The 230,686-nt window shown below is 35.7% G+C and carries 234 protein-coding genes, 6 pseudogenes, 3 riboswitches and 1 other annotated feature (1 of these 244 cut by a window edge); of the genes and pseudogenes, 175 read left to right on the forward strand and 65 right to left on the reverse strand.

Going from position 1 to position 230,686, the window contains the following annotated elements; translation table 11 throughout:
• Positions 1 to 649: 649 nt before the first annotated feature.
• On the forward strand, positions 650 to 1,438 hold the full coding sequence (locus BMZ04_RS08755; protein WP_093268138.1) for an enoyl-CoA hydratase-related protein: 789 nt from the start codon (positions 650 to 652) through the stop codon (positions 1,436 to 1,438).
• 268 nt (positions 1,439 to 1,706) lie between these two features.
• On the opposite strand, the gene BMZ04_RS08760 is transcribed toward BMZ04_RS08755, so the two are convergent.
• Both BMZ04_RS08760 and BMZ04_RS22760 read right to left on the reverse strand, forming a co-directional pair.
• Positions 1,707 to 1,907: a helix-turn-helix domain-containing protein gene (locus BMZ04_RS08760; protein ID WP_093268143.1), complete on the reverse strand. Its 201-nt coding sequence runs from the start codon at positions 1,905 to 1,907 to the stop codon at positions 1,707 to 1,709.
• Between the two features lie 324 nt (positions 1,908 to 2,231).
• Complete coding sequence (locus BMZ04_RS22760; protein WP_255367861.1) at positions 2,232 to 2,486, reverse strand: VOC family protein; 255 nt, start codon at positions 2,484 to 2,486, stop codon at positions 2,232 to 2,234.
• 293 nt (positions 2,487 to 2,779) lie between these two features.
• Here BMZ04_RS22760 and BMZ04_RS08770 point away from each other — a divergent pair, with 293 nt between their 5' ends.
• From BMZ04_RS08770 to BMZ04_RS08780, 4 genes are all read left to right on the forward strand, one after another.
• Positions 2,780 to 3,136 (forward strand): hypothetical protein, encoded by a 357-nt coding sequence (locus BMZ04_RS08770; protein WP_255367862.1) that lies wholly within the window; start codon positions 2,780 to 2,782, stop codon positions 3,134 to 3,136.
• Positions 3,137 to 3,381: 245 nt separating this feature from the next.
• Entirely contained in the window at positions 3,382 to 3,723 is a 342-nt protein-coding gene (locus BMZ04_RS23130; RefSeq protein ID WP_369802646.1) for a hypothetical protein, read from the forward strand.
• Positions 3,724 to 3,798: 75 nt separating this feature from the next.
• Complete coding sequence (locus BMZ04_RS23135) at positions 3,799 to 4,080, forward strand: CPBP family intramembrane glutamic endopeptidase (RefSeq protein WP_369802655.1); 282 nt, start codon at positions 3,799 to 3,801, stop codon at positions 4,078 to 4,080.
• 141 nt (positions 4,081 to 4,221) lie between these two features.
• Complete coding sequence (locus tag BMZ04_RS08780; RefSeq protein WP_093268148.1) at positions 4,222 to 5,016, forward strand: serine hydrolase; 795 nt, start codon at positions 4,222 to 4,224, stop codon at positions 5,014 to 5,016.
• A gap of 329 nt (positions 5,017 to 5,345) precedes the next feature.
• On the opposite strand, the gene BMZ04_RS22310 is transcribed toward BMZ04_RS08780, so the two are convergent.
• Positions 5,346 to 5,636, reverse strand: a complete 291-nt coding sequence (locus BMZ04_RS22310; RefSeq protein ID WP_177184389.1) for a transposase — start codon at positions 5,634 to 5,636, stop codon at positions 5,346 to 5,348.
• 390 nt (positions 5,637 to 6,026) lie between these two features.
• Between BMZ04_RS22310 and BMZ04_RS22315 the strand changes: the two genes are divergently transcribed.
• The 3 genes from BMZ04_RS22315 to BMZ04_RS08800 all read left to right on the forward strand — a co-directional run bounded on the left by BMZ04_RS22315 (position 6,027) and on the right by BMZ04_RS08800 (position 7,318).
• The gene (locus BMZ04_RS22315; RefSeq protein WP_093268153.1) at positions 6,027 to 6,176 is read left to right on the forward strand and encodes a hypothetical protein; all 150 of its coding nucleotides are present in this window, start codon (positions 6,027 to 6,029) and stop codon (positions 6,174 to 6,176) included.
• 347 nt (positions 6,177 to 6,523) lie between these two features.
• Positions 6,524 to 6,781 carry a GNAT family N-acetyltransferase gene (locus tag BMZ04_RS08795; protein WP_255367863.1) on the forward strand — a complete coding sequence of 86 codons (258 nt, stop codon included), beginning with the start codon at positions 6,524 to 6,526 and terminating at the stop codon, positions 6,779 to 6,781.
• A 417-nt stretch (positions 6,782 to 7,198) separates the two neighbouring features.
• Positions 7,199 to 7,318, forward strand: coding sequence for a YjcZ family sporulation protein (locus BMZ04_RS08800; RefSeq protein WP_093268161.1), 120 nt, complete (start codon positions 7,199 to 7,201; stop codon positions 7,316 to 7,318).
• Between the two features lie 1,401 nt (positions 7,319 to 8,719).
• On the opposite strand, the gene BMZ04_RS08805 is transcribed toward BMZ04_RS08800, so the two are convergent.
• Positions 8,720 to 9,292, reverse strand: a complete 573-nt coding sequence (locus BMZ04_RS08805; RefSeq protein ID WP_093268166.1) for an acetylglutamate kinase — start codon at positions 9,290 to 9,292, stop codon at positions 8,720 to 8,722.
• 606 nt (positions 9,293 to 9,898) lie between these two features.
• On the opposite strand from BMZ04_RS08805, the gene BMZ04_RS08810 reads away from it, so the two are divergent.
• Positions 9,899 to 10,210: a YjcQ family protein gene (locus BMZ04_RS08810; RefSeq protein WP_093268170.1), complete on the forward strand. Its 312-nt coding sequence runs from the start codon at positions 9,899 to 9,901 to the stop codon at positions 10,208 to 10,210.
• A gap of 187 nt (positions 10,211 to 10,397) precedes the next feature.
• Here BMZ04_RS08810 and BMZ04_RS08815 read toward each other — a convergent pair whose 3' ends face one another.
• A complete protein-coding gene (locus BMZ04_RS08815; RefSeq protein ID WP_093268173.1) occupies positions 10,398 to 10,841 on the reverse strand; it encodes a carboxymuconolactone decarboxylase family protein in 444 nt (147 codons plus the stop codon).
• 303 nt (positions 10,842 to 11,144) lie between these two features.
• On the opposite strand from BMZ04_RS08815, the gene BMZ04_RS08820 reads away from it, so the two are divergent.
• The gene (locus BMZ04_RS08820) at positions 11,145 to 11,585 is read left to right on the forward strand and encodes a terpene synthase (protein ID WP_093268176.1); all 441 of its coding nucleotides are present in this window, start codon (positions 11,145 to 11,147) and stop codon (positions 11,583 to 11,585) included.
• Positions 11,586 to 11,721: 136 nt separating this feature from the next.
• Here BMZ04_RS08820 and BMZ04_RS08825 read toward each other — a convergent pair whose 3' ends face one another.
• Positions 11,722 to 11,925, reverse strand: a complete 204-nt coding sequence (locus tag BMZ04_RS08825) for a DUF5348 domain-containing protein (RefSeq protein ID WP_093268180.1) — start codon at positions 11,923 to 11,925, stop codon at positions 11,722 to 11,724.
• Between the two features lie 172 nt (positions 11,926 to 12,097).
• Here BMZ04_RS08825 and BMZ04_RS08830 point away from each other — a divergent pair, with 172 nt between their 5' ends.
• The 5 genes from BMZ04_RS08830 to BMZ04_RS08855 all read left to right on the forward strand — a co-directional run bounded on the left by BMZ04_RS08830 (position 12,098) and on the right by BMZ04_RS08855 (position 14,702).
• Positions 12,098 to 12,367 carry a hypothetical protein gene (locus BMZ04_RS08830; RefSeq protein WP_093268183.1) on the forward strand — a complete coding sequence of 90 codons (270 nt, stop codon included), beginning with the start codon at positions 12,098 to 12,100 and terminating at the stop codon, positions 12,365 to 12,367.
• A gap of 79 nt (positions 12,368 to 12,446) precedes the next feature.
• Positions 12,447 to 12,854 carry a DUF4181 domain-containing protein gene (locus BMZ04_RS08835; protein ID WP_093268188.1) on the forward strand — a complete coding sequence of 136 codons (408 nt, stop codon included), beginning with the start codon at positions 12,447 to 12,449 and terminating at the stop codon, positions 12,852 to 12,854.
• A 217-nt stretch (positions 12,855 to 13,071) separates the two neighbouring features.
• Entirely contained in the window at positions 13,072 to 13,248 is a 177-nt protein-coding gene (locus BMZ04_RS22325; RefSeq protein WP_177184392.1) for a hypothetical protein, read from the forward strand.
• A 79-nt stretch (positions 13,249 to 13,327) separates the two neighbouring features.
• Positions 13,328 to 13,765 (forward strand): SMI1/KNR4 family protein, encoded by a 438-nt coding sequence (locus BMZ04_RS08845; RefSeq protein WP_093268197.1) that lies wholly within the window; start codon positions 13,328 to 13,330, stop codon positions 13,763 to 13,765.
• A gap of 526 nt (positions 13,766 to 14,291) precedes the next feature.
• Positions 14,292 to 14,702 carry an NUDIX hydrolase gene (locus BMZ04_RS08855; RefSeq protein WP_093268206.1) on the forward strand — a complete coding sequence of 137 codons (411 nt, stop codon included), beginning with the start codon at positions 14,292 to 14,294 and terminating at the stop codon, positions 14,700 to 14,702.
• Positions 14,703 to 14,886: 184 nt separating this feature from the next.
• On the opposite strand, the pseudogene BMZ04_RS22765 reads toward BMZ04_RS08855, so the two are convergent.
• Positions 14,887 to 15,385 (reverse strand): annotated as a pseudogene (locus BMZ04_RS22765) (tyrosine-type recombinase/integrase); the annotation flags it as partial.
• Positions 15,386 to 15,597: 212 nt separating this feature from the next.
• Between BMZ04_RS22765 and BMZ04_RS08870 the strand changes: the two are divergent.
• From BMZ04_RS08870 to BMZ04_RS08890, 5 genes are read left to right on the forward strand one after another with little or no spacing between them, the layout of a single operon-like run.
• Positions 15,598 to 16,725 (forward strand): ABC transporter permease, encoded by a 1,128-nt coding sequence (locus tag BMZ04_RS08870; RefSeq protein WP_093268216.1) that lies wholly within the window; start codon positions 15,598 to 15,600, stop codon positions 16,723 to 16,725.
• The gene (locus BMZ04_RS08875; RefSeq protein ID WP_093268221.1) at positions 16,725 to 17,396 is read left to right on the forward strand and encodes an ABC transporter ATP-binding protein; all 672 of its coding nucleotides are present in this window, start codon (positions 16,725 to 16,727) and stop codon (positions 17,394 to 17,396) included. The genes BMZ04_RS08870 and BMZ04_RS08875 overlap by 1 nt, the downstream gene beginning before the upstream one ends.
• Positions 17,397 to 17,449: 53 nt before the next feature.
• Positions 17,450 to 18,121, forward strand: coding sequence for a response regulator transcription factor (locus tag BMZ04_RS08880; RefSeq protein WP_093268225.1), 672 nt, complete (start codon positions 17,450 to 17,452; stop codon positions 18,119 to 18,121).
• Complete coding sequence (locus tag BMZ04_RS08885) at positions 18,118 to 19,503, forward strand: sensor histidine kinase (RefSeq protein ID WP_093268229.1); 1,386 nt, start codon at positions 18,118 to 18,120, stop codon at positions 19,501 to 19,503. The genes BMZ04_RS08880 and BMZ04_RS08885 overlap by 4 nt, the downstream gene beginning before the upstream one ends.
• A 4-nt stretch (positions 19,504 to 19,507) precedes the next feature.
• Entirely contained in the window at positions 19,508 to 19,900 is a 393-nt protein-coding gene (locus tag BMZ04_RS08890; RefSeq protein ID WP_093269558.1) for a hypothetical protein, read from the forward strand.
• Between the two features lie 680 nt (positions 19,901 to 20,580).
• On the opposite strand, the gene BMZ04_RS22330 is transcribed toward BMZ04_RS08890, so the two are convergent.
• Both BMZ04_RS22330 and BMZ04_RS22335 read right to left on the reverse strand, forming a co-directional pair.
• Positions 20,581 to 20,730 carry a hypothetical protein gene (locus BMZ04_RS22330; protein ID WP_177184393.1) on the reverse strand — a complete coding sequence of 50 codons (150 nt, stop codon included), beginning with the start codon at positions 20,728 to 20,730 and terminating at the stop codon, positions 20,581 to 20,583.
• On the reverse strand, positions 20,723 to 20,815 hold the full coding sequence (locus BMZ04_RS22335) for a hypothetical protein (protein WP_255367864.1): 93 nt from the start codon (positions 20,813 to 20,815) through the stop codon (positions 20,723 to 20,725). Before BMZ04_RS22335 ends, BMZ04_RS22330 begins: the two co-directional genes overlap by 8 nt.
• Positions 20,816 to 21,141: 326 nt before the next feature.
• Between BMZ04_RS22335 and BMZ04_RS08900 the strand changes: the two genes are divergently transcribed.
• The 4 genes from BMZ04_RS08900 to BMZ04_RS08915 all read left to right on the forward strand — a co-directional run bounded on the left by BMZ04_RS08900 (position 21,142) and on the right by BMZ04_RS08915 (position 23,317).
• Entirely contained in the window at positions 21,142 to 21,336 is a 195-nt protein-coding gene (locus tag BMZ04_RS08900; protein WP_093268233.1) for a hypothetical protein, read from the forward strand.
• Between the two features lie 157 nt (positions 21,337 to 21,493).
• A complete protein-coding gene (locus BMZ04_RS08905) occupies positions 21,494 to 21,778 on the forward strand; it encodes a 3-isopropylmalate dehydrogenase (RefSeq protein ID WP_093268237.1) in 285 nt (94 codons plus the stop codon).
• Between the two features lie 231 nt (positions 21,779 to 22,009).
• Positions 22,010 to 22,684, forward strand: coding sequence for a hypothetical protein (locus BMZ04_RS08910; RefSeq protein WP_093268241.1), 675 nt, complete (start codon positions 22,010 to 22,012; stop codon positions 22,682 to 22,684).
• A gap of 123 nt (positions 22,685 to 22,807) precedes the next feature.
• Positions 22,808 to 23,317: a DUF3916 domain-containing protein gene (locus tag BMZ04_RS08915; RefSeq protein WP_093268245.1), complete on the forward strand. Its 510-nt coding sequence runs from the start codon at positions 22,808 to 22,810 to the stop codon at positions 23,315 to 23,317.
• A gap of 107 nt (positions 23,318 to 23,424) precedes the next feature.
• On the opposite strand, the gene BMZ04_RS08920 is transcribed toward BMZ04_RS08915, so the two are convergent.
• Positions 23,425 to 23,628 (reverse strand): DUF5348 domain-containing protein, encoded by a 204-nt coding sequence (locus tag BMZ04_RS08920; RefSeq protein ID WP_093268249.1) that lies wholly within the window; start codon positions 23,626 to 23,628, stop codon positions 23,425 to 23,427.
• 370 nt (positions 23,629 to 23,998) lie between these two features.
• Here BMZ04_RS08920 and BMZ04_RS08925 point away from each other — a divergent pair, with 370 nt between their 5' ends.
• Together BMZ04_RS08925 and BMZ04_RS22340 are read left to right on the forward strand one after the other, a co-directional pair.
• Complete coding sequence (locus tag BMZ04_RS08925; RefSeq protein ID WP_093268254.1) at positions 23,999 to 24,268, forward strand: hypothetical protein; 270 nt, start codon at positions 23,999 to 24,001, stop codon at positions 24,266 to 24,268.
• A gap of 223 nt (positions 24,269 to 24,491) precedes the next feature.
• Positions 24,492 to 24,665 (forward strand): hypothetical protein, encoded by a 174-nt coding sequence (locus BMZ04_RS22340; protein WP_177184394.1) that lies wholly within the window; start codon positions 24,492 to 24,494, stop codon positions 24,663 to 24,665.
• A 205-nt stretch (positions 24,666 to 24,870) separates the two neighbouring features.
• Here the strand turns inward: BMZ04_RS22340 and BMZ04_RS08935 are convergent, their stop codons facing one another.
• Positions 24,871 to 25,233, reverse strand: a complete 363-nt coding sequence (locus BMZ04_RS08935; protein WP_093268262.1) for a winged helix-turn-helix transcriptional regulator — start codon at positions 25,231 to 25,233, stop codon at positions 24,871 to 24,873.
• A 238-nt stretch (positions 25,234 to 25,471) separates the two neighbouring features.
• On the opposite strand from BMZ04_RS08935, the gene BMZ04_RS08940 reads away from it, so the two are divergent.
• The 7 genes from BMZ04_RS08940 to BMZ04_RS08975 all read left to right on the forward strand — a co-directional run bounded on the left by BMZ04_RS08940 (position 25,472) and on the right by BMZ04_RS08975 (position 32,724).
• Positions 25,472 to 26,311, forward strand: coding sequence for a pirin family protein (locus BMZ04_RS08940; RefSeq protein ID WP_093268267.1), 840 nt, complete (start codon positions 25,472 to 25,474; stop codon positions 26,309 to 26,311).
• A gap of 44 nt (positions 26,312 to 26,355) precedes the next feature.
• Positions 26,356 to 27,528 carry an MFS transporter gene (locus BMZ04_RS08945; RefSeq protein ID WP_093268272.1) on the forward strand — a complete coding sequence of 391 codons (1,173 nt, stop codon included), beginning with the start codon at positions 26,356 to 26,358 and terminating at the stop codon, positions 27,526 to 27,528.
• Positions 27,529 to 27,999: 471 nt separating this feature from the next.
• Positions 28,000 to 29,052 carry an LLM class flavin-dependent oxidoreductase gene (locus BMZ04_RS08950; protein WP_093268277.1) on the forward strand — a complete coding sequence of 351 codons (1,053 nt, stop codon included), beginning with the start codon at positions 28,000 to 28,002 and terminating at the stop codon, positions 29,050 to 29,052.
• A gap of 871 nt (positions 29,053 to 29,923) precedes the next feature.
• On the forward strand, positions 29,924 to 30,976 hold the full coding sequence (locus BMZ04_RS08960) for an LCP family protein (RefSeq protein WP_093268280.1): 1,053 nt from the start codon (positions 29,924 to 29,926) through the stop codon (positions 30,974 to 30,976).
• Between the two features lie 251 nt (positions 30,977 to 31,227).
• Positions 31,228 to 31,695, forward strand: a complete 468-nt coding sequence (locus BMZ04_RS08965) for a VOC family protein (protein WP_093268284.1) — start codon at positions 31,228 to 31,230, stop codon at positions 31,693 to 31,695.
• Between the two features lie 366 nt (positions 31,696 to 32,061).
• A complete protein-coding gene (locus BMZ04_RS08970) occupies positions 32,062 to 32,256 on the forward strand; it encodes a hypothetical protein (RefSeq protein WP_093268288.1) in 195 nt (64 codons plus the stop codon).
• Between the two features lie 168 nt (positions 32,257 to 32,424).
• Positions 32,425 to 32,724: a hypothetical protein gene (locus BMZ04_RS08975; protein ID WP_093268293.1), complete on the forward strand. Its 300-nt coding sequence runs from the start codon at positions 32,425 to 32,427 to the stop codon at positions 32,722 to 32,724.
• Positions 32,725 to 32,953: 229 nt separating this feature from the next.
• Here BMZ04_RS08975 and BMZ04_RS08980 read toward each other — a convergent pair whose 3' ends face one another.
• Complete coding sequence (locus BMZ04_RS08980) at positions 32,954 to 33,145, reverse strand: hypothetical protein (RefSeq protein WP_177184395.1); 192 nt, start codon at positions 33,143 to 33,145, stop codon at positions 32,954 to 32,956.
• A 148-nt stretch (positions 33,146 to 33,293) separates the two neighbouring features.
• Here BMZ04_RS08980 and BMZ04_RS08985 point away from each other — a divergent pair, with 148 nt between their 5' ends.
• The 4 genes from BMZ04_RS08985 (at position 33,294) to BMZ04_RS09000 (ending at position 36,142) form a co-directional block, all read left to right on the forward strand.
• Positions 33,294 to 33,668: a hypothetical protein gene (locus BMZ04_RS08985; protein ID WP_093268297.1), complete on the forward strand. Its 375-nt coding sequence runs from the start codon at positions 33,294 to 33,296 to the stop codon at positions 33,666 to 33,668.
• Positions 33,669 to 33,855: 187 nt separating this feature from the next.
• On the forward strand, positions 33,856 to 34,605 hold the full coding sequence (locus BMZ04_RS08990) for a VOC family protein (protein ID WP_093268302.1): 750 nt from the start codon (positions 33,856 to 33,858) through the stop codon (positions 34,603 to 34,605).
• Between the two features lie 173 nt (positions 34,606 to 34,778).
• Positions 34,779 to 35,306 (forward strand): GNAT family N-acetyltransferase, encoded by a 528-nt coding sequence (locus tag BMZ04_RS08995; protein ID WP_093268307.1) that lies wholly within the window; start codon positions 34,779 to 34,781, stop codon positions 35,304 to 35,306.
• Between the two features lie 110 nt (positions 35,307 to 35,416).
• A complete protein-coding gene (locus tag BMZ04_RS09000; protein ID WP_093268313.1) occupies positions 35,417 to 36,142 on the forward strand; it encodes an alpha/beta fold hydrolase in 726 nt (241 codons plus the stop codon).
• A 388-nt stretch (positions 36,143 to 36,530) separates the two neighbouring features.
• Here BMZ04_RS09000 and hpaB read toward each other — a convergent pair whose 3' ends face one another.
• A complete protein-coding gene (hpaB, locus tag BMZ04_RS09005) occupies positions 36,531 to 37,982 on the reverse strand; it encodes a 4-hydroxyphenylacetate 3-monooxygenase, oxygenase component (RefSeq protein WP_093268318.1) in 1,452 nt (483 codons plus the stop codon).
• A gap of 847 nt (positions 37,983 to 38,829) precedes the next feature.
• Here hpaB and BMZ04_RS09010 point away from each other — a divergent pair.
• Positions 38,830 to 39,177 carry a hypothetical protein gene (locus BMZ04_RS09010; RefSeq protein WP_093268322.1) on the forward strand — a complete coding sequence of 116 codons (348 nt, stop codon included), beginning with the start codon at positions 38,830 to 38,832 and terminating at the stop codon, positions 39,175 to 39,177.
• 312 nt (positions 39,178 to 39,489) lie between these two features.
• Here the strand turns inward: BMZ04_RS09010 and BMZ04_RS09015 are convergent, their stop codons facing one another.
• Genes BMZ04_RS09015 through speD (BMZ04_RS09025) form a run of 3 tightly spaced genes read right to left on the reverse strand, consistent with a single transcriptional unit; the run spans position 39,490 to position 40,870 of the window.
• Entirely contained in the window at positions 39,490 to 39,777 is a 288-nt protein-coding gene (locus BMZ04_RS09015; RefSeq protein ID WP_093268327.1) for a spore coat protein, read from the reverse strand.
• Between the two features lie 24 nt (positions 39,778 to 39,801).
• Positions 39,802 to 40,002, reverse strand: coding sequence for a hypothetical protein (locus tag BMZ04_RS09020; RefSeq protein WP_093269563.1), 201 nt, complete (start codon positions 40,000 to 40,002; stop codon positions 39,802 to 39,804).
• A gap of 52 nt (positions 40,003 to 40,054) precedes the next feature.
• Positions 40,055 to 40,870 (reverse strand): adenosylmethionine decarboxylase, encoded by an 816-nt coding sequence (gene speD, locus BMZ04_RS09025; RefSeq protein WP_093268331.1) that lies wholly within the window; start codon positions 40,868 to 40,870, stop codon positions 40,055 to 40,057.
• A 247-nt stretch (positions 40,871 to 41,117) separates the two neighbouring features.
• Between speD (BMZ04_RS09025) and BMZ04_RS09030 the strand changes: the two genes are divergently transcribed.
• Both BMZ04_RS09030 and BMZ04_RS09035 read left to right on the forward strand, forming a co-directional pair.
• Positions 41,118 to 44,714: a dynamin family protein gene (locus BMZ04_RS09030; protein ID WP_093268335.1), complete on the forward strand. Its 3,597-nt coding sequence runs from the start codon at positions 41,118 to 41,120 to the stop codon at positions 44,712 to 44,714.
• A gap of 13 nt (positions 44,715 to 44,727) precedes the next feature.
• Positions 44,728 to 45,540, forward strand: a complete 813-nt coding sequence (locus BMZ04_RS09035) for a sulfurtransferase (protein WP_093269568.1) — start codon at positions 44,728 to 44,730, stop codon at positions 45,538 to 45,540.
• Positions 45,541 to 45,594: 54 nt separating this feature from the next.
• Here the strand turns inward: BMZ04_RS09035 and BMZ04_RS09040 are convergent, their stop codons facing one another.
• Positions 45,595 to 45,963: a hypothetical protein gene (locus BMZ04_RS09040; protein ID WP_093268340.1), complete on the reverse strand. Its 369-nt coding sequence runs from the start codon at positions 45,961 to 45,963 to the stop codon at positions 45,595 to 45,597.
• A gap of 243 nt (positions 45,964 to 46,206) precedes the next feature.
• On the opposite strand from BMZ04_RS09040, the gene rlmN reads away from it, so the two are divergent.
• The gene (gene rlmN / locus BMZ04_RS09045) at positions 46,207 to 47,274 is read left to right on the forward strand and encodes a dual-specificity RNA methyltransferase RlmN (RefSeq protein ID WP_093268344.1); all 1,068 of its coding nucleotides are present in this window, start codon (positions 46,207 to 46,209) and stop codon (positions 47,272 to 47,274) included.
• Between the two features lie 38 nt (positions 47,275 to 47,312).
• Here rlmN and ytzI read toward each other — a convergent pair whose 3' ends face one another.
• Positions 47,313 to 47,465, reverse strand: coding sequence for a YtzI protein (ytzI, locus tag BMZ04_RS09050; protein ID WP_093268348.1), 153 nt, complete (start codon positions 47,463 to 47,465; stop codon positions 47,313 to 47,315).
• A gap of 51 nt (positions 47,466 to 47,516) precedes the next feature.
• Positions 47,517 to 49,286, reverse strand: coding sequence for a GGDEF domain-containing protein (locus BMZ04_RS09055; RefSeq protein ID WP_093268352.1), 1,770 nt, complete (start codon positions 49,284 to 49,286; stop codon positions 47,517 to 47,519).
• A gap of 1,208 nt (positions 49,287 to 50,494) precedes the next feature.
• Between BMZ04_RS09055 and BMZ04_RS09070 the strand changes: the two genes are divergently transcribed.
• The 4 genes from BMZ04_RS09070 (at position 50,495) to BMZ04_RS09085 (ending at position 54,270) form a co-directional block, all read left to right on the forward strand.
• Entirely contained in the window at positions 50,495 to 51,475 is a 981-nt protein-coding gene (locus BMZ04_RS09070; protein ID WP_093268364.1) for an ABC transporter substrate-binding protein, read from the forward strand.
• 18 nt (positions 51,476 to 51,493) lie between these two features.
• On the forward strand, positions 51,494 to 52,528 hold the full coding sequence (locus tag BMZ04_RS09075) for an ABC transporter permease (RefSeq protein WP_093268368.1): 1,035 nt from the start codon (positions 51,494 to 51,496) through the stop codon (positions 52,526 to 52,528).
• Positions 52,521 to 53,318: an ABC transporter ATP-binding protein gene (locus tag BMZ04_RS09080; RefSeq protein ID WP_093268373.1), complete on the forward strand. Its 798-nt coding sequence runs from the start codon at positions 52,521 to 52,523 to the stop codon at positions 53,316 to 53,318. The genes BMZ04_RS09075 and BMZ04_RS09080 overlap by 8 nt, the downstream gene beginning before the upstream one ends.
• Before the next feature lie 505 nt (positions 53,319 to 53,823).
• On the forward strand, positions 53,824 to 54,270 hold the full coding sequence (locus BMZ04_RS09085) for a GyrI-like domain-containing protein (protein ID WP_093268377.1): 447 nt from the start codon (positions 53,824 to 53,826) through the stop codon (positions 54,268 to 54,270).
• Between the two features lie 170 nt (positions 54,271 to 54,440).
• Here BMZ04_RS09085 and BMZ04_RS09090 read toward each other — a convergent pair whose 3' ends face one another.
• Positions 54,441 to 55,928, reverse strand: coding sequence for a catalase (locus BMZ04_RS09090; protein ID WP_093268382.1), 1,488 nt, complete (start codon positions 55,926 to 55,928; stop codon positions 54,441 to 54,443).
• A gap of 173 nt (positions 55,929 to 56,101) precedes the next feature.
• The gene (gene ilvA, locus BMZ04_RS09095; protein ID WP_093268386.1) at positions 56,102 to 57,364 is read right to left on the reverse strand and encodes a threonine ammonia-lyase IlvA; all 1,263 of its coding nucleotides are present in this window, start codon (positions 57,362 to 57,364) and stop codon (positions 56,102 to 56,104) included.
• 187 nt (positions 57,365 to 57,551) lie between these two features.
• Between ilvA and BMZ04_RS09100 the strand changes: the two genes are divergently transcribed.
• A complete protein-coding gene (locus tag BMZ04_RS09100; RefSeq protein WP_093268391.1) occupies positions 57,552 to 58,472 on the forward strand; it encodes a DMT family transporter in 921 nt (306 codons plus the stop codon).
• On the forward strand, positions 58,469 to 59,218 hold the full coding sequence (locus BMZ04_RS09105; RefSeq protein ID WP_093268401.1) for an IclR family transcriptional regulator: 750 nt from the start codon (positions 58,469 to 58,471) through the stop codon (positions 59,216 to 59,218). Before BMZ04_RS09100 ends, BMZ04_RS09105 begins: the two co-directional genes overlap by 4 nt.
• 410 nt (positions 59,219 to 59,628) lie before the next feature.
• Here the strand turns inward: BMZ04_RS09105 and BMZ04_RS09110 are convergent, their stop codons facing one another.
• Both BMZ04_RS09110 and pxpB read right to left on the reverse strand, forming a co-directional pair.
• A complete protein-coding gene (locus tag BMZ04_RS09110) occupies positions 59,629 to 60,615 on the reverse strand; it encodes a 5-oxoprolinase subunit C family protein (RefSeq protein ID WP_093268405.1) in 987 nt (328 codons plus the stop codon).
• The gene (gene pxpB / locus BMZ04_RS09115; RefSeq protein WP_093268409.1) at positions 60,612 to 61,340 is read right to left on the reverse strand and encodes a 5-oxoprolinase subunit PxpB; all 729 of its coding nucleotides are present in this window, start codon (positions 61,338 to 61,340) and stop codon (positions 60,612 to 60,614) included. The genes BMZ04_RS09110 and pxpB overlap by 4 nt, the downstream gene beginning before the upstream one ends.
• A gap of 263 nt (positions 61,341 to 61,603) precedes the next feature.
• Here pxpB and BMZ04_RS09120 point away from each other — a divergent pair, with 263 nt between their 5' ends.
• Genes BMZ04_RS09120 through BMZ04_RS09130 form a run of 3 tightly spaced genes read left to right on the forward strand, consistent with a single transcriptional unit; the run spans position 61,604 to position 64,408 of the window.
• The gene (locus tag BMZ04_RS09120; RefSeq protein WP_093268414.1) at positions 61,604 to 62,365 is read left to right on the forward strand and encodes a LamB/YcsF family protein; all 762 of its coding nucleotides are present in this window, start codon (positions 61,604 to 61,606) and stop codon (positions 62,363 to 62,365) included.
• A 13-nt stretch (positions 62,366 to 62,378) separates the two neighbouring features.
• A complete protein-coding gene (locus BMZ04_RS09125; RefSeq protein ID WP_093268418.1) occupies positions 62,379 to 63,599 on the forward strand; it encodes an NRAMP family divalent metal transporter in 1,221 nt (406 codons plus the stop codon).
• Between the two features lie 17 nt (positions 63,600 to 63,616).
• Entirely contained in the window at positions 63,617 to 64,408 is a 792-nt protein-coding gene (locus tag BMZ04_RS09130) for a putative hydro-lyase (protein ID WP_093268423.1), read from the forward strand.
• A gap of 954 nt (positions 64,409 to 65,362) precedes the next feature.
• Here the strand turns inward: BMZ04_RS09130 and BMZ04_RS09135 are convergent.
• Entirely contained in the window at positions 65,363 to 66,265 is a 903-nt protein-coding gene (locus BMZ04_RS09135; RefSeq protein ID WP_093268434.1) for a LysR family transcriptional regulator, read from the reverse strand.
• 119 nt (positions 66,266 to 66,384) lie between these two features.
• Here BMZ04_RS09135 and gltB point away from each other — a divergent pair, with 119 nt between their 5' ends.
• From gltB to hisF, 4 genes are all read left to right on the forward strand, one after another.
• Positions 66,385 to 70,920, forward strand: a complete 4,536-nt coding sequence (gene gltB, locus BMZ04_RS09140) for a glutamate synthase large subunit (RefSeq protein WP_093268442.1) — start codon at positions 66,385 to 66,387, stop codon at positions 70,918 to 70,920.
• 16 nt (positions 70,921 to 70,936) lie between these two features.
• Positions 70,937 to 72,418, forward strand: coding sequence for a glutamate synthase small subunit (gltD, locus tag BMZ04_RS09145; RefSeq protein WP_093268447.1), 1,482 nt, complete (start codon positions 70,937 to 70,939; stop codon positions 72,416 to 72,418).
• A gap of 468 nt (positions 72,419 to 72,886) precedes the next feature.
• Complete coding sequence (hisH, locus tag BMZ04_RS09150) at positions 72,887 to 73,486, forward strand: imidazole glycerol phosphate synthase subunit HisH (RefSeq protein ID WP_093268451.1); 600 nt, start codon at positions 72,887 to 72,889, stop codon at positions 73,484 to 73,486.
• Between the two features lie 13 nt (positions 73,487 to 73,499).
• A complete protein-coding gene (gene hisF, locus BMZ04_RS09155; RefSeq protein WP_093268456.1) occupies positions 73,500 to 74,273 on the forward strand; it encodes an imidazole glycerol phosphate synthase subunit HisF in 774 nt (257 codons plus the stop codon).
• 185 nt (positions 74,274 to 74,458) lie between these two features.
• On the opposite strand, the gene BMZ04_RS09160 is transcribed toward hisF, so the two are convergent.
• From BMZ04_RS09160 to BMZ04_RS09180, 5 genes are all read right to left on the reverse strand, one after another.
• Entirely contained in the window at positions 74,459 to 74,599 is a 141-nt protein-coding gene (locus tag BMZ04_RS09160; RefSeq protein ID WP_093268461.1) for a YjcZ family sporulation protein, read from the reverse strand.
• A 179-nt stretch (positions 74,600 to 74,778) separates the two neighbouring features.
• Positions 74,779 to 75,438: an HAD family hydrolase gene (locus BMZ04_RS09165; protein WP_093268465.1), complete on the reverse strand. Its 660-nt coding sequence runs from the start codon at positions 75,436 to 75,438 to the stop codon at positions 74,779 to 74,781.
• 108 nt (positions 75,439 to 75,546) lie between these two features.
• Positions 75,547 to 76,182: a spore coat protein gene (locus tag BMZ04_RS09170; RefSeq protein ID WP_093268470.1), complete on the reverse strand. Its 636-nt coding sequence runs from the start codon at positions 76,180 to 76,182 to the stop codon at positions 75,547 to 75,549.
• A gap of 172 nt (positions 76,183 to 76,354) precedes the next feature.
• Positions 76,355 to 76,801 carry a hypothetical protein gene (locus tag BMZ04_RS09175; protein WP_093268474.1) on the reverse strand — a complete coding sequence of 149 codons (447 nt, stop codon included), beginning with the start codon at positions 76,799 to 76,801 and terminating at the stop codon, positions 76,355 to 76,357.
• The gene (locus tag BMZ04_RS09180) at positions 76,798 to 77,364 is read right to left on the reverse strand and encodes an SLOG family protein (RefSeq protein WP_093268479.1); all 567 of its coding nucleotides are present in this window, start codon (positions 77,362 to 77,364) and stop codon (positions 76,798 to 76,800) included. Before BMZ04_RS09180 ends, BMZ04_RS09175 begins: the two co-directional genes overlap by 4 nt.
• 111 nt (positions 77,365 to 77,475) lie before the next feature.
• Here BMZ04_RS09180 and BMZ04_RS09185 point away from each other — a divergent pair, with 111 nt between their 5' ends.
• Together BMZ04_RS09185 and BMZ04_RS09190 are read left to right on the forward strand one after the other, a co-directional pair.
• The gene (locus tag BMZ04_RS09185) at positions 77,476 to 77,706 is read left to right on the forward strand and encodes a YuzF family protein (protein ID WP_093268483.1); all 231 of its coding nucleotides are present in this window, start codon (positions 77,476 to 77,478) and stop codon (positions 77,704 to 77,706) included.
• An 18-nt stretch (positions 77,707 to 77,724) separates the two neighbouring features.
• Entirely contained in the window at positions 77,725 to 78,618 is an 894-nt protein-coding gene (locus tag BMZ04_RS09190) for a manganese catalase family protein (protein WP_093268487.1), read from the forward strand.
• 26 nt (positions 78,619 to 78,644) lie between these two features.
• Here the strand turns inward: BMZ04_RS09190 and BMZ04_RS09195 are convergent, their stop codons facing one another.
• The 6 genes from BMZ04_RS09195 to BMZ04_RS09225 all read right to left on the reverse strand — a co-directional run bounded on the left by BMZ04_RS09195 (position 78,645) and on the right by BMZ04_RS09225 (position 84,685).
• Complete coding sequence (locus BMZ04_RS09195) at positions 78,645 to 79,838, reverse strand: CaiB/BaiF CoA transferase family protein (RefSeq protein WP_093268492.1); 1,194 nt, start codon at positions 79,836 to 79,838, stop codon at positions 78,645 to 78,647.
• A 26-nt stretch (positions 79,839 to 79,864) separates the two neighbouring features.
• On the reverse strand, positions 79,865 to 80,998 hold the full coding sequence (locus BMZ04_RS09200) for an alpha-hydroxy acid oxidase (RefSeq protein WP_093268496.1): 1,134 nt from the start codon (positions 80,996 to 80,998) through the stop codon (positions 79,865 to 79,867).
• Positions 80,999 to 81,010: 12 nt separating this feature from the next.
• A complete protein-coding gene (locus BMZ04_RS09205) occupies positions 81,011 to 81,787 on the reverse strand; it encodes an enoyl-CoA hydratase/isomerase family protein (RefSeq protein WP_093268499.1) in 777 nt (258 codons plus the stop codon).
• Between the two features lie 14 nt (positions 81,788 to 81,801).
• Positions 81,802 to 82,473: a methionine ABC transporter permease gene (locus BMZ04_RS09210; RefSeq protein WP_093268504.1), complete on the reverse strand. Its 672-nt coding sequence runs from the start codon at positions 82,471 to 82,473 to the stop codon at positions 81,802 to 81,804.
• A complete protein-coding gene (locus BMZ04_RS09215) occupies positions 82,470 to 83,489 on the reverse strand; it encodes a methionine ABC transporter ATP-binding protein (RefSeq protein WP_093268509.1) in 1,020 nt (339 codons plus the stop codon). Before BMZ04_RS09215 ends, BMZ04_RS09210 begins: the two co-directional genes overlap by 4 nt.
• A 374-nt stretch (positions 83,490 to 83,863) precedes the next feature.
• Positions 83,864 to 84,685, reverse strand: coding sequence for a MetQ/NlpA family ABC transporter substrate-binding protein (locus tag BMZ04_RS09225; RefSeq protein ID WP_093268519.1), 822 nt, complete (start codon positions 84,683 to 84,685; stop codon positions 83,864 to 83,866).
• Between the two features lie 93 nt (positions 84,686 to 84,778).
• Positions 84,779 to 84,892, reverse strand: a riboswitch (SAM riboswitch).
• A 149-nt stretch (positions 84,893 to 85,041) separates the two neighbouring features.
• Between BMZ04_RS09225 and BMZ04_RS09230 the strand changes: the two genes are divergently transcribed.
• Complete coding sequence (locus tag BMZ04_RS09230) at positions 85,042 to 85,548, forward strand: PPC domain-containing DNA-binding protein (protein ID WP_093268524.1); 507 nt, start codon at positions 85,042 to 85,044, stop codon at positions 85,546 to 85,548.
• 695 nt (positions 85,549 to 86,243) lie between these two features.
• On the opposite strand, the gene BMZ04_RS09235 is transcribed toward BMZ04_RS09230, so the two are convergent.
• Positions 86,244 to 87,407 (reverse strand): pyridoxal phosphate-dependent aminotransferase, encoded by a 1,164-nt coding sequence (locus tag BMZ04_RS09235; protein ID WP_093268528.1) that lies wholly within the window; start codon positions 87,405 to 87,407, stop codon positions 86,244 to 86,246.
• 85 nt (positions 87,408 to 87,492) lie between these two features.
• Between BMZ04_RS09235 and BMZ04_RS09240 the strand changes: the two genes are divergently transcribed.
• From BMZ04_RS09240 to BMZ04_RS09255, 4 genes are all read left to right on the forward strand, one after another.
• A complete protein-coding gene (locus tag BMZ04_RS09240; RefSeq protein WP_093268533.1) occupies positions 87,493 to 88,272 on the forward strand; it encodes a carbon-nitrogen family hydrolase in 780 nt (259 codons plus the stop codon).
• A gap of 270 nt (positions 88,273 to 88,542) precedes the next feature.
• On the forward strand, positions 88,543 to 89,724 hold the full coding sequence (locus BMZ04_RS09245; protein WP_093268537.1) for an amidohydrolase: 1,182 nt from the start codon (positions 88,543 to 88,545) through the stop codon (positions 89,722 to 89,724).
• Positions 89,725 to 89,844: 120 nt separating this feature from the next.
• Entirely contained in the window at positions 89,845 to 90,327 is a 483-nt protein-coding gene (locus BMZ04_RS09250; RefSeq protein ID WP_093268541.1) for a PaaI family thioesterase, read from the forward strand.
• Between the two features lie 101 nt (positions 90,328 to 90,428).
• Positions 90,429 to 91,010: a YitT family protein gene (locus BMZ04_RS09255; RefSeq protein ID WP_093268546.1), complete on the forward strand. Its 582-nt coding sequence runs from the start codon at positions 90,429 to 90,431 to the stop codon at positions 91,008 to 91,010.
• Positions 91,011 to 91,057: 47 nt separating this feature from the next.
• Here the strand turns inward: BMZ04_RS09255 and BMZ04_RS09260 are convergent, their stop codons facing one another.
• A complete protein-coding gene (locus BMZ04_RS09260; RefSeq protein ID WP_093268551.1) occupies positions 91,058 to 92,335 on the reverse strand; it encodes an MFS transporter in 1,278 nt (425 codons plus the stop codon).
• 474 nt (positions 92,336 to 92,809) lie between these two features.
• On the opposite strand from BMZ04_RS09260, the gene BMZ04_RS09265 reads away from it, so the two are divergent.
• Both BMZ04_RS09265 and BMZ04_RS09270 read left to right on the forward strand, forming a co-directional pair.
• A complete protein-coding gene (locus BMZ04_RS09265) occupies positions 92,810 to 94,366 on the forward strand; it encodes a Ppx/GppA family phosphatase (RefSeq protein ID WP_093268559.1) in 1,557 nt (518 codons plus the stop codon).
• A 341-nt stretch (positions 94,367 to 94,707) separates the two neighbouring features.
• Complete coding sequence (locus tag BMZ04_RS09270; RefSeq protein WP_093268564.1) at positions 94,708 to 96,816, forward strand: RNA degradosome polyphosphate kinase; 2,109 nt, start codon at positions 94,708 to 94,710, stop codon at positions 96,814 to 96,816.
• A 229-nt stretch (positions 96,817 to 97,045) separates the two neighbouring features.
• On the opposite strand, the gene BMZ04_RS09275 is transcribed toward BMZ04_RS09270, so the two are convergent.
• Together BMZ04_RS09275 and BMZ04_RS09280 are read right to left on the reverse strand one after the other, a co-directional pair.
• Complete coding sequence (locus tag BMZ04_RS09275; protein ID WP_369802647.1) at positions 97,046 to 97,324, reverse strand: hypothetical protein; 279 nt, start codon at positions 97,322 to 97,324, stop codon at positions 97,046 to 97,048.
• Positions 97,321 to 98,205 carry a TetR/AcrR family transcriptional regulator gene (locus BMZ04_RS09280; protein ID WP_093268574.1) on the reverse strand — a complete coding sequence of 295 codons (885 nt, stop codon included), beginning with the start codon at positions 98,203 to 98,205 and terminating at the stop codon, positions 97,321 to 97,323. Before BMZ04_RS09280 ends, BMZ04_RS09275 begins: the two co-directional genes overlap by 4 nt.
• Positions 98,206 to 98,389: 184 nt before the next feature.
• Here BMZ04_RS09280 and BMZ04_RS09285 point away from each other — a divergent pair, with 184 nt between their 5' ends.
• Complete coding sequence (locus BMZ04_RS09285; protein WP_093268578.1) at positions 98,390 to 99,859, forward strand: DHA2 family efflux MFS transporter permease subunit; 1,470 nt, start codon at positions 98,390 to 98,392, stop codon at positions 99,857 to 99,859.
• Between the two features lie 75 nt (positions 99,860 to 99,934).
• Here BMZ04_RS09285 and pepF read toward each other — a convergent pair whose 3' ends face one another.
• Positions 99,935 to 101,746: an oligoendopeptidase F gene (pepF, locus tag BMZ04_RS09290; protein ID WP_093268581.1), complete on the reverse strand. Its 1,812-nt coding sequence runs from the start codon at positions 101,744 to 101,746 to the stop codon at positions 99,935 to 99,937.
• A gap of 444 nt (positions 101,747 to 102,190) precedes the next feature.
• Between pepF and BMZ04_RS09295 the strand changes: the two genes are divergently transcribed.
• From BMZ04_RS09295 to BMZ04_RS09345, 11 genes are all read left to right on the forward strand, one after another.
• Entirely contained in the window at positions 102,191 to 103,393 is a 1,203-nt protein-coding gene (locus BMZ04_RS09295) for an ABC transporter substrate-binding protein (RefSeq protein WP_093268585.1), read from the forward strand.
• A gap of 89 nt (positions 103,394 to 103,482) precedes the next feature.
• Positions 103,483 to 104,358 (forward strand): branched-chain amino acid ABC transporter permease, encoded by an 876-nt coding sequence (locus BMZ04_RS09300; RefSeq protein ID WP_093268589.1) that lies wholly within the window; start codon positions 103,483 to 103,485, stop codon positions 104,356 to 104,358.
• Between the two features lie 13 nt (positions 104,359 to 104,371).
• Positions 104,372 to 105,322 (forward strand): branched-chain amino acid ABC transporter permease, encoded by a 951-nt coding sequence (locus tag BMZ04_RS09305; RefSeq protein ID WP_093268593.1) that lies wholly within the window; start codon positions 104,372 to 104,374, stop codon positions 105,320 to 105,322.
• Positions 105,312 to 106,100 carry an ABC transporter ATP-binding protein gene (locus BMZ04_RS09310; protein WP_093268596.1) on the forward strand — a complete coding sequence of 263 codons (789 nt, stop codon included), beginning with the start codon at positions 105,312 to 105,314 and terminating at the stop codon, positions 106,098 to 106,100. Before BMZ04_RS09305 ends, BMZ04_RS09310 begins: the two co-directional genes overlap by 11 nt.
• Complete coding sequence (locus BMZ04_RS09315; protein WP_093269573.1) at positions 106,093 to 106,800, forward strand: ABC transporter ATP-binding protein; 708 nt, start codon at positions 106,093 to 106,095, stop codon at positions 106,798 to 106,800. The genes BMZ04_RS09310 and BMZ04_RS09315 overlap by 8 nt, the downstream gene beginning before the upstream one ends.
• A 1,137-nt stretch (positions 106,801 to 107,937) precedes the next feature.
• Positions 107,938 to 109,116 carry an ABC transporter substrate-binding protein gene (locus tag BMZ04_RS09320; RefSeq protein WP_093268601.1) on the forward strand — a complete coding sequence of 393 codons (1,179 nt, stop codon included), beginning with the start codon at positions 107,938 to 107,940 and terminating at the stop codon, positions 109,114 to 109,116.
• 218 nt (positions 109,117 to 109,334) lie between these two features.
• Positions 109,335 to 110,210 carry a branched-chain amino acid ABC transporter permease gene (locus BMZ04_RS09325; protein WP_093268606.1) on the forward strand — a complete coding sequence of 292 codons (876 nt, stop codon included), beginning with the start codon at positions 109,335 to 109,337 and terminating at the stop codon, positions 110,208 to 110,210.
• Between the two features lie 13 nt (positions 110,211 to 110,223).
• Positions 110,224 to 111,174 carry a branched-chain amino acid ABC transporter permease gene (locus tag BMZ04_RS09330; RefSeq protein WP_093268610.1) on the forward strand — a complete coding sequence of 317 codons (951 nt, stop codon included), beginning with the start codon at positions 110,224 to 110,226 and terminating at the stop codon, positions 111,172 to 111,174.
• The gene (locus tag BMZ04_RS09335) at positions 111,164 to 111,952 is read left to right on the forward strand and encodes an ABC transporter ATP-binding protein (protein ID WP_093268614.1); all 789 of its coding nucleotides are present in this window, start codon (positions 111,164 to 111,166) and stop codon (positions 111,950 to 111,952) included. The genes BMZ04_RS09330 and BMZ04_RS09335 overlap by 11 nt, the downstream gene beginning before the upstream one ends.
• Complete coding sequence (locus BMZ04_RS09340) at positions 111,945 to 112,652, forward strand: ABC transporter ATP-binding protein (protein WP_093269577.1); 708 nt, start codon at positions 111,945 to 111,947, stop codon at positions 112,650 to 112,652. Before BMZ04_RS09335 ends, BMZ04_RS09340 begins: the two co-directional genes overlap by 8 nt.
• Positions 112,653 to 113,338: 686 nt before the next feature.
• Positions 113,339 to 114,883: a sensor domain-containing diguanylate cyclase gene (locus tag BMZ04_RS09345; protein WP_093268620.1), complete on the forward strand. Its 1,545-nt coding sequence runs from the start codon at positions 113,339 to 113,341 to the stop codon at positions 114,881 to 114,883.
• Between the two features lie 44 nt (positions 114,884 to 114,927).
• Here BMZ04_RS09345 and BMZ04_RS09350 read toward each other — a convergent pair whose 3' ends face one another.
• Positions 114,928 to 115,296, reverse strand: a complete 369-nt coding sequence (locus BMZ04_RS09350) for a hypothetical protein (RefSeq protein ID WP_093268624.1) — start codon at positions 115,294 to 115,296, stop codon at positions 114,928 to 114,930.
• A gap of 88 nt (positions 115,297 to 115,384) precedes the next feature.
• Here BMZ04_RS09350 and BMZ04_RS09355 point away from each other — a divergent pair, with 88 nt between their 5' ends.
• A complete protein-coding gene (locus BMZ04_RS09355; RefSeq protein WP_093268629.1) occupies positions 115,385 to 115,831 on the forward strand; it encodes an OsmC family protein in 447 nt (148 codons plus the stop codon).
• Between the two features lie 744 nt (positions 115,832 to 116,575).
• Here BMZ04_RS09355 and BMZ04_RS09360 read toward each other — a convergent pair.
• Positions 116,576 to 117,223 carry a PAQR family membrane homeostasis protein TrhA gene (locus BMZ04_RS09360; protein WP_093268634.1) on the reverse strand — a complete coding sequence of 216 codons (648 nt, stop codon included), beginning with the start codon at positions 117,221 to 117,223 and terminating at the stop codon, positions 116,576 to 116,578.
• A gap of 134 nt (positions 117,224 to 117,357) precedes the next feature.
• Between BMZ04_RS09360 and BMZ04_RS09365 the strand changes: the two genes are divergently transcribed.
• The 6 genes from BMZ04_RS09365 (at position 117,358) to BMZ04_RS09390 (ending at position 122,139) form a co-directional block, all read left to right on the forward strand.
• On the forward strand, positions 117,358 to 117,927 hold the full coding sequence (locus BMZ04_RS09365; RefSeq protein WP_093268637.1) for a DUF1836 domain-containing protein: 570 nt from the start codon (positions 117,358 to 117,360) through the stop codon (positions 117,925 to 117,927).
• Positions 117,924 to 119,441 carry an amidohydrolase gene (locus BMZ04_RS09370; RefSeq protein WP_093268641.1) on the forward strand — a complete coding sequence of 506 codons (1,518 nt, stop codon included), beginning with the start codon at positions 117,924 to 117,926 and terminating at the stop codon, positions 119,439 to 119,441. Before BMZ04_RS09365 ends, BMZ04_RS09370 begins: the two co-directional genes overlap by 4 nt.
• Positions 119,442 to 119,498: 57 nt before the next feature.
• Positions 119,499 to 119,807 (forward strand): DUF4870 domain-containing protein, encoded by a 309-nt coding sequence (locus BMZ04_RS09375; RefSeq protein WP_093268644.1) that lies wholly within the window; start codon positions 119,499 to 119,501, stop codon positions 119,805 to 119,807.
• Between the two features lie 27 nt (positions 119,808 to 119,834).
• Positions 119,835 to 120,656 carry a type II pantothenate kinase gene (gene coaW, locus BMZ04_RS09380; protein WP_093268647.1) on the forward strand — a complete coding sequence of 274 codons (822 nt, stop codon included), beginning with the start codon at positions 119,835 to 119,837 and terminating at the stop codon, positions 120,654 to 120,656.
• Positions 120,657 to 120,820: 164 nt separating this feature from the next.
• Positions 120,821 to 121,021: a cold-shock protein gene (locus BMZ04_RS09385; protein WP_053589685.1), complete on the forward strand. Its 201-nt coding sequence runs from the start codon at positions 120,821 to 120,823 to the stop codon at positions 121,019 to 121,021.
• A 653-nt stretch (positions 121,022 to 121,674) separates the two neighbouring features.
• Positions 121,675 to 122,139, forward strand: a complete 465-nt coding sequence (locus BMZ04_RS09390; RefSeq protein ID WP_093268652.1) for an SRPBCC family protein — start codon at positions 121,675 to 121,677, stop codon at positions 122,137 to 122,139.
• Here BMZ04_RS09390 and BMZ04_RS09395 read toward each other — a convergent pair.
• Positions 122,136 to 122,534 carry a reverse transcriptase-like protein gene (locus BMZ04_RS09395; protein ID WP_093268657.1) on the reverse strand — a complete coding sequence of 133 codons (399 nt, stop codon included), beginning with the start codon at positions 122,532 to 122,534 and terminating at the stop codon, positions 122,136 to 122,138. The two genes, BMZ04_RS09390 and BMZ04_RS09395, sit on opposite strands and share 4 nt — an antisense overlap.
• Before the next feature lie 124 nt (positions 122,535 to 122,658).
• Here BMZ04_RS09395 and BMZ04_RS09400 point away from each other — a divergent pair, with 124 nt between their 5' ends.
• Positions 122,659 to 122,835 (forward strand): zinc-finger domain-containing protein, encoded by a 177-nt coding sequence (locus BMZ04_RS09400; RefSeq protein WP_093268662.1) that lies wholly within the window; start codon positions 122,659 to 122,661, stop codon positions 122,833 to 122,835.
• 37 nt (positions 122,836 to 122,872) lie between these two features.
• Here the strand turns inward: BMZ04_RS09400 and BMZ04_RS09405 are convergent, their stop codons facing one another.
• Positions 122,873 to 123,076 (reverse strand): cold-shock protein, encoded by a 204-nt coding sequence (locus BMZ04_RS09405; RefSeq protein WP_093268667.1) that lies wholly within the window; start codon positions 123,074 to 123,076, stop codon positions 122,873 to 122,875.
• A gap of 240 nt (positions 123,077 to 123,316) precedes the next feature.
• Between BMZ04_RS09405 and BMZ04_RS09410 the strand changes: the two genes are divergently transcribed.
• The 4 genes from BMZ04_RS09410 (at position 123,317) to BMZ04_RS09425 (ending at position 128,734) form a co-directional block, all read left to right on the forward strand.
• Positions 123,317 to 124,996: a formate--tetrahydrofolate ligase gene (locus BMZ04_RS09410; protein WP_093268671.1), complete on the forward strand. Its 1,680-nt coding sequence runs from the start codon at positions 123,317 to 123,319 to the stop codon at positions 124,994 to 124,996.
• 85 nt (positions 124,997 to 125,081) lie between these two features.
• Positions 125,082 to 125,717: an HD domain-containing protein gene (locus tag BMZ04_RS09415; protein ID WP_093268676.1), complete on the forward strand. Its 636-nt coding sequence runs from the start codon at positions 125,082 to 125,084 to the stop codon at positions 125,715 to 125,717.
• Complete coding sequence (locus BMZ04_RS09420; RefSeq protein ID WP_093268680.1) at positions 125,714 to 127,597, forward strand: ABC-F family ATP-binding cassette domain-containing protein; 1,884 nt, start codon at positions 125,714 to 125,716, stop codon at positions 127,595 to 127,597. Before BMZ04_RS09415 ends, BMZ04_RS09420 begins: the two co-directional genes overlap by 4 nt.
• A 24-nt stretch (positions 127,598 to 127,621) precedes the next feature.
• Entirely contained in the window at positions 127,622 to 128,734 is a 1,113-nt protein-coding gene (locus BMZ04_RS09425; protein ID WP_093268685.1) for a virulence factor, read from the forward strand.
• A 245-nt stretch (positions 128,735 to 128,979) separates the two neighbouring features.
• On the opposite strand, the gene BMZ04_RS09430 is transcribed toward BMZ04_RS09425, so the two are convergent.
• On the reverse strand, positions 128,980 to 129,867 hold the full coding sequence (locus BMZ04_RS09430; protein WP_093268690.1) for a LysR family transcriptional regulator: 888 nt from the start codon (positions 129,865 to 129,867) through the stop codon (positions 128,980 to 128,982).
• Between the two features lie 138 nt (positions 129,868 to 130,005).
• On the opposite strand from BMZ04_RS09430, the gene BMZ04_RS09435 reads away from it, so the two are divergent.
• From BMZ04_RS09435 to BMZ04_RS09450, 5 genes are all read left to right on the forward strand, one after another.
• Complete coding sequence (locus tag BMZ04_RS09435; RefSeq protein ID WP_093268694.1) at positions 130,006 to 130,770, forward strand: alpha/beta hydrolase; 765 nt, start codon at positions 130,006 to 130,008, stop codon at positions 130,768 to 130,770.
• 185 nt (positions 130,771 to 130,955) lie between these two features.
• A complete protein-coding gene (locus tag BMZ04_RS09440) occupies positions 130,956 to 131,198 on the forward strand; it encodes a hypothetical protein (RefSeq protein ID WP_093268699.1) in 243 nt (80 codons plus the stop codon).
• Positions 131,199 to 131,265: 67 nt separating this feature from the next.
• Positions 131,266 to 131,964 (forward strand): DUF421 domain-containing protein, encoded by a 699-nt coding sequence (locus tag BMZ04_RS09445; RefSeq protein WP_093268703.1) that lies wholly within the window; start codon positions 131,266 to 131,268, stop codon positions 131,962 to 131,964.
• Positions 131,965 to 132,084: 120 nt separating this feature from the next.
• Positions 132,085 to 132,237 carry a hypothetical protein gene (locus BMZ04_RS22345; protein WP_177184396.1) on the forward strand — a complete coding sequence of 51 codons (153 nt, stop codon included), beginning with the start codon at positions 132,085 to 132,087 and terminating at the stop codon, positions 132,235 to 132,237.
• A gap of 136 nt (positions 132,238 to 132,373) precedes the next feature.
• The gene (locus BMZ04_RS09450) at positions 132,374 to 132,799 is read left to right on the forward strand and encodes a hypothetical protein (protein WP_093268707.1); all 426 of its coding nucleotides are present in this window, start codon (positions 132,374 to 132,376) and stop codon (positions 132,797 to 132,799) included.
• A 26-nt stretch (positions 132,800 to 132,825) separates the two neighbouring features.
• Here BMZ04_RS09450 and BMZ04_RS09455 read toward each other — a convergent pair.
• The 3 genes and pseudogenes from BMZ04_RS09455 to BMZ04_RS09465 form a co-directional block, all read right to left on the reverse strand.
• Positions 132,826 to 132,996, reverse strand: a pseudogene (locus tag BMZ04_RS09455) (IS3 family transposase); the annotation flags it as partial.
• 382 nt (positions 132,997 to 133,378) lie between these two features.
• A complete protein-coding gene (locus BMZ04_RS09460; RefSeq protein WP_093268716.1) occupies positions 133,379 to 133,510 on the reverse strand; it encodes a YjcZ family sporulation protein in 132 nt (43 codons plus the stop codon).
• 318 nt (positions 133,511 to 133,828) lie between these two features.
• A complete protein-coding gene (locus BMZ04_RS09465) occupies positions 133,829 to 134,341 on the reverse strand; it encodes a DUF3231 family protein (RefSeq protein ID WP_093268721.1) in 513 nt (170 codons plus the stop codon).
• Positions 134,342 to 134,554: 213 nt separating this feature from the next.
• Between BMZ04_RS09465 and BMZ04_RS09470 the strand changes: the two genes are divergently transcribed.
• From BMZ04_RS09470 to msrB, 11 genes are all read left to right on the forward strand, one after another.
• Complete coding sequence (locus tag BMZ04_RS09470) at positions 134,555 to 134,992, forward strand: BrxA/BrxB family bacilliredoxin (protein ID WP_093268725.1); 438 nt, start codon at positions 134,555 to 134,557, stop codon at positions 134,990 to 134,992.
• Positions 134,989 to 135,768 carry a class I SAM-dependent methyltransferase gene (locus BMZ04_RS09475; RefSeq protein ID WP_093268730.1) on the forward strand — a complete coding sequence of 260 codons (780 nt, stop codon included), beginning with the start codon at positions 134,989 to 134,991 and terminating at the stop codon, positions 135,766 to 135,768. Before BMZ04_RS09470 ends, BMZ04_RS09475 begins: the two co-directional genes overlap by 4 nt.
• 477 nt (positions 135,769 to 136,245) lie before the next feature.
• A complete protein-coding gene (locus tag BMZ04_RS09480; protein WP_093268735.1) occupies positions 136,246 to 136,833 on the forward strand; it encodes a YpjP family protein in 588 nt (195 codons plus the stop codon).
• 387 nt (positions 136,834 to 137,220) lie between these two features.
• Positions 137,221 to 137,730 (forward strand): DUF3189 family protein, encoded by a 510-nt coding sequence (locus BMZ04_RS09485; RefSeq protein WP_093268740.1) that lies wholly within the window; start codon positions 137,221 to 137,223, stop codon positions 137,728 to 137,730.
• A 188-nt stretch (positions 137,731 to 137,918) separates the two neighbouring features.
• A complete protein-coding gene (locus BMZ04_RS09490; RefSeq protein WP_093268745.1) occupies positions 137,919 to 138,863 on the forward strand; it encodes a thymidylate synthase in 945 nt (314 codons plus the stop codon).
• A 39-nt stretch (positions 138,864 to 138,902) separates the two neighbouring features.
• Positions 138,903 to 139,391 carry a dihydrofolate reductase gene (locus tag BMZ04_RS09495; protein WP_093268751.1) on the forward strand — a complete coding sequence of 163 codons (489 nt, stop codon included), beginning with the start codon at positions 138,903 to 138,905 and terminating at the stop codon, positions 139,389 to 139,391.
• Positions 139,392 to 139,988: 597 nt separating this feature from the next.
• Entirely contained in the window at positions 139,989 to 140,828 is an 840-nt protein-coding gene (locus tag BMZ04_RS09500; protein ID WP_093268755.1) for a DegV family protein, read from the forward strand.
• A gap of 202 nt (positions 140,829 to 141,030) precedes the next feature.
• The gene (locus BMZ04_RS09505) at positions 141,031 to 141,837 is read left to right on the forward strand and encodes a GDSL-type esterase/lipase family protein (RefSeq protein ID WP_093268760.1); all 807 of its coding nucleotides are present in this window, start codon (positions 141,031 to 141,033) and stop codon (positions 141,835 to 141,837) included.
• A 12-nt stretch (positions 141,838 to 141,849) separates the two neighbouring features.
• The gene (locus BMZ04_RS09510; protein WP_093268763.1) at positions 141,850 to 142,416 is read left to right on the forward strand and encodes a YpmS family protein; all 567 of its coding nucleotides are present in this window, start codon (positions 141,850 to 141,852) and stop codon (positions 142,414 to 142,416) included.
• A 15-nt stretch (positions 142,417 to 142,431) separates the two neighbouring features.
• The gene (msrA, locus tag BMZ04_RS09515; protein ID WP_093268766.1) at positions 142,432 to 142,956 is read left to right on the forward strand and encodes a peptide-methionine (S)-S-oxide reductase MsrA; all 525 of its coding nucleotides are present in this window, start codon (positions 142,432 to 142,434) and stop codon (positions 142,954 to 142,956) included.
• Complete coding sequence (gene msrB / locus BMZ04_RS09520) at positions 142,953 to 143,363, forward strand: peptide-methionine (R)-S-oxide reductase MsrB (protein ID WP_093268769.1); 411 nt, start codon at positions 142,953 to 142,955, stop codon at positions 143,361 to 143,363. The genes msrA (BMZ04_RS09515) and msrB overlap by 4 nt, the downstream gene beginning before the upstream one ends.
• Before the next feature lie 50 nt (positions 143,364 to 143,413).
• Here msrB and BMZ04_RS09525 read toward each other — a convergent pair whose 3' ends face one another.
• Complete coding sequence (locus BMZ04_RS09525) at positions 143,414 to 145,129, reverse strand: methyl-accepting chemotaxis protein (RefSeq protein WP_093269580.1); 1,716 nt, start codon at positions 145,127 to 145,129, stop codon at positions 143,414 to 143,416.
• A gap of 265 nt (positions 145,130 to 145,394) precedes the next feature.
• On the opposite strand from BMZ04_RS09525, the gene BMZ04_RS09530 reads away from it, so the two are divergent.
• From BMZ04_RS09530 to BMZ04_RS22770, 8 genes and pseudogenes are all read left to right on the forward strand, one after another.
• On the forward strand, positions 145,395 to 145,616 hold the full coding sequence (locus tag BMZ04_RS09530; protein ID WP_093268772.1) for a YozE family protein: 222 nt from the start codon (positions 145,395 to 145,397) through the stop codon (positions 145,614 to 145,616).
• Between the two features lie 72 nt (positions 145,617 to 145,688).
• Positions 145,689 to 146,393 (forward strand): purine-nucleoside phosphorylase, encoded by a 705-nt coding sequence (gene deoD, locus BMZ04_RS09535; RefSeq protein WP_093268775.1) that lies wholly within the window; start codon positions 145,689 to 145,691, stop codon positions 146,391 to 146,393.
• Positions 146,394 to 146,647: 254 nt separating this feature from the next.
• A complete protein-coding gene (locus tag BMZ04_RS09540; protein ID WP_093268778.1) occupies positions 146,648 to 148,147 on the forward strand; it encodes a lmo1851 family serine protease in 1,500 nt (499 codons plus the stop codon).
• A gap of 54 nt (positions 148,148 to 148,201) precedes the next feature.
• The gene (locus tag BMZ04_RS09545; RefSeq protein ID WP_093268782.1) at positions 148,202 to 149,107 is read left to right on the forward strand and encodes a CobW family GTP-binding protein; all 906 of its coding nucleotides are present in this window, start codon (positions 148,202 to 148,204) and stop codon (positions 149,105 to 149,107) included.
• A complete protein-coding gene (locus tag BMZ04_RS09550; RefSeq protein WP_143128290.1) occupies positions 149,091 to 149,360 on the forward strand; it encodes a hypothetical protein in 270 nt (89 codons plus the stop codon). Before BMZ04_RS09545 ends, BMZ04_RS09550 begins: the two co-directional genes overlap by 17 nt.
• A gap of 159 nt (positions 149,361 to 149,519) precedes the next feature.
• A complete protein-coding gene (locus BMZ04_RS09555) occupies positions 149,520 to 150,413 on the forward strand; it encodes a CAP domain-containing protein (RefSeq protein ID WP_255367866.1) in 894 nt (297 codons plus the stop codon).
• A gap of 632 nt (positions 150,414 to 151,045) precedes the next feature.
• Complete coding sequence (locus BMZ04_RS09560; protein WP_093268789.1) at positions 151,046 to 151,810, forward strand: CAP domain-containing protein; 765 nt, start codon at positions 151,046 to 151,048, stop codon at positions 151,808 to 151,810.
• Between the two features lie 563 nt (positions 151,811 to 152,373).
• Positions 152,374 to 152,730, forward strand: a pseudogene (locus BMZ04_RS22770) (CAP domain-containing protein); the annotation flags it as partial.
• 19 nt (positions 152,731 to 152,749) lie between these two features.
• Here BMZ04_RS22770 and BMZ04_RS09570 read toward each other — a convergent pair.
• Entirely contained in the window at positions 152,750 to 154,105 is a 1,356-nt protein-coding gene (locus tag BMZ04_RS09570) for an MATE family efflux transporter (RefSeq protein WP_093268797.1), read from the reverse strand.
• Between the two features lie 44 nt (positions 154,106 to 154,149).
• Here BMZ04_RS09570 and BMZ04_RS09575 point away from each other — a divergent pair, with 44 nt between their 5' ends.
• Both BMZ04_RS09575 and BMZ04_RS09580 read left to right on the forward strand, forming a co-directional pair.
• Positions 154,150 to 155,226 (forward strand): undecaprenyldiphospho-muramoylpentapeptide beta-N-acetylglucosaminyltransferase, encoded by a 1,077-nt coding sequence (locus BMZ04_RS09575; RefSeq protein WP_093268801.1) that lies wholly within the window; start codon positions 154,150 to 154,152, stop codon positions 155,224 to 155,226.
• Positions 155,227 to 155,607: 381 nt separating this feature from the next.
• Complete coding sequence (locus BMZ04_RS09580; RefSeq protein ID WP_093268805.1) at positions 155,608 to 155,751, forward strand: YfhE family protein; 144 nt, start codon at positions 155,608 to 155,610, stop codon at positions 155,749 to 155,751.
• Between the two features lie 310 nt (positions 155,752 to 156,061).
• Here the strand turns inward: BMZ04_RS09580 and BMZ04_RS09585 are convergent, their stop codons facing one another.
• Positions 156,062 to 156,607 carry a GNAT family N-acetyltransferase gene (locus tag BMZ04_RS09585; protein ID WP_093268809.1) on the reverse strand — a complete coding sequence of 182 codons (546 nt, stop codon included), beginning with the start codon at positions 156,605 to 156,607 and terminating at the stop codon, positions 156,062 to 156,064.
• Positions 156,608 to 156,954: 347 nt separating this feature from the next.
• Between BMZ04_RS09585 and BMZ04_RS09590 the strand changes: the two genes are divergently transcribed.
• The 14 genes from BMZ04_RS09590 to BMZ04_RS09655 all read left to right on the forward strand — a co-directional run bounded on the left by BMZ04_RS09590 (position 156,955) and on the right by BMZ04_RS09655 (position 175,279).
• Positions 156,955 to 158,622 carry a sensor domain-containing protein gene (locus tag BMZ04_RS09590; RefSeq protein ID WP_093268814.1) on the forward strand — a complete coding sequence of 556 codons (1,668 nt, stop codon included), beginning with the start codon at positions 156,955 to 156,957 and terminating at the stop codon, positions 158,620 to 158,622.
• Positions 158,623 to 158,652: 30 nt separating this feature from the next.
• Positions 158,653 to 159,324, forward strand: coding sequence for a response regulator transcription factor (locus tag BMZ04_RS09595; RefSeq protein ID WP_093268819.1), 672 nt, complete (start codon positions 158,653 to 158,655; stop codon positions 159,322 to 159,324).
• Entirely contained in the window at positions 159,321 to 160,697 is a 1,377-nt protein-coding gene (locus BMZ04_RS09600; RefSeq protein ID WP_093268824.1) for a HAMP domain-containing sensor histidine kinase, read from the forward strand. Before BMZ04_RS09595 ends, BMZ04_RS09600 begins: the two co-directional genes overlap by 4 nt.
• A gap of 264 nt (positions 160,698 to 160,961) precedes the next feature.
• Positions 160,962 to 163,763, forward strand: a complete 2,802-nt coding sequence (locus tag BMZ04_RS09605) for a 2-oxoglutarate dehydrogenase E1 component (RefSeq protein ID WP_093268830.1) — start codon at positions 160,962 to 160,964, stop codon at positions 163,761 to 163,763.
• Positions 163,764 to 163,797: 34 nt separating this feature from the next.
• Complete coding sequence (gene odhB / locus BMZ04_RS09610; RefSeq protein WP_093268834.1) at positions 163,798 to 165,012, forward strand: 2-oxoglutarate dehydrogenase complex dihydrolipoyllysine-residue succinyltransferase; 1,215 nt, start codon at positions 163,798 to 163,800, stop codon at positions 165,010 to 165,012.
• A 536-nt stretch (positions 165,013 to 165,548) separates the two neighbouring features.
• Positions 165,549 to 165,652, forward strand: a riboswitch (SAM riboswitch).
• A gap of 127 nt (positions 165,653 to 165,779) precedes the next feature.
• Complete coding sequence (locus BMZ04_RS09615) at positions 165,780 to 166,616, forward strand: MetQ/NlpA family ABC transporter substrate-binding protein (RefSeq protein ID WP_093268838.1); 837 nt, start codon at positions 165,780 to 165,782, stop codon at positions 166,614 to 166,616.
• Positions 166,617 to 167,026: 410 nt separating this feature from the next.
• Positions 167,027 to 168,106, forward strand: a complete 1,080-nt coding sequence (locus BMZ04_RS09620; protein WP_093268842.1) for a methionine ABC transporter ATP-binding protein — start codon at positions 167,027 to 167,029, stop codon at positions 168,104 to 168,106.
• Positions 168,048 to 168,701, forward strand: coding sequence for a methionine ABC transporter permease (locus BMZ04_RS09625; protein WP_093268846.1), 654 nt, complete (start codon positions 168,048 to 168,050; stop codon positions 168,699 to 168,701). Before BMZ04_RS09620 ends, BMZ04_RS09625 begins: the two co-directional genes overlap by 59 nt.
• A gap of 134 nt (positions 168,702 to 168,835) precedes the next feature.
• Positions 168,836 to 169,579: a MetQ/NlpA family ABC transporter substrate-binding protein gene (locus BMZ04_RS09630; RefSeq protein ID WP_369802656.1), complete on the forward strand. Its 744-nt coding sequence runs from the start codon at positions 168,836 to 168,838 to the stop codon at positions 169,577 to 169,579.
• 21 nt (positions 169,580 to 169,600) lie between these two features.
• Positions 169,601 to 170,944, forward strand: coding sequence for an LLM class flavin-dependent oxidoreductase (locus tag BMZ04_RS09635; RefSeq protein ID WP_093268854.1), 1,344 nt, complete (start codon positions 169,601 to 169,603; stop codon positions 170,942 to 170,944).
• Positions 170,941 to 172,140 carry an acyl-CoA dehydrogenase family protein gene (locus BMZ04_RS09640; RefSeq protein ID WP_093268858.1) on the forward strand — a complete coding sequence of 400 codons (1,200 nt, stop codon included), beginning with the start codon at positions 170,941 to 170,943 and terminating at the stop codon, positions 172,138 to 172,140. Before BMZ04_RS09635 ends, BMZ04_RS09640 begins: the two co-directional genes overlap by 4 nt.
• Positions 172,141 to 172,277: 137 nt before the next feature.
• Positions 172,278 to 172,475 carry a DUF6501 family protein gene (locus tag BMZ04_RS09645; RefSeq protein WP_093268862.1) on the forward strand — a complete coding sequence of 66 codons (198 nt, stop codon included), beginning with the start codon at positions 172,278 to 172,280 and terminating at the stop codon, positions 172,473 to 172,475.
• A 47-nt stretch (positions 172,476 to 172,522) separates the two neighbouring features.
• Positions 172,523 to 173,386 carry an ATP-binding protein gene (locus BMZ04_RS09650; protein WP_093268865.1) on the forward strand — a complete coding sequence of 288 codons (864 nt, stop codon included), beginning with the start codon at positions 172,523 to 172,525 and terminating at the stop codon, positions 173,384 to 173,386.
• Positions 173,387 to 173,395: 9 nt separating this feature from the next.
• A complete protein-coding gene (locus BMZ04_RS09655) occupies positions 173,396 to 175,279 on the forward strand; it encodes a vWA domain-containing protein (RefSeq protein WP_093268869.1) in 1,884 nt (627 codons plus the stop codon).
• Between the two features lie 156 nt (positions 175,280 to 175,435).
• Here the strand turns inward: BMZ04_RS09655 and BMZ04_RS09660 are convergent, their stop codons facing one another.
• The 3 genes from BMZ04_RS09660 to BMZ04_RS09670 all read right to left on the reverse strand — a co-directional run bounded on the left by BMZ04_RS09660 (position 175,436) and on the right by BMZ04_RS09670 (position 177,626).
• Positions 175,436 to 176,623 (reverse strand): toxic anion resistance protein, encoded by a 1,188-nt coding sequence (locus tag BMZ04_RS09660; protein ID WP_093268873.1) that lies wholly within the window; start codon positions 176,621 to 176,623, stop codon positions 175,436 to 175,438.
• Positions 176,598 to 177,272 carry a 5-bromo-4-chloroindolyl phosphate hydrolysis family protein gene (locus BMZ04_RS09665; RefSeq protein WP_093268877.1) on the reverse strand — a complete coding sequence of 225 codons (675 nt, stop codon included), beginning with the start codon at positions 177,270 to 177,272 and terminating at the stop codon, positions 176,598 to 176,600. Before BMZ04_RS09665 ends, BMZ04_RS09660 begins: the two co-directional genes overlap by 26 nt.
• 72 nt (positions 177,273 to 177,344) lie before the next feature.
• Complete coding sequence (locus tag BMZ04_RS09670) at positions 177,345 to 177,626, reverse strand: acylphosphatase (RefSeq protein ID WP_093268880.1); 282 nt, start codon at positions 177,624 to 177,626, stop codon at positions 177,345 to 177,347.
• 159 nt (positions 177,627 to 177,785) lie between these two features.
• Here BMZ04_RS09670 and BMZ04_RS09675 point away from each other — a divergent pair, with 159 nt between their 5' ends.
• Positions 177,786 to 178,064 (forward strand): DUF1033 family protein, encoded by a 279-nt coding sequence (locus BMZ04_RS09675; protein WP_093268885.1) that lies wholly within the window; start codon positions 177,786 to 177,788, stop codon positions 178,062 to 178,064.
• Between the two features lie 191 nt (positions 178,065 to 178,255).
• Positions 178,256 to 178,456 (forward strand): cold-shock protein, encoded by a 201-nt coding sequence (locus BMZ04_RS09680; RefSeq protein ID WP_090561394.1) that lies wholly within the window; start codon positions 178,256 to 178,258, stop codon positions 178,454 to 178,456.
• A gap of 117 nt (positions 178,457 to 178,573) precedes the next feature.
• On the opposite strand, the gene BMZ04_RS09685 is transcribed toward BMZ04_RS09680, so the two are convergent.
• A complete protein-coding gene (locus tag BMZ04_RS09685) occupies positions 178,574 to 179,212 on the reverse strand; it encodes a hypothetical protein (RefSeq protein ID WP_093268890.1) in 639 nt (212 codons plus the stop codon).
• 104 nt (positions 179,213 to 179,316) lie between these two features.
• On the opposite strand from BMZ04_RS09685, the gene BMZ04_RS09690 reads away from it, so the two are divergent.
• Positions 179,317 to 179,805 carry a YkvA family protein gene (locus tag BMZ04_RS09690; RefSeq protein WP_255367867.1) on the forward strand — a complete coding sequence of 163 codons (489 nt, stop codon included), beginning with the start codon at positions 179,317 to 179,319 and terminating at the stop codon, positions 179,803 to 179,805.
• A 266-nt stretch (positions 179,806 to 180,071) separates the two neighbouring features.
• Here the strand turns inward: BMZ04_RS09690 and speD (BMZ04_RS09695) are convergent.
• Positions 180,072 to 180,470: pseudogene (speD, locus tag BMZ04_RS09695) on the reverse strand (adenosylmethionine decarboxylase); the annotation flags it as partial.
• A 254-nt stretch (positions 180,471 to 180,724) separates the two neighbouring features.
• Here speD (BMZ04_RS09695) and BMZ04_RS09700 point away from each other — a divergent pair.
• Positions 180,725 to 181,579 (forward strand): hypothetical protein, encoded by an 855-nt coding sequence (locus BMZ04_RS09700; RefSeq protein WP_093268897.1) that lies wholly within the window; start codon positions 180,725 to 180,727, stop codon positions 181,577 to 181,579.
• 317 nt (positions 181,580 to 181,896) lie between these two features.
• On the opposite strand, the gene BMZ04_RS09705 is transcribed toward BMZ04_RS09700, so the two are convergent.
• Together BMZ04_RS09705 and msrA (BMZ04_RS09710) are read right to left on the reverse strand one after the other, a co-directional pair.
• Positions 181,897 to 183,501: an ABC-F family ATP-binding cassette domain-containing protein gene (locus BMZ04_RS09705; RefSeq protein WP_093268903.1), complete on the reverse strand. Its 1,605-nt coding sequence runs from the start codon at positions 183,499 to 183,501 to the stop codon at positions 181,897 to 181,899.
• 85 nt (positions 183,502 to 183,586) lie between these two features.
• Complete coding sequence (msrA, locus tag BMZ04_RS09710) at positions 183,587 to 184,102, reverse strand: peptide-methionine (S)-S-oxide reductase MsrA (RefSeq protein WP_093268907.1); 516 nt, start codon at positions 184,100 to 184,102, stop codon at positions 183,587 to 183,589.
• A 121-nt stretch (positions 184,103 to 184,223) separates the two neighbouring features.
• Between msrA (BMZ04_RS09710) and BMZ04_RS09715 the strand changes: the two genes are divergently transcribed.
• From BMZ04_RS09715 to metA, 9 genes are all read left to right on the forward strand, one after another.
• Positions 184,224 to 185,165 (forward strand): LCP family protein, encoded by a 942-nt coding sequence (locus BMZ04_RS09715; RefSeq protein WP_093268910.1) that lies wholly within the window; start codon positions 184,224 to 184,226, stop codon positions 185,163 to 185,165.
• A gap of 347 nt (positions 185,166 to 185,512) precedes the next feature.
• On the forward strand, positions 185,513 to 186,709 hold the full coding sequence (locus tag BMZ04_RS09720) for an AI-2E family transporter (protein ID WP_093268913.1): 1,197 nt from the start codon (positions 185,513 to 185,515) through the stop codon (positions 186,707 to 186,709).
• Between the two features lie 5 nt (positions 186,710 to 186,714).
• The gene (locus BMZ04_RS09725; protein WP_093268916.1) at positions 186,715 to 187,110 is read left to right on the forward strand and encodes a sporulation protein; all 396 of its coding nucleotides are present in this window, start codon (positions 186,715 to 186,717) and stop codon (positions 187,108 to 187,110) included.
• Between the two features lie 645 nt (positions 187,111 to 187,755).
• Positions 187,756 to 187,983, forward strand: a complete 228-nt coding sequence (locus BMZ04_RS09730; protein WP_093268919.1) for a hypothetical protein — start codon at positions 187,756 to 187,758, stop codon at positions 187,981 to 187,983.
• Positions 187,984 to 188,050: 67 nt separating this feature from the next.
• The gene (locus tag BMZ04_RS23060) at positions 188,051 to 188,182 is read left to right on the forward strand and encodes an RAxF-45 family protein (RefSeq protein ID WP_304442096.1); all 132 of its coding nucleotides are present in this window, start codon (positions 188,051 to 188,053) and stop codon (positions 188,180 to 188,182) included.
• 117 nt (positions 188,183 to 188,299) lie between these two features.
• On the forward strand, positions 188,300 to 190,168 hold the full coding sequence (abc-f, locus tag BMZ04_RS09735) for a ribosomal protection-like ABC-F family protein (protein ID WP_093268922.1): 1,869 nt from the start codon (positions 188,300 to 188,302) through the stop codon (positions 190,166 to 190,168).
• Between the two features lie 17 nt (positions 190,169 to 190,185).
• Complete coding sequence (locus BMZ04_RS09740) at positions 190,186 to 190,686, forward strand: 5' nucleotidase, NT5C type (protein ID WP_255367868.1); 501 nt, start codon at positions 190,186 to 190,188, stop codon at positions 190,684 to 190,686.
• A gap of 241 nt (positions 190,687 to 190,927) precedes the next feature.
• A complete protein-coding gene (locus BMZ04_RS09745) occupies positions 190,928 to 191,872 on the forward strand; it encodes a VOC family protein (protein WP_093268930.1) in 945 nt (314 codons plus the stop codon).
• Positions 191,873 to 191,996: 124 nt separating this feature from the next.
• Positions 191,997 to 192,105, forward strand: a riboswitch (SAM riboswitch).
• A gap of 81 nt (positions 192,106 to 192,186) precedes the next feature.
• Positions 192,187 to 193,095, forward strand: coding sequence for a homoserine O-acetyltransferase MetA (gene metA / locus BMZ04_RS09750; protein ID WP_093268933.1), 909 nt, complete (start codon positions 192,187 to 192,189; stop codon positions 193,093 to 193,095).
• A gap of 88 nt (positions 193,096 to 193,183) precedes the next feature.
• Here the strand turns inward: metA and BMZ04_RS09755 are convergent, their stop codons facing one another.
• Entirely contained in the window at positions 193,184 to 194,116 is a 933-nt protein-coding gene (locus tag BMZ04_RS09755; RefSeq protein WP_093268938.1) for an aldo/keto reductase, read from the reverse strand.
• A gap of 165 nt (positions 194,117 to 194,281) precedes the next feature.
• Here BMZ04_RS09755 and BMZ04_RS09760 point away from each other — a divergent pair, with 165 nt between their 5' ends.
• From BMZ04_RS09760 to BMZ04_RS09775, 4 genes are all read left to right on the forward strand, one after another.
• Positions 194,282 to 194,923 carry an alpha/beta hydrolase gene (locus tag BMZ04_RS09760; protein WP_093268941.1) on the forward strand — a complete coding sequence of 214 codons (642 nt, stop codon included), beginning with the start codon at positions 194,282 to 194,284 and terminating at the stop codon, positions 194,921 to 194,923.
• An 88-nt stretch (positions 194,924 to 195,011) separates the two neighbouring features.
• Complete coding sequence (locus tag BMZ04_RS09765) at positions 195,012 to 195,812, forward strand: MBL fold metallo-hydrolase (protein ID WP_093268943.1); 801 nt, start codon at positions 195,012 to 195,014, stop codon at positions 195,810 to 195,812.
• Positions 195,813 to 195,987: 175 nt separating this feature from the next.
• Positions 195,988 to 196,611, forward strand: a complete 624-nt coding sequence (locus BMZ04_RS09770) for a DUF4652 domain-containing protein (protein ID WP_177184398.1) — start codon at positions 195,988 to 195,990, stop codon at positions 196,609 to 196,611.
• 241 nt (positions 196,612 to 196,852) lie between these two features.
• Entirely contained in the window at positions 196,853 to 197,515 is a 663-nt protein-coding gene (locus BMZ04_RS09775; RefSeq protein ID WP_093268951.1) for a hypothetical protein, read from the forward strand.
• A gap of 44 nt (positions 197,516 to 197,559) precedes the next feature.
• Here BMZ04_RS09775 and BMZ04_RS09780 read toward each other — a convergent pair whose 3' ends face one another.
• The 4 genes from BMZ04_RS09780 to BMZ04_RS09795 all read right to left on the reverse strand — a co-directional run bounded on the left by BMZ04_RS09780 (position 197,560) and on the right by BMZ04_RS09795 (position 198,949).
• Positions 197,560 to 197,793: a PepSY domain-containing protein gene (locus BMZ04_RS09780; protein ID WP_255367869.1), complete on the reverse strand. Its 234-nt coding sequence runs from the start codon at positions 197,791 to 197,793 to the stop codon at positions 197,560 to 197,562.
• Between the two features lie 248 nt (positions 197,794 to 198,041).
• Positions 198,042 to 198,266 (reverse strand): hypothetical protein, encoded by a 225-nt coding sequence (locus BMZ04_RS09785; RefSeq protein WP_093268955.1) that lies wholly within the window; start codon positions 198,264 to 198,266, stop codon positions 198,042 to 198,044.
• Between the two features lie 4 nt (positions 198,267 to 198,270).
• A complete protein-coding gene (locus tag BMZ04_RS09790) occupies positions 198,271 to 198,441 on the reverse strand; it encodes a YvrJ family protein (protein ID WP_093268959.1) in 171 nt (56 codons plus the stop codon).
• Complete coding sequence (locus BMZ04_RS09795; RefSeq protein ID WP_093268964.1) at positions 198,434 to 198,949, reverse strand: sigma-70 family RNA polymerase sigma factor; 516 nt, start codon at positions 198,947 to 198,949, stop codon at positions 198,434 to 198,436. Before BMZ04_RS09795 ends, BMZ04_RS09790 begins: the two co-directional genes overlap by 8 nt.
• A gap of 509 nt (positions 198,950 to 199,458) precedes the next feature.
• On the opposite strand from BMZ04_RS09795, the gene BMZ04_RS09800 reads away from it, so the two are divergent.
• The 19 genes and pseudogenes from BMZ04_RS09800 (at position 199,459) to BMZ04_RS09870 (ending at position 217,486) form a co-directional block, all read left to right on the forward strand.
• Entirely contained in the window at positions 199,459 to 200,766 is a 1,308-nt protein-coding gene (locus BMZ04_RS09800; protein ID WP_093268968.1) for a tetratricopeptide repeat protein, read from the forward strand.
• A gap of 1 nt (position 200,767) precedes the next feature.
• Entirely contained in the window at positions 200,768 to 200,905 is a 138-nt protein-coding gene (locus tag BMZ04_RS22350; protein WP_177184399.1) for a hypothetical protein, read from the forward strand.
• 336 nt (positions 200,906 to 201,241) lie between these two features.
• Entirely contained in the window at positions 201,242 to 201,784 is a 543-nt protein-coding gene (locus BMZ04_RS09805; protein ID WP_093268972.1) for an NADPH-dependent FMN reductase, read from the forward strand.
• Positions 201,785 to 201,858: 74 nt separating this feature from the next.
• Complete coding sequence (locus tag BMZ04_RS09810; protein ID WP_255367870.1) at positions 201,859 to 202,311, forward strand: hypothetical protein; 453 nt, start codon at positions 201,859 to 201,861, stop codon at positions 202,309 to 202,311.
• A 766-nt stretch (positions 202,312 to 203,077) separates the two neighbouring features.
• Positions 203,078 to 203,191, forward strand: a pseudogene (locus BMZ04_RS22780) (ArsR family transcriptional regulator); the annotation flags it as partial.
• 138 nt (positions 203,192 to 203,329) lie between these two features.
• Positions 203,330 to 203,746, forward strand: a complete 417-nt coding sequence (locus BMZ04_RS22785) for an SRPBCC family protein (protein WP_255367889.1) — start codon at positions 203,330 to 203,332, stop codon at positions 203,744 to 203,746.
• A 274-nt stretch (positions 203,747 to 204,020) separates the two neighbouring features.
• Positions 204,021 to 207,191 carry an ATP-binding cassette domain-containing protein gene (locus BMZ04_RS09820; protein ID WP_093268979.1) on the forward strand — a complete coding sequence of 1,057 codons (3,171 nt, stop codon included), beginning with the start codon at positions 204,021 to 204,023 and terminating at the stop codon, positions 207,189 to 207,191.
• Between the two features lie 300 nt (positions 207,192 to 207,491).
• Positions 207,492 to 207,689: a GNAT family N-acetyltransferase gene (locus BMZ04_RS09825; protein ID WP_255367890.1), complete on the forward strand. Its 198-nt coding sequence runs from the start codon at positions 207,492 to 207,494 to the stop codon at positions 207,687 to 207,689.
• A gap of 315 nt (positions 207,690 to 208,004) precedes the next feature.
• Entirely contained in the window at positions 208,005 to 208,352 is a 348-nt protein-coding gene (locus tag BMZ04_RS09830) for a hypothetical protein (protein WP_093268987.1), read from the forward strand.
• Between the two features lies 1 nt (position 208,353).
• Positions 208,354 to 208,497 carry a hypothetical protein gene (locus BMZ04_RS22355; RefSeq protein WP_177184400.1) on the forward strand — a complete coding sequence of 48 codons (144 nt, stop codon included), beginning with the start codon at positions 208,354 to 208,356 and terminating at the stop codon, positions 208,495 to 208,497.
• Positions 208,498 to 208,854: 357 nt separating this feature from the next.
• A pseudogene (locus BMZ04_RS23140) lies at positions 208,855 to 209,436 on the forward strand (ribonuclease YeeF family protein); the annotation flags it as partial.
• A 597-nt stretch (positions 209,437 to 210,033) separates the two neighbouring features.
• Positions 210,034 to 210,705, forward strand: coding sequence for an HNH endonuclease (locus BMZ04_RS23145; protein WP_369802657.1), 672 nt, complete (start codon positions 210,034 to 210,036; stop codon positions 210,703 to 210,705).
• Positions 210,702 to 211,169, forward strand: coding sequence for a DUF6985 domain-containing protein (locus tag BMZ04_RS09840; protein WP_093268994.1), 468 nt, complete (start codon positions 210,702 to 210,704; stop codon positions 211,167 to 211,169). The genes BMZ04_RS23145 and BMZ04_RS09840 overlap by 4 nt, the downstream gene beginning before the upstream one ends.
• A 576-nt stretch (positions 211,170 to 211,745) precedes the next feature.
• Positions 211,746 to 211,963: a binding site (T-box leader), on the forward strand.
• A gap of 85 nt (positions 211,964 to 212,048) precedes the next feature.
• On the forward strand, positions 212,049 to 213,077 hold the full coding sequence (gene trpD, locus BMZ04_RS09845; protein ID WP_177184401.1) for an anthranilate phosphoribosyltransferase: 1,029 nt from the start codon (positions 212,049 to 212,051) through the stop codon (positions 213,075 to 213,077).
• Positions 213,077 to 213,868: an indole-3-glycerol phosphate synthase TrpC gene (gene trpC, locus BMZ04_RS09850; RefSeq protein WP_093269000.1), complete on the forward strand. Its 792-nt coding sequence runs from the start codon at positions 213,077 to 213,079 to the stop codon at positions 213,866 to 213,868. Before trpD ends, trpC begins: the two co-directional genes overlap by 1 nt.
• Positions 213,865 to 214,467, forward strand: coding sequence for a phosphoribosylanthranilate isomerase (locus tag BMZ04_RS09855; protein WP_093269003.1), 603 nt, complete (start codon positions 213,865 to 213,867; stop codon positions 214,465 to 214,467). The genes trpC and BMZ04_RS09855 overlap by 4 nt, the downstream gene beginning before the upstream one ends.
• A gap of 4 nt (positions 214,468 to 214,471) precedes the next feature.
• Positions 214,472 to 215,665, forward strand: coding sequence for a tryptophan synthase subunit beta (gene trpB, locus BMZ04_RS09860; protein WP_093269005.1), 1,194 nt, complete (start codon positions 214,472 to 214,474; stop codon positions 215,663 to 215,665).
• Entirely contained in the window at positions 215,658 to 216,437 is a 780-nt protein-coding gene (trpA, locus tag BMZ04_RS09865) for a tryptophan synthase subunit alpha (protein ID WP_093269008.1), read from the forward strand. The genes trpB and trpA overlap by 8 nt, the downstream gene beginning before the upstream one ends.
• Before the next feature lie 167 nt (positions 216,438 to 216,604).
• Positions 216,605 to 217,486, forward strand: a complete 882-nt coding sequence (locus BMZ04_RS09870; protein WP_093269011.1) for a GNAT family N-acetyltransferase — start codon at positions 216,605 to 216,607, stop codon at positions 217,484 to 217,486.
• A 5-nt stretch (positions 217,487 to 217,491) separates the two neighbouring features.
• Here BMZ04_RS09870 and BMZ04_RS09875 read toward each other — a convergent pair whose 3' ends face one another.
• A complete protein-coding gene (locus BMZ04_RS09875) occupies positions 217,492 to 217,707 on the reverse strand; it encodes a hypothetical protein (protein ID WP_255367871.1) in 216 nt (71 codons plus the stop codon).
• A gap of 191 nt (positions 217,708 to 217,898) precedes the next feature.
• Between BMZ04_RS09875 and BMZ04_RS09880 the strand changes: the two genes are divergently transcribed.
• The 5 genes from BMZ04_RS09880 (at position 217,899) to BMZ04_RS09900 (ending at position 222,113) form a co-directional block, all read left to right on the forward strand.
• Positions 217,899 to 218,273, forward strand: coding sequence for a cytochrome-c oxidase (locus BMZ04_RS09880; protein WP_093269014.1), 375 nt, complete (start codon positions 217,899 to 217,901; stop codon positions 218,271 to 218,273).
• Between the two features lie 158 nt (positions 218,274 to 218,431).
• Positions 218,432 to 219,316 carry an aminoglycoside phosphotransferase family protein gene (locus BMZ04_RS09885; RefSeq protein WP_093269017.1) on the forward strand — a complete coding sequence of 295 codons (885 nt, stop codon included), beginning with the start codon at positions 218,432 to 218,434 and terminating at the stop codon, positions 219,314 to 219,316.
• Between the two features lie 224 nt (positions 219,317 to 219,540).
• The gene (locus BMZ04_RS09890) at positions 219,541 to 220,128 is read left to right on the forward strand and encodes a lysophospholipid acyltransferase family protein (RefSeq protein ID WP_093269021.1); all 588 of its coding nucleotides are present in this window, start codon (positions 219,541 to 219,543) and stop codon (positions 220,126 to 220,128) included.
• Positions 220,129 to 220,333: 205 nt separating this feature from the next.
• Positions 220,334 to 221,128: a DUF4097 family beta strand repeat-containing protein gene (locus BMZ04_RS09895; RefSeq protein ID WP_177184402.1), complete on the forward strand. Its 795-nt coding sequence runs from the start codon at positions 220,334 to 220,336 to the stop codon at positions 221,126 to 221,128.
• Positions 221,129 to 221,300: 172 nt separating this feature from the next.
• Positions 221,301 to 222,113 carry a YitT family protein gene (locus BMZ04_RS09900; protein ID WP_093269031.1) on the forward strand — a complete coding sequence of 271 codons (813 nt, stop codon included), beginning with the start codon at positions 221,301 to 221,303 and terminating at the stop codon, positions 222,111 to 222,113.
• A gap of 37 nt (positions 222,114 to 222,150) precedes the next feature.
• On the opposite strand, the gene BMZ04_RS09905 is transcribed toward BMZ04_RS09900, so the two are convergent.
• Positions 222,151 to 223,614: a SulP family inorganic anion transporter gene (locus BMZ04_RS09905; RefSeq protein ID WP_093269036.1), complete on the reverse strand. Its 1,464-nt coding sequence runs from the start codon at positions 223,612 to 223,614 to the stop codon at positions 222,151 to 222,153.
• Positions 223,615 to 223,802: 188 nt separating this feature from the next.
• Between BMZ04_RS09905 and BMZ04_RS09910 the strand changes: the two genes are divergently transcribed.
• From BMZ04_RS09910 to BMZ04_RS09940, 7 genes are all read left to right on the forward strand, one after another.
• A complete protein-coding gene (locus BMZ04_RS09910) occupies positions 223,803 to 225,377 on the forward strand; it encodes a spore germination protein (RefSeq protein WP_093269039.1) in 1,575 nt (524 codons plus the stop codon).
• A 12-nt stretch (positions 225,378 to 225,389) separates the two neighbouring features.
• Complete coding sequence (locus tag BMZ04_RS09915; RefSeq protein ID WP_255367873.1) at positions 225,390 to 226,580, forward strand: Ger(x)C family spore germination protein; 1,191 nt, start codon at positions 225,390 to 225,392, stop codon at positions 226,578 to 226,580.
• 5 nt (positions 226,581 to 226,585) lie between these two features.
• The gene (locus tag BMZ04_RS09920) at positions 226,586 to 226,807 is read left to right on the forward strand and encodes a hypothetical protein (protein WP_093269042.1); all 222 of its coding nucleotides are present in this window, start codon (positions 226,586 to 226,588) and stop codon (positions 226,805 to 226,807) included.
• 36 nt (positions 226,808 to 226,843) lie between these two features.
• Complete coding sequence (locus tag BMZ04_RS09925) at positions 226,844 to 227,953, forward strand: GerAB/ArcD/ProY family transporter (protein WP_255367874.1); 1,110 nt, start codon at positions 226,844 to 226,846, stop codon at positions 227,951 to 227,953.
• A 287-nt stretch (positions 227,954 to 228,240) separates the two neighbouring features.
• Positions 228,241 to 229,185: a tyrosine recombinase XerC gene (locus tag BMZ04_RS09930; protein WP_093269604.1), complete on the forward strand. Its 945-nt coding sequence runs from the start codon at positions 228,241 to 228,243 to the stop codon at positions 229,183 to 229,185.
• Positions 229,186 to 229,455: 270 nt separating this feature from the next.
• On the forward strand, positions 229,456 to 230,103 hold the full coding sequence (locus BMZ04_RS09935; RefSeq protein ID WP_093269049.1) for an SDR family oxidoreductase: 648 nt from the start codon (positions 229,456 to 229,458) through the stop codon (positions 230,101 to 230,103).
• Between the two features lie 277 nt (positions 230,104 to 230,380).
• A protein-coding gene (locus tag BMZ04_RS09940; RefSeq protein ID WP_093269052.1) for a GNAT family N-acetyltransferase crosses the window boundary here: on the forward strand, positions 230,381 to 230,686 show its 5' portion. Its footprint extends 243 nt past the window's final position; 306 of the gene's 549 nt are visible here — the first part of the coding sequence; the start codon lies at positions 230,381 to 230,383; its stop codon lies beyond the right edge, outside the window.

Consider the following 230,686-nt stretch of genomic DNA (forward strand, 5'->3'; position numbering starts at 1 on the left):
AATACCTCCTTTTGGTTTGTAAAGCTTATCCTTACATTTATAAACTATGATTTTAAAGCGAAAGGTGATTGTACAATTTGGTAATTGTAGATAAACTCGATTAATTTAGTAGTATTAAGTCTACATTCTCTCGTTAAAAATTAAATTGTTCTTAAAGAAAAGTAGTTTAGAAAAAAAGGTTGTTTTTAAGAAATTCTCAATATGGATTAGAAATTTGAAAAGAAATTTATTTCAAATAGATAACAATTTAAAATCCGAATTATGGCTTGCTGAAAAAAAGCATGGAAGATTTGATGTTCAGAAAGAGTGTGTAAGATGTGAAGTTTATAAAGAAGGTTGTTTTTGTACTTAGAAGACGATTAACAATACTCAGTGGAAATATTATTTTTTTATCTAAAACATCAAGTGGACCTCAGAAATCCATTGTGAAATGTTACACTTAAACTAACGCGCAGGTTAGTTCAAGAAGGAATTTCCAAATATATAGCGAATATATTCGCTTAAAGGGAAGGTTTTTGAAAGAAGGGTTTAACGATTATATAAACTTAAAAAACCGGCTCATTGACAGAAAATTCATATTTATTTATGATATACATATGTTGTGTGTGAATTTTGCAATAATAAGCTATGTGAAAAAAGGAGAGTTTATATGGAATTTTTATCATTTAGACAGTCAGAAGATATAGCATACATTACATTAGAAAACCCGAAAGAGTTTAACACGTTATCATTGCAATTGATGCAAGAGTTTGACCAATTACTCCAAGAATTAGCTATGAAGCGTGAAGTGAAAGTGATCATTATCGAAGGATCCGAAAAGTCTTTTAGTGCAGGTCATAGTTTAAGAGAAATAGAAACGAGAACGGAAAATGAAGTATTAGCATTGTTTCAAGTATGCCAGCAACTCATGAAACGAATAAGAGAAATTCCACAAATTGTTATTTCGAAAGTAGAAGGTGTTGCGGTTGCAGCAGGTTGTCAACTCGTTGCAGCAAGTGATTTAGCGATTGCCAGTGATCGAGCACGTTTTGCAGTTCCAGGAATTAATAGTGGATTATTTTGTAGTACACCAGCAGTATTTTTAAGTCGAAATATTGGAAGAAAGAAAGCAGCAGAATTATTATTTACAGGTAATCTTATGTCAGCAGAAGAAGCGGAAGCAGAGGGGTTAGTAAATAAAGTAGTTCCAGTTGAAAAGTTGGATGACGAAACAGATAAATTAGCGAAAGACATTACGAAACAAAGCTTGAACATTATAGAATTAGGTAAAAGACAATTTTACCAACAACTCAATATGGAAGATTTTCAAGCATTAAATTATTCAACTGAAGTTATTGCTTTAAATAGTAAACATCCTGATGCAGTAGAAGGAATTAATGCTTTTTTTGAAAAGAGAACACCAGAATGGAACGATAAACCGAAACAAGAAATAGAATAATGGTTTTGCTAATTTTATTCATTTGATTTAAAGCCGCAACGATACAACGTGCAGTTGAGTAGGATCATTCCCAATTTGCTGATTATTGTAATTGTTGAATTGATTTTTAAGTTTACCCAAAAATTATAATTGACATTTATAAATAAAAAGGCATCGGAAAGTTTTAGTGAAAAGGAACTTTTCGGTGCCTACGTTCATTCCAATTATCTATAAATTGCCAAATACCTTAACGGTTTTCGAAACACCAGAGGTGAAGGAGAACTCCCCATCAATACAACCCAAACTCCTTCATCTTCTTATACAACCAAGGCCTACTTATCCCAAGCAACCTACTCGCCCGTGTTTTATTCCCTTCCGCTTTCCACAACGCCTCCACGATTGTATCTTTTTCGGTGATATTAAGAGAATTTGATATAGAGACAAGAAGTAACTTGAAATTTGATTTAGAATTATTATTGCAAGAAATCAATAATCCTTCTTAAGTTAACGGGTGCTTTTCTTCAAGAAGGAGTAAAGCCTTTTTTCTTATTGAACTAAAGGGGCAGGTTAGTTGAAGAAGAAAATGGGAGTTTTTATGTCGCATTAGACTCATTATGTGTAATAGAAAGAAAGGCGCAAAAAAATTACGCCTGTAACTTAAAAAGTAAAAAAATTTACTGTTCTGGGTGAAGGATATTGCAGGCACTTAACCAATTTCCAGAAGGATCTTTAAATCCAAAACCACCAAATTCGCCTTGTAAATTTAAAGGACCAACTTCAACTTGTTTTCCTTCAAGCCACTCATATAATTCTTTTAAGGTAGGAGTATAAAGTCAATTATGCTATGAACGATATTAGTATTTGTATTTCTGAATGATAATCCATTAATTTCTTCAGTTTCAACCAAGAAAATCGTTGGAACTCCTTTTGATTTCATAGTAAGCATAGCATTTTTTTTACCTTGAAAGTGGACTTCGGCACCTAGGATATCGATATAAAACTCTATAGATTCTTCTAAATTAGTAACTGGTATTTCCAGTGTAGCAATATGTGATATTAAATTAGTCATAGTAGCCTCCTGTGTTTTGTTTGCACATATATTTTTCTACACTCAATTAAGAAATCCCTCTTAAGTTTCATTAAGAATGGAAAATAATTTATCGCTAATTCCATTTGATACATGAAGTTTGAAGTATGACAAATGGGTGGAAAAAATACGATTAATATCTAATACGCATTTCGACTATAATGTGTAGTAAAAGAGAAGGTGCTTATTCAACTAACGGGTGCTTTAGCAGAACATGGCTGTCAGCAGACAGACTTTATTCTTGTTAGAAATAACAACTAAAGGAGGTGGAATTAGTGGAAAATAGTCGTGATGGTGAGAAATCTATTCGTACTGTGTTGATGACTCCTGTTGTTATATTCCTAGAGTTAATACGAATTTTGTTCATAATGGCTATTGTTGTTGGCATTTTGGGTTATATTGTTGGAAATGTATATTTAGAAATTGGCACTGATATTGACAAATATGGTTGGATGACTTATATAGCTATTCTTACTTTGATTTTTGTACTATATAGAAATAAATTGCAATTTAGCGGATGGTATAAAGGAAAAGGTAGAGAAAAACTACCGAAATTAGTTTCTCAAATACTTATTTTCACTTCAATTAGTCTGTTATTCTTACCGCCAGTTCTGAGTTTCTTATTCAACTAACGGGTGCTTTACTTCTAGAAGGAGTAAAGCCTTTTTCTTATTGAACTAAAGGGGCAGTTTAGTTCAATAAGAAAAAATGGACTTTTGATAATTATATATGGTAAATTTCTAAAATTCGGAACTTTCATTCGTTTCAAGCGTATTAAAGTAAAGGGGCAGATTAGTTGAACAGTGTTGTTAACTTGAATTCAACAATCGGGTCATATTGTTTAATAAAAAAATAATTATCGAAGAGAATTTAGGTTATGAATGTTCCGGCATGGAAACAGAAGGACACATGGACTGGGAAGGAATTTACGCTACTGCTATTACTCGAATTTATATTTGTGATTGTGGTTGTTAAATATGGCGTCCAATCACTTTATCTATCTTTGTTTAGCAATACACTATACTCAGGAACATTAACTGGATTAACAATTGCGATTGTACTCATGTCAGGGTTATATTTTATCGCACTACGTCCTAAAAATCTCTCATGGAAAGAGGTAGGGGTAAGAAGTTTTTCTACAAAGTACTGGTTAAAAATCCCAATATGGTTATTGATAACTGTTATTTTAAGCGTAGCAGTAGTATTACTAACAAGTTGATTAGGTAATAGTGTAGATAACAGCAAGACGGAGAGCTTACAGCAAAATATTAATCTGTTTACTATACTCATTGGTATTATTTCCGCTGGCGTAGTATCTCCAGTTTATGAAGAGATTTTTTATCGAGGGTTTATCTACCGTTGGTTAAGAGTTAGACTTGGAATGAATTGGGGAATCGTGATTAGCTCGCTAATATTTACGATAGCGTACTTTCCAACTATAAACGCAATGCCCGTGAATTTCATCAACGGTGTTGTGTTCGCTTGGGTGTATGAAAAGACAGGTTCTGTCATTCCAGGAATGATAGTCCATGGAGTATTCAATACAATAGCAGTTTTATTAACGGTAACAGGATAAGACGGTATTTATAAACATATTCCGTTAACGGGCGCAATTGTTTAATAAGCGTCTCTGTTCTTATTAAATTAACGGTGCAGTTTAGTTGAATAAGACAAGTTTACAGAGAAAATAGAAAATATTGTAAAGTGGGGTTCGGAAATGGAGAATGTTCTTGAAAAAATAAAGGAATTAGAGTCAGGTGAAGTGGGAATTATTATTTATTCTCAAGTAAAACAAGATATACTTTTATCATTAAATAAAGGTTTATTAGTACCTCTTGCTTCTGCAGCAAAAGTTGCAATTGCCTTTTGTATCGCAAGATTGGTTGAAGAAAGACACTATAAATGGACCGATATTGTTGAAGATGTAACTTTAAATCCAGAAGAGGATAGTAACGAAGTGTATCCTCACTTTCAAAATAGAGAAAACTTGGCACTCCGAGATGCGGTGGAAGTGATGGTAGCCTGTCACGATAGCTTTGTTGCGGACAGAATTGTTCAATTTTGTGGTGGATGGGAAATGATTAATCAAAAAATAAAATCCTATTTTAAAAACATAAATATTACTCAAAATCCCAGAGACTTAGATAACAAGGGTGAATTGAGTGAGATGTTGGAACTTTTACGATTAATACATCAAGGGTACAAAATTAATCCTGATCTATGGGTTCCAGTTATTAATGGATTAGTTAGGCAACGAGGTGATATAGAAGGTATACCAAGCCATTTCTTAAATCATATGACTGGTGGATTAGATAATGTTGTAGTTGATATTGGGATAATGGGTGAGTTTTCCAAAAATCCATTATTATTTGTTTTGGGGGCAAAGGAGTTACCAAATCGAAATAAAGAGAAATCAGCAGATGAAATAATTATTGATGCAATGAAACTAATTTATAATGAATATTGCAATCAAGAAGTTGATCAGGAAAATAAAAGTATATCTAATTCATAGTGCTTATTCAACTCCCATGAAAATTAAAATCTTCGATTTAGAGAAAAAGGCAATACGAAATCAGACGCAGCTCATTTATTTTTTAAAAAAGTGCAGCGCCTAAATGAGAATCAAATTGTGGGTTGGATTAGGAGGCATTCGGTTCAGTGATAGTGACGTTGTAACCTAAGTTTTCAAGTCTTCGAATAGGAGATTCTTAAAATGGCATGAGCGACAGTTACTCCTGCACGCTTTTTACCTTTTCGGGATGCGGTACGTCTATACAATACACCTAGATATGTTTTGGAACCTTTGACAGAATGAGCGGCTTCTATTAAGGCAGATTTCAATTATTTATTTCCTTTTTTCATGTTGGTTGATTTTCGCTTACCGGCACTCTCATTATGTCCAGGTGTTAATCCTGCCCAAGAACATAAGTGAGCCGCACTGGGAAATTGTTTCTCCACATCAGTTCCGACTTCAGCTATAATCTGTTCCGCCATACGAGTGGCAATGCCAGCGATAGAATCCAACCGTTCAATATCTTCTTGATGGGAGGATAATCTAGTAGCTACCTCTTGGTTTAGCAGCTCAACCTGCTCAGATAAAAAATCAATATGAGTTAAAATGGTTTTTATCATTAACCGTTGATGTTGATTGTTATAAACGCAGTCATATCAATGTCTAACGTAGTTTGTTAAGAACTAAATCAATGATTAACGTACAACTATTTATATTTCAAAAATTAAACTCTCTTTTAGTTATTTATAACAAATAACTGGAAGAGGTTTTTTGTTTTAGTTAATATTAGCGACTTGATTGATGACTTTAAAATCAATCAGCAAATTTAAGGTCGTAAAGATAAGTATAATGAATACCATTTGGCTCTGAATTATTTTACTAAGTTTTTACTGATATATGCAAGGTTAGGCAGTACACTAATAAAGTAAAAAGGTTTACTTCAGTAAAATAAGGTATATTATATTTGTTGAATAGATTCTCTTTAATGACAAGAAAAGTAGGTGAACAAAGTGGGGAAATATCAATTGGATACCAAAGGTCAGATGGCTGTGGCAAAGTATCATGAAAAACACAAGCCTGCCAAATTTGATAAAAAGCAGCAACTTGAAAAAATACGTGCGGAGTATTTGAAAAAAAAGCAAAAACAAACAGATAAATAATATGAATGAAAACATAGGAAGACTAAAATCTCCCTATGTTTTTCTTATTCGAAGTTCTTTTTTCAATTGATGATGGAGTTTATTATTCTCCTAAATTTCAGATTCGGTGACAAAAAACTCGTCATCAGATATCCATTCCTCACTAATTGATTTTGACATTGAAACGACATAGCCATTATTCAAAATAATAACGTTGTAAACGGGGGGTTCACCAGCTACAATTGAGGACAAGAATTACATGATTTGAACGGATTTTTCTGTTTTGATGAAAAGCGTAAAACCCTTATATATCAGTGGTTGGCGAGCGTACCGTATGATATTACTTCTAAGCAACCAGCGACGATTGAGTGGGAATTATCATCCATAAGGAAGATAATATGATTATGGGTGATATGGATTTTAAAGGCGGACCAAACAAAGAAGGTATTATCGATATTGGGTATAGTATTGTACCAAGTTATCAAAGTAAAGGTTATGCAACTGAAATGGATAAAGCGATGGTAGGTTGGGGATTATCTCGACTAAATGTTAAAAAGGTTATAGCTACTTGCGATACAGATAATTTTGCTTTTAAAAGAGTTTTGAAAAAAATGGATTTCATATAAACGGGTGCTTTAGTTAAATATTCGATTTCCGAAATAATCAATCTTTATTACAAAAAGCTCTATACAGATATGAAAAATAGCCCCTTTGTGATCAATCTTTGTTCAAAATAGGGGCTATGATTTTCTATTAGAAACAGCATTTGTAACTGTGTTTTAATCAATCTTTATTCCAAACCAACATGAACGATTTAAATGTAAATTATAATTATTCCTTGCTCACTTAATTGTGGGTGGGGCATTATTATTTTACTTGAAAGCCTAACTTAAAATAGCCTTCTAAATTATGCGTTTAGTTCAAATTTGCACAAAAAACCTCACTCAACTAATTAAATTCTTCGATACATGATAAATTACCTTATCTATAACATAATTCTTTCATAATCTATAAGTATCATTAGGAAAAGGAGGGGGTATATTATGTATGGATGTGGTGAAAGCTCATATGGTGGGTACAGTAACAACGGGTCGACCTTCGTATTGATTGTAGTATTGTTTATCTTACTAATCATTGTAGGAGCAACTTTTATGAGATACTAATCCAAAAATGATGTAGATTATTTGGATTAATCAAGAGAGCTTCAACAGTGAAAACATCACTTTTTGGTCGTAGGGCAATTTAATTGTCTATTTGATAAACGATTTTAGAGAGATGATGAATTAAGTAGGCAAAAATAATATCGTTACAATCCGATTTTGAACCTCCTCTTCTAAAAATCGATCTTCTCCTAAATGAGTTGGTCGTTTTTTATTGTAAAGAAACTGTGAGATAATAGCATTTATCGCGCAATTTCTATTTGTTATGGGTTTGCTCTTCATTCCCATCAATTGTTTCACCTTCACTGCTATACGCGTTCATTTTAGGCTCTATTCTTATGTCATTTACGGTGAAACTTGTATGGTTCTCAGTTACTTCCTGCAATTCTTTTCTTCTTTTTATTAGATGCAATTTTCACTGCTAATGAAGATTGTACTCGAAAAGATGCATTAAATCATTGAACGATCAACTTACTAATACATTAAAAGAATTAGATGACATAACTAAATAAATTTTCAATCTAAAAAAGTCGAATCCCAATATCTATTAGGGAATCGACTTTTTATGTTTGTGTTTTTAAACAACTATAAAGTTTTCTTTAGTTTGAGAAAACTTATCATAAGGTAAATCTGGATATATAGTTTTACTGAATACAAATTGATGAATGATCATTTAATACAAAGTGATAATGGAAAACAATTAAATTCGATACAAGTTATTGCGAAATTATTCATGGACTTTTTAAATGAAAGACAAAGCTTAATGAATAGAGGATGGAATCATTTACATTGCCTGTTTTTCTCAATTTTACTGTTAAGGTCGTTCATCTAGTTTTGTGAGGATTCAGACCGTACTAATAAACATAAGGTACTACAATGACGAGCACCAAGTTTTATTTCACCTACAACCATGTCCAATAAAAGAACAACATAAGTTGTAGGTAAAAGTATTTGATTACTAATTACTAATAAAGAACGACATGAGGAGTTATACAATTGTGTGAAATAGAAGCACTAATCGCATTCTAACTTAATTTTAGGTTAAAAATAGAGTTGCGAGTAAGAAGAAAGGAAAAAATTCTCTTCTACATGGGCAGGGACAGGTCTGCCATCCCATGAAGTGATAAAAGTTGGTGGGAATGCTGAGGATCCGAATCGTCTGAATGATACATGAATCCAGAAACAGGGATTTCCAAATGTACTACTCCTTATTGCTATTTTCAATAATTTATATAATTGAGATAAATATGGTTACAAATTGTATTATAAATGAGGGTAGTACAATGTCCTCTTAGGACATAATCACAAGTTCGGTGGCGTTGATTCAAGAGGTATTTACGCCCTTTTTTGTTGAAATTATTGTGCTAATGTAACTGTTTAGTTCGATATCACAATCAGCAACCCTTATATTTGAAATTTTTCGGGGAATTGTTTTACGATTGCAACCGTTAATGTGTCGGCCATGTGTAAAGCCTCCAGCTCAATTTTATCAAACGTAGCAATACTTTCTCTAAAATTTTTTTGGAGCATAAATACTGCTTCCATTTTAGTAAGTTCAAGATGCTCGAAAAACATTTTCTGGTAGCCCCTTTTTGATATATAAGGATTGATTGTACTTACGAATTCAGAATTTTTTGCTCCATTTTCGTACCATCTCCTCTCTGCATCTGTAGCAGCTTTTTGATCGTTTGCTTTTGCAGCTTTGACAAGTTCCGCAGCAATTACAAGGTGATCCCTTATTAAGTTGCTGAACATTACGGCTTTTTTATTTCCATAGAAAGGCTTTAGTAAATTTCCCATATCTGTAGCGTTCTGTAGAAGACGTGCGGTAGTAAAATTTACATCAGGTAAATTAAAAGCTATGCTGATGATCGTCAATCTTGTCCAGTATACGTGTTGTTCCCAAACTAAACGCATGGAACTTTTTAAACTATCTTCCTGTTTACTAATACAAGAAGAGTTGAACCGAGGATACATAGTTTCACCCCCTTACTTCCTAATATAGTATTCAGTATATGCTGATTTTAAAAGATGCATTGTACTTTAGCTATTGGCTAATCTTGATTTCAAATAAATCAAAAATGGATCGGTTGATTTTAAGATCTAGTTTATACTTGTTCAACTCCCATGAAAATTAAAAAACACTCAAAATCTATAAAATTGCATATCAAAAGAGACTCAGAAATAGTTTTTTTAAAATATGGCTGAGCCTTCAGAATGATTACATTGAGATGATAGGTAAATTAGGAACCGACTCCATTCTATTTAGAATAAAGGCAAGGCTGGTGCAATAACCAGAGTAGGATTAATCCCCCATGAGTGCTACTCGTATTAAGTGTGAGAGTCTGTGATGCACCGTGGTCGTTGGAGTCAAACTAACGGTTGGGTTCTATGGCACCATAGTTCATCGACCTTCTTCGCCAGCCATACTAATCTATACCCGTTCTGAAACAATTTTCATCCTCTTTGGTGCAGCGTTTTTGACTGCATGGATGGCTAACGGGTGCTTTAGTTAAACAAGACTATCATTTTGAAATGGTACACTTAAACTAACAATGCAGGTTTTTTTAGGGGGGGGATAACTTGAATAAGAAAAAATTGATGTACAGTATACTGTTTGAAATAAATAATGGTAGCATGCCCAATCATATAGATTATCATTTAGAATTGTTCATGTGGGCTGAAATTATAGAAGTTATCGATGATTTAGGATATGTAAAAGGAATTACCATTTATTACTATGGTGATGATGAGTGGTTTGATGAAGCAGTTCACTCGGTTGCACTTAACTCGCCACAGCTTACTAATGCAGGAATAGAATTCTTAGAAGAAAACATCGTCTGGAATAAATCATATAGCGGCATTGCTAATTTGAACGAATGGCTTGAAATATAAATGCCTCCTCTTCAACTAACTGGTGCTTTAGATAAACAATTGCCCGCCTGTAAGGGTAGCTTTTTCTTATTGAACTAACGCAGCAGGTTAGTTGAAGAAGAGAAATGAAAAATCCCTTCTTTAATGTCGCATTTGACACATATTGTTTAGGAAAAAAAGAGCACCATAAGATGCTCTTTGATTGTAATTATTTTTCAGTTGCTATATTTCCCATTGCAATAGAAATTCTATTCCAATTGTTGATTTGATTGATGATTAGAACAAGGTCAACATATTGTTTCTCGTCATAATGTTCGCGTACTCGTTGATAAAGCTCATCCGGAACACGTTTTGTCGGGATTAATGTCACGTACTCTGTCAACTCTAAAGCTACTTTTTCTGCTTCTGTGTAGAATTCACACTCTTTCCATGCACTAACACAGTAAAGTCGCTGTTCGGTTTCACCCATTTTTCGAGCATCTGATGTATGCATATTCAAACAAAATGCACATCCGTTAATTTGAGAAGCGCGAATTTTAATAAGCTCACGAAGTTTTCGTTCGATTGCTGTCGTTTTCGTGTACTTCTCCATATCCATCATAATTTTCATACCATCAGGTGCAATTTCATAATAGGGGACTCTTTGACCCATAAAGCAAAACTCCTTTTATTTATAATAAGGCTATTATACCTTTAAAAGAACATCTGTACTAATTTATTGCTCCTTTGCCATTAATTCAAGAAGAAATCCAATTGTAAAGGGTAATTAGGATTGCTTCCCAGTACGAGCACAATGTGCAATAGAAGAGAAGTTGCTTGTTCAACTAACGAGGCAGGTTAGTTCAAGAAGAAAATGTTTGTTTTTTATAGTTTCAGAAGGGTAATTTGTTTAGACTGAAGAATATGTACAGATATTACTGCAGGTCATAAATTCATATTTGGATAGGTGAAAAAAATGATTTCAATCGATAGAAAACTAAGATTACGAGATTTAGAAGTTTTTCGTTTCTTTAAAGATAATAAAATGCTGGCTTATGTCATTATTGAAGATACTAGAGGACCCTTTACAGAAGAAGATAAAAAGTTAGAGCCACTTTGTTTTTTTGATGACGAAGATATAAATGTAATTGTTAATGTATTTAGGATTTATCTCCTATCAGATGAACCTTTAGAAAAAGAGGATTCGATTATGTTAAGACAGTTTTTTGGAGAATTAGTTGACATTAGTTCTGTTACAAACTATATTACTCAAGAATTTATACAAAAAGACTTATATGAACATGTGGATGATTCTTGGGATGTTAAAACTTATCAAAGAATGTTAGATATAGTTGGTTCAAAGTATAAAATCCAATCCATTGATGAAAAAAATTGGTTAAATTTATCTCAAGAATAATGTCAATTTAGTTGAAGCATGGGTTGCTTAGGCAACTCTTTTTTCATATTGAACTAACATCGAGTTTAGTTGAACAAGAGAATGAATGCTTTATGTCGCTTTTGAACATTATGTCTAATTAAAAAAACGAGAAAAGTTATACAACTTTTCTCGCAGTCAATCCTTCGATTTTAAGATTAGGAAAATCTTTTAAATAGTAATCTTCATCCTTATATTTAATTATAGTTTGTACCCAATGATTAATATCTAGTTTGATTTCAATAGCATCACCAGCTGTAAAGTAAAAACCATTATAGAATGCATACCTTCCTTGCGAGTTTTTTGTTAGTAATCCAATCATAAAAATACCTCCGTAATGTTTTATTTATAGGATTGACAAGTTCAACAAAAAGTAAACATAAGTCGCAGTTCGACCAATATATGCATTAGATTATGCTTGTTCAACTAACGGGGCAGTTTAGTTTAAGTAACAAATTGGGATTATTATGGTCAATTATGGGGGAGGAGTATAAATGAAATTAGTGATTCAAGCATTTATAGCTTCGGTAATTATTCATTTAATTTATATTGTTTGCACGATAGGAATTGGTTATATAAAAACAAAATTCTATAAGCCAGATATATCAGGTTCATGGGAGAAAGTAGACTATCTTCAAAATGAAGTAGCATTTGGTATGGTTATTTCCCCCTTTTTCTTTGTCTTTTCTTTGGTAGGAATAGCAATTATATGTGGAATTATTATATTTCTATATAAAAACTTCATTAGAAAACGGGTGTTTTAGTTGAACAAGTGGCTGCAAGTAAGGGTAGCTTTTTCTTACTGAACTAACGAGGCAGTATAGTTAAATAAGGGGGTATTGTATGATTTGGGTAAAATTAGCACTTTTTGTATTGGTTGTGTTTGTTTTAAGTACAATAGTTAAGTTGCTTTTGAGGAAATTAATAAAAATCGAGAAAGAAAAAAAATCCTTTTTTTCTTACAACCACATAAACGACTTGCATAGAAAAATTGATTGGGCTATCAGAATTATTTCTACGATTGCATTTATCGTTACTAATATCTTGATCATAACTCGAGAATATTCGATAAATCTAATACTAATTACATCGTTTTTCTACATTTTATTAGATTACGCAGTAAGGGCATTTTTTGAGTGTAAATATTCGCAGAACCCCAAACAATATATTCTAACTATTAGCGAAGGGGTTTTATTTTTACTTGCCATAGTTATAGTCATTAAGTTTGATTTACTTATTAACTTATCTTAATTGAAAAAGTCATTCTCGTTGCACTAACGGGTGCTTTCTTCAAAAAGGAGTGAAGCCTATTTCTTATTGAACTAACGCAGCAGGTTATTAATTTTATGGAGGTTTTTTATGAATATTAAAGAAGTATATAGCAAAGTGATAATAGATGACTTTGAATTTTATGGTCAAATTGAACAAGAAAAATATTGTTCTAAATGCAAGTTTAATTTAGTTTATTATGATGATTTTGATACGTATTTTTGTCCTAAATGTAATAGTTGGATTGAATCTAAATGTAGTGACCCTAATTGCAAATATTGCTCTAACCGACCAGAAAAACCTTTATCTCACAAGTAGTGTTATTCAACTAAAGGGTGCTTTACTACAAGAAGGGGTAAAGCCTTTTTCTTATTGAACTAACGCGGCAGGTTAGTTCAATAAGGAAATACTTTATAACATTTAATATTTCATAAAACTAACAGGGAGGTTATTTAATGAAAGATGTAATAGAACTAATACAGACAAGGAAAATAGGCGTTGGTGAATCAGACATAAAGGCAACAGAAGACAAGTTAGGTGCAGTCTTCCCAGAACAATATAAGGAACTTTTCAAGTTAATCAATAATGCAGAAGTAGGTGAATGGACACTATATCCTATTAAAGACCATAGAAATCCCCAAAAAACTTGGGATGATGTTGTTAGACAAAACACCGAAGTTAGAGAAGAAGATATGTCGAAAGACCTTATTGCAATCGGTGATGATGGTTCGGGAGATAAACTATGTTTTAAAGTAAATAACGGAAGAATGGAGAATGAAATTTATATTTGGTATCACGAAGATGTAGAACATGAAGAATATGCCCCTAATTTGAAAGAATTTATTATTTTAATTTCAGAAGAAGAGAACGGGGATGACTTTGAGGACGAATAAATCTTATTCAACTAACGGGTGCTTAACTTCAAGAAGGAGTAAAGCCTTTTTTCTTATTAAACTAAAGATGCAGTTTAGTTTAAGATGGTTATATAAGAATGAGAAATGTAAGGGGTGTTTTTATTGAAAAGCTATAACAAGATTGGAAAAATCTTATTTTATTTAGGAATATTGCTAATGTCAGTTGGATTTTCTTTTAATCAGACAATTGGGATTGCGGATACTCCTGAACCATATTCAACATTTTCTATACCCTTAATTGTAATCGGAATTATATTAGGGGTGGTATCAAACTTTTATAAGAAAAGTAAAGAGAGTAATTAGTGATTTCGAAGGCTTTTCTTATTGTGCTAACGGGGGCTTTAGTTAAACAAGTGGCTGCCTGTAAAGGTAGCTTTTTCTTATTGAACTAACGGTGCAGTATAGCTGAAGAAAAAGGTTTTTTTGCGATTGTGTAGAATAAGTTAGTATTTGTAAATTATTGAACAAAAAGGGGGCAATGACTTTGTGACAAAACACATCACATATTTACACACCTTCTAAACACTTTGTTTCGGCTGCAACTATTGTACTCAACGACCAAAAGGAAATTTTGCTAATTAAAGGTCCTATGAGAGGTTGGGAAATGCCAGGTGGAATAGTTGAGGAAGGTGAGTCTCTGAAAGACGCTGCAATAAGGGAAACTAAAGAGGAGTCAGGTATTGATATTGAAGTTCTTAAATTCTGCGGGGTATTTCAAAATGTGAATAAGTCAATTTGTAATACTCTCTTTTTAGCTAAGCCAACTGGTGGCAAATTAACAACTTCCCCAGAAAGTTTAGAGGTGGGTTTTTTCCCTATCGAGCAGGCTTTGAAAATGATAACTATTGAAAATTTTAGACAAAGAATAGAGTACTGTCTTGATAGCAGCAAACAACCATTTTATGTGGAATTTTAAGTCCTGTGGAAATTAGTAATAACGGTATTGCTATTCAATCAACCTACGTGTGTTAGCTGAATAAGACGAGTACTATGATATCCGCAATCGAGTGTGATTGTTTATAAGCGTCTCTGTTCTTCTTCAGCTAACGGGTGCTTTAGTCAAAAGGAGCAACGTCTTTTAAGACGTTGCTCCTTTTGCATTAAAAGTACTTCTGATAATACTCCTTTCTTAACCTTCCGCTTAACCGTGCGTAGATCCTTGTGGTCTCCCTTTTTTCATGTCCCAAAAGACTTTGTATCACTTCAATAGGAGCTCCATTATTCAACAAATGAGTTGCGTAGCTGTGTCTAAGTTGGTGAGGATGAATATCTTTATTAATTTCCGCACGATTAGAAATAAGCTTGATGATGTATCGCATTTAGGGGACACTCATTTTGTGTGGCCGTCTAGCTGTTACAAAGATGGCTGAATTAGCATCTTTACGGCTTTCAATATAGCGTTTGAGCCACGTATTAAAATAAACTTTCCTTGTCGCCTTTTCCTCTAACTCTCGCAGATTGAATGGACCTATTAATATGGTTCTTTTCTAACGCAACTATTTCTCCAATTCGACAACCGGTAGAAAACATGAATTCAAAAATCGCTTTTTCCATAGGGGAATGACAGGATTCACGAAGGTGTTCAATTTCCAATTTGGTGGTCAGTACCTTTTATCATAACTCCCTTTCTATATCAAATTTCTTAATTACTCATGAATTTGTTTCATAACAACTTTTATTAATTTCTAAAATAAGGTCTTAATTTGGATGTGTTAATACCTCTATTTCAGCTCAAATGCTGAAAGTTTATATAAAGTTTATATTACTTGTTTATGATGAGGAATGAAAATGAAAAGAAGGAGGTTTATTGTATGTTTTTAGCATTAAAAGAATTAAAACATGGTAAGTTACGTTTTACAATGATTGGGCTTATCATTGTATTAATCGCATGGCTTGTATTTATTCTTTCAGGTTTAGGAAATGGATTATCTACACTAAGCGCCGCGACGATTAAAAACTGGGAAGCAGAGCATGTTGTTTATGAAAATGGGGCGGGTGCGAAATTCTCAAAATCATTATTATCTCAATCGTTGCAAAGTAAAATTGAAGCTCAGCCAGGTGTAGAAGAAGTTGCACCATTTTCTCAAGCAGTCATTGCAATTTTACCAATTGATGGTGTTGCTGAAGGGGAGGACAAAGTAGATGCCGCTCTATTAGGTATTGAAGCAAGCTCATTTTTACATCCAGAAGTAATAGAAGGTAAAGCAATTGAACCGACCATTAAAAATGGTGTGGTTGCGAATATCACATTAAAAGATCAAAAAGGCTATGCAATTGGAGATGTAATAGCAATTGATGGTTCAGAACTGAATGCAAAAATTATTGGTTTTGTGGAAAATGAGACATTCAACCACTTGCCTTCCCTATTTGCAAACATGGATTTTGTACGGGAATATAAATATTCCGCACCCGGATCAAATAATGGGGTAGAAGATGCTATCAATGCATTCGCCATATTAGGTAAAGTCGTCGATGCAATTCAAATGGAAAAAGAAGTTGATGGCGTTGAAGTAGTAACAAAATCCTCAGCTATTAATGGTATGCCAGGTTATACAGCAGAAAATGGTACAATTATGATGATGCTTGTGTTCTTAATTGTCATTTCTGCTTTCGTTATTGCAGTATTCTTCTATGTATTAACGATTCAAAAAACACAGCAATTTGGTGTGATGAAAGCAATTGGTGCTTCAAATGGATTTATAGCTAGAGCAATCGTGTCCCAAGTATTTGTCTTGTCATTTTTTAGTATTTTAATAGGAATTGGTCTTACGTATTTAACTGCGATGGTATTCCCAGAAGAAATGCCATTTAATTTAGATCCTGTATTAGTTATTATATATGGAATAGTACTATTAGTGATTTCTGTTGGTAGCTCATTGTTTTCAGTTCGTCGAATTTCAAAAATAGATCCATTAACAGCGTTAGGGAGGGTTGAGTAATGACGTTAAGCATGAAAAATGTTTCAAAGGTATATAAAGAAGGTGAATCTCAAATAATTGCTTTAGATCAAGTATCAATGGAGGTTGCGTCTGGAGAGTTTGTGGCAATTATAGGTCCATCAGGTTCTGGAAAATCAACGTTTCTATCGATTGCTGGTGCGTTATTAAAACCCTCGCAAGGTGAAGTGAAAATTGATAATAAGAATATCGCAACATTAAAAGACAAAGAGCTTTCCCATTTGCGATTACATGAAATAGGATTTATTTTACAAACGTCTAACCTAATGCCATATTTAAACGTTTTAGACAATTTGCTTCTATTAAAAAAGATGTCGGGTAAAGTAACAAAACAAGATGGAGCCTTTGCAAAAGAATTATTAATAGAGCTTGGTTTGACTGATAAGTTTGAAAAATTTCCAAACGAGCTTTCTGGAGGAGAACGACAACGTGTAGCAATCGCACGTTCATTTATGAATGATTCATCACTTATTTTAGCCGATGAACCTACTGCATCATTGGATACAAACCGTGCAAATGAGGTCGTATCCCTTATTTCAAAAGAGGTTAAAGCACGTGGTAGAGCGGCTATTATGGTAACACATGATGAACGAATGTTGGCATATTGCGACCGTGTTTACCGCATGGAAGATGGTAAATTAACGTTACAATAAAATGATTAATAGCTTACATGAAACTAAATTCACTAGAAAGCGGAGGCGTTACTATGCAGATTTTATTAGTAGATGATGATTTAGATACATTACAACTAGTATCTATACATTTGGAACGTGAAGGGTATAAAGTGCATAATGCTGACAATGCGGAAGCAGCGCTAACGTTATTAGAAACTTACAAAGTGGATTTGGCGATTGTAGACGTTATGATGCCAGGTATGAATGGTTTTGAATTAACAGAAATTCTGACGAAAGATTATGATATTCCCGTGATTTTATTGACCGCTAAAGGCCAATTAGTCGATAAAGAACAAGGATTTACTGCTGGATCGGAAGATTACATAGTAAAGCCATTTGAACCTAGCGAATTATTATTTAGGGTTGCAGTTGTTTTACGACGTTATGAACGATCTTTAGAAAACTTCATAGAAATCGGAAATATGAAAATTGATCGAAAAAACTACGAAGTAATTATAAAAAAAGAAACCGTTTTGTTGCCTTTGAAGGAATTTGAGCTACTCACTTTGCTAGCATCACGAAGTGGAAAAATCGTACAACGAATTTTTATGATTGAGCATACATGGGGAATTGATATTGAGGGTAATGACTATACGCTGAATACACATATTAATCGATTAAGAGAGCGACTAATACGTTACGAGGCAGATGTTGAAATTCTAACCGTTCGTGGAATTGGTTATAAATTAGAGATGTTGAAATGAAAACACTTTATCGACAATTTATTAGCGCCACGTTATTAATTTTGTTTTGTAGTATTATCTTCGGATTTGCCCTTGCAAATATTATTTACTTTTCAGTCTCAAAAGACAAAATTGATTCACAAAATGCAAAGTTTGCTCAGGAGGTTGCGAATGGAATTGAAAATATGCACGATTCGAAGGATTCTATGCATGCATATTTATCATTAATCGGTAATTCAGGATATCAAATATATTTAATATCTAGTTCTGGAGAAAAATACCCTTTTGGTGAAGAATTTCAAAACTTAAAGATATCTCATGAAACAGTTCAAACTATTATTGATGGAGAAATATATCATGGGATGAAATACGCACCGAGTTCGTTTTTAATGATAGGACATTTTTCCAATAGCTTGGAAAATTCAGTTGGAGTACCTGTTATTACAAAGCAAAACCAATATGCATTATTTTTAAGACCCGATAACAAGTCAATTTTCTCGGATATACATGTTGTTTTAATGAGCTTTGTAGTTGCAATCGCAATAATTAGCTTACTGGGTGTGGTTGTAATGACACGAAAATTAATTCGTCCCATTTCATCATTAACAGAAGCTACAAAGGCGGTAAAAAATGAAAATTTCAATTACCGATTAAATATTTCTCGAAATGATGAGATAGGTCAATTGGCGGAAAATTTTAATTTAATGCAGCAACAGCTTGCTCATAATGATGAATTACGCAAGGCATTTATCAATGACGTTTCTCATGATTTTCAGTCGCCATTAATGAATATTCAAGGTTACGCTGATCTACTGCAAACTGATGGACTAAGGAAAGAAGACAGATTACAGTATGCAGCGATTATTCAGCGAGAATCTAAGAGATTATCAAACTTAACAAAACAATTACTCATCTTAACCTCATTAGATCAGGCTTCTTATTCCTTACAAAGGAATAGTGTTCGATTAGATGAACAGTTAAAAGAGATTATAAGGAAGTCGCAATGGCGAATCAATGAACGCGAATTAGAATTATCCTATAAATTAGAACCTGTATCTATTCAAGGTGATGCAGAATTACTCATGAGTGTGTGGGATAATTTATTAAGTAATGCTATTAAGTATTCTGAATTTGGAAGTATTATTTCGATTACTTGTCGAGAAGTACATGACGAAATTCAAATTATTTTCAAAGATACAGGAATTGGGATTAATAATGAACAACTAACGCAAATATTTGTCCGCTTTTATCGAGTAGATACAGCAAGAAAGAAAGACGGAACTGGGCTAGGACTTTCAATTGTCAAGAAAGTTGTGGAGTTACATGGTGGGCAAGTAAATGTAACAAGTAAAATCGGAAATGGAAGTACATTTGAAATTAAATTACCAATTAGAAGGAGCTAACATTATGGAAAAGAAATGGTCAATCCGATTAATTCGTTTTGCAGCTATTTTTGGAATAATCGGTACGTTTTTAGGGTCGAAAATGAGTGGAAATATGGATTATTCATTGCGTCCGATACATGCACATATATTATTAGTTGGATGGTTATCCGTATTTGCATGGGGAATATTTTATAAAGTCTATACTGTAAAATATAAAAATCTTGTGTCTATACACGCTATTACAGCAATGCTTGGTGCATTTGGTCTAACGTTTGGTATGTGGATGTATAATTTAAACCCATTTAACTTAAATGAAACATTTGTGATGATTTTCTTCATTGTAGGAGGAACTTTATTATTATTGGCATTTGCATTATTTGTAGTGATTACTTTCTTAACGGAGGATACGAACTAATTTTGTTGACGGGTGTTTGTAAAAAAATTATCCAATATTCATCTTATTATTTTTCATTTAATTGATTCTCCAAAGAAGAAGTTTAAATCCCTTTAGAGAATTTTGATTGGTGGTCTATATTACTAATATAATAATAGACTTACAATCAAACTTCCACGATTGGAAAGACCACCAATCTCAAATCATGATCATACAAAACTATTGGGAAGCCCGTTTGCAATTAAATCCTACCAACTAAGCATGATAGTAAACTTAATGAAACTAACAAAGATTAGCAACAATTTAACAATAACACGAACTTTAGGAACAAAAAAACAAAAAACGAGATTGATATAAAGCATTACACGCCTAATTTGCATAAAGTATCATTTTGTAAAAAGCTAAGTTTGTGAAGAACTGTACTTTAAGTATCGAGGTGCTTTAGTTAAACAAGAACATCAAAAATGATGGTCTATATTTATGTACAATGTGAAATTTTACACTTAAACTCCCATGAAAACTAAAATCTACGATTTAGAGAAAAAGACACTACGAAATCAGACGTAGCTCATTTGTTTTTTAAAAAATTGCAGCGCCTAAATGAGGACAAATTATGAGTTGGATTAGGAGGCATTTGGTTCAGTAATTGTAACTTTGTATCCTAAGTTTTCCAGTCTCCGAACAGAATATCGTACGATTGATTATTCTTTTTGCTTGTCAAAGTAATCTTCTCCTAAATCTACGTACATATCTTTGCGGGTTAAGAGATAATAGGAGATTCTTAAAATGGCATGAGCGACAGTTACTCCTGCACGCTTTTTACCTTTTCGGGATGCAGTACGTCTAGACAATGCACCTAGATATGGTTTGGGAACCTTTGACAGAATGAGCGGCTTCTATTAAAGCAGATTTCAAATATTTATTTCCTTTTTTCATGTTGGTTGATTTTCTTTTACCGGCACTCTCATAATTAAAAGACTATACAGTTGTTGTAAAGAGAATGATTTATCTTTCATTTACGAAGAAGTTGAAAATATAAACAAAGAACTTTACACTTAACATCGACTTTAATGCTAACGGGTGCTTTAGTTAGATGTAGAGCTGATAGTACAGCTCTCTTTTCTTGTTCAACTAAAGAAGCAGTTTAGTTGAACAAGTAACATAAGGGGTTCTTCTAAAATAAGGGCTAATAGCGATTGTTAAATAATCAAAAAACATGAAAGAGCTGAATTATTAGTTTGAATTAATCAGGAGGTGCGTATTTGAATTTATCCATTTTTAAAGATAGTAAATTTTCTATCGGAATTATATCTTCTTTTATTTTAAGTCTTATAGCAGTAATAACCGCAACTACAATAGAAAATGAATATTGGGTTGTATTTATTATTCTTTCGAACGTATTATTATTTTTTAGTATTCGAAGAGCAGATAGATTATATAGGGAAAAAGGAAAATAAAAAAATGGTTCTAAGTACTAATTATCTCTTCTTAAACTTTAGGATCCCCCTTTACTTTAACGGAGTAGACCCTTTTATCTTATTGAACTAAAGGGGCAGAATAGTTCAATGAGGTTTTGGTTTTAATGGTAAAATATGTTTATGCAGGGGGAGTTAAATGACTAATTTTTTCTTAATACTTATGGGCTTTTTTATTGTAATTGCAAATATTATTGGATTTATATCTTACAAAAAAAAGAAAAATTTATATTTTGCTGCTTTTATAATATTGTTATTAGCAGTTTCATTTGGGGGAATCGGTGGTGCATTAGCAGTATTTATTATTCGTGATGCTTTTGCAATATTTTATGGTTTGCAAGTAGGACAATATCTAATAGTAAATAGTGTCATCGTTTTTTTTATTGCAATTTTAGTAACTGTAATAAAGAAATTTAGGAACTAAAAAATGTAATTCGCGATTATATTCAACTAACGGGTGCTTGTTATTCAACTAACGTGGTGCTTTAGCTCACAAGTGGCTGCCTGTAAGGGTAGCTTTTTCTTATTGAACTAACGCCGCAGGTTAGTTCAACAAATTGATAACACTAATAAAATAAGCCAGCGAAAACAACAGTTTCATGTGGCAATATAATAAAAATATACCCATCCGAATCTTTTAAGAGAGGCGATTAAAATGAAAGTAGAAATAAGCTACTACCCTCCCGAAAAAATAATTACTGTACCGGGTCCAGAAGCCAATTATCCTTTTGAGATTAACGGTGAGTTCCAATATATCGTAGATTTTTCTTGTTATATTGATGGTGATTATACAAATGAACATGAAGAATTCTTTTGCAATTGGATGGAGAGCCCAAATTATTACCCTATTTATTCACTTGCGGAAATCTATGATTTTCAACAAGCAGAGTACGAAGATATGTTTAAGATGCAAAATATAGAGTTCAATTATATGAAGGGGAGTCGTAAAGACACCTTTTTTGTAAAGGCAATTATCCGCAGCCCGAAGCAATTTAAAGAATATTATCCTTACTTGCACGGGAATGGGAGTATGTTGAACCTATCATTATGGTCCTTAAAACAGGATGTGTTCAGACTAGAGGAAAGGGAAAATGAGTCACCTAATCCTGTAAAAAGGACTAAAAATAACCGAACCAGACTCGTTAATCTAAAATGGATAGCTAATACCCCGATAGCAACTTTAACTAAAAATTCGACTATGTTTTGGGTAGGGTATGATGGCGATTATATTACCGCATTCTCAAATGATGAACACTTTTCAACAATAGACTCTCTCCAAAAAATAATGCCAGAAAAGGTTGAGCTGGTGACTGATTATGAGTGGGAGTAATGTTCTCACGTTCAATACCCTTGTTGAACTAACGGGTGCTTTAGGAAAGATCATAGGGTTGCTTAGGCAACTCTTTTTTCTCAAAAAAGGTTAAAATGAATAGAAAATAGATAGGAGATAAAAATGCGTATTAAGAAGATAAGGGGTTTAAAGCGAATAACGAGAAATATGATAAAGAGAATCTGGGAGGAAACCTCTGATTTTCCTTTGGATTTTTATAACGGATATTGGCATCTCCATTTACCAGTTGCCCAAGGTTTTATTGATTCCGAGAGGACTCCTTTTGGAATTAAGAGACTGTGTGTTCAAACTTTATTAGAACGAGCTAAACATTTGATTGAAATCAAATCAAATACTCCTGATAGGTGTCGAGTGGTTGTTTATATTAGTTTCCAAGCATTGTTTGATTCTCAAATCATAGTGTTTGCTGGTGATTCTCACTTCGAGGGGTTCTTTAATAGAAATAACGAATTTCAAGGATGGATTCCCCTGCCAAATGAAAGAAATTTTGAGACTGATTGGGGAATAAATATCCCCGAAGATATGAATGTCTTAGGATTTAAAGAAGAAATAACCGATGAAGATGGGGAAATTTATAAAAGAGATATTTGGTTTATAGGTGAATTAGAGTAGGCTATATATTACATTCTTATTAAACTAACGGTGCAGTTTAGTTGAACAAGAGAATGAATGCTTTATGTCGCTTTTGAACATTATGTCTAATTAAAAAACGAGGAAAGTTATACAACTTTTCTCGCAGTCAATCCTTCAATTTTAAGATTAGGAAAATCTTTTAAATAGTAATCTTCATCCTTATATTTAATTATAGTTTGTACCCAATGATTATTATCTAGTTTGATTTCAATAGCATCACCAGCTGTAAAGTAAAAACCATTATAGAATGCATACCTTCCTTGCGAGTTTTTTGTTAGTAATCCAATCATAAAAATACCTCCGTAATGTTTTATTTATAGGATTGACAAGTTCAACAAAAAGTAAACATAAGTCGCAGTTCGACCAATATATGCATTAGGTTATGCTTGTTCAACTCCCATGAAAATTAGTTCTTCAAGAAATGAAAAATGACAATACTTAAGAAGACCCCTACTTAATCGTTAAAAAAAAGAGGAGAGCAAAAATAAGTCTATGGATTACGGTAGACTGGATTAAGGTCAGTATCAGTATTGACACTTCCTAACCATTTTCATTCTCTGTGGTGCAGCATTTTTTTGTGCTGCATGGATGGCTAACGGGGCAGTTTAGTTTAAGTAACAAATTGGGATTATTATGGTCAATTATGGGGGAGGAGTATAAATGAAATTAGTGATTCAAGCATTTATAGCTTCGGTAATTATTCATTTAGTTTATATTGTTTGCACGATAGGAATTGGTTATATAAAAACAAAATTCTATAAGCCAGATATATCAGGTTCATGGGAGAAAGTAGACTATCTTCAAAATGAAGTAGCATTTGGTATGGTTATTTCCCCCTTTTTCTTTGTCTTTTCTTTGGTAGGAATAGCAATTATATGTGGAATTATTATATATCTATATAAAAACTTCATTAGAAAACGGGTGTTTTAGTTGAACAAGTGGCTGCAAGTAAGGGTAGCTTTTTCTTACTGAACTAACGAAGCAGGTTAGTTCAATAAGACTTATAAAAAGACAGAAATTTAAGGAGCGTGGTTCAAATTATTACCTCTAATCCGCAGTGCTTATAATTTTTTTATAATGGCTTTCATTCTCACTTTTAAACGTTCTTGGACATAATTTTATGATATGGGGTATGTACTTAGCGATAATTTTTATGCCTATATTCACTGTTGCTGGTTCATTCATTTATAGAGACATAACACAAGATGGATTTGCGGGAATAGGATTTCTGTTTTTATTCGTGCCTCTTGAAATAATTCCAATCCTTATGTTTATTGTTAGCTGTATAGGAAGTAAGAAAAAGAAACAAAATGAAAAATCCATCTAATGTTCCATTATTAATTGAATTACTAAATTAAATTAACAGGCATTAATCCAAGGAGGATTAGTGCTTTTTTGTTAAACATATTCTACAAACGTGCAGGCTAATCGAGATTGATATGACCGAATAAACTTCTACACACTCCTACCAAAAACGTGGCGAAGGGGCTGCTCATTGCAGCCCCTCCTGTATTAAAAGTAAGTGTCAAATGTTAACTATTGTTATTCTCGAACAGTTGTAGTGATTGCTGCTGTTGCTTTCGTTCCAAATGAGACACTCCCCAGTCATGCATCATATCAAGAACCATTTGGAGCGACTCCCCGTACTTGGTCATCGAATATTCAACCTTCGGAGGAACCTGAGGGTAAGTTACCCGCAGGATTATTCCCTCTTCCTCCAACTCTCTCAAGTGGGAGGTGAGCACTTTTTTAGTAACGCTGGGCATTACTTTTTGTAATTCATTAAACCTCATCGTCCCGTAATGAAGTAAATGGAGCATTATGGCTATTTTCCACTTGCCCACAATCATATCCAACGTTGTAGCGACTTTACAATTATCCGGTTTTTCATCCATTTTTTGATCCTCCAGCCTGTTGACTATCCTATTGTAGCCTAGTTTCAATATTAATACGATTCGACTCAATGTGTAAAGGGCCTCCAGAAGCTATGCTAATCCCCAAAGTTACTTTGAAGATACCCGGTATCATCATTGTGCCTACTTCATAAATCATTCAATTCGTTGCATAATGAATCCACACCACCTAACACCTTTATTAGCTAGGTAATAAATAATTTACGGAAGGAAGATCATGATGAACAATCTAGATGTATTTAGTCGAGGCATAAAAAGTGTCCGTACCCCTCATTTCCAACGAAATAGCGACATTCATACTATGGCAATGATAGTTGAACCCGGTCATTGGGAAGAGCATGATCCGTTTCTGCTCATGGCACATGACCATATGCGCAGCGGAGTGTTTGGCATCCATCCTCATCGTGGAATGGAGACGGTCACTTTTTTGATTGACGGCAACCTAAACCATTATGATAGCCAGCATGGAACCGGTGTGCTTCATGCTGGCGACGCGCAATGGATGACTGCAGGTAGAGGCGTTGAACACCTCGAGGATGCGGCAAAGGGCGAGACAGTAAACCTTCTTCAATTGTGGGTGAACATTCCTTCGGGACAGAAGATGTCACCCTCCAGATACCAGGACTTGCGGAAGACCGATATGCCTGTCATTCATGAAAACGGGGCTGAAATCCGTCTATTTTCCGGGTCACTCGGTGATATGGCCACAGATACATTAAATATTGCTCCTGTTACGATGGCTGAAATCAATATGGAGCCAGGCGCAGCTTTCAAGTTTGAGCTTCCAGGATCCTACAACGGTTTTTTGTATATTTTGGAAGGCGAAGGCTCCTTTGGGTCCGATAGCATCCTAGGGAAGCAAGGACAGGTTTTATGGATGGGATCTGCGGGAACTGCCGAGCGGAGCGAAATAAAGATCGAAGCACGAAGCTGCATGCGTGTCATGTTGTATGCGGGCGAGCCGATTCGCGAGCCTGTCGTTGCAAGAGGCCCATTCGTCATGAACACCGAGCAAGAGATTAAACAGGCTTATAGTGATTATAGAAATGGTAAATTTTAAATCAAAATTTATAATAACAGTCTTAAGGAGATTATGAAAATTTTATGAAAAAAAAATATATTCTAATGATAATAGCTTTATTTATTGCATCATTAAACTTGCGTCCTTCAATTAACTCGATCGCACCATTGCTCGAAACGATTAGAACCAACTTAGGAATGAACGCCTCTGTAGCGAGTTTGCTGACCTCGATTCCTGTTCTTTGCATGGGACTCTTCGCTCCTGTAGCCATAAAGTTTAGCGGAAAATGGGGTATTGAGCGGGTATTGGGATGGTCGCTGCTTGTGATCGGAGTCGGTACTATTCTTAGGTTCTTCACGCAATCAACCTCATTTTTATTAATTACTGCTTTTATAGCGGGTATAGGGATTGCATTTGCAGGACCGCTTCTTCCCGGATTTATTAAGCGCCACTTTCCTAAGCATGTGCCCTCGATGATTGCGATATACACGGTTGCGCTTACTCTAGGAGCAGCACTAAGCTCGAGCTTAATCGTGCCGATGCAGAATAGTATGAACTCTTGGCAGAGCGCTCTTGGGATATGGGGGGTACTCGCTTTCGTCGCAGTGCTGTTATGGTGGTTGTTCGTTATGCGGCATATTAGACCGCAAGATCATATCGCTTCCAATGGCACGAAGACGAGAATGCCATGGACAAATAAGAAAGCATGGCTTCTTACACTGACGTTCGGCTTAATGGCCATGCTATTCTATTCAATCACAGCTTGGTTGCCAGAGATTATTCAAGGGATGGGCTATAGTAAGTCCTACGCTGCCAGCGCGCTTACGGTATTCGTCGTTGTTCAGATTCCGGTAAGCCTTGTTCTGCCAATCTTGCTTCGCCAATTCCCTTCCCGTCGCCTTTGGCTAACGGTTGCAACGCTGTTGCAACTGGTCGGGCTTGGAATGCTTGCGTTCTCCATTGGACCATTGGTTGCCACGTTCTTTATTGGTGTAGGTGCCGGCGGCTTGTTTTCTCTCAATCTACTACTGCCTTTAGATGCTACCGACAATCCTCAGGAAGCGGCTGCTTGGTCTGCTATGACTCAATCAGTAGGCTATGTGATTGGGGCAACCGGCCCCCTTATTCTTGGCTGGATTCACGATGCGACGGATAGCTTCTCAACTGCAATTGCGGGGTTGATTGTAATTAATGTAGCGATGATGGTCGTGCAGAGTGTTGCCACTACCATAAAAAGAAAACAACAATTGGGATAAAATAATCGCAATCATAGATAGCAAGAAATATCATAGTAGTTTCTTTCTTTTTGTTCGTTGAAAATGATGTTTTAGATTGGGGTTGCTGATCTCGCGCGGTTTTTAGATTTACAAAATTTGTAGCCTAGGGAGAATGAACTCCTAGACTGCTGATATTTTATTGAGGCAAACTAAAAGATGGATGGAGGAGAATATAATGAAAAAAATAAAAGCAGCTGTTTCGATTATTTTTGCTGTGACTACATTTTGTTGTTGCTTAGTGGTCTATAAAGCACAAAAAAAATGAATTTTTTATCATTTCATCTCTTTTATCAACGGGGGAGAACAAAAAGGAGTATATGAATACTGTCTTACAACATAAGTTTTATCAGCAGCTGTAGCTCTTACTAGCTCTTACAGGTGCTAGACAATATTCGCTGGACTCTATTTTATTTAAGGAAAGTAATTATATGAAAGAAAGGGGATTGCCTTATGAGCAAGACAAATCAAGAGAAGTTTGAATTTGGTATCTATACTTTTGGAGAGTTAATTCGTGATCCTATTACCGGAAAGATTATTTCTGCAGAAGAGCGTATTCAAAATATCATTGAGACAGCGAAGCTAGCTGATGAAGCTGGATTGGATATTTTTGGTTTAGGGGAACATCATCGTTTGGATTTTGCGGTTTCATCGACACCTGTTGTGTTAGCAGCGATTGCACAAGCAACAAAAAATATTCAATTAGCAAGTGCTACTACTGTATTAGGCACAGCAGATCCTGTTAGAGTATTTGAAGACTTTTCGACATTAGATTTAATTTCTGGTGGGCGTGCGGAAATTATGGCAGGTAGAGGAGCATTTATCGAATCGTTCCCTCTTTTTGGCTATAACTTGGATGATTATCATGAACTTTTTGAAGAAAAATTACAATTGTTACAAGAATTAAATAATAATGAACGTGTTACCTGGCAAGGGAAGTTTCGTTCGCCATTAAGTAATAGCGAGATTGCACCTAGACCAAAACAAGATAAGATTCCTGTTTGGAGAGGAGTAGGAGGAACCCCTGCAAGTGCAATTCGCGCTGGACAGGCAGGGTTTGGAATGGCACTCGCTATTTTAGGAGGTAATCCTTTTTATGTAAAACCTTTAGTAAAAGCCTATCGTCAAGCTGGGATTTCGGCAGGACACGCAGAAGAGGATTTAAAAATTGCCATCACAAGCCATGGCTATATAGGCAAGACTGCAGAACAGGCTGTTAATGAATTTTACCCATATTATTCTAATTACATAAGAACGATGATGAGAAGAAATATTCCTAAAGATCAAGTGGCAGCAGCTGTTTCTAAAAATGATGCACTTGCTGTTGGAGGACCTGAAGAAATCATTGAAAAGATTCTTTATCAATATGAATTATTTGGACATAACCGCTTTATCATGCAACTCGATATATGTCAGCCTGTTTCCCAGGTTGAAAGTGCGATTGAATTATTAGCAACTAAAGTAATGCCAGTAGTAAGACGGGAAATTGAAAAAAAAAATAATTAAGCAATTAAATAACGAACCTAAATCAATCCTAAATACCCCCTTAGTACCTTTTTGCTAAGGGGGTCCATTAGCACAATAACTAAGATTAATTATAGAAGAAAAGGATTACCGTCTTAAAGAAATAGTAAATGATCTTATTTTCTTCCGTATTGCACGATTGCTGGAAGACACAGTTTTACTAACCGAAACCTATAAAAGTATTCGAGAAGCAAAAGAAGTAGAATACGGATGAAATTGGGATACATCATTTCAATAATAATCATGATATTATGCATGGGATTAGGAAGGATTTTCTTTAGCCGAAGAACACGGGCTGCGTAGGCAGCTCTTTTTTTATTGCACTAACAGGAGCTTTGCTTCAAGAAGGAGTAAAGCCTTTTCTTATTGGACTAGATCAGCAGGTGTGAGGCCGAGCGTAGGTCGTATCATATAGCGGGCGGGACTCCCAGCTAGAAAGAACTAGCCATTCACTCGTAGCGAGTCTTGGAGAGCTAAAAATCCTTTACCTGGGATAAATTCAGTCTCTTTCTTCATAAACTTCCATTACCTTCACCGATAATTAAGAGAATATATATGACCAAAGAAAAGAGAATAGCTACATTTTGTGAATGGTGACTTGGAGGAGCCGTGTGCGTGAATAGCGCAAGTACGGTTCTGTGAGGGGTTCCCTCCTACTACACTAGTTCAATAAGAAACTTTTTCGATTGAATTTTCGTTATTATTAGTATATTCTTCGATATGATGCTGAATTAACTTGAGATAATATATATTACTATTTTTTTATTTTAAATGATATAACTAAATTAATAATAAAACTTGTAATTTTAACAAAAAAGGTGTGGATTTTGGTCGCAAAATTGGGGGATTGGATATGGTTAATTCACGTAGTACAAATCGAAAAACTAAGAAAAAAAGAAAAGCTCTATATATTACTCTAATCATTTCTATGCTTTTATTGTCTGGAGTTTTCGTTTTCGCAATTAACCTTTCTATTGAAACGAAAAATGCAGCTTCCAAAATGTACAAGGCTTTGGATCGCGATAAAGAAAAAGATAATTCCAATTTTGATAATGTAAAAGCTGAGGACTCTCCATTTACAATATTACTGGCAGGCATAGAACGTGAGGAGGGAGAAAAATATGGTCGTTCGGATATGCTTATTCTAGCAACAGTTAATCCTAAAGCAAAAAAAATATCTATGGTAAACATACCACGTGACACAAGGGTTTTCATTGAGAAACTAGGAATGGAAGATAAAATAAATCATGCCTATTCTAATGGAGGAATGGACTACACAATTAATACGATGGAAAACCTGTTGGATATTCCAATCGATTATTATGTTTCCACCGATTTTCAAGGATTTGAAGATATTGTTGATACTGTAGGTGGGATTGATGTTGAAGTTCCATTTCCATTTAAAGCTCAGCTTACAGGAAGTTTAAAGTGGAAAACGTATACTAAAGGGACGATGTTTTTAAATGGTAATGAAGCTCTTGCTTATGTACGTATGCGTAAAAATGATTTAGAAGGCGATAAAGGACGAAATACACGTCAGAAACAAGTTATTCAAGAAATAATCACTAAAGCCACAAGCATTAGTAACATAACAAAAGTTGACGATATGATGATAGAAGTTGGCGAAAACGTGAGAACCAATATTCCTTCATCAGAATATATTGGCTTGCTAAAAATGTATCAAACAATAAAGTCATCTCCAATTGAGCAATTACAACTAGATGGTACTAATCAGAAGGTATATAGCGAGTTAGAAAAGAAAAAAGTATGGTACTTCTATCCCGATGAAGAGTCTTTAAATAAATTAAAAGAAACATTAATACTTAATTTAGATAATTTCGGTCAAAATGCACAGAGTGAAAAAAGTACTACTACAGGGGTAGAAGATTTATCAATAGGAAAGTAGAACGTGTCAGTTTAAAGGTGGGCTAACTTGTTTTACTTTTATATATAGATTGAATTTGTTACAGGTGCAATAGTTAAAGTTTGTATACATAATTAAAAAGATTTCCCTTTTCTTATTGGACTAACGGGGCAGGTAAGTTGAAGAAAGACATGAATAAAGAACACAATTAAATAACATTAGACCTTTGAACGAGGTGGAATATTTAAAATATTGCTACTATAAATGTAATCATTTTAAAAAGAGGTGTTATTTTGATAAAAGGTTTATATGAAGCACATTTGCCAGTGAGAAATTTAGAAAATTCAATTGAGTTTTATAAGAAACTAGGTTTGAAAATGGCTTGGCGTGATGAAGACACTGCTTTCTTTTGGATTGAAGAAGGTAAAAGTTGGTTGGGTTTATGGGAAGGAAATGAGTATCAAACTCCATACCACCCGTCTTTACGACACATTGCTTTCCAAGTTTCATATGATGATTTAAAAGAGTCTATAAAATGGTTAGATTCTATTAATGTTGAGGGAGTGCCATTTGGTGCTAGAAAATCTATTGAACCATTTATTCGACCACATCAAGGCAATGCTTCAGTTTATTTCAATGACCCAGATGGAAACAGTTTAGAATTAATGTGTTATGTTGAAGTGCCAAATAACTTAAAACATATTACAGAAAAGTTGTCCTTTGAGGATTGGGAGAATTTAGCTAACAATAACTTAAAATGATAGTAGGCATATTTATTTTTCTTACTTCTTCATTTAACGGGGCTAAACTTGAAGAGCATTGAGCTACATAGGTGGCTCTTTTTAGGCAGGTTAGCTCAATAAGAAAAGTGGAAGGTGAATGCTGTGTTTAGCTTTGTAGAAGATTTAGGAGTTTTCATTAATCCAATACTCGCGATAATTATATGTGTAAATCTAGTTGCTATTATGAAAAAAGTAAAAAATAATGAAGCTACGACTACTAATACTATAATTGTTAGTTTATGTTTAGCCTTTATTGTTTTTACTTTTACAATACTCGTTAGCTCGCTGTACTAACGGGTGCATAAGAGATAGGGGAAAAATCAACTTTAAGCAATAGATAAAGGGTTGACAAAGAAAGTAATAATAAATTTCTGGAGAGATTCTTTCACTACTGGGTTCTTTAGTGAGCGAAGAACATTATTCAGTAAGAAGTTCCGTGATTTAATAATAGAAAATAAAATTTCCAAAGATATTAGAGGATCTGATGATGAAAATTATGGTTCAAAAGATTGGCTATTTGAGCCAGTAATATTAGTTTGACGATTGAAAAGCTAAATGAATAAATAAGTAACCAAAAACAACTAAAATCGGTCGGTTCCAATATAGGGATGACTACGGTTTATTGGAAATAATGAGAGAATAAATAATTGAACAATGACTACTTAAATCTAATAAATGGTATTATTTGGAAAAAGGTAGGGGAACACAATGAACAAAAAATATAGCAAGTGGTCTGCCATATTAAGTACTATTTGTGCAATAACTATTTTTACTTCTTATGCAATTGCACCACAAGAGCCTGAAGGCTCGATGGTTGTACTTCTAAAAATATTATTTTTCACTTCCATTATCGCAGGTGTACTTAGTCTGATACTTAGCTATTTGGCGTTTAATAACAAAGAAGAAGGCTTTCTGAAGAAGATAGCCCCTATTATAATTTTATTGATATTGTTAGTGTTCGTCCTTTCATTTATTGGAATAGTATTAAGTCTGGGTGATTTTTTTTAATGTCGCCTGCTTTAATTTAATAAAACTAGAACAAAAAAGCACTCATTATCGAGTGTCTTTTTTGTTGTTTATTAAAAAAATGGAAATTTTTGAACTCGGTTGATAGTAATAAATATAAAGATGTCACTTCACTGAGCAATAAAGTAGTATTGAAGATCAAAACAATTTCTAGCTAACAACAAAAACTATTTACTGACTAGATAAATAGTTTTTGTTATGGTGTCTAAATTTAAATCCCATTTATGTATTTGAGGCCATAAACAGAGCCAACTGTCATAAGAATTGACCAAATGACTAAACTGATTCCCATCCAAGTGATTACTCTAGTTCTAGATGAACCAAGCAAAAGAGCTGTTAAAGCAGCTAAATCTGTTCCAAGTAAGGAGGGTGAAAGCAAAGAAAAAATCAAGTGTATATTCATAAAAAATATTTGTGAAACATTTTACTTAAACTAACGGGTGCTTTACTTCAAGAAGGAGTAAAGCATTTTTTATTATACTAAAGGGACATTTAATTCAATAACGAAACTAAATGACTATTTGATGTCTAAAATTTATGAGGTGTAGAATATGAAAATTAAAAAGTTATTTTTTGCTTTTATTTTAGTGTTATTATTATCTGCTTGTAATCAACAAACCGTTGAAGACCCTGCAAATCCAAAGTTTAATAGTGAATTTAATCGTTCAGCAGGTATTAAAGGAATAATAGTAAAAGTTGATGGAAATAAAGCCCAACTGTTAATTCAGGGAAATGGTTTTGGGTTGAACGATGATGGCGAGGGAATTATTCAGTTGGATACGAAGTATTATTCAGCTGCAAACTTTGAAAAAGACCAATATGTTGAAATATGGGTTGATAGTCAGGTGCAAGCGGCAGACGAGCCTACACTCCCAATTATTAGTGATGTTGCTAAAATTAATTTTACTCCTAAAGAAGAAGAATAACCTTGAAGAACATGGAGCCGTTTAGAAGGCTCTTTTTTCTTCTTCTACTAACGGTGCAATAGTTCAATTAGCAGAAATGAATTTTTGTTAATTCCTCAAAATTCGGAACCACTAATCGGTTCAAACGTATTAAAGTAAAGGGCAGATTAGTGAAAGAAAATCTAAACGCTGATTGGGGGAGAATTATTTGAAGATTGACCATTTAGTTGTAAATGTCGATAGTTTTGTACAAGAAGATGAAAATTTTATTAAGAAAGTTCACTCTATAGGTCTTCCATATGAACCGAAATGGGGAAAGGGTACAAAAGGATTTAAGGTATCGAACATATGGATTGGGAATGAATATTTTGAATTGATTAATATCAAATCAAAAGATGGTGGGGGGTGGATAGAAAGTTGGACTGAGGACTATCATAGTGGGCATAGGGGACTTATTGGTTTTGCTTTAGAAGTAGATGATATTGAAGCAACATATCGGAAACTTATTAGACGGAATATTCAAGTATCGACGCCAGAACCTTTAAAATTTAAATGGTTCTTTAAACTACTAAGTAAGACAATGCCTTGGAAAAATTCATATTTACCTAAATTTGAAGGAATGCCTTTTCAATTTTTCTTACAACAGCTTAATAATGAAAAAAGTAAAGCATTTATGCAAAAATATATGGTACCAAATAGTAGGGAAAAGAATATTAATGGAATATTAGAAGTAAAGATTTATGGCACATTGACAGAACAAGACAAAAATATAGTAAAAGCACTTTTTCAAGATTATAAAATAAATGATAGTACAATCACAGTTTCTCTTGGAAGACAAATCATTTCTTTTGTGGAATCTAAAAAACATTCAGTTGAAGTAATATTGGACTGTGAGATTGAAGTAAAATCAACTAAACAACTTGAGATAGGAAACAACTTAATAATTAAACATAATTGATTTCATACGATTGTTTTCTTCAACTAACGGGTGCTTTACTTCAAGAAGGGGTAAAGCACTTTAAAAATTGTTGTAAATACGGCGTCTTTTTCATTAACGGGGCAAGTTCAAAGATGAAGTATGTACATTAAAGTCGGAAAAATATTAATATATAAAAAAAGGAGGCGATTTATATGATAATAAGAGAAGCAATTTTGGAAGATGCAAAAGGTATTGCTAAAGTTCACGTAGATAGTTGGAGAACAACATATAAATATATTATTGCAGACGATTTTTTGAATAACTTGTCTTATGAAAAACGTGAGCAATTGTGGAGTAATAATATTCCTAAAGGCAATGTATTTGTAGCAGAAAATGAACTAGGTCAGATTGTTGGATTTTCATCAGGAGGAAAAGAAAGAAGTGGAAAGTATAAAGATTATGAAGGAGAACTGAATTCTATTTATATTCTAAAGGGGTTTCAAGGAAAAGGGATAGGTAAACTATTAGCAAAACCAGTATTTGAGAAGATTGAGCAATTAGGAATAAATACAATGCTTGTTTTTGTATTAGAAGATAATGAATCGAGATTATTCTATGAATCACTGGGTGGTAAAGTAATAGATAAAGTAGAGGTAGAAATTGCAGGCAAGAAACTCAATGAATTAGTTTATGGATGGGAGAATATAAAGGGTGTTTTTAAAAAGGCTTATCCTTCTTAAACTAATAGGTGTTTTACTTGACTAAAGGGGCGGGTTAGTTCAAAAGAGAGGGATAAAAGATGATATTATAACTACTAATCGAATTAACAAAAAGAGAGGGAACGGACTTAATGACAAAAGAGATGTTTGTACAAATAAGTGATTGTAAACTATACGCTAAATTGGTTGGAGAAAATAAGGGAAGACCGACTATTGTAATGGATGCTGGGTATGGAGACACTTCAAAGGCTTGGGATTCAGTGATTAGTGATATATCAATGCTGTCTGATGTTCTCATTTATGATAGAGCAGGACTTGGGAAGAGTGAATCAAGTTCTAACTCAAGAACGAGCCGTGAGATGGTAAGAGAATTGCATGAACTTCTTAATCAAGCAAATATAAAACCTCCATACATATTAGTTGGTCATTCATTTGGTGGCGTTAATACACGTTTGTATGCGACTGAATATCAAAATGAAGTTTGTGGGCTTGTCTTGGTCGATTCTACACCCGAAGATTATAGAGAAAGATTTCTCCCAAAGATGTCACAAGAGTTTCAACAAGCATACAACAAGCAATTTGTTTACGAAGGTAATTTTGATGAGTTTATGGAAAGCTTAAAACAGTTGAAGAAATCAAGAAGAATGTTAAATGTCCCATTAATTGTTCTTTCAGCGGGAAAGAAAGCTCATTATTCGGAGGAATCACAAGGATTATGGAATGAGATGCAGAAAGAGATTCTTGAAATATCCTCAAACGGAGAATTTGTAATTGCTAATAATAGTGCCCATTATATACAGAATGATGAACCAGCATTAGTCGTTAGTGCAATAAAAAGGCTGATTGACAACAATTAAAATACATTGTGAAGAATTGCACTTAAGCTAACAGGGGGGGTAGTTAAACATGACCATCATTTCGCGGATCTATTTTTACGTCCAAAATAACAAGTAGATTTTGGTGATCCATTGTGAAATGTTACACTTTATTGAATCAATGAATAAGAGTGTTGGATTGGTTTATAGAAAGAGAAAGGATTAGAAATTCCTTTCCACGTTTCATAAAAACATATTGCATTTAATGTTGATTTAGAGGATTTAAGGAAAGCTAAAATATGGTTAAAAGAGCATGGAATCATTGCAAAAATAATAGAACGCTCAATGTAAAAAAGATTGAGCGTAGTATTTTAATCCTAAAAAGGAATTATTAAACCTGTATTCATTTAAGGCAATAATTGAACTTCTGTTACTCTTCTTTTTTTAGATTTAAGAAATTACTGATTACCTTTACATACTCATTTTTGGGATATTTCTTATATAAATCACTTGATAATCGAATCGGATCGCCAAAAAAGTAACGCTCATATTGGGTTTGTCTTGTTCCAAATGAACTCATTGTTAGATCCCAAGCTAACCGAAATATTTTTACTCTTTCCTCTGCGGTCTTAGTTGCTCCTTGAAGATAAAAATCTAAGTCACTTCTAATAATAGAATGAAATGCTTTTTCGGTTGGCAATGTAATCATTCCACTAGCCCCGATTAGCTGGATAATTTCAGTGAAACGAGGATAGATTTTAGGAAAAATGTTACCGGCAACTTGAAGCGGGAAGATTTCTGGCCGCATATATCCCCATTCATCTAATTTTGCGTTATTTTCCGATTTTTCTAACAAGGCTTTCATCGTTTCTAGACCAATGATGATTTCTGACATCTTTTCTTGGATATGTTGATACTCGCTTATTTTAATCGTTTCGATTAGAAGCTCAGCAATACCTAAGACGAACTCTGTTTTTACAATTTGTCTAGTCAATACTTGGTGCTTAGTAAAGGGATGGAAAGAGCTTTGAATTGGGAATTCTTCGGCTACTTCCGCATTGTTGTAATAAAATACCCTATTCCAAGGTACTAATACATTGTCAAAAACAACGATAGAATCCATTTCTTCAAACCGCGAGCTTAATGGATGATTAAAAGAAGATTGGCCTCCGATGAATGTATCCCTACAAATAAACTTTATTCCTTTCGTGTTAGAAGGTATAGAAAAGGCAAAAGCTTCATTTACATTAAATAGAAATTTACCAACGCTAAATACTAATACTTCATCTGTTAATCCACCTTGCGTAGCAAGAAGACGGGCACCTTTAATAATAATTCCTTCTTCATTTTTATCAATAACTTTTGCAGCAATTGGCTCATCCGTATTTTCAAAGTAGATATGAGAACGATTCACTTGTGGAGAAATAAAGGTATGTGTAAACGACAGGTCATTTTCCCTGGACAATTCATAAAATGCTTGTAGATTATTTGGAAAACATTTGTCCTTATTTTCTAAAAAAGATACTGAAGAAGCAAAGCTCATTAATACTGTGTTCAAATAATCTGGGCTTCTTCCCATGATACCCCCTGAATACCTGGCCCAATGTTCAGTCATCTTTCTTCTTCTTATTAAGTCCTCTTTCGTTTTTGGTTGCAAATAGGAAAGGCCAATAAGTTCTCCTGATACTGGGGAAATAAAAGTCATCTCATCTTTTATTTTTGGGTCATGTTGCAAATCATAAAGAGCCGCTTTTGACTGAATAAGTCCCTTAAAGGCAGGGTGTTCAGAGAGCAAACCCTCAATTTTTTCACCGTCGTACCAAATTTCATTATTTAGCTGATTTAATCGGTTAATATAATCTTTTCCATTAATAATCCCCATGTTTCACTCCCCAATTTAAATCGATATTTATTAAAAAACATTCGATTATAGCTGTCTTAACAAGTTAAGTCGTTCAATATTTTTTTACTATTACTATAATTAATCTATGTGAATAGAGCATTCTAATATGCCTTCTTTAACTAAGAGGCAGCGCGACAAGTTTTGTTATAAGCACTAATATGCGAAAAAACACGGGATTTCTTCAGAAATCCCAACTTAATAACCGAGGATAGAAATGATAAAATCATGTATTTTGAAACTATCCCATTAAGATTCCTGCATGCGTCATACTGGACAGATTAATGGGTCTGAAGCTTAGGTGAAGTTGGCAGAACAGAGGCTGAAGCCACTCCTCACGGAAAAGGAATGCCAAAGGATATGCCGGATGGCTGAAAAATTAAATATGGTGAGAATTTTCTTGTGGAAAAGAACAGACGAACTTCCGGATGTACTGGTATAAAGTCGGTCTCGTGCGGAATTCCGCTTTGGCTTTATAATTCAAAAAAAGTACTTTTAGGGTTTAGGTTATTTAAAACCTCTGTTTCCCCGTAAGTCTAAATTCTCAGGTTTTACAAGGAACTTATCTTAATCTACTTATCCATTAATGGTATGTTTGTAATCTAGCTGAAATAAGTTATCACACAAGTAATTAACCAATTATTTATAATGAGCAATTTTGTGAAATGATACACGTTAAACTAACATAGCAGTTGAATAAGTAGCAATGGACTTTTTAAAATTCAGGATGGAAAGTTTACTAAGAAGTGGAACTTATATTTCTTTTAACCGTATAAAATTATAAGGCAGGAGGAGTGAAAGTTTTGAAGAAAATATTTGTATTAGTATTATGGTAGTTTCGTTTTTATCAGCTTGTAATTCATCAACATTGAGTTTTAGTGAAATTGAAAATGTACCTAATAATGTGCAACACAAAGTTGATTCAAATTTAAAACTTCAATTAATTAATGATAGTGAAAAAGGTTATTATATTGTTTTCCATTCAAGTGGAGAAGTAGAAACTGATGTAGAAACCCAAGGGGATAAGGTAACTATAAAGTTCAAGGTAACCAATCTACAAGATGATGTTGTAAAGCAAAATACATTTTATTTAACGATAGACCCAGAACATGATGTAATAGATGTTCTAGTGAATGGTAAGGCAATGCCTTTTGATATGGTGACAGTTGAATCATAGACGGGGGTAGGGTATAAGTTTTAATCATTAAAAGGGCATGAAGATATAAATAATTATGTCATAACAAAAGGAAAGGTTTTATTGGAGTAAAAGTGCTAAGAAATATATTAAAATAAACATTGGAATCATGATGATAGTTTTTGTTTTTTTATTGGTCTCTATGGTTAATTCTTTTGAATAATTTAATTTCATATGGACAAATTAAAAAAGGACAATTCAGGCGGATGATTCTATCGAAAACCGGCTCTATTGTAAAAATAGACAAAAATTAAAGCGTACATTAAATTGTACGCTTTTAAGTATTATCTAAAACTAATCACCTGGATGCAGGTTATTTTGCATAAGTTCCTGTACTTTGCTAATCTGCTCCTTAGATGCAAGCTCAGTCTCATACCAGCCTTTATTGTCCATAATCTGAAAAAGCTTGTAATGGTTTGAGCTCGCATTTTCAAAACATTGCTCGTAAATTTCGCGTAGCTGCTTATGTGTGGTCTCTAACATGGTATTGACGATGCTGCGACAGCGGCCCTTTTCCAGCTCTAGGCAAAGCTGGAGCATTTCCCGATCTGTTAAGCCGCGGCCAGCTATATTGTTTGGCAAATGAACCACATCCTTTTGCAATTATTATTTGTTGGTTGTTCGGTTGAAGTATTGGGAGAGTTTTGCAATTTTTAACTGATGCTCTTCTGCCATCTCCTCGAGTGTCGCTCTTAGCTCTTGGTCTTTGCATTGGGTAGCACACCAATTCATCGTTTTTGCGATTATCTCTTCTGCTCGGATTTCATCTTCAATAAATGCCAGTTCCTTCATTGTTAGGACGGTCATCATATTTCTCCTCCAAACTAAATAAGGTAAGTCTTTATTTTATCCTGATTGTTTATTCTGATCTTGCTATGTTTTTAGCGTAAAAAATTTCATCCATTTCGGTTTTTAACTTTTTCGTAATGGATATTTTTTCTTCATCGCTTAACTCGTCTTCTCTATAACCGAAGAGGTAGTTATTTAAGTCAAATTTCTTCAGTTTACACTTTGTATGAAAAATATTTTCCTGGTATACATTTACATCGATCATTTGATAATATTCTTGTAAGCTAATGGGAATATAGTTTTGAATGGAATCTATGTCATGATCAATAAATAACTTATGACCTGTTACGTCTCTAGTAAAGCCGCGTACACGATAATCCATTACCATAACATCTGTCTCAAATGAATGAATTAAATAATTTAATGCTTTTAAAGGAGATATTTCTCCACAGGTGGAAATATCAATATCCGCACGGAATGTACTTATTCCTTCATCCGGGTGATACTCAGGATAAGTATGTACGGTAATATGGCTTTTATCTAGATGACCCACTACTGTTTCAGGTAGCGGTCCTGGTGATTCTTTAAATGAATCCACGGGGGAATCATCAACAGGTCCCTCCGAAACTAAAATGGTTACACTTGCTCCTTGTGGTTCATAATCTTGCTTTGCAATATTTAAAACATTTGCCTCAATAATATCCGCCACTTTCGTTAATATCTCCGTCAAACGATCGGCATTATATTGTTCGTCGATATAGTCAATATAAGCTTCTCGTTCTTCTTTTGATCTTGTATAGCAAATATCATACATATTAAAGCTTAAGGTCTTCGTAAGATTATTAAAGCCATGTAATTCTATTCTTTGCTTAGGAGTTAGACTCAAATTGAACTCCTCTCTTTCATTTATATTTCGGGCTTAGTTAAAACAATATAGTAAGTATGCGTTAAAACTAGTTAGAGATACCCCGTACATTTATCTTTCCACAAACAAGTTTTTCTAAAACATATTACGCAGCTTTTTGATACAAGTGCAAAAAATCTAATTTGTCTATATAAATAGAGTCATTTTTTTGAACATTTTCTGATATGATTAAACTACATTGTCGAAATATAAAGGGGAAGTTTTTCATATGATCAATTCAGAGAACTTACATAGTATAAAAGAACAAAATGCATTACTAGCTGCGTTATTTCACGAGCATCAAGATGAAGAAAGATATGCGAAGGCAAAATTATTTGCGCAGAAATTAGAACAAGGGACATTCACAATTGCTTTTGCTGGGCATTTCTCCGCAGGGAAATCGAGTATGATCAATGCGTTAGTCGAAGAACAGCTTTTACCAACAAGTCCAATTCCCACATCCGCAAATATCGTAACTGTTCAAAAAACAGGGGAAAACTATGCGCTTGTTCACTTTGTCGATCAAGCACCTGTCAAATTTTCAGGAGAATATGATATTGGATTAGTAAAAAAGTATTCCAAAGATGGCAGTCAAGTTTCTCAAATTGAGATCGGACATGAATCATCTGGATTACCAGCAGGCATTACCGTTATGGATACACCTGGTGTGGATTCTACGGATGATGCGCACCGAGTCTCCACTGAATCAGCACTCCATTTAGCAGATATAGTATTCTATGTGATGGATTATAATCATGTGCAATCCGAACTTAATTTCCAATTTACGAAGCAATTACTTCATTATAATGAAAATGTCTATTTAATCGTCAACCAAGTCGATAAACATCGGGAAGAGGAGTTATCATTTGAGGCGTTTAAACAATCAGTAGCAAATGCTTTTAAAGCTTGGTCAGTGGAGCCAAAAGATATATTTTTTACTTCATTAAAAGATAAAACGTTTGTACATAATGATTTTCCGAAAGTGCAGCAAATTGTGCATCATTCCATCAATCATAAAGAAGAGCTATTTATCACTTCCGCGAAAAGCACGATTAAGAAACTAGAAGATGAACATATGCAATTTCTAGAAGACGAAAAAGAAACATGTTTCGAAACATTCGAAGAAGAGCTGACAAAAGAAGAATGGGAAAACAAAGAAGAGTTGAAAAAACAATTAGAGCTATCCGAAACACATGTAAAATTGCAAGATGCAAGTCTTTGGAAAACAGAATTCGAAGAGGGCCGAAAATCGATTTTACAAAATGCGTCCGTAATGCCTTATGAGATGAGGGATGCGCTTAAAATTTATGCAGAAGCAATGCAAAGTTCATTTAAAGTCGGCTTTTTAAATAGTAAAAAGAAAACCGAAGAAGAAAGAGCAAGTCGTTTGCAGGCAGCGTATGAATTATTAGAAAAAATTGTAGATACGAATATTACTTCTCATGTAAAACAGTGGATGAAGCATATGCTAAAAAACGTGTCGTTGCTTTCAGATGAAAAGGTACTAGAAATAGAGAAGATAGATTTCCAGTTGCCATTATCCATTATAAAAGAATCACTTCATGAAGGTGCGAATACAACAGGGGATGCAATTCTCCATTACGCCAATCGAGTACAAGAAGCGATTAATCGATTTTTCGTGCGAGAGACAGATAGCTGGAAAGTAGAAATAGCGAAAGAAATAAATGAGAATCCAATGGAAGAAAGCGAAAAAGTGGAGCAGAAGATTCTTCAATTGAATAAAAAACTGCTTGCCATTCATACGATTGAAGAAATGGAAGGCAAAATGCAAGTTTTTACAAAGGAAGTCAAAACACCTTCACTTGCTATTCGAAAAGAGCGAGACCTATTACTAATCGAATGGGAAAAAGAACGGAATGCGTTTGAAAATGCCATTACTGAATATAATGCAATCGAGCAAGAAACAGAAGAAAAGACCGTACAAATAATAGAAGAAAAACAGCGAGAAGTAGAGGAAATAGTAATCTCTCCAGAAGCAGTACTTGCAAGAGCGAATAAAATGGCTGAAGCAATCGGGCAACTTCTGGCATTCAAAGAAGCCGCAAGTTATTTAAAGCGAAAAGCAAGTAGAGTGGAACATCAACAGTTTACAATTGCGTTATTTGGAGCTTTTAGTGCTGGTAAATCTAGCTTTTCGAATGCGTTAATGGGTGAGCATGTATTACCTGTATCACCAAATCCGACAACAGCTACGATTAATAAAATTCACCCTGTTTCAGAAGAACATCCACATAATACAGCAGATGTTACGCTGAAAACAAAACAGCAATTGTTAGAAGATGTGCAATTCGCCTATAGCATGCTAGGAGTGACTGTTTCTTCCTTGAAGGAAGCTTACGAAAAAGCACCAAGTGTCATAGAGCAGTCGGTAACAGAAGAGGTACATAAATCGTTTATCGTCGCTTTTCATACAGGATATGCACAATACGAAGCAAATCTTGGACAAACATTACGGGTAAATGCAGAAGAATTTCGTCTCTTTGTTGCGGAAGAATCTCGCAGCTGTTTTGTAGATTTTATTGATTTTTATTATGATTGTGAGCTAACAAGACTAGGTGTGACATTAGTTGATACACCGGGAGCAGACTCGATTAACGCTAGACATACAGGTGTTGCATTTGACTATATTCGAAATGCAGATGCGGTTCTATTTGTGACGTATTTCAATCATGCTTTTGCAAAAGCAGACCGAGAATTTTTAATCCAACTAGGCCGAGTGAAGGATTCCTTTGAGTTAGATAAAATGTTCTTCGTCGTCAATGCAATCGATCTTGCTGCGAATGAGGAAGAAGAGGCACTTGTCAAAAATTATGTGCAAGGAGAGCTACAACGATTCGGAATCAGATTCCCTCGTGTATATGGAGTCTCTAGTTTGCAAGCCTTACAGGAAAAACAAACGAAAGTTCCTTTACATGAAGGCATGTTCCAGTTTCAAGAATCCTTCTATCAATTTTTAGCGCATGATTTGAAACAAATGGCAGTGACGACATTAGAAGAAGAAACAATGCGTCAACAAATGAAATTGCATCAGATGATTGAACAAACAGAAATGAACTTAGCTAGAAAAGACGAAAGGTTAGGAGAATTACGTGCATTAGAACAAAATATACGTAAGCGTTACACAAATTCTAAAGGGGCAATAATAGCAAAAGAAGCGAAGCAGGAACTCGAAACATTGCTATACTATTTGCTACAACGAGTTTATTATCGTTTCAACGAATTTTTTAAAGAAGCGTATAACCCTTCCTTATTTTCAAACCAGGCGGCGAGTATCGCTTTAGAAACCGCTCTGAAAGATATATTGAACATGCTGCGTTTTGATATCGAACAAGAGCTACGTGTAACAAACTTCCGTTTATTGCAATTCATCCAAAAACAGCTAACGGAGCTAGAAAAAGAAGAGATGCGCGTATTGAAAGACTGGAATGCTAGCTTTATTTACACACCACATGAATTGGAAAATCAAGATTTGCTTGACTTTGAAGGGCCATTCCAACAAATTCAAAAGTATGAGCAGGTAAAATCCCTGTATAAAAACAATAAATCTTTCTTTGAGAAAAACGACAAAGAAAAGTTGCGTGACTCACTTTCCGAACAAACGAAAGTTGAAGCAGAATCCTATTTGAGCGAACAACAAGTCAGACTTTTTAGCTGGGCAGAGCAATATGCGGATATGGAAGCGGAAGCAGTTCGTTTGAAATGGTTAAACGATTCGATTAGCCAACTAGATGCAGAGCGTGCGCTATTGGAACAAGAGGAAATGTTAGCGAAGTGGAAAGAACTGTATGCCATCATTTCAAATTAAAGGGGCGAATGATATGACGAATGTTTTTATTAATTGGGAAGATATACAACCAGAGCAAGTAACTTTTATTGATACTAGATTTGACTTAGGTAATCCTTCGGCAGGACGTGAAATGTATGATACAGGTCATTTAGAAGGGGCAATTTACTGGGATTTGGAACAGGATCTATCGGATATGTCGAGTAAGATGGGACGTCATCCGATGATTTCAAAAGAAAACATGACGGAGCTATGTAGACAAGCAGGACTTCAACTGGACGATGCTATTGTCGTTTATGATCAAGGAGCTTCTCCATTTGCGTTACGAGCATATTTTTTATTGGAATGGGCTGGATTTACGAATGTACATGTATTACGTGAAGGATATGAGATAGTAAAGGAGTTATTCCGAGTTTCGAAGGAAGAACCAGTGATCCTTGTTTCTGATGTAGAACCAGATTGGAAAGATGCAATTTATTTGGATGTGGATGATGTAAAGAAAGTAGTGGCAGGGGAGTCGGAGGGACAGCTTATAGATGCTCGCGCAGCTTTTCGTTTTAAAGGAGAAAGTGAACCAATCGATCCTGTTGCTGGACATATTCCTACTGCGGTTAACTTTGATTGGGAGCAGTTGAAGCAGGACGGTAAGTTTTTAGAAAAGGATCTACTAGCAAAACAGTTGCAACACGTAACGGACAAAAACAAGCCAGTCATCGCATACTGCGGAAGTGGAGTTACTGCGGCTCCACTTTATGCAGGATTAAAAGAAGCAGGTTATACGGATGTGAAGCTATATGTAGGAAGTTATAGTGATTGGATTCGAGATAATGAAGTAGAGCGAGACTGAAGTTAAGCGCAAGCACCATGCCTACTACCGTAGAAATGGGTGCTTGTGCTTTTCTTATTTTTGAAAGAGTAGCTTTTTGTTTACATATGCTGAGTTATCTTTAACAATAATTTCAGCATAAGGAAGACCAAAAGCAGTATAGGCAATAACAACAGAAGATATTGGTTCTCCGTCCACTACTTCAATCGATTCAATTGCATATGAAACGATGAATGACTGTTCCAGCGTGTTACTAAAAATGCTAGCAGTCGTTTCTAATGCATACGCTGCAAACTCCTTCTCCATACTGTCCTCATAATTCTGTATATCTGACTCCAATAAATGAGAGGGTAAGAAAGCGAAAATTCCGACGATGAGTGCGCCTAACTTGAAAAGACCTTTACGTACTTTATTAGAAACAATCCTTCTAGTCCGTTTAACCATATTAAACAACCCCAATTCCTTTTAGCCTCTTCTTAACTTGTAGATTCATTGAATTGAAACTCTCTTAACATACTATTCAAGCCAAATAAAATTAATCCACTATTTTCTCCTACTGTTGTCGAAAAATTTCACGATTAAACAAAATGATTCCTTTTATTATTCCATTCCTGTATAATAAGTTGTCGTATGTAAACAATTATAGTATAATAGGCGAATTGTATACGGATGAAATGAGGGCTAAAAATGAAAAAATCAATTTATGGTCTAACGAGAGACCAGTTAATAGAATGGTTATTAGGACAGGGACAAAAGAAATATCGCGCGGAACAAGTGTGGGACTGGTTATATATTAAACGCGTCCAAAACTTTGATGATATGACAAATGTAAGCAAAGAATGTCTAGACATATTAAAAGAAAATTTTGTCATCCAAACGCTTAAAGAATCTGTTAAACAAGAATCAGCAGATGGGACGATTAAATTCTTATTTGAAATGCAAGACGGCAACTTGATTGAAACAGTACTTATGCGTTTTAAATATGGATTATCGGTTTGTGTAACGACTCAAGTAGGCTGTAATATCGGCTGTAGTTTCTGTGCGAGTGGATTACTAAAGAAAAACCGTGATTTAGACGCTGGAGAAATTGTCGGACAAATTATGAAAGTGCAACAGCATTTAGACCAACTACAAAAAGACGAACGTGTTAGTCATATCGTTGTAATGGGTATCGGGGAACCGTTTGATAACTATACAAACTTAATGAGTTTCTTACGTACAGTAAATGATCAAAAAGGCTTAGCAATCGGTGCTCGTCATATTACCGTTTCTACAAGTGGTCTAGCGAAAAAAATTATTGATTTTGCAGATGAAAATATTCAAGTAAATCTTGCCGTTTCCTTACATGCACCAAATGATGAATTACGTACAAAAATCATGGTGATCAATAAAGCATTCCCAATCGAAAAAGTCATGGCAGCAGTAGATTATTATTTAGAAAAAACAAATCGCCGTATTACATTTGAATACATTTTACTAAAAGACGTAAATGACCATGTAGAAGAAGCACAGCAACTAGCGAAGCTACTCGAAAACAAACGTCATTTATCATATGTCAATTTAATCCCTTACAACCCAGTAGACGAACATGGACAATACCAACGTAGCTCCGAAAAATCAATTAGTGCATTTTTCCAAACGCTGAAAAACAATGGGATTAATTGTGGAGTACGTATGGAACAAGGAACAGACATCGACGCAGCATGTGGACAGTTACGTAGTAAACAAATCAAAAAAGAAAAAGTGAAGAACTAAAAAAAGCGCAAGCGCCGCAATAAAAAAACGCATTAGCCTTATGGGCTATGCGTTTTTTCTTTAGATTCGTACTGTTCAGTTGGCCGTTCGTCAATTGTATGCTTGTATGCATAACCTTTATTAATCGTATAGATGCTAAGCACTAGTACAACGATAAACGTAATGGCCCCAATTATAAAAACGGTTGTCATACGATTCCCTCCGTACTAACTATGTATACTACTATCATAGCACGAACAAAGCTAAATGGTTACAATAGCACTTGGCTCTTGCAATATATAGGTACTACCCGGTATTTGTTTACATTGTTTTTTGAGTTGACTCGCGAGCTCCGATAATTCATAGATTGTTTGGGTATTTTTGTTTGAAACACCTGCGATTGAAATGGTCAAAAGTGGAAAAGACTCCTCAATTCCGTGACGATTTTTGGAAATGATATGTCCTTTTAGGAAATCTTGTGCATGGTAAAATTGTTCAACAGATTTATCAAATTGCTGAATAATTTTTTCGCAAAGTTGCTTACTTTTAGCAGTACCAGTTATTAATAGGAAGTCATCCCCACCAATATGACCTACAAATCCATCAGGAGGGCAACTGCTCTCAATTATCTCCGCAAAATGCATTATCACTTTATCTCCTTTTTCGAATCCATACACATCATTATAAGGTTTGAAATTATCTATATCGAAATATAGTACAGTCATATCGGAATCCGCGTCTATACAGGTTTGTAACTGTTGCTCAATCATTAGATTACCAGGCAACTCGGAAAGTGGATTTAAATGTTTGGCATAGTCTATTTCTAGTTGCATACTTTTCTCGAGAAGATCTTTTACTGTCACGACACCGAAGTACTGCTCATCTTTCGTAACAGTGATGAAATCATATAAATGGAGCGGATCTCTTTTCATTGCAATTTTTGCAACTACATCTATCGGCGTTTCTGCGTCTACTTTCATATAGATACGGCTCATAATCGTTGAGACTGGTTTTTTATTGTATAAACTATATCCATATGGACCGCTAAACTTTAGATGCAGTTTGTTTCTTGTTATGACACCGATCAATTTATTTCCATCTTGAATACAAAAACCAGGGAGTAAATCGTTTGCTTCCATTAAAGTGCTTACTTTGGAAATAGGCATTTGGCTAGAAATGGTGTTTAGTGGAGTGGCTATTTGTTCAATGGAAGTATCAGTTAAACGGTTTCTACTTACGCGATTTTTTCTGGAAATTTCCGCTTTGATGGTCGTTTTAACTTCCTCGCGAACTGGATATAATTGTGCGGCTGGTTTTTGGATATAATAACCTTGTCCGAAATGCACTCCGATATCGATTAATGTGCGAAGTTCATCCCTTGTTTCGATCCCTTCAGCAATAATATTAATTTGAGAGTAATTTGCGAATTCACTTAAAGAGCTTACTAACAATTGTTTCGTGCGGTCTCGATCGATATCACGAATGAGTTTCATATCCAACTTCATATAATGTGGGTGCACATCCGTAAGGACGTTTAAACCCGAATACCCAGCTCCTACGTCATCTACAGCAATTTGATAAAATTGGTTTTTGTAATGATCGATTGTATTTATAAAATCTTTTAAATTGTTGATCGCTTCTCTTTCGGTAATTTCAAAAACGATGCTATCTGCATCCATTTTAAATTTGGATAAATACTCTTTTGTAAATCCTTGCTTGAATTTAGAGTCGTTCATAATATTAGGATTTACATTGAGGAACAGTTTTCCTTGTGCTTTTAATTCATATGCGCATTTTAAAGCATTGGCTCTACATAGGTTTTCGAGTTCCCAAAGTTGTCCATTTTTTAATGCATAATCAAATAACATTTCCGGATTTTGCAATACTGTATTGGCAGGACCTCTTGATAACGCTTCGTAACCATAGATTTGTCCACTATGAAGTGAAATAATAGGTTGAAAGACTGTTTGGATTGCTCTCTCTTTTAATATATAGGTAAATAATTCTCCATAATCATGATCTTCAATTGCCATTTTACTAATTCCCCCTAAAATGAACAGTTAATGTTCAATCTATATTATAGTTCGAAAATATCTAGTTAGTGTAAATAGTATGTAAATAATCAGTTACAGCAATGTGTTCATATACGTATTTCAATTACTTTAGTCTTGAATATTTAGTAATACCTCTTCCGAGAGTTCTATATAGAGGGGGAGAGCTGAGTTAGAATTACCTGCTATTTCTTTTTCGTAATCCTTCTCATTCATTCTATCGTTCTAGACTGTAGGACGTAGTTTGTAAATAGTGCGCAATAATGTGGTACCGCTATGATTTTCGCTACAGGCGGACGCTTTCCGCCGGGTGAGCGATAAGCCATCACCGCCGCTCCGCGTTCGTTGTGATGTCTTATCTCCTCACTCAACCGGCAGGAGTCGCCGCCTTCCGCTATAATCAATGGAGCTTGCTGAATAATCAATAGCTAAATTGAATAGGACAGGTTTATCAACATCCTCCTAGCAGTTACTTAGATGGAATCAGTTTTATGCACATTATATAATTACGTGTATTATTCCAAAGCATATTCGTGACATAATGATTTACCTGAGCAATATATTAAAGCTAATTAGAAAATGGCATCTCATGATAAGTTAAGGCTTTACTATGAGTAAGTTTGTAGCGTTCTAATGAGCTTGTAGCTTTCGAAGAGAATTCTGTCTCTTTCAACCATTTATTGGATCTTGTTTATAGGAAATGCTATATAAGATTGGATTAAGGGTAACGATACTGATTTGCTAATAAGCTCAGTGGATTGGAGCGGAAGGGCGGCGACTCCAGCGGGAAAAGCATGAGCTGAAGACCCCGCAGGAGCAAACATAGGAACAAAGGCTAAGAGAGCCACCTCGTGAGGCAACGCCTTCGTGACCAACATCCTGTTGGCCTGAGGAGGCTGAAGCCATGCCCGCGGAAAGCGTCCGCCTGAAGCGAAAATCATAGTGGTAAAATAAGCGCTATCCCTAAAAAGTGTCCCTATTCTAGTTAGATGGATGCAAATGCGTTTCTTTGTCCAAAGCAAAACCATGAAGTATAAGTGTATGCCTTACTCTTTATTAATTGGAAAATATTAAATAATTCATAATGTTATTGACTATCAATCAATTGCAGTGTAACATATCCTTAAATCCATACTTTAACGAGTTGAATCGGTGATGTGGACGATTGAAATAGGGGGGTAATGATAGAGATGAAGAAGATAGCATTAATTTTATTTGCAGCAGTATTATTTTTAGCAGCGTGTGGGGCAAAGAGTGAGGAAAGCCCTGAAACCAATGCAAAAGAAGACACAAAAACATTTAAAATAGGAGTAACACAAATTGTCGAGCATCCATCGTTAAATGCTGCATATGACGGGTTCAAAAAAGCTTTAGAAGATGCAGGCATGGATGTAGAGTATGATGTGCAAAACGCTCAAAATGATAATAGTTCAAATACAACTATTGCGAATAACTTAGTAAGTTCAGGAGTCGACCTTATTTTTGCAAACTCCACTCCAAGCGCTCAAGCAGTTGCGAGTGTGACAAAAGATATTCCAATCGTTTTTACCTCTGTAACAGATGCAGTTAGCGCAGAATTAGTACAATCAATGGAAAAACCAGGTGGTAATGTAACTGGAACGGTTGATACACAACCTGATGCGATTCCAAGTACAATTGCATTTTTAAAAGATGAACTTGGCGCGAAAGATGTTGGAATGGTATTTAATTCTGGAGAACAAAATTCACGTGCGCAAGTAGACGCGGTGAAAGAACAAATGAGTGCTGTTGGATTAAATGTGGTAGAAGCATCTGTTTCCACTTCAGCGGAAGTAAAGCAGGCTACTGAATCGTTAATTGGAAAAGTAGATTCATTATATATTATTACAGATAACACGGTAGTTTCTGCACTTGAATCCGTTATCTCTGTAGCTAATGACAACAAACTTCCAATGATGGTAGGAGAATTTGACTCAGTAAAACGAGGTGGTCTTGGGGCTTACGGGTTCGAATACTTTGATATTGGCTACGAAGCTGGCCAAATGGCAGTAAAAATATTAAATGGTGAAAGTACTCCAGCAGATTTATCAGTTCAATATCCACAAAATTTACGATTTGTTCTTAATAAAGACACAGTGGAAACACTTGGAATTGAAGTAAAAGATGAGTGGAAAGCGGAATTTGCTGAATAGATAGGAGTTTGATTCTTTATGTTTGCAGCTATTTTTGGATCAGTTGAGCAAGGAATCATCTACGCAATTATGGCACTCGGAGTGTACTTAACATTCCGAGTGTTAGATTTTCCTGATTTAACGGTCGACGGTAGTTTTGTTACGGGTGCTGCTACTGCAGCGATGATGATTGTATTAGGATATCATCCGGCTATTGCAACGCTCGTAGCGATTGTAGCAGGTTTTATTGCAGGATGTATAACTGGTTTGTTACACACGAAAGGGAAGATTAACCCTTTATTGGCCGGAATTTTAATGATGATTGCTTTATATTCGATTAACTTACGGATCATGGGGTTTACAGTAGAAAATTCGATTGGTAGACCAAATATTCCCTTACTAAATTCGGACACATTATTTAGTCAATTTTACGGATGGTGGGGGAATTTAGGTATTGATGAAGCGATTAATAGTTTTTTAAGCGGTATTGGCGTGAACTTTTTGCCTTCCACATGGGGAACTGTATTTGTTGTAGCGATTTTAGTCGTTCTTATTAAATTGATTTTCGATTGGTTTTTGAAAACAGAGGTTGGATTAGCCATTCGTGCAACTGGCGATAACAAAAAAATGATTCGTAGTTTTTCGGCGAATACGGATAATTTAGTCATTGTTGGACTCGGGATTTCCAATGCACTTGTAGCATTTTCTGGCGCATTAATCGCGCAGTATGCGAAGTTTGCGGATATCGGAATGGGTATTGGAATGATTGTCATTGGCTTAGCGTCTGTAATTATTGGGGAAGCAATATTTGGAACAAAATCAATCGTTCGAACAACACTTGCGGTAATTGCAGGGGCGATTATTTATCGTATAATTCTTGCGTTAGCACTCCGAATCGATTTGCTAGATACAGGAGATATGAAACTAATCACAGCGTTTATCGTAATTATTGCCTTAGTACTGCCGAATTACTTTGACAAACGCCGAGAGAAAAGTAGAAAAGCAAAACGGCATGCGGAAAGAGTAGCAAGTTCCACCATTGTAACAGAGCAGGAGGGGAAAAACCTTGCTTAAATTACATGCGATCAATAAAATTTTTAATGAAGCGACAGCTGATGAAAAAATTGCGCTAGATCATATAAATCTTGAGCTAAAAGCAGGCGATTTTGTCACGGTTATTGGTAGTAATGGTGCTGGGAAATCAACGATGTTAAATATGATTTCAGGAGCGCTTACCCCTGATTTTGGAGAAATCATAATCGATGGCAAAGATGTAACTAGATTACCAGAATTTAAACGTTCTCAGCTGATAGGTCGAGTTTTTCAGGATCCTATGGCAGGCACAGCTCCAACGATGACGATTGAAGAAAATTTAGCAATTGCTTTTTCAAGAAATAAGAAACGCGGCTTGAAAAGTGGGGTAGATAAGCAAAGAAAAGAGTACTTTCTACAATCTCTTGAGATGCTGCATTTAAATTTAGAAAATCGATTAAATGCAAAGGTCGGCCTTTTGTCTGGTGGGGAAAGGCAAGCACTCTCGCTTTTGATGGCTACTTTTACAAAACCTTCCATATTATTATTAGATGAACATACAGCTGCGTTAGATCCATCTAGAGCCGAATTAATAACAAATTTAACAAAACAGCTTGTAGAAAAAGATCAATTAACAACACTGATGGTTACACATAATATGCAACAAGCATTAGATCTTGGAAATCGACTAATCATGATGGATAAAGGGCAAATCATTTTAGAGGTCGGAGAAGAAGAGAAGAAGGATCTAACGATCGAGAAACTCATGGATGAGTTCCAACGGATTCGCGGGGAAAAATTAACGAGTGATCGTACTTTGTTGTCCGTATAAAAAAAGAGTATAGCTAATTCTAAATGGTTCATTAACGACTTCTAAATTGCAGGACAATTTAGAAGTCGTTTTTTTTTTGCTGAAATAAAGAAAGATGCAAATTTATATTGAACTATAGGGCAGGATTATTTAATACGTAGGTTGGAATAGAGGAGCTTGTAGTTCTCAAGTTTTCTAACTAAATACCGAATACACTTTATAGTAAGTTGAAGATTCTTTGCAATTGTGCTTGTACCTCAGCTTCAATTTGCCCTTTTGTGCTCAAGAAAATATAAATATTCCATTGCCATTGATGTTGATTGATATACTCACGATGAGCGAGTTATAGTTTAACCTTTTTCTTTACTTTGCCTCTAGAAGCTTGCTAGTCTATCAGGTTATACTTTACCATCTTTACACGAAGGGTAGCTTAGTAAAATAAAAATAAATTGCATTGGAAGGAATTTAATCAATTAAAAGAGAATTGTAATATTAAGTCGTTATAAAAGTCTTTGGGGGGATAATTATGGATTGTAAAAAGGTTAAAAAAATCTTTAGAGTTGTAGGAGTAAAAGGCGCTGGAGCTTTTGTTAATTATGGTACCGAAGTTCCAAAACTTGCTCAGCACTTTCTAACTCGTTTAGATGAGGTTGAAAATCATTCGGGTATTGAAATAGCTCTTTTCGAACCTAAAAGGGAAGCTAACCACCTGGAAGGTCACTTTTATGTAGGAGTAATTGTTAATGAGAATCTAAAAGAAGTTCCAGTTGGGATGGATTATATCGAAATTACTCAATCCTATATCACGACTAGGGGGGAAATAATTAATATCGATAACCTACATACCCGATTATTAAAATGGGCAGATGAGCAAGGGTATAACAGAGATTTAGAATCTCATATTGTTGAGGTCTATCATCCTATAGAAAATGGTGAGGAAGAAGTAGAGATTTATTTACCAATCCATCATTAAAACCAGATTCATTAAACCCATGCTGTAAACTTATGGTGGATTTATCTTATACGACTAATAGATATAAATGAAAATACTACAGAAATATCCTAGTTCATTTTGAGCTAGGCTATTTTATTTGATGAAACAAAAAGCACCGCAAAATGCGGTGCAATTAGATGTATTTCGTATTAGTCAGCAAAAGCTAAAGCTGCTTCTACTTCGCCCCATGGAATATCCAATGCATCTGCTACACCTTTACCATAAGCAGGATCTGCTTTATAGCAATGAGTGATATGACGAAGTTGAATATGTTTGTCTACGCCTTGCATGTTTCTTCCAGTGTTTTCGAATAATAATTGTTGTTGCTCAGGGCTCATTAAATTAAATAATTTACCTGGTTGTTCAAAGTAGTTACTATCATCTTCATGGAAATCATAAATATCTGCTCCACCATCAAGTGCTAACGCTGGATCTTTAAATTCTGGTTGTGATTTCCATTGACCATAAGTGTTTGGTTCGTAGTGAAGTGTTCCACCTAAGTTACCATCTGTACGCATTGCTCCGTCTCTATGGAAAGAGTGAACTGGGCATTTTGGTTGGTTAACTGGAATTTGGTGGTGGTTAACACCTAGACGGTAGCGTTGTGCATCCCCATATGAGAACAAACGTCCTTGTAGCATTCTGTCAGGTGAGAAGCTAATACCTGGTACTACGTTTGCAGGTGTAAATGCTGCTTGTTCTACTTCTGCAAAGTAGTTTTCAGGGTTACGGTTCAATTCCCATTCTCCAACTTCGATTAATGGATAATCTCCTTTATACCAAACTTTTGTTAAATCGAATGGATTGTCAGGGTGATTTTTTGCTTGTTCTTCTGTCATCACTTGGATGTACATTTTCCATTTAGGGAAGTTTCCTTGTTCGATATTTTCGAAAAGATCACGTTGGTGACTTTCACGGTCTTTCCCAACTAGTACTTCCGCTTCTTGGTCTGTTAGATTCTCAATTGGTTGTTGAGAACGCATATGGAATTTAACCCAAACACGCTCATTATCTGCGTTAATCATGCTGAATGTATGGCTACCAAAACCGTGCATATTACGGTAAGAAGCTGGAATACCACGGTCACTCATAACGATTGTAACTTGGTGAAGTGCTTCAGGAAGACTAGTCCAGAAATCCCAGTTATTATTTGCACTACGCATATTTGTTTTTGGGTCACGTTTAACAGCATGGTTTAAATCTGGGAAGTTAAGTGGATCACGGAAGAAGAATACAGGTGTGTTGTTTCCAACTAAATCCCAGTTTCCCTGTTCTGTGTAGAAACGCATAGAGAATCCACGAATATCACGTTCCGCATCAGCTGCTCCACGTTCACCAGCTACCGTAGAGAAACGTACGAACATTTCTGTTTCTTTTCCAACCTCTGAGAATATTGCTGCTTTTGTATATTTTGTAATATCATTTGTTACTGTGAATTTACCATATGCAGCAGAACCTTTTGCATGCATACGACGCTCAGGAATTACTTCTCTATCAAAGTGTGCTAGTTTTTCTATCAACCAAATGTCTTGTAGTAAAAGAGGACCTCTTTTACCAGCGGACATCGAGTTTTGGTTGTCTACTACAGGTGCGCCTGCTGCAGTCGTCAATTTGTTGTTGTTTTGGTTTTCTGACATTAATAATTCCTCCTAGATTAGAATCTTTATCATTCAATAATGATTATATCAAACTGGTAGAAATATTGCTAGAAATGAAATGATATTTTAATAATTATTATCTAATACTAATTACTTTACCCATAAATCAAGTGATGAATCGTTGGTATAACAAGCTATTTGCTTTTAAAAGATTAAATTAGCAGACCAAATAATGTGCTATCTTTATTGATTTCTTTGTACGAAAATCCATTCTCAGTTAATCGAGAAATAAGTCCATGATAGTCTTCTTTATGTTTTAATTCGATTCCTACAAGTGCAGGACCGCTTTCTTTATTGTTTTTCTTTGTGTATTCAAATGTCGTAACATCATCTTCTGGTCCAAGCACTTTATCTAAAAATTGGCGAAGTGCACCTGCTCTTTGAGGAAAGTTCACGATAAAATAGTAGAGTAAACCTTCGTACAAGAGTGATTTTTCTTTAATTTCTTGCATTCTTCCAATATCATTATTACCGCCACTAATGACACATACAACGGATTTTCCTTTGATTTCCTCTTTATAAAAATCGAGTGCGGCAATTGGCAAAGCTCCGGCTGGTTCTGCGATAATCGCGTGTTTATTGTATAAATCTAAAATAGTTGTGCAAACTTTTCCCTCAGGTACAAGAATGATATTATCTACGTATTTTTTACAAGTTTCGTAAGTTAAATTTCCGGCACATTGTACAGCGGCCCCATCTACAAACTTATCAATTTTATCAAGAACGACTGGTCCTAAATTGTCAAAAGCAGCTTTCATACTTGCCGCTCCGGCCGGTTCAACACCGATTATTTTCGTAAGAGGGGAGACATTTTTTATATAAGTAGAAAGTCCAGCTATTAATCCGCCACCACCAATACTTCCAAACACAAAATCTATTGGTTCTTCGATATCATTCATAATTTCTATCGCAACTGTTCCTTGACCTGCGATAATGTCGAGATCATCGAATGGGTGGATAAAAATCTGATTTTCCGCTTCTGCAAAAGCTGTTGCACTAGCTGCAGAGTCATCAAAAGTATCTCCAGCAAGCGTAATCTCTACATATTCACGACCGAACATTCGCACTTGGTCTATTTTTTGCTTTGGTGTTGTTAAGGGCATGAAAATGTTAGCGGATATTCGTAAATGAGCACATGCATAAGCAACACCTTGTGCGTGATTTCCCGCGCTTGCACAAACGACTCCTTTTTCTCGGGCCTCTTGTTCAATCGTCTTAATTTTGTAATAGGCGCCTCTTAGTTTAAATGAGCGGACATGTTGTAAATCTTCTCGTTTAATGTAAACGGTCGCTCCATATTTTTCTGATAAATAATCGTTTTTTTGCAAAGGGGTATGTACAACTACATCCTTTAAAAATTGATGTGCAATCAGTACATTTTCTACCTGAACGGATTTCGTGTTTGCTACTTGCATAATATTGATGCCAACCTCCAATTAATAAGTCACTAAGTATTAGTTCATTTTAACACACTAAATTACGAAAATTCTATATTCATTATATAATTCTTAATTTTCCTTGGAATTTCTAGTAGGCTGATTTATTTTTTGGGTGTATAGTGGAAGTAAAGAGTTGGTTTTGTACTGAAGGGAAGTTGTGAACTTGCATAAATTATTCTCAAATTCAACAGTTGCACTATTATTTCTTGTTTTTTTATGGGGTGCCAGTTGGCCAATTTATAAATCTGCAGTACCGTACACTCCGCCATTATTGTTTGCCGGATTGCGTGCTTTTATTGGTGGATGTTTACTAGCAATTATATTGTGGAAGAGACGGGATAAGATTAATTGGCGCGAAAATTGGCGTTTGTATTGTATTACTGCTTTTTTTAATACGGTTTTATTTTTTGGGATCCAGACAGTTGGGCTGAATTATTTGCCAGGTGGGTTGTTTTCTATTCTAGTCTATTTTCAACCTGTTTTACTAGGTTTGTTAGCTTGGATTTGGTTAGGAGAACAGATGACTGCTGTTAAAATAATCGGTTTATTCATTGGTTTCCTCGGAATTGTCGTCGTTAGTTTGGATGGTTTAACTTTTCATGTTTCTGTAATAGGAGTTGCTTTAGGATTGCTTACTGCTGTATGTTGGGCTTTTGGAGTGATTTACGTAAAAAAAGTAAGTCATCGATTAGACGCGTATTGGATGGTTTCTTTACAATCAATTATTGGTGGTGGGTTTTTAATAGGGACCGGGACCATTGTTGAAAAATGGTCGGATATTATATGGAACGGTACATATTTATTGGGAATAAGTTATGGTGCGATTTTTGGAGTTCCAATTGCTTATATTATTTATTACAAGCTGATTAATGAAGGGGAGGCAAGTAAAGTTGGTGCTTTCACTTTTCTTGTGCCAATTATTGCCGTCTTTTTAGGGGCTGCTTTTTTAGGCGAACCTATTACTTATTTGCTTCTTATTGGATTGGTAATGGTAGGGTTAAGTATTTTTCTCGTTAATTATCGAGGGAACAAGGAGCTTCTTAGCTTTAGAAAAACAAATAATAAAATAAAGGAGAGTATATGAAAAATAAAACTGTTGTTCGTTCAATGGATATTTTAAACTTATTTATTGAGAATGCTGCGCTGACATTTCAAGATATCATAGAACTATCGAGTATTCCTAAAACATCTGTTTATAGAATGCTCCTAACTTTAGAGGAAATGGGTTTTATTGAAAAAGGAGATGATTCTAAATATCGTTTAGGTTTGCTATTTCTTACTTATGGAAATCTCGTTTCATCGAGATTGGATATTCGACAAATTGCCTATCCTATTATGCAAGAATTACATAAAGAGTTAAAAGAAGCGATTAATTTAATTGTTAAGCAAGGCGATGAAGCTATTTATATTGAAAAAGTTGATATTTATCAAAAAGTCCGTTTATATACGGCGATCGGAAGAAGAAGTCCATTATATGCTGGGGCTTGTTCGCGTGTATTATTGTCATTTTTACAAGATGATGAAATCGATAGTTATTTAAATAATGTGGAATTAAAACCTTTCGCGCTAGGGACGATTAAAAACAAAGATCAATTGTTGGAGAGTATTCAAGAAGCAAGAACTATCGGCTATACTATTAGTCATTCAGAGTTAGAAAATCATACATCAGCAATTGCAGCACCTATTTTAAATTTTAAAGGGGAAGTGATTGCTGGAATTAGTATCGCTGGAATTGATGCAAATTATCAAAATGAAAATGTAGCAATTTTTTCTAAAAAAGTAATTGCTGCTGCAAATGAGATTTCCGGAAAACTAGGCTACCATAGATAAGAAAAAGTCCTCTAAAATGATTAGAGGACTTCAGGTTGACGGCAAAAGTATTTTAATAAACGGTTATGAATAATAAATCTTCCAAAAGAGGTTGCTTTATCCAATTAATAGTAAATATAGTGGATATCTATAAGGAAGTGTTTAAAAGCAAGGACCACCACGAAGACTCCTGTGGGTACAGCTTGAGCTGAAGACCCCGCAGGAACGCTTGAGGAAGGAAGGCAAAGAACGCCGCGTCCTGCGGCAACGCCTTCATGACCAACTTCATGTTGGCCCGAGGCTGAAGCCAAGCCCACGGAAAGCGAAGTGGTGGTCCTTGCCGAATTTGATAAATAACTCTATGCACCCAAAATCGAGGTTTGTCTGCAGTCTGAAGTCCACTAATTAATATTATTAGAGGACTTTTTTGATTAATGAAACAACTTGTAGTGTATAGCAGTTTTTAAGTTATTTATGAACTGTTCATTTTGTACTAAAACAGTTTCAGCTTCTAGCAGTGTGACCTCCTTAAATCGGATTGTTGCTCTTGGTTGGAGTTGTGCCAGACTTGGTAAGTCGGCAGTAATTACTTGTCCAAATTTAGGATAACCTCCAGTAGTTTGTCTGTCTGCCATTAGAATGATAGGTTGACCATTAGGAGGAATCTGAATTGTTCCAAATGTAACCCCTTCTGATAATAGCTCGAATTTTTCCGAGAGTGAAATAGAAGGGCCTTCTATGCGATATCCCATGCGGTCGGATTGAACTGTTAATGTATAGGGTTCTTGAAAAAATGTTTGTTGGCTCTCTTTATCGAACCGATCAAACTCTGTCCCTTTTAGTACACGAATGATTAGATCTTGTTGGAAATTTAATAGATCATTGAAATTAATGGACCAAGAGACATTCTTATCATCTAGTTGTTTAAGAAGTGCTTCACTAATTTTACTTTTCTCACCAATGTTTAGCGAATCTCCTTTTTGCAGAGCTCTACCTTCAAATCCGCCAATATTTGCCCGGAGATATGTACTTTTGCTACCCATAATTTTGGGGGTATCTATGCCGCCTGCGAAAGCGACATAAGCTCTACTTCCTTTAATCGCAGAATTGAACTTTAAGATAGAATTTTTCTTTATGAGCACAGGGCGCCATAAAGGGGCAATTATTCCATCAATCGTAGTAAGAAAATCGCCTCCTGTAATGGCGATTAACGTATCTTCTTCAAACTGAAGAGTTGTTCCGTATAATGTTATTTCCAGTGCAGCTTCGTTCTCTTTGTTTCCAACTAAAATATTGGCAAGGCGTAAAGAATAGCTATCCATTGCACCACTAACAATAACTCCATATTTTTGGGAACCATATCTCCCGATGTCTTGAACTGTTGTTAGCAGTCCTGAATGTAGTACTTTTATATTCATTGTTTCATCTCCTTATACTCTAAGTATTTACTAGGAGAAATAGGTGTAAATTTAATTATATCTCCTGATTGAAGTAAAGTTGGAGGAGACATTTGTGGAAGAAACAAATCTAGTGGGGTTCTTCCGATAATTTGCCATCCGCCAGGAGTTTCCAATGGATAAATTCCAGTCTGTTTACCAGCAATTCCTACGGATCCAGGCGGTATGGTTAATCTAGGTGTTTCTTTGCGAGGTGTTGCAATGCGTGTATCCATTCCCCCCATAAATGGGAACCCAGGAGCAAAACCTAACATATAAACTAAACATTCACTTTCAGAGTGAATTCGAATGACCTCTTCCGGAGTCATCTTATTATACTGGGCAACATTTTCTAAATCAGGACCAAATTCCCCACCATAACATACAGGTATAGAGACAAGCCTTGGACTTTCATTTTTATTGATCTTGATTTGCTCCACTAAATGATTCATATGCGTACATACTTTTAAAAAAGCAGTTGATGTACCCATTTGTGACATATGTACAGTATATGGATTGTAATAAACGGTTATATTATTGTAAGCAGGTACCAATTCAATAAATCCTTCAAATGGATTATTTGTTAATAGTTCTGAAAGATTTTTAACTTTTTCGTGAATTGCCGGATCCATACCTTCTCCAAGCTGTACGATTAATGCAGAATCTCCCAATGGTTTCATGGTGGCTTTTATCTGTTGATTGGGCACAAAAACAGCTCCTCTAGTTTCGAAATGCGGTACTTCAGTTCCTAAAAATGAATTATAGTAATAATTATAATTCTCTAAAAACAAATTACAAGTCAAAATATGCCTTACTGGAAAATATAGCAATCCCAAAATAGTCTCTATTCAGAAAAATCTAATTGTGCTAAAATTGTTTTAAGTTTCAAAACATTAGTTCCTTAATTCGGAACTAATAGTATTATGAACGTTTTTAGCAGTACAATTTTTTACATCAGGAGGGAATAAGAATGTTTCGAGTAGATTTAAATTGTGACCTTGGGGAAAGTTTTGGGCGATATAAACTGGGAGAACAAAAAGAAATATTGAAATATGTAACTTCTGCTAATATTGCATGTGGATTTCATGCTGGAGATCCAAGCGTAATGCGGGAAACAGTCAAGTTAGCAATAGAAAATGGCGTGAAGATAGGTGCACATCCTGGATTGCCTGATTTAAATGGGTTTGGTAGAAGAGAAATGAACATAACTCCTCAAGAAGCATATGACATCGTTGTTTATCAAATTGGTGCTTTAAATGGCTTTTTAGCTACTTTTGGAGAGCAGATGCAACATGTGAAGCCACATGGAGCTTTGTATAACATGGCTGCAAAAGACTCGGAGCTCGCGCAAGCAATAGCTCAAGCAGTTTATGACGTTTCTCCTGCATTAGTATTATTCGGATTAGCAGGTAGTAAATTAACGGCTGCTGGAGAAAAAATTGGTTTACAAACAGCCCATGAAGTATTTGCAGATCGTACTTATCAGTCAGATGGATCACTTACGTCTCGTCAGCAAACGGATGCGCTTATAACGGACAAGGACAAATCCGTTGTTCAAGTAGTTAAGATGGTCACTGAAGGTAAAGTAATTTCTCAACAAAATACAGAAGTATTGATCAACGCTGATACGGTTTGCATTCATGGTGATGGAGAACATGCTGTATCTTTTGCAAAATATATTAAAGAAACTTTGGAGAGTAACAGTATTGTAGTTTCCGCAGTGTTCGAATAAGGGGAGAATTTGTATGGGAAAGCAAAAAATAGTGATAACTGATACTAATAAGAAAGTTGAAAAAAGTGTCTTACTTGGTGCAGCATTTTTAATGGCCACATCAGCCATAGGGCCAGGATTTTTAACACAAACGACGGTCTTCACGCAGCAACTCGCTGCAAGTTTTGGATTTGTTATTTTAATTTCTTTATTACTAGATGTTTTTGCACAAGTGAATGTGTGGAGAATCATAGCTGTATCAGGTTTGCGTGGACAAGAGATCGCTAACAAAGTATTACCGGGTCTTGGAGTTCTTTTAGCAATTCTCATCGTCATGGGTGGACTAGCATTTAATATTGGGAACGTTGCTGGAGCCGGACTAGGTTTAAATGCAATGCTTGGTATGGACCCGATAACAGGGGCTATTATAAGTGCGGCCTTTGCAATCTTTATCTTTGTTGTAAAAGAAGCAGGAAAAGCGATGGATAAAGTTGCTCAAATTGCAGGTTTTGTCATGATTATATTAATGGTGTATGTTGCTTTTATTACATCACCACCGGTTGGAGAAGCAGTTATCAATACATTTGCTCCATCCGAAATAAGTATTTTCGCTATAGTAACACTTGTTGGTGGTACTGTTGGAGGATACATTACTTTTGCAGGTGGGCATCGCCTTTTAGATGCTGGAGTTAAAGGTGTGGAGTCGTTACCACAGGTGACAAAGAGTTCTATAACTGGAATTGCTGCGACAGGGATCATGCGAATTGCACTGTTTTTAGCAGTGCTTGGTGTTGTAAGTCAAGGATTAGCAATTGATCCTGAAAATCCACCGGCATCCGTTTTTAAGCTTGCAGCAGGTGAGATTGGTTTTAGAATGTTTGGTGTTATTATGTGGGCAGCAGCCATCACATCTGTAGTGGGAGCGGCTTATACTTCTGTCTCATTTATTCGTTCATTCCATCCAATGATTGAAAAATATCATAACTGGATTATTATTTTATTCATTTTAGTATCGACAATAACATTTGCCTTAGTTGGACGTCCTGTCAATATCCTCCTTCTAGTAGGTGCTTTAAATGCACTAATTTTACCGTTAGCGCTTGGAACAATGTTAGTAGCTGCATACAAGAAAAATATTGTCGGTGATTATAAGCACCCAATTTGGTTAACGATCACAGGGGGATTAGTAGTCGTTATAATGGGAGTGTTAGGTATTATGACACTAATTGAACAAATTCCATTGCTTTTTAAATAAGAGGGAGTGAATCACAAATGAGTAACTACACAACAATGGCTCCAAGTGAATTACGTAACCTTATAAGTATGGGGGAAATCACTGGTCCAACAGCTGGCATGGCAAAAGGGTATACACAAGCGAATTTAGCTGTTTTGAAAAAAGAATATGCATTCGACTTTTTATTGTTTTGCCAACGAAATCCAAAATCTTGTCCTTTAATAGATGTAACTGAAGCAGGTTCTTATATTCCAAATTTAATTGCCAAGAATGCTGATATTCGGACGAACATTCCAAAATATCGCATATATAAAGATGGCGTATTTACAGAAGAAGTGACGGATATTACAGATTACTGGGAAGAAGATATGGTCGCATTTTTAATCGGCTGTAGTTTCACATTTGAAACACCATTGCTTGAAGCTGGTATTCCAATAAGACATATCGAAGAGAATTGTAATGTACCAATGTATAAAACGAATATTTCATGCGAAAAAGCAGGTATTTTTGAAGGGCCAACTGTAGTAAGTATGCGTCCGATGTCTCATGAAGATGCGATACGAGCTATTCAAATTACTTCACGTTTTCCAGGTGTGCATGGAGCCCCGATCCATATTGGAGATCCAAGTCAAATTGGCATCAAGGATATAGCAAAGCCTGACTTTGGAGATGCCGTAACGATTAAAGAAGGAGAAATTCCTGTATTTTGGGCTTGTGGAGTAACCCCTCAAGCTGTTGCGATGCAAAGTAAACCTTCTATTATGATCACACATGCTCCTGGATGCATGTTTATTAGTGATTTGAAAGATGAAAAATTAAGCGTTTTATAATCAAATTCATTGAGGTAGATGAATAAAAAACAGGAGACCGTGAAGCCCACGATTTCCTGTTTTTTTCATGGCTTAGGGAATTATTAAATAACTTTCCCTGAACAATATTAGGTAAGCCACTTTTTAGAGATAGAGCGTCTTAAAAATCACTATTAGGTGACCGCAATGTTTCCGCTGCAGGCGGACGCTTTCCGCGGGGTGAGCGATGAGCCTTCACCGCCGCTTCGCGTACGGTGTGAAGTCTCATCTGTCTCACTTGATCCCGCCGGAGTCGCCGCCTTCCGCTTCAACCAATGAGAATTTCTTAGTAATTTAGCGTCTACAGTTATCAGGGACTTTAATTTATCGAGTCCACTACGCAATATTTATTAAACCTAATTAGAAAATGCTGTCTCCAAATAAGTGGAGCATTTACTAAGAAAAAATTTGTTTCATTCAACATTTATTAGAATAACACCACGTATTCATTGTCGGCTCACACATAGTAAACTTACAATTTTAAGGATTGATCGCTTTCACTAGCAATTAAGTAGCTCTTGTGCTGATTTTAGTTGCTTTCCATAATTGACTGATTGCCCTTAGCCATTTACTGGATACCACTACATAGAAATACTAGACCGTATTGGGATAAAGCACATCAAAACGTTAGTTGGATTGTTTTAGTTATGTTTTGTGGTCAGTTTGTCGCCTTTTGAGTTGGGCCTTGTCATTATTACAATGTATTCAGTCTCATTCAACCATTCATTGGATTTCACTTTCAGTAAATACTACATAAGATTGAATTTAGAACAGTGACGCTGATTAGCTAGCTATTTTTAGTGGATTGGAGTGGAAGGGCGGCGACTCCTGCCGGATGAGTGAGTAGATGAGATATCGCAGGCGAACGCGAAGCGTCGGCGATAGCTCATCGCTCACCCGGCGGAAAGCGTCCGCTCTGGAGCGGAATAACTATTTTCATTGGTATTGTCCAAGCACTGCAAAAAATTGGATGACAAATTGATGGAACACCTTTTCAGATGGAGATAGCTCGCGTGTTGCAGGACTAATAATGCCAACGGTTCTTCTAATAACCGGTGTTTCGATTGGTAGCTTCACTGTAAATCTTGGTGTTGCATCATAGAAGGAACTTTCTGGTAGGAGACTTACTCCCATTCCTGCTGCGACTAACCCCTTTATAGCATCCATATCTTCCCCTTCGGAAGAAGTCTTCGGTGTGAACCCTACGGAATTACAAGCATCTAGCGCTGTTTTACGTAAAATATATCCTTCAGGAAATAAGATGAAATCATCATCCAGCAAATCCTTTAAGTGAATTTTCTCTCGTTTTGCCAATCGATGTGAAGAAGGTAAGAGTGCCGAAAATTTTTCGGTAAATAAAATAGAAGTGTTTATCGAATGATCCTTTGGTGGAAGAGGTCCTAAAAAAGCAAGATTTAATTCTCTGTTTTTCACAGCATCGATTAAATAATGATAAGAACCTTGACGTAAATGGAACGCTACTTGCGGATATTCTTTTTTAAATGCTGAAATGACAGTTGGCAAAAAGTGCCCGGCTAAACTAGTAGGAAAGCCGATTTTAATCGTCCCTTTATCTGGATCTAGATATTCTTCAATTTGTTTTTTTGCATAATCTATAGCTTGTAATGCAGAAATACTATGCTCTAAAAAAATCTTCCCAATAGGTGTTAACTTCACATTTCTCCCGACACGTTCGAATAATTCTACTCCAAGTTCATCTTCTAAATTGGCAATTTGCCGACTAACTGCTGACTGAGCTACATGCAAATGGATCGCCGCTTCAGAAATATGTTCCCGTTCTGCTACTTCGATAAAGTACCTCAACTGGCGTATTTCCATCGTTTCCCCCTAATCTATCTAAAATGTAGATGATTTATATCCAAATTATATATTGTTTGTATTAGTTTGAAAACATACAATATTCCTAAGTTAGTTTTTGAAAAGATGGAGGGATTCACATGACATTTCATCAAATACCGAAAGCACAAGGCATGTACGATCCAGCGTTTGAACATGACGCATGTGGGATTGGTTTATATGCTCATATAAAAGGTAAGCAAACACATGACATTGTTAAAAAAGGATTAGAAATGTTATGCAGGCTAGATCACCGTGCAGGACGTGGAGGTGATGGCCAAACGGGAGATGGTGCAGGGCTTATGGTGCAAATCCCGGATGTATACTTTCGTGTTGTTTGTAACGAATGGAATTTGCCGAAAAGCGGGGCATACGGCGTAGGAATGCTATTTTTTACAAATAACATGGAAGAACGCGAAGCAATTGAGCAAAAGATAAACGAGAACATTATTGGAGAAGGGCAAGAACTAATCGGATGGCGAACTGTGCCGATTAACGTGGAGTGCTTAAGTGAAAAAGCAAAAGAAACAGTACCAGTCGTTCGTCAAGTATTCATTAAAGCAGTAAATACGAAAGACTCCCTTGCATTCGAACGTAAATTATACATCATCAGAAAACAAGTAGAGCACTGGGCACTACAACAAGAGAAGAAATTCTATTGTGCAAGTCTCTCTAGTCAAACAATTGTTTATAAAGGATTGCTCACACCGGAAGAAGTGGACCTGTTCTACGTAGATCTTCAAGATGAATTATTTACATCTGCGTTTTCTTTAGTACATTCTCGCTATAGTACGAATACTTTTCCGAGTTGGGAAAGAGCACATCCAAACCGATACATTGTCCATAATGGAGAGATCAATACATTACGTGGAAATATAAACTGGATGAAGGCTCGTGAACAACAGTTTGTATCGAAAGCATTTGGAGATGATCTTGCTAAATTATTGCCGATTATTGATACAAATGGAAGTGACTCTTCCATGCTTGATAATGCTTTTGAATTTTTTGTACTTGCCGGTAGAACACCTGCGCATACTGCCATGATGTTAATACCAGAACCTTGGACAGAAAACCCGCATATTAGTGACGAGAAAAAAGCTTTCTATACTTATCATAGTAGTTTAATGGAGCCGTGGGATGGACCAACCGCTATTTCATTTACAGATGGGAAGCAAATTGGAGCTATTTTAGATCGAAATGGATTACGTCCTGCTCGCTACTATGTAACAAAAGACGATTACATTATTTTCTCTTCAGAAGTGGGCGTAGTAGATGTAGAAGAAGAAAATATTTTGATCAAAGAACGTTTAAGTCCCGGCAAAATGCTACTTGTAGATTTGGAACAAGGTCGTATTATTTCAGACGAAGAAATAAAATCCGATATGGCAAATGCACTACCGTATGAGAAGTGGTTAAACGACAACTTAGTAACAATTACATCCGAAAATGAAAAACCAGAGCAAATAGATGATCTTTTATTCAAGCAAAAAGCGTTTGGTTACACATATGAGGACATTCAAAAATATATCATCCCAATCGCACTAGATGGTAAGGATCCCATTGGATCAATGGGTAATGATACACCGCTTGCCGTATTATCGGATCGACCACAATCATTGTTCAATTATTTTAAACAACTATTTGCACAAGTGACCAATCCACCAATTGATTCGATCCGTGAGCATATTGTTACGTCGACTATGACATTACTTGGAGCAGAGGGAGACTTACTGCATCCAACTGCACAAAATAGTAGACGGATCTTTTTAGACATACCAATATTAACGAATAGTCAGCTGAAACAATTGAAAAATATGAAGTCAAAATATTTTCAAAGTGCAACAATCCATTTAAATATGCCAGAAAACTTACAAAACGAATTAGATAATATTTCTAAAAGAGCGGATGAATATATAGCTCAGGGAAAAACTTTGCTAGTCCTGTCTGACCGACAAATAGGAGTAAATCAAATAACCATGCCTGTGCTACTTGCAGCAAGCAGCCTTCACCAACACTTACTACGTACAGGAAATCGAACGAAGGTAAGTATTATTGTGGAGTCTGGCGAAACAAGAGAAGTACATCAATTTGCAGCATTAATCGGTTACGGCGTGGATGCGATCAACCCTTATCTTGCCTATGCTACGATAGCTGAAGCAATAGAAAATGGGCATATTGCTACAAGTTACATGGAAGCCGTAACGAAATATAGTAAAGGCATAGCAGATGGTGTCGTAAAAGTAATGTCCAAAATGGGAATATCGACCGTTCAAAGTTACCGGGGGGCGCAAGTTTTTGAAGCTGTAGGTATTAGTAAAAACGTAATTGATCGCTACTTCACAGGAACTGCTTCTCAAATAGGAGGAATCAGTCTAGAAACAATTGCACAAGAAGCAAATAAACGACAACAAGCAGCTTGTGATTCAAAAGGGACTACTTTAGATTCTGGTAGCGATTTTCAATGGAGAAGTACAGGAGAACATCATGCGTTCAATCCAAAAACGATACACACGCTTCAGTGGGCTACTCGAAAAGGGGATTATGGATTATATCGCCAGTATGCAGAAATGGCGAACGAAGAGCGAATTGGGTTTTTGCGAAACTTACTAACATTCAAAAAAGATGCAAAGCGCATTCCGTTAGAGGAAGTAGAGTCAGTAGATTCTATCGTCAAACGCTTTAAAACAGGGGCGATGTCATTCGGTTCATTAAGCAAAGAAGCGCATGAAACACTTGCCATTGCGATGAACCGGATCGGTGGTAAAAGTAATAGTGGGGAAGGCGGAGAGCATCCAAGTCGCTATGAATTAGATGCAAACGGAGATAATCGTCGCAGTGCTATTAAACAAATTGCGTCTGGTCGATTCGGTGTAAAAAGTCATTATTTAGTGCAAGCAGATGAGCTACAAATAAAAATGGCGCAAGGGGCAAAACCGGGAGAAGGGGGTCAGTTGCCTGGAAATAAAGTGTACCCTTGGGTAGCTGATGTTCGTGGCTCTACTACTGGAGTAGGATTAATATCTCCGCCACCGCATCATGATATTTATTCGATAGAAGATATGGCGCAATTAATTCATGACCTAAAAAACGCGAACAGAGCAGCACGAATTAGTGTAAAACTGGTAGCGAAATCTGGGGTAGGAACAATTGCTGCCGGTGTTGCAAAAGGTGCGGCTGATGTCATTGTTATTAGTGGATATGACGGGGGAACAGGCGCCTCACCTAAAACAAGTATTAAACATACGGGGCTTTCTTGGGAACTCGGTCTTGCGGAAGCTCATCAAACATTAATGTTAAATGGGCTTCGTGATCGAGTCAGACTCGAAACAGATGGGAAACTGATGACTGGTAAAGACGTAGTAATGGCTGCTCTACTCGGTGCAGAAGAATATGGTTTTGCAACGGCCCCACTAATTGTTCTAGGTTGTGTCATGATGCGAGCATGTCATTTAGATACTTGTCCAGTTGGAATTGCGACTCAAAATCCAGAGCTCCGTGACAAATTCACGGGAAGTGCGGATTATGTTGTAAACTTTATGAAATTCGTAGCAGAAGAAGTTCGTGAATATATGGCGTTACTTGGTTTTAGAACAGTAGAGGAAATGGTAGGACGTACGGATGTGTTAGAAGTAAGTGATCGTGCAAAAGAACATTGGAAAGCTAAACAATTGAATTTAGCGGCACTCCTTTATCAACCGGAAGGAACTCGAACGTTCAAAACTATTCAAAACCATAAAATAGAACAATCACTCGACTTACGTGAACTGTTACCAAAAGTAGAACATGCGATATTAAATCAATCAAAAGTGGAATTGAATTATCCAATTGCAAACACGGATCGTGTAGTAGGCACAATCATTGGAAGTGAAATTTCCAGACAATATGGTGCTAGAGGGTTAGCGGATGATTCAATTGTACTTCGATTTACAGGTGCAGCTGGGCAGAGTTTCGGTGCATTTGTACCAAAAGGAATGTCAATGTATGTAACAGGAGATGTAAATGATTATTTTGGAAAGGGGCTATCCGGAGGGAAACTAGTTGTTTCTGCATCTATAAAAGGTGCTACTGAAGGAAATGTTATTGCTGGAAACGTTGCATTGTACGGTGCAACAAGTGGAACTGCATTTATTAATGGTCGTGCTGGGGAGCGCTTTGCAGTTCGTAATAGTGGGGTAGATGTTGTTGTAGAAGGCATTGGGGATCACGGATGCGAGTATATGACGGGTGGTCGTGCTGTCATACTAGGGGATGTTGGAAAAAATTTCGGCGCAGGAATGTCTGGCGGAATTGCGTATGTACTTGTAGATGATGATTTGGACGGATTTAAACAAAAATGCAACATGGAAATGATCGGATTGGAACGAATAGTACTGTCAGAAGAAAGGCATGCAATTCGCCAATTAATAATGGATCATTACTATTACACAAAGAGCACGAAAGCGATGAATATACTTGATCAATGGGAAATTTTTGCCGAAAAATTTGTAAAAGTAGTTCCGAATGATTATAAACTAATGCTTAATAAAATTGCTGATCTGAAACGCACTGGTTTAGCAGATGATGCAGCTGCAATGCATGCATTTTTAGCCACTTCTGTAAAACAAGATCAAAAGGAAAAAACATTAGTAAAAAGATAGAGAGGGGGAATGACAAATGGGCAAACCGACTGGATTTATGGAATATGAACGGGCAAAAGGAAAGGAGGGAACCCCTCTCAAACGTATAAAAAACTGGAGGGAGTATGCTTCCAAGTTAACGGACGGTGCACTTCAAACACAAGGGGCAAGATGTATGGATTGTGGGACACCTTTTTGTCATATGGGTATTGAAATAAGAGGTGCAACTGCAGGGTGTCCGATTAATAACTTAATTCCTGAGTGGAATGATTTGGTATATAAAGGAAAATGGCGAGAGGCGCTCGAGAGACTTTCCATGACGAATAATTTTCCGGAATTCACTGGCAGGGTTTGTCCAGCTCCTTGCGAAGGATCTTGTACACTTGCTATTTCAGATCCTGCAGTTTCCATTAAAAATATTGAACGGACGATTATTGATAAAGGATTTGAAAATGGCTGGGTAGTACCGAGAATTCCGCAAGTTCGGACGGGTAGAAAAATTGCAATCATAGGATCTGGCCCAGCTGGACTTGCAAGTGCCGATGAGTTAAACCAAGCAGGACATTTTGTCACAATATACGAACGGGCGGACCGTGCTGGAGGACTACTAACATACGGAATTCCAAATATGAAGTTGGAAAAAGAGGTAGTGGAGCGTCGTATTCAGCTTCTTCAGCAAGAGGGAATTGATTTTGTATTAAATACGGAAATCGGCAAGGATATTTCCGCAGAGCAATTAACAGAACAATTCGATGCAATCATTATATGTAGCGGCGCACAAAAACAACGAGCGCTTCATTTGGAAGGAAGCACTTCAAACGGAGTTCATCTTGCAATGGATTACTTAACTTCCACAACAAAAAGCTTGCTCGATTCGAACTTTAAAGACGGACTATTTATCGATACAAAAGGCAAGGACGTCATTGTAATAGGTGGGGGGGATACAGGTGCAGACTGTGTTGCAACTGCCATAAGGCAAAATTGTAAATCGGTTGTCCAGTTCGGTAAACACCCACAGTTACCAACTTCAAGAGGAGAAGATAATTTATGGCCGACTGATCCAAATGTTTATAAATTGGAATATGCTTATGAAGAAGCGGAAGCAAAATACGGCAAAGATCCACGTGAATATTTGATTCAAACGACGAAAATGGTCGCTGATGAGAAAGGTAATTTAAAAGAGCTCCATACGATTCGAATGGAAAAAATACTTGGGGAGGATGGTTATCACTTTTTCCGCGAAGTACCCGGTACAGAAAAAATCTGGCCTGCGCAATTTGTGTTTGTTGCTATAGGTTTTGAAGGACCAGAGCTAAATTTACCAACCCAATTTGGGGTCAATATTGTGAATAAAAAAATTGCCGCTTCAACAAAAGATTACGCAACCAGTGTGGAAGGTATATTTACCGCTGGGGATGCAAGAAAAGGGCAAAGTCTAATCGTTTGGGCTATAAAAGAAGGGCAAGAAGTGGCGAAAAAAGTGGATGCATACGTTAGCAAAAAACAGGTAACTTTATAAGTGGCTGGTTCAAATTGACGACAAAAGTATTTTTAAAAACCGTTATTAATAAGGTGAAATTGCCTCTAGAGGTTTTTTATCCAGTTGAAAGTAAAAATCGTGAATATCTATCAGGAAGTGTTTATAAGGCAAGGACCACCACGAAGACTCCTGTGGGAACAGCTTGAGCTGAAGACACCGCAGGAACGCTTGAGGAACAAAGGCTAAGAACGCCACCTCGTGTGGCAACGCCTTTGTGACCAACATCGTGTTGGCCTGAGGAGGCTGAAGCCAAGCCCACGGAAAGCGAAGTGGTGGTCCTTGCCGAATTCGATATACAACTCTATGCACCCAAAAATGGTTAATCTACAGTCTAAACCAGTCACTTTATAAGTGACTTGTTTTAGTTTGCTAGTGAACTAAAGTTTTTGTTTTATTTTTTAATATGAAATGTCATAATAAAAACATACTAACAGTGGAGGCAAAACAATGATTGGCATAATCGATTATGGAGCAGGGAATCTACATAGTGTATTAAAAGCAATCGACCGTCTAGATTATCAAACGAAACTTATTACAAAACCAAGTGATCATGATGAAACGATAACAAAACTCATACTACCCGGCGTTGGAAATGCGAAAGTTGCAATGAACGTGTTAAATGAAACAGGTTTAGCGAATTATATTAAAGAGGCAGTCGCAAGCGGTACTCCACTCCTAGGCATTTGTTTAGGAATGCAACTTCTACTTGAAACAAGTGAAGAGGGAAATGTGGAATGTTTAGGTTTAATCAAAGGAAGCGTTCCAGAATTTAAGGAAACGGTTGAAAAGGTGCCCCATATGGGCTGGAACCAAGTGAAGGATGTCCAAAACCATTTCTTATTTAATCAAATTCCGCAACATTCCGATTTTTACTTTGTACATTCTTTCTATGCAAATCCTACAGAACAAAAGGATGTATTAGGAGTTACCGATTACGGATATGATTTTGCAAGCGTTATTGGGAACGAACAAGTAATGGGCGTTCAGTTTCACCCAGAAAAAAGCGGCAAATATGGTATCCAATTATTAGACAATTACTGTAAATGAGGAGTAAACCAATATGCTTAGAAAAAGAATTGTTCCAGCAATTGATGTGTTAAATGATAAAGCCGTAAAATATGTACAGTTTCGTAATCCAACGATTATTGGAGATCCGGCTGAGCTTGGTAGAAAATATACAGAAGATGGAGCGGACGAATTAATTTATTTAGACACTACTGCTTCTCTTAAAAACCAAGACCTTAAACTTGAGTGGATTCAAAAAGTTGCAGAACAAGTATATATTCCGTTTTCTGTCATTGGTGGTGTACGAACAATTGATGATTTTAAACGGTTACTTCGTGCTGGTGCAGATAAAGTAGGTGTAAATTCTGCAGCAGTAAAGCGGCCAGAACTTCTTCGGGAAGCTGCCGAAATTTATGGTAAACAATGTGTAGTTTTAGGATTAGATGCGATGCCTATCTATAATGAGGATGAAGAAATTATTAGATGGGAAGTGTATACACATTCCGGTCATGAGAAGACTGGAATGGACATCGTAGAATGGGCACAGCAAGCAACAGAACTTGGAGCAGGCGAAATCATTTGTACGAGTATTCATAAAGATGGTATGAAAAACGGCTATGATATCGAATTAATAAAATTACTTTCTGAAAAAGTAAATGTCCCAATTATTGCTTCTGGAGGTGCGGGCAAACTCGAGCATATTGAGGAAGTTTTCGCAGAAGGTCATGCTGATGCAGCGCTTGTAGCTTCGATGATCCATTACGGCGATTACACCATTACTGAAATTAAATCTTATTTACAAGAAAAAAATATTAATGTACGAATTTAAATACAGGTAAAAAAGGAATCGTTTTAGGAAACGATTCCTTTTTACATTGCATGACTTTTTGAATAATGATTGATCCTAATAGAAGTATAAAGTGATCATTATTCAAAATAAAGGAGAAACTTCATAAAGAGCAGATGTTTTCAATCTACCCTTTGTGCGTATTTCGAATAAATCTACGCCTATGCTTAGTATCTCATCATTGTTGCTCCTACGATAATAAGAAGAATAAACAACACAACAATCAATACAAAGCTTGAGCCAGCTCCACCGTAGCCACCATCATAACCACCGCCGTAGCCACCACCGTATCCATATGACATATACATTCACCACCTATTCTTAGATTGAGGACAATACATTTGTATCCTCTATTTATTTTATGCGACTTCATTGTTTGGATTTGGACTAATGAAAAGAAATGATAGTAGGTAGAGGATTCTCCCTATCTGATACTCTAGTGCATACAAAAAAAAGCATCGGCGCATAGCCAGATGCTTCTTTGTTTTTAAATTATTTCCCAATCACGCTCTTTTGCAATTACCTGCAGTTTTCCCTCAGGATTCACTGCAATTGGATTTCCGACGAGTTCTAGAACGGGCAAGTCTGAAAAGCTATCCCCGTATGCATAACTATTTTCCCAATCAATTTGTTTTCCTTCTAGTGCCTGTAATATATTTTCCGTTTTTCGAGTTCCATTCACATGTTTGATATGCGTTTTTGTATCCACTTTATTCCCTTTATATGAAATTTCTGTACCGATAATTTGATTAAAAGAAATTCCTGCTGTAACTTGATGCAAAAACTGCGTATATGCACCAGAAACAAGTAGTATATGTATATTCTCAGCTTGATGTTTTTCAAGCCTTGCGATCACTGCCTGATTGAAATCTATTTGCACTGGTTTCGTTAGTTCTTCAAAATAAGACTCCATTTCTTTACTTGTTATTCCATCAAAAGCTTCTATGTATAATTGCATCGAACGTTCTTTCATTTTGGCATCTGGATAAAGTTTCAATTTATTCGCAATATAAGGTGGAACGATGGATCTATAAAAGCGATTATATTTTGTTTTATAAACGGGGTGTTCTTTCAAATGATTCATCAACAGCTTGAACGTTTCTTCTGCATATAGTGTGCCGTCAAAGTCAAAAATTGCAACTCTCATTTTGTTCACCTTTTCTTTCCATTATGTCGTTGCTATCAATTATAGCTTAAATTGAAGTGGAGACAATGGAAAAAAACTTGTCCCTACTGCAAATAGGGACAAGTTGTATTATTGTACTTGGTTGTTCATTGGTCCTTGAACGGGAGCGAAAGCATTCAACAAGCCTTGCATATCTTGTTGATTTAGCTGTGGTACCTGGTAGTAATGATGTTTGTTTTGATAAATAGAAAGTTCATATGCCATTTCTATACAGTTTGGAATTGAGTCTGCTAGTACTCGTCGTACTACAGGATTCGTTGTTTCTAATGCGGCACCTGTTTTAATAGTTGCTGATGCTTTTGCAGCACCAAGTAAGTATCCAGAAATCATTTCATCTGTAATTTCATTTGGGTTTTGTACTGGCTTTTTAGGTTGGGTTGGCTTCAAACCATAAACGAAATCATTTCCAGTTTGCATTTTATAGCTAGAAGTAGGGTGAGAAGGATCTTGACCCGTTTTGAAACATTCTACCGTAATATTGTATTCATCCAATGCAAATGCATGTTGACGATTTAAAATATTAAGTAGTTCTTGATCTTGCACATGTGGACGAAGTATTGTTTTCAAGTTCAACCCAGATACAACCGTCGATAATACTTCATGAAGATCAAATAATTCATGTCCACCATGATTCATTTGTTGTGGAACACTGCCAGTTTGCATATTTTGATGTGTTTGACCTTGGTCAAATGAGTTTTGATTCATTCAAATTTTCCTCCTTGTAAAAATGTGATGGGACATCCTCGTTAGCTTGACCGATTGTTCCATTATTATGCATACTATTGGCACTTGTTACATATTTGTTTCAAATTCAAGGCACGAAAACAAAAAAACAATCATGAATTGTTAAATATTCATGATTGTTTTAACTATTAGATTAATTTCCAGTCGCTTCTACTAAAGAAGAGATGAATGTTTGGAGAAATTGGTAAGCTTCGCCGATTGTAAAGTTTTCACTAAATTGATGAATGTAATCTAGTGGCAAATTAATCTCCCATAAGCCTTCATCTCCAGAAAACATCAAACTGTAATTCATTTTTTCATCGTTATAATGCTCTTTCAAGTAAGCTTCTATTTTACTTGCAAATTTCTTCTGGATGGCAAGTCCGAACATAGCTGTGTATACGTCAAATACTTCGTCGTATTCTAATACCAATCCATCTACTTTTATCGCTTCCAAGTCGTCCGATTCCAAATAAACATATTCATTTTTCTTTTCTTTGAAATGAGATAGGGGAGTATTTAAAAACTCACTTGAATCTTTTGATACCAGTTCTTCTGTTTCTTTATCATATCTTTCACACACTACATTTTGATTACTCATAAATAATCATTCCTCGTTTCTTCTGCGATTTCTTCCGCTATTGTTTGAAGGTCGTAAGCATCGATATTAAATAGCGAATAGTTTTCTTTTTCCATGTATTGCTCCGCTAACTTTTTGATGAATTTGGGGGAGCCTTCATTCTCTTCATCATACACAATAAGCATACCATCTGAGTTTCGAAGTAAAAATTTATTTTTTTCGATGAATTGCCAAGGTGCTTCGTATGGTCTTTTCGTTAAGCTTGTTTCATAATCGGCTTGCAACAATAAGCTATTGTATTTTTCTTGTTTTAGCTCGTTCCAATTTTTTTCTTGGTCTAAAAAAGGAGTGATAATGGCGTACTTTAAATGTGGGAATGCTTCTTTCATTTCGAGTACGACCTCGGCTGTCCATGTTTCAACTCCTTGTTGTCCACTTAGTATAACCCATTCCAATCCTTCATCCAGTAGTCCATTTAAATGGTTTTTAATCGCTTGTTTAATAACTGGAATTCCAGGATGAGAATCATTAAAAATGCCTAATTCATGAGCTTTATAACCTGTTACTACTAACCGTTTTACCATTTATACTACCTTCTTTGTATATCATCTCTACTTAATCTTACCACTTTATTGTCACCTTATAAATCTTCTTCTCATACAATACAACGATTGAAGAGAAAGGATGGGATTCAATTGAATGCAAATCCACAATCATCTGTTAATTTTGTAAGTAGTTTTGAGCCATATTTATATCATCTACTTCAAACGTTAGCCGGAAATCGAGTTGCTGTACAATTGACGACTAAGAGTACTATTCAAGGAAATTTAACAATGGTCGCCCCAGATCATATTGTAGTAGAGGTTAGTGGCAGTCCTTTTTATATAAGAAATCAAGAAATTGTATGGGTCACCCTATCAAAATAGAAAAAGGAGTATGATTCATTGTTCAATCGAGTGAACAAATTATTAATTGAACTCCCAAACTTAGAGTATGGTGATGCAAATGCAGCAGCTGCTGTTCAAGAGTTACTAGGTGGTAAGTTTGGTGAGATGTCCACATTAAATAATTATATGTATCAATCATTTAATTTTAGAGAAAAGACAAAATTAAAGCCTTTTTATGATCTTGTAGCAAGTATTACCGCGGAAGAATTTGGACATGTCGAGCTTGTATCTAATACGATCAACTTATTGCAAAAAAATACTTCATTTAATGGTGATCCAAATGTTACACCACTTCAAAATGCAAAGGAAAAAAGAAACACCTATCACTTTATAGCAAATGCACAAACTTCACTAGCAGGAGACTCCATGGGAAACCCTTGGAGAGGAGATTATGTTTTTTCAAGTGGTAATCTAGTGCTAGATTTACTTCATAACTTCTTCTTAGAATGTGGTGCAAGAACACATAAAATGCGCGTGTATGAAATGACGGACCATCCTACTGCAAGAGAAATGATTGGTTACTTGCTTGTTCGTGGGGGTACACATATTTTGGCTTATGCAAAAGCAATGGAGATGGCAACTGGAGTAGATGTGACGAAAATGCTTCCAATACCAAATCTAGATAATCGAGCTTTTGATCAAGCAAAAAAATACGAGGATCTTGGTTATGGAAATGTACTATTTACATGGAATAACGTAGGAGATTATAAAGATATAAAGCAGATCTGGAAAGGAACAAACCCAACAAGTGGAGCACAGCTAATTGTAAAAGAAGGTAGTCCAAAAGGGTATGATATACCGAATCTAGACTCTCTTCCAGAAGAGTTCGCACCCGGTATTGGACCAGAAGAGTACAAAGCGATTGCTAAAAGGTTAATGGAAAATATGTAAAAAAAGCCGATTGCAAATGCAATCGGTTAATTTTTTAGTACTCTATTTGCTGTGATAGATTCAATCTCATCCAATGAATAGCCAAGTTCCACTAACACTTCTTTATTATGCTGTCCAAGAAGGGGAGCGGGGCTTCTAAATTGTCCTGGTGTCTCTGAAAATTTAGCAGGGAAGCCTAATGTTTTCATCTCACCAGCTACTGGGTGCTCATAATCTAAAATCATTTCTCTAGAAATAATATGCTCATCAGCAAGTGTTTGATCATACGAATAAATAGGGCCAGATGGGATACCATTTTTGTCTAATAAATCTAACCAATACGAGGAATCCTGTTCTCTTAATACTTTTTCCATTTCTACTTCTAGCTCATCTACATGTTGTGCACGAATAGAATTCGTCAAAAAACGTTCATCCTGTATCCATTCCGGTTTATGTACGACACCTAAGCAAAACTTTTCCCATAGTTTTTGATTGGCAGCACCTATTAGTATAAAGCCATCTTTCGTTTTATAGCCTTGATAGGGAGCGGAAACACGATGCGCTGTACCATTTCTACGAGGAACTTCACCTTTACCGAAATAAGCGGCAGCTTCCCAAACAGTCCAAGCAAGGCCCGAATCGACTAGTGATACATCAATATATTGTCCAATGTTAGTTTTTAAACGGTGAATATAGGCCGCTAAAATAGATTGGATAGCTGTTTGCGCAGCGGCAATATCATGAATGGCAATTCCGACTTTAACCGGTTTACCTGTACGCTCACCGGTCATATCTATTAGACCGGACAAACCTTGTGCCATGATGTCAAATCCGCCTTTATTTTTGTAAGGCCCTGTTTGACCATAACCTGAAATCGAACAATAGATAATACGAGGATTGATCGATTTCAGCGTATCATAATCAATACCAAGTTTTTTTGTAACTCCTGGACGATAATTTTCAATAAAGACATCTGCATCTTCTATTAATTTGTATAAAACTTGTAATCCTTCATCCGTTTTTAAATTAAGACAAACTCCGCGTTTATTGCGATTTACCATCATATACATATAGCTTTCTTCATTAATATATGGTCCCATCGTACGAGTATCATCGCCATTTGGATATTTTTCTACTTTGACAACGTCTGCTCCCATATCGCCAAGTACCATTGTGCAATATGGACCAGCTAATACTTGAGACAAGTCGACCACTTTCATTCCTTTTAACGCTTGTTCCATTTAAATTTACCACCTTTAATAAATCCTTAGCTTTTAACTACTTTTAACTTGTGAAGATCATTCACATGACTGATGCCACTTAAAGAAATGGAGACCTTTGTTTCCTCAAGGAAGCTTTCTAATACACGTTCAACGCCCGCTTGACCACCAGCAGCTAATCCCCATACAAATGGACGGCCGATACATACAGCAGTTGCACCTAGAGCTAGAGCTTTTAATGCATCGGAACCACGTCGGATTCCGCTATCAAATAATACAGGGATTTTGCCGTCGACTGCTTCCACTATTTCCGGAAGTGCATCAATGCTTGCAATGACACCATCTAGCTGGCGACCACCGTGATTTGATACGATAATGCCATCGATTCCTTTTTCAATTGCAAGTTTTGCATCTTCTGGATGCAGTATGCCTTTAATGAGTATTGGTAAAGAAGTCTGTTCTCGCAGTTCTGCAATAGCATCCCAATTTAATGAGGGGTGATAAAGATAGTCTACGATGCCATTAATAATAGACTCCTCCGATTGATCCGGGAGGGAAGCCATAAACACAGGATCCGTTATAAAATTCCCTTTTGCTAATCCTTTTTTAAGCGGAGAGAATTGGTTGCGCACGTCTTCTTCACGCCAACCGAGCATAACTGTATCAACTGTTACTACTATCGCTTTGTACCCGGCCTTTTCGGCTCTTTTAACGATGCTATATGAAATTTCTTTGTTTTCGGACCAATATAATTGAAGCCATTTTGCGCTATCTTCTGTTGCTGCAGCAATTTCTTCTATTGAATAGCTAGAAACAGTGCTTTGTATATACGGGAAGTTATACTTCGCTGCGGCTTTTGCTACTGCTATTTCTCCATCTTCATGCGCAATTTTATTCATTCCAACAGGAGCAATGAAAAGGGGGTGCTTGTATATTTGCCCAAACAATGTAATCTCCGTATTTAATGTAGAAACATCATTTAGAAATCTTGGGACAATGGAATAGTTTGCAAATGAATCTGTGTTTTTACGTAATGTTTCTTCTCTACCTGCTGAAGAGCGTATGTATCCAAAGGGGCCAACTTCTAGTTTTTCTTTAGCGGCGTGTTCCAATTCAGTAAAATTTATCGGGTGTTTTTCATTTGAGCCAATATTCTTTAACAATAAATCTAAGTTTGTCATGCTAACCACTCCTTATGAAAAATTAGGTTTTCTTTTTTCTAAAAACGCAGCAATGCCTTCTTTATAATCCTCGGAACTAAAGGAATCTAAAATAAGTTGTTCGATTTCTTTTGTTTCTGCATTTTCTCCGTCGATAATCGATTGAATAACTTGTTTAATTCCATTGTTTGCAACAGAAGATTTACGAATGATTTGTCCTGCAAATTCTAAACACTTTTCTTCAATTTCTTCCATTTCATAAACATAATCGATCAATCCGATTTCTTTTCCTTCTTCTGCACGGATTAATTTAGCTGTATATAATAATTCTTTTGCTTTTGATGGTCCGATCAAGTTAACTAAACGCTTTGTGCTCGTTAAATTGTAAATGATTCCTATATTAGCAGCCGTGATTCCAAGTTTACTACCAGATGTTGCAAATCTAAAATCACAAGAGTTAGCAAGTTCTAAACCACCACCAATTGCCAGTGTTTTAATAAGGGCAATTGTAGGCTTTGGAAAACGATATAGTTTTTCAATCGATTCAAGTGTTGCATCGTTATAATCTTTTGCCTTTTGAGCAGAAAAGCGATTTTCCAGAAACTCCGAAATGTCTGCGCCAGCCGAGAAAGCCGTTTCGTCGACACCTTTTACGATCAATACTTTAATTTGTTGATCCGATTCCAATTCCTCTAATATGTCTCCTAATTGTTTAAACATAGCAAGAGAAAAAGAATTTTTTTTCTCTGCACGATTAAAAATTAAAGTAGCAATAGCACCATTTTTTTCTACATATAAATTGTTCGACATCAGATAACCTCCAACTAGTCTTTTTTCAATCTTGCAGCAAGTCTATTGCCTATAGATTGGATACTTTGAACAAGCACGATCAAAATGAAGACCGTAGCATACATAACATCGACTTCATAACGTAAATGTCCGAAACGATAAGCTAAATCCCCAAGACCACCAGCACCGACCATACCAGCCATTGCCGTTGCTCCTATTAAACTAACAGTAGAAATAGTTAAACCTAATATAATAGAAGGGCGTGCTTCACGTAGGAGCACATGCCAAATGATCGATCTAGTTTTAATACCCATAGCGGTATAAGCTTCCACCACACCGTTTTCAACTTCGAGTAGTGCTGACTCCATCAGACGTGCAATATAAGGGGCCGTGTAAATAACGAGAGGGACGATAACTCCTTTTACGCCAATTGTCGTTCCAACGATGTATCGCGTAAATGGTAGAATAAAAAATAGTAAAATAATAAACGGAATAGAACGAACTATATTAATCACTAGGTTGCTAAGTTGATATAAAAACTTATTTTGCAAAGTTTGGCCAGGTCTTGTTAAGACGATTAAAATTCCGAGTGGTATTCCAATAAGCACGGAGAAAAACAAAGAAATTCCAACCATTTGAAACGTTTCAATGACAGATTTACCGATAATCGGTAGCCATTGATCTGTAAATTGCTCTAATCTACTCATGATTGTCCCTCCAAGTTCTCAATACCTACGCCGTTTTCGTCTAAAAATTGTAACGCAGCATTTACTTGATCTTTTTCTCCCATTAAATGAATGACGATATTGCCGATAATGCCATTTTTCAGTTCAATAATGTTGGCTGTTAAAATATTAGGTTGCACATTAAACTTTTTGCTAACTCCAGCAAGTAGTGGCTTTCCAGCACTTTCGCCCACAAACGTTAAGCGTGTTACGCTACCCGTTACATGTAATTGTGAAATTAAAGCAGGGGATAGATTGCGCTGACTGATTGTATTTAAAAACTTTTTACTTGTAGGATGCGTAGGTTTAGTAAACAATTGAATCGCATTATTCTGTTCTACAACATAACCATTTTCCATTACATATACATGATCACAAATTTTTTGAATGACGTTCATCTCATGTGTAATAAGCAAAATAGTAATTCCTAGGTCTCTATTTATTTTCAATAGAAGATCTAAAATGGAATCGGTTGTTTCGGGGTCAAGTGCGCTAGTTGCTTCATCACTTAATAAAATTTCTGGTTCTTGTGCAAGTGCTCTTGCAATAGCAACGCGTTGCTTTTGACCACCAGATAATTGATTTGGATAATTTTTGTGTTTATCTGTTAGCCCAACAATCTCTAAGTATTTTTCTGCTCTATTTTGTACTTCTGCTTTGTTATAACCAAGAAGTTTAAGAGGAATTGCAATATTATCGTAAACAGTAGCTGTTTTTAAGAGGTTGAATCCTTGGAAAATCATCCCTATTTTATTGCGAGCTTCACGTAATTTAGGAAGGGGGAGAGAGGTGGTTTCTACTCCATTTATGTATACTTTTCCTTCAGTGGGTCTTTCGAGTAAATTCACACAACGAATAAGCGTACTTTTTCCAGCACCACTGTATCCTATAACCCCATGAATTTCTCCTTTTTTTACATGTATATTTACATTGTTTACTGCTTTTACTTTACCGCTTTTACTATTGAATTCTTTTGAAATATTTTCTAATACAATCATCATATGTCTTCCTTTCTAAAGAAAACGTTACCGGAGTCGGTAACGTTTTAACTTGATTCAGCAAATGTCCACCAACTCTAAATAAAAGGGAAGGAGTCACTGAAACTACCTTCAATTCAGCAGGATTCAAATCCCTTCTGAATATCGAGGAACTCTGGCTAAGATCGCCACATCCTGTGGCAACGCCTGAGTGACCACCATCCTGGTGGCCTAAAGCCTCCGGCGGATGCCACAGATTTTGAAAGGAATTAATTAGGGATGCTAGCCTAAGTACGTCGCATCCATGCGACAACGGCTACCTGACCTGCATCACGCAGGCCCAAGCTCAATTCAAAATCTGGGCGCAATCACGCCAAGGCGTGATTGATTAATCTTTACTCATCCCAGCTAGGTAATACAGAACCTTGAAACTCCTCTTCAATGAATTGTTTTACTTCTTCTGATTGATAAGCTTTAACAAATTTTTGAATCGTTGGGTCATTTTCATTTTCTGCACGAACAACAATATAGTTTACATATGGTGAGTTCGATGATTCTAGTAAAATAGAATCTGCTTTTGGATTTATGCCAGCTGCTAATGCAAAGTTAGTATTGATTGCAGCAGCATCTACTTCGCTTAATTGTTTCGGAATTTGTGCAGCTTCTAGCTCAATAAATTTTAAGTTTTTTGGATTTTCTTCAATGTCGTATATTGAAGCAGTTTCTCTTTTATCTTCTTTAATTTTGATGAAACCATTTTCTTCTAAAATATATAATGCACGCGCACCGTTTGTTGGGTCGTTTGGTAATCCGAACGTAGCCCCGTCTGGTAAGTCATCCATTGATTCATATTTATCCGAATAAACTCCCATTGGGTTTAAAATTGTTTTTCCTACAGTTACTAGATCTGTTTTGTGATCTTCGTTAAAAGTTTCTAAGAACGGTCCATGTTGGTAGCTGTTTGCATCTAAATCACCTTCCGATAATGCCGTGTTTGGAAGGATGTAATCAGAGAAAACTGTAATATCGATCTCTAGTCCGTCTTTTGCAGCTACTTCTTTTGCCACTTCTACGATTTGCTCATGTGGACCAGCAGTTACACCAACAACTAATTTGTTCGTATCTAAAGCTTTATCACCACTACTAGAGTCATCGCCACATGCAGCAAGTGCTCCAGTTAATAATACGCCTGATAAAAGTAATCCAAATTTTTTCATTTCTAATTCCTCCTAATAATTACAAGAAAAAATGAATAAATATAAAAGCCTCTCTTCCAAAAGAAAGAGAGGCGCAAAAATACAATCTGTCCTCTCTTATCTTCCAAAACAACAATGTTTTGCAGGATTTAGCACCTTTCTACATTCGAAAATGAAGATGGTTGCCGAGCTTCAACGGGCCAGTCCCTCAGCTACTCTTGATAAGAGATATAAACTATTAAATTATTCAGAAGTTCCATAACAAATAATTTACTACATCAATTTGCTAAAGTCAACGAATTTTTTATTGTTGAAATATTCTGTTGTTGTAGTATAAAGTTATTATCAATAAATAAATATACAAGGATGATGAATATATGTCAGCAGTAAGAGTCAATTATGCAACTGGGCAGCTCGGAAAAACGATAGGTGCGAGATTAGTATACGGAACGGATTTACTAGAGGGAATCGAGCAAATATGTAAAGAAAATAAAATAGAATATGCAACGATTATTAGCTGTTTTGGTAGCTTTCAGAAAAGTGGATACGTGTATTTAGTACCTAATGAGGCTTCAAAAATAGGTGTTGGGTATAATGACCTCGTAGTCAAAGAAGGACCAATCGAATTTTTACAAGGTACGGGAGTTATTTGTAAGAGAGAAGGGGAGTACGAAACTCATTTTCATGGAACGATGTGTGATCAAAAAGGGAATGTTTTCGGTGGTCATTTCATCAAAGGGGAAAACCCGGTTATAACGGTGGACCTCGTGATAGCTGAAGTTACGGGAATGGAATTTCATCGAAAATTTGATCTCGAAACAGGTGCAAATCAATTTTATCCGGTTGGGGTTAATGCAACGGAACCAAAAAGAATAGAAAATTAAAAAATTATCCTTGTTAAGGATAAAGGCGCAACATAAGAATAGTGCGCAACAATACGTTTCCGCTATGATTTCCGCCGGGTGAGCGATAAGCCATCACCGATGCTTCGCATTCGTTGTGATGGCTTATATCCTCACTCATTCGGCAGGAGTCGCCGCCTTCCGCTAGAATCATCTTATGTAAACTATATAATTTCTCTCAATATTCCAGAGCATATTCGCAACATATTGATGCATTTGCGCAATATTTAAAAGCCTCATAAAATGCCATCACATGACAAGCAAGGCTTTACAATAAGTAAGTTTGTCGAATTCACTGGATTCTATATCGTATAACCATTTACTGGACTTATTTTTAGGAAATGCTATATAAGATTGGATTAAGGGCGACACTGTTTAACTAGCAAGCTCAGTGGATTGGAGCGGAAGGGCGGCGACTCCAGCGGGAATAGCATGAGCTGAAGACCCCGCAGGAGCAAAGCGACGAGGAGGCTGAAGCCATGCCCGCGGAAAGCGTCCGCCCTGCAGCGGAAATCCTAGCGGACATTTCTTACGACGCATTATCCCTTTATTACGCTCAATTTAGAAGTGTCTTATTCAATGTTGTTTTGCGAAGATTATCCATAAATCATTAATTTTGAATTTCACAGAAATGAAAAAGCTATCTCAAAAGCAATGTTTTGAGACAGCCTCTTTCACTAAAACAAATCTAATTTAGCAATTCGTTCAACAGCTTCTACTAATCGATCTTCATCGACCAACAAACCTACGCGAACGTAACCTTCACCAAAAGTACCGAACCCATTGCCAGCTGCCACAGCAACGTCTGCTTTAGCTAGTAATAAATCTGCGAACTCTTCACTTGTATACCCATTGGCAACAGGTAACCACGCAAAGAAAGATCCTTTAGGTGCTTTAACATCCCAACCAATTTTCGAACACGCGTCCACTAATGCATTTCTTCTACCTTCGTACAATGAAACCAACTCATCCACGCATTGTTGACTTTCATTTAGAGCTGCAGCGGCAGCCGATTGTACTGCAGGGAAAAGGCTGACAAATAAATGATCTTGAATAATATTGATTGCTTCAATCATTTTCGCGTTTCCTACTGCAAATCCAACTCGCCAGCCAGCCATATTATATGTTTTCGATAGAGTATACATTTCTACTCCTACTTCTTTTGCACCTTCTACTTCTAGGAAGCTTACTGGTTTTTTTCCGTCAAATCCAACTGCACCGTATGCGAAATCATGAACAATAGCAATATCCGACTCTTTTGCGAGTTGCACAGTTTCTTCAAAAAATTCTTTTGTCGCTGTAGCACCTGTTGGGTTATTCGGGTAGTTTAAATACATCAATTTAGCTGCTAGTTTTTGATCCTCTGTTAATTTGGTGTAATCTGGCAAGAAATCATTTTCCTCCAAGAGGGGCATCGTATCAAATCGAACATTTGCTAGTCCCGCACCAGATAAATAATCTGGATATCCTGGATCTGGAAGAAGCATCAATTCTTGTTCATTCATTATTGCGAGTGGTAATTCTACTAACCCTATTTTTGTTCCGAACATAATTGCTACTTCTGTATTTGCATCAATGTCGACATTATACTCGCGTTTATAAAAGTCTGCAGCTGCTTGTTTCAATTCATTTATACCTCTAAAAGGGGAATATCTATGTGATTGTGTATTAGCAGCCGCATCTTGTAGTGCCTTCACAATATGTTCCGGCGTCGGTTGATCCGGATTGCCTTGTCCAAGATTGATGACATCTCTTCCTTCCGCTACAGCGATCGTTACCTTTTGAACAAGCGTAGCAAAAAATTGCGGTGATAGATTTTTTAATCGATTTGAAAAGTCCATTTACATAACCTCTTTTTTTTAATAGTTGCATATATTAGACAAATCTTATAATCTTTTTAGTATTATGTCTATAGGTGGTGTCGAGATGAAAGTTGCTTGTGTTCAATCAGATATTGTTTTTGGTGAGCCAAAAGAAAATTTTAAAAATGTAGAGAAACAGATTCGAGAGGCAGCTTCAAGTGGAGCAGATGTAGTAGTATTGCCAGAAATGTGGAATTCGGGATATGATTTAACTCGATTAGAAGAAATTGCAGATGTGAACGGAGAAGAAACGAAAAAACTATTATCCCAACTTTCAAAAGAATTGAATGTACATATTGTTGGAGGTTCTGTTTCTATAAAAAAAGGAGACAAATTTTACAACACTATGTATGTTACGAATACTTTAGGTGAAGTCATAGCTGAATATGACAAAGCACATTTGATTAAATTGATGGATGAACATCTTTACTTTGAAGCAGGTAATGAAAAAAATCTATTTACGCTTGATGGCGTCAAAATGGGTGGAATCATTTGCTATGACTTGCGTTTTCCTGAATGGACGAGAGCGCATTCGCTAAATGGTGCCAAGGTTATGTTTATACCGGCGCAATGGCCGGCTAAACGAATCGATCATTGGAAAATACTGTTGCAAGCAAGAGCAATAGAAAACCAAAGCTTTATCATAGCGGTGAATCGTGTTGGAAGCGACCCGAATAATGAATTTGGCGGTAAATCCATGGTAATAACTCCTTGGGGAGAGATTTTATGGGATGGTGGAGACGAGGAATGCGTTCAAATTGTCGATATTGATCTGGACGAAATAGAAGATGTACGAGAACGTATTCCTGTGTTTTCGGATAGAAGAGAAGAACTTTATCAATAATTAAAAAGACTGTAGAGAAACTCGAATATTATTTGAGTTGTCTACAGTTTCTTTATTTGTAAATAATATTTACCATATTCATTTACTAATTTTGTCGAAAAAAGTTTATAATGTTGAAAATGCACGAATAGGTAACGAAGGATTGGGAATATTATACTGCGGTGATTATTTCTAATTTCATACTAAATGTGATAGCTGGTAGTTTAGTTTTTGTGAATACATTTGTACAAAATAATATAAATCAAAAGATATAGAGGAGTGAATTCTTTTATGAGAGAACGATTAATGACTATGCTAGAAGAACGCAAAAAAGAGATTATTGCTATTCGACGTCATTTGCATGAGAATCCAGAATTATCTTTTCAAGAAGAGAAAACAGCACAATATATCATTGATTTTTATGAGGGAAAAGATATTGAAATCGCAACGAATGTCGGTAATGGTTTTGGCATTATAGTGACGATCAAAGGGACGAAATCCGGAAAGACAATTGGTTTACGAGCAGATTTTGATGCACTTCCGATTGTAGAAGAAACCGATGTACCGTTTAAATCGAAAGACGAAGGCGTTATGCACGCTTGTGGTCATGATGGGCATACGGCATATTTATTGGTACTTGCCGATTGTTTAATCCAACTGAAAAATGAACTTTCTGGTACGATTAAAATTATTCATCAGCATGCGGAAGAAACACCTCCTGGAGGTGCAAAAAGTATAGTAGAATCCGGATTGTTAGACGATTTAGACGCCGTTTACGGGATTCACTTATTCCCAATGCATCCGGCTGGTGTTATAGCATATCGAAGTGGTTTTGCAATGGCAGGGCGCACATACTTTAAACTTGTTATACAAGGGAGAGGCGGACATGGTTCTTCTCCTCATTTAGCAAATGACTCCATTATAGCTGGAGCCCATTTTGTAACAGCTATTCAAACGGTTATTAGTCGCCGGTTAAGTCCATTTGATGTAGGGGTTATTACGATTGGTTCATTTGATGGAAAAGGTACATTCAACGTCATAAAAGACAGTGTAGAATTAGAAGGCGATGTACGCTACATGACAGATACTACACAAAAACGAATTGAAGAAGAAGTTCTTCGTATCGTGAAAGGAATTGAAGTGGAATTCGGTGTTACTTGTGATTTAGAGTATGTAGCCGATTATCCCCCACTGTATAACACGCCTGAACTAGTAGCGGATGTAGTTCAAACATTAATACAGTCAGAACAAAAGGAAATTCAAGAAGTAGTAGAGGGCCCAATGCTTTCTGGCTCGGAAGACTTTGCTTACTATTTGAAAAAGTTTCCTGGTGCATTCTTATATATCGGAAGTGCACCGAAAGGAGTAGAAAACCCATTCTTTAATCACCATCCCAAATGGGATATTGATGAAGATGCATTATTAGTTGCTGCAAAAGCAGTAGCGGAAATTGTTTGCAGTTATAACAAGTAATAGAAAGGCTATCTCAGGAAAGAGTACAAACTCATTCTTTGAGCTAGTCTTTCTTTTTTTTGCATTTTTCAAACAAATAAAAGTATAATAGAATTGCAGTATAAAAGGGGGAGAAAAGAAATGACAAATGACGTTCGTGCTATACAGGATGATTATCCAGACGACTTTGCTTGGTGCTATGGTTGTGGTAGGTTAAACGAAGAAGGGTACCATTTCCGAACAGCTTGGAATGGGGAACGAACAGAAACAATTTACGATCCAAACGAAAAGCATATCGCGATACCTGGCTTTGTCTATGGCGGTTTAATCGCTTCACTTATCGATTGTCATGGGACGGGCTCTGCTTCATTAGCGTTACATCGTAAAAATGGTTTTGAACCAGGAAGTGAAGAAGCACCGCCAAGATTTGTTACTGGATCCTTACATGTGGATTTCTTAAAACCAACTCCGCAAAAAGTAACGCTTAAAGCAGTTGGAACAATCGAAGAAATTCATCCGAAGAAATGGAAAGTAACAACAGAAGTTTTTGCAGGAGATACGCTATGTGCTAAAGGGGAAGTAGTAGCGGTCGTCATGCCTGCAACTTTTGCAGTAACCAATTAATCTAATTAGTATTATTTAATTATCGTAAAACACAGGATTTCAAATTCCTGTGTTTTTTTGTGTGTACAAACATATATATGATTTAGTGGAAGGTGGGGAAAATGTATTTTATAAATAAAACGTTGATCATTTTTATTGGTAGTATATTCATTGCGCTGGGGATTAATTTTTTTCTAGTTCCTTTTCATTTATTAGATGGTGGGGGAATTGGATTAGGTTTAATCCTCCACTATTTATTAGATATAAAGGTAGGTATTGCAATTTTATGTATAAGTGTACCGATTTTTCTCTTAGCTTGGATATATTATCGTCCTTTTTTTTACAACGGTATACATGGACTGCTGATTTCTTCCGTCGTTATTGATTTTTTATATCCTTTACATATTGTTGGGGGGAAATTTGTTACATCTGAAATGCTTGGAGCTATTTGTGGTGGAATATTGATTGGGTTCGGGGTAGGTATCATGCTACGATCTAAAATAACGCTTGGAGGAACTGATTTACTTGCGCAAATGCTTGCAAAACGGTTACATATTAACCCTGGGCTTTGTATTTTATCTATTGATATTGTAATCGTATCACTTGGTTGCATATTAATCGAAGCCGTTTCTTTCGTATATTCATGTATAACGGTAATTTCTGTTGGAATCACTACCTCGTTTATTGTGAAAAAGCATTATTAATTTAAAAAGAGAGGATTGTAGAAATAATCTACTCCCCTCTCTTTTTATTAATTTACACTAACTTCATCTACGGATGGACTAGTCTTTGGCTCTGGTACTCTAGACAAGATGATGAATCCAATAATAAATAACACTACTAAACTAAAAACACCATAATTGGACTTGCCTGTTACTTGTGCAGTTAAAGCAACTAATAAAGGTCCCATAATCGCAGCGAACTTACCGAAAATATTATAAAACCCAAAAAACTCATTGGAATTTTCTTTTGGTACAAGCTTTCCAAAATAAGATCGACTTAGTGCCTGGATACCACCCTGTGAAGTTGCAACTAACATGGCTAAAATCCAAAAATCAACAACTGTTTCTAAGAAAAATGCATACGTACAAACAATAATATAGACAATAATTCCTACATACAGCATTTTCTTTTCGGAAAACTTTCCTGCAAGCCACCCATATAATAGGGCAAATGGTGCAGCAACAACTTGGGTTGCAAAAAGAATGATTAATAAACTAGTAGCACTAAGGCCTAAATCTGTCCCATATGCGGTAGACATATTAATAACGGTACCAACTCCATCAATATAAAAAAAGTATGCGAGTAAGAATAAGAACAATGCTTTATATTGACGGATTTCTTTAAATGTCTTACCTAAGCGTTTAAAACTTTGAATAACTGGTTTTCCTTCTCGTTCAATAAAATGAATCTGTTTCACATTTTTGAACAGTGGAATAGAAAATACAACCCACCAAACTGCCGTTATAAGAAATGCAATTCTACTAGCATTTGTAGTGGACAACGCAATTATTTCCTGTTGAGAAAGCACAATGATGATTATACTTATTAAAAAGGGTATAGTACTACCAATATAACCTAGACTATAACCTCTAGATGATACTTTATGCATACGCTCATTAGTCGTTACATCGACGATAAATCCATCATAAAACACATTTGCACCAGTTGCGCCAAGAGCCGCTAAAGTATAGCAAATGAGTAGAAGTAACCAATTATCAAATGGTACAAATGCAAGCATCGCAGTGAATGTTACACCGAGTACAAAGAAAAACGTAAAAAATTTATTTTTCATTCCACGATAATCGGCGATTGTTCCTAAAATAGGTCCAAGCATAGCTAATATAAAGGTGAATATAGCAATCGTATATCCTAAGTAAGCGGTAGAATCAGCAGCATCTACTCCAGCTGCTGTCGCCGAAGATTTATAAAATATTGGAAACACTGCGGTTGTAATCGTTATCGTATATGCCGATGATCCCCAGTCGTAAAATGACCAACTGTTCTCCTCTTTGGTGAACTTTTTCATCTGTCTAATTATCCCCCTAACGTCGTTTTCCTTATTGTACATGATACAAAAGGATCAAGGGGGGAAATTATGAAATATTACGTTAACTTAACAAACTCATTCAGTATAATGAAAATCAATTACGCCTCGGCGTAATTGCGTCCAGATTTTGAATCGAGCTTAGGCCTGCGTGATGCAGGTCAGGTAGCCGTTGTCGCAAGGATGCGACGTACTTAGGCTAACATCCTTTAAAAACTCCTTTCAAAATCTGTGACATCCGCCGGAGGCTTTATCTTCGTTCAGCGGGAGTTTGAACACTTGCTGAACAGGAAATAAAACCGCATTCATCTCATGACCTCTAGAGGTGAGAGACTTCTGCTCCTGCGCAAGCTCGTCGCAAAAAACATCTGCTGAATGAAGATAAAAAATTTACAAAACATTTACAAATATATCGAACAGTTGCGTTTAAAATAATTAATAGAGGAGTAAAAGCTTATGGACACAATGACAAATCGAAAAGCAATTATTGATATAGGATCAAACTCTATTCGACTTGTAGTATATAGTTACAACTCATTACAAGGATTAGTAGAGCATCATAATTTTAAAACAGTTGCGCGACTCAGTATGTATATAGATTCTACCGGTAATTTAAATAATGATGGTATTCAAGTGCTTTTGGAAACACTGTCAAAATTTAAAGAAATACTTGAAGATATACAAGTAAAGCATGTTTTTGCTGCTGCAACCGCAGCTATTCGTCAAGCTGAAAATAAGGAAGCAATTTTAGCATACATAAAAGGAAAATTAGGTTTAACTCTAACGATTCTAACCGCTGAACAAGAAGCGTATTTTGGATATTTAGCAGTTATACACTCAACGAATACACAAACAGCTGTAACGATCGATATGGGCGGGGGAAGCACAGAAATTACTTTATTTGTGAAAAAAAAGCTAATACATATGCATAGTTTACCATTTGGTGCAGTTTCATTAACAAGAAGATTTATGAAAAGTGAAGAAATGACGCAAGAAGAAATTATCCAATTAAGTAAATATGTAAACGAACAACTTCAACCGCTTACTTGGTTACATAATGTACAAGTTCCGATCATTGCAATTGGAGGAAGTGCGCGAAATATTGCACAAGTTGACCAACAACTAAAAGATTCTTCACTGAATGGTATTCACCAGTATGAGTTGAAATCAACCGATTTACAAGAAATTAGTTCGCAATTTTCCAAATGCTCATTAGACGAATTAAAAAAAATAGATGGCTTATCGAGTGACCGGGCTGATATTATCGTTCCAGCACTGGAAACGTTTCGACTGTTTATGGACAAGGTGAAGGCACCTTCATTTATATATAGTAAACGAGGCTTAAGGGAAGGTATTATTCTATCCCAATTAGTTGGAAAATTCCCATTAGAGTTTAATGTGAATGAAGTGGCGCAAAATGCTGTTCGTCATGTTTTAGGGAAATTTAATGTTAAAGAAGAAAATACATTGCATTTATACGATATTTTTACAACGATTTATGATCAATTTATTGAATGGAATTATATAGAACCGCTAGAAAATGAGCAATTATTGCGCTTTGCATACATATTGTTTTATATAGGAGAACATATTGATCAAGATGCAGCGAGTCAGCATACTTTCTATTTATTAACCAATCTAACAATCGATGGACTTACCAATGAAGAACGGTTAAAAATAGCGCTACTAGCCTCTTATAAAAATAAGGATACGTTCAAACAATATGTATCTGCCTACGACCATATTTTAAAAGGGAACGAGTCTAAAAAACTGCGGGATATTGGAGCATTAATTCGTTTTACAAAAGGCATTGATGTATTGGGACGTTCTAATATTAAACAAATTACTTTAACGAAACTCTCAGATGAACTGGTTCTTACTTTTATTGTTGCCGGTAATTATATGTTAGAAAAATACCAAGCCGAAAAATTAAAAAAACATTTGGAAAAAGTAGTGAATTGTCAAGTGAAAATAATTTTTCAACTTCATTCAGCAAGTGTTTTCTGCGACTAGCTTGCGTAGGAGCAAACAATAACTGCTGATATCAAGGAACTCTGGCTAAGTTCGCCGCATCCTGCGGCAACGATTGCATGACTCACATCCTGTGAGCCTCAACACCTGAGTGACCAACATCCTGTTGGCCCAAAGCCACCGGCGGATGTCACAAATTTTGTAAGGAGTGTTGGGGAAGGTAGTCTAAGATAGCGACGTCCTGCTCCTGCGCGAAGCTCGTCGCAAAAGAGCTTTTGTCGCAACGACTACATGACCTACATCCTTTAGGCCTCGAGCGCAATTCAAAATTTGGACGCAAATACGCCGGGGCGTATTTGATTGGAGATGGAGGATACCATATTGTGAACGAGAAAATAGTAGATGATCATCCATTTAATGATTATGCAAATTATAATAATAGGGAAATTAGCTGGTTAGCTTTTAATGAACGGGTTTTACAAGAAGCAGAAGATGATGCAAATCCACTCTTAGAACGCTTTAAGTTTTTAGCTATCTTTAGCTCTAATTTAGATGAATTTTTTATGGTTCGTGTTGCCGGACTTCAAGATCAAGTGAGGGCTGGTTTTAACAAACCGGAAAATAAAGCTGGCCTCACACCAAAAGAACAATTAGCACAAATATCATCGATCACCAAAAAACTTGTGGATAGACAAATGGCTATATATAAAGATTTAATAGAAAATCATCTTCCACAACACGGCATTTCGTTATTGAAATATTCCCAGTTATCCAAAGAACAGGTGAAAGAATTACAAATTATTTTTGATGAAGAAATATTCCCTATACTAACCCCGGTTGCAGTAGATGCATACCGACCATTTCCGATATTATTGAGCAAAACAATGAATATATTGGTGATGGTAGAAGAAGGGAGCACAAGTAGCAAGGACAATGAGCAAAACAAAATTGCGATTGTACAAGTTCCATCTGTGTTAAGAAGGTTTATCCAAGTAAAAACGAAAGATGGTACGTTTGCAGCGGTATTATTAGAGGATGTTATTATCGCAAATATTTCCAAACTTTTCCACGGATTCGAAGTAAAGCATGCAAATCCTTTTCGAATTACTCGAAATGCTGATTTAACGATTCATGAAGAAGGTGCGCGTGATTTACTAATTGAAATAGAAAAAGAATTAAAGAAGCGAAAATGGGGTGCAGTTAGTAGGCTTGAAGTGAAAACGAGCGAAATACAACAGAAGGTATTGAACTATTTATTGGAGCAGCTAGAAATACATCGCGACGATGTTTACAAAATACACGGACCGCTGGATATAACTTTTTTATTTTCCTTTATTCAATTTTTTGAAGGGAATTATAACGAACTATTTTACGAACCTTTTATACCACAACCACCCAAAGATTTAGCAAGCGATGAAGATATTTTTGCAAAAGCACTAAAACAGGATTTGTTTTTTCATCACCCATATGAATCGTTCCAACCTATTATTGATTTCATTGATAAAGCAGCGGATGATCCTAAAGTGTTAGCGATTAAACAAACATTGTACAGAGTGAGCGGTAATTCTCCGATTATTTTGGCGTTAAAAAGGGCCGCTGAAAATGGAAAACAAGTGACCGTACTTGTCGAACTTAAAGCGCGTTTCGATGAAGAAAACAATGTCCATTGGGCGCGTGAACTAGAAAAAGCCGGTTGTCTCGTTATATATGGAATGCATAATTTGAAAACACATTCCAAGATTACCTTAATTATTAGGAGCCACAACAACCGTATTGAGCAATTTGTCCATTTAGGCACGGGGAATTATAATGACAAAACTGCTCGTATGTATACAGATATGGGGATTATTACGACGAATAAGAAAATAGGGTCAGACGCAACGCAATTTTTCAACTATTTAAGTGGTTATACAAATAAACCAGAATATAATAAGTTGGTTGTTTCTCCATACGACATTCGAGATAAGTTTTTATATTTGATAGATGAAGAGATAGAATATCATCGCGCTTTTTCTAATGGGCATATTAAGCTCAAAATGAATTCACTGACGGATAAGGATTTAATCGTTAAATTGTATGAAGCTTCATCTGCAGGAGTGAAAATCGATTTAATCGTACGCGGAATTTGTTGTTTACGCCCAGGTATTGCTGGAGTAAGTGAAAACATAACAGTTACGAGTATAGTAGGAAGATTTTTGGAACACTCGAGAATTTATTGGTTTCATAGAAATGGAGCGAGTCGATTATATTTATCTTCTGCAGATATGATGACCCGGAATATGGTAAAGCGAGTGGAGATTTTGTTTCCCGTGTTAGCACCAACTATTAAAAAGCGTGTAATGGAAATATTAGATATCGAACTTCAAGATAATGTTAAAGCGAGAGTACAAGATTTAAATGGTATTTATCATTTTAAAGAAATCGTTGGAAAAAGCATTAATAGCCAGCGGATTTTCTTAGAAAAAGCATCTAGCCATATCCAATATGTGTAATTACCTGATATTAGTTACTAATTATGAATGATATAATCAATAGAATTATAGTAAGTGTTAATCACGTTTTTTTGAGTAATTTGGTACCGAGATTTCTAAATACCAGAGGGGGCGCTAGTACTGCTAGCGCCCCCTGGAATTTATTTGGTATTGAATAAGACTTATATTCGTTTATCACCAACATACAAGTGTATGCTTCATTCATATGATTTTCTAAATTATGGATCCTTTACTTTTTTCTTTTGTCGGCTTCTTCGGAAACAACGAATGCAAGATCTTCATTGCCGAAGAGTTGAAGCACATGTAGAAGCGTTTCTGTATCTATTTCTAATACATCTTCTTCTGTTTCTTCTACTGCTTTTTCGAGCAGTAAATTCTTTTCTTGCTGAGGGTAGGCTTGCGCATACAACGTTAATGCATCTAATTGATGATTAGCACACCATCTAGCAAACAATTGAATCATCACATTTTCATCCTCTTGGTATTGCCTAATCACTTTGTCCATCATTCTTGACCTTCTCTCCATTCATCTAAAAGCGCCCATAGTTTATAAATAATAATAGTAGATTTTTGTTCAAGCTGACTTCCAGTAAACGCTTCTGTGAGGGCAGGAACAATATTTTCTAACAAAAAGATTCTAGGCAATTCTTTTGATAATTCTTCTAGTACAAATTCAATCGCTTGTATTGTATTCGGCGAAAATGAGTCTTTTTCTTCCAAATAAAAGGTTTTTAGCAGTTCGATCACATGCTCCCTAGTTACAGATGACTCTTCTGTTTTTTGCTTGAAGAAGGAGTTTATCAATAAGGAGTCGTTTGTTGCTGTCATTTCATAAATAATTGTTTTAATCCGTCTAAGGATAAATTCAATTAATTGATCGAAAGAAATATTCGTGGATGGATTAATCCATGGGTGCTGTAATTGTTGGATCATCCCAAGTGCAAGTACAGCACAATCTGTTGCCACATTTTTAGTTTGTTCACCGAAAACATCTATCAGTCGATTAGAAAGCCAGTTTATTTCCTCGATATAATTTCGTTTAATCAGATCACGAAGTCCGACATCTTGTGAGTTAATAATCGATGCAAAAAGAGGGAATAGATTATGTTCCTCATATACAGTTAATCGAATAGACAATTGTTTCGTCAATATATGGACGTCAGAAGCATTCTGTTGTGTATGAATCTCTTTTCTTTTTATTACCGTTTCTTTTCTTGCATTCTCGAGTATAGCTATAATACATTCGTTTTTAGAAGAAAAATAATTATAAAAAGTACCTTTTGAAACTTTAGCTTCTTCTATTATATCGTTTACGGTAGTAGACCTAAAACCTTTTTCAATAAAAAGTCTTTGGGCTGCTTCTAGAATATTTCGTTTTTTAGTGTTCATATTAATCACCTTTAGACTAGTAGTATAATTCTTATATTAACCGTTAAACCAACGTTTATCAAACTATATTAGTTGACTTGAATTATTTTATTTGCTTTTTTTGGACTATGAGTATAAAATATTCAAGTGTTATAAGACAGAAAATAAAAGAGAAGCTTAAAAGTAAATAGGAGGAACGAGAATAATGAAAGAAATGCAACAAAAGCCCCCATATGCAATGATTGCAATCCTCTTTGTAGGAGCATTCATTGCGTTTTTGAATAATACACTTTTAAATGTAGCATTACCAACGATAATGACAGAGTTTAATGTAAAACCAGTCGTTGTACAATGGCTAACTACCGGATATATGTTAATCAACGGGATTCTAATACCGGCAAGTGCATTTTTTGTGCAAAGATTTTCCAATAGAAAATTATTTATTACGGCCATGATATTTTTTACAGCAGGTACACTATTAGCTGCTATTGCTCCAGTTTTTGGAGTTTTAATCGCAGCACGCATGATTCAAGCGGCAGGTTCAGCTATGATGATGCCACTTCTTATGAATGTTATGTTAACTGCTTTCCCAATTGAACGTCGTGGAGCGGCAATGGGGATGTTTGGATTGGTAATGATTTTGGCGCCAGCAATTGGTCCTTCCTTATCAGGGTTTATATTAGAACATTCCGATTGGCGAGCTCTATTTCAAATTATTTTACCGTTTGCAGTAATCGTTTTATTGTTTGCTATTTTTAAACTTCGTAACATTACTCCAAATAGTAAAGTGAAGTTAGATATCTTTTCACTTATTTTATCAAGTATCGGTTTCGGAGCATTGCTTTATGGGTTTAGCACAGCAGGGGATAAAGGTTGGGATGCTCCAATAGTTTACGGTACAATTACTATTGGATTTATCGCACTTGTTCTTTTTGTATGGAGACAGCTCAAACTTGAAGAGCCAATGTTAGATGTTAGGATTTATAAATATCCTATGTTTACTTTATCTTCGATTATTTCCATTGCAGTATCTGCAGCGATGTTTTCTGGAATGATTTTAACTCCACTGTATGTACAAACAATCCGTGGTATTTCTCCATTCCATTCAGGTGTCTTAATGTTACCGGGGGCACTTGCTATGGCATTAATGTCGCCAATAACAGGGAAGATTTTTGATAAATATGGCGCTCGAATTTTAGCGATCATTGGGCTTACGATAACGACAGTCGCTACTTATTTAATGAGCGATTTTACGCTAGATACTGGTTATTATTATATTATGGGAATTTATACACTTCGTATGTTTGGTATGTCGATGGTTATGATGCCAATTATGACGAATGGGTTAAACCAATTACCGATGAATATGAATCCACATGGTACTGCGATGAATAATACATTGCAACAAGTTTCTGGTGCAATCGGATCTGCGATATTCTTAACGATTATGAATGCGAGAATGGAGTCTTCTGCGGAAAGACTTGCTGGTGAAGCAAGTGTGGCGGGGAATATGCCGACAAGCCAAGAAGGACTTGCTCAGTTTCAACTGGAATTAGGAAAGAAAGCGATGTTGGAAGGTATTAATTACACATTCTTTATCGCAACACTTGTTACAGTAGTTGCATTAGTATTGTCTCTATTTGTGAAGAGAGTAAAAGTAAGTAAAGAAAGCTAAACCGGCGACGGTTTAGCTTTTTTCTTGAAAGAATATGAAAGTATAATTTGACCTTAAAGGGCGCTCGTATTTTTCTTACTTATTTTCAATTTCATCAGTCAAAGTGATTAACTCATCAATAAGCGAGCCGATATAGGAAATCGTATCACGTAATGGTTCCTCTGTTGTAATATCTACTCCAGCCATTTTCGCAAGTTCTACAGGTGATTTTGTACCGCCTGCTTTCAAAACGTTAGTCCACTCATCCACAGCAACTTGGCCTTCGTTTAAAATGCGCTTGGCGACTTGTGTAGAAATCGTTAAACCGGCACTATACGTGTAAGGATACAATCCCATGTAATAATGCGGTTGGCGCATCCAAGTAAGTTCAGCACCTTCTGATATTTCAACAGCATCTCCCCAAAACTCTTCTAGCACGCTACGTTTGTACTCATTCAAAATTTGTGCGTTGACATTCAAACCTTGATCAACACGCTCATATACTTTTCGTTGATAAGCAGCCTCCAATAAATGAGTCACGAAATTATGATAGTACGTACGCGCTACAATTGATGAAATGACCCAACGTTTAAATTTCGGATCATCAAAGCTATTTAATAAATGATTCGCGACAAGCATTTCATTCATTGTCGATGGCGCTTCGATAAAATATAAAGATGGTCTTGCATTGAATATCGTTTGTTCTTTATTTGCATGATAGAAATGTCCCGCATGTCCAAGCTCATGAGCAAGCACAAATACTTCATTCATTTTAGAGGACCAAGAGATCAGTATATATGGATGATTCCCATATGGACTAGAACAAAATGCACCTGTTGACTTTCCCGAATTCTGTGCAAAGTCAATCCATCGTTCTTTATACGAACGATCAACAATTTCCAAATATTCTTCGCCCATTACAGCTAGCGCATCATCAATATACTTTTTGGATTCTTCTATCGAAATGGTAGGTTCATAAGTTGGATCCAGTGAAATTTTTAAATCCGCAAATGTCATTTTATCTAAGCCATGCACTTTTTGAAGCAATTTTGCATATTTGCGCATATGCGGTGCAAGCTCGTTCATGATTAAATCAATTTGGCGGTTGTAGAGAGTGCGATCCACTTCTTGATTGAATAGTAAATAATCAAAAATGGAATCGTACCCTCGAATATCAGCAGTTGTTTTTTCCATTTGTATATGCATGTCATATGTTTTAGCAGTCGTATGTTGATATTCTTTTAGTTTTGCTGAAAAAGCTTGGAATGCGGCTCGTCTAACTGCTGGATCAGATTCGGCTTCCCAATCATTTTCAAAAGATACATAGCTTAATGGATATGATTTTCCATCTACTTCAAAATTATCAAAAGAAATATCGAGCATCTTAGTTGTATCGTATAATTTATACGGCGCATTAAAGGATGCGGAATACGCAGCAAGTGTTTTCTCAACTTCGGGATGCAGTTGATATTTTTTCTTCTCCAATAACTTGTCTAAATAATGTTGTAATGCAGGAGCAAGCCGAGATGCTTCTTTAATCATTTCGTCTGGTAGCTCTACTAATTCACTTGTTAAAAAAGAAAGTTTGCTACTAATTTTAGCGGAAAGTGAACTAAATTTATTTGCTCTCATTTGTGCGGTCATATCTGTTTGGTCCGTACTAAGAGATAGACTAGCATATGTCCCAGCTGGAACAATTTTTTCGTAAATAGTCGAATAATCCGTTAGCGCTTCTACTGCTATGGAGGGACTAGTCACTTTTCCTTTGTATTTTTCTGCAAAAAGCTGAACACTTTGCTCAATTTCGTCTAATGAATTGGAAAAATCATCTTCAATTGCAAATAAATCGGCTAAATTCCATGTTTCTTCTACATTTACTTCTTCACGATTAGGTAACTTTAGTACCATTTCTAATCTCTCCTTTTTATTGCGGATGTCGAACTAAATTCTAGTATACCTAACAAAATATGAAAAGTAAAAATACTCTTTTATTTCTTTATATACCAAAAATTTACTGATATATTAGTCATAATGATAATACAACTATTATTTTGTAACTTAAGACAAATATTATGAGTAGAATTTCAAAAAAATACTGTAGTCAATAATGACAAAAACCCTTTGTTTTCAAGGGTTTAAACAAAGAATGAAAAAACTATTCTAATGTAATGTCAGAAATTTTAGAAATAAAAGAAAATTTGTGTAGACTGAAATTAAACTTTGTTTTACAATGAAGTTGTTCACAACAATAACTTGATAGATTCTGAATAGTTACTTACCAAAATTAGAGAGTGGTAAGTAGTACGACTTATATATTCAGAATTATCAAGCAAAAACAGGGGGTTTTTATTTATGAAGAAATCGAAATTTGCTTCATTATTTCTTGCTTCTTCTCTGCTAGTTGGGGTACTAGCGGGATGTGGATCGGGGGAAAAAAGTAGTAGTACAAATGGTGGAGAAGTTAGTAGTACAAATGGGGGAGACACAATAAAAATAGGAGCCAACCTCGAGCTTTCAGGAGCTGTAGCATCATACGGTTCATCTGAGGCAGATGCGATTGATCTAGCGATTGAGGAAATCAATGCTGCGGGGGGCATCGACGGGAAACAGATAGAACTTATTAAAGTAGATAATAAATCGGATGCAGCTGAAGCAACAAATGCTGCGATTAAACTTACTAGTCAAGATAAAGTTACTGCTATCATTGGAGCTGCAACAAGTGGTAACTCAGTAGCTCAAGTACAAATTGCAACAGATACAAAAACGCCAATGATTTCACCTTCTGGGACTAGTACAACAGTTACAGTTGGAGATAATGGAAAAGTAAATCCATTTACATTCCGTACAGCATTTATCGATCCATTCCAAGGAACTGTTGCTGCTAACTTTGCTGTAAACGAATTAAAAGTTAAAACTGCAGCAGTTTATGCAGACAATGCAAGTGATTATGCGAAAGGTCTTGCAGCATCTTTCATTAAAGACTTCGAAGCAGCAGGTGGCACGATTGTTGCGGAAGAATCATATGTAGCTAAAGATACTGATTTCCGTTCTACACTAACTCGTATTAAAGGATCAAATCCAGAGTTTGTTTTTATTCCTGGATACTATGAAGAAGTTGGATTAATTGTAAAGCAAGCTCGTGAATTAGGAATAGAAGTTCCATTAATGGGGGCTGATGGTTGGGATTCTCCAACAATCGTCGACTTAGCAGGAGCTGCAGCATTAAATAATACATTTATCATTACAGCATATTCAGCAGAAGATCCAGATGGTAAAGCGAAAGAATTTGCTGACAAGTTTACTGAAAAGTATGGTAAAGCGCCTAACTCATTCCATGCACTTGGATACGATTCAGTTTATTTATTGAAAGATGCAATTGAAAGAGCTAAATCATTAGACGGAACAAAAATTAAAGAAGCTATTGAAGCTACTGATAATTTAGAACTAGTTACTGGATTATACTCTGTTGATGAATTTCATCATCCAATTAAATCTGCTACTATCATCGAATTCGTTAATGGTGAGCAAGTATTTAAAACGAAAGTTAATCCTTAATATTAACTCGTAAAATATGGGGGGGATTAATATCCCTCCTTTTTTATTTTCAAAATAGTCCTAATTATTTATTTAAGGAGTGAAACTTCATGGAATGGTTACAGCAATTAATTAACGGTATTTCACTCGGAAGTATATATGCATTAATCGCACTTGGATATACGATGGTATATGGAATTATCAAATTAATCAACTTTGCACACGGTGATGTGTTCATGGTTGGATCTTTTATTGGATTCTATTCAATTACCGTTTTTGGGTTAGGTTTTTTCCCTGCACTTATTATTTCAATGGCAGCTTGTGCGTTATTCGGAGTTATTATTGAGCGTATTGCATATAAACGTTTACGAAATGCAACAAGAATTGCTGCTCTGATCACAGCAATCGGTGTTTCTCTATTGATAGAGTATGGTGTTATTTATATACGAGGAGCACAACCAGAAGCGTATCCAGACGTATTTTCAAATCGTTCATTTGAACTTTTTGGCGCTCAAATAAGTGTTCAATCTATTCTTATATTATCAGTCTCTGTTGTATTAATGATTTTATTGCAGTTTATAGTTCACAAAACGAAAACTGGAAAAGCAATGCGTGCTGTTTCTCATGATACAGAAGCCGCTAAATTAATGGGTATTAATGTGGATAATACCATCTCTGCAACTTTCGCAATTGGTTCAGCTTTAGCTGGTGCAGCAGGGGTTATATTCGGTGTATATTATACAAAAATCGATCCGTTGATGGGAGTTATACCAGGAGTAAAGGCGTTTGTGGCTGCAGTTCTTGGAGGTATTGGAATAATTCCCGGAGCAATGGTTGGTGGGTTAGTTCTCGGAGTTGTTGAAACGATCGTTAGTGCTTTAGGATTCTCTTTATGGAGAGATGCTGCAGCATTCGTCATTTTAATATTGATTCTGATTTTTAGACCATCTGGTATTTTTGGCAAAAATACACGAGAGAAAGTGTAGGTGGTACATAATTATGAAAAAGTCAAAACAGTTTTGGCCATTTATTATTGCAGCAGTAATAGTATACGCAGTTGTTCAGTTCCTCATTTCCAATGGAATGATGAATCAATTTTATTCTAATACACTTATATTTATATCGATTAACATAATTTTAGCAGTAAGCCTACATTTGGTAATTGGAATTACAGGACAGTTTTCTATTGGCCATGCAGGGTTTTTAGCAGTAGGAGCTTATATTTCTGCCATAGTCACTATGAAACTACATCTTCCATTTATAGTTGCAATTCTTGTAGGTGGTATTGTTGCAGCTTTAGCTGGGTTAGTTGTTGGTATTCCTAGTTTACGATTAAAAGGGGATTATTTAGCAATTGCTACGTTAGGGTTTGCAGAAATTATTCGAATTGTTTTCTTAAACATCGATGCTGTTGGTGGAGCAGCAGGAATGCAAGTTTCTCATTTAACAACGTGGACGTATGCATTTGTATGCTTAGTTATTACTATTTTAGTGATAGTAAACTTCACGAATTCTAGACATGGCATTGCTTCCATTTCCGTTAGGGAAAATGAAATAGCCTCAGATGCAATGGGTATTAATACGACGTATTATAAAGTAATTGCTTTTTCAATTGGTTCATTTTTTGCTGGTGTTGCAGGAGCTTTATATTCTCATAACTTCTATATTATTCAACCAAGTCAATTCGGTTTTTTAAAGTCATTTGATATTTTAATATTTGTAGTTCTTGGTGGATTAGGAAGTCTTTCAGGGGCAGTACTGTCAGCTATTTTATTGACAGTTGTTTCTACTTACCTTCAAGGTTATCCGGAAACGCGTATGATTATTTATAGTCTTGTATTAATCTTGGTAATGCTGTATCGACCGAAAGGATTAATGGGTACGATGGAAATTACGGATTATTTCAAGCTTTGGAGAACGCCAAAAGGAGGCGGTCAACATGGAAAATAAGCCGTTACTTGAAGTGAAAAATGCAGGAATACAGTTTGGTGGACTAAAAGCTGTTCAAAATTTGAATATGATATTAAATGAAGGTGAGTTAGTAGGTCTGATTGGTCCTAATGGTGCTGGTAAAACGACAAGTTTTAACTTACTGACTGGAGTTTATGTTCCTACTGAAGGAGATATTCTTTTTAATGGAGAACGAATTAATGGGTTACCTCCTTTCAAAGTAACAAGAAAAGGGATTAGTCGTACGTTCCAAAACATTCGCCTTTTTAATGAACTTTCTGTATTAGATAATGTAAAAGTTGCTTATCACGCAATTGCAAAGCATTCCATTATAAGTTCTATTTTAAGACTTCCTTCCCATTTTACTGGTGAAAAAGAAATGGAAGAAAAATCGATTGAATTCCTTAAGATTTTTAGTTTAGATAAGTATAAGGATGAGTTAGCAAAGAATTTACCGTATGGACAGCAAAGAAGATTAGAAATTGCTCGTGCGTTAGCAGCCAATCCCAAACTTCTTTTATTAGATGAACCTGCAGCAGGGATGAACCCACAGGAAACGAAAGATTTAATGGAATTAATTGCATTTATTCGGAATGAATTCGATTTAACTATTTTACTTATAGAACATGATATGAACTTAGTAATGGGTGTTTGTGAACGAATTTATGTACTCGACCATGGTCAACTTCTTGCAGAAGGTTCACCAGAAGAGATCCGTAACCATCCTAAGGTTATTGAGGCTTATTTAGGGGAGGAAGTTCACGATGTCGATGCTTAAAGTGGAAAATATAGATGTATTTTACGGAAACATTCAAGCCCTCAGGGATATAACCATTGAAGTGAATGAAGGCGAAATCGTCACATTAATCGGGGCAAATGGCGCCGGGAAAAGTACATTATTGAAAACATTGTCGGGATTATTAAAACCTAAAAACGGTAAAATTGAATTTCTAAACAAATCGATTTCTGGTAAACAAGCACAATCGATTGTAAAAGCTGGAATATCCCATGTTCCAGAAGGACGGCGTGTATTTGCCAATCTTACAGTAGAAGAAAACCTAGAATTAGGAGCGTTTTTACGGAAGGATAAGGCTGGCATTCATAGTGATATGCAAAAAGTATATGAGATTTTCCCAAGACTTTTAGAGCGTAAAAAACAACATTCAGGTACACTTTCGGGTGGAGAGCAACAAATGCTAGCAATGGGTCGTGCTATTATGGCAAAGCCTAAACTAGTTTTACTAGATGAACCATCAATGGGGTTAGCTCCTTTAATGGTTAAAACAATCTTCGAAGTAATTGGAGATATTAATCGGGATGGTACAACCGTTTTGCTGGTCGAACAAAACGCAAATATGGCCCTGTCTGTAGCGAGTCGTGGGTATGTAATCGAAACCGGCAAAGTCGTTCTATCCGGTGCTGCGCGGGACTTACAAGCAAGTGAAGAAGTACGTCAAGCATATTTAGGTGGGCATTGAAGAAAAGCACAAGCGCTTATGTTAGATGAATACAGTCTAAGTTCGCGACATCGTGGTGCTCCTGCGCAAAGCTCGTCGCAAAAAAAAAAACATTTCGCAACGACTGCAATGTCTTTCTGCGACGAGTAACTGCAGGAGCATGACCTGCATCCTGCAGGCCTCTGACAGGCAATGTGGGGATGGGGTAGTTCTGCAAAGTGCGCCACATCCTGTGGCAAAGCAGATATAACCCGCATCGTGCGGGCCCAGGAGGCAGCTCCCCAGCCACACAAGCGATTTTGCTTGCGACGAGCTTGCGCTGGAGCTGGATTGATACTGAATATAAAGGTATTTTCTTATCTATTAAAAGGTAACTTCCACTAAGTTCTCATAACTTGGTGGAAGTTTTTTTACTTTAGAAACCTATAAAATCTATGGCATATGGATTCTTTTCATGTAGGTTCATCTTTGTATAGGAGCATCATATAGGAATAATGCCTTCATAAAAGGCTCTATTAGATGACAGCTATGATTTCGACTGCTTTCAATGGAACTTGCTTACTAATCAATAGTCTCCTTTGAAATTTTTTGTGAGTAATTGAACGTTTTGCTCGAATTCTAGAAATGAATTTATAAAATCGTAAATAAATATGCTGAACTCCATTTTCCTTCCACTTTTCTTCATCTCGATTGGGTTACTTTAGTACCATTTATCATCGCTCCTTTTTATTGGTGATGTCGAACTAATTTCTAGTAAAATAGCGAAATATGAAAAGTAGAATCTGATATCATCTTATTAATTTACCACAAATTAACAATAATATTAGTCTTAATGATAAAAAAGTCCATTTATGTATACACGTATAAGTAAAATATGTAATATATTTTTTGGTAATATATTGAATGGTATTTTGTTGGAAACCCTTTATCTATAAGGGTTTTTTAAGGATTTAAAAATATTATTCTAATGTAATATCTGAAATTTTTAAACTAAGCGAAAAATTAGTATAGACTGAATATGAAGTTTGTTTTACAATGAGAAATGTTAACAATAGCAACTTGATAGATTCTAGATGACTTCTTACATAAACTTAGAATGTTAAGTAGTACGACTTATAAAGTCAGAATTATCAAACAAAAACAGGAGGTTTATATTTTATGAAAAAATCAAAATTTGCAACATTATTCCTTGCTTCGTCTTTACTAGCTGGAGTACTAGCAGGATGTGGAGCGGGGGAAGAAGGTACTAGTTCCGATGGAGGAGATCAGATTAAAATCGGTGTCAATCTAGAACTGTCTGGTCCAGTAGCTTCATATGGATCATCTCAAAATGATGGATTTAATTTAGCAGTAGAAGAAATCAATGCCGCTGGTGGTATTGATGGGAAACAAATTCAATTAGTAACAGTAGACAATAAGTCGGACGCTGCTGAATCTACAAATGCCGCGATTAAATTAACAAGTCAAGATAAAGTAGCTGCAATTATTGGACCTGCAACTAGCGGTAACTCTGTAGCTCAAGTACAGATTGCTAATGACAGCAAAACTCCAATGATTACACCTTCTGGAACAAGTCCAAATGTAACAGTTTCAGATAATGGTTCTGTCAATGAGTTTGCATTCCGTACTTCATTCATTGACCCATTCCAAGGGACCGTAGCTGCTAACTTTGCTACGAAGGAACTAAAATTAAAAACTGCAGCAGTATATGCTGACAATGCGAGTGACTATGCAAAAGGTCTTGCAGCATCTTTCATTGAAGACTTTGAAGCAGCAGGAGGCACGATTGTTGCAGAAGAATCTTATGTAGCAAAAGATACAGATTTCCGATCTACGTTAACTCGTATTAAAGGTGCAAATCCAGAATTTATCTTTATCCCTGGTTATTATGAAGAAGTTGGTTTGATCGTTAAACAAGCTCGTGAACTTGGAATTGATGTTCCTTTAATGGGGGCTGATGGATGGGATTCACCAACAATCGTTGATTTAGCTGGAGCAGAAGCGCTAAACAACACATTTATCATTAATCACTATTCTGCAGAAGATCCAGATGGAAAAGCAAAAGAATTTGCAGATAAGTATAATGAGAAATATGGCAAAGCACCGAACTCATTTAATGCCCTTGGCTATGACACTGTTTACTTATTGAAAGATGCAATTGAGCGTGCTGGTTCTACAGATGGAACAAAAATTAAAGATGCTTTAAAAGCTACAGATAATCTAGAACTAGTAACAGGTTTATACTCGGTGGATGAAAATCACCATCCAGTCAAATCGGCTACAATCTTAGAATTCGTAGATGGAAAACAAGTATTTAATACGAAAGTTAATCCTTAAGATTAACCAGTAAAATGGGAGGGATTGAATTCCCTCCTTTTCTCTATTTAACTTCATTCAGCAGGGGTCCACAAACCCCTGCTGAATAAAGTTAAAGCCCCCGGCGGATGCCACAGATTTTTAATGGAATTTATCGAGCGAGCTCGATAAAAATCTGGGCACAAATACGCCGAGGCGTATTTGATAAGAAAAACGAATGCATAAAGGAGTGAAACTTCATGGAATGGATACAACAATTGATTAACGGTATTTCACTCGGAAGTATATACGCATTGATCGCCCTCGGTTATACGATGGTGTATGGCATCATTAAATTAATCAACTTTGCACACGGTGACGTGTTCATGGTAGGTTCGTTTATCGGATTTTATTCAATCACTGTTTTTGGTTTAAGCTTTTTCCCTGCATTAATCCTCTCCATGGTAGCTTGTGCGTTATTTGGAGTAATTATCGAACGTATTGCATACAAACGATTGCGTAATGCTACACGAATCGCGGCACTAATCACTGCGATTGGGGTATCTTTACTAATAGAATACGGCGTAATTTATATTCGTGGAGCTCAACCAGAAGCTTATCCTGATATCTTCTCCAACAAAACATTCAGTATTTTAGGTGCTCAAATTAGTATGCAATCAATATTAATTCTTTCAGTTTCTGTCGTTCTAATGATATTGCTACAATTTATCGTACATAAAACGAAGACAGGAAAAGCGATGCGAGCTGTTTCACATGATGTAGATGCTGCGAAGCTAATGGGAATTAATGTAGATAATACGATTTCTGCAACTTTTGCTATTGGTTCTGCTTTAGCAGGGGCTGCAGGTGTAATTTTTGGTGTGTATTATACAAAGATCGATCCTTTAATGGGGGTCATTCCAGGCTTAAAAGCGTTTGTCGCTGCAGTTCTTGGAGGAATTGGAATTATTCCTGGGGCAATGGTCGGCGGGCTTGTACTCGGAGTTGTTGAAACGATTGTTAGTGCTCTAGGGTTCTCTTTATGGAGAGATGCTGTGGCATTCATTATCCTAATCTTAATTCTGATTTTTAGACCTTCTGGAATCTTTGGCAAAAATACACGAGAGAAAGTGTAGGTGGTATATAGAGATGAAAAAGTCTAAACAGTTTTGGCCATTTATTATAGTAGCTGTATTAGTGTATGTAGTCGTTCAAGTGCTTATTTCAACTGGGATGATGAATCAATTTTATTCTAATACGCTCATATTTATAGCCATCAACATTATTTTAGCAGTCAGCCTACATTTGGTAATTGGGATTACAGGTCAATTTTCTATTGGTCATGCAGGATTTCTAGCTGTAGGAGCATATATATCCGCAATCATAACAATGAAATTACAACTACCTTTTGTAGTAGCAATCATTGTTGGTGGGGTTGTTGCAGCATTAGCAGGACTAATTGTAGGTATTCCAAGCTTACGATTAAAAGGGGATTACTTGGCAATTGCAACACTTGGATTTGCTGAAATTATTCGTATTGTGTTCTTGAATATTGACTATGTTGGTGGGGCTGCAGGTATGCAGGTTTCCCATTTAACAACTTGGACATATGCATTTGTTTGTTTATTTATCACGGTGTTAGTCATCGTAAACTTTACCAATTCACGCCACGGTATCGCAGCTATTTCCGTTCGTGAAGACGAAATTGCATCAGATGCAATGGGGATTAATACGACCTACTATAAGGTAGTAGCGTTTGCGATTGGTTCATTTTTTGCGGGGGTTGCAGGAGCACTATATTCACATAACTTTTATATTATTCAACCTGGACAATTTGGATTTTTAAAATCATTTGATATATTAATATTCGTTGTGCTTGGAGGGCTAGGAAGTTTGTCGGGAGCGATTCTTTCTGCTATTTTACTAACTGTTGTTTCTACGTATCTACAAGGATATCCTGAAACACGTATGATTATTTATAGTTTGGTATTAATCATTGTCATGTTATATCGTCCAAAAGGCTTAATGGGCACGATGGAAATTACGGATTATTTCAAACTTTGGAGAACGCCAAAAGGAGGCGGACAACATGGAAAATAAACCGTTATTAGAAGTAAAAGCAGCCGGTATACAGTTTGGTGGCTTAAAAGCGGTACAAAATCTGGATATTGTCTTAAACCATGGAGAACTTGTCGGTTTAATCGGTCCAAATGGTGCTGGAAAAACAACAAGCTTTAACTTATTAACAGGAGTCTACGTTCCAACAGAAGGGGATATTCTTTTTGATGGAAAACGGATTAATGGATTACCCCCATTCAAAGTAACTAGGATGGGCATTAGTCGTACATTCCAAAACATACGTTTATTTAAAGAATTATCAGTATTAGAAAATGTTAAAGTTGCGTACCATTCGCTTGCAACCCATTCCATCCTTAGCTCTGTATTTCGCTTACCCTCCCATTTTAAGGGGGAACAGGAGATGGAAGAAAAGTCGATCGAGTTTTTAAAGATATTTAATTTAGACAAATATAAAGATGAACTAGCAAAAAATTTACCATATGGGCAACAACGTAGATTAGAAATCGCCCGTGCACTTGCTGCAGGACCGAAACTTCTATTATTAGATGAACCTGCTGCAGGGATGAACCCGCAAGAAACGAAAGATTTAATGGATTTAATCGCGTTAATTCGAGATAAGTTTGATTTAACTATTTTACTTATTGAGCATGATATGAATTTAGTCATGGGTGTTTGTGAACGAATTTATGTACTCGACCATGGTCAGCTTCTTGCAGAAGGTTCACCAGAAGAGATCCGTAACCATCCTAAGGTTATTGAGGCTTATTTAGGGGAGGAAGTTCACGATGGCGATGCTTAAAGTAGAAAATATAGATGTATTTTACGGTAATATTCAAGCGCTTAGAGATGTATCTATTGAAGTGAATGAAGGCGAAATCGTTACATTAATCGGGGCAAATGGTGCTGGGAAAAGCACATTGTTGAAAACTTTGTCAGGATTATTAAAACCTAAAAATGGTAAAATTCATTTTCTAGACAAATCGATTTCTGGTAAACAAGCACAATCGATTGTAAAGGCCGGGATATCGCATGTTCCTGAAGGACGCCGTGTATTTGCCAATCTTACAGTAGAAGAAAACCTAGAATTAGGAGCATTTTTACGGAAGGATAAGGCAGGCATTCATAGTGATATGCAAAAAGTGTACGAGATTTTCCCAAGATTATTAGAGCGTAAAAAACAACATTCAGGTACACTTTCTGGTGGGGAGCAACAAATGCTTGCAATGGGCCGTGCTATAATGGCAAAGCCAAAGCTAGTCTTACTAGATGAACCATCGATGGGTTTAGCTCCTTTAATGGTTAAAACAATCTTTGAAGTAATTAAAGATATAAACCGCGATGGTACAACCGTTTTATTGGTCGAACAAAACGCAAACATGGCACTGTCGGTAGCGAGTCGTGGGTATGTAATCGAAACGGGCAAAGTCGTTCTATCAGGCGCTGCGGGAGATTTACAAGCAAGTGAAGAAGTACGCCAAGCCTATTTAGGTGGGCATTAATAAAGAAAAGTGTATGTTAGAGGAATACAGCCTAAGTTCGCGACGAGCTTGCGCAGAAGCTGGAACGATACTGAATATAAAGGTTATATTTTCTTATATTTTAAAAGAAGACTTTCACTAAGTTCTAGTAACTTGGTGGAAGTTTTTTTATACTTTTAGAAATTATAAAATCTATGGCATGTGGATTATTTTCCCCGAACAATATAGAGTTCACCTTTTTATATGGAGCTTCATATAGGAATAATGCCTTCAAAAAACTCTATTAGATGAACGCTATCATTTCTGTTCAGTTGGACGCTTTCCACGGGCATAGCTTCGGGCAACAAGATGTTGGTCACAAAAGCGTTGAGGCCCACGGGATGTGGGTCATGCAATCGTTGCCGTAGGAAGCGGCGAACTTAGATTGCCTTCCTTTTGATGTGGCGAACTTAGCCTTCGTTCTTCTGGTGAGACAGATGGAGCAATCACAACGTACGCGTAAGCGGCGGTAATGGCTCATCGCTCCCCTCGCTAAAAAGCGTCCGCCCTGCAGCAAAATCCTAGCGGAAGCTGTTTTGTTACGCATTTCTTTTTGTGATATATCTCATATATAATTAGTTTTTTATTGTAAAATTATTTGATTGAGAAGGAAATACAAAAGTTCAAATGCTATAATAATTTGGAATGCTTTTTGAAGGGGAAATCAAATGAACAAAACACTTAAATTTTGGATACTCACACTGACTACTTTTACAATGATAGCTATTTTAAGTAGTTCCCTTTTTTCTAGTTATCTAGTAACGAAAAAAAGTTTAATCGAAAACTCATTAGAGCAAAATGAAATGTATGCGCTAAAATTAGGGAAAATGTCTGAAGAAGTTTTTAAAGCAATGGAAGCAAACCTAGAAGCGAGAAAACCAGATGTAATTGCTCATATCGATAACCCGAAGGAACTAACTAGAATATTAGACCAGTTACTAATAAGTGGGAAAAATTTTAATTCGCTTTCTGTTATTGGAAGTGATAGCATCGCAATAGCAACATCGCCGAACGTAGGAATCTCTGGTAATAAAATTGAATCTCCAGGAGTAGTGGAAGCACTTCGCAAAAAAGAAAGTTTTATTTCGAAACCGTATAAAGCTATAACGGGTCGACTTTTAATACTTGTGTCTACACCATTGTTTGATGAATCAGATACATATCTTGGCATGTTAAATGGTACTATTTATTTACAAGAAGATAATTTCATTCAAAATATTTTGGCGGAGCATTTTAGTGAAGATGGTTCCTATGTTTTTGTAGTAGATGAACAAGGCACTTTAATCTATCATCCAGACAAAAAAAGAATAGGTGAAAATGTAAGTGAAAATAACGCAATTCAAAAAATAATGAATAAAAAAAATGGAGCTCAAGAAATATATAACACACAAGGAACACATTTATTAGCTGGATATTCATATATTCCCGAAAGTAAGTGGGGTGTCGTTTCTCAAACTCCTTTTGAAAGTAGTCTACAACCTCTAAACGGGATTATGACAAAAATGTTTATTTACTCGTTGCCATTTGTTATTCTATTTTTTGTGTTAGCCTATTTATTATCGGAAAAACTTGCTTCACCTTTGAAAAAGTTGGCGATATCTACCATGAATTCTTATGTAGAAGATGTATCTGTGGATAAAATAAAAATTTCAACTTGGTATTTCGAAGCAAAACAACTGACGGAAACTATTGATAATTATCGAAAACTACAAGAGGAAGAAGTCGCGAATTTTAAGAATCAGTCGATGACAGATCCGCTTACGGGATTGAAAAATAGAAGATATTCTGAGTTATTATTCGCTGATTTATTGGAACAAAATAGTTCATTTTCTATAATTAGCATTGATATTGATCATTTCAAAAGAGTGAATGATGAGTATGGACATCAAATAGGCGACGAGACATTACAATTTTTAGCGAGCAAAATGATGTCAATTGTTTCGGATAATGATGTTTGTGTCCGACTTGGTGGAGAAGAGTTTGTTATGATTCTGCCAAATTACTCATTAGATGAGGCATTTAATCTAGCAGAAAAGTTTAGAAATGAAATAGAAATGAGTGTCCTTCCGATGAACAGAAAGATGACAATTTCCGCTGGAGTTGGGGAGTATAAAGCAAATAAAGAAAGTGTGAGTGAACTCTTAAATCGAGTTGATGAGGCGTTATATGTAGCCAAATCTGAAGGAAGAAATAAAACAATTATTTCTCCTTGAAAAAGAAGTTTTTCTCGCTGATATGGCGGAAAAACTTCTTTTTTTTACTTATTTTTCTTCATGACATACAAAATACCTTCTACTATTAATCCTATTACTAAACCAAAAGAAGTAAGGATGAATAACGATAGAATTCCGACGAGATCACCAAATTCTTCTGTTCCTTTTAGAAATGAACGAAATAATTCAATGAATCCAATAGCAAGACCTATCGTAAATATGTAAAATCCCTTATGTAATTTAAATGTTAACAAGGCACCAGCTATTGCGCCGACAGCAATTGAAAATGCAGCAAAAGCGACGAAGTTGATGATGACTAAATCTTGACCAAGTACATATTTTACACCTAAAATAAGTAAAAACATCGATAAAACAATTATAATACCAGCAATTTTATTGTAATTTTTTAGCAAGAGGGTTCCCTTCTTTCTCTTAACTAATCATACTGGAAATCTTTTATTTTTCCAACTACTGAATAAATCACCGAAAGGAATGATATGAATGGCAGAACATTATTTTCATCTAAAAGCAAATTGGCCAGGAAATCGAAATGATGTAGGGGAAATACATGCAGATCAATTATCTACAAAAGTATCAATACCAAAGGAAATGGACGGTCCGGGGATTGGAACAAACCCAGACGAAATGCTTCTAGGAGCAGCTGCGACTTGTTATATTATTACGCTTGCTGCAATGCTGGAACGTAGTAAAATTGTTAAGCATGCACTTGATATGGAGTCAACCGCAGTAGTAGATGTCACGAACGGCGTGTTTACATATAAAAAGATTATTCATCGTCCATTGATTGTCATTGACAATGAAAATGATCGAGCAATAACTGAGAAACTAGCCAAAAAAGCAGAAACATCCTGTATGATTAGCCGTGCAATAAAAGGAAATGTCGAAATTCAACTGGAACCAACTATCTCAATTCATTTGGAAAAGTAAAATTTATAAGCCCTTTGACTTGGTCAAAAGGCTTTTTTTCATACTCAGTAAATTATAAAGTAGATGTATTCCACTATTTAGAAAAAATGCGTAGCAAATAGTACTGCTAAGATTTATCATGGAGGCAGTTGATTTCCGCTCCAGGCGGACGCTTTCCGCGGGCATGACTTCAGCCTCCTCATCGCTTCGCTCCTGCGGGGTCTTCAGCTCATGCTATTCCCGCTGGAGTCGCCGCCTTGCGCTTCAATCAACAAAATGTGCTGACTAATTAGTATCTTAGCTTAATATAGTCACCGCATTAAATCCAATTCTTCAAAGAAAACTCTAATAAATGGATGAATGTAATAAATTTACCATTGAACATTTCAACTTGATCTAACAGATGCTATGAGTCCGGTAGCTTATGTAATGTGTATTAAATAATCTTCACTAAATCACTGATAGGAGGATGTTGATAGACTTATTGCTTTATTCGATTCAGCTATTTATTAGTTAGCAAGCAAGCTCCACTCATTTTCGCAGCAGGCGGCGACTCCAGCCGGATGAGTGAGACAGATGAGACATCACAACGTACGCGTAAGCGGCGGTGATGGCTCATCGCTCACCCGGCGGAAAGCGTCCGCCTGCAGCGAAAATCATAGCGGTAACCTTATAGAGCTTTTTAAGAAGCATTATTCCTATACTGACTACATCCCCGGAGTCTTGGAAAACAAGATACACATAAAGGTCACTTACGTTTTTTAATCAAATCACATATACAAACACACAGATAAAATGACTAATAGTCCCAAATAAAATGAAAATATGAAAAATCTCATGGAACCCTAACTTCTTGATGAATGGAATATTTGGTTTTACACCATAAATAACTCCACCGATTGTATAAAAAATTCCTCCTAATATTAGAAAGAAGATACCTTGTGTACCAAGCACTGCCGCAAGCGGAGAAGCTAAAAAGACAATGATCCATCCCATTCCAATATATAAAGCGGTAGAAACCCATCTTGGGCAATTGAACCAAATCATCTTAAACAATATACCGCTAATTGCCATAATTGAGATAATACTAAACAACATAAAACCAGTAGTACCTTTTAATGCGACTAAGCAAAAAGGTGCATATGTACCTGCTATTAATAAATAGATCATCGAATGATCCAATCGTCGTAACCGATGAATCACATGATCTTTTGCTATGACCATATGATAAGTTGCCGATGATGCATACAATAAAATCATACTCACACCAAATATAACGAGTGCAGTAATCGTTAAACCTGATGCATCTAGTGCAGTTCCTTTTACAATCATTGCGATTAAAGCGAAAACACCAAGAATTGCGCCAAAAAGATGTGATAATCCATTAAATGGTTCTCTTATATACTTCTCCAATATAATACCCCCGTAACAACAAGTAGTTTTTATAACTACTTAAAATAATATACTCATCTCAATAGATAGTCAAATGTTTACTGAAAACTCTTTTTGCGATACGATATTAACAAGTTAGCAACGGAGGAATATACATGAACAAATCAGATGAACTCGTAAACAGACTTGGACTTGACGCAACGATTCATGCGGAAGAAATACCAGATATCGATCTATATATGGATCAAGTTATTCAATTATTTGTTTCTAAATTTGGTCCAACCCTACGAAATGATGATGAAAAAGTATTAACAAAAACAATGATTAATAACTATGCGAAAGGAAAATTATTTATCCCGATCAAAAATAAAAAATATTCCAAGCAGCATATTATGTTAATTAACTTAATTTATCAATTAAAAGGGGCATTATCTATTAATGATATTAAGACAACTATGGATCCTATCAATGAAAAAATAGGTAAGGATGATTTTAATTTAGAAGATTTTTACTCGTACTCAGTCGCATTACAACAAGGCAATGCCCAAAGTTTTTTAGCAGAAATGAAAGCGCATGAGCAAGAAATCGACCAGTTTGAAATTGGAGATGATTTGAAGCACTTACTGTTTATCACGTCACTTGCAAGTATGAGCAATGCATATCGAAAGGCAGCAGAACTATTAGTGGATGACTTAATAGCGGGTAAAAAGGAGCCTAAAAAATGAAAATACTTTGGACAGACGGACCTATTTTTACAATGGATGTTAGTGGAGAACAAGTAGAAGCTGTGTTAGTGGAAAACGGAAAAATTATTCAAACCGGAACGAAAGATCAATTGTTGCATCTAGCGGATCAAATCCATTCATTACAAGGTGCTGCGATGTACCCGGGCTTTGTAGATAGTCATATTCACTTAATCGGTCATGGGGAAAAATTAACCTATTTAGATTTATCCACTTTTTCTTCTATTCAAACAATCGTGTCAGCAGTAGCCCAACATGTAAATAAAGGGGAGTGGTATGTTGCAGAAGGTTGGAATGATAATAAGTTAGTAGAAGGTCGTCCAATCACTTGTAAAGATTTAAATGAAATGAAAGAAACACCTGTTGTCTTAAAAAGAATTTGTAGGCATGTTCTAGTAGCAAATTCAAAGGCAATGGAGTTAGCAGGAATTACAAAAGACACACCGAATCCTATAGGCGGTATTATCGGAAAAGATGAGCATGGCAATTTGAATGGACTATTTTATGATGAAGCACAACAATTAATTACGTCCTGTATTCCAGCAGTAACAACCGATTATTTAAAACATGTCATTCAAGCAAGTGTTACCGATTTACAATCAAAAGGACTAACGGGAGTGCATACAGAAGACATGGCATATTATGGTCCATACACTGTTCCACTAGAAGCATTTCGCCGAACAATAGGAACAAGTTTTCGAACCCATTTGCTTCGACACCACGAAGTATTTGAGCAAATGCAAGGAGAAGAGCCCACGGATTTTATCGAGTTTGGTGCAATGAAAATATTTATCGACGGGTCACTTGGAGGGCATACGGCTTTACTTTCTGAAGATTACTCAGATTCTCCTGGAAACAAAGGAGTTGCCGTCCATGATAAGAAAAAGTTAGAGAATCTCGTAAAACTAGCAAGAAAATATAATGAAAATATTGCGGTACACGTTATAGGTGACAAAGCAGTAGAGATTATTCTAGATTTAATTGAAAATTATCCAGCGCCAGTTGGTAAAAAAGATAGACTAATTCATGTGAATGTACTTACAGAAGATTTATTAAATAGAATGGCTAAATTACCGGTAGTCTTAGATATTCAACCAATGTTCGTACCATCCGACTTTCCATGGGTTATCGATCGTTTAGGAAAAGAGCGTTTAACTTGGGCGTACGCTTGGAAAACTTTATTAGAAAAGGGCTTTGATTGCTCAGGAGGTTCTGATTCACCAATCGAGCTTGCTGATCCATTGCTTGGGATGGATGCGGCAACCAATAATGTACACTTGCCAAATCAGGAACTAACAGCATTTGAAGCAATTTCATTATTTACAACTGGAAGTGCAAGAGCAATTGGAAAGGAGCATGTCCGTGGCAAGATTCTGAGTGGTTATGATGCTGACTTTACAATTGTCGATCAAGTGTTAACAAAGAAGACATTTGTCACGTCGAAAGTATTACAAACGATTGTAAATGGAGAAATTGTTTTTAATAGAAAAAAATGAAACTTTTTGTCTCTTCCTATCGTAAATTAGAAAAAGAAGAAAGGAGTTCGATATTGCATGCAAAATACAGGATTAAAAGTTCTACTACATGCAAGTACTTGGTTCGCTCCATTTCTAGTTCCCTTTATCTTGTACTTGGTCGTGGATGATGACGAGATTAAAAAGCTTTCTATACAAGCGGTGCTATTTCAGCTCGTGATGTCGGTACTAATTACCGTCTCTATATTATTAATTATTTTATTAATTGGTATCCCGATGGTCATTATTTTTGGTATAATGGCATTTGTTGTTCCAATTATCGGAATAATTAAAGCGATTAATGGAGACGAGTTTGACTATCCGATTGTTGGCTCTTGGATTAAATAAGTCTCCTATTATAAAAGGGGAATTTGTATGACTACTAGAATTGGCATTGATGCAGGTGGAACGTTAACGAAAATAGCTTATTGGGATGAAAAAAAAGAAATGTCCTTTGAAAGTTTTCTTTCATCCGATTTTAAAGCAGTAAAGGATTGGCTTGATTCAAACCACTCGTTAGCTTCTATCTGCCTCACTGGTGGTCGAGCAGCACAATTAAAAGAATATCTTTCTTCGATAAATGAAATCCCTTACATAGTGGAATTTGATGCGACGATGAATGGAGTCATGTATCAACTAAAAGAAGAAGTCATTACTAGTGAAGCCGCAATTATTGCGAATATTGGTACGGGAACATCTATACATATTATGCAAGGTGAAATACATAGTCGTATAGGGGGAACTGGTGTAGGAGGAGGAACCCTCCTTGGTTTAGGATCCGCTCTAACAGGTATTCAAAATTACAAAAATATAATTGAACAATCTAAATTAGGAAATCGAGCATCTGTAGATATTTTAGTGAGTGATATATATCAAAATAATAAACTTCCAATAAAAGGTTCTTTAACAGCCAGTAATTTTGGTGGGGTTGCGCTAAAAACAAATGATGTTAGAAACAGTACAGATTTGTTAGCTGGAGTGCAGGGGATTATTGGAGAGGTAGTTGCTACGCTATGTATTCAAGCGGCTGACGCACACCAAGTAGAAGATATCATTTATATTGGTTCCACATTAGAAGAAAATGAATTATTACAAAAAATAATTGAATCGTATACAATTTTAAAAGAGAAAAATCCAATCTTTTTGGAACAGCACGGATATAGTGGAGCGATTGGTGCATTGTTAGAAAATAAATAAAAAGAATTAGGTATAAGTGTTGCATTATAGGAGAGCGCGTGTTATATTTAAAGAGGATTATTTTTGTTCGGTTAGTTAGTAGGTGGCAACACTTTTACTTAACAGTGTTGAGCAAGGATAGTAACAAAATGTGTGCGAAAATTGCACACGAGGAGGAAACACACATGGAACAAGGTAAAGTAAAATGGTTTAACTCAGAAAAAGGATTCGGATTCATCGAGCGCGAAGGCGGAGACGACGTATTCGTACACTTCTCAGCTATCCAAAGCGAAGGTTTCAAATCTCTTGACGAAGGTCAAGAAGTAACTTTTGAAATCGAGCAAGGCCAACGCGGTCTTCAAGCTACTAACGTAGTTAAAGCTTAATTTTAAACCTAAACTTTAACAGGCTCTCTTAGGGGAGTCTGTTTTTTTGTGTAGAAATTTAAACAACTATGACATGTGGATAACATCCTCTTCACAACAAATGGTTTGACACTGTTTAGGGATAATGCGTCGTAAGAAGTATCCGCTAGGATTTCCGCTGGAGTCGCCGCCCTTCCGCAAAAATCAGAGGAGCTTGCTGACTGATTAGTTTCTCGCTTGATAAACCAAAAGTTTGATTAGAATCGAAGAGGGAAATCCAATATTAGTAAATATCTCGTAAAATGATCCGGTAAATGGCTAAGAGCGACCAATTTATGTGCGGGAGCAATCCATTAATATTGTGAAAATTAACACTATTATTTGGTAATTGATAACATATTTAAGCTCATGTTCACTGTTTAATAAGCAATTTTTTTCATATAGTGATAGCTGCCGCTTTTACCTTCGCGCAGCGGTTCTAATATTTCTTGTTGGTTTGGTGTTTTAGCAAAACGCTAATTAGCTAGCATATTTCGTTGATTGAAGCGGAAAGCGTCCGCCTGGAGCGGAAATCAACTGCACTTGCGGTATTCCACTGCGACGCATTTCCCTGAAGTGCATCATAGGCTTTATCTGTGTTATGGTTTACAATTTTAGTTTTAGGAGCAGAAGAAATGAAAAAGTGGAAAAAAGAAATTAAGCTTAACGTTCCAATCGAATTTGCTTGGACTTATTTTTATGGCGATGTAGAAAAAAAGAAAAAAATCTTTCCGAAAGTAATGGGAGAGGAATTTCTAGAAAAAACCGATCAAGTAGTTGGATCCGTTATCCATCAGACGTATCATAATGGTTCGTTAACGGAACAATATGAAATAACGATTCAAAAATATACAAACGAACCAAATAATAAAATGATACAGGAAAGCTTTATACTAAATGATCGCTTTCGGATGACAATTGACTATGAATTACAAATGATAGATGATACAACGACAAAGTTCATCTACACATCAATCAATAAGCCCAAAAACCCGCTACTCAGTCTCTTTCAGTTATTTGGAAGCGATGAAGTAGTAGTGAACTTTATGAATCGTACAAAAGATACCATTGAAACTGCATACCAAACAACTGCCAATTAACTTTTCGGCAGTTGTTTAAATACGGCTTCTCTAGCTAGTGCATGAGCAGCTTTATTTTGGTCGTCCGGAATCCATTTTATAAAAAATAAATCAAATGTATCGCTAATCGCTAAGATTTTTTCTAATATAGCTGCAAATTCCGCATTTTTAGCATAACGCTTCTCAACAGCAGCTAGTACGATTTGAGAATCCGTTCGAACTGAGACCATCATAGGAGACAATTTTTGTGCTTCTTCTAAACCTCTAAGTAGTGCAATAAATTCTGTTGTATGATTCGAATAATCTCCGATGAACTCACTAAACTTCAAATGATGTCCTTCACCTTTAATGAAAATGCCAATCCCACTTGGACCTGGATTTCCAGTAGTCGAGCCATCAATATAAACTTCTAACATGCAAATCCCCATTTCATAATTTCATACGAGTTATCATCTGTTTTAGTTTGAACGATTTATAGCATACTTGCAAACAAAAGAAACATAATAGTACAATTATGAAGGTAGTGAGGAGCGTAAACAAATGAAAAATACACAAATTATTAATGAAATTGATCTTATATTACAAACGTATTGTGATGGCTGTTTTGTGCGAGCGCAACTTAGAAAAGAAAAAGGAAAGACATTTGCACACCACTTTTGCATTCATAGCTGTACGGTTGGGGAAGAGATCAAGCAAAAGGGAGAAAAACTTCAGTAAAAAAACCCACGACCATTTGTCGCGGGAAGAACCGTTTCTAACTATTTTTAATTACGTTTGCAGCTTGAGGTCCACGGTTTCCTTCAACAATTTCGAACGTAACGTCTTGTCCTTCTTCGAGTGCTCGAAATCCTTCGCCTTGAATACCTGTAAAATGGACAAATACATCTTCCCCATCATTATACTCGATAAATCCATAGCCTTTTTCATTATTAAACCATTTTACTTTCCCCTGTTGCATAAACGTTCCTCCCTCGGTCCATTAAAAATTCTGATAATGGATAAATATACTATATAGTAAATGACAACTATCGTCAATAATATGTCGAATTTTAACTTGACTCAGCAGCAACGGTTGCATACCCGCATCATACGGGCACAAGCGCAATTCAAAATCTGGACGCAATTACGCCAAGGCGTAATTGATTTGTTTTATCTAATTGATTCAACGTATAATAAAAGAAAAAAGGTTGGGATACATATGAATGTTAAAGTAGAGCCGCTTTCCGATTTAAGTATAGCCAAAAATTCCAAAATGCAACCAATTCGCCAAATTTCGGATAAATTAGGAATTCCAGAAGATGCTTTAGAGCAATACGGTAACTATAAAGCAAAAATTGATCCAACAAAGATAGCTGCTAAAACGAATTTAGGTAAAGTTGTACTTGTAACTGCAATAAGCCCGACTGCGGCAGGAGAAGGAAAATCAACTGTAACCGTTGGATTAGCCGATGCCTTGAAGAAAATCGGAGAGTCCGTTGTAGTCGCTCTACGTGAACCATCTTTGGGGCCAGTAATGGGTGTAAAAGGCGGTGCAACTGGAGGAGGATTTGCACAAGTATTACCTATGGAAGAAATAAATTTGCATTTCAATGGTGATTTACATGCGATTACTACCGCTAATAATGCATTAGCTGCAATAATTGATAATCATATCCACCAAGGAAATGAATTACAAATTGACCCTAGAAGAATTATTTGGAAAAGAGTACTTGATATGAACGACCGCTCACTACGCCATATTATAATTGGTCTTGGTGGACCTACACAAGGTGTACCACGTGAAGACGGATTTGATATTACCGTAGCCTCTGAAATAATGGCAATTCTTTGTTTGGCAAAGGATTTAGGTGATTTAAAGGAAAGACTAGCGCAAATTGTTATCGGTTATTCATATGCAAAAGAACCAATTACTGTGCGTGCTTTAGGAGTGGAAGGTGCGCTTACTTTACTATTAAAGGAAGCAATCAAGCCGAACTTAGTGCAAACAATAGAAGGAACACCAGCTTTAATACATGGCGGACCCTTTGCTAATATTGCGCATGGATGTAACTCGATCATCGCTACGAAAACGGCGATGAATATAGCTGATGTTGTTGTGACAGAAGCAGGATTCGGCGCAGATTTAGGCGCAGAGAAATTTATGCATATTAAATCACGACAAGGTAATTTGGCACCAGATGCAGTTGTCATTGTTGCGACGATTCGAGCACTTAAAATGCAAGGTGGAAAACCAAAGGATTTGCTAAGGGAAGAAGATGTAAACGCGCTACTTGAAGGAACAAATAATTTAGAAAAGCATATAGAAACCATTCGGGCATTTGGTATTGAGCCTGTAGTTGCCTTGAATAAATTCACAGCTGATACAGAGGCTGAAACAAAAGCATTATTGGCTTGGTGTGAAGAGAGAAATATAGCAATTGCTATAACCGAGGTTTGGGAAAAAGGTGGAGCTGGGGGAGTGAACCTTGCTAAATTAGTTTTAAAAGAACTAGAAAAACCATCTAACTTCGCACCTTTATATAGTCTTTCAGATACGATTGAACAAAAAGTGCGAACGATTGTACAGCAAGTATATGGTGGGAAAGATGTCGTATTTACAGATGCAGCCAAAAAACAGATTGACCAAATAACTACTTACGGATGGGATACTCTTCCTATCTGTATGGCGAAAACACAATATTCTTTGTCTGATCAACCCAAATTATTAGGTCGGCCAACAGACTTTACGATTACAGTACGTGAAGTTCTTCCGAAACTCGGGGCAGGATTTCTTGTTTGTTTAACTGGAGATATTATGACAATGCCAGGACTGCCTAAAAAACCAGCTGCTTTAAATATGGACGTTGCGGAGGATGGACAAGCGGTAGGATTGTTTTAACAAATTAAAAGACTGCACATTAGCAGTCTTTTTGTGTTTTATTCGTTATAATGTAAAAGAGTAGACAGCTTAAGGAGAATAAGTAATGAATCCAATACAACGGTGCGAACATTTAGTGAAAGAAGTATATAAACATTTTGATGCAAGTCATGACTTCCAACATATTGAGCGAGTACGTAAGAATGCATTTGAAATAGCAGCTTCAGAGCCTACTGCTGATTTGGAAATAATTGAGCTAGCAGTACTATTACATGATGTTAGCGACCCAAAATATGCTCCAGTTGAAGAAAAGCAGGAAGAGGATAGGATCATTAAGCAACTTTCCTTACCTACTGAAAAAGTAAATCAACTTAAAACACTCATTCTGTCCATTTCATTCAATGGGGGGAATGAAATAGTTGCTGATTCATTAGAAGCCCAAATTGTCCGAGATGCGGACCGGTTAGATGCAATAGGAGCAGTAGGGATTGCGCGAACATTTGCATACGGCGGAGCAAAGGGTAGAAAGTTATACGATGTAGAAGAAACTCCAAGAGAAAACATGTCCATAGAAGAATACCGCTCCAAAGAGACAGCATCCGTTACGCATTTTTATGAGAAACTATTAAAATTAGCTGACGGAATGCTAACGGAAAAAGGAAAAGAACTAGCAAAAGAAAGACATGCATTTATGGAATTATTTTTGCAAAACTTGAGAATAGAAACAGGGGAACAAATATGAGTCATTTAATCATTTCAAATTTAACAAAAACAGTAGGAGAGAAAACGCTGTTTGAAAATATTACCTTCACGATCAACGATCATAACCGAGCTGGCTTAATAGGCATTAACGGTACTGGTAAATCAACATTCTTATCGATAATTGCAGGCCAATTAGAAGCGGATTCCATTGATCGTGATCATCCAAACAAATATCGAATTGCGTATTTAGAGCAACAGCCAGTATTTGAAAAAGATGAAACCGTCTTGCAAACAGTATTTAGTGGAGATTCTCCTATATTAAAAATTAATCGAGAATATGAAGAAGCATTGCTAGCTTTAATGGAAGATTCAAGTTCTACTGAACGTCAAAATAAACTAATGGATTTACAATCTCAAATGGATGATCTACAAGCATGGGATGTCAATGCACTTGCAAAAACAGCGCTGACAAAACTAGGTATTACCCAATACGAAGAGTCCATTCTTCATTTATCAGGTGGGCAACAGAAAAGAGTGGCGTTTGCAAAAGTACTGATAGAACCTGCTGATTTACTTCTGTTAGATGAGCCTACGAACCATTTGGACAAAGAATCTACGGATTGGTTACAAGAAATGCTTCAGCGAGTAGAAGGTTCTATTATTTTAGTTACACATGATCGATATTTTTTAGATGCAGTGGCAACACATATTTATGAATTAGCAGATAAAACACTTTACACACATACTGGGAATTACGCGGATTATCTAGAATCAAGAGCATTACGAGAAGAAATGAATGCTTCTTCTCAACAAAAGCTACAAAATTTATACCGCAATGAGCTGAAATGGATTCGTAGAGGCGCAAAAGCAAGATCGACGAAACAAAAGGCGAGAAAAGATCGATTTGAAGAAATAGATTCAAAACTAGATCGTAATAACTCCACACAAAATCTCGATTTAGAAATGGCGACAACGAGACTAGGTAAGCAAGTAGTAGAAGGAGTAAATATCTCCAAAAGATTTGATTCTAAGAAAATTGTAGAGGATTTTTCATTTTTACTACAAGCTGGAGATCGAATTGGAATTGTTGGACCTAATGGCGTAGGGAAAAGTACTTTACTTAAAATGCTAGCAAGAGAAATTCCATTAGATTCCGGAGAAATAATTGTAGGTTCAACCGTTAAGCTCATGCATTTTTCACAACAATTACCGAAGTTGAATGAACAGACAAGAATGATTGAATATGTTCGGGAGTCATCTAACCTAATTGAAACGGGCTCTGGTGAAAAATTTTCTGCAGCTCAAATGCTAGAACGATTTTTATTCCCTTTAAATACACACGGTACGCAAATCGGTAAACTTTCTGGTGGAGAGAAAAAACGACTAGTTCTGTTAAAAATGTTAATGGAACAGCCGAATGTTCTATTTATGGATGAGCCGACAAATGACTTAGACATTCAAACATTATCTGTTTTGGAAGACTTTATGGAATCATTCCCAGGAGTTATTGTGACGATTTCCCATGACCGATTTTTCTTAGATCGAATTGCGAAAAAGCTATGGATATTAAACGGGAATGGCTCTGTTAAAGAGTGGTTAGGAGTTTATTCCGATTATTTGGAAGTTGCAAAAATTGCTCCGGCGGAAATTGTAGAAGAAGAAAAAAGAGAAGAGCCTCCTGTTAAAGTGGCAAAAGAGAAAAAGAAAATGTCTTACAAAGAGCAACGAGAATGGGATACTATTGGTGAGGAAATCGAAAAAACTGAACAGCTAATTACAGAACTAGAAGAAAAGATTTTAACTACGGGCTCTGATTTTACACTATTGCAGGAACTAACTGACAAGCTGGAACAAGCTAACAGCACATATGAACAATTAATCGAGAGATGGTCTTATTTAGAAGAAATCGCTTCTTCCTAATCTCAGTTACTGGAGGTATATTTGATGAAAATAGTTACAATTGAACCAACACCAAGTCCGAATACGATGAAAGTAGTTATCGATCAAGAGCTACCATTCGGAAAAAGTCATAATTATAAAAAAGACGATATTGTAGATGCACCTAAAGAAATTCAACAACTATTTGCAATCGAAGGTGTAAAGGGAGTCTATCATGTAGCAGACTTCTTAGCGATAGAGCGTATTGCCAAGTTTAGCTGGGAATCGATATTAGCTTCTGTAGAAAATGTATTTGGAGCAGACAATAAAGAGCAAACTAGTGAACAACCAGTAGACCATTACGGAGAGGTATACGTACATGTACAGCAATATAAAGGGATTCCACTTCAAGTTAAAGTATTTGATAGTGAGTCTGAATCACGTTTTGGCTTGTCCGAGCGTTTTACGAAAGCTTTAGATGAAGCAATGGCAGGTGACAAAGAAAACTATATTATGCTTCGAAAATGGGTAGATTATGGCGTTCGCTACGGAGACCAAAAAGAAATTGGTGAACAATTAGTAAATGAATTGGAAGCAACCTTCCCAGAAAGTAAACTTCAACAGTTAATCGAAGAAAAAGATCAGCATGTAGAAGAAAAAGCTGCAGTTCGCGTTCCATTCTCATTAGCTCAATTTGAAGTAAGTGATTGGGAAGAGCGTTTCCAACTACTAAATAATTTGATCAACCCCGAACTAGTTGACTTACCGATTTTGGCAATAGCAGTGGAAGACGAACAAGTATCTATTCGCCGTCTTGCAACTGTATATTTAGGGTTAATCGAAAACGAAGCAGTCATTCCTTATCTAGAAATTGCATTAAAAGATAAAAGTGGGGCAGTACGTAGAACAGCAGGAGACGCAATGAGTGATCTAGGCTTTGAACAATTCGCTGATGGGATGAAAGTCGCCTTGTTTGATAAAAACAAACTCGTTCGCTGGCGTGCGGCTATGTACTTCTATGAAGTTGGCGATACGGATGCCCTTCCTGCATTAAAAGAAGCAATGGAAGATAAAGAATATGAAGTAAAACTGCAAATCCGTATGGCAATTGCCCGAATTGAAGGCGGGGAAGAAGCAAAAGGATCCGTTTGGAAACAAATGAGCGAAGCGAGAAAATAAGAGAAACGAATAAAATAGATCTGTTATTCCTTTTAGTGCACAGATTTCCAATCGTGGTTAATATATGTTCTATATGCAACAATTAAGCATGGAACTATCGAAAATCCGTGGTATTCTGTTAATGTAAGGAAACAGGCTTGGTAACCTGCTTGAAGATCTCCCTTCAAATTTCTTACACAATCGCTTAATAATAAAAGCCTCACGTTGAAGAGTGAGGCTTTTTTTGTATGCTCTGATATCATGCATTACATCTTCTTTTCTAGAAAATAATCTAGAATGAACTTTTGGAAATTTATTGCTGCAGGTGATAGGTAGCGATTTTCTACACGAGCCATACCAATTACACGTTCACATGTCATATCCTCGATGCGTAATTTAGCAATTTTATTAGGATTAATTTCTTCTCCATCTGGCAAAATAGAAAAACCAAGTCCTGCTGATACAAAACCTGCCACAGTAGCTACTTCGTCTCCTTCAAACGTAATATTCGGCAACAAGTTAGTATCAGAAAATATACTATCCGTTGTTTTTCGAAGTGCATAACCTTTTTTCATCGAAATAAAAGACTCCTGTACTATTTCATTTAATGAGATGCTTTTACGATTTGCCAGAGAGTGATTAATTGGAACAATAACAAATAACTCATCTCGCCATAATTCTGACCAGGCGATTGGTTTTTCATAGTCAATAGATGCGACTAAGCAAAGATCCACTTCCCCTGATTTTAGCTGTTTTAACAGAGTATGCGTATGGTTTTGTTTAAATTGGAATGTAATATGTGGATATTTATCATGAAAAGCACGAATGATATTTGGAACGGTACTCGTTCCAAGCGTATGTAAAAAGCCAAGTGTTATTTCTCCTTGCTCTGGATTTATCAACTGCTGAATATCATTTAACCCATCGCTCATTTCATTCATAATCCGGTTAACCCTCTCTAAAAACATCATTCCATAGCGATTTAGAATGATGGAGCGACCTTGACGATCAAAAAGTGGAATCCCAATTTCTTCTTCTAAACTCGCTATAGACCTGCTCAAAGCCGGTTGTGATATGGATAATAGTTCGGCGGCCCGTGTCATATGCTGAACTTTTGCAAGCGTTTGAAAATATTCTAATCGTTGCCATTCCATCTATAAAGCATCCCCTTTTTTAATCGATACCTTTTATGCATAGTAATGATAGAAATAATAAATTATACTTTATGAATTGTCAATGATAGGATAAGGATTAACAAACTATTATGCTATCAAACTAAAGGGGATATTCAAATGAAAGTAGTCGCACCTAAATCATTTACATTCGTAGGGGGAAATCGAGCAGTACTTTTACTTCACGGATTTACTGGTAGTACGAAAGATGTAAAACGATTAGGAGAATATTTGCAAAAAAGAGGATTCACTTGTCACGCACCGATGTACCGCGGGCATGGTGGGACGCCTGAAGCATTATTACAAACAACTCCCGCAGAGTGGTGGCAAGATGTCGTAGACGGTTACAACTATTTGAAAAATCAAGGATATGAAGAAATTGCAGTAGCAGGTATTTCTTTAGGCGGTGTTTTTTCTTTAAAAGTAGCGGAAAAGTTTCCGGTCAAAGCGATTGTATCTATGTGTGCACCGATTAAACGTGGTAATACAGATGGTTTGTTTGATCGTTTATATAATTATGCAAAAGTGTATAAATCATTTGAAGGTAAATCTAGAGAAATCATTATTCAAGAACTTGAAGCGTTAAAAAATAGTCCTTTGGATTCTTTGAGTGAAGTCCAATCATTCATTGAAGATGCTTGCATAGACCTGCATTCGATTTCTTCCCCGACACTCGTTCTACAAGGTGCATTAGATGGTGAGATTTATAAAGAAAGTGCATCATTTATATTGGAGCAAGTCGAAACGGATACAAAAGAAATCATTTGGTATGAAGAATCTGGGCATATTATTACTACCGGGAAAGAAAGAGAGAAAGTATGCGAAGACGTCTATACATTTTTAAACCAATTAGAATGGAGCGAATCTGTTCGCGCGGTTGTGTAAAAAACACAATTTATTAACCGTTATTCCAACCTACATTTATTAAAAACATCATTCATTTCTATTTGAATGGTGTTTTTTTGTGCGATGTTTTTCCAACTATTATTGCCGTTTAGAAGCGTTTAAATTACGCACAATGAGTGAATAATATGAAGGATATAGAATGTTAAAAAGAACGGAGGAGTAATATGAGCAAAGAAATGACTAAAAAAGAGGCTAAAATAAATGATGAAGTACATATAACGTATTATTTTTCCGTTTTGTTCACCATATTAGGAACTCTCTCCATTCTTGTTTTATTGCATTATAAAGTGGAAAATCTCGGTTTGTTTACAATATTACTTTCTATCTCAGCGGGTGGTCTGCCATCTGGAGTAGTAGGGGCTTTTATTGATTATAAAATTTCCGAATACAAGTTGAAAAGCAATTAAATCGTGTGAATTAGCAGTTTCATTTCTTGCTGGTCATGATAGAAATAAAACGGGAGTGTGGAAATAGATGGATTTTATCTATGGTCAAGAAACCCTAACTACCATTCAATGGATATTACGAGCAATCGTTGCATTTTTCTTTTTAATAGTAGCGACTAAATTATTGGGGCGACGATCGATTGCACAATTACGACTGATCGATTTCACGATTGCCATGATACTCGGAAATATCTTAGCCCATCCTTTATCAGATGAACGATTGGGACTAAAAGGTTCAATCACTACGACAACAGTATTAATTATTTTATACTCAGTAGTCGTTTTTTTATCTTTGAAATGGAATGTGTTTAGAAATTGGTTTGAACCAACACCATTCCCGTTAATCAAAAACGGTGAAATTATGTTTAAAGAGTTAGGGAAAGCAAGGATTACGATTGATCACTTATTGTCAGAAGCTAGAAAAGCAAAAATCGAAGAAATACAAAAAGTTGCCCTTGCTGTTTGGGAGCCGGATGGCACTATCTCTTTCTTTTTATCCCCTCAATTAGAAGCATTAACACCTGAAGATATGCAACTAGTCAAAAAGCCGTTTAATATGCCAATTACAATTATTAAAGAAGGAAAGATTGATTTCAATGAATTACATAGAGCAGGTAAAGATATGACTTGGGTGGAAAACAAAACGGTACTATTAAATGTCCAATTGCAAGATATTTTACTAGGAACGATTGACAATAATGATGATTTGAAAGTTTATTTGTTTTGATCATCAGAAGTACAGCAAAATCGTGAATGCAGATGTGCTCTTTTTCATTTGTATAACATAACCGCAAGTGAACAATATGCAACTGAAGAATACAATAAAGGTAGAGAGGTGGGTGAATAAATGAATCAAGAGCAAATAACTGAAGAAAGAAAGAGATTGATTGGTCATCTCTTTTCCTTAGGGGGATCCATTTTATTCTTAGTAGGTACATTTATTGCAGTTATTGCATCTTATCAGACGTATAACCAGCTGCTAACTCAGAAGAATTATTAAAAAGCGATCTTTGTAAACTATTTAAGCACCTTGGAAGGTGCTTTTTCTATGTATAAAATACATAATGAGGTATATTGTTAAGAAATAGTTGAACAATGTAGCATTAATAATAAATCCTGTAGAAGGAGGAATTTAGTTGCGTTTTATTAAAGTACTGATTAGTTTCATTGTCATTATTGGTCTAGTAGGTTTTGCAGTATACTATTTTGGGCCGAAAATAGTCGCAGATCAAGTAATGGAAAAGGTAGCAGTTGAGTTTGAAAATAGCGGTCAACTGGAAAGTATTAAACAAGAGATCAAAAAAGATCCGCAATTGCAGGCGTTTATAGAGGAAGGTAAAAATGTAGATAGCAGTCAGCTGCCATTTCAAACAAAAGAAGAGGCAACGAAAGTATTAATAAAAAAGTTTAAGATAAGCGAATTGCAAGAGTTCCAAACCAAAGTCGAAAATGGAATGACAGAAGAAGAAAAACAAGAAATCTTTAATAAGATCGAAAATACTTTAACGGAGGAAGAAATGCTAGCCCTGAAAGTTCTAGCTTATAAGGAATTGTCTAAGTGAATGGCCACAAACATTGAAGCGAACCGTTAGGTAGGTATGAAGGTCTGGAACCGGTACTGTCCCGGGTTCAGGCCTTTTAATTTCGCCTTGTTTCGTTTGCAATTAAAGTAATCGATATATTTTGCTAGTCTTTCTTTAAAATGCTCTATAGTTTCAAACTCCATTTAATACAGAAACTCAAATTTATCCAGATAAAACAACACCCCATTGTTAGATTGTGTCTAACAATGGGGTGCAGTTCATAAGTACCAGCTTCATTAATTGAAACTGAAATTTGATTGTATGTAGATATTTATAGACCGATACCTAAATCGTTTGCTGAAGCTTTTGCAAAGACAGTTAAGACCAACTAAGAAACTCAATCTCGATTATCTTGTGAAAGAAATTAAGAAGGTACAAGTGGGAAAGTTTGGCATGACGATGTCCAGATTGGTCCGCAAGTTTTATTTGGAGAATCTAATGGCAGTGTTGATAGTTGAATGGTGATAGCCTTACTAAGCTGAATTTAAAAATTAGCTAAAGACAGGTAAAAAACCCTGTCTTAGATTGTAGTGTGAATATGGTACTATGCCCATTTCATCAGCAGTAACCCTGACCGTAACCGTAACCGCGACCTAAGAAACTTGCGCCAATAATAATTAAAAGTATAAACAGAACAATAATTAAAGCAAATCCTGAACCGCTTCCGTAACCACCAACCGCTTCACCCATTTAGTACACCTCCTATATTCGGGATAATTCATTCTATGTCGATAATGGATGTTCGTCTAATTCATTTGTTTGGTTTTAAGAAGATATTTTAAAACCACTGAAGGCACAGACAGGGCGGTGTGATGTGCCCTTCAGTTATAAATAGCATATTCATAATTTGAAAAAGCAGTGGGCAAATGCCGTTGGAAAATTATTGGAACCGATTTGTTGGATTAACTGGGAGCTTGGACAAAGGAGATTTATTGCTAGGAGATCGTACCTTAATAATGTGAATCAATAATAAAAGGGCAATCCAAATTTAGATTGCCCAAAGAATTTTTATTCTGTATCTGGAGAGTTGAAATGTAGCGGTGGAGGAATAAGCCATCCTTTATCTTTGTTTAATCGCAATAGCTTTGCTCCTAATTGTGCTTTGTTCATATGAAACTGACCATACATTAAAGCAATATCTTCTCTAATGCAGATACCCATAGCTTGACTACATGCGACTAAACCAGCTGCGACATTCATTGAGAGTGCAGCACTGATTTCAGGATCGTTAAATCGTGCACCAACCGGAATGTCCTCAAGTCTTGCAACTGGACGTTCAGGTGGTGCAGGTGGTAGTCCAATACCATTAATTTTTAAAATATCTTCAACTTGTTTATTTTCGTCTTTCATACCTTGAATCGATTCTTCAATAATCTTCTCTAAATCTTTATCACCAGTGTGATTAGCAAAGGTTTGATACGCCGCTATAAAACCGTTGTTTGTAGCTAGATTTGTCCATAAAGTAAACACTTCACCGTAATGTAACGGTTGGTCTTTTGGGTTACCGCTTAAAATTCCCATTATTGCACTCCCTATCCATTAATAATTAATTTCATACAGGTAATAGTTTGTACTAATAAAAGATGTTTATTCACTGGTACGTAAATAAAAAAACTTTTGGATATTTTACTGAACCGAATGAATGTTAAAAAACACGAAAACAGTATAATAGCAAAAGTACAAGAAGTCCTGTTATAATAGGTTTTGTGAAACTAAATGAAAGCAGGCGATATCATGAATGCGTACGATGAATATATGCAAGGCATAGTAAAACCAATGAGAAGTGAATTAACAAACGCTGGATTTAAAGAATTAGTGACTCCGGAAGATGTACAAGACCATATGGCAAACGCAAATGGCGTTTCATTAATCGTTATAAACTCAGTATGTGGCTGTGCAGCAGGGCTAGCAAGACCAGCAGTAATATCTGCAGTAGAAGAATTAGAAGTGAAACCTGATAACTTAGTTACTGTATTTGCTGGTCAAGATCAAGAAGCAACAGCAACAATGAGAGGTTACTTTGAAGAAGTTCCACCAAGTTCACCATCTATTGCTATTTGGAAGGAAGACCAATTGGCATATTTCATTCCTCGTGAACAAATTGAAAGCAACTCAATGGAAACGATTAAAGATCATCTTTCCGGCGTGCTTTCTCAAATTGTTTCTTCATGAAAACAATCGTAACTACTGCTGGTAGAACGAACGATATTTTTATTCGAGAAGCAAAAAAAATCGCAAGTAAATTGACTTTGCCATATGTCAATCGACAGAAGAAGTCTATGCAAAAGTTACACCAGGAGCAGCATGCAAATGTATTAGTCGTAACTAAGGAGAGATTAGAACTGTATGTATACGGTTCTACTACTCCTTTTTTCTTTCATCCGAATTCCGCGGCATTCCGTATAAAACGCATACAAAATGGGGAGAAGGATTTACTATTAGATGCTTTGAACTTACAAAAAGGAGATAGCTTTTTAGATACTACCGCCGGATTATGTTCGGATAGTATAATAGCCGCATATGCAGTAGGTGAAAATGGTGTTGCCGATGCTTGTGAAAAAGATGAAATAATTGCTTATATTGTAAAGCATGGTTTAAAGGTGTATGAAACAGATAATATAGAAATGCAAGAAAGTATGCGACGGATACATATAATTCACCAAGATGCAGTGAATTATTTAAAACAGTTGGATACAAATTCCTATGATGTCGTTTACATGGATCCAATGTTTGAGGAAGTAATTGAGGAGTCGTCTAATTTTCAAAGCCTTCGAGAAGCTGGAGTGCATGAATCTTTGTCAGACGAATGGATAGAGGAAGCAAAACGAGTAGCCAAAAAACGGGTTGTGTTAAAGGCTCATTTTCGGTCACCAATGTTTGAAAAATATAAGTTCGAGCAGTTAACTAGATTATCTTCAAAGTTTCACTATGGCATTCTCGACATATAAAAAAGCTGTCAGTTGTGACAGCTTTTTTTATGTCTAGACTCCAGCGCCATGCTCCTGCGCACAGCTCGTCGCAGAAGAACGTTGCCCCTCGGGGTCAAATGGGAAAAAGCTGTGGTGGCTGAGTAGCTGCCTCCTGGGCCCGCACGATGCGGGTCATGTCTGCTTTGCCACAGGATGTGGCGCCTTTGCAGACCTACCCTATTCCCATTTGCCTGTCGGGGCAGACATAGGCGCTTCCGCTTTTCTTTTTAATCTGTAAAGTTAAGTGACGTTAAATACCCCAATAAAAATAAAAATCCGATACCAATGATTAAATCTGCGTCCATAGTGACTTTCCTCCTTACTTTAAAAAAGCTACTGTATGTCTACATATTTTATTGTACAATGAATACATAGAAGATGAAACCTTTAGTTCGTAAAAACGTTATTAATACTAATATGCTTTATAAATTTGGTCAAAAATGAAGGTGATAATTGATGAAAAAGTGGTTGCAAAAAACGATTATTATTACGGTCGCTTTCTTAACATTTGGACTTATCTCTCCTAACCATCTAATTTGGGAGCAATTATTAGACAATAAAAATCCTACGAAATCTATTGCTTCGGATGCAAATACAAGTGAATTTGAACAACAAGTATCTATAGTAGATTCCTATGATTTACCTGATTTGAACGAAACTATTTCAAGAGCAGCTAGAGAACAGGCATACATAAAATTTGGTAATAGAATTCGACCAGTTATACAGGATGAATTTGACGATGTAATTTTTCCTAGGATGCAAGAAGCAATTGATGCGACCATTGCGAAAGTAGAAAGAGAAAAAGTAGCGAATCTCTCTATTACCGAACATCCATCGGGAGAATACCATGAAAAAATATTTCATATTTACAATGAAGACATAAGAAAAGATTTCATCCGATTTCATGTAAGAACCGACAAAAAGCCGCAAGATGGATATTACTTCAACTTTCATTATCACCTAGCAGAAGATAATTATTCCAAACATTATGCATTAGGTGAGATTTTTTGGTCAAAAAATACCCCGCCGAAATGGTTATCCTAAACACCACTGACACTCATTTAATAAATGAGTGTTTTTTTGTTTGTAAACATTGTTATATCAACATTTTTAAGGGGTATATTTTTTGTTCGTTTTTATGTTTCATATATTTAAAAACTATAAATAAAACACTGTACCCCAAATTGCTTAATTTGAAGAGACGAAATCTTGTCAAATAACTTTAAATGATACTTCATACGGTAGAAAGTTCCAATCGGAGTGTTCTTTTTGTTTTTGGAAGGCTTAAAATCTCAGCATAAGCTAGCGTTATTTTTATTGTCTTTTTAAAATTGTAATTTATATTTTCAAAGTATAAAAAGAAAATTAAATGAATTGGATTTAGACTAAGTGACCATAATAGCCGTAGATAAAAATATAAAGGATGATATCATGATTTATATTTATAATGACTATGGTGGAACACACACCACAGCTTTGGCAGCGGCCTATCATTTAAAAGAAATAGACCAATCAGAACGTAAACTCACAAAAGAAGAAATATTAAGTGTAAACTATTTTAATAAATTAACTAAAAAGGATTCCGGAAAAATCATTTTCCATGGGATAGATGAAAATGGAGACTCAGTGTATACAATAGGTCGGAAATCCTCTAAGATAGTTGTTCCAGCAATGAAAAACTTAATTTTATTGATTCAAAGTAAACATCAATTTCATGAACAAATTATCTTCTCCAATACATCACCAACGGTACCATTAGTGATGTCGATTGGGGGTTTTTTGTCTAGAGGATTAAAAATTGATTTTCTTGGTGTGCCATTATTGGTTATAGGTGCAAAACAATGTTGCGACAATATTTTTCGGTTGGTAGAAAATACAAAACGAATAGCCCAATCTAATAAGGAACAAGTCACTATTTTAGAAAATCAAGAATTTAAGTAATACTTTTTAATTTTATCTCCTCTTGAAAAAAAACTTTTTCATGTAAGAGATCCAGTTGGAACATACTGCAGGTACGTAAAAAAACACCTCGTCAAAATGGTTATCCTAAAAACGATGAAATGTCCTCTTTAGAGGGCATTTTTTGTTATAATGAAGGGAAGTATAGAAAATGAAAATGAGGTATACAAATGGAACAATACTTAACATTGTGTAAACATATTATGGAAAATGGAGTGCAAAAAGGAGATCGAACTGGGACTGGAACGAAGAGCGTCTTTGGTTATCAAATGCGGTTTGATTTAGCAGAAGGTTTTCCGCTACTTACAACGAAAAAAACTGCCTTTCGATTAGTTGTGAGTGAATTATTATGGTTTATAAAAGGGGATACGAACGTAAAGTCTTTAATTGAAGCAAATAACCATATTTGGGACGATTGGGCGTTTGAAAAATGGGTGAAAAGTGATCGATATACTGGTCCTGATATGACAAATTTCGGGGTACGTGCAGCGAATGACCCTGTTTTCAAAGCAATTGTGGATGAACAAATGGAAACCTTCTGTACGAAAATTGTAGAAGATGAACAATTTGCAGAGGAGTTTGGCGAATTAGGACCAGTCTATGGTAGACAATGGAGATCTTGGCCAACTAAAAACGGAGAAACGATCGATCAATTACAAAAAGTAATTGAACAACTAAAGACAAATCCAGATTCTAGAAGGCATATTATCACTGCTTGGAATCCAGCAGAAGTAGATGAAATGGCTTTACCTCCATGCCATGCATTTATGCAGTTTTATGTAGCAAATGGGAAATTGTCTTGTCAATTGTACCAACGCAGTGCAGATGTGTTTTTGGGTGTACCTTTTAATATTGCTTCTTATGCTCTTTTAACCCATCTCATTGCGAAAGAGTGCCATTTAGAAGTAGGGGAATTTGTACATACACTGGGAGATGCGCATATATATGCTAATCATATGGAGCAAGTGGAAACACAGTTAGCGCGTACACCTAGATCGTTACCGCACCTTTCTTTATCGAATGAGAAAGATTCGATATTTGATTTTGAAATAGAGGATATAAAAATAGAAGGATACGATCCACATCCGCGCATTAAAGCACCTATAGCAGTTTAACTTGAATCAGCAAATATCGTTAAAAAGAGGAGATAATATATGATTTCATTGATCGTAGCACATGATCCGAATCGAGTAATTGGTTTAGATAATAAAATGCCTTGGCATATTCCAGGAGACCTTGCTTATTTTAAAGAAAAAACGATGGGTAAAGCAATCGTGATGGGAAGAAAAACATTTGAATCGATTGGCCGTGTTTTACCAGGTCGTAAAAATATAATTATTACGAGAAATACTTCTTACGAAGCGGAAGGGGCAGATGTGGTAACCAATTTACCAGATGCCGTTGCCTTAGCTAAGTCATATCATGAAGAAGTGATGATTATTGGCGGGGAGCAAATATTTCGTGCTATCTTGCCAAAAGCGGATCGATTATATGTGACGATTATCGAGCAATCGTTTGAAGGGGATACATTTTTCCCACCGTATGGGAAGGAATGGGTACTTGTAGATACATCCGAAAAGATGGTAACAGACGAAGGCATCCATTACTTGTATTTAGTTTATGAAAGAATTGAAAATCTATAATTATTCGTTGTGAAATTGAACAATTTCTCTTTTACTAAATATTAACAACTGACAAGAGGAACACTGGCCAATTGTAAAACTACATTTAAATTGGGATTTAGCATGGTGGTCCTGATAACTCTAAAACATTGTTAAAATTAGTTAACAGATTCCATTGATTGCAGCGGAAAGTGGCGACTCCGGCGGGATGAGTGAGACAGATGATCCATCTTAGGCGTACGCGAAAGGATCCGTCTGAAGCGGAAATCGTATCAGACACTAAATCGAGCATATTATACTCATTATTGCTATGTTGCAGCTCTCCTCAAAAGAACTTTTAGGTTCAAACTTATGGCGGATGACACTAATTTATAATAGAGTAATTGAAATGATATAGCCAAAATCGTCTCATCCACGCGGCAACGACTATCTGACTTCACCTGCATCAAGCAGGGCAAGGCATAATCGGAAATTGGAAACAATTACACCGAGTCGTTATTGATTTGTTCAAATATCTTTCTTTTAATCATATAGTGTACTATGTGTGCATGTTAAATAATTTTACAAGCGGCGGTACTTCTTCTTATAATAGTACGTATAGAGGAAGGAAGAGATATAGTGCATAAAGTCCAAATAGTAACAGATTCAACAGCAGATTTAACAAAAGAGCTTATCAAACAATTTAATATTCATATAGTGCCACTTTCCATTCAAATAGATAGAGAATCGTACATCGATGGTGTTACCATTCAGCAAGAAGAGTTTATTGAAAAAATGGCTCAATCAAAAGAATTGCCTAAATCATCACAGCCAGCTGTAGGTGTTTTTAAAGAACTATATGATAAGCTGGGAGCAAATGGAGATCGAATTATTTCCATCCATATGACAGGGAGTATGAGTGGTACTGTTAAATCTGCTCAAGCTGCTGCAGAAATGTCTACATCGGATGTTACGGTAATTGATTCTGAATTTATTTCGTTTGCACTAGGTTTTCAGGTGGAGGAAGCAGCTAAAATGGCGGCAAATGATTATTCAGTTGAAAAGATTACTCAAAGAGTGAAAGAAATCTGTGGAAAAACAAAATTATTTGTAGTAGTAGACACTTTAGAAAATCTAGTAAAAGGTGGACGTATTGGAAAAGGAAAAGCTATGTTAGGATCTTTGCTTTCCATTAAACCAATTGCTAGTTTGACAGATGGAGAATATACACCAGTTGCGAAAGTACGCAGCCATAAACAAGTAGTCAATTATTTGTTTAATGAATTTATGAAAGACACGAAAGGGAAAATTGTAAAGGCGGTAGGTATCTCCCATGCAAATGGATTCTCTATGGCTACCCCATTAAAGAACCTTATCGAGGAAACTGGTTTTAAGCAGATTCAAATGTCTTTTACCTCACCTGTTATTAGTACACATACAGGTCCTGGTGCTATTGGATTTATGTATATGACGGAATAGTGAACAGGCAGGGAAAAGAAGATTCCCTGCCTTTATTGATATATCAAAAAAGCAAAGGTCAAAGCCCTGCTAGTTAAGTTATAGCCAGGCGCAATATTTCCCTGCTTAGAGCTTTTCGCGAAAAGCAAATAGCATCTGTTGGAGCTGAACAAAGGGAAGCGGAAGAAATTACGTTATGGAATTTGATATAAAGGGGTTTAGAATGAAATATTTCGTTAGTTTTTTATGTATACTCATGCTTTCCGCTTGTTCGTCAAGTGAACTGAAAGTAGTAAACTTTTCAGAAAGAGAATCCGTGTTGTTTGAAGAATATGTTATTCCTTTTTCCTTTTTCCCAAGAACAATTGAACTTGTCGGACTTGGAGATTCACTTACACAAGGTGTTGGCGATGAATTAAAAGGAGCAGGTTATATTGGTAGACTTCAAAAAGAAATTTCACAGTATAAAGGAATAGAAGAGGTTATTTTAACCAATACTGCGAAAAGAGGACGTCGAAGTGATCAGCTTTTAAAAATGTTAAAAGGTGGAGAAATCGATCATCAGCTACGTAAAGCCAATATTATTACGCTAACTATCGGTGGTAATGATATGATGAAAGTAGTGAAGAAAGATTTATTTAATCTACGTGTAGAAGCTTTTGAAAAAGAATTAGTGAAATTCGAACAAAATTATGATCAAATATTAGAAGAAATTCGAGAGATTAATAGTAATGCCCCAATTATTCTTCTTGGTCTTTACAATCCTATTACTGCAGTAACAGATGAAAAAAGTGAACTTGATGAGATTTTAGCAGATTGGAATAATAGCATAGAAACGATAGCATATAGTGATGTAAATGCTTGTTTTGTACCAATCGATCAACTTTTTGTTACCAATGCAAACTTAGTCTATCATACGGACTTTTTTCATCCAAATAGTAAGGGATATGAACTGATCGGAGAAGCTCTAGTCAATTCTCTAGAAGATTGTGGTTTAATTGACGAACGTAAAAGGGAAATGTTGTTTTAAGGAGTTGTTTAAATGAATAAGTGGAAGATTGCATTTTTTTTGTTGCTGCTTGTTATTTTAGGTAGTATAGGAACATTACTATATTGGGTAACTACTCCAGCTGAAACAATGCCAATAGAAGAGCCAAAAGCAATCCCAGGAGGGAATATCCTAACAGTTCATGCGACAAAGGAAGATTTTCAAGGAATCGCTAATACGTATCTAAAGAAAGCGATGAAAGGCAAGCCCATTCCCATACTACTAAGCGTCGATGATCAAATAGTTTTATCTTCTGAGTTAACTATCTTCTCACTTAATTTTCCCATTAGAATGTATTTTGAGCCGTATGTGGAAGAGGGAGGGAATATTAGGCTAGAGCAAACTTCCTTAGAGGTAGGTCAAGCAAAATTGCAACCAGAAGCTGTGTTAAAATTATTACGAGATTCAATTGACTTACCTGAGTGGATAGTTGTCATGCCTGCAGAAAAGGAAGTACATATTCAGTTAGCGAGTATTCCGATGTCATCTGGAATTCATGTCCGAGCAAAAGAGTTGAATTTAGAAGAAGATATAATAACATTAGAAATAGTCATACCATAAAATGAGGTGTAAAAAATGGAAAAAGCTACATTTGCAGGAGGCTGTTTTTGGTGTATGGTCAAGCCCTTTGACTCTTATGAGGGGATAGAAAAGGTGGAATCGGGTTATACAGGTGGTCATGTTGAAAATCCAACTTATGAGCAAGTGTGTTCGAATGCAACAGGACACTATGAAGCAGTTCAAATAACATTCGATCCAGAAAAATTTTCTTATAATCAGTTACTAGAAATCTTTTGGATGAATATTGATCCAACAGACGATGACGGTCAATTTTTTGATCGTGGCTCTTCTTATCAAACAGCGATATTCTATCATTCCGAAGAACAGCGAGAAAAAGCGGAAAATTCGAAAGAAGCAATGAATGCATCAGCTAAATTCAGCGTGCCAATTGCGACAAAGATTTTGCCAACTACGAAATTTTACGCTGCAGAAGAATACCATCAAGACTATTATAAGAAAAATCCAGCACACTATAATGGATACTTTGTTGGTTCTGGAAGAGCAGCGTTTGTAGAGAAAATGCGGGAGGTATTCAAATGAAAGAAAAGCTAACGGATATGCAATATTATGTAACTCAACAAAATGGAACAGAACCTCCGTTTCAAAATGAGTATGACAAACATTTTGACGAAGGAATTTATGTAGATATCGTTTCAGGGAAGCCGTTATTCCATTCAAAAGATAAATATGATGCAGGTTGCGGTTGGCCAAGCTTTACTAGACCTATTGAAGATCAGGAAGTAGTCGAAAAGTTCGATGATAGCCATGGAATGAGACGGGTGGAAGTTAGAAGTAAAACTGCAGATTCCCATTTAGGACATGTTTTCCCAGATGGACCGAAAGAAGAAACAGGACTTCGATATTGCATAAACTCTGCTTCGATGCGTTTCGTCCCTAAAGATAAATTAGTTGAAGAAGGTTATGAAGAATACTTAAAGTTATTTTAAGAAATTCTAAAAGCACGGTAGAGAAAATTTCTCTACCGTGCTTTTTCCGATTATAGTTTAAACTCATTGACTACTTTTCTTAGTTCATCTGCCTGATGGGAAAGTTCAATAGCGGATGCATTGATCTCTTCCATTGCAGCGGAACCTTGCTCTGCTGCTGCAGCCGAAGTTTCGGTATTAGATGCTGTATTTTCAGCGATTTGTGTAACCTCCACAAAGGAGGCTGCAACCTCCTGACTAAAGTTGAGTGTATCACCAATTTGACTAACCATTTTATCAATAATAGAGATGGTATCATTGGTTTGTTTCATGATTTGTTCTAGTGAAGCGTTTGTTTCATTTGCAACTTCTACGCCTTTAATCACATTTTCTACACCTTCATGATTTTGTTGCACAATTGATACCACTTCGGTTTGGATGGATGTGACAATTCCAGTTACCTCTTTTGCAGCATTTTGGGATTGTTCAGCTAGTTTTCGTACTTCGTCTGCCACTACTGCAAATCCTCTACCATGTTCTCCTGCTCGAGCAGCCTCGATCGCGGCATTTAATGCAAGTAAATTAGTTTGTTCAGCTATTGCAGTGATCGTTTTAATAATAGATGTAATTTCATACGATTTGGTTCCGAGAGCCTCCACTGTTTGCGAAGTATTGGCCATTGTTTCTTCAATGTTCATCATTACTTGAGAAGAGAGTTGAACTGAGTTACTACCTTTACGAGCAGCTTCAATCATCTGATCCGCAGCTTCTTTAACAGACTGAGCATCACCGTTCAAGTATCTAGTCGCTTCTTCTAAAGAATTCATTTTTTGAATAGCAACCGTCATACTACGCATTGTATGTTCACTACCTCTAGCGATTTCATTTGTAGTGTCGGCGATAGACTGAATGGTTACTGCAGTCTCATCAGATGAAGCCATTAACTCTTGTCCACTTGCCGAGACATTTTCGGTTAGCATGCTTACACGTTTGACTAAGTCTGCAATGGAACCTATTAAGATGTTGGTGCTTTCTGCGATTTCTGAAAATTCATCTTTCGTACGAATCTTCACACGTCTCGTTAAATCTCCACCAGCTTGCGCAATTTCTAATATGGAACGGTTAATAGAATATGTGCTTCTTTTAATCGAATAGAAAAGATAAATTCCAAATGATAAAGTTAATAGAACTGAAAAAATAGTTAAAGCAACGAATAAATAAAGAGAGATCGTATTTTCTTTCTTTAATAAAGCGATTTGTTCCGCATTATTTTTAGCTAGTAATTCATTCATTGCGGCAATATGAACATCTACATAGCTCATAGCCGTTTTTCCGTTACCAGCGTTTATTATTTTTTGAGCGGCCTCAATACCTTGTGTATCTCTTAGTTCGATCACTCTTTCCGAATATTCTAGATAAGTCATAAAAAATTGGTCAATAGATTGTATTTTTTGTAGTTCCTCTGGTCGATCTTTATATGTTTTATGTAATTCTTTTAAGTGAGTAACAATAGCATCTTTATTTTGTCTGTAAGTTGTCTTATAATTTGGTTTACCTGTAATGACATAACTTTGTTCTGCATTTGCAAGCTGTGCAATTTCCGTCGCAATTTGATTGACCATCATTTGCTCTTTCATATCCACATTTGTAAAAACTTCAAATGCTTGTTGTGATGAAGACATTTTGGTAGAAGTTAAGACAAGCATGGAAACTAAAATAATGATTAACACAGAAAATATTAATAAGACACGTCCCCGAATGGATTGAAAGATATTTGGTTTGGTCATTATTATCGGTCTTTTAGCCTTTCCATTACCTTTATTGAAGAGGGATAAAGTATTATCTTTATTCCTTATTCTATCGGTCTTTTTCCTTGTTTTTTGATTAAGCCATTGTATTGATTTTTTCTTTTGTTTAACACCCTTTGCCAACAAAAACAACCCCTTCTTGATGTGTTACATAGTAATATCATTAAGTTTACTTGTTTTATGTTAGATTATCTACAGTTTTATGAATTTTCTATGTCCTTGTGACTAAAGGAGGAGAAGTAATATGAACCAGTCTTTTTATTTATTTGCATTAAAATATCGTGGGGGCCAAAAGGAGGATGAAAAATCTCTTTTTGCGGAAAGTATGTTCCAACAACATGATTTCCCAAAAACAGAAACTTCTTTTCAGGCTCTTTCAGAGTACATTGAAGAATTAGCTCACCCTGAATTAACTGCAAGCATTTTTGATGAACTTTGGGAGTATTATATAGAAGGGAACAGGTAGCTTGTTCGTTGCAATTATGCCAAAAAAACGGTATTATTAAGCCGATGCATATATAGAAATGAGGTTTTTTAAATGAGTATTCATATTAGTGCAAAAAAAGGTGAGATTGCGGATACAATTTTACTACCAGGAGATCCGCTTCGTGCAAAATATATAGCGGAAACATTTTTGGAAGATGTAGTACAGTATAACGAGGTTCGTAATATGTTTGGATATACTGGTACATATAAAGGAAAACGAATTTCAGTTCAAGGTACTGGAATGGGAGTTCCTTCTATTTCTATTTATATTCATGAGTTAATGAATGAATATGATGTGCAAAAACTAATCCGTGTAGGTACATGTGGTGCAATTCAAAAAGATGTGAAAGTACGTGATGTAATTCTTGCGCAAAGTGCTTCAACAGATTCTACTTTGAACAAAGTATTGCTGGATGATATTAGCTTTGCTCCAACTGCAGATTTCGATTTATTGTATAAGGCATATAATGCAGGTAAAGATGCGGGATTAAACTTAAAAGTAGGTAATGTGTTCACTGCAGACCTATTCTATAACGAAAATGCGCAGAATGAAAAATGGGCTGATTACGGAGTTCTTGCAGTAGAAATGGAAACTGCAGCTTTATATACATTTGCAGCTAAATTTGGACGCCAAGCACTTTCTGTATTAACAGTTAGTGATCATATTATTACTGGTGAAGCAACTTCTTCTGAAGAGCGTCAAACTACTTTCAACGACATGATCGTTGTAGCATTAGAAGCAGCAATCCAGGACTAATATAGAAAAGCGTAAGTGCCTATTTCGAAGGATCACAGTCTAAGTTCGCGACCTCGTGTCGCAACGACTGTATGACCTGCATCCTGCAGGCCTCCGACAGGCAAATGTTCTTCCCAAAAAGAAGTCGTACTTTGACTTCGTTGTGGGGGGGTATTTGACCCCGAGGGGCTAAGCGCTGGAGCTAGATTAATACTAAGAAAAAAGTGAGAATAGACTGTCATTCATGGCAGTCTTTTTTTAAAAAGATAATCCGTATGAAATGGGTGAAAAATTTGGATGAACAACAGCAAAACAATGAAGAACCAAAACGAATAGAAGAAACAAATTCATCTCATTACATTAAGATGAAACCATTTGTTTTTCTGTTAACGGTTTTCTCCCTAGTTATAGTAACAGTTGCACTTACGATGCTTTATTTGACTTGGGGAAAAGAACAAGTGGTGGATCGTATAAACCCACCATCTGAACGCTCAGAGTTCTCTAAGCTATACATGGCATATGACAAACTAGAAGCAGAGTACTATAAAGATATCGATGAAGATGCAATTATTAACGGTGCGATAAACGGAATGATTGATGCATTGGAAGACCCTTATTCCGATTATATGAACGAAATTGAAGCTTCTCAGTTTAATGAAAGTATTTCTTCTAGTTTTCAAGGAATCGGAGCTGAAATACAAGAACGTGATGGTATTATTACAGTAGTCTCTCCGATTAAAAATTCTCCTGCCGAAAAAGCTGGGGTATTACCGAATGATAAAATTATGGCGGTAGATGGAAAAGATATTCAAGGCTATAGTGCATCAGAGGCTGTTTTGTTAATTCGAGGGAACAAAGGAACGGAAGTAACCCTATCCATTAAACGTGGTGACAATGCTACGATGGATATTAAAATCGTTCGAGATGAAATTCCAATTGAGACAGTTTATGCCGAAATGATAGATGATCAAGTTGCACATATTATTATTTCTAGTTTTTCTACAAATACGTATGAGGAGCTACTCACTGCCATTGAAGAAATGGAAGGTGAAGGCATGAAAGCGTTAGTACTAGATGTCAGACAAAATCCAGGTGGACGTCTAGACACCGCGATCGATATTTCCAACTTGTTTGTGGAAGATGGTAAAACAATTCTTCAAATCGAAGACAAAGGTGATAAAATAGTGACCCCTGCAACCCCTGGTATGCGAGTAGATGTTCCAGTAACCGTCATTATCGATGAAGGGAGTGCTTCTGCATCAGAAATTTTAGCAGGTGCACTGAGTGAATCAGCAGATGTTCCTTTAATAGGTTTAAATTCATTTGGTAAAGGTACTGTTCAAACAGTCAATGATTTACCAGATGGATCAAATATCAAAATTACTACTGCTAAATGGTTGACACCAGATGGAAATTGGATTCATGAAAAAGGAATTGCTCCTGACTATGTGGTAGAATATCCAAGTTACGCCATGTTATCACCGATAGATCCATCTACCTCATTGGAAGAAAACCAAACTTCTGAAGCCGTTCAAAATGCGAAAGAAATGCTTCAAGCAATTGGCTATGAAGTAGGAGAAATAGATGAGAATTTTGATACCCAAATGACTGCAGCGGTGAAAAAGTTTCAGTCAGACAACAAGCTTGAAATCACTGGCAAACTTGTAGGCGACTCTACTTTTGTATTAATGGATAAAATTCGTGAAAAAATAGTAAATGACGATCCACAACTGCTAAAAGCAAAAGAAGTTGTAACAGAGTTATTAAATAAATGATAAAAGCTGGCCATTTTGGTCAGCTTTTTCAACACGTATAAAGGAGCAAAGATGATGAAAGATGTTTATTTATTGAGTGGTTTCCTAGGAAGTGGGAAAACGTCTCTTTTATCTCATATAATCGAGCAATTTAAGGCAGAAGGCATAAAACCTGCTGTTATTATGAACGAACTAGGGAAGCTCCCTTTTGATAGTAGAGCTGTAGATAACGAAGTTCCATTAAAAGAAATGCTAGAAGGATGTATTTGTTGTACAGGATCTGAAAAAATGGAAGCACAGCTTCAAACGCTTCTTGAAGGCGAAGATTTTGATGTTTTATTAATAGAAACAACCGGTGCTGCACATCCCGTAGAAGCAATGGATGCTGTTCTTTCCCCTTTATTTGCAAGCAAGTTAAATATGAAAGGGATTATTACAGTAGCGGATTGTAAAAGATGGCTTGACCGTGACAAAATGAGTCCACAAACGAGAATGCTCTTTTTGGAGCAAATAAAACATGCACATCTAATAGTAGCAAATAAAATCGATTTACTTACCGATGCAGAAATTCTAACGGTTACGATGCAAATACAAGCATTAAATGATACTTCACCAATTATACAAACTGCTAATAGCAAACTTCCTATAAAACTGTTAAAAAACATGGAAGCAACATTCCATGAAAAAGAGGTCCAAGAAGCTGCAATCGGTAAACAACTTACGCTTTCGTCCAGATTACATACATTTCATGAAGGGCTACATCAAGAAGAATTTGAAGAATGGGTTCGAAGTCTGCCGGATACAGTTTATCGGATGAAAGGATATGTTCCATTAAAAGGACATAAAAATCCATATCTATTCCAATATGCTTACGGTATGGTGCAGTGGCTACCTGAGTATATGAAAATGCCACCGCAAATAGTTATTATAGGAGAGCAAGTGGACAAATTAGAGGTAATCGGAAGTGAACGAAATGATTAATGCTTTTCGTTTGTTATATAAGGAGCGTAAATTTACTACTATACTGCAAACAGAGGAACAGGTACGCGAAGTGATAAAATCGGAGCTATTAGATGAATTTACACACCCAAGAGCAAGACAATCACCAGAGAAAAAGTTTACACTTGCTTTAGATAGAATAAGTTTAAGTACGTTAACGGATGAGGAAAAGAAAATGATGATAAAGGTATATAATGAAGAATATATAAATCTGTCAACAGAGTATAGAAAGTAATATTTAAGTATAGTGGTTAAGTTATCCAACTTATATGTGGGAAAAAGCCTTTTCTAATAGTGTTTTCGATCAAAATGGTCTTGTTGGAATATTTTATGCCAAATTTTCTGCTGATTTTGTGTTTATAATGGGGGAGCACAAAAGAAGGAGGAAATGAAAATGAATAAAAAACATTCAATCATGGTTGGGTTACTAGCAGGTGGCTTATTACTTTCAACGAATACAGCTGAAGCAGCACAGACAACTGAAAATTCACAAACTACTTCCGAGGCAAATACATCCGTTACGTATCAAGGGCAGTCTCCATTTAAAGTTATATATAATTACAATTTAAATAACTTAGATATCCAAAATCTCATCAATGAGCAATTAACGAATATAAAACCGCTTATTATGAAAGAACTAAAAGAAGCTCAAAAATCTATCGTTACGAAGAAAGCTCAAGAGAGTAAGAAACCGGTAGAAAAAGAGAAAGCACCTATAGTTGAAAAACCAGTTGACATAGAACAAGCACCAGTAGTTGAAAAACCAGCTGACAAAGAACAATTACCAGTAGTTAAAAAACCTGTAGAACAAGTAAAAACACCAGTAGCAGAAAAACCAGCTACTCCAGCTACACCGGTAACACCGCCAGTAGCGAAGGAACCAGTAAAAGAAAACAACGAAGCGGTACAAGTTTCTTCAGTAATTCAGCAAGTAGTAAATCTAACAAATCAAGAACGTGCAAAAGCTGGACTAAAAGCATTACAAATCGATACAAAACTTACACAATCAGCTCAAGCAAAATCTCAAGATATGAAAAACAAAAACTATTTCTCTCATACTAGTCCAACATACGGTTCACCATTTGATCAAATGAAATCTTTTGGCGTTACCTATAAATCAGCAGCAGAAAATATTGCGATGGGACAACGTAGTGCGGCAGAAGTAATGGATGCGTGGATGAAATCACCAGGACACAAAGCAAATATTATGAATCCATCACTCACACATATTGGAGTGGGACTATCTGATAGTGGATTTTATTGGACACAACAATTCATCGGAAAATAATTAATTTGAAATCCTACCAAGTTGATAACTTGGTAGGATTTTTAATATGCACCAAACATGTTCATTTAATCCGATTGATGGATTTAAGAGGCGGCTTGCAAAGTATATGAGGAAGGACTGGAAGAAACCATATGAGAAGGTGTAAAACTCGTTTGGTTAAGTGTTTTGAAAGGGAGAGCTTATGCGTACCTCACACAAAAGTCACTAGAGAATATCCAAATATCCGATTACACGAAAACTTCTATCGATGTTACAAGGATTTAAGAGTCTGATATCTCGCTACGAAGCATTGCGTCATAATATTGATTGAACCGCCATAAGTCGAACGGATATGCGAGAAATCAGGAGCTAATCACTCCATCCTATTCATTTTAGATAGAACTGATCAAAGTCAATTATGAGATAGGAAAAGTAAATAATCTTGTATATCTATTAGAAGAATCTATAAATCTGTCAACAGCGTATAAAACGTAATATTTATATATAGTGGTTAAGTTATCCAATTGCCGTGCTTATAAAAGCAGATATAATCACATTTTATTTATTAATGGTTTTACTGGTATATTTTATTCTAATTTTTTCATTGATCTTGAGTTTACAATAAGGGGGCACAAAAGAAGGAGGAAATGAAAATGAATAAAAAACATTCAATCATAGTTGGGTTACTAGCAGGTGGGTTATTACTTTCAACGAATACAGCAGAAGCAGCAATGCCAACTGGCAATTCACATACTACTTCCAAGGCGAATACATCTGTTACGTATAAATGGCAGTCTCAGTATAATTATAATTTAACTAACGTAGAAATTCAAAATCTTGTAAATAAAGAATTAAAGACTCTTAAACCGATTATTATCAAGAAAGCAACAGTAGTTAAGAAACCTGTTGTGATTAAAAAAGCACCAGTGATTAAGAAACCAGCAACTCCGGTAACACCGCCAGTGGCTCAAAAACCAGTAACTCCAATAACACCACCAGTAGTTAAAGAACCAGTAAAAGAAAATAATGGATCAGTACAAGTACCAGCTGCGATCCAACAAGTAGTAGATTTAACAAATCAAGAACGTGCAAAAGCTGGATTAAAAGCATTGCAAATTGATACAAAGCTTACTCAATCAGCTCAAGCAAAATCTCAAGATATGAAAAACAAAAACTATTTTTCTCATACTAGTCCAACATACGGTTCACCTTTTGAACAAATGAAATCATTTGGCGTTAGCTATAAGTCAGCAGCTGAAAATATTGCAAAGGGTCAACGTAGTGCAACGGAAGTTGTAAAAGCGTGGATGGCATCTCCAGGACATAAAAAGAATATTATGAATCCATCTTATACACATATCGGAGTAGGTTTATCTGATAGTGGATACTACTGGACACAACAATTCATCGGAAAATAAATAATTTGAAAACCTACCAGGTTAATAACTTGGTAGGTTTTCGTTTTTAGCGGTTTATTTGAGAACCAAATAATTTAGAAACAATAATTGTCTAGTAGGGTTATCATTATCTAATTAAGAATCTATAAAACTGTCAACAGGGTTCTAGAAGAAATAAATAAGTTTTGTGGTTAATATAGCCATTTTTTGAACAGGTAAAGGTAGTTTATATTAACATTATCACTCCCACTGGATTCATTGGAATATTTTATAGAAAAAAATTCTCCGATCTTCTGTTTATAATAAGGGAGCAAAAGAAGGAGGAGAATAAAATGAATAAAAATTATTCATTAATAGTTGGGGTACTGGCAGGAAGTTTGTTATTTTCAACACACTCAGCGGAAGCATCTATGACAACTGGAAATTCAAATACCACTTCAGAAGCAAAATCATATGAGACACAAACATGGAACACTCCATTTAAATATAGCAATAGTAAACTTAAGGAGAATGCACAGCAAACTCCTCAGAGAGCGGTAACTGAAAACAATGAAGAAGTAAAAGTAGGTTCCGTAATTCAACAAGTAATAGATTTAACAAATCAAGAACGTGCAAAAGCTGGACTAAATGCATTACAAATGGATTCAACACTTACACAATCAGCTCAAGTAAAATCTCAAGATATGAAAAACAAAAACTATTTTTCTCATACGAGTCCAACATACGGCTCTCCATTTGATCAAATGGAATCTCTTGGCATTACTTATAAATCCGCAGCAGAAAATATTGCAATGGGACAACGTACAGCAGTAGAAGTTGTGGATGCGTGGATGAAATCACCAGGTCACAAAGCAAATATTATGAATCCATCATTCACACATATCGGAGTAGGATTATCTGATAGTGGGTTCTACTGGACACAACAATTCATTGGTAAATAATAAATTTAAAACGACGCATTTAAGCGTCGTTTTTTGTTATCCTTCTTTGTAAGAAAATGAGTCTTGAAACAAGCGTAATGGCTCCTAATGTAAGTCCTACGATTAATCCAATCCAGTAGCCAAAACGTTCAAATGACGTATAAGTCGCTAGGTAATATCCGGTTGGCAATCCAATAACCCAGTACGAAATAATAGCCATAATAAACGTGACTGTTACATCTTTATATCCACGTAATGCACCTTGTACTGGTGCTTGAATCGCATCCGATAGTTGGAAAAGCGCTGCAAACAAGAAAAACTGAACTGTTAATGAAATTACATACTGATCATCAGTATAAATTGATGCAATTGGCTCTCGGAATATTAACAGGATAGAAGATGAGATAAAGCTGAAAAATACGGCAGTCCCTACACTTAACCAACTATAAGTTTTCGCATCTTTGTAACGTTTTGCTCCTACTTCATGACCTACTAAAATGGTTGCCCCCATAGCTATACTAAGCGGAATCATGTAAAGCAAGGAAGTAAAATTCATTGCTATTTGATGCGCAGAAATGACTTCGGTCGAATACCTACTCATCAGAATTGTTACAGCTGAGAAAATCGTCGTTTCTGCGAAAAGCGCCAATCCAATAGGAACTCCAATTTTTGTTAGCGTGCCCATTTTTGCAAACGATGGTTTACTCCAATAATTAAATATCGTTAATTCTGCGAAAGGTTTATTTTTATAAATGATAAAGATTGCGATAATGAGGATAAGCCAATATGTTATGGCCGATCCGATCCCCGCTCCAACTCCGCCGAGTGCAGGGAAACCAAACTTTCCGAATATGAATACATAGTTTAAAACGATATGAATTGGTGCCGATAATAATGTAATAAACATGGAAACTCTCGTCTTTCCTAATGCATCGATGAAGGAACGAAGCACACTATATAAAAATAAGGGAATAAGACCAATACTCATCATATATAAATATTTCTTCGCAACTAAGCGTACACTATTTTCAAGGGGTATCAAGTTTAAGATGGGATCGATCAATAAAAAAATACCAAGAAAAACGATAAATGCTAGTAAAATAGCGATATAAAAACCTTGTTGCACAAAGGTACGTACATCTTTTTTCTTTTTTGCACCGATAAATTGTGCTACAATGGGCGTAATTCCTATTAATATACCAGTTAACCCGGTATAGACAGGAACCCAAATGGAGGATCCAATAGAAACACCTGCTAGATGATCAATACTATATTTACTTGTCATTAATATATCAAAAAAGGTCATTAAATAAAGTGCAACTTGTGTGATTAAAATCGGGACTACAATTTTAATCATATATTTACTTTTTTCGGGTAGTGTTTTCGTTTCATGCATTTTGGCATACATCCTTTAGTTTTAAAATAGTTAGGAGATTATGAATGAATAATAACACGATCGTATTAACGGGTGGGGGAACTGCTGGTCATGTTTCGTTAAATGAAGCAATTATTCCCGAGTTAATAAAAAAAGGATACAAAATCCATTATATCGGCTCACATGAGGGGATTGAAAGAACAATAATTCAAGAAAATTTTCCAACCTTACCTTATCATCCGATTTCTAATGGCAAATTGAGAAGATATTTCTCCGTAAAAAACTTTTCCGATCCATTTAAAGTATTATTCGGTACATTACAGGCATTAAGTATACTAAGAAAAGTAAAGCCATCAATCGTTTTTTCAAAAGGTGGGTTCGTATCTGTTCCTGTTGCTATCGCCGCAAAACTTGCGAATATTCCGGTAGTCATACATGAATCAGATATAACTCCAGGACTTGCAAACAAGATTGCTTCTTCATTTGCGGAACATATTTTTACGGTGTTTGAAGAAACACTAACCTATTTGCCGAAGGAAAAAGCATCTTCTATTGGGGCTATCATTCGTCCAGATTTATTTTTTGGCAATGAACAAGTTGCCGAGAGACTAACTGGTTTTCAAGCGGGAAAAGATACACTAATCATTATGGGTGGTAGCCAAGGCTCTGCTAAGATTAATGAATTGATTAAAGAAAATATAGATGCTTTAACAAGCAAGTTCCAAATTATTCATTTATGTGGAAAAGGAAATTTGGATACAACATTAATAGGTAAGCCTAATTATATTGCATTTGAATATGTAACGGATGAATTACCTCACTTATTAAAGATATCGGATTATGTAATAAGTCGTGCAGGTTCAAATTCTATATTTGAATTTCTAGAGTTAAAAAAACCGATGTTGTTAATCCCTTTATCGATTCATGCGAGTAGAGGAGATCAATTGTTAAATGCAAACTTCTTTGAGAACAAAGGATATGCACTAAAAATAGAAGAAGAGCATTTAACGACTAAAAGTTTTATGGATACACTATCCGATTTAGTGAAATATAAAGAGGAAATAATCGATAAACAATGCACTGCAGATTCCTCGAAAACACCGGATCAATTCACAGAGTTATTACTTACGTATAAAAAATAAATAACGACGCTTTGCCATTAAGTATTAAAAATAAAGCAGGAGAAGGAAATAACGGTATTTTCTACTCCTGTTTTTTTCTATGATTAATTCAATTACTATCTAGGAAATCGATAGAAAAGGTGACTTCCACAGATTAGAAAAGTAGTTGAAAGTAGATCCGAGAAACTTGAAAATTGTTATTCGGGATGTAAAACAATGAAGACAGAATAACAAGTTACCATTAAGTTAATTATATTTATGAGTTTCATTCTCTTGATCCTACATATTAGAATCTTAGACTTACTAAAAAGTCACTTGTAAAATTTTTCTTATTATAAAATCGAATATCCATGGTTATAAAGGAAAAACTAATAAAGATAAAAAATGAAAGGAGTGTTCCCGATGAATAATCATAAACCACCACATGAGCAGTTCACAATGAAAGATAATGGTTTGACTTCAATGCAAGAAGTTTTATATCAAAAAGAATTTAATCGTGCTGATAAAGCGACAACCAAGAAAAATCAAAATCAAAATAAAAAGTAAACATCTTAATGAACTCCGGTATAGGCAACATACTCGGAGTTCATTTTTTTAGCTCCTATATATCATTTAAATAATCCTTTCGATTTATTCATTTTTAATTCTAAAAGGTTATTGTTCAGTGAAATCTCTTCAAGCTGATATATAACGATTACTATAGTATCAATAGAGTAGGAGGGTTTGTGCGTATTACATAACTAAGAAATTAAACAAAAGCAGCGCCTCCATAACAGAGGTGCTGCTTACATATTTCTATAACTACCTTGACCAGTTAATAAATATTATTTTAATATCAAAACTTCCGCATTTCAAATTACATCGCTTGTTCTTCTTCGTTGTTTTGTTGCATCATCACTAAATGGAACAAATCTTTTGGAATATAGTACAAATCATAAACTTCTTGTTTTTTGTTAATCTCCGCATAAATAGAAGGATGTGATTCGTTTGCTTTAATCGTGTAAGGAAGTTTTTCCGCAGCACGAATACTTTTTGGATTCGTTTTACGAATGCGTAAAAACACAGTTTGAATATCTAGCTCGAAAAAAAGCTCTTCGAGAAATTGTTCTTTTGCTTTTTTATTGTAACCAAGCCCTTGGAATTGAGTACCAATCCATGTACCTAGAAAACCAGCTCCATCTTCAATATCAAATAAATTAATCGTACCAATTGGTTGACCAAAATCACTAATAATCGTACGAGTAATGACAGTACCAGCTTCCTCTTCTGCCATTATTTGTTTTGTTGAGAACCAATATTCATCCACTGAATATGCTTTATGGCGTACAAAAGGCAATACAGTTGGATCAGACATAAGTTCATAGAGAGAAGTACATTCATGCAAATCTCGTTTTTTTATCAAAAAAAGCGCCCCCTAAAGAAACCAATAAATGAGCATAATCATCCTAGGTCCCTGAAATTTTTCATTTCGAATTGCATAAAAAATTTCGGGGTAGGAATCGAACCTACTAGGACCAGCTCAAAACTGGTGGCGCACCATTTGCCTTCCCTCGGCAAAGTTAACTTTGCCTTATAAAATTATTTGCATTAATAATATACTTTGTTTTTGCCTTTTTGCATAGTCTTAAATCATGTCTATTTTATTAATTTTTCGTAAAGAATATAATCTAAATACTTGTATGTTGAACACTAAATACATATGATTATAGGATATAAGTACGTAAATGCGATAGGAGTTTGTTTAAGAAAATGTCTTACCCAATTATTACGAAAGAACAATTCCATTTATTATATGATTTAACAGACGAATATGTGTTTTTTATGCGTCAAGAAGAAAATACTTTTGTCTATGAATATATCAATAAAAAAGCGGAAGAAGTCTTTACTGAAAATCCACGCGGCAAGCGATTAGAACAATGTTTCAATGATTTTCACTGTAAAACGATTCTCTATTATTACAATCGAGCGCATACGCTTAAACAAGCCGTTTCTTATCAAGATCATCATTGCGTAAAAGGCGCAACATTTGTTAATGAAACGTCAGTAATTCCGATAATTGATGAAGACAATGTATATATTCTAGCAACAACAAAAGAAGTGATCAAAACAAAAGAATTGCAAGAGTCAACTTATATATTAGAGAGTTATCGTAAAGGTGTAAATGATGCAGCACTTGTCGCAATGACAAATGAAGATGGTATGATTGTAATGGTAAATGAGTTATTCGAAACGACTTCCAAGTTCAGAAAAGAGGAGTTAATTGGAAAATCATTTTGGATGATTAATTCTAACTATCATGAAGAGCGTTTTTTTGAACAGATGTGGGAGACGATCCGAAAAGGAGATATTTGGAGAGGCCAAATACGTAATAGAACGAAATATGGCTCCTTCTATTGGGTGGATGCTACCATAATTCCAATTACTAATTATACAGGGAAAATTGAGAAATATTTAACCATTCAATTTGATAATACGGAAAAGAAACGGATCATGACCGAATTACGTAATATTGAACGTTCATTCAAACTGATAACAGAACATTCCAACGATTTAATCGCTATTACGGATGAAGAGGGGTATTTGCTTTATTCATCTCCAAGTCACGAAGCTATTTTGAATTATGAAAAAGAAGAGTTGCTCGGAACCTATTATTTGCAGTTGATCGCGAAAGAATCTACATATCTAATTGAAAATATGGAGATGTCTCTAAATCAGGAAAAAAACAACAAAATACGCACTGAGCTTCTTTTAAAAACAAAAGACGGGTCCACTATATGGACGGATACAACTATTACGACTGTACAAAGTACAGTGGATGATCAAGAAGAAAAGTGGTTTGTTTTTGTATCTAGGGAGATTACGGAAAAGCGTGCGTTAGAGGAACAGCTGAAATTTTTAGCGTTCCATGATAGTTTGACGGGATTACCAAACCGACGTATGTTCTATGAAAATATGCTAGAAGCTATACGATTAGCATCTGAAAAGAATACAAATATTGGATTACTATATATAGACGGTGATAATTTTAAAGAAGTTAACGATCAGTTTGGGCATGATATGGGAGATCGTTTTTTAAAACATTTTGCAGAAAAGTTAGAACAAAGTATTCAACAACAATATAAAATATACCGGTTTGGCGGGGATGAATTTATCATTGTAATAGAACAAATTAATGATTATATGGATGGGAAAAGTGTAATGCTTGAATCAATCATACAATCGATACAAGATACATTCAAAATAGGTTGGATGATCGATGCCATTCATTTTACACCAACCATCTCGATAGGCGTTTCTATCTTTCCGCATGATGGCTCTACTATCAATGAACTGCTAGAGAATGCAGACTTGGCATTGTATGAGGCCAAGAAACTTGGTAAAAATAATTTTGTATATACTAGTGCCGTTCATACTTAGCATGAACGGCATTTTTGAAAGGATTTGTCTATGTTGAAGCGCCATATTTTACTTATAGAAGACGAGATAAATATCGCTAAATTTGTAGAGTTAGAATTGAAACATGAAAATTTTTTTGTAACAGTTTCTCATGATGGTAGGGAAGGAGCAGAGCTTGCATTATCGAATGAATATGACTTGATGTTAATAGACGTTATGCTTCCAAATTTAAATGGTTTGGAAATTTGTCGTAGGATTCGACGGAGAAAAGAAACTCCAATTATTTTAATAACGGCAAGAGATGCCATAATCGACCGAGTTTCAGGTTTAGAAGCTGGGGCTGATGATTATGTTGTCAAGCCATTTGCAATCGAAGAATTATTAGCACGAATACGCGCGATTTTAAGACGAGTAGAACGTCCAATCATAAATGATCTGACGATTAATCATTTTACAATTGACCAAAAAGCACATCAAGTATTCTACCTGGATAAAGAAATCTTACTAACGAAGACAGAGTATGATTTGCTCGTCTTTTTTATGGAGAATAATAATATCGTCTTAACAAGAGATGTCATCCTGGAGAAAGTTTGGGGCTATGAAACAGAAGTAGAAACGAATGTCGTTGATGTATATATCCGGCATTTGAGAAAAAAGTTACCAGAAGAAATTGCTTCACTCATTGAAACCGTTCGTGGAGTTGGATATGTGATGCGCACATGAAACATGGGACATTACAAAGAAAATGGACATATGCTTCTGGTCTATCGATTTTTTTGAGTTTTTTCATGATGTGCGTTATCTTATTTTTCTCTCTTTACAATTGGTTGCTTATTTCGGAAGAGAAGATTGCACAAAACACATTGCAGGAAGTTGTACACTTTTTTGAGTCTAAAGGACCGATTATTTCGATCCAAGATATACAGCGAAATAAAACATTGCTAAATCAACTCGTAAACCAAAAACAATCAGTTCGCATTTTAAACGCAGATGGAATAGAAGTATTACGCATAAATGATGCAAGCCCATTCCCAAGTTTTTCGCAGAATTTAAATGCTGAATTTCAAAAAGATAAGCTAAATGATCAACTACTACTTCATAAAACGGCGGAGATTGATTTTGGCTTGTTTAAAGGCTATGTGGAAATTTCTCATAGTTTAGAGAGTTTTACGCAATTAATGCGCTATATACTACTAGCAATGCTTATTTTTACGTTCATAGCACTTGCACTTTCGGCGTTGATTGGTTATTCATTATCTTCGATTTTACTCAGACCTTTAAAAGAACTTCGCGATGAGATGCAAGAAGCTAAACGAACGAAATTTTCAAAAGAAGTACGTTTCTTGTACGCCACGAACGATGAGATTGGAGAACTTTTAACAATCTATCAACAGCTGATGAACGAAGTATCAGAAACTATTACAAGGCAAGATGAGTTTATTCATAATGTATCGCATGAGCTTCGCACACCTATCCAAGTTGTTGAGGGACATTTGTCCTTATTAAATCGTTGGGGTAAAGAAGATAGAGATGTGTTAGATGATTCGTTGCAAATCTCCTTAACAGAGGTGCAAAAAATGAAATTACTAATAGAAGAAATGATTAAACTTGCTAAAAGGGAGCAGTCGGATGAACGAATAGAAAGTAATATTTCTAAAATCGTAGATGATTTGCAACAAAAATATCGTATTTTATCACCATCCGTTTCCATAAAATATGAAGGAAATGAAATCGAAACACTACCTATTCCAGCTACTACTTTAGAACAAATACTTGGAAATCTAATCGATAATGCAATTAAATACAATATAAATCAGCCAGAAATTATTGTAAAAGTAGCGTGTGATTACAAACATACATGTCTTTCCATAATAGATAATGGAATTGGTATTCCAAATGAAATGCTTCCTAAAATATTTGATCGTTTTTTTGTTGTAGATAAAGCGAGAACAAAAACAAAAGGAGGCTCTGGTTTAGGGCTAAGTATCGTAAAACGGTTAGTATCGGAATATAAAGGGAAGATTTATGTTGAGAGCAAAGAAAATAAAGGTACAAAATTTGACATTATTTTCTCTAAAATGACAAAAGAGGAATAATACAATTATCGGTATAATAAATATTGTTTAAATTCTTATTTAATTTGAGAAAAAGCATTGTATTTTTTTCCTAGAGTAGTAAGATGGATATGGAAAAATTGTTCTTTCAAACTATACTTTCAGTCCTTTTGAAAGAGTGGTAAACTATAATTGTGTACATTTTGTGTAGGTCACAAAATATTTACATTCAATTTTATTCTATCTAATTATTTATGTATTTTTTCATCAATGCCTAAAGGCACAAAATGTTGGAGGTTTTTCTAAATGTCGAACAATCAAACACCTTGGTCAGCTTTTTCTGGTCCTAACCTTGGTTATGTGATGGAGCAGTATGATTTATTTCTACATTCTCCGGACGAAGTGGATAGCGAACTAGTTAGTTTATTTCAACAGTATGGTGCACCCACGATTGCACCAACTACATCCATAGCAAATGTTGCCACATCTGCAACAGAGCCAAATAATTTTGAAAAAGTTATTCGTGCTATTCAACTTGCGGATGCTATTCGTGCAAATGGTCATTTAACAGCGGATATCTATCCATTAAATGATGGTCCTAAAGAAGATTCTAAAATCGATCCGAAAACATATGGTCTGACGGATCAAGATTTACGAGAAGTACCAGTTTCATTTTTAATAACGAATGCACCAAGTAGTATTGCAAATGGTTTACAAGCGATTGAGCATTTAAAAGCAGCTTATACAAACAAAATAGCTTTCGAAATTGCACATATTGTAAACAGAGAAGAAAAATTATGGTTGCAAGATAAGATTGAAAAAGGCGCTGATCTAGAAAAACTTTCAGCAGATGATAAAAAAGCATTACTAAAACGTTTGACACAAATAGAAGGTTTTGAGAAATTTATCCACCGCACATTTGTCGGTGCGAAACGTTTTTCAATCGAAGGTTTGGATACATTAGTTGTACTAATGGATGAATTAGTGCGTCAATCCAATAAAACAAATACAAAACAAGTAAATATCGGAATGGCTCACCGAGGTAGATTAAATGTATTAACACATGTTTTGCAAAAGCCATACGAAATGATGTTTGCAGAATTTGCGCATGTTCCAAGCGAATCATTTTTACCGAAAGATGGTTCATTAGAGATGTCTGAAGGTTGGTATGGAGATGTCAAGTACCATAAAGGTGCTGCATTCCGTTCACCATCTGGTTTGACATTAAAATTAGCATATAATCCATCTCACTTAGAAGTTGTGAGTCCGATTGTTACAGGACAAACTCGTGCAGCACAAGAAACGACAGATGAAGCAGGATACCCTGTACAAGATAAAAATGCAGCATTTGCCATTTTAATACACGGAGATGCAGCATTCCCAGGTCAAGGTGTAGTTACAGAAGTATTGAACTATAGCCGAGTACGTGGATTCCAAACAGGGGGATCTATACATATTATCGCAAATAATATGATTGGATTCACAACGGAGCACTATGATTCACGTTCTACTCATTATTCTTCTGATCCAGCAAAAGGATATGAAGTACCGATTATTCACGTAAATGCCGATGATCCAGAAGCAGTTCTTGCTGTAGCGAAAATTGCACATGAATATCGTCAAAAATTTGAAAAAGACATAGTTATTGATCTATTAGGTTACCGTCGTTATGGACATAACGAAATGGACGAACCTTTAGTGACAAACCCAACAATGTATCATAAAGTTCACCAACATCCAACAGTTAGAGAACTTTATGGACAGCAACTAGTAGAAGAAAAATTACTTGAATCAGCTGATGTGAAAACATTAGATGAATCAATTTTTAGCGAAATGCAAGTAGCCTATGACCGTGTAAAAGAACTTCCACAAACTACTGTGCATGATATCGTTATTCCTGAAGTAGTATTAAATGGAATGCCGGAAATACAATCAGGAGTAGAAGAAAGCAAACTCGCGAAAATAAATGAAGAGCTTCTTACTTGGCCTGCTGAATTTACAGCATTCAAAAAATTAGCGAAAATCTTAAAACGTCGTGAAGAGCCATTTAAAGGAAAAGGAAAGATTGACTGGGGTCATGCAGAAACACTTGCTTTTGCAACAATTCTTCAAGATGGAAACTCCATCCGTTTAACTGGTCAAGATGCTCAGCGTGGTACTTTCTCACATAGACATTTAGTGCTACACGATGAAAAAACAGGTGCAGAATTAACGCCAATTCATGGCATTAGTGATGCAAAAGCTTCGTTCGTTGTTCATAATAGTCCATTAACGGAAGCTGCCATTTTAGGATATGAATTCGGTTACAATTTAGAAGATCCAAACTCCTTATCTATTTGGGAAGCACAATATGGGGATTTTGCTAATATGGCACAAGTTATGTTCGATAACTTTATTAGTGCAGCAAGATCGAAATGGGGATTAAAATCTGGACTTGTTATGTTATTACCACATGCTGCTGAAGGTCAAGGTGCAGAACATTCAAGCGCTCGTCTAGAACGCTATTTACAACTAGCAGCGGAAAATAACTGGACGGTAGCAAATCTATCAAGTGCGGCAAACTATTTCCATATTTTACGCAGACAAGCTAAAATGTTAAAAGAGGATGCAATTCGTCCTTTAATCATTGTGTCTCCAAAATCACTGTTACGTCATCCACTAGTTGGGGCAGATGTTGCTGAATTAACAGCGGGTCAATTTGAAACAGTATTGGAACAACCGGGTCTTGGTCAAGATGCTAAAAAGGTCGAAAAAATCATTTTTGCAAGTGGTAAACTCGCAATCGATTTAGCAGACAAAGTAAAAGATGGGGAAGGTTACGATCACTTACACATTGTACGTGTAGAACAACTATATCCATTCCCATCAGAAAAGATTCAAGCAATCGTAGAACGTTATCCGAATGCGAAACAACTTGCTTGGGCACAAGAAGAGCCTGAAAACATGGGTTCATGGAATTTTGCCCTTCCGTATTTATTAGAATTAGCAGATGGTAAAGAAATCACATATGTTGGTCGTGTACATCGTTCTAGTCCAGCTGAAGGTGACGGAGATACGTACAAAGTTGAACAAGCACGAATCATTGATGAAGCATTAAGTAGTTTATAAGAGAAGCTAAGATAATCTAGAGGAGGAAATTCAAGTGGCAGAAATTATTGTTCCAGAATTAGCAGAATCGATTACAGAAGGTACGATTGCACAATGGTTAAAACAACCAGGTGAAACAGTAGAAAAAGGTGAGTTCATTGTTGAACTTGAAACAGATAAAGTAAATGTCGAAGTAATTTCAGAAGAAGCTGGAGTAGTTAGTGAATTACTTGCAGCAGAAGGCGACACAGTGCTAGTAGGTCAAGTTATTGCAGTAGTTGGAGCAGGTTCAGGAGCAGCAGCTGCACCAAAAGCACCTGAGGCGGAGGCTACACCAGAAGCTCCTAAAGCAGCTCCAGTAGTAGAGGAAACTTCTTCTGAGCAAGATCGCACAATCGCAAGTCCTGCAGCTCGTAAACTAGCTCGTGAAAAAGGTATTAACTTAAGTGAAATTTCACCAGTGGATCCAATGGGACGCGTTCGTGTACAAGACGTTGCAGCACATGGTTCAGCTCCAGTGCCTGCAAAGGCAGCTCCAGCACCAGCGGCTACTGCACCAAAAGAAGACGATGGTCGTACAACTCGTGAAAAAATGTCTCGTCGTCGTCAAACAATTGCTTCTCGTTTACTAGAAGTAAGACAAAATACTGCAATGTTAACTACTTTTAACGAAATCGACATGACAAATGTGATGGCATTACGTTCTCGTAAAAAAGATCAATTCTTTGAGCAAAACGATGTACGTCTTGGATTCATGTCATTCTTTACAAAAGCAGTAGTTGCTGCACTTAAAAAATACCCTTATGTAAATTCACAAATTGATGGAACAGATATTGTGAAAAATAATTTCTATGATATTGGTATCGCAGTATCCACTGATGGTGGTTTAGTAGTTCCAATCGTTCGTGATGCGGATCGTAAAAACTTTGCTGAAATTGAGGGGAATATTGGGGAACTTGCTAAAAAAGCACGTGACAACAAACTAGCCCTTTCTGATATGTCTGGCGGTTCATTTACTATTACAAACGGTGGAGTTTTCGGTTCATTACTTTCAACTCCTATTCTTAACGGTACACAAGTTGGTATTTTAGGAATGCATACTATTCAAAAACGTCCAGTAGCAGTTGGCGACGATATTCAAATTCGTCCAATGATGTATGTGGCACTATCTTATGACCACCGTGTAATCGATGGAAAAGATTCAGTTGGATTCTTGAAAATGGTAAAAGAGCTATTAGAAAATCCAGAAGATCTAATGTTAAATTCTTAAAATGTATAAAATGCAGACACTCATTATGTGGGTGTCTGCATTTTTTTAATAGAATAAGAAATTAAAATTTCCCGTTCCATAAATTCAGTGCTTCAGATATATTGAGAAATAGATCGATTCAATAATACTTTTGATTTCCGTTCCAGGCGGACGCTTTTTAGCGGGGGAAGCGATGAGCCATTACCTAAAAAGTATGAAATGTGATATTCCCACAGAGTAAAGTGTTTACAAAGGAACGATGGCTAAGAGCGCCACCTCCATGTAAGGCAATCTAAGTTCGCCACGTCCTGTTACAATGATTGCAATGTCTTTCTGCGACGAGTAACCGCAGGAGCATGACCCACGTCCTGTGGGCAAAGGCGCCTACGTGACCAACATCCTGTTGGCCTCAGCTAGAGCCGCCGGCATCCACAACAATCAAGCAATTTTCCTACTTAACAAAAATTTAATATTATGAATATTTTATTTTTTCAATAAATAGTGTTGACTTATAAAATAGTATTATGTATAGTTAAATAAAATTTAATATGTAATTCTTCTTATCAAGAGAAGCAGAGGGAATGGCCCTACGAAGCTTCAGCAACAGACTGCTATTTGCAATACTGTGCTAAATCCATCGATTTAATTCGAAAGATGAGAAGAGGTTAGATTTTCTATCATACCTCTTCAGTTCTAATAATCTGAAAGGGGCTTTTTTATTGATATAATACCTAGTATATTAATATGTTTAATCGATTTAGTTTGATAAAGAAAAGGAGAGAGTGTAGATGAAAAAATGGTTTGCATGGTCAATTTTAACTTTATTTGTTTTATTATTAGCAGCTTGTGGTTCAAAAGAGGAAGTTGCTTCAAGTGTAAAAAGTGATACGAAAAGTAGTGAAGAACCAACAAAAATTAAAATAAGTGCGTCAACGACACCACATGCAGAGATTTTGCAATATATTTCAGATGATTTAAAAGCAGAGGGTATTGAATTAGATATTATTATTACTCAAGATGGTATTCAAACGAACCAATCAACGGCTGATGGTGACTTAGATGCAAACTTCTTTCAACACACACCATTTTTAGAGCAAGTCAATAAGGATAGTGGGATTGATCTTGTGAATGTAAAAGGAGTTCATATAGAACCATTTGGTGTTTACTCGAAGAAAATTAATGATTTTACTAAGTTGGATGAAGGAGCCAAAGTTGCGGTGCCTAACGATCCCGTAAACTTTTCAAGAGCGTTACTGTTATTTGCCGATAATGGAATAATTGAGCTTGCTTCAAACGTTGAAGGTTCATACACCGTTCAAGATATTACGAAGAATGATAAGAAGCTAGAGTTTGTTGACATTGATGGACCATTACTAGTAAGAGCTCTAGATGATGTTGACGTTGCTGCGATTAATACAAACTATGCATTAGAGGGAGGATTCAAACCGTTAGAAGATGCACTTATCATTGAAGGAAATGAATCTCCATATGTAAACATTTTAGTGTCTAGAAAAGATAATCAAAATGACGATGCTATACAAAAACTGGCTGCAGCATTAACAACGGAAAAAGTAAGAGAATTTATCTTAGAGAAGTATGAAGGGGCTGTAGTACCAGCATTTTAACTTCACTTTAGCAAGTGTTTTCTGCGACGAGCTTGCGCAGGAGCAAACAATAACTGCTGAATGTCGAGGAACTCTGGCTAAGATCTCCTGCTCAAAAGTCATGCAATCTGAGTTCGCCGCGTCTTGCGGAAAAGATTGCATGACTTACATCTTGTGAGCTTCAACACCTGAGTGACCAACTTGCTGTTGGCCCAAAGCCTCCGGCAGATGCCACAGATTTTAAATGGAATTTATCGAGCGAGCTCAGGGCTGCATGATGTAGGTCAGTTAGCCAATGTAGCATGATGCGACGTTCTTAGGTTAACTTCCTTACTTGATCTCGGTGCACTGTTTTTTTCGGTGCTGAACGAAAAGGTATTTGATAGTAGTAATATTGCAACTGCAGCATTCCAATGTAAGGAGGAAATAGAATGATTGAATTTCGAAAAGTATCTAAAAGATTTGTCACGGGAAAACGAACGATTACTGCACTCGAAGATGTAGAGTTAACTGTTAATAAAGGAGATATTTTTGGAGTAATTGGGTTTAGTGGAGCCGGGAAGAGTACTTTAATCCGAACGGTAAATTTATTAGAAACACCGACCTCTGGAGAAGTATTAATTGAGGGGAAGAACTTACAAAAGATTTCTAAAAAAGAACTGAGAGAAGAAAAGAAAAATATTGGTATGATTTTTCAGCATTTTAATCTATTAAACTCTAAAACAGTATTTGAGAATGTTGCAATGCCTCTTTTACTAAGTAAACATACGAAAAAAGAGGTAGATCAAAGAGTATTGGAGGTACTCCAATTCGTTGGCTTAGAAGATAAAATAAAAAGTTATCCCGATCAGCTTTCAGGAGGACAAAAGCAAAGAGTTGGTATAGCTCGCGCACTTGTAACTAACCCATCAATATTACTTTGTGATGAAGCGACATCCGCTCTAGATCCGCAAACAACAAAATCCATTTTACAGCTTTTAAGACGTGTGAATGAAGAATATAAAATTACGATACTAATCATTACGCATGAAATGGAAGTGATAAAAGAAATATGTAATCGAATTGCCGTAATGGAAAATGGTCGTGTGATTGAGTCAGGAAATATACTAGATGTCTTTTCCAATCCACAAACAGAAACCGCACGCAATTTTGTAAGTTCTGTTGTGCATGATGAAATACCACAATCCGTCTATCGTTTAATGGAAATTCATAATGGTAGGAGTCATATACTAAAAATCGATTTTGTAGGGGTGAGTTCTGGTCAACCAATTATCTCCCAAGTCGCTAAAAAATTTAAAGTAGATGTGAATATTCTATTTGGAAATATTACAGAATTGCAAAGCATCCCATTTGGAAATTTGATTGTTGAATTAGTTGGGGATTCGAGTGAAGTTCAAAAAGCAATTGATTTTATTCAAAGTGACACAGTAAATGTAAAGGAGGTTATAGGGCATGGAAGTAAACAGACAAATTTTGATCGAAGCAATTTGGGAAACGTTGTACATGGTTAGTATTGCTCTCTTTTTTGGAGCGATATTAGGATTTATTTTAGGTGTTACATTAGTAGTAACTAGAAAAGGACATATTTTAGAAAATAAACCAATATTTTCAGTCGTGAATCCAATTGTAAATATCTTCCGCTCTATTCCATTTATTATTTTACTTGTAGCGATTATTCCTTTTACACGATTAATCGTCGGAACATCAATTGGAACTACCGCAGCAATAGTCCCACTCGTATTGCATGTTGGACCATATATTTCTCGATTAATCGAAAATTCCTTATTAGAAGTAGATGATGGGATTATAGAAGCGGCAAAAGCAATGGGTGCTACTCCATTTCAAATTATACGGAAGTTTTTACTGCCAGAAGCATTTCCATCCCTAATACTTAGTGTTACAACAGCAACGATAGGTTTGATAGGGGCTACAGCTATGGCTGGTGCAGTAGGGGGCGGTGGTCTAGGAGATGTTGCAATAACATATGGATATCAACGTTTTGATAATGTAACAATTCTAGTAACTGTAGTAATTTTAGTAGCGATAGTTCAATTAATTCAAAGTATCGGAAATGTATTCGAACGAAAGCTTAGACGAGTTAGATAAAGTGAAACTTCATTTAAGTAGGGGTATTACTGCCCGTTAAGGCGGGATAAAAATATAGTGAAAAGAAGGTTAATAGTAATGAAAAAATTGAGCATAGCTTTTATCTTTATAATAAGTCTCCTATTAGAGTTGGAATACGTAGTTCTGAGATAAAAACTTGGGAATATATAAAAGAAAAAGCTGCTGATAATGGAATCGAGCTTGAGTTAGTCAACTTTAACGCGCAGTATGATCCAAACCAAGCTTTAGCTGAAGAGGAAATAGATATTAATGCATTTCAACATCTTGCATATTTAAATTTATTTAATGAAAATCAAAAAACAGATCTTCAAGCAATTGGAAGTACTATTATGGCACCGATTGGCTTATATTCTAATAAATATAAATCGTTAGAAGAGATTCCAGATGGCGCTCAAATTGCTGTCCCAAATGACCCTTCGAACTGGGGGAGGGCTTTAATGTTACTACAAGAAGCTGGTTTTTTAACAGTAACAGATGATTTTGATGGAAACGGTGGAGCAGATCGTATTAAAGACAATCCTAAAAATCTTGAAATTGTACCAGTCGACGGAGCTACGACTCCACGCGTAATGGAAGATACAGCAGGAGCGATTATTAATAATGGTGTAGCAGTAGAGGCAGGTCTGTTACTAAAAGATGCACTTATTCACGAGAGTAAAACAGCGATTCCTTTTGTTAATACGATTGTGGCAAGATCTGAAGATGCTGATAATGAAACTCTGAAGGAAATTGTTGAAATTTATCAAACTCAGGAAACCGCAGATTTTATTTCAGAAACATATAATGGAAATTATATTCCTGTAATTTTAACAGCGGATGAAATCAAAAATTGGAAAGAAGCATATGTATCAAAATAAAAGAATTAAGGAGAATTCAAAATGGGTGGAAAACGTCAAATTAAATTAGCAGCATATTTAATAGGAACTGGGATGCACGTCGCATCCTGGAAACATCCTCTTTCAAATCCTAATGCAAGCATTGATATTAAACAGCTTCAAAATCTAGCAAAAAAGGCAGAATCCGGCAAGTTTGATATAGCATTTATAGCGGATAGTTTAGCTATTAATCATGAGTCGCATCCGCAAATATTAAATCGTTTAGATCCAGTTATTCAAATTACGGCTCTTGCAGCAGCTACAGAAAAGATTGGTTTAGGTGCAACAGCGTCAACTACTTACAGCGAACCGTATGTATTAGCCCGTCAAATTTCCTCCGTAGACCATATAAGTGGTGGTCGTGCAGCATGGAATCTTGTAACGACAGCGGATGCAACAGGAGAAACGGCACAAAATTTTAGCCGTGAGAAACATTGGGAACATAATCATCGCTATGAAAGAGCGGAAGAGTTTATTGATGTAGTAAAAGGCTTATGGGATTCTTGGGAAGATGATGCTTTTGTTTACAATAAAGAAACAGGCCAATTTTACGATCGTGAAAGGGTACATGAAATTAACTATAAAGGAAATTACTTCTCTGTAAAAGGTCCGTTGAACATTGCACGGTCCATTCAAGGTCAGCCTGTTGTCGTGCAAGCAGGTGCGTCGAAACCTGGTCAACGTCTAGCTGCTCGAACAGCTGAAGTAGTATTTGTTCATTGGGATAATTTGGACACAGGGAAAACACATTATAAAAGGTTGAAAGGACAGTTAGATGAGTTTAATCGTTCCGAGAATGACCTACTTATACTGCAAGGTATTTCTCCCATTATTGGTACTACTGAAGAAGAAGCTATTGCCAAATATACAGAGCTTCAAAACTTAATAGATCCATTTGTAGGATTAAAATTTGTTTCTGGTTATATGGGGAACGTAGATTTTTCAAAATACAGTTTGGATACTCCAGCTATAGAAGTGGAGTTTCCTAAATCAAACAGTATTCAAAGTCAGGTGAATGAGTTTATGAAAATTATTAAGGAAGAAAACTTAAAGGTTGGAGAATTGTATGGACGATTATTCGGTGCTGGAAAACGAGATGGCTTCGTAGGAACACCTGAACAAGTAGCAGATGAAATGGAGAAATGGTTTGTTGAAAAAGCTGCAGATGGTTTTATGATTCAATTTCCATTATTACCACGTGATTTAGAAGACTTTGTTGAAAAAGTAGTGCCGATTTTACAGCAAAGAGGAATATATCGTGAGGATTATGAGGGGGATACATTAAGAGATCATTTGGGCTTAAGAAAACCGGTGAATCGCTTCGCGAGAGAAAAGGTGAAGAAATGACAAGGTTTAGTAATGACTTGTTTGTTCGTAATAAACGAGAAGCGGATCTTGTTGAATATGCCAAGCGTTTAGCGACAGAAATAGATAAAACTGCCGGAAAGTATGATGAGCTCGGGGAATTTCCTTTTGAGCATTTTGATTTACTTGAGAGAGAGGGGTTCTTTAAATTAACAATTCCCAAAAAGTATGGTGGGGATGAAATCTCGTTATATGAGATGTTATTAATACAAGAACAGCTTGGGAAGGCGGATGCATCTACTGCACTTTCGATAGGGTGGCACTTATTAACCTTTTTAAATGTCCGTGAAACATCTCCTTGGCCAGAAGAAGCATTTGAAAGAATTAGCCGTGCTGCTGTGGAAGACGGTTCGCTGATGAATATTATCAGCACGGAGCGAGGAAAAGGAAATATATCAAGAGGTGGAAAACCAGGTACAATTGCTCGCAAGACTGTTGGTGGTTATATTATTACGGGTGAAAAGGCATTTGCTTCTTTGGCTCCAATTTTAAACCATTTTTCAATTATTGCTTATATCGAAGAAGAGGATGTAACGGCAGAATTTTTAATTACTAAAAATGAGCAAGTAGAAGTGATTAATACATGGAATGCATTAGGCATGCGAGCGACAGGAAGTCATGACATTATTTTTCATGATGTATTTGTTCCAGAGGCAGACTTATTGGCTAAACTTGATGCATCTAAACTTAATCGATTTCTAGCAGATGGACGTGTTTACTCATTAGAAATTCCAGCAGTGTATTTAGGTATTGCTGGAGCGGCAAGGGATTTTGCGGTAGATTTCGCAAAAAATACGTATTCACACAGTTTGGAAGATTATATTTCTAAAGCAGCACATATCCGACAAAAGCTTGGAGAAATAGAGTTATTATATCAAACATCTCGTAATCTATTGTATTCCATTGCCAGTCGGTTTGAGCAAGACCCGTCATTAAAAAATGAGCTTACGATTGATGTGAATATTGCCAAACATGTAATTTGTAATCATGCAGTGGAAATCGTAGCAAAAGCTATGAGGATTGTAGGCGGGAGGAGTATCGCGAAAGGAAACAAGTTAGAACGTCTATTTAGAGATGTGCAATGTGCAGCTTTTAATCCTCCGCAAGATGATTTGGTTATTGAGCAATTAGCAGCTTTTTTATTGTCAAATGGTGTCAAAGAAGAGATAAAAGTATAAATTCAATCACAAAACACGAGCAGATTCTTCATTTGGAGGAGCTGTTCTATTTCTTTTTTTGAAAAGCAATAAAACAACGCTAACAGATTGAATTATAAAGTATACTTTCGTATACTATAATAAAAGGAAGTGGAAACATGATACATACAAATTGGGCTACAAAGCCTACACTTAAAACAGTTACTTGCGTACAAACTGATGCAAAAAAATTCTTAGTAAGCAATGTACTTACAGTTGGAAAAACATATGAAGTGAAGAATGAAACAGAAGAGTTTCTATTCGTTGTTGACAATTCTGGAAAAGTTGGCGGCTTCTACAAAGAATATTTTCAATAAAAATCCGATGAACATTCATCGGATTTTTTTCATAAGGAGATCATAATATGACAGATTTAATAAATACCCAACAACAAATTCGTTTAAATAGAATTCATAATGAAGAAGATAGCCAACTTATAGGGGCAGGAGGATATTTATCGCCGAATAATGATTTATTTAATGATGTACTCATTGCCATTTCATTGAAAAAGCCTGTCTTACTAAAAGGACCTACGGGGGCAGGGAAAACGAAACTTGCAGAAACAGTATCTCACTATTTTAATCAACCAGTCCAAAGCATTAACTGCTCGGTAGATTTAGATGCAGAGGCACTACTCGGCTTCAAGACAATTGTATTAAAAGATGGCACGAACGTTATTGAATTTGTGGAAGGCCCCGTCATTGAAGCGATGAAAAAAGGACATATTTTATATATCGATGAGATTAATATGGCGAAGGCAGAGACATTACCAATCTTACATAGCGTTCTGGATTATAGAAGAATGCTGACAAATCCTTTCACCGGGGAAGTGATTCAAGCACATCCGGACTTTTCTGTCATTGCCGCGATTAATGAAGGGTATATAGGGACGACCCCGATGAATGAAGCATTAAAAAATCGTTTTGTATCTTTTTCTATTCCATATATTTCGGGAGAATTGCTTGCGAATCTTTGGAACGAAATGTTTCCAACAGCTCCTAAGCAGTTAATAACTGTTATGTTGAACTTAGCAGAGGATTTAATGGAGCAAGTAAAACAAGGGATACTTTCAGAAGAAGCAGCTTCCATTCGTAGCCTACTTGATGCGACGGAACTAGCACAATATATGGAACCGATGAGGGCAATTACATACGCGATTGCCGAAAAATTAGAGGATGAGCAAGAGAAGGATCTTGTATTGGAATTAGCTTCTTCTTGGATAAAGTGAGGGATATAAATGGCTTCTGTAAATCGTTTTATCCAATTCAATAATGAAACAATCGACACGCGCAAATTAATGCATTATGAAAATATGGCTAAAGCATTAACAAAAAATACAAAAATCCTCGTCAATGAGCGTAAGCTAATCGAATTTCAACCAGAAGACCAAACCGTTTCGCTTAGTGTATTTTGGAGACACCGAGAAGATGGAATTATGCATGTAGGTAGATTATCTGATATATACTTGTTAACAGAAGGATTTTGGAAATATTTCAGTGTACAAGCGTGGAGAGAATTTTTGAAAGAAAAGCCAAATAATCTATCTAAACTCCTGGATCAGCTCCTATTTTGTTTAGAAGAGTTTCGTTTAGTGGAAAAGATTCAGAAAAAAAGAGTAGGAACAGCTAACATATTTCGATCGAGAGTACAGACTTATCTAGCTTTTCATAAACAACAACTCCTCGTAAATAGTCAAAAAGGATTTTTGGCAGATGCATTTATCAGCTATGTATATATTGGTTTGCATGAAGGTACTATGCATGTGAATGGACCAGAGTTCTTTTCGTTAGCAAATGGGATTATTGAAAAAGTCTATGAAAGCAAGGATACACAAGGATCAATCGATATCGTCTATCAACTCTATTATTTACTGCAAGCACATATGAAAGATGATGCCTTACATCAATATTATGCGATTCTTTCTGCTTCCAACCTACCTAGCGTAGACTTTCATTATCATCAAGGTATGAAAGACTCTCTCGTTGGGGAAGAGGGGAAGAAAGAAACTATTGAAGAAATTTTCCGTTCTTGGCATCGCGAAAATGAACAAGAAGATGGTGTTCATTTGCAATTTGAACTCGAACATGGAAGAGATGGGGAAGCCGACCAAAATATCGCCTCACAAGAAGGACGAGAGGGACACGACATCACCCAAATTGGTCAAGGCAGGTCATCCGGCGACACCAGAGAGAATTTGATCACGGAATATAAAGAGGAAAAATCAAATGACAAGAAAAAAGCTGGTAAAGCGTTTGGAAAAGAACATCTACATGTTGAATATGAGGAAACACGTATAGAAAGGGCTACTGCGGGCGAAAACAAACTGTTGCTTCAAGCATATCGACAAGAGCAAGCCCCGTTCGTCAGAGCTTTCGTACAAGAAATGAAAAAACGAATGGAACAAAAAAAGGTAGACAAACGGTTGAATCTGTCGAAAGGAAGACTTTCTTCCAACCTAACGACACTTTGGACAGAGGAACGACCAAAACCCTTTTATAAAAAGAATGCGCCAAGTACGCATTTAAATGCAGTTTTTGGCCTGTTAGTTGACGGATCCGCATCGATGCAAGACAAACTGGATGAAACAAAAAAAGCAGTTCTATTATTTCATGATGTGCTTAGACAGCTAAAGATTTCGCATGAGATTGTATTACATTACGAGGATGCATTTGAAGCTTCAGACACAAAGCAGCCAAATACATTCGAATGGATTCATAAGCTCGAAGATGGTGGGAAAGATAGCGGTTTGAACATACTGTCTATAGAAGCACATGAGGATAACCGGGATGGGTTTGCAGTCAGATGGATGGGGAAAAGATTGGAGAGCCGGCCAGAAGCGCATAAATTTTTGCTCGTCTTTTCGGACGGAGAACCTTCTGCATTTGGATATGCGCAAAATGGCATTATGGATACTGCAGAAGCTGTAGTCGAGCTCGAGCGCAAGCATATATCCGTGTTACATTTATTTTTGAATGATACAGAGGCAACGGAAGAACAATTGAATTTGTTCCGCTTAATATTTGGGAAAAAGACTGCTGCTGCCGCATCACTCGAAAAGTTTTCAGAAGAAACATTACGTCTACTTCGGAAGATGCTTCATCATGTTGTAAAAAGTACTTAAGAAAAGAGCAAGCGCCTATGTTAGAGGAATACAGTCTAAGTTCGCGACATCGTGGTGCTTCTGCGAAGAGTTTTGCGCAGGGGCAAGGCGCTGGAGCTGGATTGACAATGAGTAGAAAAGCATAACTCTCTTTTCTTTTTAAAAAACCGTCCTTCGTTAAGAAGGACGGTTTTTCGATTGGTCGGCTATTAGTAGGAGACGTTGTTTTAACTCTTCTTCCATGCGCCCAATTTCAATTTCGGCTGCTTTTCGTTTTACTCGGCCATCTGCTTGAATGCGCATCGTTTCTTCTATTGTTTGAAGTAGGTTTTCTTGCGTTTTCTTTAGTGTTTCAATTTCAACGATACCACGTTCATTTTCTTTCGCAGTTTCTATGCTATTCACTTTGAGCATTTCCGAATTTTTCAGTAGTAAATCATTTGTTGTTTTCGTTACTTGTTTTTGTGCTTCCACTGCTTTTTGTTGACGATTTAAAGTTAGTGCAATTGCAATTTGGTTTTTCCAAAGTGGGATAGACGTCATAATGGAAGATTGTATTTTTTCTGCTAGCGTTTGGTTCGTTTGTTGAATCATACGGATTTGCGGTGCACTTTGAATCGTTATTTGGCGAGACAATTGTAAATCGTACATTCGTTTTTCTAAACGGTCTACGAATTGTGCCATATCATTGACTTCCTGATATGCCATTTGATCATTCGATTCTTCTGCTTTTCGTCGCATCTCAGGGATTGTAACATTCATAATTTCTTCTTTTTTTACTTCCGCAGCAGCAATATAAACATTTAGCGCTTGAAAATACGTTTTATTCTGTTCATATAATTTATCGAGCATATGCACATCTTCCACTAGACCACGTTTGGAATGTTCCAGTTGAATGCCAATACGATCAATTTGTGTGCTTAACTTTTGGTATTTTGTCATCATTTCTTGAACAGAACGGTTTACTCGATTAAACAATCGTTTGATACCTGATTTTTTTTGCGTAGTCAGTTCTTCCGGATTAATATCTGAAAGCTTGTTCATTAAATCACCTAAAATATCGCCAACAGGACCTATGTCTTTTTTCTGTACATGATCTAACATCTGATGAGAGAATCGAGAAAGTTCGGTTTGTGCGTTTGCTCCATACGTCAAAATTGCTTCGTAATTACCGGCGGGGATTTGGTTTGCCAGTTGTCTAGCTTTTTGTTGCTCCGCTTCAGACAGCCGGTCAATTAGTTTTGTAGGAGCAGAGTTCTCCGCTGTAGTTACAGCTTGGGGTTTTGCTGTATTTAGTTCAAATGGACTTGCTAATAATTCATCCATTAATAAATCATCACTAGTATTGACTGTTTTGTCGCTCATTTTCTGATTCTCCTTCTAAATATAGAGGTTTCTCTCTTTTGTTTACTGATAATTTAGCGAAATCTAGCTCCATTTTGAGGTGTTCAATATCAGAAGCTAGTACATCTTTTAGATCGTCCTCCATAATGGAATTCATCGATTCTAAAGTCTCGCGAGTATCTGCTAAAGCAATTTTAAAGTCATGATTTTTCATCGGTTGAGACACTAGAAGCGTATATTTGGATGTCAGCTCTACAGCAGAATCTAGATGTGCATAGAAAAAATTTTCTACTTGGTAAAACTTACGTGGATTCTCTTTTACTAAAGAAATAATCCGTTTTGCTAATCTATTCATTTCAAATAATTGTTTAAATGAACTAAATGATCGTACTTTCAAATAGTGGCTATTTAGCGTACGAATTTTTGCATTCGCTTCTTTTAGTTGTTTTTGTATATGGAAATACTCAGAGTGAGTAAGCTGGTGTTTCTTCATAATTCTTCGATGCTGCAACTTTTTTATACTAAAATTCGACACGAAGTATATACCAATTGCAAGTGCGGAACTGACGAAGTATCCGATGTCGAATGGGAAAAAGAAAACGAACCAGGATAGGAACATAATGGGTATATTGATCAAATGACGAATAATTGTATTCATTACTTCAGTCATAACAGGTTACCTCCTTTTATCTACAGTATTAAATACGAATGGGAGGGAAGAAGGTTTCATTTTCCTATAGATTTAGACGATATCTGTTTCCATTTTTGTATATTCCTTTAGCATATCGAATATTTCGATTTCAAATGCATTATTTTTTGATAAAGGGAATACACTTTTTTGAATAAATTCGATAAATTCATTTAAGCGACCTACATCGCCTTCTATATCTATTATAATTTCCTGGTACTCATTTTGCATACAATAACCTTTTAAACTAAGTGATTGTGCTTTTTGTTTTACTAGAAATCGAAAGCCAACTCCATCTACATCTCCGTGCATATGAATATGTGCCCGCTTTTTCAACTCATCTTCTCCTTTATCGTTACATAAATAGTATTAACTATAACTTAACTGATATTATGCATATTTTCAAATCTTTCACCATGTAAAAGTCATTTGAGTAGACATTTTTCGTCGAAGCAGTACAATATGTGTTAACAATAAATGTTAGAGGCGATGAAAATGTATGAAGTTATTTATATGAAAGCAGATTACGAACCTTGGTGGGCTTTCGAAGGATGGGAGCAACATATCGTAACAAAAGTCACCTTCGAGCAAGAGGAGGAGGCATTGCATTATTTAAATAAGACATTAAATGAATTTCGTGAAAAGTTCCCTAAAGAGCAAGTAAAAGGGGATAAATATTGGGCTTTTTGGTCGATGAAAGAGCAATGTTATTGTGAATCATGTGAGGATGATTTACAAATATATCATGGGGTAATTTGGAATACTCAGCAGTAAACGATTTAGAATTATAAAAAAACTTGTTGACTATATTTATCCAACTGGTATACTTTAATTAACAATTTAAAGTGAGAAACAGTATTTGTAATTCACATATCCTATGTAGTGATCGATGTGATGTCGGTACTTCATGGAATATGTGAATTTTTGTTTTTCGCATATTGATTAATATTTTTGGAGGTAATAACATGAAACAAGGTACAGTAAAATGGTTTAACGCGGAAAAAGGATTTGGCTTTATCGAAGTAGAAGGAGAAAACGATGTATTCGTACACTTCTCTGCTATTCAAGGTGAAGGTTTCAAATCACTTGAAGAAGGACAAAAAGTAGAATTTGAAGTTGTAGAAGGAAACCGCGGACCACAAGCTGCAAATGTAACTAAATTATAATTGATGAAAAGAAGCCCTCCGAAATGGAGGAGCTTCTTTTTTTGATAAAGGGAAGACTTTTATCGTGCGTTAGTTCGTCATCTAGTGGTTTGCTGTAGGTATTCTGTTAACTAGTTTTCACTCCAAATTTTCGATAACAGAACGGACGATAAACTGTTCATCGCCTTCTTGCAAGATAAATTCCCTTTTGATTTCTCCAAAATTCTCTTTGAAATATTTTCGTATGGTGGACCCATCTTCATTTCTTTTTTCCATAACGATGACGTCATTAAATGTTTGGAGACTCGTTATCAAAGAATCCGTAGTTGAGGTAATTTTCCAATCGTTAAATGTAGCACCAACTTCAAGCGGAGTGGCTAAATATACTTCAACCTCTTGCATTGTTTGGAGTTCTTCTAGGCTATAAGTTGTAGGTTCATAAGCTTCACCATATTCAGCTATTAGACTTACTTTATTGTTTTGGATATTATATATCCTTTGGACAACTGTTCCACCGTTATCCTCATACGTAATGACATAATTTTCATATGGATACCGGGTTGTCAAAGTATAGGACGCATATTCATTTCCTTCTCCTTTAAATTGAGCTACGGAATTGTCGGGCATAAAAAAGTGAGATAAGTTGATCGACGGTTCAGAAGTAGTACCTACTTCTTCTGACGGAGTTTTTGAAGTTGTTTCCGTATCTACAGGTTTTTCGTTTCCGCAAGCAACAAGAAATAAAATAGGTATTAGAAAAAATAAATGCTTTATCATTTTAGTTACCTCCTGATTTAGTTTATGATTAGACAGCCTATGTGGTTATTTGTTTCATTTTGTCGTTTTTTTGGTATAGTGAAAATAAGAGAGGAGAGATATTAGTGAATACTGAATTGAAAAAAGAGTTACCTCCTTATGAGGAACAGCAAGACTTTTATATGAAATTGCGTTCAAAAATTACGGATTTTGCTCAATCTAAAGCGGGGAAAACGTCTAAATTTGCACCGTATTTATTGTTTGCTCCAGATTTATTTCATTTGCTTATAAAAGCGATGTTAGATAGTCGAATAGACACAAAATATAAAACACTTATTGGTAGTGGAATTTTATATTTTATCACACCGCTTGACGTCCTCCCCGAGGGATTAATCGGTCCTGGCGGATTTATCGATGATATTATTGTGGCTACATATGTGGTAAATATGTTACTAAATAAATTTTCTCCTGAAATTATCGAAGAGCATTGGGTCGGTGATGAAAAATTATTAAATTCTTTAAAGAAAATATCAAAAACAAGTGATTCTGTTGTAGGTAAACTACCATCGAAATCTATACTAGGTAAATTTATAAAAAAGGGAAATAAAGCTTGAAAGACAAACTAGAGTTAACTTCAAAATTAGCATTCGGCTGGATGAAATGAAGTGGCATCCCTCCGAATGCTAGAAAACTAGGTAATGGTTTAGTGATCGTTCCCTCCAAAACAATCCATCATAACCTATTTACCATAGAGTAGTTTTTTCACAATAATCAAAAGTAATTTACTGGTTATGTTTATTTAATAGCCACAGGTGATAATAAGACGACTTTACATTCAAATTTGAATTGTAAAGTCGTTTTTTATTACCTTAAATCTCAGCTATATCGAGTAAAACCTTAAAGTTTCGGATTCTATAATTTCATTATTAGATTCGTTTAAAGTAAGAGTGAATTTTTTAAAAGCTGTATTATTATTCATTTTTTCACCACGGGAGATCTCATATACATCGGATTGTTTAGCTTGTAACATTTGAAGAATTTCTTTTAATGCCGGCCATATTTTTTGATCTCCACCTGTGTATAGATCTAATGCTGCATATCTATGCTCCGGCCATGTATGAATGCAAAAATGAGAAGTTGATATCCCAATAATTCCTGTTACTCCTTCAGGTATAAAGGAATGGAAATGATAGGATAGAATCTCCATTCCTAATTTATTTATTGCTCCTGTTAATAATTGCTCTAACACTATTGCGTCATTAAGAATATCATTTTGACAATCAAAAACATTTTGTCATGTGAATTTTCGTTTAGTAGTGGAATTTATTAATTTTAAATCTTTAATAGTATTACATTATGTTCAATAAGGTAGAGTGACTGTGCAAATTACATATTGTATAAAACTATTAGAACAGAAGTTAATTTCTCAATGGGGGACTGTCTAAACTCTTATCATTTCATCACATATATTATTAAAAAGAGATGAGGTGAATAAATGAAAGAGAATCAAACTATTCTAATTTATTTCCCAATATGAAAGATCAAATAGTTTTACATCAATTCGATTTAAAAGATACAAATAATTTTATCAAACATCTTAAAAACTCGAAAACATCTGTTGTGATTGATGTTTCCTGGGCTGATACGGTAGAAATGTTACAACGCTGCGATCAACTTGGTATCAAATATGTAAACATAGCATTAGAGAATACGATGGTTGATGAAAATGAAGAATTATTTGAAGGATTTGGGTTAATAGAGAGAATGAGAATTTTAGAAGAGAAGAAACATACTTTTACAAATTTACGTGCTGTAATTGGATCAGGTATGAATCCAGGTGTGGTTCAATGGATGGCAATTGAGCTACTAAAAAATGATCTATCAGAAGAAGCTCCAATTGCCTGTTATATTGTGGAAGATGATAATTCATTTTATAGAGATATAAAGAAAGCAAAGAAGAATGTAATCTATACAACTTGGTCACCAGAATGTTTTCTCGATGAAGCAATATTAAGTTACCCGATGTCTATGAGGCATCGTACTCCACTTTTCCTATATGAAAATGTATATGACGTCGAATTTAAAGTGACGCTGGGGGATAAGAAATTTTATGGTTGCTTAATGCCACATGGAGAAGTTTATATATTAGGTAAATTGTACGATATGGAATGTGGCTTTTTAAATAAGATAAATGATCATACTTCTGAGTTAATTCGTTCAAATATTGAAGATGTAGATAAATTGTGGGATTTTGAAATGAAGGTTCTTGACCCCCTTGAAGCTACATTAAAAGGGGAGGATTTAGCAGGAGTACTACTAGTTTATAAAGACAAGGAAAGATATATGTACAATGTATCAAGAAATGATTCGATTTTTGCTAAATACTAAACTAATGCCACATATTTTCAAGTAGCTTGCGGAATTTATGCGTCTCTATTAGTCCTGTTATTAGATAAAATACCAAAAGGAGCATACTATTTAGATGAACTCTTGTTAAAAACAAATAATAATTATGGTCAATATTTGACTCATTACATGACTGAATTTGTAACAGGGGAAAATAAACATTCAGATGGTCTCTTACACGACAGAATAAAAAAGCGCACATGATATTAAAAGAATTCCAAGAATTATTAACATATTTGGTTAGCAAAACAGGGTATTCCACCTCGATATAATCGAAGTAGAATACCCTGTTTATATTATTATGAAAGTTTTTGTGCTTCTTTCCATTCAAGGAATTCATCATAAGATAATTGTTTATCTAAAATAGAACCATCTTCACGTATCTCAATTACACGATTTGCAATCGTTTGAATGAACTGATGGTCATGCGATGTGAAAATCATAGCGCCTTTAAAAGCAGTCAATCCATTATTTAATGCTTGGATAGATTCTAAGTCTAAATGGTTTGTAGGTTCGTCTAGTAAAAGTACATTCGACTCGGATAGCATCATTTTAGAAAGCATACAGCGAACTTTTTCTCCACCGGATAGAACAGAAGGTTTTTTCTTTACTTCTTCTCCAGAGAATAACATACGTCCTAGGAATCCACGTAAGAATGTTTCGCTTTCATCGTCTGGAGAATATTGACGTAACCAGTCTACTAGTGAAGGTTCACTTCCTTCGAAATACTTAGCATTATCTAGAGGGAAGTACGCACGTGTAGTAGTGACACCCCAGCGGATGGAACCTTCTTGTGGCTCTTCTTCCTCTGCGAGTACACGAAGTAATGCAGATTTTGCTAATTCTCCTCCAAGAAGAATAATTTTGTCATCTTTATTCAAAGTAAAGTTCAAATTAGAGAATAGCTTTTCTCCCTCAAATGTGTAGCCTAGATCTTGTACTTGTAAGACATCATTTCCAATTTCACGTTTCATTGAGAAATTGACATAAGGATACTTACGAGAAGATGGTCTAATATCATCTAACTCGATTTTGTCTAACATTTTCTTACGTGAAGTTGCTTGCTTAGATTTAGAGGCATTTGCACTAAATCGAGCGATAAAGGCTTGAAGCTCTTTAATCTTCTCTTCTTTTTTACTATTTTGATCAGATGCTAGCTTCGTTGCAAGTTGACTTGATTCATACCAGAAGTCATAGTTTCCAACGTATACTTGGATTTTACTAAAGTCTAAGTCCGCAATATGCGTACATACTTTGTTTAAGAAGTGACGGTCATGGGAAACAACAATTACTGTGTTATCAAAATTGATAAGGAAGTCTTCTAACCATTGAATTGCTTTAATATCTAAATGGTTGGTAGGCTCATCTAGTAAAAGAACATCGGGTTTACCAAATAGTGCTTGAGATAATAACACTTTTACTTTTTCTGAACCAGTTAACTCCGACATTTTCTTTTCATGCATACTATCAGGAATTCCTAGACCTTGTAGTAAAATAGCAGCTTCTGATTCTGCTTCCCAACCATTTAAGTCTGCGAATTCACCTTCTAGTTCAGCTGCACGCATACCATCTTCATCTGAAAAGTCTTCTTTCATATAAATGGCATTTTTTTCATTCATTACTTCATATAAACGTTTATGCCCCATAATAACTGTTTCTAAAACTGTATATTCCTCGTACTCGAAGTGATTTTGTTTTAGAATCGCTAAACGTTCATCTGGATTCATAATGACATTACCTTCTTGTGGATCTATTTCTCCAGATAAAATCTTAATAAATGTTGATTTTCCTGCACCATTTGCACCGATTAAACCGTAACAGTTACCCGGTGTAAACTTTATATTCACGTCTTCAAATAATTTACGATCACCAAAACGAAGACTTACATTACTTACTGCAATCATGCTAGTACCTCCTAAAATTCACAATGCTCTTATTATACCACGAATTAAGGCTAACTTGGTATTTTGAATACTTGTTTTATTATGCTTATTTCCAGTGTTTGTCTATAAATTCGTCTCGACCGGACTGAGCACGGTCTTCTTTATAATGGTCAGGGCTTTTCTTATAGAAATCTTGGTGATATTCTTCGGCCTTATAAAAAGGTTTTGCTTCTCTGATCTCTGTAACAATTGGTTTAGAAAATTTTCCACTTGCTGCTAATTGTTCTTTTGATAACTCTGCAAGCTGACGCTGTTCTTCAGTATGTACGAATATTGCTGCGCGGTAACTTTCTCCGCGATCTTGAAACTGTCCGCCTGCATCTGTTGGATCAATTTGTTGCCAAAATATTTGAAGTAGCTCATTGTACGGAAAAATTGAAGGGTCATATTGAATTTCGACTACTTCCAGATGACCAGATGTTCCTTTTTTTACATCTTCATACGTTGGATTTTCTACATGTCCTCCCATATAACCAGAAGTTACTTTATGAATGCCATCCCATGAATCGAATGGTTTGACCATGCACCAAAAACAGCCACCAGCGAATGTTGCTTTTTCCATTATTATCATTCCTCCCATTATTGCAACTAGAATTTTATCATGAGATGCTTAATTGTACAAAATTCCGAAACTTAAACGTGGAAAATACGTTATTATTAACATATAAAGGAGCGATTTCAAAATGGAAGAAGAACGACAAATACCAACAAGACGTAAACGAAAGAAACGACTCCGAATAGGACGAGTCCTCACATTATTTCTTGTATTAGTTTTAATAATAGGTGGAACCTATACCGTTCTGCAATATTCCGCTGGATATAAATTGGCAAACAAAGAAGTGGATTTAACAATTGATTTTGAAGGGGATAAGTTGCGAAAAGGGGAACGGGAAAATATATTAGTGCTTGGGGTTGACTCAAGAGGACAAAAACAAGCGCGTTCTGATACGATGATGCTCGTTTCTTGGGATAAACAAGATAATGACGTGAAGATGATCTCGTTTATGCGGGATATATATGCAGATATTCCTGATCATCAATCATATAAACTCAATACAGCTTATTATCTTGGAGGAGTTCAGTTATTAAAAAATACCATTAATCAAATGTTTGATCTTCCCGTTCACCATTATGCGTTAATTGATTTTAGTAGCTTTGAATCGCTTGTTGATATACTTGCTCCTAATGGTGTTCCGATGAATGTAGAAAAAGATATGTCAGAGAAAATCGGGGTTTCCCTCGTCAAGGGGCAGCATAATTTATCCGGTAAAGAACTGCTTGGTTATGCAAGATTTCGCGCAGATAGAGAAGGCGATTTTGGGAGAGTTGAAAGACAACAAAAAGTTATGGAAGCATTAAAAAATGAACTACTTTCGATAGAAAACCTGCCTAATACCCCTAAGTTTTTAGGCGCTGCAGAAGGCTATATTGAAACAGATTATTCTAGAACGGATAAAGCAAAACGTATTATAGATGCGCTTATTAGTGGAAAAATAGAAATGGAAAAGCTAACTATACCAGTAGAAGGAACTTACTACGATTCTAGCTATAAGCATGCTGGATCAGTTCTTGAAATTAATACAGAAAAAAATAAACAAGCCATTGATGATTTTTTGGCAAAATAATAACGCTTTAACTTCATTAAGCAGATGTTTTTTTGCGACGAGCTTGCACAGGAGCAGAAGTCTACCGCTCTTAATAAGCGGTGAGATGAAAGCAAAGTATATATACAATTCAGTGAGGTCAAAAAAACCTTGCTCGAGCTGTTACTCGTCGCAAACAATAACTGCTGATTATCGAGGAAATCTGGCTAAGGTCGCCGCGTCCTGCGGCTACGATTGCATGACCCACACCTGTAAGCCTCAAGCGCAAATCAAAATTTGGAGGCAAATACGCCGAGGCGTCTTTATTATTTGCCAATCTTTTCATTCGTCCGTAAAATAAACTATATAAGAAAGGGTGTTTGATAAAAGTGGAGCCTGAAAAACCTTCTTTTTTTTCTACAAGATACATAAAATTTTTAGGAGGACGTAATACGTTCTTCACATTTATCGTAATATTGTTAATAGGACTTATAGTGATGGTATACGACAAAGTTTCGTTTATTTTTGATCCGTTAACTATATTTCTAGGAAATGTGGTTTTACCAGTTATTCTAGCGGTCATTGCATATTATTTATTGAGACCTATATTGCGACTGATCGAGAAGATAAAAATTCCGAGAGTATGGGGTATATTAATCATCTTTTTAGCATTAATCGGATTAATCACCTTACTCGTATTTTTGGTCGTTCCATTTTTAAAATCACAGTCTACTAGGTTGGTCGAAGAATTACCTGTTTACCTGATTCAGCTATTGAACTCTTTAGACAGTTTTTTAAGAACATCGTTTGTTTCAGACTATTATCTAGAAATTGAAAAAGAAGCGATGGAAGTATTGAGAAACGTTCCTGCTGAAGTGGGTAAATTGTTTCAAAATGCAATTTCCAGCATCGCAACAGGAATCACTTCTGTTGTCGGTGCGGTAACAAGCTTTGTATTATCTATTATTTTGGTACCATTTATTCTCTTTTATTTATTAAAAGACGGAGAAAAGCTACCAAAGTTTGTGATAAGAGTTTTTCCACCTCGCATGCGGGATGATTTTCACTCTGTCTTCAGAAGTATCGATAACCAAATCAGTGCCTATATTCAAGGGCAAATTCTAGTGGCCATGTGTATTGGAATTATGATATTTATTGGCTTCACAATCATTGGCATGGAATATGCGTTACTTCTTGGAGTAATTGCAATGGTGACAAGTGTCGTACCTTATCTAGGTCCAGTCATTGCAATTACTCCGGCTGTTATCATTGCACTTGTGTCGTCGGATCCACTTATGTTAGTAAAGCTGGCCATCGTGTGGACGGTAGTTCAATTAGTAGAAGGAAAGTTTATCTCTCCACAAATTATGGGAAAATCTCTTCATGTGCATCCAATCACAATTATTTTCGTTTTGATTACTTCTGGGGCATTATTTGGAGTCCCAGGTGTTGTGTTAGGGATTCCAGGGTATGCAATCCTAAAAGTGATTGTGTCACATTTTTATACATTATTTAAAAGACGTTATAATAAATATGAACCGAATTTAGAAAACCAATATGAGCATACAAATAACAAGGTGGATTGAGAGTAATGGCGAAGAAGTTTGAATCTTCTATAAAAGTACAAACGATTAAAATCGATACAATAGTAGACCATCCTTATATTGAACACGGTATAAATCTTTCTGGTACCATCTATATTGATGGTGTCCATGACGATGAATCTGTTGAAAATATTAAACTGGAGGTTTTCAAAGTAAGGAACGAGCTTGTTTCTGAAATCATCTCCAAACATTCAATTGAATTAGTTGGATCAGTCGCTTCTAAAGATATGCAAATGATTCCTTTTGAAATTATGCCCGATGAAAGATGGATTTCGGATGGGGAAGAGGAAGTGTCTAATCTAATATTACGGACGACTGTTCTGTTTGAAAATGGCAAAGAATTCAGTGATGAAGATGAAATCCACTTCGATATTGAAGAATAAGGAAATGTGGAACTCCAGTGACTGTACTGGGGTTTTTTCTTTTTCTAGGAAATTATTAAATTTATGTTGAGTGTATAACTTTCTCCAAACAACAAACAATATAAGGTATGCCAATATTATTATTAAACGCAATTAGGGATACTGCGCAACAATTAATTGAATAGTGACCGCAAGCCCTCGCACTATGGCAAAAAGCATCCGCTAGATTGGTTTTGTCGCGTTCGGCAGCTGTTTTGTAACTTTCGGCATAGGCTTTGTCGTGTTCGGAAGGTAGTTTGTCGCGTTCACAGCATGTTTTGTCTCGCTTGACCAATTATTGGAATTTAACTTCAGCAAATATTACATAGAATTGAGTTTAAAACAGTGACGCTAATTAGTTAGCAGTATTTTTCGTGGATTGAAGCGGAAGGGCGGCGACTCCAGCGGGAACAGCGCGAGCTGAAAGCCCCGCAGGAGCGTGAGCGACGAGGAGATTGAAGCCGTGCCCGCGGAAAGCGTCCGCCCTGCAGCGGAAATCCCACCGGTAACTTCCTTAAGACGCAGTATCCCTATTCCGTGAATTATCCATTTATAATGGTAATTTTACTTTTTTTGCATAAAGCTGTTAAATTAGCGTATTCTAACGAAAAAGTAGGAGGAAATTAAATGAATAAAAGAATTTCATTCGCTATACTCGTTTCATTGCTTATGCTATCAGCATGTGGGTCTAATCGTGAGTCAAATGAACCTGCTAACCCCGAAACACAAATGGATAGTCGAGAACAAAATATCCCCAATACCGGAAATGAAGAAGTCAATCAAGAAAATGACATCGGTATCCCGGACACAGGTGACGATATGAATGATCCAACTTTTGAAAAACCAAAGGAATAATCCATTGAATTATTAGAATTTTTATGATAAAATAATTTTAACTATATCGAACGGAGGTGAAGAAAGAATGAAAAACGCTGTGAATGCACATAGATTTATCCTGGAATTTTTATCCACATCTTGTGCGATTACTCATGAAATTGCTATCAACGGGACCAGTCTGTCCATTTTTAGCAAATTGAATGAATACCACAGCTGATAAAGTCATTCTTTCTGAACCATGTACACATGGAAAAGACTGCTTTTCAGGCAGTCTTTTTTTGTGCAGAAAAATGCTTCCAGCTGAATTGATTAAAAGGAAAAGGAAGCGAATAACATGATATGTACAATACAAGAAATAAGCAAAATGCTTGGAGGAAATATAATTTTTGAAAACTTATCTCTATCTATAAAGACTGGGGATAGACTTGGAGTTGTTGGACGAAACGGGGCAGGAAAGACGACTTTATTTAAGTTGATTGCTCGTATAGAATCGCCAGATAAAGGAAGTATCCATTTTAAAAAAGGAACAAAAATAGGTTACTTAGCACAAATACCTACATTTTCAGCAGACATAACAGGTTTTGATGTGTTGAATAGCGCTTTCCAGTCATTAAACGAAATACAAATAAAGCTGAAAGATCTCGAAATGAGGTTATCCGATGCTAATCCAGAAGAAATGGATACATTACTACAAAGTTATGGAGATGCGCAGGAAGCATTTACGAATCTTGGTGGATACCAAATGGAATCGGAAATAGAAAAAGTGATACAAGGACTTCAATTATCAAACTTCGTTTATCAATCTTTTTCTAGTTTGAGCGGTGGAGAACAGACGAAGATTTTGTTAGGTAAGCTTTTACTTACAAAACCGGACTTACTGCTTTTAGACGAACCGACGAATCATTTAGATTTATTTGCTGTAGAGTGGCTAGAGGAATATTTGGTCGCTTATGCAGGAACGGTAGTGATTATTTCTCATGATCGTTACTTTTTAGACCAAGTTGTTACAAAAGTGGCTGATTTAGAAGAAGGCGAACTAACGGTCTATCATGGAAATTACTCGGCCTTTAGTATAGAAAAAGAAGAACGACTTACACGTGAGTTTCAAGCATACGAAGAACAACAAAAAAAGATTAAGAAAATGAGAGAAGCGATTAAACGATTAAGACAATGGGCAAATGAAGCTATTCCTCCAAACCCCGGTTTACATCGTCAAGCGAGAAATATGGAAAGAGCTTTGGAACGGATGGAAAAGGTAAGAAAACCGCTAATCGATCCGAAAAAGATGGATTTAACTTTTGAAGCTGCCGCAAGGAGCGGCAAAGAAGTGATTGTCATGGAAGACGTGTGCAAATCATTCGACGAAAAAGTGTTGCTTCATCTTGCAAACTTACATGTGTACTGGAAAGACCGGGTAGCAATTGTCGGTCGTAATGGTACTGGTAAGTCGACGATATTAAATTTACTACGTGAAGAAATACCGGTAGATAAAGGTATTGCCCGGCTCGGTAGCAATGTTCGGGTAGGCTTTCTTTCGCAGCACTTCCATATTATAGATCCGAAAGCACGGCTCATTGATGTGTTTCGTAATGAAGTAAATGTCATTGAAGGGGATGCACGCCATATATTAGCTAAATTTATGTTCTACGGACCCGATGTATTTAAACGAGTAGGCGATTTAAGTGGTGGAGAACGAATGCGTTTACGCCTTGCGCAACTCATGCATCAGGACATAAATTGCTTAATGCTAGATGAACCTACCAATCATCTAGATATTGATTCAAGAGAAGTATTGGAAGACGCACTAGAAGACTTCCAAGGTACGATACTTGCTGTTTCTCATGATCGTTACTTTTTGAATAAGCTATTTCCAAGGACAGCATGGCTAGACGAAGGTCAACTAGAAACATTTGAAGGTCCATACGAATGGGCCCGTGCTAAATGGGATGAGTTACAAGCAAAACGCCGCCCGGTTATAGTAGTGGAAACAAAGAAAGCAGATAAACCAATACAGATAAAGCCAAAGCGAGATATATCGGTAGAAGAGGAAATCGCTCAAGTTGAAAAGGAAATAAAAATATTAACTGATCAAATAGAGTCGGCAAATGATTGGGAGCATTATGAACAGTTAATGGAAACCAAAAAACAACGAGCTCAGTTTTTAGAGCAATTATTGGAACAATGGATGGAGAATGAAGATTGAAACGAATTGCAATTGATATGGATGAAGTAATTTCAGCTTTTAGCTTAAAATGTTTGCAGTTATTTAATGCTGATTGTCAAACCAAATATACGCTAGCTAACCTACATGGGAAATTACTCACAGAACTTGATCAACGTTTTCACGAAAAAGTAAATGATTATTTAGCAGAGGAATCCTTTTTCCTAAATCTTGACGTGATGGAAGGTAGCCAAGAGGCTTTGAGACGATTAAGTAAGCAATATGATATATTCATAGTTACTGCAGCAATGGAATTTCCAGCTTCATTAGCACCTAAGTATCAATGGTTAAAAAAGCACTTTCCTTTCTTGAACGAAAAACATTTCGTTTTTTGTGGAGATAAAAGTATTATTTGCGCGGATTATTTAATTGATGACACCCCTAAAAACTTAGACACTTTTAAAGGGGAAGGATTATTATTTTCAGCTCCACACAATGTGAATAATAATGCCTATGTCCGATTAAATAATTGGAAAGAAGTAGAACAATATTTTTTATAAATAATGGTACGGTCATTATTGATAATAAAGTGAGATTTCATATTAATCATATTAAAGTATAAATATAATTGGAAAGCCCTTTCGGATAGAATATGCACTATTCGAAAGGGCTTTTATTACATCTTTTAATTTGTTAGAGTATTGCAAATCAATCATTCCCATGCTAATGTTGAATAAACATATAGAATAACTAGGTATTGGGGTTTAATTATTATTAATAAGTAAAAATGAGGAGGATCTTATGTCAAAAATAGTAAGTATAACAGAAAAAACAGTTCCATTTGTTATTCATCCAGAGACACAAATAGGTCAAGTCGTTCTGAAAGTGATGGACTTAAAGAGACAAATAGCTTTTTATGAAGATGTGGTTGGGTTACACGTAATTCAACAGGATGAAACAAAAGCATCGCTTGCAGGAAAAGGGAGCGATAAGGCGATATTAATTCTAGAAAAGACTGCAGATGAACTTCAGGCATCTAGAAGTACCGGAGTTTTCCACACGGCTTTTTTAGTTCCAACAAGAGAGGCATTTGCAACTAAGTTTTTTCAAATTTTAAGAAGTAAAAAGACAGTAGATAGCCCAGTCGAGCAAGAGGCACGATTTACTCATTTTGAACGGTTTATTCCAATTGCTCGGTTGGATAGTGCAAGTGATCATGGCTATAGCGAGGCTTTTTATTTATATGATATTGAAGGCAATGGTATTGAAATTTATGTCGATCGCCCAGTAGAAGATTGTTCGAAATACCCGGGAGGTAGTAACCCGTTAAATTTTAAAGAGCTAGCTAATTTGGCCGATTTTGATAGTGATGGAAGTCTCCCAGCAACAACAACAATTGGACATATGCATTTGCGAGTTGCGAATGTGGAAGAATCGATAAAGTTTTATGTGGACGTTGTAGGATTTGAGAAACAAACAGTGTTAGATTCCGCATTTTTCATTTCCGCAGGTGGATATCACCATCATATAGCAGGGAATGTTTGGGCGGGGGAAAACAATCCTCAACCTCCAGCAAATGCAACTGGATTAAAAGAATATACGATAGTACTTCCAACTAAAGATACATTGGAAGAACTGAAAAACCAGTTTGAAAAACACAATTATGAAGTTCATGTGCATGAACAAACACTTTCTACAAAAGATCCGAGTGGAAATCGTATCATTTTTGAAATACAAAAAAAATAGCATAAAAGAAGACCTTCCGAATATTTCTTTTTGGAAGGTCTTCATCATTGATAATTTCAAATAGTTGCACAAATAATTTTCCCGTGATAGTATTTATAAGATTAATAAATTTAACAATTAAATATTCTTATCAAGAGAAGCAGAGGGACATGGCCCTGTGAAGCTTCAGCAACCTCTGAATTTGTCAGAAAGGTGCTAACTCCTACAAGATTTTTTGTCTTGAGAGATAAGAACTGAGAGCTATCAACACACCCTCTTTTCTTATCCCTGAGAAAAGAGGGTTTTTATGTTACATAGAAAGGAAGACAAAGACAATGCCGATAAAAGTACCAAAGCAATTACCAGCAACAGAATTATTAAAAAAAGAAAAAATATTTGTAATGGATGAGGAGCGTGCTGTCGCACAGGATATCCGTCCTATCAATATCATTATCTTAAATTTAATGCCAGAAAAGGAGAAAACTGAGCTACAACTACTAAGACTTTTAGGAAATACACCATTACAAGTGAATGTTACTTTTATGAATATGGCTTCGCATGAATCTAAAAATGCAAGTAAAACGCATTTAGATACATTTTACACAACGTTTGAAGAGATCAAGCACCGTAAATACGATGGCATGATTGTTACAGGGGCTCCAATTGAACATTTACCATTTGAAGACGTAAATTACTGGGAAGAGATGGTTCAAATAATGGACTGGACGAAAACGAATGTGACATCCGTTTTACATATTTGTTGGGGAGCACAAGCTGCTCTATATCATCATTATGGAATTGAAAAATACGAATTGCCAAAGAAATGTTTCGGGGTGTTTGATCATCATTTATTTGACTTAACAGTAGATTTAGTACGTGGATTTAATGATGTTTTTAATGCACCAGTGTCTCGTTACACATCTGTTTCTTATGATGAAATTAAAAACAATCCAGCCCTAAATTTACTATCAGTCTCGGAGGACGCTGGTGTGTTTCTTGTCATTTCCAATGATGCGAAACATATTATGGTGACGGGTCATTTAGAATATGATGCGACCACATTAGCAGATGAGTATAACCGAGATGTGTCAAGAGGAATTGATATTGATGTACCAGAAAATTACTTCCCAAATAATGATCCATCAAAAGAACCATTTAATACATGGCGTTCTCATACTCACTTATTATTTTCCAACTGGCTAAACTATTATGTATACCAAGAAACACCTTATGAGTGGGAATAATAAAAGCACAAGCACCTGTCAGTGCAAGGCGCTGGAGTCTGGACGTAGAATAAAAGCACAGAGCGTTGTTCGCTCTGTGCCAAATTTTTTAGTTAAAAATACGATCAATTTCAGCTATCTCATCTAGAGAAAGCTTCACTTCTAGCGTTTTTAAATTTGCTAAAACTTGCTCTGGTTTTTTCGCTCCAGGAATAATTACATCTATGCCTCTCTGAGCTAAATACCAGGCAAGCACTACATTTGAAACGCCAACATTTTTTTCATTAGCTATTTGACGAAGTTGTTCTACTTTTTCCAAGTTATGAACAAAAGCTTCACCTTGGAATAATGGATTTTTAGAACGGCCATCTTCAATCGTACTATTTTTATCGAATTTTCCAGTTAGTAAGCCTGAAGCAAGTGGGAAATATGGGATAAAGGAAATATTATGCTCTATTGTATATGGCAGAAAATCATTTTCCGCATCCCGCTTTAACAAATTGTACCCCGATTGCAAGACATCTATATAACCATCTTGGTTACCTTCTTTTAATTGATCAAGAGTAAAGTTAGATACGCCAATCGCGCGAATTTTCCCTTCTTCTTTTAATCGGTGAAGTGCACCAATTGCTTCTTCTTTTGGTGTCTTTTCATCCGGATAATGTATGTAAAATAGATCAATATATTCTGTTTGAAGTCGTCGCAAACTATTCTCCACTGTTTCTCTTAAAAAACTAGGGGAATTATCCGTAACAAATTGCCCATCGACTACTTTATGTGCCCCTTTGGTTGCGAGTACAATTTCATGACGATTTCGATTCTCTTTTATTACTTCTCCTATTAACTCTTCTGATCTTCCTGGTCCATACATATGTGCGGTATCTAAAAAATCAATTCCATTATTATACGCAGTCCGTACAATATCTTTCCCAGTCTCATCACTTAGATTAGGAAATATATTATGTCCTCCAACTGCATTTGTACCTATTCCTACTGGATTAACGAATAATCCTGTTTTACCGATTTCCACTTTAGCTACCATAATAGTAAAAACAACTCCTTATTTGAATAGTCAATATCATCATACCAATAATACAAACTAAAGTGGTAGGAATTAGCTCTTTTGAATTTTTTAAGATAAACAAATGGTAAATAAAAGTACAGAAGTGCTATGATTAGTTGACTTATAATTGAAGGGAAGATACGAATGAACACAACATTTACGTATACTCATAGTGCTCCACCAACTACAGATAAAACGAAAAAGTATCCAGCATTATTTTTAATGCATGGGATGGGTAGCAATGAGCAGGATTTAGTAGGACTAGTATCTAGCTTAAAAAACAAATGTCATATCTTTAGTATTCGCGGCCCTATTAATCAGCCACCTGGTTATGCATATTTCACAATTGAAGGATTTGGGAAACCTCATCGTACGGTTTTTGACCAGGTAGTAAAAGACCTTCAATCTTTTATCGAGAATACAATCGAAGAGTTTCCAATAGATAGCGAACAAATTTATCTTTTTGGTTTTAGCCAAGGAGCAATCCTATCTCAATCCCTAGCGCTAGTAATGGGTAATGTAGTAAAAGGAATCGTCGCACTGAGTGGGTACATTCCAGCATTTGTGAAAGAAGAGTATGCAATACAACCAGTGGATAAATTAAATGCTTTTATATCGCACGGTGAATTAGATAATAAGCTTCCATTTGAATGGGGCGTTGCAAGTAAAGATTATTTCACTGAACAAGGTGCAAACGTTACATTCAAATCTTACCCAGTTGCACACGGAGTATCGTCCGAAAATCATCAAGATTTAATCGCGTTTCTAGAAGCAAATATTAGTTAAATAGAAGGATTATATACCGCTTATGACGAATATTGTTCACCATAAGCGGTATATTTTTCAGATAAATTAGAAACGTGGGGTAAACAGAATGATTCAATACGAGAATGAAACCATTAGGGTTTTCCAAAGCGCATTGTATATGACGACTTCAGCAGTAATAGAGCTTGAAGAAGCAATTATTATAACCGATCCAAATTGGCTGCCAGAAGAAGTAGAAGAAATAAAGGAGTATGTTAATCAAATTAAAAAGGACAAACAGCTATATATCATTTACACACATAGTGATTTTGACCATATTATTGGTTCAGGTGCATTTCCAGAATCAAAAGTGATAGCTAGTAGGAATTTGAGTGAAAACAAACATAAAGAGAATGCGATGAAGCAAGTAGATACCTTTGACCAAAAGTACTATTTACAAAGAAATTATAAACCTACCTATCCAAGAGTAGATTATATTGTGTCAGAAGATGGTCAGGAATTAGTTTTAGGAACAAGTACCGTAACATTCTACTTAGCACCAGGGCACACGGATGATGGTTTATTTACAGTTATTGAGCCAGCTGGAATCTTTCTTTCCGGTGACTATTTATCAGATGTTGAATTTCCATTCATTTTTGACAGTTATCTTGAATATGTTAAAACGATGGAAAAAGCAAAAGACATTTTTTCAAATCATAATATTTTCGTTCATGTACCTGGACATGGTCATACAACAGAAAATATAGTAGAAATGCAGAATAGATTACACTTTTCACAAGAATATCTTGAGCAATTGCCTAATGCTCAAGAGAATATTGAGGAAATATTGCTAAAGAGATACACATACTTTGAAGGCATGAAACATATTCATGAAGATAATAAGAAATTAGCAATGAAAGAAAAGATATAGATTACAAGAAGAATAATGAATGGAAAACAAGTAATTGGAGCAAAAAGATTTTGATTATAAATTTATAATTCGTCCGCCATTGACAATATATAAATGAACTTGATTACACCTATATAGATTTCGAAAGAAGACCGTACGTTGTTAATGCAGCAATAAAGAAATGGGGTATTTATCGATGAATGAAACGAAACAACAATTGAAGCGGAAGATAGGAATTACAACGATAATTGCTTTTTTAGGTTTACTTATTTTTAGTATTTTTATAACGCCTTCTGTTTTAGGTAAAGATAATACCCCTGATCAATTTAACGCAAAGATAGAAAAAGAATATGAAGTTAACTTTCATTCAGGATGGAAAAAATCTTCAAATAGTTTACAACAAGCGACCATTGACGGAAAAGGTGAATTCGCATCAGAGGAAGGCGAAGCGGTCCTTGTGATAGAAAATCTTAAATCGAATGTAACAACTATTTATCGGTTAAAAGATAACGATTTAGGTCAATATACACCTAAATATATTGAATGGATTGATGGAAATCGATTGTTTGTAATTATTGGTTATTCCTATGGAACGGTAACGACAGGTGGAAAGCTTTATGAACTAAATATAAAGGAGAATGCTCTTACACCGGTTATTGAGGGTTTACCAGAAAACGAAGAAATTATGTCTGTTAAAGTCAATAAAAATGGTACGTTCACATATAAAAAACATATATATGACAGTGATAACTATGATTATAGCGAAAGTCACATCGAGGAAAGAAGGATGCCAATTCCTCTTACCCGTTCGTATAGATAAAAAGAGCTTGGTTCTAGTCCAACTAGAACTAAGCTCTTTTAAAATAGTATATAGAAATTTGAATATACGCATAAAAGAGTAATTACATATTGTATAATTAATAAGTAATTGGATCTCATGGTTGGTCGTACAGCTTTTCGGGTACTACAACATTTAAGTGTCCATTTCATACCCAATTATATCTAGGAGGGCAATATCATACACAAGAGTCGATAAAAACAGGTAAAATAGGAGAGATAAAATGAAACTAGCATGCTTGCACGCGCATCATACAAATATTGACTATATAGAAAGTGCTTTAGCAACTCTTAATATAGAATTAATGCATTTTGTTGATCCGGGACTTATGAACAGAGTAACAAATGATACAGGGTTCAACCAATTGGATGCCAGTATAAAAGTAAAAGAACAAATAGAGTGGATAGCAAAGTGTAATGCCGATGCAATACTTATCACTTGTACAAACTATATCGCATTATTAAACGAAGAGGATCTTTCCTGCTCCATTCCAATTATTAAAATAGACGAGCCTTATTTTGAAGCAATTTGTCAAATAGACGAACCTCAAGTTATCCTTTTTACAAATCCAGCTACAATAAAAGGCACTATGAACCGACTAAATGATTATGCAGAAGCCAAACAGAAAACTTTAAACTTAGAAGTTATGGTAATTGAAGGCACATTTGAATTATTGATGCAGGGGCTAAATCATGAATATAACCAATTAATATCTACCTACATACGTAGAATCGGACATGATGGTAAAAAGGAAATCTCCGTTGCCCAATTATCTATGGTGAACGCTGCTAAGGAGATTGAGCGCGAAATATCGAAATCAATACTAAATCCATTGGATACATTGAGCTCATCCGTTATCAATCAATTAGCTATCACGAAAAAGTAATCCATCTAGGGAAAGTACTAATGGATTACTTTCTTTTAGATTATTCATGTATTGAAGAACATACTACTTTCCTGATCGATGTCCTCTATTACCCCTGTTTTCACATTTATATCCACTTCAAATACTCCACCTTCAGCTGTCGAAATAAATACTTCATATACTAAAAGTCCATTATCCATATCCAAATCTACATGGATAACTTCCCCTGGAATTTGTTTACTTGCAATTTGCATTGCTTGTTCAATTGTAATTCGCTGACTATACGTAGGGTTTACCAATTAAAATAGTCCTCCTTATTCAAATGTATCGTTCTACAGTATGTAGGAGGGGGGATATAGGTGAATATAGGATTAATGATATTTTCCACTTTTGGATGAAAACTTCCACTAAAAAACTGCACCCCTAATTGTTGTTTTTCGCTAACAACTACGGTGCAGTTCATATACGTATGGGAGAAACTCCAATGATAAATGGTAGCTCTAGTGACATAGTAAGCTTATTAATGAATAATAAATCCAGAATTTTTTCAGCACCTCGTTAATACTCCAGAATAGTCTTGCATACGTTCTTCACCTATGAAGTCAAAAAAGCCTGGGACCTCAAGGTTGATATTATTTTTAATTATTTTAATAATGCGCTCTTTTAAATCTTGTTCCAGGTCTTCTCTGCAGTCATTACTTGTTTGAAACAATACACTTTGCAGTTTGGGTTCTAACTGTTTTAAAATCGCAAGAATTTCGAGTTCGTCCATTTATTCACCTCCTTTTTCTTTTATCGTTCCTATTATTAACTACATTCCCAATGCTGTGGATGGCATTTTCAAGGGATTCTATTTTATTTTCGAAACGGTGTAATAAATAAATAGAAACCACAATTGGAAATCCAAAGTTGCCAATTAATTGTACAATGTTCCCTGCATCAATCATGAGTAATCTCCTTTCTAACTTTTTTAATTATATTTTTTCTTGTCTTTGAGACCGCTTGTTGTGTAATCCCTAAATATTGAGCAATCTCTTTATCTGTCATTTGCTTCACATAAACAAGTGACAGTATTTCCTTTTGTCTATCTGTTAGTTTTCTTAAACAATTAAATAATTTATGACTAGCTATATGGTCAATAATGTCTTCAGAAAAACCAATCGAATCAGAATATGATCTCTCAAGGAATATTGGAGAAAGATCTAAATTATTTGTTAAGATTAATTGGTATCTATCCTTATAAGTGCGCATCTTTCTATCAAAATGTTTACTCTCATAGTGTAAAACCTTTATTAGGTAGGATATAATCCTGTAGTTTTGGTAATGTTTTTTAAATCTTAAATCAATTTTTTGTTTAATCTCTTCTGAATTAGTAGTTTTGAACTCTTCAAATAATGTTAAGTTAGAAGGACATTTTAAGAACTCTTGGATTATCTTCTGTTTTTCGGAATTCATTTTATCACTCCTCCACAAATAAGAATCGACGTTCTAATTTGGCGTGTGAAAAATAATGTGTAATTTCCCGGGTTAAGATATATCTTGTCCTATAAAGGGGATTTCTTCATTTTTTTAACAACCACTTTTTTAATAAAAATTTAATTAATGCTCCAGGACTTTATGCTCTTTTTGGGATAGTTGAATAAAATTATAATTTAGTAAAAAGTAATTGTTCTTTCCTAAATATTACTAAAAATCAAGCGTTTATAGAACAAAAATAAGTTGGGAAATATCGTTTTATACTTATATTTATCTTTATATAAATACTTGGAATTTCATAAAAGAAGGAAATTTTAATATTACATAATAATTTTAGGATGATAGGCATATCTTTATAATATATTTGTCAGTCACTATACGTAACCCGTTCATATGCTTATTGTCAGAAAGTGTCGAGCGATTGTTGAAGGTTTTTCACTATTCTTAAAGAACTAATATATATACTACGTTCATAGAGGTGGGGAATAATGAGTAGTATAGGTTATATCATCAAACAAGAGAGATTAAACCAAAATATTAAACAGACCGTATTGGCAAGAGGAATCTGTTCTACTTCCTATCTCAGTAAAATTGAGAATAATTCGACTGTTCCAAGTGAAGATGTAATAAATTTATTGTTGGAAAGGCTAAATTTAGAAATAGATAAATTGCCAAATGAAGAGGAAAATAAGTTCATTGATGCTTTTTATGAATTGTATAAAGATGCAATTATTCAGAGGGATAAGAAATTGATCAGAGCAACGTTGCATGAGTTTTCTGTTCAAAAGACCTACTTTTTACAACTTAAAAATTATTATACTTATAACCTTTATATGTTTCGACTAATGTTAATACTGAATGAAAAGAAAGAGAACCTACAATCCACATATGCTGTGATAATAAAATCGGAAGATAATTTTGATGAAAAACAAAGATTCATCAGAAATTTAAATCTAGGCCTTTATTATTATTTGAACGGTGATTATTATAAAGCATTAAGTAAATTAGAGAGCTCCCTGAAATTTGTAAATAATGTTTCGAATGAAGAGTGGGAGATAGCAGATTTTCACAATGTGCTTAGCTTGATTTACTTTAGATGTAATGATTTTTTTAACACAATTAATCACGCCACCAAATCATTGAACTTCTATAAAGACAATCTCCTGTTTGAAAGAGCTATTGATTGCTACATTGTTATCGGGGCTTCACATAAAAAAATGAGAAGATATAAAGAAGCAGAAAAAAATTATAATCTAGCCAAAAAACTGGTAATAGACTATAAAGTGGTTAATTATGAAGGGATGATATATCAAAATATAGGTTCATTATATGCAATCCAAGAGGATCACGATAAGGCGATTGAGTATTATAAGATGAGTCTAAAAAGCAAAGAAGAGAATTATAATGTGGAAGGTTATTTAATAACTATTCTTTCAATCATTAAGGAGTATTCTAAGCAAAATAACCATATAGAGGTCCTTAGTTGGTGTAAAAAAGGCTTTGAGGCAATGGAAGATATAGAGAATAAAAATAATACAGAATACCATTCCTATTATTGTCATTTAGAAATATATAGAGCGCTCCATTCTTCAACAGATGAACTTGAATCGGTATTAAAGAAAGGGATAAATTATTTCGAATTGGTCCATGACGATCGGCATGTACAAAAATATTCCATTTTATTAGCAAATTACTACTTTAAAGAAAGTAAGTTTAAAGCAGCCGATCTATATTATCAAAAAGCAATTCAAATGCTATTTAAACAAAATTTTATTACGAAGTGGGAGGATTTGTGAAGTGAAAAAGAAAAAAGTATTTATATGTTTATCTTTAGCTTTTATCTTGACATTAAGTTTTACAACCAAGACAAGTAATATTGCCAAAGAAGAAGAAGTACCTAGACCAACATCTATCTATTACACTTCTTTTTTATAAACTATTAGTTAATATTAGTGATTGTAAATATGTGATGCCAGATACTCATTAGCTATAAATAGGCTGATGAGTATTTTTTTAGAGTAGAAATAATGCATTTGATCAATTTTGAAGGAAACATCTAATGGGAAATGAAATTGTATATCGAGACTAAAAGATGTATGATTATCGAAAAAAGTTGTGTAAGAGACAACTTCATTCATTATTAAGCAAATAATTTTTGAAATGAAGGAACATACTATAGAATAGAGATGTTGTTTGGATTTCATTTTGATGAAGTGGAGCAACTATCTTATACTAAAATTTTCGTCTAACAGACACCAGGAGGAAACAGAAATGAAAGTAGTAGCAATCGTAGGAAGTATTCGTAAAGAATCATTCAATTTAAAATTAGCACAACACGTACAAAAGCGTTATGCAGATCAATTCGAGCTTGAAATTTTAAGTTTGCGTGATCTACCAATGTACGATCAAGATATCGAATTAGACGCACCACAAGCTGTCCTTGATTTCAAAGCTAAAGTAAAAGCGGCAGATGCAGTTCTTTGGGTAACACCAGAATACAATTCAACAATCTCAGGTATTCTTGGTAATGCTATTGACTGGATGAGCCGTGTAGACAGAGTGGTGAATGGCAAACCATCCATCATTATGGGTGCTTCCATGGGCGCTTTAGGAACTGCAAAAGCACAAATGCACTTACGCGATATTTTATTCGCAAGTGGCTTAAACTCACCATTATTACCTATGAACGAAGTATACGTTGGTTCTGCACATGAGAAATTCGATGCGGAAGGTAATATGACAGACGAGGCGACAATCACATTTTTAGATAAAGTGATCGAAAACTTCCAAGTTTGGATGAGACAATACGTATAATTAACACGCTCCCTTATACAACTATTGTATAAGGGAGTTTTTTCATAGTGTAGATAAGGAGAATTTTTGAAGAGATGAAATATGAATGGCGAAAAAAAGATAAAGAAATATATTTACCAAAGAATACGCCAACCATTTACAATGATACAGAAAAAAAGTATATCACTATAGAAGGAGTAGGACATCCTGATAGCGATCAATTTCGCATAAACATCGAACTATTATACGCCTTGTCTTATAGTATACGAATGATGCCAAAAAGCGGATATACACCAGATGGCTATTATGAATATACTGTATTTCCACTAGAGGGAATTTGGGACTTGGATGAGGAAGGAAGAAGGTTGGATTATCTAGATAAGAACCATTTTGTCTATCAACTAATGATACGGCAACCTGACTTTGTGATGGAAGAACTTTTTGAAAAAGCTGTTGAAAGCGTTCGACTTAAAAAGAAACACTTGCCTGTGGATATGGCGAGATTTGTTCAAGCATCCGATGATCTATGTGTCCAGATGATGCACTAAGGGAGCTACGATGACGAACCTGAATCGTTTTCTATCATGGAAAAGTATTGTGAGGATCAAGGCTTAACCCGTGTTGAAAAAACTCATAGAGAAATTTATATTTCTGATGCCCGAAAAACATCGCCAGAGAAGTTAAAAACTGTATTGAGATTCAAAGTTTCTAATCTAGGATGATGGCCATCAAGTATTCTTCTTGAGTCGAGTATATTCTTGTATGAAGCAGGGAAGTTAATTCTTTAAAGGAAAATTAGAGATTAATGCAAACTTTGCCAGAGGTCTACAATAACACCGGTAAATAATCACTATTGGATACTAGGATAACTTCTAGTATCCATTTTTTTATTACAAATCCATGTTGTTAAGCCTTAAGTTAATAATCTGCATTTTCCTTACGCTACACCTATATCTGGATAAAATTCAAAATCATTATCTTTTATCCCTTATAGAATCGGGACCCAAAAGAAATCCCCCAGCTGTTAAACCAAAAGCAAAGCAAATAGTTTTGAACCAATTGGCTCATGCACCTTAATTTCCTCTTCCATGAATCGACTAGATAATGGAATAGCATGGGAGCTTGACATGTCACCTTTTGGTGTCCTATAATAATTAAGACAACAAAAGGTGTCCTATTAGATTATTAAGATGTGTAATCGATGAGATTACAGGTAATAATAATAAAAAGGTGGGGGGGATTTTGAACGAAAAAAGTCAATCGCGAGATGTTTATGAAGCAGTTGCTGATCCAACAAGGCGAAAAATACTTCAAATGTTAGCTGATGTTGAAGAATTACCCCTACATGAGATAACGGTTCATTTTCAAATGGGTCGTACAGCTGTTTCTAAGCATTTAGCTATTCTGAAAGAAGCTGATCTCGTAATTGCTCGAAGGGTTGGTAGAGAAACTAGGTATCGACTTAATGCAGCTCCTTTGAGGGAAATTCAAGATTGGGTATCTTTTTACGAAGGATTCTGGAAAGAAAGAATATTTAAATTAAATATATTATTGGAGGAACAAAAAATGAAACCAGATGTATCATTAGATTTTCAATTTAACAGTTCAATTGAGCAAGTGTGGAATGCATTAACAGATTCGGATACGCTTGCAAAATGGATATGGAAAAATGACTTCAAACCAGTTGTTGGTCATAAATTCCAATTCCGAGCTGAGCCTAATGAATGGTGGGATGGAATTGTAGATAGTGAAGTATTAATAGTGGAAGAGCCTAATAAACTTTCTTACACATGGGCAAGTGCTGGAGAAAGCACTACTGTTACATGGACTTTGACAGAAGGTTCGGACGGAACTACTCATCTACATTTCGATCAAACTGGATTTAGTGAAGAAACAAAAGCACGTCAAGGAGCTATCGAAGGAGCTAAATATAGTTGGATGCAAATGGGTGATCAGCTCGAAAAAGTGTTAGCAGAACTGTAATAACAAACTCTTCATCCCATGATGCCTGCTTGTCAGGATCAACCTTTTGATTAAAATTATTCGTTTTATATAAAGAAACCATTCTTTAAAAAATAGGGGGCAATTCCGTAGCAAGAATTGTGCTCTTTCTGAATGATAATAAGTGCGCTTTTCTAAAAAGAAAGGCGCTCTTCTTATTTCTCAGCATTTTTTGATTCGAAATAAAACACAACAAAATCATTTTAAGTTTTATTAACATGGCAATACTTAATCTAGAGTATGGAAGGAGCACACTATGAAAATCAATCAATTAATTGCAAACAATATTAATAAATTAGATGCAGCACTACCAGTGGATCAATCGCTAGGCATTGCTGGTTTATCTGGTTCTGGTAAAACTACTTTTTGTCAAACCATTGGGGAAGAATCCAAAAAGCGTCTTGTTTCTTTATTACCAAAAGCAGAATATCAGTATTTATTTCCCAATATAATGGAAACTAATTTTAGTGCTATCAAAATGGAAGAGATGCCCTTAGTACTTTTTCTCGGAAGATCATCCATTTCTACTAATCCACGTTCAACAATTGGCACTCATACTGGCGTTTTTACAGAAATTCGCGAGTATGTTGCTGAAAAATTTAATCTTTCTCCAGAAGTGTTTTCATTTAATAATGAATTAGGCTGGTGCCCAAAATGTAAGGGACGCGGAAATACCAAAAATGTCGAATGCCCAAAGTGTGAGGGTAGGCGCTATAACGAAGAAGTCCTACAATACACGATCGAATTATTTGATAAACTACATAATATTTCCGACATCAACAACTTAAGCGTTGAATCCATTCTTTCCCTAAAAGAAGTATTAAATCTTAGTGAAGGGAAACGAAATATTCTTCAAAATATTATCAATATGAATATTGGTTATTTAAACTTAAATCGAATTATGGGTACATTGTCAGGTGGAGAATTAACACGGCTTTACTTGGCTGAATTCATGGCAACTAGTGAAAATACAGTTATTATTATTGATGAAATCTCCGTTGGTCTCGATCACCAAACATTACTAAAAATTTTAGAAGAGATTAAACAACTAGGGTATAAGAATCAGATTTGGCTCATTGACCATTCTGATACAGTTCTCAATCTAACAGATGAGCAATTGTTCTTTGGTCCTGGTAGTGGTAAATATGGTGGGAAAATTGTGGAAGAATCACCGCGTCCAAAACCAGTTCATTTAGAACAAAATAGGGAAGAGCCGACCGAATACTATCATTTTCATGATTTATATTGTCGTAATATTCAAATGGCTGAAATTCAAATACCCCAAAATAGACTTGTAACATTTACAGGTGAGTCTGGATGTGGTAAGTCTACACTTGTCAATGAGTGTATATCCAAAGATTTTCTAAAGCGATATCCAAAAGATAAACTGGTAATGGTAGGACAAGATCGAAACCAATCGATTACGAGTCGTTCAACCGTTGCGACTTTTCTTGATATTAAAAAGAAACTCACAAAATTAAGTGAGGATATTGATGATATTTTCGAGCGTTCGATTGAAGATATTATTGATGAACTGCCAAATGAAGACATCGCTTATAAACGGTTAAGCTTATTAATCAAGCTTGGTCTCGGTTATTTGACATTAAACAGGAAGACACAAACGCTATCGACTGGTGAATTTCAATGTGTACATTTAGTCTCAGAACTGTTTGCAAATTCTAGAAATCCTCATACACTTTTCATTTTTGATGAACCTTCAAAGGGATTATCACAAAATATTTTAAACCAATTCATTGATAGTGTCAGGGACATTTTGCAAGATGAAACTGTCTCCATCATGATGATTGAACATAATTCCTATATGATGGAAAACTCTGACTTTATCGTTGATTTTGGTGATAGACAGCATGCACCTGTGACGCATCTGGATGTTGTAAGTCATGATGATTATTATCGTCATCAAAATCAAGAGGATATCGCTGCTCCAGCGGCTATTTCTTCCACACTCAAGCAGCAAAAAGGTATTCATTATTTAGAAGAAAATCATATCGACTATTTTAAAAATGCAGAAAATGTCTATAAGGGCGGTATTTTAAAAAGCTTATCCTCCATGGCCCGTTTGATTTATGGTGAGTACGAATCCAATAAAATTGCACCTGTCATTGCCATTGATCTTGAAAGACATTTGTATAGCCAATATAGTTTTGTTTATGAAATAGGCGGTCTGATCAACCATATTGTGGCGTCGCATCCGACCAATAAAGATACGAGAAGCTTTGATTTCTTTTCTACAAACAATCATTGTCCATCATGCTCCGGACGTCTGGAGATTGAAGTATTTGATAAAGATCTTGTTATACAAGACAAAAATGTTCCATTCTGGGATGGACTATTCTATCCAGAAGTAATGGAAGTATTAAAATATTATCAATATGCCAAATTAGAATTTATATTTGAAGAAATTAATAATGAGCTAGGGCTTGACCTTACGAAGAGCTATAATGACATGTCAGAGGAAGAAAAGCATACTTTTTGGTACGGGTATTTTGAAAAGTCATTTTATGATAAAAAAGGCAAGGCACGTAGAACATGGGTAGGTTTTAATACGATCCTTGGTATGTATATGGTCGTTTCAAAATCAATTATTAAAGAGCAAATGAAAGCTTCTAAAGAAAAGATTACCTGTCCGATTTGTCAAGGCACCGTGTTAAACCACCATAAAAAGCTCCAATTTGGCGACGTGGATATCCGGGAGATTATTCAGCAGCCTCTCGAGCAAGTGATAAAAACAGTAGGGAAGTTACCCCAACTGGAAAAATTGAAATCTATTGTCGGCGGAGATATGGTCTTGACGGAAGATGTCTCCTTATTTCCTAGGGAAACACAAGTCGCACTGAAGGTATTTGAACTGGAGCTAGCAAGCTTTACTGGTTATGAAATGGTTTTACAAAATGTCTTACCATTCTGGGACACAATTAAAACCAATATCGAATCCATTAGTAAAAACAACCAAGTGACTATCTGCGATTTTCCTAATATTAATGAAACAAGAGAAACGATCATAGATAAGTATTTCACAAATGGAAAATACAAAAAACTAACATATGTTTATGAAGCTTTTGGTTATAAAAAATTAGTTACCCAAATTAATAAGATTAGAAAAAGTAATCCATGTCCATTTTGTAAAGGAAAGAAAGCCATCACAGAAGAAAATCTCCATGATGGCGTATTTAAATTAACGATACCTTGTGTGAGTTGTAGTGCAACTGGCATCAATGACGAGGGACTTCAGGAAGCTGTCGAAAGCATAACAGTTGATACATGGCTTACTGGTAAGGTAAGTGATGTTGTTGCTGAAGACTTATATACAGAAGCTGTTGCAGATATTCCAATCTTCAATCGTATTCGTGAGTTAAATAAACGAGATATGATGGCCGTTTATCAATGCTTGGAGCAAAATAGTTAGTCAAGAATTATTAAAACCAGCAATACTTAAATGCAATGCTAGATATCAAACAACGAAGAAAACTCATTTGCAATAATAATTTGCAAATGAGTTTTTATGAAATTCTGAAAAGGAGCTTTCTGTTTTAAAGAATATCAAGTAGAAATTGAGAGTTAGACTAACCTTTAATCTTTTAATACTAGAAGGGTTTTTGTATTAGGAGGTTATTAAATATTTTCGTTTAAAGTAGATAGACAAATAGAAATAGAGTTATTACAACAGCAGCACAAGGAGGAATTATTTAATTTAGGAAAAGTCATCATAACTAAAAGCGTGCATTCATTAGTAAAATACCTTTTTGAAGATTTGGATTTACATAGAATTGAAATTCGGGTTGCAGTTAATAACCTTAAAAGTATAGCTATTCCAACAAGACTGGGATTTGAACAAGAAGGAATTAAACCAGACGGACAGTGGCTTTATGACCACTATGAGGACTTAATAACATTTAGTTATTAAAGAGTGATGGGTAGCAAAAATAATTAGTAAAAGTGAAGAAAAAGAACTTTTAACTACGAAAGGTGAAGTTTTAGGAGTAGCAGTTTCTCAAAATGAAGAGAAGATTATCCTTTAGGGAAATGATTTCGTAAATTCTATTAGCCCACCTACCTCCCCTTTTGTGAAATTCTCAGAAAGCAAAGGAAAAAAGTGGTCTGATTTAAAATTGCCAAATAAAGAAGTGAAAGATGCTTGGTTTACAGGGGATGAAACTCTCTTATTGCTACAAAAGAGCAGCTCTATAGTTTCTCCGAAGCCCATAAAATAAAACCAGTATTGAAAACGGATTCTGAAATAGTTGATATTCAGCATAGTGAAAAGAACATTGTGATTTTAACGGAAAAACAAATATATATGTCCACTGATCTTGGGGTTAGATGGAACATTAAACCGGCACCGGAAAATTCGAAATCAGTGGCTTTATGCAATAAAAGCCTTTTCGTGATAGACAGTGAAGGTAAAGTATTCCGTGAAGAATTAGGTATTTGGAATTCTATTACACAAGGGAACTCCCTAGCAATAGGAGCATCTAAAGAAGGAATACTAGTCAGTTTTAGGGATGGTTCTATAAGAAATTATCATGTAACTACAAAAAAAATGGAGTACCATTACATCAAATACTGAAATGACTACTATATTTTTCTCAGATAGCGCTTCTGAAGCCGATCACTATTTTTACACTATTACTGCATCTGGTGGATTGTATATACATATTAAGGAAAGTGAACATACTGGTTGGAAAAAGCGAGCCGATACTCCAACCAAATGAAGGAATGGTGACAGCATTTAAGAATGGAAAAGAGAAAATATATGTGACATTAACTCCCACTTTCTCATGGGAAGAGATGAAGATAGAAGACTAATATCTATTAGTTTTATCACAACTAGAAACTGCTTAAGTGATTCTTTAGTAATAGCTATATAACATTCTTATAACTCTTCGGATTCATTTTGATGAATTTAGGGAACTTCCAACTTATTACACTCGTACAAAAAATGAATATTTAAACTTTTTTGAGTATAAAAGGAGGAGTGAAATGTTTATAGACAAGAGATTATTGTATAATAAGAATGATTCTAAACAAGCAAAAATTATTTCTGCTCTGCAGTTAGTGAGGTATCTTTTATGAAGGTGCTGGACGTCGATTTATTTCAAGAAGGACTCCATCGAAATGTTGCGATGCTCGACAGGCTCGGTAAGGAAATGGAAACTAACCAAAAGTCAGTAGATGGACTGGTTTCGATGGAGGAAGTGCTAAAAGGGGAAGGCGGAAATGCAATTCGAGCATTTTACGCTGAATGCCATATCCCTTTACTTCAATTTTTCCAACTGTTCCAAAACCGTTTCACGTCTGTCTTAAAACAAATGGAAGCTGCCCTTGATGCACTCGAACCGGATCCTTCGGGATACATTTTGGAGCAATTTCTAGTGGGAGAAGTGGAACAAGGGCTGCAACAAATTGCCCAATTGACGGAAAGTTTAACGAATGAAACGAATAGTATTATGGATCAAGTTGCAGACATTGTAGGTTTGCCTCATCTCGATGATAGCGAGGTACAGTTGGGCGTTCGTGATGCTAAAATAAAACGTGATGATACTGTAACGCGCCTGAATGAATTTGATGCCACCCAAACAAAAGCCTTGTGGACGATTGAAGATAATCTACACACAATGGAATCATGGATAACAGATATCGAAGGATTATTTAAAGAAGGGCTTACGGATATTCACTTCCAGGCCGACAGATGGGCAATCCTATCTTCTGAAAATAAAGTGAAGGTAGATTTGGCACTTCAAAAAGAAACTTTGGGAGCTCTATCTGGCATGAAAGGTTTAGATATTCAACCAGAAACGATGCTCCGTGCATTTTTAGCAAACATCAATCCGATCATGTTTGGCTTAAATGGATTGATTCATAAGCTGAATGCCTTTTGGGGTCCAAGTATTTTAGCATTTTCAACTATCCCGGACAAACCAGTTACGGAAAACCAACTAAATAAGCCGGTAATGACCGAGGAAGAACAATTAGAAGCGCTATACGCAGAACTAGCCAAGCACCCTAATATCGCTAGTCCATCCAATGATGCACCGATTGACCCGGCGACGGGTGATTATATGATCACCTATGAAGGTATGAGAAAAGTGTTAGGTGGAAACGGATCAGGAACTCCGGATGGACTAGCTCCTTATGCAATAGCTGCGTTTAACTTTTACACAGAAGACATTGCTACGATGTTTGGACCAGATACGACAATGGACGAGCGGATGTTAGCGGCAGCATTTACGTTCATTAAACCTGCTAAAATAGCTGATACTGGTCATGATTTATTAAAAGCTGGTGAAAAGGCTAAGAATGCTGGTAAGGGTACGGGTAATGTTAGGAATTATACGGATATTCCGCCAGCTTTTAGGCAAAATGAGTTTGCCAGTTCATATAAATCAAGAATTAATCAAACGCCAGCAGAAGTTAATGCGAAGGTTGGTTTTGAAGGAGTAAGGGGTGAATCTCTAAGTACTCTTAAACCACCACCAGATCCACAAGTGAAGAAAATATTAGACGAAGCTGGTATTACTGGTATTCAATATAAAAATGGAATTCCAGATTTTTCACCGGTAGCAAAAGCTCAAGTGGAAATTAATTATATGCTAGGTGGAAAGGGTGATTATGGAGGAAAAGCTAGACGGGCTAATTTTACACAATCAGATCAAAAATTAGCTGACCAACTAAATATTTCACCTGAATTAGCAAGGCAATTTGAAATGGAATCTGGTACAATTAGCGCAAGAGATATAAAGAAATATCGAGAATTAAACTCTTTTACATGGCATGAGTTAAATGATGTTAAAACAATGCAACTTGTGCCAACAAAAATAAATAGTGAATTTGGACACCTGGGTGGTGTAGGTGAGATAAATGCAGGAGCTTTTGGACCTGGAGGATTTGCCAATAAACAAAGTGAGGAGATTATAAAATGACTATAAATGATGCGATTTTTGGTGAACTTGAGTATGATTTTGGTTGGTCAAGAGTAATCACTATAGATTTCTTTGGAAATGCAACTGAAATAGATTTAATAATAGATGGTGAAGAGGATGGTCAGTTTGATGAAGGTCAATATACGGCATACAATTCATTAAGGGGAAATTGGAACGATTTACAACTAAATTTATTAAATTCCATCCTAACATATTACAATAAAAAACGACAGGAATTAGGCTATGATATTGAATTAAATGAAAATTATCCAGTTGTTGAAACAACTAATCAAATACTTGAAATGATAAGTTTAGATGGAATTGTTGTTCCATATGCAGATATTTTCGAAGCTCGACATATCGGAATTACATTTAATTGTACCTGGGATACAGAAAATGGACTGGGGCTCCGTTTATTAGATGAGAAAGTAACAGAAGTAGGTTATCAGGATGTTGCAATTTAAATACCTTTATTTGTTATGCTGTAACGATTACTAAACATATTTTAATTAGATATTATAAGATAATTTGTTTAGAAGACATGTAAATATATTCGAGTATGATCGGAGGTAAAAAGTCAAAAACTAATACGTTTGGTTGGTTTAAAAATTGGATTATCAATAGCTAACTATAAAGCACTTGAATTGTCTTTTGGGCAACTGGTGCTTTTTTTGTAAAAATATATGCTTTGGAGCATATATAAAAATGCTAATGAAAATTCATAACTAATGATTGTTTTACCATCATGGCATTATAGAATGGTCAGATATCCAATCCATTTAATGCATATAATCATGTTCAGTTCAGTTAGAAATAGTAATAAGCAAGAACGGTGATTGGATATTTGCCTTTCAAGGTTTTTAGTAACTAAAAACTATTGGAAGAAATAAAAGTTTAGTTGAGTACCAAAAAAATAATTTGACAATTGGAAGTATTGCTACTATCATAAACATTAACTTAAATGTTCGGGTACGGGTAGAAGATTTCGAAAGCGAGATCGCCCAAAGAACAGATGAGCCGAGATTAGATGAGCATAGCAGAGAAATTGTTTGAATAAGAAGAGTAACACTTGTGTGCAATGAAGAGAGTCAGTGATTGGTGAGAACTGATTTGTAGCAAGTGTGAATGGACTTATGAGAGCTACTTTGAGAACGAGCAGTCGTTTTAGAAGTAGACGTGTTTCCTACGTTACAGGAAATGAAGTGGGAGTGGAAACGCTCCAACAAGAGGTGGCACCGCGGTTAAAACCGTCCTCTTCAAAGGGATTTTTTTGAATTCCTTTGAAGAGGGCTTTTTTTGTTCCTAAAAGTTATTAAGTCGAGTTAAGCAGAGGAGAGATTGAGATGAGAGGATTTATTGAAAAAATAGAGAAAAACGAGCATTTACAGTATGAAGAGATGGTGGAGGCTTCACAAATAATGTTTGATGAAGCGACAGAATTACAGCAAATTGCTGATTTTCTAATTGCACTATCTAAAAAGGGAGAAACAGCAAACGAAGTAGCAGCACTATCTACTGTGATGAAGTCATTTGCGTTAAAACTGAATGAACCAATAGGAAATTATATGGATAACTGTGGAACTGGTGGAGACGGCTTAAAGAGCTTCAACATCAGTACGACTTCTGCTTTTGTATTAGCAGGAGCTGGAGCATCTATCGCAAAACACGGAAATAGGAAAATTTCAAGTGCGGCAGGCAGCTCGGACGTATTAGAAGCACTAGGGATAGACACCAATATCCCTGCAGATGCGTCCATGGATTTACTTGCACGAGAAGGGCTTACTTTTCTCTACGCACCAAGTGTACACCCGAGATTAAAACGAATTGGGCAAGTACGACAACAAATTGGAAAGCCAACAATCTTCAATTTAATTGGTCCTTTGACAAACCCAATAGAACTTGCAACTCAGTATACTGGTATTAATCGACCGGACTTTACGATGGAATATGCAACTGTTTTGCAAATGCTTGGAAGAGATCGTGCAATAGTTGTTTGCGGAGCTCTAGGGATGGATGAAGCGTCTTTAGCAGGAAAAAATTCCTTTGTACTACTGGATAAAGGAGATTTAATTCCTTTCACTTTAACACCAGAAGATGTTGGACTTAAAGCTGCTCCAGTAACAGCAATACGGGGTGGAAATGCATTAGAGAATGCAAAAATCATGCGATCAGTGCTGCAAGGAGAACGTAGCCCATTTTTTGACACAGTCATTTTCAATGCAGGTGTAGGTTTGTATGCAAATGCGATGGTAGGTACTATTCAAGAAGGTGTAAAACTAGCAGCGGATAGTATTTTATCAGGCAAGGCACTTGCAAAATTAGATGCGGTTATCGAGTTCAGCAACAATGTGCGTGAACAGGAGGTTGTATGATGGCAACGATTTTAGATAAGATTTTAGTGGAGAAAAAGAAACAAATAGAGATCATGCTAGAGCAATCAACTCTATTACTAGAAAAAAATGTGGAACGTCCTTCTTTATTTGATCGATTATACCGTAGTGAGCATTTGCAGGTAATTTCGGAAATAAAACGTGCTTCTCCTTCTAAAGGTTTAATTGTGGAAGGCGTAGACCCAGAAGCCCAAGCAAAAGCCTATTATGAGGCAGGAGCAGCTTGTATATCTGTTTTGACGGATACTCCATTTTTCAAAGGGTCTTTTGAAGATCTAGCTGAGGTTGCACGAACTGTTCCTATTCCTTTATTATGTAAAGATTTTATAATCCATCCGGTTCAAATTGATCATGCTAAAAATGCAGGGGCTTCTGTCATTCTTTTGATAGTGGCAGCACTGAATACAGAAGAGCTATCTGAACTTTATAAATATGCAACTAATCTAGGGCTAGAAGTTTTAGTCGAAGTACATGATGCAGAAGAATTGAATAGTGCACTGCGGCTTGGTGCAAAAATAATCGGCGTTAATAACCGAGATTTACGAACGTTTGATGTCGACTTAAAACGTACAGAAGAAATTGCCGCTATCTTTCCGTTTCATGAAGAGCGAGTACTCATTAGTGAAAGCGGCATTTGGAATACGGAAGATGCAGAGCGAGTAGCAAAAGTTGGTGCTAGCGGAGTGCTAGTTGGCGAGTCACTGATGCGAAGTGGCGATGTTGGAATTGCACTTCGTTCCTTACAAGTGGAGCGAGGGGGCATCACGAAATGACGAAAGTGAAAATTTGCGGGTTAATGGAAAAAGAACATGTTGCTGCTGCTATAGAGGCAGGTGCAGATGCAATTGGCTTTGTTTTTGCTCCTAGTAAGCGACAAATCACGGTGGAAAAGGCTCAAGAACTGGCGAAAGCAATTCCTTCCACTGTGTGGAAAGTTGGTGTCTTTGTTAATCCAACAAAAGAGGAACTGGAAAGAGCTTATCATGAAGTACCTTTAGATTTTATTCAATTTCATGGTAGTGAAACTCCAGATGATATTCAATCAACTAAATATCCTTCGATTAAAGCATTGTCTATTCGAAGCGAAGAAGATGTCGAAGCTGCAAAGGGGTATAATACGGACTTCTTCTTATTCGATGCACCTCAAGCTGGGAGCGGAATCACATTTGATTGGCAGTTGATGAAGGGGCATGCAGTTGCACAGGAAAAAGTGATTCTAGCAGGTGGGCTAAATACAGAAAACGTAGCGGAAGCCATTCATCGTGTGAAACCTTATATGGTAGATGTATCCAGTGGAGTGGAAAGACAGGGTAAAAAAGACGAGCAATTGATTAAAGCATTTATACAAACAGTAAAAAGTGAGGAGAGATGAGCAAATGGTACAAACAAAAGCAAGTCGTTATGGTCGATTTGGAGGACAATTCGTTCCAGAAACATTAATGACAGCACTGATAGAGTTAGAAACAGCTTATGAGAATGCTATAATTGATCCCGCTTTCATAGAAGAAGTCAATTATTACTTAAAGGATTATGTAGGTCGAGAAAACCCGCTTTATTTTGCTGAACGTTTAACTCGTCAGATTGGCGGTGCGAAAATTTATTTAAAGCGTGAAGATTTGAACCACACCGGAGCTCATAAAATTAATAACACCATTGGGCAGGCACTACTTGCAAAGCGGATGGGGAAGAAGAAAATAGTAGCTGAAACTGGAGCGGGACAGCACGGGGTTGCAACTGCTACCGTTTGTGCATTATTTGATATGGAATGTGTCGTTTTTATGGGGAAAGAAGATGTTCGCAGACAGGAGTTAAATGTATTCCGAATGGAGCTTCTTGGTGCAAAAGTCGTGTCAGTCGATCAAGGTTCTGGAACACTAAAAGATGCTGTGAATGAAGCACTTCGCTATTGGGTTTCGAATGTTGAAGACACGCATTACATACTTGGTTCCGCGCTTGGACCACATCCATTTCCTAAAATTGTTCGTGACTTCCAACGTGTAATCGGTGTGGAAACTAGAAGACAAATAGTAGAAAAAGAGGGCCGTTTACCGGATGCAGTAGTTGCTTGTGTTGGAGGAGGCAGTAATTCAATTGGTATGTTCCATCCTTTTATAGATGATGAGAGTGTTTCCTTGTATGGCGTAGAAGCAGCTGGAAGCGGAATAGATACAGGTAAGCATGCTGCAGCAATTGCGGGGGGAAAAGAAGGAGTATTGCACGGGGCGTATATGTATGTACTACAAGATGACGATGGGTTAATTCAAGAAGCGCATTCGATTTCTGCCGGATTAGATTATCCTGCAGTTGGACCAGAGCATTCTTACCTACATGATATAGGTCGAGTAACATTTACTTCTGTAACAGATAGCGAAGCACTCGATGGATTACAATTGCTTGCAAAAACAGAAGGGATTATTCCTGCCTTAGAAAGTGCTCATGCTATTCACTATGCGGCAGGTTTGGCTAAAACAATGCGTGAAGATGAAATAATTGTCATTTGTTTATCAGGTCGTGGCGATAAAGATGTTCATACTGTTCGAGAAGCGCTTGGAGGTACTCAAAATGACTAAAACAACTTTAACTAAAGCAATACAAAACCGTGTGAACGAAAGTGAAAAAGCGTTTATTCCATATATCATGGGTGGGGATGGTGAGTTAAAAGATCAAATATTATTCCTTCAAGAGGCAGGAGCTACTGCAATCGAAGTTGGTATCCCGTTCTCCGATCCAGTTGCGGATGGTCCGACGATTCAACGGGCTGGGGAACGAGCACTTCAAAATGGCGTCACATTGCGAACTATTTTAGATGAATTACGTGTTATTCGAGATGAAGTTAAGATTCCCCTTGTTATCATGACTTATATAAATCCAATATTAAGCTATGGCATCGAAGCATTTGCTCAAGCATGTAAGGAAACTGGAGTTTACGGCTTAATCGTTCCAGATGCACCATTAGAAGAAAGTGAAATGTTGAAAAGTGCATTTCTAGAAACGGATGTCGCACTTGTCCAACTCATTTCGCTAACTAGCTCACCTGAACGTATGGAAAAGATTGTAGCTGCTGGTGAGGGTTTCATTTATGCAGTCACAGTTAATGGTATTACGGGAGTTAGAGATGGATTTGATGATCAATTAGAAAAATATTTGAAGCAATTGAAAGAAATTAGTACAGTGCCAGTTCTGGCTGGATTCGGTATTTCAACCCCGGAACAAGTGAGATCGGTTGGTACCTTTGCAGATGGAGTTATTGTAGGAAGTGCGATTGTAGAGGCGTTTCATCAGAATGAATTAGAGAAGATACGAGAGCTAGTTGTAGCTTCTAAAAAGGAAGTACTTAGCTAATAAAAATGGCCCTTTGATGTGAAGTCATAGGGCTTTTTTATTGGGGATTTTGTGGCTTTCCATGTGTATTATTTAATATTTCTTGCTTACCAATATCATCATTCTAGTTTATTATTAAGAGAATGGTTTAAATATTGGAAACATTAATGAAATGAGGATAATAAAGGATGAATATTATAATAAGTCCACCTATAGACATTGAAAAGCTCTCACTTTTTTTAGAAGAAATGAATAAGAAACCGGAAAGTCATATCGGTTATTGTGGGAAAGCGAATGATGAGATCGCACATACGCTGCTCCATGAGTTTTCTGATATAGATATCTCCCAATGCTTTGCAGTTGCATATGAAAATAAAGAGATAATTGGTGCTCTAGGACTTGATATAGATATGGAAAGCAAAAGTGCAGAAGTATGGGGACCTTATATTAAAAATGAATCGGAGTATCTGCAGCTTGCTGATATGTTATGGGAAAAAGTAAATGGATTGTCTAATATCGTAGTGAATGAGTTTTCATTTTTTGTGAATAAAGAAAATACATTCGCCCAACAGTTTGCAATAAATAAACAGGCAGTTTATAAAGGAAATCATCAATTATTGAAAGCTTTCCGAAACGATTTAGGTGAAGTTGATTTAGAACAAATAGTGTCATATGACCTTCACTATAAAGATTCATTTTCTAGCCTTCATGAAGCTACATTTCCAAAAACATATTATAGTTCATCTCAAATACTCCAACGATTAAATAAACATAATCGTTTAATTGTGATGACAGATAATGAGGAAAGGATCAAAGGATATGTTTATGTAGAAGCAAGCCCAGAGCATAAAGAAGGCGCGATTGAATATATTACAATTTCTCCTGACTATCGAAAACAAGGGATTGGAACAAAACTAATCCGAGCCGCTTTGTCCTATCTTTTTTCTTACAAAGAAATCGAAGAAATTTCACTGAGCGTTGAAATAGAAAATCATCAAGCTATCCGTTTATATAAATCAGCGGGTTTTAAGTTAGAGCATGAGCTTGTTTATTATCTAAAAAGGGAATAAAGCAATTACGGATTTTTAGGTGTTTTTTCTTCGTATTCGGTTTCGTGTTTTGTATCTTGAATGCTTTTTTCTTGTTTGATATCCGTTTTAGTACCGTTCATCAAGTCGTCAAAAGGTGTGTATCGATTTGATGGGATCCGTTTTGTTGTAAACATTTTATAGCACACAAACAAGAAAAGAATCAAATAGATGACAGCAAAAATTATACTCATATAACTCATAATGGTACGCACTCCTTTTTGTATATATTCTATTCTATGCAAGAAAGAGATTTACCTTTAAGGGCAACTGGTGTATTGAAATTATTTTGCAGGACAACCCCATTATTAAGCAAACGAAGCATACTCCCTTTCTTTCGCAAATACAATATATAGAACTAATTATTCTATTATGAGAAAGGGGAAAGGAAGGCGTGGGTATCCGATTTATCAAGATTTCGGTCGTTTATTTTGTCATTGGGGTTCTTTTAGGTCTGTATATGTCGATGGCGCACGATTATGCATTAACGGGTGTGCATGTACATGTCAATCTGCTTGGTTGGGCATCATTTGCATTAGCCGGATTTATTTATCATTTATTTCCAAGTACGAGTAGCAACATGTATGCAAAGCTCCATTTTTGGAGCGCGAATATCGGACTTCCATTAATGATGATTGCACTTACAGTCCTTATTTTAAACGGCGCAGAAGTGGCAACTGTATTTATTGCAATAGGTGGAGTGCTTGTAGTGTTTAGTGTGATTATGTTCGCTATTAATGTATTGGCAAACGTACGGGCTGCAAATTAAATTAATAAAATAAAATGCCGACCTGTTGTTCCATCGATGAATAGCGGATCGGCTTTTTTGTATGTAAAATTAGGTTGTGAAGTATCTGAAAATAATGTAAAGTGAAATCCTCGTTTAAAATACTAAAATAATTTAAATACATAGAATAGGAGGAGAAGATGAAGAAGCCTAATATAGCATTCTTAAATAAATGCATTTCTTTTCAGTTTATTAAGGAAGGATTTTCAGATGATGAGAAATGGTGTGTCGACCATACTTATTTGCTCCGGCTTTCCCCACATGGAGATGTGAATAAATTAATCAAGCAAGCGGAGATTGTAAATACAATACATGCATTGGATAAACACATACCTTATGTACATGACATAGGAATTGTTGATGGTAGAGCCTATATGATTTTAGACTATATAGGTGGAGAAAATGGGGAAGTAGCTCTACCGGTGAAAAGTGAAAAAGAACAATATGATATTGGAAGTCAAGTAGGAAAAACGCTTAAGCGTCTACATAGCGTTCAAGCACCAGCTGAACAGCCGAATTGGGAAGAGACTTGGCGGGATCGAGTAGAAAGACAAGCACCTCGGTTCAAGGAAATAGTTAATAAAAATGTTCACTATGAATGCATCCTCCCTTTTATTCAAGATAATTTGCATTTATTAAAAAATCGACCTAGCTGCGTTCAACATTATGATTTTCATCCTGGCAATATATTAGTGGAGGATAATCGATTTACCGGATTGATTGATATGCAAAAAATTACATATGCGGATCCAATCAATGAGTTCTATAAAATGGAATACTTTAATGTCCCTATTAGTAGAGAATATTCCAAAGGCGTATTAAACGGTTATCACGACCATCAACCAATTCCTCTTTCTTTTTGGGAACTACATCGTTTATATGCAGCGATTCATATAGTTTCTGCCGAAGTATGGGGCCATGAAGTTGCCGTGAACCAAAGAGAAAAATTTCAAAGGTATACTCGTTTTACACTAGATCAGTTTGAAGATTTTAATCTACTTGTTCCAAAATGGTATAACAAATGAACAGACTGCTCACTAAATTGATAGTGGGCGGTTTGTTTTGTTTTTCAAGGTATAATTATTTTATAAACTAGCAAACTATTTTCTACTTTAATACGAATATATAGATGAAACGGCAATAATGATTAGGAAGCATGTGGTGAGGGTTCTGGGGTCTGGTATTTTTATTTCTCCAACAGTATAATCAGTACTAGGTACTAAAACTAGCTAATAAAAAGGGGATTAATATGTATCATTTTACATTATCAATTGCAAAATTGGTTGTACGTTTATATGGGAAAGTAGAAGTGAAAAACCAGCATTTGTTACCTAAGAACGAGGGGTATATCGTGACTTGTACGCACAGAGGTTGGCTGGAGATCGTCATCCTAGGAATATGTGTGCCAAATCCAATACACTTTATGGCAAAGAAAGAGCTTTTTGAAAACAAAGTGATTGGATGGTTCTTGAGAAAAATTAATGCCTTTCCTGTCGACCGAAATAACCCATCGCCGAGTAGTATTAAGCAACCAGTGAAGCTTTTAAGATCTGGAGAAGTAATAGGCATATTTCCGAGCGGCACTAGAACATCAGAAGAAGCTCCTTTAAAAAGAGGAGCTGTAACAATTGGGAATTTATCAAAAGCACCAATCGTTCCTGCCTTATATGTAGGTCCGAGAACATTAAAAGAGTTACGGAAAATGAAAAAAGCGACCATTATATTTGGAGAACCCTTTTACATAAAAACAAATAGCAAAGAGGAACTTGCTACCTATACCGAACTGCTAAATGAAAAAACTAACTTACTAGAAAAACAGATAGGAAGAATGGAATAAATGGTGAATCGATCGAACTCCTCCGATAATCGATCCATCTTCGTGAATATTCCCAACCAACCTTCGTGCTTTCATTGACACAAGAAGATAATGATACTATACGCCTTAAGGCTTAGATGTAATCACTGCTCCAGACCATTTGAATATATTCTATGTTCTATATAATAAGATGTAACAAGTAATATATTAAATGGGGGATGACAAGATGAGTTTTAAAAAGATTGCAATTATTTGTTTGTTTGTATTACTAGCTGGAGCAGCGATAAATATTATTTTAAATGTCCAAGATAAATTCGTACAAAAATCAGATGAAATTATCGTAGAGGATACAAATTATTCTAACATTGAGGTTGTAGCAGATAATGCAGCTGTTGAATTACTGCCAACAAAAGAAAGTAATACGACAGTATCATTTTCAGGTAAGATGAAGAAAAAATTGAACTATCATTTAAATGCCGATGTTAAAGGGGATACACTTTATGTTGAGCTAAAAGAAAAACGTTGGAATTTCATCCAATTTGGTTTTTCTTCATTAAACAATAAAATCACTATACGAGTACCTGAAAAGGAATATAGTACTATTAAAACCGAAATCGATAATGGGTCAATAATCGTAAAAAAGATGCAAGCTACAAGCCTAAATCTCGAATCAAATAATGGTAGGATAGATTTGACAGATATTGCTGCTGAAAGCATCCATGTCCAAACAGACAATGGAAAAATTTTATTCAATAATGTAGAGGGCTCTATAAATGCTGAAACCGATAATGGGCAAATATCATTAATCACTAACAGCCTAGATCAAGCAATTACGTTAGAAACCAATAATGGACTTATTAGTATTCAAGCTAAGCAGGAACCGACGAATGCAACGATTCATGCTAAAACAGACAATGGAAGAATAAGCATTTTTGGCAAATCAGCAGAACAAACAACGTATGGAAAAGGTGAAAACATAATCAACCTATCAACTGATAACGGAATGATCACTGTAAAATAAGATAATTATTTAATGAGGATCAACTAATATTGACTTCCATGATTTTCTTTGTTAAATTAATTCTAAGAAGAGAAGAATCATGTGGAAACAAATTGAATTATACAAAATATACACTCGTCCTAATTGCGGGACGAGTTTTTTTGATGAATTTGTTAGAAGGGGTCTTTGTTTTATGAAAAATATAATCATTATAGTAGGATCGCTAATCATAGCTTTTGGCTTCAATTGTTTTTTAGTTCCGCACGGTATACTCAGCAGTGGAATTAGCGGTATTGCTATATTACTCGGTATTATCTCACCATTTGATACAGGTTTACTCAACTTCGTGTTAAACTTACCATTACTGATTTTAGGCTATTTTAAATTAGGAAAGAAGATTACGATTAATACGCTCATTTGTGTTATCTCTCTTTCTCTATTCTTATACTTTATACCAGCAGAATCGATCACAAATAACATGTTGCTTTCTTCTATTTTCGGTGGAATCATTAGCGGTGTTGGTGTTGGACTTATTATGAAATACTCTGGAACTTCTGGAGGATTAGATATAATTGCCATCATTGTCTCTAGATCAAGCAATATTAGTGTTGGCTTATTGTTAACAGGTATGAATGGCATTATCGTACTCATTTCAGGTGCTGTTTTTAATTGGGAGATTGCATTATATACGTTACTCGCAATTTATTTATCTGGGAAAATGGTCGATACGATTTATACGAATCACGAAAAACTGACGATGCAAATCGTTACGACGCAAGGGGACCTCATACGACAAGATTTAATGCAATCGATTTATCGTGGCATTACGATAACGGATGGGTACGGAGGGTTTACGCAAGAAAAGAAACAGATCTTAATGATGGTGGTTACCCGATATGAAACGATGCAGATTAAACAAATCGTTCATAAGCACGATGAAAAAGCATTTATCAACATATTTGAAACAGTTGAAGTTGTTGGAAATTTTGCAAGAAATGAAAAATAAAGCTGATGCCCATAAAAAGGGCATCGGCTTTTCTTTTCTACTTTATTTCAGAAGTTATATTTAGATGATTGTAGATCGTTAATTTGTTCACCAGTTTTTTACTCATCGAATCTAATCCTTGTAGTGTGACGACATTATTATTTTCACGATACTTCGTCACTACTTTATCGATTGCTCCGACAGCCGAATCATCCCAAATATGGGAGTTTTCAAAATCGATTATTATATTTTTTTGCGTCACTTGAAAATCAAATGCATGTTCAAATTCTTGAACGGAAGCGAAAAATAGCTGACCTTCAACATTAAAGAGCAAGTTATCCACTTTTGTGCTTTTTCTAACATTGATCTTAGCAATTTTTGCAACAAAGAAAACTGCGCTTAAAATTACTCCTGCTATGACCCCTTTAGACAAATCGTTTGTAGCCACAACGATAATTACGGTAACGACCATAACAATTGCATCCGAGCGAGGAGCTTTTCGAATGTAGGTAAAGGAATTCCAGTCAAATGTACCGATACATACCATTATCATAATACCAACAAGCACAGGCATTGGAATTTTCACGACTATATCTCCAAGTACAATGATTAAAAACATTAAAAATATACCTGCAACAAAAGTAGAAAGTCTACCTCGACCACCAGATTTCACATTAATAACAGATTGTCCAATCATCGCACAGCCAGCCATGCCTCCAAAAAATCCATTAATCACATTGGCAATTCCTTGCCCCTTCGATTCTCTGTTTTTATTACTTTCCGTTCCAGTCATGTCATCAATAATAGATGCCGTTAATAACGATTCCAACAAGCCAACAATTGCTAGCGCAATAGAGTACGGGAAAATGATAGTTAACGTATCCAAGTTAAATGGGACATTCGGAATAAAGAACTCTGGTAATGACCTTGTAATCGTACCTAAATCACCAACTACCTTTAAATCTATACCTGCATAAAGTGTAGCCGCCGTTAAAGCTACTATTGCAATAAGCGGGGCGGGGATAGCCTTCACAAATCGAGGAAGTACATACACGATAACAAGTGTAACAGCTACAAAAATATAGGTAATGACAGATTCCCCTAGAATATGAGGAACTTGCGCCATAAAAATTAAAATGGCTAAAGCATTAACAAATCCAATCATTACTGCCCTAGGTATAAACTTCATCAATCTTGCTATTTTTAAAACTCCAAATAGTATTTGAATAATACCTGTTAAAACTGTAGCTGCAATTAAATAATCGAGTCCATAATCTTTTACTAGTGGACCCATCAAAAGTGCCATCGCACCAGTTGCTGCTGAAATCATTGCAGGTCGACCACCAACAAACGAAATCGTTACGGCAATAATAAAAGAAGCATATAAACCGACCATCGGATCTACTCCTGCGATGATTGAGAAAGCTATTGCTTCGGGTATTAATGCTAACGCAACGACAATACCAGCTAGAATATCTGCTCGTACATTAGAAAACCATTCTTTTTTTATTTTTTCTACCACTAATTATTACACCTCTTCTATCGTTCACACGAAAATTATGCATTTGTACAGTTTATCATTTTTTTGCATAGAACTGAATCTTTTTTAGGATGATATATAAATCGTGTGTTTAAAACCGTGAATAAACAAAACGTGAACTGGTTAAACTTATGTAGATCTATCCAAGTTATATTTTGGTGAAGAGGGGGATGACGAGTATTACGAAAAAAACTGGTGCAAGCAATGATACTTCTTCATCGAATGAAAAAATTTCATTAAAAACAAATCTTCAGGATAATCTCCAATACATAAAAAATACACTTGGGGAGAGTTCCGATATTATTACGCGAGAAATACGCATTGGACAAGAAGGAACGATCAAAGCAGGTATTATTTATACAGACGGCTTAAGTGATGCTACTTCTTTACAAAATTTCATCTTAGAAACACTGATGTTAGATTTAAAAGAAACACAACTAGAAGAGAATCTCACTACTACGACAGATCTTATGGATACATTAAAAGATTTTGCAATGACAGTAGGAGAAATTAAAGATGTAACAAATTACGATGATTTATTCACTTCTTTAATATCCGGTGATGCAATTTTTTTAGTAGATGGATATTCCAAAGGTTTCATCATTGGAAATAAACGTTGGGCAGAGCGTGGCGTAACAGAACCAACTGCCCAGACTGTAGTGAGGGGGCCACGAGAAGGCTTCTCCGAAAATTTACGAATAAATACGGCATTAATTCGTCGTATTATTAAAGATCCAAATCTATGGATGGAATCCAGAGTGATTGGGAGACGATCCAAAACAAATATTGCTATTATGTATATTAAAGATGTTGCAGATGACGCTGTATTAGAAGAATTACGCACTAGATTAGATCGTATAGACATTGATGGGATACTTGAAAGCGGATATATCGAGGAATTGATACAGGATTCAAAATACTCTCTTTTCCCAACTGTTTATAATACAGAGCGTCCGGATAGCACAGCTGCATCATTGTTGGAAGGTCGTATTGCCATTCTAATAGACGGTACACCTTTTGTACTAGTCATCCCAGCTCTTTTCACCCATTTTTTTCAATCTACTGAAGATTATTATCAGCGAACGGAAATAGCTAGTTTAATTCGACTTCTTCGTTTTGTTTCATTTGGAATCGCTATGCTTGCCCCTAGCCTTTATATTGCTGCGATTACTTTTCATCATGAAATGTTACCGCCTGCTTTACTTATCAGTCTAGCAGCACAACGTGAAAGCGTTCCATTCCCAGCCTTCATCGAAGTAATGATCATGGAAATTGCATTTGAGATTTTGCGTGAAGCGGGACTTCGGATGCCAAGAGCTATTGGGTCTGCTATGTCAATTGTAGGTGGATTTGTTATAGGAACAGCAGCCGTAGAAGCCGGGATAATTTCCGCAGCAATGGTTATAGTTGTTTCAATTACAGCTATTGCCAGTTTCATATCCCCTACTTATGATCTTTCTATTGCGGGTAGAATGATGCGTTTTGTATTTATAGCATTAGCTGCTACATTTGGATTATACGGAGTTACCATTGGGTTAATCGCACTTGTTTTACATTTGTGTAGTTTAAGTTCGTTCGGAGTTTCGTATATGGCTCCATTATCCCCATTTATTGCTTCCGACCAAAAAGATGTGTTCATTCGTGCGCCAATATGGAAAATGATTAAGCGACCTTCATTTATTTCAAAAAACAGTATTAGGCAACAATACGAAGCACCAAAATCGAGCAAGGATACTCAAGAATAAGGTAGTGGTCATTTGATAAATAAAAAGATCCTTCTATTATTAAGTCTTATCTTTTTACTTTCCGGTTGTTGGGATAAACGAGAATTAAATGAATTAGCTATTACAATGGCTCTTGGCATTGATCAATCAGATGATGGATATAAGGTTTCCGCACAAGTAGTAGTACCTTCAGAACTATCTTCGAAAGGGGGAGCTGGGCATTCGCAAATAGTCCTCTTTCAAGCAACTGGTAAAACTTTAGATGATGCTTTACGAAAACTAACAAAAGAATCACCAAGGTTAATTTATCCAGGTCATCTTCAAATGCTTGTTTTTGGTGAATCGTTAGCTAAAGAAGGAATTGGAAAAGCGTTAGACTTCATATCAAGAAATTGGGAAGTCCGAGCAGATTTCTATCTAGTAGTAGCGAAAGATAGTACCGCGGAAGAGATACTAAATGTTCAAACGCCTTTAGAGAATATGCCTTCAAATAGTATGTTTAACACACTTCAGAAAGCAACAGTAAATAATTCAACTACAACTGGAATAAAATTAGTTGATTTTATCGGAGATTTAGAACGTAAAGGAAACGAGCCAGTATTAACGGGAATTATTATTACTGGAGACAAGAAAAGTGGATCCAACAAACAGAACCTTGATTCTATCTCTCCTTCGGCACGAATCAAATACGATGGCTTAGCGATTTTTAAAGAAGATAAACTGATAGGTTGGTTAGATGAATATGACACACGGGGGTACAATGGAATAACTAATCAAGTAAAACGAGCAGTTTCTACTGTTGCTTGCCCAGAAGAAGGGGAAGTAAACTTGGAAATTCAAAATTATCAAGCAAAGCTTAAGAGTAAAACTGTAAATTCTTCACCTAAACTAGAGATAAAAATTGAAGTTACTGCAAATGTTGGTGCAGTGGAATGTTTTATCGATCTTAGAAAAGAAGAGACGATAACAGAGCTAGAGAAAACTTTTGAAAATCAAATAAAAGAAAATATTCATCATACGATCAAAACTGTTCAGAATGATTTTAATTCAGATGTTTTTGGATTTGGAGCAACTATTTATCAACAGGATCCGAAGGAATGGAAAAAAATTCAAGATAATTGGGAGGAAGAATTTCCTAACTTAAAAGTGAATGTTGACGTTAACGTAAAGATTGAGCATGTAGGTGCAATTGATAATTCTTTCTTACAGAATATGAAGGACTAAAAGATATGCTGAAAACTCTTGGAATTCTATTTGTAGCAGCTATCATCGTAATTTTAGAACTACCTCATCTTCTACAAAAAAAGTTAATAAAAGAGGTAGTCATATTTTCAATATTATTAGCTTTTGGAGTTATTTTAAGCATTTTACTTGCACTGGGTGTAAAAGTACCAAATCCAATGGATTTCATAACTTATGTGCTAAAACCACTTACTAAGATTATTAGTTAATTAAAAAAGTAAACTAGAAAGGGAAGGAGAGGAATGATGCAAAAAGATAAAATAAACCCATTTCAATTTTTAGTTCTAGTTATTTTTTTTACGATTGGTTCAAGCATTTTAGTTGTTCCGTCTGGACTAGCGTTACACTCGAGGCAAGACGCTTGGGTAGCTGCAGTCATTGGAACTGTGATTAGCGTTTTGGTTATTTGGTTATTCACCTTTATAGGTATGAGGTTCCCAAACCTAACCTATGTTCAATTGAATGAAAAAGTCTTTGGTAAATGGTTAGGAAAACTTTTTTCCATTTTATTTGTAATAATGACTTTACTTAATACCGCAAATTTAATAGCCCATTCTAGTTCTTTTTTAAAAACTCAGATGCTGCCCCATACACCAACGATAGTTCTTAATAGTTTAATGGCCATTATCTTAATAATGGCCATACGTTACGGATTGACTACTTTTGCTCGAGCGGCAGAAATCCTCATATTTGTTTTCTTTTTTTTATTTATTGTATTAGTTAGTTTTATCATACCTCAGATTGATGTAAAAAATATCGAACCTTTTTTTCAAGCAAGCGGAAAATCACTTATTCAGTCATCGTTAATGCTAGCTGTAATCTCATCTGTTAATGCAATTGCTTTATTAATGATATTTCCCGCATTTGTCACTCAAATTAAAAAAGCAAAAGCAAATTTTCTAATAGGAACTATAATTGGTGGAATAGTCATTATTATTATTACACTTTTATGTGTGATTGTATTGGGTATCAATATAACAATTAGACAAGTTTATCCTAGTTATGCTTTAGCTAAAGTAATAAATGTAGGGAATTTTGTGAACCGTATAGAGGGGTTTATGGCCGCGCTATGGATCTTATCTTTATACTTTAAAATGGTTATTTATTTTTTTGCTTCTGTTTTAGGAATAGCTCAGATATTAAGTTTGAAAGATTCTCGTTCGTTAACCTATCCATTAGGACTAATAGTTGTCGCATTATCTGTATTAATTTTTCCGAACATTATCTATCAAGAAAACTTTGATGGAACAACAGGTATAGCCTTCTCTTTAGTAGTAGGGTTATTTTTTCCTCTGCTTTTATTAATTGTGTATGCATTCCGGAAAAAGCAATTAAAAAAAAATATTGAAAATTGATAAACGTAATTATATAAAAATGGAAACCCAGCACTCTTATTTGCTGGGTTTGGATAAGAAATTCAATTAATTGAATTTCTTATTTTAAGCAAGTTAACGTATAAACCACCGCGAACAAATAGTTAAAGAGCTCTCATGTTAAATTTGAAGCAACCTAAAATTTGGAACGGAATATCCTGTAAAATGGATTCTTTCGCTATAAATTTCGTTTATTTTCGATAAGGTTCCCAAATACATATTTGGGAACCTTATTTTGTGATAAAATAGGAGGTGAAGAGGTGGAGCAAATGCCGAAAATATTAAAGGACTTTTTAGTATATTTAACAACGATTAAAGGAAAATCTATACGAACACGAAAAGAATACGAATATGATATTGTCTTGTTTCTTCGCTTTTTAAAAGCAATGGAAAATGACATAGATCTTTCCAAAATGGAGGACATAGATCTAAAAGATATATCTATCGACTTTATCCGTGAAATATCATTAGAAGACATATACTTATTTTTGGAATTCTGCGAAATGCAGCGGGGTAATAGTGCAGCCACGAGAGCACGAAAAACCGCAACCATTAAATCGTTCTTCAAATATCTAAAAGGAAAAAGAAGATTATTAGAAGATAATGTTGCAGATGAGCTAGAGACACCAAAAATCGGTAAGAAAAAGCCAATTTATTTGAATCAAGAAGATGCGGAAATTTTTATTAAAGGAATAAAAAGAAATAATCACTATTACCGAAATTACACGATGATCATGTTCTTTTTAAACTTGGGACTCCGTGTATCCGAGTTATGCAGTTTAAATCTTACTTCAATTCAGGACAATGTATTGCATGTAATAGGGAAGGGGGATAAAGAACGGACAGTTTTCTTGAACAACGTGTGCATCCAATCTCTTGGAGTTTACATGCAAAAAGAACGCATGTACATACAAGGTGCAAGTACAAATGAAGCACTATTTTTATCACAAAAAGGAACGAGACTAACCCGACAAACTGTCGCGAAAATTGTAAAACAAATAAACGCAGATTCTGGTTTAAATAAAGAAAAACTATCCCCACATAAACTAAGACATACATCAGCAACGCTTATGTATAAAAATGGAGCAGATATCAGGAGTCTGCAACATATTCTAGGGCATACTAGTGTTTCAACAACACAAATATATACGCATGTGGAAGATAAAGAGATACAACAAGTAATTGAAAACAATCCGTTCAATCATTTAGGTTAATATAATTATATTATGTAAACTAATAAATTAAAAAAGGCTTATCTCTACGAATTATTAGGGGAAGTCTTTTCTTATATTAGGAAATATGGTATTTGTTTACACAATAAGGCGAAACAAATACTTAAAAATGCTAAATTTACGAGGCTACAAACATTTGTTCTGTTTGGTGGTTAGTTCGAAAAAGTAATTGGAAGCACATACTTTGATTAATGAAACTATTTCTGAAACAATGAGAATAGTATAAAATCTTATAGCAAAGGGGAAATCATCGTGAAAGTTCTTTTGATAGGTGCAAATGGTCATGTTGGAAAACATATTGTTCGGTTATTACAAGAAAGTGATAAGCATTCTTTAAAAGCGATGGTACGGGAGGAAAAGCAAGCAGAGGTTCTAAGCCAGTCGGGTGTTGAATCTGTTATTGCTAACCTGGAAGGTAGTGTAGATGAAATTGCGGGTGCAATTGCAGGAAGTGACGCCGTTATTTTCTCGGCAGGTTCCGGTGGCAGTACAGGCGCAGATAAAACATTATTAGTAGATTTAGATGGTGCAGTTAAAGCAATGGAGGCTGCCACTAAAGTTGGTGCTACTCGTTTTATTATGGTTAGTGCATTACAAGCACATAACAGAAATAGCTGGGCGGATAGTCAAATAAAACCGTATATGATTGCAAAGCATTATGCAGATAGAATGCTCGAAGCAAGTGGATTAAATTACACAATCTTACGACCAGGGGGACTTTTAAATGATCCTAGTGTTGGGAAAATTTCTCTTGCTAGTAATCTAGCAAAAGGTACTATTTCTCGAGAGGACGTTGCACGAACAGTAGTCGCTTCCTTGGATGAGGAAAATACTTTCACACGCTCATTTGATTTGATATCAGGAGATACTCCGATAGTGGATGCACTTAAAAATGTATAAATAAAACAACCAACTGGGTGAGGGGGACATCGAAATTCGTTGACACCTATTTTTTGTGTGTCACCTTCATCTTTTTAGTCAATCCTTTTTACTCAACAACCGCTATCATTTAAGCATGACTGAGTATACTTTCACCTCCGCATTAATCATTTTAATAGATAGATATTCTTTTTTTTAGTTGTAATTAAAGCAATATAATTTTGACAAAACTTGTTCCATACAAATACGAATAAAGGTTTACATAATATTATTACGTAAACTAATTGGAGGGATTCTTTTGTTTACATACCAATTGGATGAAAAAATATACTTAAAAATGCTCGATTTACGGGACTCCGAACATTTGTTCGATTTAACAATCGGATCGAAAGAAAGCTTAAGAGAATGGCTACCATTCATCGATTACACCAAAACTGTTGCTGATTCACATAGTTTTATCCAGTCAACGATGAAACAATTTAGTGATAACAATGGAGTGCAAGCAGGAATCTGGTATGATGGCAAACTTGCTGGTGTTCTTGGTTTTCATCAAATAAATTGGAATAATAAATCAACAAGTATTGGCTACTGGCTTGGTAATGAT

Origin of the sequence: Psychrobacillus sp. OK032 (genome assembly GCF_900111345.1) — a bacterium.
In the GTDB taxonomy this organism is placed as follows: Bacteria; Bacillota; Bacilli; order Bacillales_A; family Planococcaceae; genus Psychrobacillus.

Excerpts from the sequence above, each read along its gene's own strand:
- BMZ04_RS09205 (WP_093268499.1), bottom strand. The coding sequence starts at position 81,787 with ATGTCGAACAATTTATATGTAGAAAAAAATGGTGCTATTGCTACTTTA.
- BMZ04_RS09365 (WP_093268637.1), top strand. The coding sequence starts at position 117,358 with ATGAACAAATCAGATGAACTCGTAAACAGACTTGGACTTGACGCAACG.
- BMZ04_RS09660 (WP_093268873.1), bottom strand. The coding sequence starts at position 176,623 with ATGAGCGACAAAACAGTCAATACTAGTGATGATTTATTAATGGATGAA.
- BMZ04_RS09570 (WP_093268797.1), bottom strand. The coding sequence starts at position 154,105 with ATGCATGAAACGAAAACACTACCCGAAAAAAGTAAATATATGATTAAA.
- BMZ04_RS08935 (WP_093268262.1), bottom strand. The coding sequence starts at position 25,233 with ATGGATGAAAAACCGGATAATTGTAAAGTCGCTACAACGTTGGATATG.
- BMZ04_RS09285 (WP_093268578.1), top strand. The coding sequence starts at position 98,390 with ATGAAAGAAATGCAACAAAAGCCCCCATATGCAATGATTGCAATCCTC.
- BMZ04_RS09875 (WP_255367871.1), bottom strand. The coding sequence starts at position 217,707 with ATGAGTTATATGAGTATAATTTTTGCTGTCATCTATTTGATTCTTTTC.
- BMZ04_RS09255 (WP_093268546.1), top strand. The coding sequence starts at position 90,429 with ATGTATTTTATAAATAAAACGTTGATCATTTTTATTGGTAGTATATTC.
- BMZ04_RS08885 (WP_093268229.1), top strand. The coding sequence starts at position 18,118 with ATGAAAACACTTTATCGACAATTTATTAGCGCCACGTTATTAATTTTG.
- BMZ04_RS09645 (WP_093268862.1), top strand. The coding sequence starts at position 172,278 with ATGATACATACAAATTGGGCTACAAAGCCTACACTTAAAACAGTTACT.
- BMZ04_RS09440 (WP_093268699.1), top strand. The coding sequence starts at position 130,956 with ATGAGCAAAGAAATGACTAAAAAAGAGGCTAAAATAAATGATGAAGTA.
- BMZ04_RS09925 (WP_255367874.1), top strand. The coding sequence starts at position 226,844 with ATGCAAAAAGATAAAATAAACCCATTTCAATTTTTAGTTCTAGTTATT.
- BMZ04_RS09230 (WP_093268524.1), top strand. The coding sequence starts at position 85,042 with ATGTCAGCAGTAAGAGTCAATTATGCAACTGGGCAGCTCGGAAAAACG.
- coaW (WP_093268647.1), top strand. The coding sequence starts at position 119,835 with ATGACTACTAGAATTGGCATTGATGCAGGTGGAACGTTAACGAAAATA.
- BMZ04_RS09485 (WP_093268740.1), top strand. The coding sequence starts at position 137,221 with ATGATTTATATTTATAATGACTATGGTGGAACACACACCACAGCTTTG.
- BMZ04_RS09075 (WP_093268368.1), top strand. The coding sequence starts at position 51,494 with ATGTTTGCAGCTATTTTTGGATCAGTTGAGCAAGGAATCATCTACGCA.
- BMZ04_RS09160 (WP_093268461.1), bottom strand. The coding sequence starts at position 74,599 with ATGTATATGTCATATGGATACGGTGGTGGCTACGGCGGTGGTTATGAT.
- BMZ04_RS09275 (WP_369802647.1), bottom strand. The coding sequence starts at position 97,324 with ATGATGGACAAAGTGATTAGGCAATACCAAGAGGATGAAAATGTGATG.
- BMZ04_RS09895 (WP_177184402.1), top strand. The coding sequence starts at position 220,334 with ATGAGTTTTAAAAAGATTGCAATTATTTGTTTGTTTGTATTACTAGCT.
- BMZ04_RS09305 (WP_093268593.1), top strand. The coding sequence starts at position 104,372 with ATGAAAAAGTCAAAACAGTTTTGGCCATTTATTATTGCAGCAGTAATA.
- BMZ04_RS08875 (WP_093268221.1), top strand. The coding sequence starts at position 16,725 with ATGACGTTAAGCATGAAAAATGTTTCAAAGGTATATAAAGAAGGTGAA.
- BMZ04_RS09600 (WP_093268824.1), top strand. The coding sequence starts at position 159,321 with ATGAAACATGGGACATTACAAAGAAAATGGACATATGCTTCTGGTCTA.
- hisF (WP_093268456.1), top strand. The coding sequence starts at position 73,500 with ATGCTTAGAAAAAGAATTGTTCCAGCAATTGATGTGTTAAATGATAAA.
- BMZ04_RS08985 (WP_093268297.1), top strand. The coding sequence starts at position 33,294 with ATGAAAATTAAAAAGTTATTTTTTGCTTTTATTTTAGTGTTATTATTA.
- BMZ04_RS09755 (WP_093268938.1), bottom strand. The coding sequence starts at position 194,116 with ATGGTAGCTAAAGTGGAAATCGGTAAAACAGGATTATTCGTTAATCCA.
- abc-f (WP_093268922.1), top strand. The coding sequence starts at position 188,300 with ATGATATGTACAATACAAGAAATAAGCAAAATGCTTGGAGGAAATATA.
- BMZ04_RS09760 (WP_093268941.1), top strand. The coding sequence starts at position 194,282 with ATGAACACAACATTTACGTATACTCATAGTGCTCCACCAACTACAGAT.
- BMZ04_RS09355 (WP_093268629.1), top strand. The coding sequence starts at position 115,385 with ATGGCAGAACATTATTTTCATCTAAAAGCAAATTGGCCAGGAAATCGA.
- BMZ04_RS09595 (WP_093268819.1), top strand. The coding sequence starts at position 158,653 with ATGTTGAAGCGCCATATTTTACTTATAGAAGACGAGATAAATATCGCT.
- BMZ04_RS09775 (WP_093268951.1), top strand. The coding sequence starts at position 196,853 with ATGAAACTAGCATGCTTGCACGCGCATCATACAAATATTGACTATATA.
- BMZ04_RS09475 (WP_093268730.1), top strand. The coding sequence starts at position 134,989 with ATGAAAACAATCGTAACTACTGCTGGTAGAACGAACGATATTTTTATT.
- BMZ04_RS09215 (WP_093268509.1), bottom strand. The coding sequence starts at position 83,489 with ATGATTGTATTAGAAAATATTTCAAAAGAATTCAATAGTAAAAGCGGT.
- BMZ04_RS22345 (WP_177184396.1), top strand. The coding sequence starts at position 132,085 with ATGAATCAAGAGCAAATAACTGAAGAAAGAAAGAGATTGATTGGTCAT.
- BMZ04_RS09580 (WP_093268805.1), top strand. The coding sequence starts at position 155,608 with ATGAATAATCATAAACCACCACATGAGCAGTTCACAATGAAAGATAAT.
- BMZ04_RS09105 (WP_093268401.1), top strand. The coding sequence starts at position 58,469 with ATGAAAAATAAAACTGTTGTTCGTTCAATGGATATTTTAAACTTATTT.
- BMZ04_RS09295 (WP_093268585.1), top strand. The coding sequence starts at position 102,191 with ATGAAGAAATCGAAATTTGCTTCATTATTTCTTGCTTCTTCTCTGCTA.
- BMZ04_RS08995 (WP_093268307.1), top strand. The coding sequence starts at position 34,779 with ATGATAATAAGAGAAGCAATTTTGGAAGATGCAAAAGGTATTGCTAAA.
- BMZ04_RS09890 (WP_093269021.1), top strand. The coding sequence starts at position 219,541 with ATGTATCATTTTACATTATCAATTGCAAAATTGGTTGTACGTTTATAT.
- BMZ04_RS22785 (WP_255367889.1), top strand. The coding sequence starts at position 203,330 with ATGAAACCAGATGTATCATTAGATTTTCAATTTAACAGTTCAATTGAG.
- BMZ04_RS08800 (WP_093268161.1), top strand. The coding sequence starts at position 7,199 with ATGTATGGATGTGGTGAAAGCTCATATGGTGGGTACAGTAACAACGGG.
- BMZ04_RS09265 (WP_093268559.1), top strand. The coding sequence starts at position 92,810 with ATGGACACAATGACAAATCGAAAAGCAATTATTGATATAGGATCAAAC.
- BMZ04_RS09765 (WP_093268943.1), top strand. The coding sequence starts at position 195,012 with ATGATTCAATACGAGAATGAAACCATTAGGGTTTTCCAAAGCGCATTG.
- BMZ04_RS22310 (WP_177184389.1), bottom strand. The coding sequence starts at position 5,636 with ATGATAAAAACCATTTTAACTCATATTGATTTTTTATCTGAGCAGGTT.
- BMZ04_RS09530 (WP_093268772.1), top strand. The coding sequence starts at position 145,395 with ATGAACCAGTCTTTTTATTTATTTGCATTAAAATATCGTGGGGGCCAA.
- BMZ04_RS09175 (WP_093268474.1), bottom strand. The coding sequence starts at position 76,801 with ATGAGTAATCAAAATGTAGTGTGTGAAAGATATGATAAAGAAACAGAA.
- BMZ04_RS08915 (WP_093268245.1), top strand. The coding sequence starts at position 22,808 with ATGCGTATTAAGAAGATAAGGGGTTTAAAGCGAATAACGAGAAATATG.
- BMZ04_RS09090 (WP_093268382.1), bottom strand. The coding sequence starts at position 55,928 with ATGTCAGAAAACCAAAACAACAACAAATTGACGACTGCAGCAGGCGCA.
- BMZ04_RS09245 (WP_093268537.1), top strand. The coding sequence starts at position 88,543 with ATGAGAGAACGATTAATGACTATGCTAGAAGAACGCAAAAAAGAGATT.
- BMZ04_RS22325 (WP_177184392.1), top strand. The coding sequence starts at position 13,072 with ATGATGATTTTGATACGTATTTTTGTCCTAAATGTAATAGTTGGATTG.
- BMZ04_RS09655 (WP_093268869.1), top strand. The coding sequence starts at position 173,396 with ATGGCTTCTGTAAATCGTTTTATCCAATTCAATAATGAAACAATCGAC.
- trpC (WP_093269000.1), top strand. The coding sequence starts at position 213,077 with ATGGCAACGATTTTAGATAAGATTTTAGTGGAGAAAAAGAAACAAATA.
- BMZ04_RS09010 (WP_093268322.1), top strand. The coding sequence starts at position 38,830 with ATGGTAGTTTCGTTTTTATCAGCTTGTAATTCATCAACATTGAGTTTT.
- gltD (WP_093268447.1), top strand. The coding sequence starts at position 70,937 with ATGGGCAAACCGACTGGATTTATGGAATATGAACGGGCAAAAGGAAAG.
- BMZ04_RS09745 (WP_093268930.1), top strand. The coding sequence starts at position 190,928 with ATGTCAAAAATAGTAAGTATAACAGAAAAAACAGTTCCATTTGTTATT.
- BMZ04_RS09855 (WP_093269003.1), top strand. The coding sequence starts at position 213,865 with ATGACGAAAGTGAAAATTTGCGGGTTAATGGAAAAAGAACATGTTGCT.
- BMZ04_RS08835 (WP_093268188.1), top strand. The coding sequence starts at position 12,447 with ATGATTTGGGTAAAATTAGCACTTTTTGTATTGGTTGTGTTTGTTTTA.
- BMZ04_RS09395 (WP_093268657.1), bottom strand. The coding sequence starts at position 122,534 with ATGTTAGAAGTTTATATTGATGGCTCGACTACTGGAAATCCAGGTCCA.
- BMZ04_RS09210 (WP_093268504.1), bottom strand. The coding sequence starts at position 82,473 with ATGAGTAGATTAGAGCAATTTACAGATCAATGGCTACCGATTATCGGT.
- BMZ04_RS09730 (WP_093268919.1), top strand. The coding sequence starts at position 187,756 with ATGAATAAAAGAATTTCATTCGCTATACTCGTTTCATTGCTTATGCTA.
- BMZ04_RS08945 (WP_093268272.1), top strand. The coding sequence starts at position 26,356 with ATGAAAAAAAAATATATTCTAATGATAATAGCTTTATTTATTGCATCA.
- BMZ04_RS09640 (WP_093268858.1), top strand. The coding sequence starts at position 170,941 with ATGACAAGGTTTAGTAATGACTTGTTTGTTCGTAATAAACGAGAAGCG.
- ytzI (WP_093268348.1), bottom strand. The coding sequence starts at position 47,465 with ATGACAACCGTTTTTATAATTGGGGCCATTACGTTTATCGTTGTACTA.
- BMZ04_RS08845 (WP_093268197.1), top strand. The coding sequence starts at position 13,328 with ATGAAAGATGTAATAGAACTAATACAGACAAGGAAAATAGGCGTTGGT.
- BMZ04_RS09430 (WP_093268690.1), bottom strand. The coding sequence starts at position 129,867 with ATGGAATGGCAACGATTAGAATATTTTCAAACGCTTGCAAAAGTTCAG.
- BMZ04_RS09000 (WP_093268313.1), top strand. The coding sequence starts at position 35,417 with ATGACAAAAGAGATGTTTGTACAAATAAGTGATTGTAAACTATACGCT.
- hisH (WP_093268451.1), top strand. The coding sequence starts at position 72,887 with ATGATTGGCATAATCGATTATGGAGCAGGGAATCTACATAGTGTATTA.
- BMZ04_RS09495 (WP_093268751.1), top strand. The coding sequence starts at position 138,903 with ATGATTTCATTGATCGTAGCACATGATCCGAATCGAGTAATTGGTTTA.
- BMZ04_RS08780 (WP_093268148.1), top strand. The coding sequence starts at position 4,222 with ATGGAGAATGTTCTTGAAAAAATAAAGGAATTAGAGTCAGGTGAAGTG.
- msrB (WP_093268769.1), top strand. The coding sequence starts at position 142,953 with ATGAAAGAAAAGCTAACGGATATGCAATATTATGTAACTCAACAAAAT.
- BMZ04_RS09665 (WP_093268877.1), bottom strand. The coding sequence starts at position 177,272 with ATGACTGAAGTAATGAATACAATTATTCGTCATTTGATCAATATACCC.
- BMZ04_RS08805 (WP_093268166.1), bottom strand. The coding sequence starts at position 9,292 with ATGTATCCTCGGTTCAACTCTTCTTGTATTAGTAAACAGGAAGATAGT.
- BMZ04_RS09225 (WP_093268519.1), bottom strand. The coding sequence starts at position 84,685 with ATGAAAAAATTTGGATTACTTTTATCAGGCGTATTATTAACTGGAGCA.
- BMZ04_RS09410 (WP_093268671.1), top strand. The coding sequence starts at position 123,317 with ATGAATGTTAAAGTAGAGCCGCTTTCCGATTTAAGTATAGCCAAAAAT.
- BMZ04_RS09435 (WP_093268694.1), top strand. The coding sequence starts at position 130,006 with ATGAAAGTAGTCGCACCTAAATCATTTACATTCGTAGGGGGAAATCGA.
- trpB (WP_093269005.1), top strand. The coding sequence starts at position 214,472 with ATGGTACAAACAAAAGCAAGTCGTTATGGTCGATTTGGAGGACAATTC.
- BMZ04_RS09795 (WP_093268964.1), bottom strand. The coding sequence starts at position 198,949 with ATGAATTCCGAAAAACAGAAGATAATCCAAGAGTTCTTAAAATGTCCT.
- BMZ04_RS08830 (WP_093268183.1), top strand. The coding sequence starts at position 12,098 with ATGAAATTAGTGATTCAAGCATTTATAGCTTCGGTAATTATTCATTTA.
- trpA (WP_093269008.1), top strand. The coding sequence starts at position 215,658 with ATGACTAAAACAACTTTAACTAAAGCAATACAAAACCGTGTGAACGAA.
- BMZ04_RS09200 (WP_093268496.1), bottom strand. The coding sequence starts at position 80,998 with ATGACAAACTTAGATTTATTGTTAAAGAATATTGGCTCAAATGAAAAA.
- BMZ04_RS09300 (WP_093268589.1), top strand. The coding sequence starts at position 103,483 with ATGGAATGGTTACAGCAATTAATTAACGGTATTTCACTCGGAAGTATA.
- BMZ04_RS09820 (WP_093268979.1), top strand. The coding sequence starts at position 204,021 with ATGAAAATCAATCAATTAATTGCAAACAATATTAATAAATTAGATGCA.
- BMZ04_RS08890 (WP_093269558.1), top strand. The coding sequence starts at position 19,508 with ATGGAAAAGAAATGGTCAATCCGATTAATTCGTTTTGCAGCTATTTTT.
- BMZ04_RS22760 (WP_255367861.1), bottom strand. The coding sequence starts at position 2,486 with ATGACTAATTTAATATCACATATTGCTACACTGGAAATACCAGTTACT.
- BMZ04_RS08815 (WP_093268173.1), bottom strand. The coding sequence starts at position 10,841 with ATGGGTCAAAGAGTCCCCTATTATGAAATTGCACCTGATGGTATGAAA.
- BMZ04_RS09240 (WP_093268533.1), top strand. The coding sequence starts at position 87,493 with ATGAAAGTTGCTTGTGTTCAATCAGATATTGTTTTTGGTGAGCCAAAA.
- BMZ04_RS09560 (WP_093268789.1), top strand. The coding sequence starts at position 151,046 with ATGAATAAAAAACATTCAATCATAGTTGGGTTACTAGCAGGTGGGTTA.
- BMZ04_RS08940 (WP_093268267.1), top strand. The coding sequence starts at position 25,472 with ATGAACAATCTAGATGTATTTAGTCGAGGCATAAAAAGTGTCCGTACC.
- BMZ04_RS09400 (WP_093268662.1), top strand. The coding sequence starts at position 122,659 with ATGAAAAATACACAAATTATTAATGAAATTGATCTTATATTACAAACG.
- metA (WP_093268933.1), top strand. The coding sequence starts at position 192,187 with ATGCCGATAAAAGTACCAAAGCAATTACCAGCAACAGAATTATTAAAA.
- BMZ04_RS09725 (WP_093268916.1), top strand. The coding sequence starts at position 186,715 with ATGGCGAAGAAGTTTGAATCTTCTATAAAAGTACAAACGATTAAAATC.
- BMZ04_RS09445 (WP_093268703.1), top strand. The coding sequence starts at position 131,266 with ATGGATTTTATCTATGGTCAAGAAACCCTAACTACCATTCAATGGATA.
- BMZ04_RS09810 (WP_255367870.1), top strand. The coding sequence starts at position 201,859 with ATGAAATATGAATGGCGAAAAAAAGATAAAGAAATATATTTACCAAAG.
- BMZ04_RS09840 (WP_093268994.1), top strand. The coding sequence starts at position 210,702 with ATGACTATAAATGATGCGATTTTTGGTGAACTTGAGTATGATTTTGGT.
- msrA (WP_093268766.1), top strand. The coding sequence starts at position 142,432 with ATGGAAAAAGCTACATTTGCAGGAGGCTGTTTTTGGTGTATGGTCAAG.
- BMZ04_RS09195 (WP_093268492.1), bottom strand. The coding sequence starts at position 79,838 with ATGGAACAAGCGTTAAAAGGAATGAAAGTGGTCGACTTGTCTCAAGTA.
- BMZ04_RS09805 (WP_093268972.1), top strand. The coding sequence starts at position 201,242 with ATGAAAGTAGTAGCAATCGTAGGAAGTATTCGTAAAGAATCATTCAAT.
- BMZ04_RS09480 (WP_093268735.1), top strand. The coding sequence starts at position 136,246 with ATGAAAAAGTGGTTGCAAAAAACGATTATTATTACGGTCGCTTTCTTA.
- BMZ04_RS09260 (WP_093268551.1), bottom strand. The coding sequence starts at position 92,335 with ATGAAAAAGTTCACCAAAGAGGAGAACAGTTGGTCATTTTACGACTGG.
- BMZ04_RS09555 (WP_255367866.1), top strand. The coding sequence starts at position 149,520 with ATGAATAAAAAACATTCAATCATGGTTGGGTTACTAGCAGGTGGCTTA.
- BMZ04_RS08820 (WP_093268176.1), top strand. The coding sequence starts at position 11,145 with ATGATTTCAATCGATAGAAAACTAAGATTACGAGATTTAGAAGTTTTT.
- BMZ04_RS09785 (WP_093268955.1), bottom strand. The coding sequence starts at position 198,266 with ATGGACGAACTCGAAATTCTTGCGATTTTAAAACAGTTAGAACCCAAA.
- BMZ04_RS08905 (WP_093268237.1), top strand. The coding sequence starts at position 21,494 with ATGACTAATTTTTTCTTAATACTTATGGGCTTTTTTATTGTAATTGCA.
- BMZ04_RS09335 (WP_093268614.1), top strand. The coding sequence starts at position 111,164 with ATGGAAAATAAACCGTTATTAGAAGTAAAAGCAGCCGGTATACAGTTT.
- BMZ04_RS09425 (WP_093268685.1), top strand. The coding sequence starts at position 127,622 with ATGAAAATAGTTACAATTGAACCAACACCAAGTCCGAATACGATGAAA.
- BMZ04_RS08880 (WP_093268225.1), top strand. The coding sequence starts at position 17,450 with ATGCAGATTTTATTAGTAGATGATGATTTAGATACATTACAACTAGTA.
- BMZ04_RS09490 (WP_093268745.1), top strand. The coding sequence starts at position 137,919 with ATGGAACAATACTTAACATTGTGTAAACATATTATGGAAAATGGAGTG.
- BMZ04_RS09620 (WP_093268842.1), top strand. The coding sequence starts at position 167,027 with ATGATTGAATTTCGAAAAGTATCTAAAAGATTTGTCACGGGAAAACGA.
- BMZ04_RS09125 (WP_093268418.1), top strand. The coding sequence starts at position 62,379 with ATGGGAAAGCAAAAAATAGTGATAACTGATACTAATAAGAAAGTTGAA.
- pepF (WP_093268581.1), bottom strand. The coding sequence starts at position 101,746 with ATGGTACTAAAGTTACCTAATCGTGAAGAAGTAAATGTAGAAGAAACA.
- BMZ04_RS08925 (WP_093268254.1), top strand. The coding sequence starts at position 23,999 with ATGAAATTAGTGATTCAAGCATTTATAGCTTCGGTAATTATTCATTTA.
- BMZ04_RS09460 (WP_093268716.1), bottom strand. The coding sequence starts at position 133,510 with ATGGGTGAAGCGGTTGGTGGTTACGGAAGCGGTTCAGGATTTGCTTTA.
- BMZ04_RS08870 (WP_093268216.1), top strand. The coding sequence starts at position 15,598 with ATGTTTTTAGCATTAAAAGAATTAAAACATGGTAAGTTACGTTTTACA.
- BMZ04_RS09510 (WP_093268763.1), top strand. The coding sequence starts at position 141,850 with ATGAATAAGTGGAAGATTGCATTTTTTTTGTTGCTGCTTGTTATTTTA.
- BMZ04_RS09680 (WP_090561394.1), top strand. The coding sequence starts at position 178,256 with ATGAAACAAGGTACAGTAAAATGGTTTAACGCGGAAAAAGGATTTGGC.
- BMZ04_RS09605 (WP_093268830.1), top strand. The coding sequence starts at position 160,962 with ATGTCGAACAATCAAACACCTTGGTCAGCTTTTTCTGGTCCTAACCTT.
- BMZ04_RS09590 (WP_093268814.1), top strand. The coding sequence starts at position 156,955 with ATGTCTTACCCAATTATTACGAAAGAACAATTCCATTTATTATATGAT.
- BMZ04_RS08825 (WP_093268180.1), bottom strand. The coding sequence starts at position 11,925 with ATGATTGGATTACTAACAAAAAACTCGCAAGGAAGGTATGCATTCTAT.
- BMZ04_RS09420 (WP_093268680.1), top strand. The coding sequence starts at position 125,714 with ATGAGTCATTTAATCATTTCAAATTTAACAAAAACAGTAGGAGAGAAA.
- trpD (WP_177184401.1), top strand. The coding sequence starts at position 212,049 with ATGAGAGGATTTATTGAAAAAATAGAGAAAAACGAGCATTTACAGTAT.
- BMZ04_RS09525 (WP_093269580.1), bottom strand. The coding sequence starts at position 145,129 with ATGACCAAACCAAATATCTTTCAATCCATTCGGGGACGTGTCTTATTA.
- BMZ04_RS09055 (WP_093268352.1), bottom strand. The coding sequence starts at position 49,286 with ATGGCAATTGAAGATCATGATTATGGAGAATTATTTACCTATATATTA.
- BMZ04_RS09635 (WP_093268854.1), top strand. The coding sequence starts at position 169,601 with ATGGGTGGAAAACGTCAAATTAAATTAGCAGCATATTTAATAGGAACT.
- BMZ04_RS09340 (WP_093269577.1), top strand. The coding sequence starts at position 111,945 with ATGCTTAAAGTAGAAAATATAGATGTATTTTACGGTAATATTCAAGCG.
- BMZ04_RS23060 (WP_304442096.1), top strand. The coding sequence starts at position 188,051 with ATGAAAAACGCTGTGAATGCACATAGATTTATCCTGGAATTTTTATCC.
- BMZ04_RS09705 (WP_093268903.1), bottom strand. The coding sequence starts at position 183,501 with ATGATTGCAGTAAGTAATGTAAGTCTTCGTTTTGGTGATCGTAAATTA.
- BMZ04_RS09325 (WP_093268606.1), top strand. The coding sequence starts at position 109,335 with ATGGAATGGATACAACAATTGATTAACGGTATTTCACTCGGAAGTATA.
- deoD (WP_093268775.1), top strand. The coding sequence starts at position 145,689 with ATGAGTATTCATATTAGTGCAAAAAAAGGTGAGATTGCGGATACAATT.
- gltB (WP_093268442.1), top strand. The coding sequence starts at position 66,385 with ATGACATTTCATCAAATACCGAAAGCACAAGGCATGTACGATCCAGCG.
- BMZ04_RS09020 (WP_093269563.1), bottom strand. The coding sequence starts at position 40,002 with ATGACCGTCCTAACAATGAAGGAACTGGCATTTATTGAAGATGAAATC.
- BMZ04_RS09280 (WP_093268574.1), bottom strand. The coding sequence starts at position 98,205 with ATGAACACTAAAAAACGAAATATTCTAGAAGCAGCCCAAAGACTTTTT.
- BMZ04_RS09120 (WP_093268414.1), top strand. The coding sequence starts at position 61,604 with ATGTTTCGAGTAGATTTAAATTGTGACCTTGGGGAAAGTTTTGGGCGA.
- BMZ04_RS08975 (WP_093268293.1), top strand. The coding sequence starts at position 32,425 with ATGAACAAAAAATATAGCAAGTGGTCTGCCATATTAAGTACTATTTGT.
- BMZ04_RS09930 (WP_093269604.1), top strand. The coding sequence starts at position 228,241 with ATGCCGAAAATATTAAAGGACTTTTTAGTATATTTAACAACGATTAAA.
- BMZ04_RS09315 (WP_093269573.1), top strand. The coding sequence starts at position 106,093 with ATGCTTAAAGTGGAAAATATAGATGTATTTTACGGAAACATTCAAGCC.
- BMZ04_RS09130 (WP_093268423.1), top strand. The coding sequence starts at position 63,617 with ATGAGTAACTACACAACAATGGCTCCAAGTGAATTACGTAACCTTATA.
- BMZ04_RS22340 (WP_177184394.1), top strand. The coding sequence starts at position 24,492 with ATGCCTATATTCACTGTTGCTGGTTCATTCATTTATAGAGACATAACA.
- BMZ04_RS22355 (WP_177184400.1), top strand. The coding sequence starts at position 208,354 with ATGACTACTATATTTTTCTCAGATAGCGCTTCTGAAGCCGATCACTAT.
- BMZ04_RS09320 (WP_093268601.1), top strand. The coding sequence starts at position 107,938 with ATGAAAAAATCAAAATTTGCAACATTATTCCTTGCTTCGTCTTTACTA.
- BMZ04_RS09085 (WP_093268377.1), top strand. The coding sequence starts at position 53,824 with ATGGATTGTAAAAAGGTTAAAAAAATCTTTAGAGTTGTAGGAGTAAAA.
- BMZ04_RS09650 (WP_093268865.1), top strand. The coding sequence starts at position 172,523 with ATGACAGATTTAATAAATACCCAACAACAAATTCGTTTAAATAGAATT.
- BMZ04_RS09040 (WP_093268340.1), bottom strand. The coding sequence starts at position 45,963 with ATGGTTAAACGGACTAGAAGGATTGTTTCTAATAAAGTACGTAAAGGT.
- BMZ04_RS09505 (WP_093268760.1), top strand. The coding sequence starts at position 141,031 with ATGAAATATTTCGTTAGTTTTTTATGTATACTCATGCTTTCCGCTTGT.
- BMZ04_RS23130 (WP_369802646.1), top strand. The coding sequence starts at position 3,382 with ATGAATGTTCCGGCATGGAAACAGAAGGACACATGGACTGGGAAGGAA.
- BMZ04_RS09330 (WP_093268610.1), top strand. The coding sequence starts at position 110,224 with ATGAAAAAGTCTAAACAGTTTTGGCCATTTATTATAGTAGCTGTATTA.
- BMZ04_RS09135 (WP_093268434.1), bottom strand. The coding sequence starts at position 66,265 with ATGGAAATACGCCAGTTGAGGTACTTTATCGAAGTAGCAGAACGGGAA.
- BMZ04_RS08755 (WP_093268138.1), top strand. The coding sequence starts at position 650 with ATGGAATTTTTATCATTTAGACAGTCAGAAGATATAGCATACATTACA.
- BMZ04_RS09470 (WP_093268725.1), top strand. The coding sequence starts at position 134,555 with ATGAATGCGTACGATGAATATATGCAAGGCATAGTAAAACCAATGAGA.
- BMZ04_RS09035 (WP_093269568.1), top strand. The coding sequence starts at position 44,728 with ATGACGAATGTTTTTATTAATTGGGAAGATATACAACCAGAGCAAGTA.
- ilvA (WP_093268386.1), bottom strand. The coding sequence starts at position 57,364 with ATGCAAGTAGCAAACACGAAATCCGTTCAGGTAGAAAATGTACTGATT.
- BMZ04_RS09070 (WP_093268364.1), top strand. The coding sequence starts at position 50,495 with ATGAAGAAGATAGCATTAATTTTATTTGCAGCAGTATTATTTTTAGCA.
- BMZ04_RS09345 (WP_093268620.1), top strand. The coding sequence starts at position 113,339 with ATGAACAAAACACTTAAATTTTGGATACTCACACTGACTACTTTTACA.
- BMZ04_RS09575 (WP_093268801.1), top strand. The coding sequence starts at position 154,150 with ATGAATAATAACACGATCGTATTAACGGGTGGGGGAACTGCTGGTCAT.
- BMZ04_RS09235 (WP_093268528.1), bottom strand. The coding sequence starts at position 87,407 with ATGGACTTTTCAAATCGATTAAAAAATCTATCACCGCAATTTTTTGCT.
- rlmN (WP_093268344.1), top strand. The coding sequence starts at position 46,207 with ATGAAAAAATCAATTTATGGTCTAACGAGAGACCAGTTAATAGAATGG.
- BMZ04_RS09870 (WP_093269011.1), top strand. The coding sequence starts at position 216,605 with ATGAATATTATAATAAGTCCACCTATAGACATTGAAAAGCTCTCACTT.
- BMZ04_RS09415 (WP_093268676.1), top strand. The coding sequence starts at position 125,082 with ATGAATCCAATACAACGGTGCGAACATTTAGTGAAAGAAGTATATAAA.
- BMZ04_RS09250 (WP_093268541.1), top strand. The coding sequence starts at position 89,845 with ATGACAAATGACGTTCGTGCTATACAGGATGATTATCCAGACGACTTT.
- BMZ04_RS09545 (WP_093268782.1), top strand. The coding sequence starts at position 148,202 with ATGAAAGATGTTTATTTATTGAGTGGTTTCCTAGGAAGTGGGAAAACG.
- BMZ04_RS09685 (WP_093268890.1), bottom strand. The coding sequence starts at position 179,212 with ATGATAAAGCATTTATTTTTTCTAATACCTATTTTATTTCTTGTTGCT.
- BMZ04_RS09540 (WP_093268778.1), top strand. The coding sequence starts at position 146,648 with ATGAAATGGGTGAAAAATTTGGATGAACAACAGCAAAACAATGAAGAA.
- BMZ04_RS09170 (WP_093268470.1), bottom strand. The coding sequence starts at position 76,182 with ATGAATCAAAACTCATTTGACCAAGGTCAAACACATCAAAATATGCAA.
- msrA (WP_093268907.1), bottom strand. The coding sequence starts at position 184,102 with ATGGAAAAAGCAACATTCGCTGGTGGCTGTTTTTGGTGCATGGTCAAA.
- BMZ04_RS22335 (WP_255367864.1), bottom strand. The coding sequence starts at position 20,815 with ATGAAAAAAGGAAATAAATATTTGAAATCTGCTTTAATAGAAGCCGCT.
- hpaB (WP_093268318.1), bottom strand. The coding sequence starts at position 37,982 with ATGGGGATTATTAATGGAAAAGATTATATTAACCGATTAAATCAGCTA.
- BMZ04_RS09770 (WP_177184398.1), top strand. The coding sequence starts at position 195,988 with ATGAATGAAACGAAACAACAATTGAAGCGGAAGATAGGAATTACAACG.
- BMZ04_RS09180 (WP_093268479.1), bottom strand. The coding sequence starts at position 77,364 with ATGGTAAAACGGTTAGTAGTAACAGGTTATAAAGCTCATGAATTAGGC.
- BMZ04_RS09885 (WP_093269017.1), top strand. The coding sequence starts at position 218,432 with ATGAAGAAGCCTAATATAGCATTCTTAAATAAATGCATTTCTTTTCAG.
- BMZ04_RS08950 (WP_093268277.1), top strand. The coding sequence starts at position 28,000 with ATGAGCAAGACAAATCAAGAGAAGTTTGAATTTGGTATCTATACTTTT.
- BMZ04_RS09790 (WP_093268959.1), bottom strand. The coding sequence starts at position 198,441 with ATGATTGATGCAGGGAACATTGTACAATTAATTGGCAACTTTGGATTT.
- BMZ04_RS09715 (WP_093268910.1), top strand. The coding sequence starts at position 184,224 with ATGGAAGAAGAACGACAAATACCAACAAGACGTAAACGAAAGAAACGA.
- BMZ04_RS09405 (WP_093268667.1), bottom strand. The coding sequence starts at position 123,076 with ATGCAACAGGGGAAAGTAAAATGGTTTAATAATGAAAAAGGCTATGGA.
- BMZ04_RS09165 (WP_093268465.1), bottom strand. The coding sequence starts at position 75,438 with ATGAGAGTTGCAATTTTTGACTTTGACGGCACACTATATGCAGAAGAA.
- BMZ04_RS09310 (WP_093268596.1), top strand. The coding sequence starts at position 105,312 with ATGGAAAATAAGCCGTTACTTGAAGTGAAAAATGCAGGAATACAGTTT.
- BMZ04_RS09615 (WP_093268838.1), top strand. The coding sequence starts at position 165,780 with ATGAAAAAATGGTTTGCATGGTCAATTTTAACTTTATTTGTTTTATTA.
- BMZ04_RS09675 (WP_093268885.1), top strand. The coding sequence starts at position 177,786 with ATGTATGAAGTTATTTATATGAAAGCAGATTACGAACCTTGGTGGGCT.
- BMZ04_RS09920 (WP_093269042.1), top strand. The coding sequence starts at position 226,586 with ATGCTGAAAACTCTTGGAATTCTATTTGTAGCAGCTATCATCGTAATT.
- BMZ04_RS09110 (WP_093268405.1), bottom strand. The coding sequence starts at position 60,615 with ATGAATATAAAAGTACTACATTCAGGACTGCTAACAACAGTTCAAGAC.
- BMZ04_RS09465 (WP_093268721.1), bottom strand. The coding sequence starts at position 134,341 with ATGGGAATTTTAAGCGGTAACCCAAAAGACCAACCGTTACATTACGGT.
- BMZ04_RS09030 (WP_093268335.1), top strand. The coding sequence starts at position 41,118 with ATGATCAATTCAGAGAACTTACATAGTATAAAAGAACAAAATGCATTA.
- BMZ04_RS09375 (WP_093268644.1), top strand. The coding sequence starts at position 119,499 with ATGCAAAATACAGGATTAAAAGTTCTACTACATGCAAGTACTTGGTTC.
- BMZ04_RS09910 (WP_093269039.1), top strand. The coding sequence starts at position 223,803 with ATGACGAGTATTACGAAAAAAACTGGTGCAAGCAATGATACTTCTTCA.
- BMZ04_RS09390 (WP_093268652.1), top strand. The coding sequence starts at position 121,675 with ATGAAAAAGTGGAAAAAAGAAATTAAGCTTAACGTTCCAATCGAATTT.
- BMZ04_RS09370 (WP_093268641.1), top strand. The coding sequence starts at position 117,924 with ATGAAAATACTTTGGACAGACGGACCTATTTTTACAATGGATGTTAGT.
- BMZ04_RS08960 (WP_093268280.1), top strand. The coding sequence starts at position 29,924 with ATGGTTAATTCACGTAGTACAAATCGAAAAACTAAGAAAAAAAGAAAA.
- BMZ04_RS08910 (WP_093268241.1), top strand. The coding sequence starts at position 22,010 with ATGAAAGTAGAAATAAGCTACTACCCTCCCGAAAAAATAATTACTGTA.
- BMZ04_RS08980 (WP_177184395.1), bottom strand. The coding sequence starts at position 33,145 with ATGAATATACACTTGATTTTTTCTTTGCTTTCACCCTCCTTACTTGGA.
- BMZ04_RS09740 (WP_255367868.1), top strand. The coding sequence starts at position 190,186 with ATGGATGAAGTAATTTCAGCTTTTAGCTTAAAATGTTTGCAGTTATTT.
- BMZ04_RS09900 (WP_093269031.1), top strand. The coding sequence starts at position 221,301 with ATGAAAAATATAATCATTATAGTAGGATCGCTAATCATAGCTTTTGGC.
- BMZ04_RS09800 (WP_093268968.1), top strand. The coding sequence starts at position 199,459 with ATGAGTAGTATAGGTTATATCATCAAACAAGAGAGATTAAACCAAAAT.
- BMZ04_RS09700 (WP_093268897.1), top strand. The coding sequence starts at position 180,725 with ATGAAAGATCAAATAGTTTTACATCAATTCGATTTAAAAGATACAAAT.
- BMZ04_RS09625 (WP_093268846.1), top strand. The coding sequence starts at position 168,048 with ATGGAAGTAAACAGACAAATTTTGATCGAAGCAATTTGGGAAACGTTG.
- BMZ04_RS08920 (WP_093268249.1), bottom strand. The coding sequence starts at position 23,628 with ATGATTGGATTACTAACAAAAAACTCGCAAGGAAGGTATGCATTCTAT.
- BMZ04_RS09385 (WP_053589685.1), top strand. The coding sequence starts at position 120,821 with ATGGAACAAGGTAAAGTAAAATGGTTTAACTCAGAAAAAGGATTCGGA.